The 230,686-nt window shown below is 58.9% G+C and carries 145 protein-coding genes and 1 tRNA gene (2 of these 146 only partly in view); 63 read left to right on the top strand and 83 right to left on the bottom strand.

Annotation, left to right across the window (positions count from 1 at the left end; genetic code table 11):
* A protein-coding gene (gene purL / locus Mal15_RS22225; protein WP_147869778.1) for a phosphoribosylformylglycinamidine synthase subunit PurL crosses the window boundary here: on the bottom strand, positions 1-1,979 show its 5' portion. It extends 982 nt beyond the left edge of the window; 1,979 of the gene's 2,961 nt are visible here — the first part of the coding sequence; it begins with the start codon at positions 1,977-1,979; its stop codon lies off the left edge, out of view.
* Between the two features lie 168 nt (positions 1,980-2,147).
* Entirely contained in the window at positions 2,148-9,833 is a 7,686-nt protein-coding gene (locus Mal15_RS22220) for a tetratricopeptide repeat protein (protein ID WP_147869777.1), read from the bottom strand.
* Positions 9,834-10,031: 198 nt separating this feature from the next.
* Between Mal15_RS22220 and Mal15_RS22215 the strand changes: the two genes are divergently transcribed.
* A tRNA-Arg gene (locus tag Mal15_RS22215) sits at positions 10,032-10,104 on the top strand.
* Positions 10,105-10,537: 433 nt separating this feature from the next.
* Positions 10,538-11,050, top strand: a complete 513-nt coding sequence (locus Mal15_RS22210) for a hypothetical protein (RefSeq protein ID WP_147869776.1) — start codon at positions 10,538-10,540, stop codon at positions 11,048-11,050.
* Between the two features lie 74 nt (positions 11,051-11,124).
* On the opposite strand, the gene Mal15_RS22205 is transcribed toward Mal15_RS22210, so the two are convergent.
* The 8 genes from Mal15_RS22205 to Mal15_RS22170 form a co-directional block, all read right to left on the bottom strand.
* On the bottom strand, positions 11,125-13,809 hold the full coding sequence (locus tag Mal15_RS22205; protein ID WP_147869775.1) for a M16 family metallopeptidase: 2,685 nt from the start codon (positions 13,807-13,809) through the stop codon (positions 11,125-11,127).
* A 325-nt stretch (positions 13,810-14,134) separates the two neighbouring features.
* On the bottom strand, positions 14,135-14,314 hold the full coding sequence (locus tag Mal15_RS22200) for a hypothetical protein (protein ID WP_167546533.1): 180 nt from the start codon (positions 14,312-14,314) through the stop codon (positions 14,135-14,137).
* A 53-nt stretch (positions 14,315-14,367) separates the two neighbouring features.
* On the bottom strand, positions 14,368-29,814 hold the full coding sequence (locus Mal15_RS22195; protein WP_167546990.1) for an SdrD B-like domain-containing protein: 15,447 nt from the start codon (positions 29,812-29,814) through the stop codon (positions 14,368-14,370).
* 410 nt (positions 29,815-30,224) lie between these two features.
* Complete coding sequence (locus Mal15_RS22190; protein ID WP_147869772.1) at positions 30,225-31,484, bottom strand: outer membrane protein assembly factor BamB family protein; 1,260 nt, start codon at positions 31,482-31,484, stop codon at positions 30,225-30,227.
* A gap of 267 nt (positions 31,485-31,751) precedes the next feature.
* Positions 31,752-32,879, bottom strand: a complete 1,128-nt coding sequence (locus tag Mal15_RS22185) for an EDR1-related protein (protein WP_167546989.1) — start codon at positions 32,877-32,879, stop codon at positions 31,752-31,754.
* A gap of 355 nt (positions 32,880-33,234) precedes the next feature.
* Positions 33,235-33,708 (bottom strand): anthrone oxygenase family protein, encoded by a 474-nt coding sequence (locus Mal15_RS22180; protein WP_147869770.1) that lies wholly within the window; start codon positions 33,706-33,708, stop codon positions 33,235-33,237.
* 30 nt (positions 33,709-33,738) lie between these two features.
* Positions 33,739-33,939, bottom strand: coding sequence for a hypothetical protein (locus Mal15_RS22175; protein WP_147869769.1), 201 nt, complete (start codon positions 33,937-33,939; stop codon positions 33,739-33,741).
* On the bottom strand, positions 33,936-35,387 hold the full coding sequence (locus tag Mal15_RS22170) for a sulfatase (RefSeq protein ID WP_261344640.1): 1,452 nt from the start codon (positions 35,385-35,387) through the stop codon (positions 33,936-33,938). Before Mal15_RS22170 ends, Mal15_RS22175 begins: the two co-directional genes overlap by 4 nt.
* Before the next feature lie 261 nt (positions 35,388-35,648).
* On the opposite strand from Mal15_RS22170, the gene Mal15_RS22165 reads away from it, so the two are divergent.
* Both Mal15_RS22165 and Mal15_RS22160 read left to right on the top strand, forming a co-directional pair.
* Positions 35,649-37,946, top strand: coding sequence for a HEAT repeat domain-containing protein (locus Mal15_RS22165; RefSeq protein WP_167546988.1), 2,298 nt, complete (start codon positions 35,649-35,651; stop codon positions 37,944-37,946).
* 239 nt (positions 37,947-38,185) lie between these two features.
* Complete coding sequence (locus tag Mal15_RS22160; protein WP_167546987.1) at positions 38,186-40,567, top strand: ankyrin repeat domain-containing protein; 2,382 nt, start codon at positions 38,186-38,188, stop codon at positions 40,565-40,567.
* Between the two features lie 36 nt (positions 40,568-40,603).
* Here the strand turns inward: Mal15_RS22160 and Mal15_RS22155 are convergent, their stop codons facing one another.
* Positions 40,604-42,037, bottom strand: a complete 1,434-nt coding sequence (locus Mal15_RS22155; protein ID WP_233902959.1) for a PHB depolymerase family esterase — start codon at positions 42,035-42,037, stop codon at positions 40,604-40,606.
* A 300-nt stretch (positions 42,038-42,337) separates the two neighbouring features.
* Here Mal15_RS22155 and Mal15_RS22150 point away from each other — a divergent pair, with 300 nt between their 5' ends.
* Complete coding sequence (locus tag Mal15_RS22150) at positions 42,338-43,408, top strand: hypothetical protein (RefSeq protein WP_147869765.1); 1,071 nt, start codon at positions 42,338-42,340, stop codon at positions 43,406-43,408.
* Positions 43,409-44,229: 821 nt separating this feature from the next.
* On the opposite strand, the gene Mal15_RS22145 is transcribed toward Mal15_RS22150, so the two are convergent.
* From Mal15_RS22145 to Mal15_RS22135, 3 genes are all read right to left on the bottom strand, one after another.
* Complete coding sequence (locus tag Mal15_RS22145) at positions 44,230-44,889, bottom strand: hypothetical protein (RefSeq protein ID WP_233902958.1); 660 nt, start codon at positions 44,887-44,889, stop codon at positions 44,230-44,232.
* Positions 44,890-44,892: 3 nt separating this feature from the next.
* On the bottom strand, positions 44,893-45,411 hold the full coding sequence (locus Mal15_RS22140; protein WP_147869763.1) for a hypothetical protein: 519 nt from the start codon (positions 45,409-45,411) through the stop codon (positions 44,893-44,895).
* Between the two features lie 1,369 nt (positions 45,412-46,780).
* Complete coding sequence (locus Mal15_RS22135) at positions 46,781-47,548, bottom strand: DeoR/GlpR family DNA-binding transcription regulator (protein WP_147869762.1); 768 nt, start codon at positions 47,546-47,548, stop codon at positions 46,781-46,783.
* Between the two features lie 105 nt (positions 47,549-47,653).
* On the opposite strand from Mal15_RS22135, the gene Mal15_RS22130 reads away from it, so the two are divergent.
* Both Mal15_RS22130 and Mal15_RS35180 read left to right on the top strand, forming a co-directional pair.
* Positions 47,654-48,871, top strand: coding sequence for an MFS transporter (locus Mal15_RS22130; protein WP_167546986.1), 1,218 nt, complete (start codon positions 47,654-47,656; stop codon positions 48,869-48,871).
* Positions 48,868-49,500 carry an HAD-IA family hydrolase gene (locus tag Mal15_RS35180; RefSeq protein WP_147869760.1) on the top strand — a complete coding sequence of 211 codons (633 nt, stop codon included), beginning with the start codon at positions 48,868-48,870 and terminating at the stop codon, positions 49,498-49,500. The genes Mal15_RS22130 and Mal15_RS35180 overlap by 4 nt, the downstream gene beginning before the upstream one ends.
* 496 nt (positions 49,501-49,996) lie before the next feature.
* Here the strand turns inward: Mal15_RS35180 and Mal15_RS22120 are convergent, their stop codons facing one another.
* Positions 49,997-50,332 carry a hypothetical protein gene (locus Mal15_RS22120; RefSeq protein ID WP_147869759.1) on the bottom strand — a complete coding sequence of 112 codons (336 nt, stop codon included), beginning with the start codon at positions 50,330-50,332 and terminating at the stop codon, positions 49,997-49,999.
* 216 nt (positions 50,333-50,548) lie between these two features.
* Complete coding sequence (locus Mal15_RS34200) at positions 50,549-50,944, bottom strand: hypothetical protein (protein WP_167546985.1); 396 nt, start codon at positions 50,942-50,944, stop codon at positions 50,549-50,551.
* A gap of 189 nt (positions 50,945-51,133) precedes the next feature.
* Here Mal15_RS34200 and Mal15_RS34195 point away from each other — a divergent pair, with 189 nt between their 5' ends.
* The 3 genes from Mal15_RS34195 to Mal15_RS22105 all read left to right on the top strand — a co-directional run bounded on the left by Mal15_RS34195 (position 51,134) and on the right by Mal15_RS22105 (position 55,912).
* On the top strand, positions 51,134-51,802 hold the full coding sequence (locus tag Mal15_RS34195; protein ID WP_167546984.1) for an SWIM zinc finger family protein: 669 nt from the start codon (positions 51,134-51,136) through the stop codon (positions 51,800-51,802).
* The gene (locus Mal15_RS22110) at positions 51,799-54,990 is read left to right on the top strand and encodes a DUF6493 family protein (RefSeq protein ID WP_147869757.1); all 3,192 of its coding nucleotides are present in this window, start codon (positions 51,799-51,801) and stop codon (positions 54,988-54,990) included. Before Mal15_RS34195 ends, Mal15_RS22110 begins: the two co-directional genes overlap by 4 nt.
* Positions 54,991-55,249: 259 nt before the next feature.
* Complete coding sequence (locus Mal15_RS22105; protein WP_147869756.1) at positions 55,250-55,912, top strand: hypothetical protein; 663 nt, start codon at positions 55,250-55,252, stop codon at positions 55,910-55,912.
* A gap of 358 nt (positions 55,913-56,270) precedes the next feature.
* On the opposite strand, the gene Mal15_RS35175 is transcribed toward Mal15_RS22105, so the two are convergent.
* Positions 56,271-56,540: an NAD(P)H-binding protein gene (locus Mal15_RS35175; protein ID WP_147872339.1), complete on the bottom strand. Its 270-nt coding sequence runs from the start codon at positions 56,538-56,540 to the stop codon at positions 56,271-56,273.
* A 100-nt stretch (positions 56,541-56,640) separates the two neighbouring features.
* On the opposite strand from Mal15_RS35175, the gene Mal15_RS22095 reads away from it, so the two are divergent.
* The 3 genes from Mal15_RS22095 to Mal15_RS22085 all read left to right on the top strand — a co-directional run bounded on the left by Mal15_RS22095 (position 56,641) and on the right by Mal15_RS22085 (position 58,805).
* Positions 56,641-57,204 carry an ECF-type sigma factor gene (locus Mal15_RS22095; protein WP_147869755.1) on the top strand — a complete coding sequence of 188 codons (564 nt, stop codon included), beginning with the start codon at positions 56,641-56,643 and terminating at the stop codon, positions 57,202-57,204.
* A gap of 92 nt (positions 57,205-57,296) precedes the next feature.
* Positions 57,297-58,124: a serine/threonine-protein kinase gene (locus Mal15_RS22090; protein ID WP_147869754.1), complete on the top strand. Its 828-nt coding sequence runs from the start codon at positions 57,297-57,299 to the stop codon at positions 58,122-58,124.
* Between the two features lie 33 nt (positions 58,125-58,157).
* Positions 58,158-58,805, top strand: a complete 648-nt coding sequence (locus tag Mal15_RS22085; protein ID WP_147869753.1) for a serine/threonine-protein kinase — start codon at positions 58,158-58,160, stop codon at positions 58,803-58,805.
* A 1,378-nt stretch (positions 58,806-60,183) separates the two neighbouring features.
* On the opposite strand, the gene Mal15_RS22080 is transcribed toward Mal15_RS22085, so the two are convergent.
* Positions 60,184-61,164, bottom strand: a complete 981-nt coding sequence (locus Mal15_RS22080) for a hypothetical protein (RefSeq protein ID WP_147869752.1) — start codon at positions 61,162-61,164, stop codon at positions 60,184-60,186.
* 270 nt (positions 61,165-61,434) lie between these two features.
* On the opposite strand from Mal15_RS22080, the gene Mal15_RS22075 reads away from it, so the two are divergent.
* Positions 61,435-63,048: a sulfatase family protein gene (locus tag Mal15_RS22075; RefSeq protein ID WP_233902957.1), complete on the top strand. Its 1,614-nt coding sequence runs from the start codon at positions 61,435-61,437 to the stop codon at positions 63,046-63,048.
* Between the two features lie 204 nt (positions 63,049-63,252).
* Here the strand turns inward: Mal15_RS22075 and Mal15_RS22070 are convergent, their stop codons facing one another.
* A complete protein-coding gene (locus tag Mal15_RS22070; RefSeq protein WP_147869750.1) occupies positions 63,253-63,546 on the bottom strand; it encodes an MGMT family protein in 294 nt (97 codons plus the stop codon).
* A gap of 48 nt (positions 63,547-63,594) precedes the next feature.
* On the opposite strand from Mal15_RS22070, the gene Mal15_RS22065 reads away from it, so the two are divergent.
* Positions 63,595-64,485, top strand: coding sequence for a TIM barrel protein (locus Mal15_RS22065; protein WP_233902956.1), 891 nt, complete (start codon positions 63,595-63,597; stop codon positions 64,483-64,485).
* A gap of 125 nt (positions 64,486-64,610) precedes the next feature.
* Here Mal15_RS22065 and Mal15_RS22060 read toward each other — a convergent pair whose 3' ends face one another.
* Positions 64,611-66,008 (bottom strand): hypothetical protein, encoded by a 1,398-nt coding sequence (locus Mal15_RS22060; RefSeq protein ID WP_147869749.1) that lies wholly within the window; start codon positions 66,006-66,008, stop codon positions 64,611-64,613.
* 266 nt (positions 66,009-66,274) lie between these two features.
* The gene (locus tag Mal15_RS22055) at positions 66,275-68,335 is read right to left on the bottom strand and encodes an NAD(+) synthase (protein ID WP_147869748.1); all 2,061 of its coding nucleotides are present in this window, start codon (positions 68,333-68,335) and stop codon (positions 66,275-66,277) included.
* 320 nt (positions 68,336-68,655) lie between these two features.
* Between Mal15_RS22055 and Mal15_RS22050 the strand changes: the two genes are divergently transcribed.
* A complete protein-coding gene (locus Mal15_RS22050) occupies positions 68,656-69,117 on the top strand; it encodes a superoxide dismutase [Ni] (protein WP_147869747.1) in 462 nt (153 codons plus the stop codon).
* A gap of 98 nt (positions 69,118-69,215) precedes the next feature.
* Here the strand turns inward: Mal15_RS22050 and Mal15_RS22045 are convergent, their stop codons facing one another.
* A complete protein-coding gene (locus Mal15_RS22045) occupies positions 69,216-70,523 on the bottom strand; it encodes a DUF1501 domain-containing protein (protein WP_147869746.1) in 1,308 nt (435 codons plus the stop codon).
* Between the two features lie 195 nt (positions 70,524-70,718).
* Positions 70,719-72,443, bottom strand: coding sequence for a DUF1549 domain-containing protein (locus Mal15_RS22040; protein WP_167546983.1), 1,725 nt, complete (start codon positions 72,441-72,443; stop codon positions 70,719-70,721).
* A gap of 260 nt (positions 72,444-72,703) precedes the next feature.
* Between Mal15_RS22040 and Mal15_RS22035 the strand changes: the two genes are divergently transcribed.
* Positions 72,704-73,429, top strand: a complete 726-nt coding sequence (locus Mal15_RS22035) for a class I SAM-dependent methyltransferase (RefSeq protein ID WP_147869744.1) — start codon at positions 72,704-72,706, stop codon at positions 73,427-73,429.
* A gap of 206 nt (positions 73,430-73,635) precedes the next feature.
* Positions 73,636-74,928: a nickel-dependent lactate racemase gene (gene larA / locus Mal15_RS22030; RefSeq protein WP_147869743.1), complete on the top strand. Its 1,293-nt coding sequence runs from the start codon at positions 73,636-73,638 to the stop codon at positions 74,926-74,928.
* Here the strand turns inward: larA and Mal15_RS22025 are convergent.
* The 3 genes from Mal15_RS22025 to Mal15_RS34190 all read right to left on the bottom strand — a co-directional run bounded on the left by Mal15_RS22025 (position 74,882) and on the right by Mal15_RS34190 (position 77,503).
* Positions 74,882-75,910, bottom strand: a complete 1,029-nt coding sequence (locus tag Mal15_RS22025; protein ID WP_167546982.1) for a CvpA family protein — start codon at positions 75,908-75,910, stop codon at positions 74,882-74,884. The two genes, larA and Mal15_RS22025, sit on opposite strands and share 47 nt — an antisense overlap.
* A 123-nt stretch (positions 75,911-76,033) precedes the next feature.
* Positions 76,034-77,314, bottom strand: coding sequence for a DUF1559 domain-containing protein (locus Mal15_RS22020; protein ID WP_233902955.1), 1,281 nt, complete (start codon positions 77,312-77,314; stop codon positions 76,034-76,036).
* Positions 77,315-77,338: 24 nt separating this feature from the next.
* A complete protein-coding gene (locus Mal15_RS34190; RefSeq protein WP_167546981.1) occupies positions 77,339-77,503 on the bottom strand; it encodes a hypothetical protein in 165 nt (54 codons plus the stop codon).
* Between the two features lie 129 nt (positions 77,504-77,632).
* Between Mal15_RS34190 and Mal15_RS22015 the strand changes: the two genes are divergently transcribed.
* Positions 77,633-78,277 (top strand): DUF2585 family protein, encoded by a 645-nt coding sequence (locus Mal15_RS22015; protein ID WP_233902954.1) that lies wholly within the window; start codon positions 77,633-77,635, stop codon positions 78,275-78,277.
* A gap of 227 nt (positions 78,278-78,504) precedes the next feature.
* Here Mal15_RS22015 and Mal15_RS22010 read toward each other — a convergent pair whose 3' ends face one another.
* The 3 genes from Mal15_RS22010 to moaA all read right to left on the bottom strand — a co-directional run bounded on the left by Mal15_RS22010 (position 78,505) and on the right by moaA (position 81,727).
* Complete coding sequence (locus tag Mal15_RS22010) at positions 78,505-79,581, bottom strand: sugar kinase (RefSeq protein WP_147869740.1); 1,077 nt, start codon at positions 79,579-79,581, stop codon at positions 78,505-78,507.
* 107 nt (positions 79,582-79,688) lie between these two features.
* Positions 79,689-80,501 carry an SDR family oxidoreductase gene (locus Mal15_RS22005; protein WP_147869739.1) on the bottom strand — a complete coding sequence of 271 codons (813 nt, stop codon included), beginning with the start codon at positions 80,499-80,501 and terminating at the stop codon, positions 79,689-79,691.
* A 188-nt stretch (positions 80,502-80,689) separates the two neighbouring features.
* Positions 80,690-81,727 (bottom strand): GTP 3',8-cyclase MoaA, encoded by a 1,038-nt coding sequence (moaA, locus tag Mal15_RS22000; RefSeq protein ID WP_233902953.1) that lies wholly within the window; start codon positions 81,725-81,727, stop codon positions 80,690-80,692.
* A 539-nt stretch (positions 81,728-82,266) separates the two neighbouring features.
* Between moaA and Mal15_RS21995 the strand changes: the two genes are divergently transcribed.
* The 4 genes from Mal15_RS21995 (at position 82,267) to Mal15_RS21985 (ending at position 86,820) form a co-directional block, all read left to right on the top strand.
* Positions 82,267-84,117 (top strand): DUF1800 family protein, encoded by a 1,851-nt coding sequence (locus Mal15_RS21995; protein WP_233902952.1) that lies wholly within the window; start codon positions 82,267-82,269, stop codon positions 84,115-84,117.
* A gap of 90 nt (positions 84,118-84,207) precedes the next feature.
* Positions 84,208-85,728, top strand: coding sequence for a DUF1501 domain-containing protein (locus Mal15_RS21990; protein WP_147869737.1), 1,521 nt, complete (start codon positions 84,208-84,210; stop codon positions 85,726-85,728).
* A gap of 76 nt (positions 85,729-85,804) precedes the next feature.
* On the top strand, positions 85,805-85,984 hold the full coding sequence (locus tag Mal15_RS34185) for a hypothetical protein (RefSeq protein ID WP_167546980.1): 180 nt from the start codon (positions 85,805-85,807) through the stop codon (positions 85,982-85,984).
* Positions 85,981-86,820, top strand: a complete 840-nt coding sequence (locus Mal15_RS21985; protein ID WP_167546979.1) for a biotin--[acetyl-CoA-carboxylase] ligase — start codon at positions 85,981-85,983, stop codon at positions 86,818-86,820. Before Mal15_RS34185 ends, Mal15_RS21985 begins: the two co-directional genes overlap by 4 nt.
* A gap of 253 nt (positions 86,821-87,073) precedes the next feature.
* Here Mal15_RS21985 and Mal15_RS21980 read toward each other — a convergent pair whose 3' ends face one another.
* Positions 87,074-87,886 carry an Fpg/Nei family DNA glycosylase gene (locus Mal15_RS21980; RefSeq protein WP_147869735.1) on the bottom strand — a complete coding sequence of 271 codons (813 nt, stop codon included), beginning with the start codon at positions 87,884-87,886 and terminating at the stop codon, positions 87,074-87,076.
* 324 nt (positions 87,887-88,210) lie between these two features.
* On the opposite strand from Mal15_RS21980, the gene Mal15_RS21975 reads away from it, so the two are divergent.
* The 4 genes from Mal15_RS21975 to Mal15_RS21960 all read left to right on the top strand — a co-directional run bounded on the left by Mal15_RS21975 (position 88,211) and on the right by Mal15_RS21960 (position 93,498).
* Positions 88,211-88,654, top strand: a complete 444-nt coding sequence (locus Mal15_RS21975) for a GntR family transcriptional regulator (RefSeq protein ID WP_147869734.1) — start codon at positions 88,211-88,213, stop codon at positions 88,652-88,654.
* A 46-nt stretch (positions 88,655-88,700) separates the two neighbouring features.
* On the top strand, positions 88,701-89,618 hold the full coding sequence (locus Mal15_RS21970) for an ABC transporter ATP-binding protein (protein WP_147872330.1): 918 nt from the start codon (positions 88,701-88,703) through the stop codon (positions 89,616-89,618).
* A gap of 83 nt (positions 89,619-89,701) precedes the next feature.
* Positions 89,702-92,167 carry an ABC transporter permease gene (locus Mal15_RS21965; RefSeq protein WP_147869733.1) on the top strand — a complete coding sequence of 822 codons (2,466 nt, stop codon included), beginning with the start codon at positions 89,702-89,704 and terminating at the stop codon, positions 92,165-92,167.
* Entirely contained in the window at positions 92,164-93,498 is a 1,335-nt protein-coding gene (locus Mal15_RS21960) for a hypothetical protein (protein ID WP_147869732.1), read from the top strand. The genes Mal15_RS21965 and Mal15_RS21960 overlap by 4 nt, the downstream gene beginning before the upstream one ends.
* Positions 93,499-93,744: 246 nt before the next feature.
* Here Mal15_RS21960 and Mal15_RS21955 read toward each other — a convergent pair whose 3' ends face one another.
* Both Mal15_RS21955 and ilvB read right to left on the bottom strand, forming a co-directional pair.
* Positions 93,745-96,006, bottom strand: coding sequence for a DUF255 domain-containing protein (locus Mal15_RS21955; RefSeq protein ID WP_167546978.1), 2,262 nt, complete (start codon positions 96,004-96,006; stop codon positions 93,745-93,747).
* A gap of 360 nt (positions 96,007-96,366) precedes the next feature.
* The gene (ilvB, locus tag Mal15_RS21950; protein ID WP_233902950.1) at positions 96,367-98,148 is read right to left on the bottom strand and encodes a biosynthetic-type acetolactate synthase large subunit; all 1,782 of its coding nucleotides are present in this window, start codon (positions 98,146-98,148) and stop codon (positions 96,367-96,369) included.
* 146 nt (positions 98,149-98,294) lie between these two features.
* On the opposite strand from ilvB, the gene Mal15_RS21945 reads away from it, so the two are divergent.
* Together Mal15_RS21945 and Mal15_RS21940 are read left to right on the top strand one after the other, a co-directional pair.
* Positions 98,295-98,687, top strand: coding sequence for a fluoride efflux transporter FluC (locus tag Mal15_RS21945; RefSeq protein WP_147869730.1), 393 nt, complete (start codon positions 98,295-98,297; stop codon positions 98,685-98,687).
* Positions 98,684-101,563 carry a hypothetical protein gene (locus Mal15_RS21940; RefSeq protein WP_147869729.1) on the top strand — a complete coding sequence of 960 codons (2,880 nt, stop codon included), beginning with the start codon at positions 98,684-98,686 and terminating at the stop codon, positions 101,561-101,563. The genes Mal15_RS21945 and Mal15_RS21940 overlap by 4 nt, the downstream gene beginning before the upstream one ends.
* A 2-nt stretch (positions 101,564-101,565) precedes the next feature.
* On the opposite strand, the gene treZ is transcribed toward Mal15_RS21940, so the two are convergent.
* The gene (treZ, locus tag Mal15_RS21935) at positions 101,566-103,377 is read right to left on the bottom strand and encodes a malto-oligosyltrehalose trehalohydrolase (RefSeq protein ID WP_147869728.1); all 1,812 of its coding nucleotides are present in this window, start codon (positions 103,375-103,377) and stop codon (positions 101,566-101,568) included.
* An 80-nt stretch (positions 103,378-103,457) separates the two neighbouring features.
* On the opposite strand from treZ, the gene Mal15_RS21930 reads away from it, so the two are divergent.
* The 4 genes from Mal15_RS21930 to Mal15_RS21915 all read left to right on the top strand — a co-directional run bounded on the left by Mal15_RS21930 (position 103,458) and on the right by Mal15_RS21915 (position 107,575).
* On the top strand, positions 103,458-104,582 hold the full coding sequence (locus tag Mal15_RS21930; RefSeq protein ID WP_233902949.1) for an endonuclease/exonuclease/phosphatase family protein: 1,125 nt from the start codon (positions 103,458-103,460) through the stop codon (positions 104,580-104,582).
* A 104-nt stretch (positions 104,583-104,686) separates the two neighbouring features.
* Complete coding sequence (locus tag Mal15_RS21925; RefSeq protein WP_147869727.1) at positions 104,687-105,850, top strand: glycosyltransferase; 1,164 nt, start codon at positions 104,687-104,689, stop codon at positions 105,848-105,850.
* Between the two features lie 155 nt (positions 105,851-106,005).
* Entirely contained in the window at positions 106,006-106,989 is a 984-nt protein-coding gene (locus Mal15_RS34180) for a DUF1186 domain-containing protein (RefSeq protein WP_167546977.1), read from the top strand.
* A 205-nt stretch (positions 106,990-107,194) separates the two neighbouring features.
* On the top strand, positions 107,195-107,575 hold the full coding sequence (locus tag Mal15_RS21915) for a hypothetical protein (RefSeq protein WP_147869726.1): 381 nt from the start codon (positions 107,195-107,197) through the stop codon (positions 107,573-107,575).
* Positions 107,576-107,782: 207 nt separating this feature from the next.
* Here Mal15_RS21915 and Mal15_RS21910 read toward each other — a convergent pair whose 3' ends face one another.
* Positions 107,783-109,174: a DUF1501 domain-containing protein gene (locus Mal15_RS21910; protein WP_199773709.1), complete on the bottom strand. Its 1,392-nt coding sequence runs from the start codon at positions 109,172-109,174 to the stop codon at positions 107,783-107,785.
* 26 nt (positions 109,175-109,200) lie between these two features.
* A complete protein-coding gene (locus tag Mal15_RS21905; RefSeq protein ID WP_147869724.1) occupies positions 109,201-112,029 on the bottom strand; it encodes a PSD1 and planctomycete cytochrome C domain-containing protein in 2,829 nt (942 codons plus the stop codon).
* Positions 112,030-112,305: 276 nt separating this feature from the next.
* Here Mal15_RS21905 and Mal15_RS21900 point away from each other — a divergent pair, with 276 nt between their 5' ends.
* The gene (locus Mal15_RS21900; protein ID WP_147869723.1) at positions 112,306-113,427 is read left to right on the top strand and encodes an aminotransferase class V-fold PLP-dependent enzyme; all 1,122 of its coding nucleotides are present in this window, start codon (positions 112,306-112,308) and stop codon (positions 113,425-113,427) included.
* 172 nt (positions 113,428-113,599) lie between these two features.
* On the opposite strand, the gene Mal15_RS21895 is transcribed toward Mal15_RS21900, so the two are convergent.
* The gene (locus tag Mal15_RS21895) at positions 113,600-114,631 is read right to left on the bottom strand and encodes an amidohydrolase family protein (protein ID WP_199773708.1); all 1,032 of its coding nucleotides are present in this window, start codon (positions 114,629-114,631) and stop codon (positions 113,600-113,602) included.
* A gap of 19 nt (positions 114,632-114,650) precedes the next feature.
* Between Mal15_RS21895 and Mal15_RS21890 the strand changes: the two genes are divergently transcribed.
* The 4 genes from Mal15_RS21890 (at position 114,651) to Mal15_RS21875 (ending at position 124,928) form a co-directional block, all read left to right on the top strand.
* Entirely contained in the window at positions 114,651-115,958 is a 1,308-nt protein-coding gene (locus tag Mal15_RS21890) for a M20 family metallopeptidase (protein WP_147869722.1), read from the top strand.
* A gap of 61 nt (positions 115,959-116,019) precedes the next feature.
* The gene (locus tag Mal15_RS21885; protein ID WP_147869721.1) at positions 116,020-118,953 is read left to right on the top strand and encodes a tetratricopeptide repeat protein; all 2,934 of its coding nucleotides are present in this window, start codon (positions 116,020-116,022) and stop codon (positions 118,951-118,953) included.
* Between the two features lie 91 nt (positions 118,954-119,044).
* The gene (locus Mal15_RS21880) at positions 119,045-123,571 is read left to right on the top strand and encodes a DUF6797 domain-containing protein (protein ID WP_147869720.1); all 4,527 of its coding nucleotides are present in this window, start codon (positions 119,045-119,047) and stop codon (positions 123,569-123,571) included.
* Positions 123,572-123,806: 235 nt separating this feature from the next.
* Positions 123,807-124,928, top strand: a complete 1,122-nt coding sequence (locus Mal15_RS21875) for an alkene reductase (RefSeq protein WP_147869719.1) — start codon at positions 123,807-123,809, stop codon at positions 124,926-124,928.
* A gap of 542 nt (positions 124,929-125,470) precedes the next feature.
* Here the strand turns inward: Mal15_RS21875 and Mal15_RS21870 are convergent.
* Together Mal15_RS21870 and Mal15_RS21865 are read right to left on the bottom strand one after the other, a co-directional pair.
* On the bottom strand, positions 125,471-125,959 hold the full coding sequence (locus Mal15_RS21870; protein WP_147869718.1) for a ferredoxin reductase domain-containing protein: 489 nt from the start codon (positions 125,957-125,959) through the stop codon (positions 125,471-125,473).
* A 43-nt stretch (positions 125,960-126,002) separates the two neighbouring features.
* Positions 126,003-126,731 (bottom strand): SDR family NAD(P)-dependent oxidoreductase, encoded by a 729-nt coding sequence (locus Mal15_RS21865; protein WP_199773707.1) that lies wholly within the window; start codon positions 126,729-126,731, stop codon positions 126,003-126,005.
* A 319-nt stretch (positions 126,732-127,050) separates the two neighbouring features.
* Between Mal15_RS21865 and Mal15_RS21860 the strand changes: the two genes are divergently transcribed.
* On the top strand, positions 127,051-127,230 hold the full coding sequence (locus Mal15_RS21860; RefSeq protein WP_147869717.1) for a zinc ribbon domain-containing protein: 180 nt from the start codon (positions 127,051-127,053) through the stop codon (positions 127,228-127,230).
* A gap of 88 nt (positions 127,231-127,318) precedes the next feature.
* Here Mal15_RS21860 and Mal15_RS21855 read toward each other — a convergent pair whose 3' ends face one another.
* The 17 genes from Mal15_RS21855 to Mal15_RS21780 all read right to left on the bottom strand — a co-directional run bounded on the left by Mal15_RS21855 (position 127,319) and on the right by Mal15_RS21780 (position 149,705).
* Positions 127,319-130,237 carry an FtsX-like permease family protein gene (locus tag Mal15_RS21855; protein WP_147869716.1) on the bottom strand — a complete coding sequence of 973 codons (2,919 nt, stop codon included), beginning with the start codon at positions 130,235-130,237 and terminating at the stop codon, positions 127,319-127,321.
* A 401-nt stretch (positions 130,238-130,638) separates the two neighbouring features.
* On the bottom strand, positions 130,639-132,978 hold the full coding sequence (locus Mal15_RS21850; RefSeq protein ID WP_147872317.1) for a family 78 glycoside hydrolase catalytic domain: 2,340 nt from the start codon (positions 132,976-132,978) through the stop codon (positions 130,639-130,641).
* Between the two features lie 271 nt (positions 132,979-133,249).
* Complete coding sequence (locus Mal15_RS21845; protein WP_147869715.1) at positions 133,250-133,438, bottom strand: hypothetical protein; 189 nt, start codon at positions 133,436-133,438, stop codon at positions 133,250-133,252.
* 101 nt (positions 133,439-133,539) lie between these two features.
* The gene (locus Mal15_RS21840; protein WP_147869714.1) at positions 133,540-134,781 is read right to left on the bottom strand and encodes a DUF1559 domain-containing protein; all 1,242 of its coding nucleotides are present in this window, start codon (positions 134,779-134,781) and stop codon (positions 133,540-133,542) included.
* 221 nt (positions 134,782-135,002) lie between these two features.
* Positions 135,003-135,962 (bottom strand): AraC family transcriptional regulator, encoded by a 960-nt coding sequence (locus Mal15_RS21835; protein ID WP_147869713.1) that lies wholly within the window; start codon positions 135,960-135,962, stop codon positions 135,003-135,005.
* 215 nt (positions 135,963-136,177) lie between these two features.
* Positions 136,178-137,623, bottom strand: coding sequence for a Y4yA family PLP-dependent enzyme (locus Mal15_RS21830; RefSeq protein ID WP_233902947.1), 1,446 nt, complete (start codon positions 137,621-137,623; stop codon positions 136,178-136,180).
* A gap of 13 nt (positions 137,624-137,636) precedes the next feature.
* The gene (locus Mal15_RS21825) at positions 137,637-139,304 is read right to left on the bottom strand and encodes an FAD/NAD(P)-binding protein (RefSeq protein ID WP_147869712.1); all 1,668 of its coding nucleotides are present in this window, start codon (positions 139,302-139,304) and stop codon (positions 137,637-137,639) included.
* A complete protein-coding gene (sbnA, locus tag Mal15_RS21820) occupies positions 139,301-140,329 on the bottom strand; it encodes a 2,3-diaminopropionate biosynthesis protein SbnA (protein WP_147869711.1) in 1,029 nt (342 codons plus the stop codon). Before sbnA ends, Mal15_RS21825 begins: the two co-directional genes overlap by 4 nt.
* A gap of 134 nt (positions 140,330-140,463) precedes the next feature.
* The gene (locus Mal15_RS21815) at positions 140,464-141,468 is read right to left on the bottom strand and encodes an SDR family oxidoreductase (protein ID WP_233902946.1); all 1,005 of its coding nucleotides are present in this window, start codon (positions 141,466-141,468) and stop codon (positions 140,464-140,466) included.
* A gap of 44 nt (positions 141,469-141,512) precedes the next feature.
* On the bottom strand, positions 141,513-142,235 hold the full coding sequence (locus tag Mal15_RS21810; protein WP_147869710.1) for a hypothetical protein: 723 nt from the start codon (positions 142,233-142,235) through the stop codon (positions 141,513-141,515).
* Positions 142,225-142,371, bottom strand: a complete 147-nt coding sequence (locus Mal15_RS34175; protein ID WP_167546975.1) for a hypothetical protein — start codon at positions 142,369-142,371, stop codon at positions 142,225-142,227. Before Mal15_RS34175 ends, Mal15_RS21810 begins: the two co-directional genes overlap by 11 nt.
* Positions 142,372-142,470: 99 nt before the next feature.
* The gene (locus tag Mal15_RS21805; protein ID WP_147869709.1) at positions 142,471-142,698 is read right to left on the bottom strand and encodes a hypothetical protein; all 228 of its coding nucleotides are present in this window, start codon (positions 142,696-142,698) and stop codon (positions 142,471-142,473) included.
* Positions 142,699-142,733: 35 nt separating this feature from the next.
* Positions 142,734-143,093, bottom strand: coding sequence for a CsbD family protein (locus tag Mal15_RS21800; RefSeq protein ID WP_147869708.1), 360 nt, complete (start codon positions 143,091-143,093; stop codon positions 142,734-142,736).
* 317 nt (positions 143,094-143,410) lie between these two features.
* Positions 143,411-143,884 (bottom strand): nucleoside deaminase, encoded by a 474-nt coding sequence (locus Mal15_RS21795; protein ID WP_147869707.1) that lies wholly within the window; start codon positions 143,882-143,884, stop codon positions 143,411-143,413.
* Between the two features lie 131 nt (positions 143,885-144,015).
* Positions 144,016-146,313: a glycoside hydrolase family 2 protein gene (locus Mal15_RS21790; RefSeq protein ID WP_147869706.1), complete on the bottom strand. Its 2,298-nt coding sequence runs from the start codon at positions 146,311-146,313 to the stop codon at positions 144,016-144,018.
* 234 nt (positions 146,314-146,547) lie between these two features.
* Positions 146,548-149,295: an endo-1,4-beta-xylanase gene (locus tag Mal15_RS21785; RefSeq protein ID WP_233902945.1), complete on the bottom strand. Its 2,748-nt coding sequence runs from the start codon at positions 149,293-149,295 to the stop codon at positions 146,548-146,550.
* Positions 149,296-149,402: 107 nt separating this feature from the next.
* The gene (locus tag Mal15_RS21780) at positions 149,403-149,705 is read right to left on the bottom strand and encodes a helix-turn-helix domain-containing protein (RefSeq protein ID WP_147872308.1); all 303 of its coding nucleotides are present in this window, start codon (positions 149,703-149,705) and stop codon (positions 149,403-149,405) included.
* A gap of 221 nt (positions 149,706-149,926) precedes the next feature.
* Between Mal15_RS21780 and Mal15_RS21775 the strand changes: the two genes are divergently transcribed.
* The 3 genes from Mal15_RS21775 (at position 149,927) to Mal15_RS21765 (ending at position 152,550) form a co-directional block, all read left to right on the top strand.
* Complete coding sequence (locus Mal15_RS21775) at positions 149,927-150,715, top strand: DUF1593 domain-containing protein (RefSeq protein WP_233903568.1); 789 nt, start codon at positions 149,927-149,929, stop codon at positions 150,713-150,715.
* Between the two features lie 187 nt (positions 150,716-150,902).
* Positions 150,903-151,997, top strand: coding sequence for a pectate lyase (gene pelA, locus Mal15_RS21770; protein ID WP_147869704.1), 1,095 nt, complete (start codon positions 150,903-150,905; stop codon positions 151,995-151,997).
* The gene (locus Mal15_RS21765) at positions 151,879-152,550 is read left to right on the top strand and encodes a nucleoside hydrolase-like domain-containing protein (RefSeq protein ID WP_147869703.1); all 672 of its coding nucleotides are present in this window, start codon (positions 151,879-151,881) and stop codon (positions 152,548-152,550) included. The genes pelA and Mal15_RS21765 overlap by 119 nt, the downstream gene beginning before the upstream one ends.
* Positions 152,551-152,858: 308 nt before the next feature.
* On the opposite strand, the gene Mal15_RS21760 is transcribed toward Mal15_RS21765, so the two are convergent.
* Entirely contained in the window at positions 152,859-153,503 is a 645-nt protein-coding gene (locus Mal15_RS21760) for a DUF1801 domain-containing protein (protein WP_147869702.1), read from the bottom strand.
* 82 nt (positions 153,504-153,585) lie between these two features.
* Between Mal15_RS21760 and arsC the strand changes: the two genes are divergently transcribed.
* The 5 genes from arsC to Mal15_RS21735 all read left to right on the top strand — a co-directional run bounded on the left by arsC (position 153,586) and on the right by Mal15_RS21735 (position 159,433).
* On the top strand, positions 153,586-153,936 hold the full coding sequence (gene arsC / locus Mal15_RS21755) for an arsenate reductase (glutaredoxin) (RefSeq protein ID WP_147869701.1): 351 nt from the start codon (positions 153,586-153,588) through the stop codon (positions 153,934-153,936).
* A 7-nt stretch (positions 153,937-153,943) separates the two neighbouring features.
* Positions 153,944-155,467 (top strand): sulfatase family protein, encoded by a 1,524-nt coding sequence (locus tag Mal15_RS21750; protein WP_147869700.1) that lies wholly within the window; start codon positions 153,944-153,946, stop codon positions 155,465-155,467.
* Positions 155,468-155,608: 141 nt separating this feature from the next.
* Positions 155,609-156,079: a Uma2 family endonuclease gene (locus Mal15_RS21745; protein WP_167546973.1), complete on the top strand. Its 471-nt coding sequence runs from the start codon at positions 155,609-155,611 to the stop codon at positions 156,077-156,079.
* A 344-nt stretch (positions 156,080-156,423) separates the two neighbouring features.
* Positions 156,424-157,977: an alkaline phosphatase D family protein gene (locus Mal15_RS21740; protein ID WP_147869698.1), complete on the top strand. Its 1,554-nt coding sequence runs from the start codon at positions 156,424-156,426 to the stop codon at positions 157,975-157,977.
* A gap of 316 nt (positions 157,978-158,293) precedes the next feature.
* Positions 158,294-159,433, top strand: coding sequence for a DUF4185 domain-containing protein (locus Mal15_RS21735; protein ID WP_167546972.1), 1,140 nt, complete (start codon positions 158,294-158,296; stop codon positions 159,431-159,433).
* A 108-nt stretch (positions 159,434-159,541) separates the two neighbouring features.
* On the opposite strand, the gene Mal15_RS21730 is transcribed toward Mal15_RS21735, so the two are convergent.
* Positions 159,542-159,832 (bottom strand): hypothetical protein, encoded by a 291-nt coding sequence (locus Mal15_RS21730; RefSeq protein ID WP_147869696.1) that lies wholly within the window; start codon positions 159,830-159,832, stop codon positions 159,542-159,544.
* Between the two features lie 108 nt (positions 159,833-159,940).
* Between Mal15_RS21730 and Mal15_RS21725 the strand changes: the two genes are divergently transcribed.
* From Mal15_RS21725 to Mal15_RS21710, 4 genes are all read left to right on the top strand, one after another.
* Positions 159,941-161,728 (top strand): LamG-like jellyroll fold domain-containing protein, encoded by a 1,788-nt coding sequence (locus Mal15_RS21725; RefSeq protein WP_147869695.1) that lies wholly within the window; start codon positions 159,941-159,943, stop codon positions 161,726-161,728.
* Between the two features lie 258 nt (positions 161,729-161,986).
* Positions 161,987-163,435, top strand: coding sequence for a sulfatase (locus tag Mal15_RS21720; RefSeq protein WP_167546971.1), 1,449 nt, complete (start codon positions 161,987-161,989; stop codon positions 163,433-163,435).
* Between the two features lie 16 nt (positions 163,436-163,451).
* Positions 163,452-164,171, top strand: a complete 720-nt coding sequence (locus Mal15_RS21715; RefSeq protein WP_147869693.1) for a phytanoyl-CoA dioxygenase family protein — start codon at positions 163,452-163,454, stop codon at positions 164,169-164,171.
* Positions 164,172-164,561: 390 nt separating this feature from the next.
* Entirely contained in the window at positions 164,562-164,822 is a 261-nt protein-coding gene (locus Mal15_RS21710; protein WP_147869692.1) for a hypothetical protein, read from the top strand.
* A 33-nt stretch (positions 164,823-164,855) separates the two neighbouring features.
* Here the strand turns inward: Mal15_RS21710 and Mal15_RS21705 are convergent, their stop codons facing one another.
* From Mal15_RS21705 to Mal15_RS21695, 3 genes are all read right to left on the bottom strand, one after another.
* On the bottom strand, positions 164,856-165,707 hold the full coding sequence (locus Mal15_RS21705; RefSeq protein WP_147869691.1) for a carbohydrate-binding protein: 852 nt from the start codon (positions 165,705-165,707) through the stop codon (positions 164,856-164,858).
* 163 nt (positions 165,708-165,870) lie between these two features.
* Positions 165,871-167,337 (bottom strand): DUF1501 domain-containing protein, encoded by a 1,467-nt coding sequence (locus Mal15_RS21700; RefSeq protein ID WP_147869690.1) that lies wholly within the window; start codon positions 167,335-167,337, stop codon positions 165,871-165,873.
* Between the two features lie 25 nt (positions 167,338-167,362).
* Positions 167,363-170,443 (bottom strand): DUF1553 domain-containing protein, encoded by a 3,081-nt coding sequence (locus Mal15_RS21695; protein ID WP_167546970.1) that lies wholly within the window; start codon positions 170,441-170,443, stop codon positions 167,363-167,365.
* A 272-nt stretch (positions 170,444-170,715) separates the two neighbouring features.
* On the opposite strand from Mal15_RS21695, the gene Mal15_RS21690 reads away from it, so the two are divergent.
* Entirely contained in the window at positions 170,716-171,489 is a 774-nt protein-coding gene (locus tag Mal15_RS21690; protein ID WP_147869688.1) for an AraC family transcriptional regulator, read from the top strand.
* 98 nt (positions 171,490-171,587) lie between these two features.
* On the opposite strand, the gene Mal15_RS21685 is transcribed toward Mal15_RS21690, so the two are convergent.
* The 3 genes from Mal15_RS21685 to Mal15_RS21675 form a co-directional block, all read right to left on the bottom strand.
* Positions 171,588-174,662: an efflux RND transporter permease subunit gene (locus Mal15_RS21685; RefSeq protein ID WP_147872306.1), complete on the bottom strand. Its 3,075-nt coding sequence runs from the start codon at positions 174,660-174,662 to the stop codon at positions 171,588-171,590.
* 92 nt (positions 174,663-174,754) lie between these two features.
* A complete protein-coding gene (locus tag Mal15_RS21680; RefSeq protein ID WP_147869687.1) occupies positions 174,755-176,014 on the bottom strand; it encodes an efflux RND transporter periplasmic adaptor subunit in 1,260 nt (419 codons plus the stop codon).
* Positions 176,001-177,536, bottom strand: a complete 1,536-nt coding sequence (locus Mal15_RS21675; RefSeq protein WP_147869686.1) for an efflux transporter outer membrane subunit — start codon at positions 177,534-177,536, stop codon at positions 176,001-176,003. Before Mal15_RS21675 ends, Mal15_RS21680 begins: the two co-directional genes overlap by 14 nt.
* A 303-nt stretch (positions 177,537-177,839) precedes the next feature.
* Here Mal15_RS21675 and Mal15_RS21670 point away from each other — a divergent pair, with 303 nt between their 5' ends.
* From Mal15_RS21670 to Mal15_RS21660, 3 genes are all read left to right on the top strand, one after another.
* Entirely contained in the window at positions 177,840-178,562 is a 723-nt protein-coding gene (locus tag Mal15_RS21670; protein ID WP_147869685.1) for an RNA polymerase sigma factor, read from the top strand.
* A 318-nt stretch (positions 178,563-178,880) separates the two neighbouring features.
* Positions 178,881-181,913, top strand: coding sequence for a protein kinase domain-containing protein (locus Mal15_RS21665; RefSeq protein ID WP_167546969.1), 3,033 nt, complete (start codon positions 178,881-178,883; stop codon positions 181,911-181,913).
* Positions 181,914-182,121: 208 nt separating this feature from the next.
* A complete protein-coding gene (locus Mal15_RS21660) occupies positions 182,122-185,628 on the top strand; it encodes a PVC-type heme-binding CxxCH protein (protein ID WP_147869683.1) in 3,507 nt (1,168 codons plus the stop codon).
* Positions 185,629-185,771: 143 nt separating this feature from the next.
* On the opposite strand, the gene Mal15_RS21655 is transcribed toward Mal15_RS21660, so the two are convergent.
* The gene (locus tag Mal15_RS21655; RefSeq protein WP_147869682.1) at positions 185,772-187,163 is read right to left on the bottom strand and encodes an arylsulfatase; all 1,392 of its coding nucleotides are present in this window, start codon (positions 187,161-187,163) and stop codon (positions 185,772-185,774) included.
* 250 nt (positions 187,164-187,413) lie between these two features.
* On the opposite strand from Mal15_RS21655, the gene Mal15_RS21650 reads away from it, so the two are divergent.
* Together Mal15_RS21650 and Mal15_RS21645 are read left to right on the top strand one after the other, a co-directional pair.
* On the top strand, positions 187,414-191,517 hold the full coding sequence (locus Mal15_RS21650; RefSeq protein WP_147869681.1) for a ThuA domain-containing protein: 4,104 nt from the start codon (positions 187,414-187,416) through the stop codon (positions 191,515-191,517).
* A 78-nt stretch (positions 191,518-191,595) separates the two neighbouring features.
* Positions 191,596-193,596, top strand: coding sequence for a sulfatase (locus tag Mal15_RS21645; RefSeq protein ID WP_233902941.1), 2,001 nt, complete (start codon positions 191,596-191,598; stop codon positions 193,594-193,596).
* A gap of 157 nt (positions 193,597-193,753) precedes the next feature.
* On the opposite strand, the gene Mal15_RS21640 is transcribed toward Mal15_RS21645, so the two are convergent.
* The gene (locus Mal15_RS21640; RefSeq protein ID WP_167546968.1) at positions 193,754-194,746 is read right to left on the bottom strand and encodes a PDZ domain-containing protein; all 993 of its coding nucleotides are present in this window, start codon (positions 194,744-194,746) and stop codon (positions 193,754-193,756) included.
* A 536-nt stretch (positions 194,747-195,282) separates the two neighbouring features.
* Between Mal15_RS21640 and Mal15_RS21635 the strand changes: the two genes are divergently transcribed.
* Positions 195,283-196,059, top strand: a complete 777-nt coding sequence (locus tag Mal15_RS21635; RefSeq protein WP_147869679.1) for a hypothetical protein — start codon at positions 195,283-195,285, stop codon at positions 196,057-196,059.
* A 107-nt stretch (positions 196,060-196,166) separates the two neighbouring features.
* Here the strand turns inward: Mal15_RS21635 and Mal15_RS21630 are convergent, their stop codons facing one another.
* From Mal15_RS21630 to Mal15_RS21605, 6 genes are all read right to left on the bottom strand, one after another.
* Positions 196,167-197,144 (bottom strand): AAA family ATPase, encoded by a 978-nt coding sequence (locus tag Mal15_RS21630; RefSeq protein WP_147869678.1) that lies wholly within the window; start codon positions 197,142-197,144, stop codon positions 196,167-196,169.
* Positions 197,141-200,062, bottom strand: coding sequence for an AMP-binding protein (locus tag Mal15_RS21625; protein WP_147869677.1), 2,922 nt, complete (start codon positions 200,060-200,062; stop codon positions 197,141-197,143). The genes Mal15_RS21630 and Mal15_RS21625 overlap by 4 nt, the downstream gene beginning before the upstream one ends.
* Complete coding sequence (locus tag Mal15_RS21620) at positions 200,059-200,916, bottom strand: hypothetical protein (RefSeq protein WP_147869676.1); 858 nt, start codon at positions 200,914-200,916, stop codon at positions 200,059-200,061. Before Mal15_RS21620 ends, Mal15_RS21625 begins: the two co-directional genes overlap by 4 nt.
* Positions 200,909-201,688 carry a class I SAM-dependent methyltransferase gene (locus Mal15_RS21615; protein ID WP_147869675.1) on the bottom strand — a complete coding sequence of 260 codons (780 nt, stop codon included), beginning with the start codon at positions 201,686-201,688 and terminating at the stop codon, positions 200,909-200,911. The genes Mal15_RS21620 and Mal15_RS21615 overlap by 8 nt, the downstream gene beginning before the upstream one ends.
* 190 nt (positions 201,689-201,878) lie before the next feature.
* Entirely contained in the window at positions 201,879-203,840 is a 1,962-nt protein-coding gene (asnB, locus tag Mal15_RS21610) for an asparagine synthase (glutamine-hydrolyzing) (protein ID WP_147869674.1), read from the bottom strand.
* A complete protein-coding gene (locus Mal15_RS21605) occupies positions 203,816-204,796 on the bottom strand; it encodes a zinc-dependent alcohol dehydrogenase (protein ID WP_167546967.1) in 981 nt (326 codons plus the stop codon). The genes asnB and Mal15_RS21605 overlap by 25 nt, the downstream gene beginning before the upstream one ends.
* A 221-nt stretch (positions 204,797-205,017) precedes the next feature.
* Here Mal15_RS21605 and Mal15_RS21600 point away from each other — a divergent pair, with 221 nt between their 5' ends.
* Positions 205,018-209,514 (top strand): FG-GAP-like repeat-containing protein, encoded by a 4,497-nt coding sequence (locus tag Mal15_RS21600; RefSeq protein ID WP_167546966.1) that lies wholly within the window; start codon positions 205,018-205,020, stop codon positions 209,512-209,514.
* 42 nt (positions 209,515-209,556) lie between these two features.
* The gene (gene cls / locus Mal15_RS21595; RefSeq protein ID WP_147869671.1) at positions 209,557-210,999 is read left to right on the top strand and encodes a cardiolipin synthase; all 1,443 of its coding nucleotides are present in this window, start codon (positions 209,557-209,559) and stop codon (positions 210,997-210,999) included.
* A gap of 40 nt (positions 211,000-211,039) precedes the next feature.
* On the opposite strand, the gene Mal15_RS21590 is transcribed toward cls, so the two are convergent.
* From Mal15_RS21590 to Mal15_RS21560, 7 genes are all read right to left on the bottom strand, one after another.
* Positions 211,040-211,687, bottom strand: a complete 648-nt coding sequence (locus Mal15_RS21590; protein WP_147869670.1) for a lysophospholipid acyltransferase family protein — start codon at positions 211,685-211,687, stop codon at positions 211,040-211,042.
* Positions 211,688-211,690: 3 nt separating this feature from the next.
* Positions 211,691-212,665: a phosphatidate cytidylyltransferase gene (locus Mal15_RS21585; protein WP_199773706.1), complete on the bottom strand. Its 975-nt coding sequence runs from the start codon at positions 212,663-212,665 to the stop codon at positions 211,691-211,693.
* 2 nt (positions 212,666-212,667) lie between these two features.
* The gene (locus Mal15_RS21580; protein ID WP_199773705.1) at positions 212,668-213,393 is read right to left on the bottom strand and encodes a CDP-alcohol phosphatidyltransferase family protein; all 726 of its coding nucleotides are present in this window, start codon (positions 213,391-213,393) and stop codon (positions 212,668-212,670) included.
* A gap of 65 nt (positions 213,394-213,458) precedes the next feature.
* Complete coding sequence (locus tag Mal15_RS21575; protein ID WP_147869669.1) at positions 213,459-214,211, bottom strand: SDR family NAD(P)-dependent oxidoreductase; 753 nt, start codon at positions 214,209-214,211, stop codon at positions 213,459-213,461.
* 679 nt (positions 214,212-214,890) lie between these two features.
* A complete protein-coding gene (locus tag Mal15_RS21570) occupies positions 214,891-217,176 on the bottom strand; it encodes a xanthine dehydrogenase family protein molybdopterin-binding subunit (protein ID WP_147869668.1) in 2,286 nt (761 codons plus the stop codon).
* On the bottom strand, positions 217,173-217,634 hold the full coding sequence (locus Mal15_RS21565; RefSeq protein ID WP_147869667.1) for a (2Fe-2S)-binding protein: 462 nt from the start codon (positions 217,632-217,634) through the stop codon (positions 217,173-217,175). The genes Mal15_RS21570 and Mal15_RS21565 overlap by 4 nt, the downstream gene beginning before the upstream one ends.
* Positions 217,635-217,805: 171 nt before the next feature.
* Positions 217,806-218,426, bottom strand: a complete 621-nt coding sequence (locus tag Mal15_RS21560) for a nucleotidyltransferase family protein (protein ID WP_261344515.1) — start codon at positions 218,424-218,426, stop codon at positions 217,806-217,808.
* 46 nt (positions 218,427-218,472) lie between these two features.
* On the opposite strand from Mal15_RS21560, the gene Mal15_RS21555 reads away from it, so the two are divergent.
* The gene (locus Mal15_RS21555; RefSeq protein ID WP_147869665.1) at positions 218,473-219,288 is read left to right on the top strand and encodes an XdhC family protein; all 816 of its coding nucleotides are present in this window, start codon (positions 218,473-218,475) and stop codon (positions 219,286-219,288) included.
* Positions 219,289-219,309: 21 nt separating this feature from the next.
* Here the strand turns inward: Mal15_RS21555 and Mal15_RS21550 are convergent, their stop codons facing one another.
* From Mal15_RS21550 to Mal15_RS21530, 5 genes are all read right to left on the bottom strand, one after another.
* Entirely contained in the window at positions 219,310-220,098 is a 789-nt protein-coding gene (locus Mal15_RS21550) for an SDR family NAD(P)-dependent oxidoreductase (RefSeq protein WP_147869664.1), read from the bottom strand.
* Positions 220,099-220,187: 89 nt separating this feature from the next.
* Positions 220,188-221,063: an MBL fold metallo-hydrolase gene (locus Mal15_RS21545; RefSeq protein ID WP_147869663.1), complete on the bottom strand. Its 876-nt coding sequence runs from the start codon at positions 221,061-221,063 to the stop codon at positions 220,188-220,190.
* 197 nt (positions 221,064-221,260) lie between these two features.
* Positions 221,261-223,615 (bottom strand): HEAT repeat domain-containing protein, encoded by a 2,355-nt coding sequence (locus Mal15_RS21540; protein ID WP_147869662.1) that lies wholly within the window; start codon positions 223,613-223,615, stop codon positions 221,261-221,263.
* Complete coding sequence (locus Mal15_RS21535; protein WP_147869661.1) at positions 223,612-224,949, bottom strand: DUF1552 domain-containing protein; 1,338 nt, start codon at positions 224,947-224,949, stop codon at positions 223,612-223,614. The genes Mal15_RS21540 and Mal15_RS21535 overlap by 4 nt, the downstream gene beginning before the upstream one ends.
* Positions 224,946-226,877, bottom strand: coding sequence for a DUF1592 domain-containing protein (locus Mal15_RS21530; RefSeq protein WP_147869660.1), 1,932 nt, complete (start codon positions 226,875-226,877; stop codon positions 224,946-224,948). Before Mal15_RS21530 ends, Mal15_RS21535 begins: the two co-directional genes overlap by 4 nt.
* Positions 226,878-227,346: 469 nt before the next feature.
* Between Mal15_RS21530 and Mal15_RS21525 the strand changes: the two genes are divergently transcribed.
* Together Mal15_RS21525 and Mal15_RS21520 are read left to right on the top strand one after the other, a co-directional pair.
* The gene (locus tag Mal15_RS21525; RefSeq protein WP_147869659.1) at positions 227,347-227,739 is read left to right on the top strand and encodes a BlaI/MecI/CopY family transcriptional regulator; all 393 of its coding nucleotides are present in this window, start codon (positions 227,347-227,349) and stop codon (positions 227,737-227,739) included.
* Between the two features lie 6 nt (positions 227,740-227,745).
* Positions 227,746-230,686: the 5' portion of a M56 family metallopeptidase gene (locus Mal15_RS21520; protein ID WP_147869658.1), read on the top strand. 896 nt of this gene lie beyond the right edge of the window; the window shows 2,941 of its 3,837 coding nt (coding positions 1-2,941); the start codon lies at positions 227,746-227,748; the stop codon falls past the right edge of the window.

Here is a 230,686-nt window from a genome sequence, read left to right as displayed (position 1 = left end):
TTGACGACGCTGCCGCCTTGGACCTCGTGGTCGTACTGGCGGATGACCCAATGTTTGCTGGCGACGTTCAAACTGGACAGGATTTTCAACAGCGTCTGTTGATGCGTTTCCGCCGAAACGGACGTGGGCAGATCCAGCGGCTCGGCGGCCGGCGGATCGTACACGGCGTCGCGGATCACCGGCGGGCGTCCGTCGTGCAAGAATTGCATCGAGACGTTGCCGACCGTTTCGCCGTGGTAGGTCAGGTGCAACTGCCCGGTCGGTTTGAACTCGCCCAGGATCGCCGCCTCCACGCCTTCGCTCTCGCACAGCTCACGCAGCTCATCCCACTTTGCCCGCGGCACGGCCAGCACCATCCGCTCCTGGGCCTCGGAGATCCAGATTTCGGTGTAGGACAAACCGTCGTACTTCAGCGGTGCCTTCTCCAACCAAACCTCCGCACCGACGTCTTCGCCCATTTCGCCGACGGCGCTGGAAAATCCGCCAGCCCCACAATCGGTCACGGCGTTGTAAAGTCCGCGATCGCGGGCCTGCATCAAGACGTCCAAGACCATCTTTTCGGTGATCGCGTTGCCGATCTGTACCGCACCGCCGGACAAGGATTCCGATTCGCTGGTCAATTCCGCCGAGCTGAACGTCGCGCCGTGGATTCCGTCGCGTCCGGTTCGGCCCCCGATCGAAACGATCAGATCGTTCGGGTGAACTTGCTTGTCTTCCATGCCGACGGGAATCATGCCGACGTTGCCGGCGTAAACCAGCGGGTTGCCCAAGTAACGTTTGTCGAAATAAACCGCGCCGTTGACCGTCGGAATGCCCATTCGGTTGCCATAGTCACGCACCCCGGCGACGACACCCTTCATCACACGTCGCGGGTGCAACACGCCCGGCGGAAGCTGGTCGGCCGGCGTGTCCGGCGGGGCGAAACAAAACACATCGGTGTTGCATACCGGTTTGGCCCCCATGCCGGTTCCCATCGGATCGCGGATCACCCCGCCGATTCCGGTGTTGGCACCGCCATAGGGCTCCAGTGCCGAGGGGTGATTGTGCGTTTCGACTTTGAAACAGGCGTGAAAATCATCGTCAAAGGTCACCACACCTGCGTTGTCTTTGAACACGCTGACGCACCAATCGTCGTCGCCCAAGCTCTTGCGGATCGATTGCGTGGCCGCAAAGATCGTCTCCTTGAGCATGTTGTCATACTGTCGTTCGTCACCGCCGGGCGTTCCGTCGGCGCCGACACCGCGGTAATGAATCCGTCCGGCCAACGTCTTGTGGCTGCAGTGCTCCGACCAGGTCTGCGCGATCGTCTCCAGTTCGATGTCGGTCGGATCGCGATTGAGCGAAACGAAGTGGTCCCGAATCGTCTGCATTTCGACCAACGTCAAATACAGCTGGCCCTCGCGAGAGAGCGTTTCCAGTTCGTCGTCGCTCAGACTGCGGATCGGGACGCGGACGAGTTCAAAGTCATACGCCGTGCCGACATCCAGCTGGTCCATTTCCAGCGGCCCGGCGACGACTTGTTCGATCGAGTCGTTGGACAGCGCGCGGCGGCAAATCGTTTGGAACGTCGGCTCGTCCACACCGCTGATCCAGTACTTCCGCATCGTGCGGACCGATTGCACGTCGAACCCGCAATCCCGCGCCGCACCGATCGTGCTGGCCGCGACCGGGTCCATCACGCCGGGTTTGGGCAGCACATTGACCAGCCGGATGTCGCCGGATTCGGCCGGCGGCTGACTCAACACCGCATCACCGGCGACCGCCACGACCGTCCGCTCGGTCACCGAATCGGCCAACAACTGCTGGGCGATCTGCTCGGCCTGGTCGCCGTCGATCTCACCCTGGACCAAGAAACCGCGGGCGAAAACGACCGGAACGTCGTCACCGATGCCCAACTCATGAATTTCCTCGCTGGTGCGGGCGCCCTCGCGGTCGATCTCGTTCTCGGCGGGATAAATGTCAATCTGCCACAGCGGCATCGTCGTGTCCTGGTGCGGGAAAAAATTGCGGTGCGGGAGGAAAACTCCCGCATGCGGAGAAGTGTATCGAAATCGGTGGCGGTTGCCGAGAACCGGCGGATCCCCGACCGCATCCCATCCGTGGGTTCGCGCTGCCATCCGTGGGTTTCTTCGGTTCCCCAAGCCCAGCTAACCGCCACCCCCACCAAAAATCCACGTTTTGAGCACATCGAGTGGCTGGTTCAAAGCGTTCTCAGAATCAGCGTGCCCCGCCGCTTGCTCCGTCCCGGCGAGCACCTTGTCGCGAATCCGCCGCGCGATCTCGCGGTGTCGGCCGGCGGTGTAGCTGTCCGACTGGATCAACCGCTCGGTGCGTGCGAACAATTCGGTCACCCGCGCATAGGTCTGCGGTGTGACGCGGTCCTTCGCTGCAACCAGCGGCGCCAAAGTACGAACCATCAGGTCGACCAGGTCGCTTTTCTGAAACGATTCTTGCTGGGTCTGCGACGAGATGCTGCTCATCTGGGGAGGCTTCGTCGCCAGCACCTTGGCACTCGGCAAGCTTTCGTCCACGGCCTGGGCAAACCGATCCAGCGCCTCGGCCAACACCTCGTTGTCGCCAGCGGCAAGAGCGGCATCGACCATGACACTCGCGGCGACCTTTTTGTCCGCCACCGACTCCATGCGCGACGCGATCAACTGGATCAGCGAGTCCGACGTGCCGGCGATGGCGGCGGTGTGTGCCATCGCAATCGAAACCGACTGGGGCCTCAGGTCATCATCGCTGGAATAATTGTCATAGCTTGTCCGCGACGCGATCCGTCTGGCATAGGGGTACACCATCCCAGGTTGACCAGGTGGCAGGACGACGTCGCGGAGGGCTTGATCGAGTGCCAACCAAACATCAGCGTCGACCGTGTCGCGGTCCGCGTCCCTGTCAAATTCGGGTTCCTGTCGACCGAGTTTTTCACCGGTCGCGTCGGAATACAAGTTGATCAACTCAAGCAATCGAGCCGTCAAATCGTCCGTCCCGTCATCGGCGGGCACCGATTGGACGTTTTGGTTTTGATTGATCGCAAACGCGTCCGCGGCGACCGCAACTCGGCTGTGCGGTGGCCCATCTCGGAGTGCCAATTTCAGCGCCCTGGCGGAGGTCTGGATCTGGCCACGCTTGGCTGCAATGATTGCGATCTTAAAACAAGCGTCGAAGTAAGTCGTCCTCTGCGTCTGCCCCGACTCGAACGCATTCTCCATCGAATCCAAGAATGCGTTCAGCGACGCCTCGTCGTCACCGCCCAACGAAGCGACCGCCAGATCAAGCCCCGGTTGGTGATGCTTGGTCGCGACCAGACGTAGGTACTCACCCAGATCCTTTGCAATCCGCCGTGCCACGTCGAAATCGCTCTGGGAAGCCGCCGCGGCAACAACGAACAACTCCGCCAACGGCTTTAACAACACTGACTCGGTCGTGACCTGCAACGCCGCTTCGTCAGGAAGCCGGTCGGTCAGTTCTTCGGCCAACGAATCCAGGTCATCGGGCCGTATTTTGAGCGCGAGTAATAGCTGTGCCGCAGGAATCGACCAATCCTTGGGTCGCTGGAGTGAATGTGCCTGCAGCAAATCGAACAGTGACGTCATAGCCGCTCGACCGTCGTCCGATCCGACTGCCGAATCGATCGCGATCTGCAGTCCCGATTTGGCATCCCCACCGAGAACCATCTCCAGCGGCAAATCCAACAAGCGGATCGCAAGTTCATCCTTGCAGTCCAGGAACGATTCGCCGAGCAAGTTCAAGTACTCGACCGACGACTCGGTCGTGATCTTCTTGGCATATTGCTCGGCCGTTTGTTCGGCCTTTTCTAGCGACAATCCGCCGCCCCAACGTTTCGCTTTGGCGAACCGGTCGGGCATGGCGACCAATCGTTGCTGAATGATCAGTGCGTCGATCGGATACCCGATGCCGTCCAACTTCTCGGCGATCGACAGGTAGGACTGGATGTCTTGGTAGTCGCCATAACCGGGATTGTGCAAGTTGTCGGATGAATGATCCGTCTTCTCGTATGCGTACAGCAGAAACGTCCTGGCCCGGGCATTTTGACCGTCCTCTGCCAGGGCATCGACCAATCGTGCCCCGACGGAAAACCGCATATCGGTCATCGAGACACTCGGGTCGCGTCCGGCGGCTTCATAGATCGAAACCAACAGAGCGGTCTTGTCGTTGATCTCGGACACCGACTCCAGAGCCTGGCCGCCCTGCCACAGCAATCCACCGCTGATGGCCGGTTGGAACGAACCGCCGGACACGGTGGCGGCGACGGCGGGCTCCATCAATTCCACAATCGACTCGATCGCAGCGCTGCGTTTTTCATCGTCGGCGACATCGACCAGCGCCGCCAAAAAGGCTGCCGTCGGCGCGGTCGCTTCGTTCTGCAGGGCTTTGGCAACCGCCTCATCGAATCGCTCGCGCGCCTCAGCGTCACTGCGGAGCAATGATAAGATGTCCTTCAACGGCCCGTTTGCCGTGCCACCGGACGACCGGCTGGTGACCCGCCACGTCGACGACGTTGCCGTGAAAGCGTCATCACCGCAGACGACGTCGATCATCGCCTGACGGATCTCGGGAATTTTCTCTCGTTCGGTCGCGGGGATGTTTCGGATGTAGCGATAAAAATCTTGCTTGACCTGCGAATTCTTCAACGCGTGGGCGACGAATTTTCGCTTCGCATCGGTGAACGCTTTTCGCCGCCCGACGTTGATCAGATTGTCGTACCGGTAGCTCTGGATCGACTCGGGATCAAACTCGGTCAATCGTCGAAACATCGCATCGGTGTCACCGCCACGATCCGCCGCGCGGGTCAAGTCGTAAACATGTCGACTGAGCAATTGCGGGTCCTTTTCGAAAGCATCGAGATACAGTTCGGTGGCCTCCGTGTATTGCTTGGCTTTGTAGAGTGCCGCGGCGCGGGCGATCAACTGTCGCGGATCGTTGGGTTTGGATTTCGCGATCTCGCCCCACAAGTCCTGCGCATCCGATTGCCGGCCAGCCGCGGTGTAAAGTTCCGCCAATTCGATGCGGGCACGAACCGAAGCCGGTGCGGATGCGACGCGACGTTGGGCTTGTTCGATCAGCGGATCGAGCCGCTTGGCGTTTTGCAGGATCGACACGGCTTGCTGGCGGTAGTACGCAAGATTGCTGGTCGAAGCGCGCCCGCTACTGAGCTTGCGCAGCAGCGTGTAGGCGACCTCCGCGGAGGCTTCTTGCTCGTCGTTGGCCAGGAAGGCCTGCGCGATTTGCAATTCGGTTCGTTCATCGCGGGCGCGACCGCCGCGCAGCCGACGCAGCACGGCGGCGACCTTTTCGGGCATCCCCAGACGGCGGAGCTGGTCGGCCAGCGCCAGCTGCGTTCGGCTGTCCATCCGCATCCCGAACAAACGCTCGGCCGCCTGCCTGGCACGTTCAACGTCCCCAAGCTGCGACGCCAGATTCATCGCCGCCATCTCTTTGCGAACCAACATGCCGCTGTCGAGCGGATCGAACGAATCGAGCAACGACAGGGCCAGGCGAGGTTGTGCCAATTCGCTCGCCAATCGTGCCTGTTCGATCCGCAAGTCGACGTCGTCCGGAAACTCTCGGCTCAATCGCTCGATGCGGTCATAACACTCCTCAGGCCGCTGCGTCCACCAATAGGCAAACGCGGCCAGGACCCGGCGGACCTTTTGTTCTCGAATCGGTGCATCGCCAGGTGACCGGTCCAGGTGTTCGAGCACCTCGTCGGTCAAGTTCAACCCGCGCGGCTGGCCGCTTTCTGGACCGGACAAAAGACTCGACAGCTCGTTGACGACTTGCTGGCTCAGCAAGTCCGTTGACAGCGGTGCTTTGACTTGGAACGAATAATAACTGCGTTGCGCGCTGCGAACGTAGGTGCTGATCGTGCCGTCGGACAATGTCGTGCTGCGACGTGCCGCTGTCATGTTGTTCTTGATCGCTTGTGCCAGAACGGCGTCAAGAATCGCAAACCGATGCCGATCGACGAATTCGGCACCGTGGGGGCCGGCGGTCGCCAAATGTCCGGCGGTCCCGGTGACGCTGCTTGACGACGCTGATCTTCCGCTCCCGTCGCCGCGAACGGCCGGCATCAGACGATTGACCAGTGTGTCGGCCTGGTCGACCTGGTCGAGGTTCAAATAGTAGGCGATCGCCCTAATCAGTTCGTTCAACGAGGCATCGGCAGCGGGTTCCTTGAGCGCGTACTGCTTCGCCCGCGCCGTGTCGCCCGTTCGCTCGAAATGACGGGACAAGATCACGCGATAATCCGACAGGGTTGACCAGGCAGCGGAGTTGCCGCCGGCCGTGGCGTCTGCCAACGCCTGCTCGTACAGCTTGACCACCAACTGGACCTGTGACTCCGTGAGCGCTACACCGGACTTGTCAGCGGCCGGCGTCTCGTCGTTGGCCTTCGATTGCGCCGCCGACCGGATCTTGCCCATCAACATGCTTCGCAAATAGGTTGCGCCGTCTTTGGGATCCAACTCGGCCAGTCGCCAGTTCAGTTTTTCGGTGAGGGCTGATTCGGCCTCGCTGCTGGAAGTCGACGATGACGTCAGGTAGCCGAGGATCGACTGGAGTGCCCGGTGTTCCCAGATCACGGCGGCGTCACGGATCTGTTCGACCGCCGGAAGTGAAACCGTCTGATCGATCAGCGTCTCCATTTTCGATCTGGCTTCGTCGTCCGGAAAACGTTTGGCGATCGCGACCATTTCGACCGCCGTGGCGAGCACACGGGCGTGACCGAAGGACGACGGATCGACCGTCGTGTAGCTGTTAGCAGAACTTGAATAGTTTCCGCTGGCATAGCGACCGAGCCGATAGCCGCGCGCCAGTGCGTAGGAGCTGCTGGTCCAGCGACGTGGACTGGTGTCGTAACCGGTGGGCCGGGCCGCACTGCCGCCTGACTGCTTTCGCGCCGCCGGCGGCAAGGCATCCAACGGCACCTCCTGCTGCCGGATCTCCCGGGCCAAATCGATCGCGCGGCGATGCGGTTCGGGATACGATTCCTCTTGTGCGTTTTCCGGTTCGCCGTCCCCACGCTCATGCAGCAGCAACTGGGCCAGCATCAGTTTCACGTCCCACAAGGCGGGGTCGCGTCGAACGGCTTCTTCACAAATCGCGATCGCCGTCGGACGATCCCCGCGTCGAACGGCCGAGCGGATCATTGCCCCCAGTCGTGCCGGGTCGGAACTGAGTGAAATTCGGTCGCTGAGCGCCGTCTTGATGTCGATCAGGTCGGCGTCGAGCTGTAGCTGGACCAGTTTGAAACGGTTTTCCGGGGTGTCGGCCAGCGCGACGATGCGTTCTTGAAACTCGGCCGCGGTGGCAACGTCATCGGCCGCGTCGCTTAAACGGACCATGGTCTCCAGCAGTGAAACATCGCGTGGCTGGCCGGCCAGCAGCGGATCGATGGCTTGCCGCGCCGCGCCGTAGTCCTGGACCGCCTCATGAGCCGCCGAAATCATCAACTGGACCGTTCGCGCATCGACGTCGTCGCGTGCCATCTGGTCGATTCGCCCGACAAGCGTGTCCAATTCATTCTGTCGGTCATACAAGGGGGCCAGCTGTTTGACCAACGCGATTCGGTCGTCGGCTTTCGATTCGTAGCGCATCGCCTGCCAATACAACTCGATCGCCTCTTCGGTGCGATAGCGGTCGGCGAAAGCGGAGGCCAGCATCCGGCGTGGAGCGTTGTCGCGGGGCGCGATGTTCATCGCACGCCGCAGCGCCGTGATCGCCTGGTCGTCGCGTCCGGCGCGGAATGCCAGCCGCGCCATGAATTGATACGATTCCGGGCTTGCCGGGTTTGCGTCGATCAACGCATCACACGTCTCCATCGCCTGATCGACCTGCCCCAAACGCATTTGCAATTGGGCGACCCGCTGCAGATAGTTCGTTTGAAAGCGGACCTCGACACGAGCCAGCGTTTGGAACGACGCGACAGCCTCGGCAAATCGATTTTGCGCCTCGGCGATCTCCGCGGTCACCAACAACACCCTCGGATCATCGGGTTGCTTTTTGACCGCGTCGCGAATGGCCACCTCGGCATCCGCCCATTGTCCGGCGGCGGCATGCATCATCGCCAGGGTCCGCAGGTTCTCGGCCGTCGGTGGCTCGGCCTCCAGCGAGGCGATTTGTTGTGGCAGTGTTCCGGCTTCCTGGTAGGTCGCGATGCGATCCTTTAGCAACTGTTCATGCTCGTCGGGAGTCTCGGCGATCGTTTCGGCCGCGTCCAGTCGCGCGATCGCTTCGTCGTACAGCGCCGCGTCGCGCAAACGACGTGCGAATCGTAATTCTTGGGGGAATGTGAGATTCAATTCGGCGGCCTCGCGCCATGCCTCCATCGCACGATCGTCTTCTTTGAACGTCGAAAAGACCTCTGCAAGACGGACCAGCGAATCGCGATTGCGACGGTCTCCTTCGGCGATCGACAGCCATGTTTGGATCGCTTCGTCCTTTCGGTCCAGACGATGCAGGTATTCGCCCAGATACTCGCGGTACTGCGGCGAATCGGGATCGACGGCGATGGCTTGTTCGTACAAGCCGATGGCATCGTCCTTGCGATCGATCCCGCGCAAGCGATCGGCGATCTGCGACAACACGACGGCGTCGTCTTGCCGGCGATCGGCCAAGCGTCGCCAAACACCTGCGGCGGCGGCACGTCTCTCAGCGAGCGGCCGCGAATCGTCTTGCAACAGAGTCTGTCCCCAGCGGAGCAACAGATCGGGGTTGTCGGGATCTTTTTCCGCTAGCGATTTGAACTGTTCGGCGGCGGCAGCGATGTCTCCCTTGCTGACCAAGACATCGATCAACGCCAGCCGCACGTTCGCGTCGTCCGGCGCTCGCTGGATTGCTTGGGCCAACGTTTCTGCGGCTTCGTCGATCCGGCCGGCGGACACCAGGATTCGCCCCAAGCGAATTTGCATCGCCAGGTCGTCTTCGGATTCGGCAAGCTTTTCGTTGTAGTAGTTTGCCAGGGCGTCGTAGTCACCGGATTTTAGGAACCCGGCTTCGATCCGATTTCGGACGTCACTGTACAACCAGCTTCCCGGACGCAGCCGAGCCAGGATGGCCTCCAGAGCTCGCGTGCACTCGTCGGTCTGCCCGAGTCGCCGGCGCATTTCGGCGGCCTGGATCGCGAACGCGATCTTGTCATCATCTTTTCGGGCCGTCTTGGCAAGCGATTCGAATCGTTGCAATGCTGCGCGGACGTTTCCTTCGTCCGCCAACGTGCTGGCGATTTGCCCGCCGACACGCGCATCGCCGGGAAACAGCGATTCCAGTTTTTGCCAGACCCGAAGCGCTTTTTCGTTTTGGCCGGCGCGGCTGTAGATGCGTCCCAGTTCGGTGAAGATGGGAAGCGCTTCGTTGCGAGCCGGTTTGCGCTCGATCGCGCGTTCGATCGCCGCGGCGGCCTTTTCCGTTTGACCGATGGCAAGCAGGGACCGTCCCAGGTAGTAGCTGCTGGCGTAGTCGTCTTCCTGCAGCGATTCTGCTTTGGCAAATGCCTCTGCCGCCAGGGCGTGGCGACCGCGCTGGGATTGCAGCAGGCCCAGAATCATCCGTTTCCGACCGGCATCGGGGGCGTCATCGGGAACGTCCAATGAGTCGATAAAATCATCCAACGACCCGTTTTGCACATGGAACCCGTAAACGCGATTCAGTGCCGTTCCAGGCCGCGGCCGCCGCAACAACACCTGCAGAAACCTCTCGGCGGTCGCGCGTTCTTGTTCGGAAACCGTGGGGGATTGGTCATCGGTGGTCTCCTGCGCACCGGCCGAGCGTTCCCAACAGGATCCCAAGCCGAGCAAGGTGGCAAAACACACGAAAAACCAAAAATGCGGCGAACGATTGGCTGCAAACACGCTCACTAGTCTCCGATCGAGGGAATTCGGTGTCGCGAGAGGCCTCCATTATGGCGGACCCTCGAATGGAGGGGGCCGATTCTTTGCAAAGAAATGGCGCGTCCAGCGGAGACAGGTTTTCCTGGCAACACCGGCAAGGTAAAACGTGGACGCCAACACGCCCCCGTAGCTCAGGGGATAGAGCACAGCTTTCCTAAAGCTGGTGTCGCAGGTTCGAATCCTGCCGGGGGTGCTGAGGTTGGCGACTGAAACCCTTTTGCCCAGGTGACTCCTTGGACGGTACCGCCCATGCCGCGCCGCCGGCCGGTGGAACCGATCACCCGAAGGACGCTTCTAATCTAAACTCGCATGGGTACCGTCGCGTGAGGAGACGCATTTTTGCGATCCGGTATCGGCAAGGAACTCGTGTGCGACTCACTCGAAAACAACGGCTTAGGCATGAAGGAGCAGTGCGTAAACCGAAATTTGACATTGCATGATGGCTGCAATATAAACCGAGACGGAGTCTCTAAAAACGAAACGGGCCGAGACGGGCGGAAAACTTCACGATGTACATCAAGTCCACGATACGGGAGCGTCCGGATTTGAAGTCGGTCTTGTCTGAGGGGACTGTCGACGAACCGTCGATCGTGATTCGGACTCCCGGAGGTGTTCACGATCTTCTTTTGACCCAGGACGCCTACTCAAAGCCTCAACTTCGAGCTCTCATTTTCCCTCTCAAAAGCATCGTAGAAGAGACGCTCAAATTCATGGTACCGCAGTCTCAGGGTGTGGTGAAAGGCATGTCGGTCGTCATCGATTTGACGGTGAAAATGGCAGAAGCGATCGAAGAGTCTCTAGCCGATTCGTTGGAGCCAATCGATGCGACCGACCAACTCTGCAGTACGCTCGAACATTCAGACGACGAGACTCACCAACAGGCGATGAACAGCATGTTTGGGCTTGGTCGAAAACCGGAAGGTATCGTCAGCTTCATCGCGAGCTTAGATGATGAGACGACGATGGAGTACTGCAAGCCGTTAGGTGATGTTCTCGGTGCGGCACCGTTTCTGAAGGAGTTCTTTCAAATCGGATCGTTTGTCGTGCAATCGCTCGACGCGCCCAAAGAAAGTCATCTCGGCGCAGCGGTCCCGAACGGCATTTCGATGGACTCATTGCGGAAACGACTTGAGCAGTGATCCGACCGACGTCCATGTGGGGAGGCCCTCGACACCGTCCGTGATGCAGCCGACATGACGAAAAGATGGCGTCCTTATTGATCTGGATCTGCTGTAAGCGCAACGTCCCCAGCTACAGCGATTACCATTTGATCGAAATTCAAGTAGTTTTTGCCTGCCTGCTGCACGTCGGCCAACCCTACCTCATTGATTCGCCGCATCAGGTTAGATTCGTCGATAAAGCTTCGATCTTCGCTGGTCGTTTCCGCGAGGCTAGAAAGCAGTGATTTGTCGCTCCAGAATTTCATCCGCGCTGAATTCGCCAAATGCTCCTTTGCGAGACTGAGTTCGTCGACTGTGATCTCGGTTGAATGCAGAGAATAAAATGAATCGGCAATCGCTCGTTTCAACTCCAAAAGCCTTACTGAGTCGCAGGTAGCTCGCAAGCTTACTCGGGACTGATTCGTGCCCGGCAGGGGCTGGAGAGAGTTCGAGTAATAGTATGACAAACCGACATCCTGGCTGATCCGAGGAATTAATCGACGCAGCATCCAAACTCGATGCGCAACCAACAACGCGACGTAGTCTGGGTGGTCCCGGCCGACTTGGACATAGAGGTCACCAGCAAAGCATGCCGACGGACTCCCGTCAATTTGCAGTTCCGTAGACTCGGATTCAACTTGATAGGAAGCGGGAGGTTGAAACTCGCGCTCCGACTGCCAACGGTCCAGTGGTGGTGCGACTTTCGCGATGACTGTTTCCGGCTCGAAATCACCAACTGCTACAAAATCACCATGCACGCTACCGGTCAATTGCTGGTAACAGTCAAGAATATCCGCGAATCTGATCGACTTCAGCGAATCCAACTCCTCCTGTAGCGATTTAGCTCCGCTTCGGCGCAGGTGTTCATCGGCTAAGGGGTAGGGAAGTCTTGAGCGACGCTCCAACGAGGCGACGTTCGTTCGTTTGAGCGTTTCAAATTCATCCTGCGTAAAACAAGGCCCGCTAAGCAGATGATCGAGTCGTTCGAGCATCAACAAGAAATGCTCCTTCTCTGAGCGAATGGTGATGCTGAGTCCATCAACCGTTCTGCTTCCAAAGGTAGTTCCAAGTCCGACCGATCCGGGAACACGCAGGCGCGCGGCCGCTTTCGCGTTCGTTGAAGTGATCAGTTTTGGGAGCAACAAAAGTGCACCCGCGTTTACCACGGGCATGACGGTGCTATCGAGTCGGAACGTTAGTCTCGCGTGCACCATCGACCCGCGTGTCCTTTTTTGCAACAAAGCTACCTTCACTCCGTTGGGAAACGAACGGCGACTCACCCGGCTTTCAACCGCCAACGGATCCGGCTCAATCCATTCGCCGACAGAAATCGTACTCTCCCGATGAAAACCATCGAAAGACTCCGGTGGTACGTGCGGCTCTTGAATTGTCGTCAATACGGGCTCGCTCGAGGCAAAGTAAAGTCCTTCCGTTCGATTGTCGCGATGTAGATACCGTTTGGCGACCCGCTGAACATCTTCGACGCGAACGTTTTTGACTCGGTCGCGATGCAGAAAGTACAAACGCCAATTGCCAAGGGATTCCCAGTAGCGAAGCTCAACCGCAAACGACCGAAGGTCAAGCAGCTGACTCTGCATTCTGGCAAGAACTCGGCGTTTCGCTGATCGCACTTGTTCGCGTGTCACGTTCTCGGCAAAGTGCTCGGTGGCAGCGACAAGCTCGTTTAACAACGGTTCCGGAGCCGAATCGGTCGGCATCGTCCCATACAGCTCAACGAATCCGCGTTGCTTCAATCCTGAGATTCGCCCCCAGAGCTGGCCATCTCCAAGGATGTCGGGGGAAACCAGGGCAGCCGATCGAAATCGCTCTTGCGCCCAAAGGTAGCCAGGTGTCGTGTCCATCAATGCACTGAGAAAGATCTCGAATGCGGCAAAGTCTTCATGAGCTCCCGCCGGCCCGTGGTAAAGAAGCGCTGCGACCGGTTTTCCGGTCATCCCTCTCACCGTTATTCGACGTTCGCCGGTCTGTGGCGGATCAATCGTCGATTCGATTGGAGGTACGCGTTCAGGGTACTTGAGTCCACCGAAGTGTGTCTGGATGCTGTCCAGCGCCAACTGTGGTTCGAATCTTCCTGCCAGGACAATCGTTGCATTGTCGGCCCGATAGTACGTCCGGCGAAATGCTTCCAGAGAGTCCACCGTCATCTTGCTGAGGTCACCCTGATTTCCAATAGTCGCTCGGCCATAGTTGTGCCAAGGGAACGCCACCGAAATCATCTGTTCAGTCAGAACGTTTTCTGGACTCGCTTTCGCGTTGCTGTTTTCGTTCAAGACGATCTTTAGTTCCTCGGTCAGCTGACTCGGTGTCAAGCGGAGATTGGCGAAGCGATCCGCCTCAAAGTGGATTATTTTCTCCAGATTCTCGCGTGTACCGGGCATGGTTGATTCGTAGTTCGTGAAGTCATTCCACGTCGAAGCTTGCATCGACCAGCCGTTTCGTCGGATGACGTTTCGGACGTCTGGAAAGGCGACCGTTCCCTTAAACATCATGTGCTCTAAGAGATGGGCGATACCTTTTTGCCCATACGGCTCATGACGCGAGCCAGCGCGAATGATGATATTGACAGTAAGGGTAGGAATCGAGGAATCCGGCACAAAAAGCACCTTCAGCCCGTTGTCCAACTGATATTCCGATATTCCCTCGATTTCGCATGCCGGTTCCGGCATCTCGCCTGCGAGTCTCGCAGGAACGGTCAATATACATGCAATGGAAAGCATGAGGCGTGTGCAATGAAAACCTGCAGTGCCGAGGTTATTTATCCGCAAAACCTTCTCCTTCAGTAGGATACCTAAGACGTGCAGATTATCGCTGAGTCGACACCGCGACTCGAGCCTGAGTTTCGTGCACAAAGTTGCTGTGGATTGATTCCACACCGAGGATGCCGCCGAGCTCAAGTTGTCTCTCGAAATTTTGAACTATGCATCTCTTTTTTGGCGGAAATTGGGAACAGTGCCTTACCACTCCTTCGACGATGGGGCAATGAAGGTGAAGTGGGATCAATAGGGCGCATAGGACTTATAGGTCCCATCTGTCCTATTGGTCCTATGATTCACGGCCCTCCAGCTTCCGCACAGTTTGCAGGGGATGTTGCAGTTCGGCATCATGGCGGCCGCTCCGAGTGACCGTCGGCGGCAGTCGATCAGCGGTTCGGCGCCCGATCACGTCGTCGGCGAGATCTGGATCATGCAATCCGCCGTTGGCGATCACTGGCAGTCCGGTCATACCGCGAGCCATCGTTGTAAGCGGCTCTCGCCTGTCTGTATTGAAGAACACTCTCAATCGAGTTGTCGCAGAAATCGCAATCCGAATCGTCCATAGTCTTGCCCATCGACGTCACCGTCGCGATCGCTGTCAAACAGCGGATCGAATTCGGGATCGCCAACAGTTTTCAAGAAAGTCAATGCGAACCGTCCGTAGTCTTGCCCGTCGACGTCACGGTCACCATCAGAGTCGCCGAAGAAACGATAAAACTGATCCACCGCGTCGACTCCTGCGTTGCCGTCGGAATCGCCATCAAGATTGTTGTTTGCCAAGTCGTGGACGTGACTGTGAAGCACTCGTAATTCATAGTCACCGTCGATCAGCGCTCCACCCGACTCGGTAGACGCGCCGCTAAACGTCAGCACAACGACGGTCGCGTTGTCGACGATCGATGGTGTCGCTACCAGGTCCACCAGTTCCGATGCGTTTCTGGTCAGCGTGATGGCACCGGGGACCAACGTCACGATGGAATCGAACGACACGGCAATCGAATCGATGACGCTGTTTCCTCCCTCTCCGCGATCAAACTCCGCCACTTGAGGAGCCAGGTTATCGACCGTGAAGACTTCATCCATCGCCGGCTCGATCGTCGGAAGCGGGTTTCCTAACAGATTTACGATGTCCTGGTTCGCCGCCAAGTCGATGCCGACCAACCCGTTGTAGGACGCAAGATCCCCACCGGAGACAGTAATGGCGTAAACCGTCTCACCGGTTCCGGCGACGGCTGCGATCTCGGAAACAACCGCCGTCGAGCTTCCGGACACCGCGAAATCACTCGCGTGGATTTGAGTCACCGGTGCAGTGAATTCCGCGTGAAAAACCAGGACGTCGGAGTTGGTGATCGGCGTCAACGGCGCCTGGCGTACAAATCGCGTGACGGGGTCGGCAAAGACGCCAACGTTACCAAAGTGGAACGGCCCCTTGGATTCGGATGGACCGATCGTCACATTGTGGGATGTTGCCGACGAGGTGCCCGCGTCGCGAGTGAATGTCACGAGCGCGTCATCCGTGGCTCCGACCACGTAAACATTTTTTCCGTCTGGACTGACGGTGCTAAACCATGCCTGGTTCAGTCCATCGACGCCGCCAGCGTTGTCGGCGATGTCTTGAAGATATCCAAGGTGCCCCGTCACCGGATTGCGGCTGAACACGCCGATTTTGTCGCGAAAATCGTTTGTGACGTAGACGTTTTCTCCGTCCGGACTGATCGAGACCGAAATCACTCCATCGAGGACATTTGAAACAAAAGAACTCACCGTTCGTTTTTGTGCGAACGTTAACTCTCCGGTGATGTCATTGCGAGCAAAAACGGCGATCGCGTCATCCACTTTGCCCGCGACGTAAACATGATTCCCGTCGGGTGCGATCGTTACTCCCGATGCAAGGTTTAATCCATCGACTCCCCCGACACCATCGCGCAGTGTTTGCACGTGAGTGAGCATGCCGGTCGTTGGATTGCGTGAAATGACAGTCAACGCATCGTCATCGCTTCCTGTGACGTAGAGATGGTGTCCATCCGCACTGATCGCCAACGAGAACACAAAATCGAGTCCTGAAAAACCATTGACGCCATCAGTCACTGATTGCACGAACGTTAGATTACCCGTATCGGGGTCTCTCGAAAATGCCGCAACCGAATCATCCAACGCTCCTCCCGCGTAGACATGCGCTCCGTCCGGGCTAATCACAATTGACAGGGCACTGTCGATTCCGTTGACTCCATCTACTCCGTCACGCAGACGCTGTGAGTACGTAACCAAGCCGGAGGACTGATCGCGATCAAAGACCACGACGGAGTCATCAAAATCGCTGGAGACATAGACGTTCTTACCATCCGGACTAACAACGACAGACTGCGCTCCGTTGAGCCCCGTCACACCGCTAACATTATTGCGAACCACCTGCAATAGCGTGGCTTGGCCCGTCACGTGGTCTCGCTGCAATACGGTCACGGAGTCGTCTGTGTAGGATGCAACATAAATGTGATTGCCGTCGGGGCTGACGGTCACGCCCGCGGCTTCATCCAATCCATCGATTCCGTTGACGCCGTCACGTAACGCTTCGACAAACGTTAATTCGCCTGTGCCGCCGGTGAACTCGACCGGATAGGTTTGCGTCCATCCGGCAGGCAAGAATTCGCCGACGTCATAGTTTCCTGGCCCCAAGTCACTGAATCGATAGTTCCCCGTTTCGTCGACATCGGTTGTCGCTGGATCGTCCAACGAAGTGATTGCCGTTGGTTCGGTCGCATCATATTGTCCGTTGCCATTGAGATCTAAGTACACCATGACGCCCGCGAGTCCGGGCTCTGAAGAATCCCACAGCCCATCGCCATCTAAATCATGCCATTTGCGACCAAACAATTCGCCGGTGCGGTCGACCACATAGATTTCTCCGCTGTCAAATCCCCCATTGTTGATGCCCGTTCCGCCAAGAAAGTTGTTGTAGGCATCCTTGATCGTGTCATCGTCAACCACATTCAAACGAATTGTGCCATCACCAAGCCCCGTGGATACGGTGACGGTGTAGACGCTTCCGCTACCACTGAGCGAAGTGATCTCCGCTCCCGGAAGTCCTGTCAGTGCGAGCGAAAAGTCATCAAGATCGACGCCTGTGACGTCTTCAGTGAACGTGACCGTAAAGTCGATGCTTGCCGAATCAGTCGGGCTTGCACCAACACGCCTGATAGAATCGACCGACGGGCCGGTTCGATCGAATGTGTAGCTGTTGCTGGAAGTGAAGCCTCCATTTCCCGCGCCAGGCCCGCCCAGCGGGTTGGTTCTTGCGTCGGTGATGGAGTCGTCGTCGAGAACATCCAGCCGCAACGTTCCGTCTCCGCTTCCGGAGTCAACGGTCACGGTGTAGACCGAACCCGCTTGAGTGATGTTGCTAATCGAGACCCCCGTTAAACCGTTTGCGATCAAACTAAAGTCCACGTCGTCGACGCCACCAACCAATTCGCTAAACGTCACCACGAAATCCACCTCGTTGGCGTTGGTCGGGCTGACGTCCGGCGTTTGCACCGAGATGACTTGCGGAGGCGTCAAATCAACGACGTATTCTTCGCCTGTGTTGAAGGCCCCGTTGTTCGCTCCTGAACCGCCGAGCGACTGTCCGATCGAATCGATGATCGAATCATCATCGATCACATCCATACGCACGATTCCTTCACCACCGGTGGCGACGATTGTCACGGTGTAGACCGCGCCGTTGCCGGCAACTTGGGTCACCGAAGTACCTGTGACGGACGTCGCCGTGATGGAGAAATCGCCAGCGTCAACGCCGGCGACAGGCTCACTAAAGGTCACGGTGTACTGAAGCGTTGAAGCGTTGGTCGGACTACTTCCGACTCGGACCACCGACTCGACCGCAGGAGGGACATCCACGTTGGTGGTCACTGAAATCACGAAGGTGGACTCGAACCATTGACCGTCACGATCGGTCGAGCGCACGCGAATGCTCAATGGGTCAAGCCCAGGGATTGCCCCGTCGGTTTCGAGTTGAGCGTTGACGATTCGAAATAGCCCGTTATCGTCATCGCCGTTTCCGCTGACCAGCGTGTACGAAAAGCTGTCACCTACGTTGGGGTCGGTCGTCGAAAAAACACCAACCAATTCTCCGACAGGACTCTCTTTCAAGATGTTCGAGTTGCTCAACGCAATCGCTTCGGGCGAACGATTGGAAGTGAAGTGCAACAAGAACGCGTCGCGTCCGCCAGCGCTCGCCAGGCTGACGTCACTGACCAGTGGGTCGAGCGTCGCCGTGGCTTGAAAGTAGCCCGTGGCTGCAACGCTACCATCGGAGCCGATGTCGACACCGTAGGCAAAGTCATCTTCGATGCCGCCGAAACGGTACGCCAGCACGTCTGTTCCTGACGGGTCGAGGCTAAAGACAGCCGCATCATATTCCCCCGCTGAGGTGAGGATCTGTTCCTCCGCCGACGGATCAAAATCGACGGTTTCTTGTAGATATCCTGCACCTGCCAATCTGCCACTGGCATTGATTTCCAGGTCGTCTGCACCCTCCGATCCGATCCCGGTGAACGCAAACGCATGTCCGAATTCTCCATTGGCGTCGAGTTTGATAATGGGAAGGTCGTATTGGTAGACCGGTATGTCCTCTGAAACGACTGCCTGCAAATAGAATTCATCAAAACCAGGATCGACGTCGGGTCTGCCCAAGAATAATCCAGAGCTGTAAACGGTGCCGTCATCCGCCGCTGCGACCGCGCGACCGTACTGAACGTTCATCGGGCGAACCCAGTCCAGAGTGCCGTCGGGTTGCAACCGCATCGTAAAACCGCCTCCACCCTGCAGCGAGGTCGTGTAGGGGCCGGCTTCAAAGTCGGTGATTCCGCTGTAGCTGCCGGTTACATACACATGCCCGCTGCTATCCACATCGACGCGTTCGCGTGGATTGATTCCCGACAATCCAAATTGCGTCGCCCAGTTAAACTGCCCCGCGTTATTTAGATTCAAAACGAATCGATCGCTGCTGCCTTCATTGGTCATTTCAAACGTGCCGGTGCCCGGATCAAAATCGACCGGGCCGTTGCTAAAGACCCCAGTGAAAAGCAGATCGCCGTTGTCAGCGACCGCCAGATCTCGGACCCCCGCCTGGATCGCCCGCACCCAAACAAAGTCTCCCGCGCCATTGAACCGAAGCACGTAGCTGTGTGACGAAGCAACGTCTAACGTCGTGTCGGTCGCACCCGGATCAAAATTCGTCTCGCCATTGAAGTTACCCGTCAGGGTCACATCGCCATTACCTGCAACGTGGATGCCTATCGCGTCGAGGCCGGTACCACCTTTCAATTGCTTGGCCCAGACCAAGACTCCCGAGCGGGTGTACTTGGCAAAGAAAGCGTCTTCGCTGCCTTCATTTTGCAGGATTGCTTCGCCCGGTCCAGGATCAAAATCGATCGATGATGCGAACTTCCCAGCAACGTAGACGCTCCCTGCTGAGTCAATCGCGACAGCTCGGCCTTCGTCGTTGCTGTCTCCACCTAACGGAATCGCAAAGCCGAACGCGTTGGGCGTACCGGTCAACCCGGCGTCAACGTTCGTCAGTGATTGTCCTGGCACCAACGAAAACGTGTCGCTCAAGCCATCGGGACTCGTGTCGCTGCCAAGCGTCTCGTCCACACCGACATTTTGCAAGGTGTACTGGTAACCATTGGGAATGCGAAAGCCAACAGCGTAGTCCACACCTGGGACAAGCCCGCTGAACGAGTATTGTCCATCCGCGCTGACTTCAACCGTTTGCAAGACCAGTCTTTCCCCCGCGGGCATCAGCTGCGCGACAACGGCATCGACGGTTGGTTCGCTGTCGTCACGTAGACCATCCTGATTGATGTCGTTCCAGACTCGCCCGGATGCCGACGCCGCTTGCGCCGCGGCGAGCACTTGAACGGTCAACGGGGTTTCGACCGCCAAGCCCGCCGCGTCGGTTGCTTTCACGCGAACGCTGTAGCTGTTCTTGACCGATTCGTCAAACACGGCGGCGGTTCGAAGGACGCCATCGGTGATGATGAATGACCCGTTGTCCGAGTCACCTGTTCCGGCCACCAACTCGAATGTGAAGACGTCCCTCGAATCGGGATCCACAGCAGACAGGGGGCCCACTTGTGATCCCACCGGTAGACCTTCAAACACTCCATCGATCGGCAAGGTGACGCTTGAGGGTGCTTGAGGTGCGAAGTGCCGCGCGATGAACGCATCCGATCCAATCGTCGACAATGGATATTGCCCCGCTCTGGGATCAAAATCGACTGTCGTTCCCGAGAAAATACCCGTCGACATGACGGATTCGTCCGGCAGTATCGATAGCTGCTGAATGTTGCTCACGCCGAAAGTCTGTCCCCACTGGAGATTCGCCGAGGCGTCTAGTCGAACGATGAACGACTCATAGCCCGTCGCAGCACTCTGCTCGAACACGCCCACCCCAGGATCGATGTCGACGGTCTGTGCAAAGCTCACGGCGACATAAAGACTGCCGTCGCCTGATCCTTGAACCGCAGTACCAACGGATGTAAATGAGGCCGGGAAGTGAGTCGCAAATCCCAGGTCACCATTGGCATCAAGCTTCCATACAAATGCGTCGCGCTGTGAACCGCTGGCGGTCAGCAGAAAATCGTTCGCCGATGGATCAAAGTCTGCGGTGTATTGGAACGATCCTGTTGCGACCACGCCACCATCCGAGGTGACGGCAAGGCCTCGAAGATCGTCTTGCCCATTCCCGGATGTTTTCTTGGCCCACAAGAAGTCGCCCTGAGCATCCAGTTTGGCGATGAACCCGTCGTTGCGAGTACGAACGTTTGAAGACATCAAGTACGCATCAGGGCCTGGATCAAAATCGGTCGTCCCGCGGAACGTGCCTCCCAGGTATAGACTTCCATCAGAGGCAAGTTCCATCGCCGCTGAATTGGCGCTAATCTGTTTTACCCAGACGAAGTCTCCATTGGCATCCAGCCGACTGAGAAACAGGCCGCCAGAATTGCTTAGATGAACGCCTGGCCCGGGATCAAAGTCAATGGAGCCACTGAAAGTGCCGGCGGTCAGCACATCTCCGCCATCGGTCACCGTGATCTGACTCCCTTCGCCTCGACCGCCGTTGAATCCCTTTAGCCAAATCGCATTTCCGTCGGGGGCCAATTTGGCAACGAAGATGGACTTCGTCCCTCCGGTCGTGCCCAATCGGGAAACACTTCCACGGATCTCGTAATTCAGCGATGAATCGTACGATCCCGTCACATAGACGTTGCCGTTGTCGTCCACGGCCAAATCTTGTCCGTAAATCGAACTTCCTGACATTTCCGCGACCCAAATCAACGCCCCTGCTGGACTGTATTTCGCGACAAAGCCGCTGTTGGAATTGCCGCTCGCATCTTTGATCGAAACGCCTGGTCCGGGATCAAAATCTGCGACGCCGCGAAACGTTCCCGTCACGTAAAAATTGCCTTCATTGTCCAACTCGATCGCATTCGAAGCGTGGCTGTTCTCACTACTCAAACTGAATGCAAAACCAAACGACGGTTGCCCCCCAACGACTCCTGCGTCCAAATCACTGAAGGTCTCTCCTGACGCCAGGGTAAACGGAACCGTCGATCCATCTGCACGGGCGTCGCTATCGATTTGGCTGTCTGAACCGACGTTCGGGAGTGTGAATTCAAAGTCCGCGGGCAATCGATAAGCGACTTGATAACTCAGGTTGGGCAGCAAAGCGTCAATCTGGTAATATCCGTTGGCGTCCGTCACTACCATGCCACGAGAGAGTTGATCATCGGTCGCTATGATTTCGGCAACGACTCCCGAGACACCCGGTTCGCCGGCATCTTGCAGACCGTTGCCGTTGAAATCATTCCAGACGCGATTGCCCACCGATGCCGCCGTGGAAATCTCTTGGACCTCTACGGTGATCGAGTCGCTATAGGTCAGACCTTGCGAATTGGTGGCAGCGACGCGAACGTTGCGTGTCGACTGGACGGAATGATCGAAGCTGGTGCTTGCCACCAAGACGTCACCTTGGATTTCAAAAGACGCGTTGTCCTGGTCGCCCGGTCCGCTGACGAGTTGAAAGCTGAACGATTCTTCAGGGGAGATGTCGGTCGCCGAAAGGAGCCCCACGATTGTTCCGGCAGGTTGCTGTTCCAAAACCCGATTTTCGGCGAGAGAGACTGCAGTGGGTGCATCGGGCTGACTGAACTTCCAAACGAAAGCATCTGGATTGTTCGCCGCAGTGAGAGGGTAATTGATCCCGCCAGGACCAAAATCGGAAATGTTAGCGAACGCAGCAGAAACCACGATCTCCCCAACGCTGGTGACGGCGAGTCCGCTTTCATTGACAATGCGTGAAGGCGTCGAAGTGGTCCATCGGAACTGTCCCCTATCATCGTAGGCGACAACCCGATCGTATCCACCAAGGTAGACATTGTTCGAACCGTCCAACGCGATTGCATCCGCGAATTCGTTGCTGGTCCCGCCAAACTGCTTAGCCCACTGGAAACTCCCGGCGGCATCGGTTTTGACCAAGTACGCGTCAAGACCGCCGGCGCTGGTCAATTCCTCGACTCCCACTCCCGAATCAAAGTCAACCGTGTTCGAAAATCGGCCGGCTGCATGAACACTACCGTCGGATCCAACCGCGACCGCGTAGCCATAATCTGAATCGGGGCCACCATAACTGCGCGAGGAGAGATAATTACCAGCCGCGTCCAATTCGCTCACGAAAGCATCGTATCCGCCTGCCGAAGTCAACGTTTGTGTCGCGGCACCCGGATCCATATCTGCAGAGAATCGATAGTACCCCGTCGTCACGACACGACCATCAGGGCCGACCGCGACGTCGTAGCCACGATCAAACGAAGATCCTCCGATCGATTTCGCCCAGACGAAGTCCCCCAGGCTGTCAAGTTTCATCACGAAAGCATCTTCGCTTCCAGTGCTGGTCAATTCATGTGTGCCGGCGCCGGGATCAAAGTCGGCGGTGCCATTGAAATAACCCGTTAGCACGATGCTGCTATCGGGCGCCGTCGCCATACCGTAGATCCAATCGTTGCCTGTGCCGCCAATCGATTTCGCCCAATCGATTTGCCCATCAGAGGTAAGGCTTGCAACAAACCCGTCCGTCCCGCCAGCCGCGGTGAGTGTTTGACCGCTGCTGCTTCCAAGCAGTGAAGCAGTATCGTTGTAGCCGCCCGAAACCAGGACGCCTCCGCCTGGAACGGCTTCCAGCGAGTGTCCGGTGATGCTGCCAGTGGAACCAAACTGTGTCGCCCAGATCAGTGCTCCCGTCGAAGTGTACTTTGCGACATAGGTGTCCACGTTTCCTATGCTGTCGAGTTCGTAGACTCCGGGCCCAGGGTCAAAGTCAACTGATCCTTGAAACGTTCCAACCGCATAGATGTTTCCGACGCTGTCGATGACGACATCGCGTCCTCTTTCTTCGGAACTGGACTCTGCTTCGGCACCCAAGCCGAATGCAAAACCGAACGAAGGTGTCTCCCCGACGACTCCCGCGCTGACGTGATTGAGAGTCTGACCAGGCGCCAGCATGACGGGCGAAACGTTGCCGAGGTTATCAACGTCGCTGTCGATCTGATCATCCGTGCCGGCGTTCGGCGTGGTGAAATCCAGATCTGCGGGCAGCCGAAACTGGACCCTGAAATCTGCTGCGGGCAGCAGTTCGCCGATGTCATAGTTGCCTTGTGAATCGGTCAACACGATGCCGTGTGACAGATGACTCGCTTCATCAAAGACTTCGACGACCACTCCACCGATGCCGTTTTCAGAAACTTCACGCAGCCCATTGCCGTTCAAGTCGTGCCAGACAGCATCCGAAATGGTTGCCGCCTGAGATTGCTCGACCACCGAAACCGCCAACGATTGTTCGAAAGACAGACCGCTGCCGTCTGTAACGCGCACGCGAATCCTGCGATCTGGCTGGCCGTTGTGTGCGAGAACGGAGGCCGTGCTGAGGACACCGTCGAAAATCTTGAAATCGGCGTTGTCGTCGTCGCCGGTTCCCGACACCAATTCGTAGGTGTGGTTGCCATCTGGATCGCCGCCAAGCGAGATCAGTCGCCCCACGTTCGTGTGAATTGGTTTTTGTTCCAACACGCGGTATTCGGTGAGCGTCAGAGCCGTTGGAGCTTGTGGCGGATGAATTCGGCTGACGAAAGCATCGTCGCGTCCACCCCCGATAATCTCGAGAACGCCCCCGCCGGGATCCATGTCCGTGATTGCCGTGGTTTCGCCGGTTATGAAGACACTTCCGTCGGGAAGCGTGACGATGTCGTTGCCATAGTCGGCTTGCGCCGATCCGAACGATCGGACGGACACGATTTCGCCGGTCGCGGTCAAGTTTGTCAGCAACACATCGAAGGTTCCCGGCGCGCTCAAGGTCACGTTGCCGCCGAGCGTTTGAAAGTCGGAAACCCCAGCGAACTGGCCAATCACGTCGACGCTGCCATCCGCACCAACAGATACACCGCGGGCATCGTCGACCGAAGGACTGCCCCATCGCGTCGCCCATTGGAAATTACCTGCTGCATCCAGCTTGGTCGCGTAAGCATCGGAGAACGACAGGGAGGTGCCCTCTGCGGTCAGTTCAAATTCGCTCGCACCCGGGTCGAAATCCGCAGTTCCTCGAAAGCTGCCCGCCATCACAATCTCGTCAGCCGGCCCAATGGTCAAGGCGTTGACTGAATCAGAGCCATTGCCTCCTTGCTGTTTGCCCCACAGTAAATTGCCGTTTGTATCGAATGCCGTCACAAAGACATCGGCACTGCCTGAACTGGCCAACGCAGAAACACCCACGCTCGGATCGACGTCCAGATTACCCAGGAACGTTCCCGCGACGATCGCATTTCCCGTCGAACTCAACGCGACCCGCTTTGCGTTGACGGTACTGGATCCGCCCACACGTCCGGCCCAAATGAATTCGCCATCGCTTCCCAGCTTCCAAATGAAACCATCGATTCCGGTGGCACTAAGTTCGAAGTCATTTTCGCCAGGATCAAAGTCTGGCGTGTTTCGAAAGCTGCCGACTGCGAAGACACTGCCATCACCGGCCACGGCAACATCATCAGCGCTGTCTGTACTGGTCGAACCAACCGAGCGGGCCCAACGCAGGTTGCCGTCGGAATCCAACTTCGCAACAAACGCATCGGTCGAACCGTTGCTGGTTAACTGCGTCGATTGATTACCGGTCCCAAACTCTGCGACGTCTTGATACGAACCGCTAATCAAAACCGAACCATCATTGGCGATATCAATCGACTTTGCTTCGTCGGCAGACGAACCGCCAAAGGTCTCCGCCCAGATGAACGCACCGGATGCGGAATACTTCGCGACAAAAATATCGATTGATCCACGAGAAGATCGTTCGAACGTATTTGGGCCTGGATCGAAGTCGACCGTGTTTTGGAATCGACCCGACACGTAAAGATTGCCGTCGCTATCGGTCCCGACCGCCTGGCCAATATCGTCGCCGTTGCTGCCAATTTTCCCAGCGAACCCAAAGTAGGGAGCGGTCCCGATCAATCCGACGTCCAACGAATCAACGCTTTGCCCCGTATTAACAGTGACTGAATCAGTGACACCCAACGCGTCTGCATCACTGTCGAGAGTGTCGTCTGGCCCGGCGTTGGCAATGGTGAACCCAAAATGCAATGGAGGCCGAACGAGAGCGTGATAGTCCAGCCCTGGGACGAGCCCACCTACTAAATAGGTTCCGGCACTGTCCGTGATTGCCCGGCCTCGCAAGAGACCGTCGGCCGTGGACCGAATTTCAACCACCGCACCTTCGATCCCATTCTCGCCCACATCCTGGATGCCGTTTTCATTGGTGTCGTGCCAAATGTAGTTGCCGATTGTTCCGGCATTGGCGATCGGCAGAACTGTAACGCTTAGCGATTGTTCGACCCAGCGTCCACTGCGATCGATGGCTCGCACGCGAACGCTGTAACTGTCTTTGACACTCTGGTCGAAAACTTCCGTTGCAATCAATGCTCCGTTTTCAACAGAAAAGGATCCGTTGTCAACGTCGCCGACTCCGGTGGCTAAGCGATAGTGAAAGGACTCATCGAAATCAGGGTCGGTTGCTGCGAATCTTCCGACGACGGTCCCCGCAGGCTGCGATTCGATGATGCGGTCATTGAGAAGCTGCACACTCGTCGGAGCCAGCGGCGTTGAAATCTTTGAAACGAAAAGATCGACGCCAAACAGCGTGCGCAATTCATGAGTCCCAGCACCGGGATCAAAGTCTGCTCGGTTTTCATATTGCCCCCCCAAAAAAGCGGAACCATCGTTGGCAACGGCAACGGCTAAACCCAAGTCATCGTCGACGCCACCAACGGATTGCACCCATTTCAGATTCCCCGCCGAATCCAAGACGCTGACATACGCATCAGTCGGTCCTGCACTCGTGCGAATCAGCGTGTCAACGTTCGGGTCAAAGTCGACGGTTTCTGAAAAACTTCCCGCGAAATACAGGTCACCATTGGCGGCTAGTTTCGCGTCTTTGACGTCGACCAAACTGGTGCCGCCGATCGATTTCCCCCAAACGAAATCGCCGGAGGCGTCTAGCTTGGTGACGAACAAGGCGCGAGTCGAACCGGGCGTCGTTGTTCGCTCGGCGATTCCATCGCCGGGGTCCAGATCAATCGTCTTGGTAAAGTCACCGATGGAGTAAACGCTACCGTCATCCCCGACTTCGACTTCGTAAGCTGCCGAATTGACGAGCGATCCGGACCATTGTTTCACCCAGTGGAGTTTTCCATCGGCGGACAATTTCCATAGAAAAGAATCTTGAGTTCCGATCGCCGTTCGAGAATCCGTTCCGGCGTCAGGGTCAAAGTCCGCAGTGCCCTGGAATCCACCCGCAACATAGATGTCGCCGATCGCATTGATGGAAACGCCGTTCCCACGATCGTAGTTCGTTCCCCCCGTTCGATTCGCCCACTGCAACTGTCCACTTGCATCCAATCGGACGACGAACACATCGGTTCGGAAGTTACTCGAACCGACCAGCGAATGAACGCCCGATCCCGGATCAAAATCTCCCGTCCCGCGAAACTCTCCGACGATAGCGACATCGCCATTTGGAAACAGGGCGACCGAGTTACCATGGTCCTCGTACGCCCCGCCCATCGCGGCCGCCATTTCGAATCGTCCGTCCCGGTCCAGACTCCAAACAAAAATGTCCGCTGATCCGCCGCTGGTCAGCTCATAGGTGCCCGTTGACGGATCGAAGTCTGCGGTACCTTGAAAGGATCCCGTGACAAATGCATCCCCCGATTCGTTGACAACCAGATCGGTGCTTCGGTCGGCACCCGTGCCATCGATTCCACGCGCCCAAATCAGTGCCCCTTGGGGTGTGTATTTGGCGAGGTAAACGTCGTCGGTTGAAACGGATCGGATGAAATACTCCGATGGCCCGAAATCAAAGTCAGATCGTTCACGGTAGGAACCGCTGACGTAAAGATTGCCTGCCGCATCGGTGTCCATCGCCGACGCATTGTCCGTCAAAGAACCTCCCGAACGACCGGTAAATCCATATGCCGCAGGGCCACCGACCAAGCCTGCGTCAACGTCACTCGGGGAGAGTCCCCCGGTATGCAAAAAGAGAGGTGTCGTTCCCTTTTGATCAACGTCACTATCGATTGTGTCGTCATTGCCCACACCCTGTGTCGAAAACACATAGCCGGTCGGTGCGCGGAAATGGACGTAGTAGTTTTTTCCGTTTTCCAGCCCAGCGATTTGATACTGTCCCTGCGAATCCGTGATGGACAGGTTTACCGAGATGTCGTCATCGTTCCCCACGATTCCATCGACGGACTCGAACAATTCAACCACGGCGCCTTCGACGCCAGGTTCACCCGAATCGCGCAACCCGTTCTCGTTTGCGTCCAGCCAAACGTGATCGTCGATGATGTCGGCTTGCACATCGGAAACCGTCAGTACGCCGGTGCCGCTGACGAAGCCGGCTGCGGCGGCGGTCAAAGTCACGCTCTGGCTGCCATCGACGATCACATCATTGACGGCTTCAATCGGGATCGTGATCTCACGTTGGCCCGCGGGAATGAGAACGCTGGCTTGAACCGCCACTTCGCTGGTGTCGCTGCTGGCCAGGCTCACGATGACCTCATTCAATGATTCATCATTGCGGCCGATCGTCACGACGGTGGCTTCGATTCCGTCAATCTCAGAGATCGAGTCATCCAGGATTGAAACCGACAGTCCCTGAGGATCGTCGTCAAGATTGGTGACGACCACATCTGCGGGATCGATGCCTACTCGATCGGTCCAGAGCAGCAGTTGGTTGATTCGTAGCGAAGGATTTCGATCTAAACGAATGTGGGCTGTACTGCTGCCGGTGACTTGGTCATCCGCGAATCCGACCGTAAACAGACCGCCAGTCTGACCATTGATGTCAGACACAGCCGCTGCACTCAAATTCATTTGGAAACTGGATCCGACGGGATTCGCGGAACTCGTCACTTCGGCGACACCGTAGATTTGACCGGTGCCCAGATCAGCGAACGCGGCAAGAGATGTCAATGAGTTGCCTAGCAAAGAATCATTGCCCAGAACATAGTCGTAGGCGGTGAAACTCATCCCGGACGTGAAGTTGTAGTGGTCCATCTGCAATTGCAGTGTTGCTCCGACGGCCGGGAACGTGATGCCGGACAGATCAAATGTTAGAAATGATCGGTGCTCGGCATTCACGCCGTTTTCGCCGACGATCATCAAGTCGGTGCCGTTTAAGTTGCTGCCCGCGGCGTTGAATTCGCCTCGCTCGACATCGTCCAGGACCACCGGATCAGCGAACGATCCATAGTTAAGATCTTGGCTGCTTGCGATACTGGTGACGATCGTCACCGCTTGGTTGCCATCGGAAACGGCATCGTCGACTCCGGTGACGGTGACTGTCTGCGCGCTGTTCCAATTCGACGGAGTGAATGTTACGACGGAAGGAAAGACGGTGGCTTCGGTAACGTCGCTGGACGTCAGATTGATTGAAACATCAGCGGTCGGTTCAGAATCCAACACGATCGTGAACTCGGCCGATCCACCCGCTTCGGTTGTCGTCAGACCGGCCGCAGCAGAAACGGTGACTCCGGCGACGTCATCATCGGTCACATCTACCGTGTCGGATCCCGAAAGGAAACCACTCGACGAAGCCGTGATCGAAACGGTCTGTGTTCCGTCGACCTGAAAATCATCGATTGCTGAGAGCGGCACTTGGACCGAGCTAGCGAACGCTGGAATGGTGACGGCTGACGCGATCGCAGCTTCACTGGGGTCGCTGCTGCTGAGTGCAACTGCCAATGATTCAGACAAGTCTCCGTTGCGTGTCACCAAAACGGTTGCCGCACTTGGTCCGGCTGACTCCGAAATCGAGGAAGCCTGAACATCAACGCTGAGCGCCGCTGACTCGTAATCAAGAACCAGGGTTGGCGAAGAACCAAATCCTTCCAAGCTGTAAACGCCGACCCAATCTGCATTGAGTGCGGTGTTTTGCATGCGCAGGCCGACATGGCCGCCCAAATGAAACTCAATTGCAGCCGGATCAAGCGTAAATTCGTGATTGCCAAGTTCAGACACGGTTCCCGTTCCCGCAGCCATCGATACGGCTTCTGCATCCGACAAATTGATTACCCCGTCACCGGCATAAGATCGGAAAACTAGCTCTGGCAGTGCTCCGCTTTTCAGTGGAACATACAGCCCCAGTTTCGCAGCGGTCAGAGTTGATCCTTCAGGAATGCTTGAAAGATCAAATTCAAACGCTCCGCGTTCCTGTCCGATGCCTGATGACGTGAACCATCGATCCGTGATCGTGTTTCCGTTTGTGGTCAGGGTCTCATAGGTTCCATCGAGATCCGTGTCCGCGATCTTGCCGTCCGCCACAGCGGTCAGCGTGACCTGGGCAAGTAGATGCCGCGACTCAAGTGACTCCATCAAGAGTCGGCGTCGACGTCTCAGGCGTTCATTGAAACCAGCCACGACGGGGCGTCGGATAGCACCTTTGACTTTCCTTTGAAATCTCATACTGCCCCTCAGTCGTTACAGCGACTGCGATTCGCGCTGCCCATACGTGTCAAATCAAACGCGGTGCCCTTCACCCTGTGTCGGTAAAGTAAAGGGTGCGAAACTGCCTGAGCGATCAGTATACTGTTGTTCCCACCCAAAGGGGCTTAAGGCTGTGAGGAACGAATCAAAGGGGAGGGAGGTTTTTATTTGCTCGCAGGTTCGAAATTATCGACCGCGGCAACACCTTTGTATTCATTTGGTTCCAAGCAGATGATTCTTCGATCGTTCTTCCTGCTTGCTGGCGTTGGCGAGAGTTCGCGTTATCGTGGATGATTTGATCAGCGCGGTCGGTTGCCGATGCAATAGACGCTGTCGCCGGTTCGAATGAAGAAGTTGCCTCGGGAAACTGCGATCGATGCCATCGTCTTACCGTCGAGCCTATTTTGGGCGATCACCTTGTATCGCGTCCCGGGCTCCAGCACTGTGGTGAGACCGTCTTCCGAGGTGATGTAGATTCGGCCGTCGGCCAGCAACGGCGACGCGGAGTAGTTGCCCTTGAGTCTTTCCAGCCAGACGACTTCGCCTGTTTTTGCTTCGATGCAGTGCAGGATGTTGTCGCGAGTGATCGTGTACAGGAACGGCTCGACATACAGCGGCGATGGCAAGGCCGGGACACCGCGTTTCTGTTCCCAAACGATGTGCGATTCGGTCACATCCCCGTGACCACCTGGACGAATCGCTCGAATCGTCGGTTCCTCGAAACCGGATGAAGTGAAGATCAGACCTTCACCCAGCACGGGCGAGGGTGTCACGCCCTCACCTTGGCTGTAGATCGACCAGATTCGCTGCCCCGTTTCGACGTCGTGCGCTTGGACTCGGTCGCCTCCCGCACTGACCACCGTCCGCCCCTCTTCGATCACGATGGCGGTCACGTGTCCAACCCGAGACAGCCCACGCTCTCCCCGCCACTTTGTATCACCGGTCTCCTTGTCCACGGCCAGCAGGACGGCCTGGTCCCACGGTTCCTTCCAACCGACACGCTGATCGGAGCGACTGCTGCCGTCAAACGGCATGATGATGAGTCCGCCGGCAAGAATCGGCGAAGCACCGAGCCCATGCAAACTGTGGAAGTCCACGTCTTCGTTCTTCCAGACCAATTTGCCATCGAAATCAACGGCAACGATCGTTCCATCGTAAAACGCGGCGTACACCCGTGAGCCATCGTACACCGGTGTGGGCGTGGCGTAGGAATTCTGGGCTCGCTTGGGTCCGGGAACTTGACGGTGGACTTCCGTGTTCCAAAGGATGTCGCCACTGGTGCGGTCGATTCCGATCACGCGACACGAAGCGCCATTTTCCGTCGCGGTCGTCACGAAGATGTGGTCACCGGACACAATCGGAGACGACCAGCCTTGACCCGGTATTGTGGTTTTCCAGGCGACGTTGCTCTCTTCGGACCACTGAAGCGGCAGGCCTCTTTCAGCCGATTTCCCCTGACCGTTCGGCCCGCGGAAGCGAGTCCAATCTTCACCGCGGAGCGAGTCGGAAGTAGATGACAAGCCCGCGACGACAACCAACGCACCAAATAGCAAACGCATACGACAGTCTCAGTTAGCTTTCGGAAGGAATTCACACATGATACCGCAAATCCGAACAACGCTGCGAAACAGGCGACGGTTTGGTCTAGTTATTTCATCTCGTCGATGTCCCAGTTGTATCGACACCGATGCGGTTCCCGCCGGGAATTGCGAGCCAGCGGTCGATGAAACCGATCGCACGAAGGACGCTTCCAAACTCGCATGGCTATCGTCGCGGGACGAAACGCATTTTCGGCATCCGGTATCGGCAGGGAACTCCCGTGCGACTCACATGAAAACAACGGCTCCCCGGGCAGTTGCCTCGTCGATTCCAAGGTTTCCGCGCACAAGAGCGGCATTCAATCCCGCCTCGTCTGCCATCAGCTTGAATAGCAACGCGCGGTGCCGACAAACTCCTGCACCGCAAAGTAGCGGGACGTCCCCCAACAACACCTCTTGTGATGAATACCGGTCGGCGAGGTATTGGCGGGTGCGGTATTCGCTCGCACTGCGGCCTTCCGACGCGGTGAAAACCTGGTCGACATAGCGAGCGATTCTTGTCGCCCGGTCGAGCTCGTTAAGCTTCAGCATCCCTTGCGATCGTGCGTAGCGAAGGTGTTCCGTTAATTGGCCGTCATTGCGACGGTCGACCAACAGGAGTTCGCGCCCCGAAATCACGTACCCAAACTCGTCGACCTGCATGCTTCGACCACCGTCCAAGAAACCGTCGGGAATTTGAGTGTTAGGGCCAATGTAATGGGCCTTGTTAAAAAGGCGTGTGACTTCCCGTGCTCCCGCTGGTACCAGCGGGCGTCCTCCCGCGTCCTTTGATATCCCAGCAAGGGCCAAGTCAAGATACAGATCGCTGCTCTCCTTACCACCCTGGTGGAGCTCGATCGCCAGAACATTGTGTCCCCGGGCGAGGCCTTCGGACGTCAGGAAAAATCGTTGGTACAACTCTTCAAGCGGAGCGCTGCGCCATTCGGCTGCATACGAATCGGGCATGACCTTGCCCTGAGGCATGTTCCAACGATGAAGTTCCGTCCCATTAAGGTAGGCAACGTATCCGTCATCGGCGCGCACGGTCAGCAACAGGTGAGTGAATACTGCGGGGGAGCACACGTCAAAAGTCGTCCGAAAGTAGGTGGTTGTCCTGACGGCCCCCTCGCCGCCGCCGGGTCGAACGACAGTAGCAATGTCGGCTTCGCCGAATCCGAACGGGCCGGCGCCGCGTCTCCACTGCGAATCATCAAAACCGGGCTTCTTCCAGTTGGCACCGGGCTCCTTTCCGTCGTCCTTGAACGACCACCTTGATTCTTTGCCACGGGGTATGAGTATCTCGGCTCGGATGAGCTGGACGGGAAGGCCGATGAAGAGGAAACAGCAGATCGTAGCCATTACCATCATCTTGGGCATTGCGATTCTCCATTGAGGCCGGCGGACGTAATTTCTCGCGAAGGCCCTTGAATGGTTCAAAAACAGATCGACGTCGATTTGAGTGTAGCGTATCAAGGCCTCCCGACTCGCCGCCGAGCTTGGCCCCTCCAACGCACATTCCGTCATTCGATTCGGCGCAGCGGTGAATCTGACCGCCGCGTTGAAGCCGGCAATGCCCCTGGGGATCGAACAATTGCTTTGACCCTCTAGCCTTGGTCAAGCAGTTGCTTCGTCAGTCAGCAGTCGTCCGGTTGCGCCCGTGGCACCAAGCACAAGCACCGTTTTCGCTTTTTCATTTCGTTCTGTTGAAGTTCAGACTTGCTTTCAGCCGCTACTACGGCAGCCCAATCGCGAGCAGAACGCACGCCAAGATACATGCCGCTGCGCGAAAATGATTCCAGCGAGTCCAAATCGCAACGTAACGCGTCCACTCTGCGTGACTCGCCGGATCATCCGCCGACAGCTTGTCGAGCGAGTTGTTGAGCGGGACGTTGAAGAATGCGGTGATCATGAAACCGCCCAGCAAATACAGGCATGCTCCAGCGATCGCCCAGCCAGAGTCGGGCGGACGCCGCCATGTGGAGACGGCTGCGAGGAGCAAACAGGCAAGAGCCGTTCCAAAGAACGCGCTGAGGAACCAGGCGTTAAGGATGGTGCGATTGATCAGCTGCATCGCCTTCATGCCTTCCTGCGCAGGCATCTGTGCCAGAGCATTCATCACCGAAACGGAGAAGACAAAAAACAAGCCCGCCATCAGCCCACTGCCGGCAATCGAAATCAGTGTGAGCAGCATCAGGATTGTGGTCATTGCTCGCCGTTGCCTCCCCGCGATTTAGTCTTAGTGGCCTGCATTTCCTGGGATCATACCGGGCAGATAGCTGTGTTGCCGAGAAAGGCCAGTGGTGGCCGGACGCGGATCGACGATCGCGACGAACAACACGTTAACAGCGGCGACAGACTCCTTCGTGGCGGCCGATGGCAGCAACGCCGCACGAACGACAATCAATAAATTGAAGATTGTTGATGCCGCCGGATTCATCGTTTAATCTCGGGTCTGGGCTGGCGCCTCTTCAAGTCCGGCACCTGTTTCGCCTCGGTTGTCGGCAGCCACTTGCTATGCGAGGCGATGACTTCGGCATAACGCTTCTGCCCCGCGAGGTTGTGCCACTCGTTTGGATCCGCATCGTGATCGTAGAGTTCTTCACTACCATCCGCATAACGGATGTAGCGCCAGCGGTCACTTCGCACGGCGTGATTGCCTCGCATGTAAGTCATCATCGCCGGCGAAATCCACTTCGCGTTTGGATCACGGAGCAGCGGTACGAGACTGTCGCCGTCGCAATTCGCATCGGCGGGCAGCCCGCACAGTTCCAGCAAGGTCGGATAAAGCGACGTCATGTCCACCGGCCGACGGCAACGACTGCCGGGCTTCGCTACGCTGGGAGCAACCACGATGAAGGGAATGTGATTGCTCTTCTCCCACAAGGCAAATTTTTCAATGTGGTCTTTCTCACCCAGATGAAAGCCGTGGTCTGACCACAGCACGACAATGGTGCTGTCGCGTCGCGGGCTCTTGTCCAGCGCATCGAGCACGCGACCGATCTGGGCATCGGCGAAAGCCGTGCAGGCCGCGTACGCTTGAATGAAGTTCTGGTAGGAGCCTTCCTGCTTCTTCTCGACATTCATCATTCCCTGCCAGAACCACTTCGTGCTGCGCAGCAACGAAGCCGCACCGGCTGGAAGGTCCCTCCAGTCGTCTTCTTTTCGAGCCGGCAGTGCGATGTCGCCGTAGGCGTTGTGGTAATCAGCCGGAGCAAAAAACGGCGAATGCGGTTTGTAAATTCCACACGCAAGAAACAGTGGCTGACCGCTGGCCGGGCGGCTCAGTACGCCGACGCAGTAGCTGGCCGTATGGAAATCAATCGAGTCTTCCTCCCGGCTCGGCCACTGTCCCCAATCGGTGTTGGGCGAACCATACTCGGGAGCGCCGTTCAGTTTGTTCGGCGGATATTTCTGCGGACGCATCGGCTGGAAATTGCGGAACGATTCGTCATCGTGAAAGGCTCCGCCCAGATGATGATGAAAGATCTTGCCGGCTCCGCGCACGTCATATCCGGCGACCATGAACTGCTGCATGATCGTCCTGCGATCGGGCACCGCACCACGCCAATCGCTCTTGTTGCCATAGACACCCGTTGTCGAAGGCCGCAGCCCCGTCAGCGTGGCCGCTCGCGAAGGGTTGCAAGCCGGCGAAGCACAGTAAGCGCGTGTAAACAACATCCCGCGCCGTGCCAGCCGCTCAAGATTCGGCGTCTTGATCGGAGCGTCAGGATCAAGCAAGGAAATCCAGTCGTTCATGTCGTCTACGACAATGAACAAGACGTCCGGAGCGTCCGCGTCCTCCGCAGCAGAAGCAGCACCGGACAGGCCAAGAATTACGATGCCGAACAAAGTCGTCAGCCGGTCTCGCAGTTCGATCAGGTTCATGCGGTCCATCATCATGCCATTGCCGTTGTTTGCCGATTTCAGTTCCGTCATCACCAGGATCTGTGACGCTGCAAAGAAGAGGGGCATTCTAGCAAGTTTCCCCCACGTCGTTCTTGTTGTCGCTCTGTTTGGTTGCCGATCTGCCACACAACAATGCAGCAGACACGTGTTAGATTGTGTCGGACAGACTGGACCGACTCTATCGATTCGCGGGGCTCAACCTTGACTGCGATCAACCTTCCTGGACAACCTGACCTCTCGATGATCGACGAGATTCCGTGGATGGATCTCAGTTACGCGTATGGGACTGCGATCGACGTACCGGATCAACTCAAGTCGGTCCTGGACCCGGATCCGGAGAAACGACGCAGTACGTTTTACTCATTTTCCTGCAACCTGTTTCACCAGGGCAGCGTCTATTCGGCGACAGTCCCGGCGATCGGTGTCCTGCAACAAATGCTGCGTTACCAGGACGTGCCGGACAAGGCGAAGATTCTGGAAACGTTGCTGGCCTTCGCGGTGGGGTTTGCCGAGGACATCAGATCCAACGTTAAACTCCCGGATTTTCTGGCCCTGGCAGATGACGACGACAATAAGGGCAAACATTGCAGTCAGCCAGAGGGATTGGAATGCTATCTGGCGGTGGGGACGGGTGCACCGCTGTACGAAGCACTGGTGCAGGACTCTGACCCGCGAACGGCCGTCGCCGCAGCCTACATCTTGGCATTCTTTCCCGCTCATGCTTTCGCGTCCTGTCGGACGTTGCTGGACGTCGCTCAGGACAAGAACGAACACGAATTCGTTCGCAGTTCCGCACTGTTGTCCTGTAGCTATTTGAGTGGAGGCGGTGCCCAACGGGAGCACTTCCAAACACTGCAACAGATCGTCAATGGCGAGACGTTGAGCGATTCGGAGCCCGTCCCGCTGCTGGCGGCGACTGCGGCTTACACGCTGCTTCGTGAGCGCAAGCAGACCATCGAACCGACGCTGAAAGCTGACGCAAGACGCTTGGCCGATCATTGTCTTGAACATGATGTTCGGCTGCCCCCGAGCGACTTCTATTCGTTCGCAGAACCGAAAGACATTGACGACGACGACTTTGACGTTCGAGCCTTGCTGATGCCCGACCCCCAGTTTCCCTGGGGAAGTATCGTCTCGCGACTTCAACAGATCACTGGCAAAAGGTCGCAAGCGATCGAAAAACAACGACAGAAATCCAGACGGCCAAAAAACGTGTCAACGCCACCACATCTGGGTTCGTTCGACGTGAAGCCAGACTCGTTTGACGTGGACAATATCGCCGCTGCCGTACGCAGGTATCATGCCAACTTCGTCGGCGATCACAACCTCGTTCAAGCCACGAAGGAATTTGCCCCGTTTCAACCCTACGCGTTACGAGCGTGGGACACGATTCTGGAGTTACTCGACGACGACGCCCCGAAGACGCGCTGGGCTGCGGCAGCGATGCTGGAGCATCTCGAACCGCTGGATGACGCCAAAGTTGGGCAGCTGATTGGACGGTTACACCGGAACAACAACAGCAGGCTGGGCGCTGCGATCGGAAAACAGAAAGTCACTGCCGGGCAATGCCAGGATCTGTGCGATCGGCTTTGTCGTGGTGACTTTGTCCGTGATGTGTGTTCGACAAACCGTGACGACTATCGCACACTGGTCATGTCCCACGGCACGAATCAACAATTGTGGATGCTGTACCAAAATGGAGAGGAGGAAGAGCAATCGGTCGCGATCAGCGTGTTGATGCACCGCGGCGAGATCGATGAATCGGATCCGAGGGCATACCAGGCTGCGGCGGCCGACCTGCTATCTGGTCACTTCGGCCGCGTCACCACTGCAAAATTCATGTTCGCTAAATCGGAAGACGCCCAACGATGGTTCTTCGACAATTTGAATGATCTTCCCAAGACACATCGCTGGGCGGTCGTTGACGCGATGGACGGATTCGGGGCAGACTTGACACCGCTGCAAGGCCATTTATTCGCCCAAATCGAAGCGGAAGAAAATCCCGTTCTTCAGTCAAAGCTGATCGCCTTGGTCAGCAATCTCACAGACGTGGATGACAGGCTCGTTGATCGATTGACGTCGGTGCTGACGAGCGAATCAACCTTCTTACAGCGTTCCACGGTCATTCGGGTGCTTGGATCCTGGCTGCCGAATTCCGATGTTCGGGAAGACGTGATCTCAAGGCTGCTGCCGTTCCTAACGGACGATTCGGTTCGGGTACGACAGGCGACGATCGAGCAATTGGCCGCCGACCCTTCGGGCGATTTCACCTCCAGTCTCCGGCAATCGCTCAATGACCCTGATCCGGACATCGTGCGGCGTGCGATGTGGCACCTGTCCCGCAGCGAGGCGTTGACCGAAGATGATCTTGCGCTGCTGCTGAACAAGGAGCAACCTGATCGCGTCTCGGCAGAAACCCTATTGGCAATGACGACGAACGCAGCGTTGCGGAAAGCGATCGGAAGTGCTGTGACGCCAGCAGCGAACGGCCCCCTCACGAAAAGCCTCCGGTTGTGGATACAGTCGAAGATCGCATGACTTCAGTCGCTCGTCGATGCTGTTTACAGCTATCCGGTCAGCGTGAATAGCATTGCTCGGACGTTCGCCCCGTGTGAGCTGGTCGCTACAATGGCCCGAGCTATCGGACACCTTGCAACTTCATGCAGGGCAATCGTAGCCGGCAGAGAGAGTTGGTGCAATAAACTGGCGCCATCTCGCGAATGTCATGCGCTGCGACAATTCTAGCCAATTCACGCAGGCTGCCCCGAGGAGACAACATGAGTCAGTCGCTACTACTGGCGTCAGAGAAAGGTCGTTCGGACGAGGTGATGACGCTGCTTGCATCTGGTGAGTCGGTTGAAGCGGTTGATGACCGCAAGTCCACGCTGGGGCATACGCCACTGATGCTGGCTTGTCGCGCCGGATACGAACAGGTTGCCCAGGTACTGATCGAAGCCGGTGCGGACGTCACGGCGATCAGTCACGATGCGACACCTTTTTCGACCGGCGAACGTATGATGCTCTATCACACGTCCTGGGACGATTGCGAGACGGGCGGAATGGCGATGGGCTGGACGGCACTGCATCTGGCCGCTCGTTTCGGACACCTCCCATGCCTCGCGCTGTTGATGAAGAACGGGGCCGATTTGAACCGGCCCACCGCGTTCGGGTCGCCGCCGCTGCACGTTGCGATTGAAGCCAAGCAAGTCGCCGCAGCACGAGCGTTGATTGAGGCCGGAGCCGACGTCAACGCACGCGATCACGACAAAAGCACGCCTCTGCATGTCGCTGCGTTTTGGGACCAGCCTGAAGTGGTTGCGTCGCTAGCTGAATCACCCAGGTTGAAAACCGACCTCAAAGACAAAGACGGCCTGACTCCTCTGCACGTGGCGATCACCGAAGCTTCGCGCCACGTGCTTCCCGCATTGATCGCAGCCGGAGCCGATCTAGAGAAGACGACGCGTGAAGGAGCGGCCGCTGCCGAGTTGGCGCAAGAGATCGGCGGGTCAACCCGCAAGTTGTTTTTCGAGTTGACCGAGGCGGATGCACCAAGAATGACCGCCCAGCAGATCGAAACTGCCATCAATAACAATGACCTGGATGCTCTGCGCCAGGCAGATTCACAAGGCGTGAAGTGGAATTCGCTCTGCGGTATGCCCGAGTTCGACGGCTGGACACCTTTATCGATCGCTACGCTGCACGGACGACCGGCGACGTTGCAACTGTTGATCGAGCTGGGCTGCGACGTGAATCAAAGAAACCGTGACAGGTTATCCGGTGCGGCTGAATTCGCAGGCGCGTCCCCGTTGTTGATGACCTACGCCTCGCAGGAATACGGGAGCCGGAAATTCGAGCGGCGTACGCAACCACTCTTGGATGCGGGCGCGGACATCAACTTACCCAATGCGGTTGGCCATTCTTGCTTGATGCTGCTTGCACGAACATTGAACGCGGAATGGTTGGAGCAGTGCATTCAGAGCGGGGCTGACGCTCTGTACCAAAGCTCGTTCGGAGAGTCGGCACGAACCGTCCTGGAGTTCGAGTGGATGGCCGTCTTGAAGTATCCGGAGTTCGCCATCGAAAAACGTGCTGACTACGAGCGTTGTGTGGAAATACTGAAAAATGCCGGTTCACCGAATCAACCCGACGTTTGGTACAAGGTGCATGCGGCAATTCAGGACGAAGACTGGTCGCAACTCCGAGAGTTGATCGATGGAGGGCTTGAGCCCAACATCGCGGCCATCCGACCGGGCGGCGATGGTCCGGAATCGACACTGTTGCAACGGGTCTGCCAAAACTCCGATGCTGACAACCCGGACACGGTGTCGCTGGCAACGCTAATGATCCAGAAAGGTGTCGACGTCAATCAAGTCACCATTGCCGATGGCAGGCCACCTGTCTTTCACAGCACGAAAAATGCCAATTTTGAACTAACCGAAATGCTGTTGAAAGCTGGAGCGCAGACAACCATCACCTACAAGGACGAAACGCTCACCGACCAGCTTCCGACGCGCAAGGCTGACCGTGAAAAGATGCGAGAGTTAATTTCTCGGTACGCCCCGAGCCTCGCGAAACCGAAACGAATGGTCGGGTTGATGCTGCACGACGGGAGCTACGAGCTGGTTTTGGCGAAAGCCGGCACCAAACGTGTTGCGAGTTGGCTGGCGAACCAGTTTGCCGATTCGCGAAGTTGGCAGCCGCGGGAGGGATTGCCCTCGATTGACGGCATCGCCTTGATGGCCTGGACGGACGGGGATTCACCGCTGCCTTGGACGAGTCTGCATGCATTGGGTAACTACAGGATTCGCAACCTGAATGAACTCGCGACCACGATTTCGAAAGAGCTGAGGGTTGCGACGCTGCGTGTTCAGGTCAGCGATGCGGCGGGTTACGAAGGTTACGACTACTACCGAAAGGGAACTCGAGCCGAGAGGTACCAGTCTTATCCCGCGGACTCGCCTTCCTTGGATGGCCCGCCTGTCTTTGAGTCGACCTTGCGGAAACGATCACTGGAGAAAGCCGACAACATCGACACATTGCTGTCCGAACTCGATGTGCTTGTCCCCTGTTTCCAGTCAATCGATTCGCTTGACCAACTCGGCGATTGGCAGAATCTGCTCCGGCAGACGCACGTCGTCAAGATTGACAAGAAACAATAGCGTTATGGGTGGGCGCCGAACATTCATCAATCGCGGTCAATCATTGCCACCAGCAGCGGGGACTGCGCTGGTGGGGATCGATTTCAGGCACACTGTGTTCACGGTGACCACCGAATAACCATGGTCGACAGCTTGCTCCGCTGCTTCATCAACGAACTCCATTTTGGCCAGCGGTTGAGCAGGGGTATCGCTGTATTGCAAGTTCTGAAACAAGTCGCGTCCGAAGCGATTCCTGCCGCTACCGGCGACTTCTGCCAGAAATTTGCCGTCGCGAAGAACAATGAATTTCTGAATCCCACTTTCAACATCTGCCTCGGCAAACCAACGCAGCCGGTGCCCATCCAGCTCCACTCGTGATGGCGCCGGAGGCGGTGTCGCATCGACCACGTTTGTATCCTTTCGGAATTGCATCCACGCTTCGGCGATGGCCTCATTTGGGAGCCATCCCACCTTGAGTGGATCACCTTCGAATTTCGCGGCACGGGTTGCGGTCGCACCGGTTGGCTCGGCCAGCCATGCCCCTTCAAGAGAAATCTCTCGCAGAGCCTGCCCCGGCTGGTCAGGCAAGCGCAGACTGAGACATTGGTCCAGCCAAGGGATCGCCAGATATCTCGAATTACCACATTCGTGAGCGGTCAGTGGATCGATTGCTATTCCGAGCAGGCCCCCACTACCACGGACCTTTTCAAAAAAGGCGAGGTTCGCGGGCCAAACCTTGGCGAATCGACCGTCTTTCACGGTCACACCTTCCTTGGTGCCGGGGTTGCACATGATTGGAACGCGCAATGCTGCCCTGGACAGAGTGTACGGTTTGATCGCTGGTCGATCGGGATTGGCGACCAGCAGGGGCACGCCCGAACGCAGCCATGCTGCTGCGACACGCTCAGGTTGCGTCAGCACCAGCCCACCACACCAGTGCCCACCTCCGCTGTGTCCCCAAAGTGCAAGCGGGACGGAGGCAAGTTCCGGGTGCCCGGACAACTTGCCGAGATCGACGAGCGAGCGATCGAAGGCGGCAGCCGATCCATTGCGTGGGTCGCACCACATCTGACATTCAGCCTTTTCGGGTTGTTCATACGACGGCGACAACAAGGCACAATTGTGTTTCTTGGCCAATGCTTGCCAGTGCAGGTCGTATGCACCCGTCAGGCCGGAACTGCACGAACCCTCGCCACAACCGTGTTGATGCACGACAATCCCACGCAGTGTCTCGACACCTTGTGGAATCCATACGGTGTAGTTCACGGCAAAGATTAATTCGCCCGGTTCGGTTGATGGCTTGTAGCGCACACGAAAGTAAGGAGGTTTGGCTTCGGGGAACACGTCGTAAGGACGCTCCTGCGCGGATGTCCTGTCGACGACTGCCAAAGCAGAAAAAACCACGAGGAGAAGGCAAAGGCGGGGAGATGGCATCAGCGAACGATAGGTTTGAACTGGCGGGATGGAACACTCGGTCGAATTGTAATCCAAGTGAGATGCGGTCGAATGTACGTCTAGCTGGACAGCGCCAGTTTACTGGCAGGAAGGTTGCTTGCACCGCACACGGAACGGAATGATACACTCAATGTGCGAAGCGGCGTTAGGATTCATGAACGGCTCAGGGCCTGACGTCACGCGGATATTGGTGTGAACATTCCGAGGGATCACGAGATGAAGGGATTGAATAGGTCATTGAGACGAATGTCAGTTACTTGTTGTTGGCTTGTGCTTGGTTGCTCGATCGGGGCAGCCCAAGATGCTCCGGAATCCCCAAGAATCGACAGTTTGGTCATGCTCGATCCGCAGCCGGTTGCGAGTGATCCGGCGGTGATTTGGCACGACGACTTTGACGATGACAAAAACCAATCACGCTATGCCGAGCAGAGCGGTGATGTCGTTGACCGGACGCGTTTCGGCGGCGTCGGGAAATCGCTCCTCATGAAATACCCGAAAGGGAGTCGCGGCATCGGCGGCCGCAAAGTCTTTTTTGGTGACTCGCCCACTCATCGATCGCATGTCGTCCGCGGCGAGGAAACGTTCGGCGATGTCTATTGGCGAATCTACGTGAAGCATCCTCGCGATTGGAACGGCGGTGGTCCGGCCAAGCTTTCCCGCGCGACCAGCCTGGTGCCGCCCGGTTGGCGGCAGGCGATGATCGCACACGTCTGGAGCAGTGGAGAGGCACTCACATTGGACCCGGCATCGGGAGTCCGTGAAAGTCGTGTGGTCACCACCAGGTACAACGACTTCGACAACCTCCGCTGGCTCGGAAACAAACCGGCATCGCGGTTCAAATTGCACGGCGACGATGGGGCCGGCTGGTGGGTCTGCGTCGAAGCCCGTGCCAAGCTGAATACTCCCGGCGAGCAGGATGGAGTGAACCAATTGTGGATTGACGGCCGGCTGGAAGCGGAGAGACGCAATCTCGATTGGCGTGGAAAATTCAGCGAGCGCGGCATCAACGCGGTGTTCCTGGAAGCCTATTGGAACCAGGGCTCTCCCGTCGATCAGGCTCGCTGGATTGACAACTTCGTTGTCTCGACCAAGCCGATCGGTCCGGTCGTCTGCTCGAAGAATCCGGTTTTGATCAAGACACCGTACCGAGGACCAGGGAGCCAACGCGCGTGGCAAGTGGAGATCGCCGACGACAACGCGGGCGATGAAATCGTCTGGCAGTCCAAACCGAGTCGCGAGCAGTACCGACTGACAGTTGGGTCGGAGACCGGAAGCTTTGTCGGAGTCTCCGAAACAACACACCAACTCGGTTCCAATCGCGTTTACTATTGTCGAGTTCGCCAGCAGAGTGACACCGGCCAGTGGTCCTCGTGGAGCCCCTGGCATCAACCGTTCCAGACGCAATAAGCGAGCCGGACTGATCGCAGGATGAACGATCGATCGGGGCGGGCCGCTTTACGTGGACTAAAATGATCCGCCGCCGACGACGCACCGATCGGTAACACCGCCAAGCATGCAAACAGCGCTGAGACGCTCGCAAGCCGACTTGATTCACGCCAGATTGTAAGTGTTTGCCGCAACATAAACTGTCGTAGTGACGCACAGATAGACAATCGCCGACCAACTGTTCAGCAATTTTAATTTCACCTAACACCTAAGTTTACCGGACCCGACGACGCATCATCAATCACTTGCTTCGGCGCAGCGGTGAATCTGACCGCCGCGCTGGAGGGCGATTCACAAGTCGCAGCGGCGAAAACACCGACGCGACTTGGGCAAGAATTCCGATTCGGCGACAATGGAAAGGAGTCTTCCCCTATTGCTCCCGCGTATTACAGCCTGCCTGTGCCCGGATGAGCGATGTCGTCAACTGACAGGCTAGAGCCGGGTCGCCTCGGAGAAGAACCTTGTAAATTGCCCCTCTGCCCAAGATCAGCGCATCGCACTTGCCACGACGCTGCTCCGGCCGATGAAACCGGAGCACTTTCGCGGATGACCGATTCAGCGCGTAGGTATCCCAGTTCTGCCGAAACCGGTGCGATTTCGGCGGCGATCTTCGAACTGTCGGTCGATGCAACTTCAGCATCTTGTAGATTCTCGCAACTCGCATCGGTGTGTGGCAGAAAAAGCTCCGCGGGTCACTTTGAGACTAAGGACACGCCCTCCGTACGCACATCGGAGATTTGTGGCAGACCAACTGCAGCTTCCCCGGTTTTGTCGAACTTGCGTTACTGTTTGCACGCATCAAGGATGTATTTTAGGTACCATTTTGCAATCATGTCGGGATCATTGCTGACCATTTTATCATCTAGCCTGACGGAGGACTTACTCTGTTTCGGCCTAAAACGAATTTGACCAGCCCACCCGATGTCGCCGTTGCCATTGGTGGTTTGTTGCACATGAAGACAGAAGGCGTAGCCGGGCTTAGTGTCCCATTGAGCAGGCGTGATCGCGTACGGCGGGCGGTCAGACCCTCCAGGGAACAGCGCCTTGTACACGGCGTTCGTCTTCTTGTGGTGGTCAATACAGAGACAGATTTGGTTCGCAAATTGAACTTTGTCGGCAGCTACAACGTAAATTCCAAGCGGACCCGACCGACGCAATTCGATCGCCAGACTCTTGAGTATCGTCTTGTCGTTAACTCCCTTCGCATCAAGCGCCATCAGAACTGATTTTGTCGGCGCAAATCCTATGCCAAGCCGATGAATCACTTCGTTGATGAACACTTTTCGTCTCGCTTCGTCCAAGGGTTCAATCGCAGCGAATTTGTTGTAAGTTTCTACAAATTCGTCAAATGATAGCGGCTTGTGGTTCTGCGCCAGTAAGGGAGATACGCAGGTCAGTAAATTGAGTAACCCGCAAGCTAAAAGCACACTTCTCATTCGCATGACCTATTCTCCCAATTGAGTTTGAATTCGCTGAATCCTGGAAAGCACTTGTCTATTTCGCGGATGAATGCTCTGTGCGACTCTGTACTGTTCGAGGGCCAAACGGCTACGCCCCAACTCGTGGTGAACATCACCAAGATCTACATGGATCTTGACTTGCTCTCGAATATCGGCCGGTGTACGAAGGGCGACGTACCAAATGGAACAAGCGGCAACGCTCCAGCCCATGGCGAAACTCAACGCTAGCAGCCGAACTCGTAGAGGGAGGTGTTCTAGTACTCTTGTTCCGCCGGTGCCACTTCGCTTAATCTTCTTCCGCCAAATGCTTATAGCCACACCGAATGCGAGAAACACGGAGATTACGAGCATCAATTCGGGTGCTTGAGGTGCCGCTAAAAAGAGTTCATTCCATGCGATGGCAGCTGCGGATAAGCCGGTCAGCAAGCTACTTACCGTGACTGCGACAAATACGTATTCCTCCTGCAACACCTTCACAATACGCCCCCATAAGTCAGAAGACACGCTGGCACAATTCCCGACTTAAATCGATTGCCGTGCAAATCTCAAGTCGCTCCCCGCCCATTCTTGTTGAATGCCGTACTCGATTCAAGGCTTGCACGCCAAGCGAGGAAAGTGCCTTCGTGCTCCACACGGCAAGCGGATAGGTACTGTTACCGTGCCTGAATGCTGAATTCGCCGCGTGCTCACGATTCAACGCGGCCTCGCAGCTGTGTTTTGTGTTTTGGCCCAGATCCGATCGGCAATCACCAAAAAATGTTGCGAATTAACGCTCTAGTGGCAGTAACCGGTACGGGGATAGATTCACTTGCCCTGGACTATTCCACTAAAGACCGAAAGGTAGCCAACGTATTAGCCGACAACTTGCTTGCTCAGGGCGAGCCGTCCTGTGTCATCAACATCAACCCGCTGAAGGCGAAACCGCTGTTAGTTGCGCCCTGTCCTAAGTCGCAGAAGTTGGACAAGCCGAGAGCTACTGGAAGACTGGCGAATTGCCTTTGGTGCCGAACACCGACGCAGCTCCGGTGGCCGACGCCGGAGCATCGAAAACCGGCAAGAGCGATTTCGATTGAGGACGCCACTGAATATGCGAATAGACAGATGGTCGAATCAAACTGGCCCGTGCGGGACCCACCACGTTGATTCGCATTCGTGTAGGCGGTGAATCTGACCGCCGCGGCGTAGCAACTCCGATTAGACGCGAAGACCATGCAGACCGAAGCGAACTTGGCAATGAAATGTGCTGGACTCCAGCGGAGGATCATCCACACTTGTCGCTTTAGCGTCGACCGTTGCGTCAGAGTTCCGAATGACCAGTGCCCGTCACCTCCACGCCGGAGAGAATCCTCTCGGAAACAGAATCTTAATGACTTGGCTGCTTGCCCAAGATCGGCAAAGCGAGCTTGCCAATTCGCTGCACCGGTCGATGAAACCGGAGCATCCAAATCGGGACGCCCTCCTCCGGCGAAACCTGAATGACCGCCCCGACTTCCGGCCGACTCAAATCCGCCTCGGTCCATGCAACCTCAGCAAGACGAAAACGCTCTCACGACATCCAAGCCATCACGATGGCGAACAGTAACGCAGCGATGGCGAACATGATCATTAGCCCTCCACAGCCAATGGAGTTGTTGGATCCACCTACATCGCCGAATAGATCAAAGTCGTCTAGCAAGGTACTAAATATGCGAATGGGGCGATTGTCGAGTCAAACGAGCCAACTTGGGGCTCACTGAGGTGAACTTCATTCGTGCGGGCGGTGGATACACCTCTGCGCGTTGAGCGATTTGTAGACACTGACTTGGTTTACTCGGTTCGAGTCCCATTCGGGGAGCGTCCTGATCGACTAGCCCAATTCTGAGATTGTCTCAAACTAAGAATTTACCATGACTATTTCGATCTCAGGTAAGCGTTGATGCAGACTTCCGATGATACTGTGCGATTCTTTTGCGGTGGTGATTATGGTGTCGCCAGCTTCGAGTTCGGCAAACTCGAACGTGCCCTGAACTCCCAGTTTCTCTTCTGCGACCAAAAGGATAATGCGGTCGGCACGCTGTCGAACGAGTCGCTTGATCTCGGCATCTTCCCGCGCGGCGGTTGTCAGTTGCCCGGTCGAGGACAGTCCGCGAGGCACAAGGATTGCAAGGTCAAAATGGGTGCGGCTAAGTTCTTGGCAAGTCGCGCCGCCGACCAATCCCTGCATCACCCCATCGACTTGGCCACCGGGAACGATGGTCGATACCTTTCCGCCCTCACCGAGGCGAACAGCGGCGGGAAGGTTGCCCGTCAACACGGTCAGGTCACTACGGCTTGAAATCGCTTCGGCAAAACAATACGCGGTCGAACCGTGATCAAGAAATAAGACAACACCTTCCGGAACATGCTCTGCACCAGCATTGGCGATTTTCCGTTTCTCATCAATGTCCCGAATCGCCCGCCGCTCGTACGGATACGGGTCTTCGGACAATCGCAGCGCACCACCACGAACTTGTCGCACGCAACCGTTGCTGTGCAATTCGCTGAGGTCTCGTCGGATGGTGTCTGTTGATACGTCGAAGCGGTCGCTCAGCTCGTCAAGGCTGGCCCCGCCATGCTCGTCGATCCAGAGGGCGATTTTTTCTCGGCGTTCGGATGCCAGCACGCGAAATCCTCCATAAATTGCATATTATTGCAAGATACAGCTTGTTGCCGCATTTTCAAGCGATAGAATTCAGCTTCCATTGAAAAAACTGCAATATATCGCAAGGTGTTGCGTCCAATCGGCTACTTCGTGGCCAACGGGCTGATCATTGGCGGATGGGCTGCCGCTATTCCGATCGTCGCACGCAACGCAGGGCTGGACGAAACCTCGCTAGCCGTCGTCCTGCTGTCGTTCGCAGTTGGTGGGATGATGGCAATGCTTTTTACACCTGCCGCGATCGACTGGATTGGGACCAATCGGCTGTGCGTTCTTTCGGCAGTCGGTTTCTCACTCATGTTCGCAACCGTGTTCGGCATCTCTGACAAGCTGTCGTTGGCATTGTCGGCGTTCGTCTTTGGTGGGTTCCACGGGACGATGGACGTTGCCATGAACGCCGGTGCGATCGAAGCGGAGAAAGTGACTGGCACAAGGTTCATGTCGAAACTTCATGGTTGCTTCAGTCTTGGAGCAGCACTTGGGGCGGCAAGCTTTGGCCTCATCTCGACTGAGCTTGAAGCGAATTCGGCGTTATTCTTTTCGTCCGCCATCGTTGCATTTCTCTTCGTGATCGTTTTCGCATCGAGAACCAACGATGCTGCGTCGTCTCGTCCCACGCGGTTCGACGCACCCGATTGTGAAGCCTACAGCGAAAGTCCACAGACCAGCCAATCCAATTCGCGTCCGCTAAACATCGTGCCCGTGCTGGGCTCGATCGCGTTTTGTTGCTTGGTCGCGGAAGGAGCGATGGTGGACTGGCTGGTCAAACTGTTTCAAACCGGCGAGCATACCTCGGGCCGCGCGGGATTTGTTTACGCGTCGTTCGCTATTGGCATGTCGGCTTGTCGATTTGCGGGGGATCTGATTTCAACGCACATCGGAGATCGGCGCACTATCGTTTTCGGCTGCTTGGTTTCCAGTGTCTCGCTGGCTGCCGTGCTGCTGACAACCGATGCTACTCTGGCTTGCGTTCCTGCCTTAGTAGCAGGAGCCGGACTGGCGAACGTGATCCCGTCGACATTTCGCGCGTGTGGTTCGGACAGCAAACAGTTTGGCCGGATACTCGCAAGAGTCACCACGATCGGCTACGCGGGATTCTTGTTTGGCCCACCAATCATCGGCGTGATCGCGGACGCAAGCTCGTTACGACTGGCTTTGGTCGTTCCAGTCGCATCACTCGCGATAGCGAGCATGATTGCAACAAGGAGCGGTACGTTGAAATTGCCTGCAAATGCAGGCGGAAGCAGATTGCGATACTGCAATGAATTGACAGGAGAAGCCAAATGAGTCCGGAACAGTTTTCAGCGTTGATCAAGCAGGCATCGCTCTTGCTATTCGATTTGGATGGAACTCTCGTTGATTCATCCAGAAGCGTTCGTCGCGCGTGGAGGGATTTTGCCGCTCGACATCAGGTTGCGGAATCGGCAATCTTTGCGATCTCCGAAGGTCGTCAAGGCCATGCCGTCGTCTCCGAACTGCGGCCTGACCTTGATGCTCAGGCGGAAGACCGAAGGTTGGTCGAGCATCAGATTGCCGATACGGCGGATGTGGTCGAGATTGCGGGGGCGGCACGTTTGCTTCATCAGCTTGAGCCGACTCGGTGGGCGATTGTGACCTCGTGTACCGAGCGACTGGCGACGGCACGCCTCGACGCGGCTGGCTTACCGCGACCTCGCTTGCTGATCACCGCTGACGATACGATGCGCAGCAAACCTGACCCAGAGGGTCTTCAACTGGCAATGAAGCGATGTGGTGTGCAGCCATCGGAGTGTGTCGCGTTCGAGGATTCCCAAGCCGGGATCGTAGCGGCGGTTCGAGCCGGAACGCGAGTTATCCAAATTGGTCCACGTTCCCATTCGAGCAATGGAGATACGGTCGCGAGCATACGAGACTGGAATCTCTTCGTCGATTGCTAGGCAATCTCACATCGCATTCGCTGAGATCACACTTGGGCACAGGCCAAAGAGGTGGTTGTCCTTTGAAGCAGAAACGATGAGAGTGATTTGAACTAGATTGATCAAACTTTCGTCGCAGCGATAATAAGCTGTCGATCGTAGATGTCTGTCGCGGCGTCGATGATCGTCCAAGCAGCGTCCTCGTACGAGGCAAATGGCCCGGCGTCGCGGTTGATGCGAATCGTGCTTCGCACGTCAGGGCTTTTCTGACCGGTGCTTGCCATGCGACCGGGGCAGAAGACCACGTCGTTGATGTCAGCCTGACGAATAGACAAACCGAACGCTCTGGGCAGTCACGAAAATCCGCTTCGGTCCGTTCCGCCGACGCAATTCCGGGTGCTCTGTCCCGATGCTTCGGTGGCCGACGATTTACTCTCCTTAGGACAGGCGGATTGCCCTTGGCGACCAGCCATCGCAAGTCGAAAGTTTCGACCCGCCTGCACAGATCCGAAGAGGTTCATGGCTGGTCCGTCCTAAATCCGTTTAGGCCGGCGGGTTTTCGAGGTGCGGTTTCGGCCGCTTCTGCTGCTAAGTCAAGAATGATCAACTCCCAATCGTGAATCAGTTTGCCGGCGTTGAGTTCATCGCCGGTGTCCGCTGCCCCGCGTTTCAACGAAACAATGGTCTCAACGTCAAAACGACAAATGATGGCCGACCCAAAGTGTTGCCAGGGAGCGCCGTTGAGCGATGTGGCGGCGCCAAACCGAAGGGTGCCAAAAAGACTGCTCGATTCTTCGTCGACGTAGACCGAACCGCGGGTCGCCATCAGCTGACCGACAAGTGAACCTGCCATTCGTCGATGCGGTTCATAGCCTATGATGTAGCTTTGTAACAGATATGGCGACGAAGATGCCTGCCCGGCGAGGAAAGAACCATGGCCGCAACCGCCCTCAGTTATTCCTATCGCTACCCGTTCGAATCCGCTGTGCTTGAGTCGGCATCCGCTCCGGCGATGAGACTCGCCACGAGCCTTGACGGGACCTCGGATGACTTGTTCTTCGACGGCTCGCTAAGGCAACCGGCTCTCGTCGGGAAGTGCCTGACGGTTTTGTCGTCGATCGTTCGCACCCGCTTCTATCAGCCCCTCGACCCGATGATGCTCGATCCGGTTGTGACCAGCGGCGGAGGCATGCTGCGGTTCGAAGGCTTTAGTAGCTGCTGCGGTGTCTATGCTCGGGTCGACTTGGCACCGGAAGCATTTGATACGGATCTCCGCGGCAAAGGCACAACGAACGTCGATTTTAATGACGCCATGCGAACGGCTCTGCGGCGGTTGTCTGATAACGACGACGCTCAACTGCAGGTTGGTGGCGAAGGTGTCACGCTGCGAACGGACGACGACAAAGTTGTCGAACGCAAAGTGAAGCTGCCCGTTCGGTGGATCAAAGGCTTTTGCGAAGTCCAAGCGTATCAGCCGCGGATGACGCCTCATTTTGAACTCACGCAGAACGACGCTCGCACACTATTCCGCAGCTTCCCGAAAGGCAGCAACGCAAAACGGCCCGTTCATATCACTCGAACCGGCCGCACGATGAGGTTGGCGTCGCGACCTCAACGAGGCTCGGTGCAACTGGAAGGAGCCGATCGGGTCCGCGTGCTCGAACCGCTGATTCCGTACACAAAGCAGCTCAACATCTGGTACGACAGCGACGCCCACACCAGCGGATGGGAATTGCAGTTCGACATCGGCAGCATGTTCACGCTGGTGAGTCCGGAACTGAATCGTGGCTTCAGCGGAGAAGGCCAGATGCTGTCTCGCCTTGCCACCGGCCAATGGCAAACCGCGATGCCTGCCGTGACCGATTCCCTCAACTGGCAGTCGCATATCGACATCGCCGACATCAGCCGCAGCAGCCGGGTTGGCGAAGCCCAAATCGAAGCGGCCCTGGCCGTGCTGGGTACCCGCGGGCTGGTGGGCTTCGACGTATCGAGTAACAAATATTTTCACCGAGTCCTCCCGTTCGACATGGACAAAGTGGAGAAGCAACAACCGCGTCTCGTGGCCGCTCTCAAGTTAATCGATGCCGACGGCGTGAAACTTTTCGAAGAAACACCTGACGGTCCGAACTTCCAGGTTGCCGGCACCAACGTCGAACACTTCGTCCGCTTGCGACCCGACGGAGACCGCTGCACATGCCAGTGGTTCAACCGATATCAGGGCCAGCGCGGACCCTGCAAGCACATTTTGGCGGCACGGATCGTAAAAGATAGCGATCAGGCGTCCGTTGACAGTGTCACGACGGATTGCGAGGCGACCGAATGACGTTGGCCCAAGAAATACGGACACCTGAAGGTTTTCTGCAGCGGCTGCACAGCGTGTCGCCGAAGGTTTTCGCGAAAGCGGTCGCTGACTTCACAGACACCGATCGTCGGAAACTGTCGAATACGGCGCAGGAACACGCAAAGGCGTTGCGAAAACAAGAACGCGAAGCAACCACGCTGAGTGGTGTTTCGATGGTCGAAATGATCCGGCGAGGGCAAAGCCGCCTGGAACGGAAAAACCTTGAGTTGGCGGCGGCGCATTTGGGATTGCTGGCGGTGGCTCCGAAGTCGGCAAACATGATCCCACTGACCAACGCTCGAGCGTTGTCAGAAACATGGTCTGCAACGGAACCGACCGAACACGAGACAGCGGCAATCACGATTTTGCTGGATCGCCGACCGGACTGGGCTCAACAATGGCTGGAGCGGCAACTGGAAGCGGGCGACTGGAGCTGGAGCCTGATGTGGCCCAGCGTCAAACGACTGCTGGATAACGGCCTGTGTGCGGCTCCGGATACCGAAGGGTTCGCGCGATTCATGCACTTCGTTCTGCGCGGGTCCGATCTAGCGGAACGGCCAGAACTTGCCGAATACATCTGGCTTCAGTTCCGCCATAGCACCGGGTTTCTAAACTCCAACGGCAAGCTCCGACAGCCCACCGATCCGGCAGAAATCCAACGGTGGTCGACGGGCGCGGAATGGTTGTGGCACAACGTGCATCACGGTCGCGTGGATCGCGGGCGCGTCATCGAAGAGGCGCTTGCGGCCTACTGGCGAGACTTCACCAACGCCGAACGGGCGACGTTGGGCAAGTTGCTCGAAGCGCTCGCATTGACGGACGAGGAATTCGTCAAACACCAGGCCGAATTTCGTAAGCTGATCTCAAATGATTCGCCGGCTGTCGTGACCTTCGCACTAAAAATGCTGAAGGCCAAAACCGCGGCGGATGGATTCGACGCGGACGCCGTCATGCGTGAACTGCCCCGCGTGTTTCCGATCGCGACAAAGACGCAGCCGAAGTCGGCTTTGGTTCTGCTGAAGTCGCTGGTTGGAAAAAACACGAAACGCGTGGAATGCGGATGCCACGCCGCTGCCGAGGCGCTGCGTCACGAAGAAGTGGACGTGCAGGAAGCTGCTGTCAAACTGCTGGAAGGATGGTCGAAGACATTTGTCCCCACCGAAGCTTTGCAGCAATCGCTCAACGACGTGTTTCCCGCCGTGCGGTCGCGTATCGAAGCACTGCTGGCGGCGGCGGGCGTCGAAGTCGACGACGCCGATCGCTCAGACCAGATCGACACCGTTGAGGTTGCCACTGAGATATTCCGTGAGATCGAAGGGTGTCCGCCAAGCATACGGCGTGCACTGGCGCTGGATGAATCGCTGACGGCCGCGACCGCCGGCGCACTTCTTCCTCGAGCGGACATCAATGCACTCCCGGTCGACCTCGGTCGTCTGGACACGGTCCAGCCGCTGGAGTCCGTTCATGATCTGATCGACGCGGTCAGCGAAATAATCGGAAGCATCCAGTCACCGATGCAACTGGAACGCGTGCTCGACGGGATCAGCAGATTCGGGGCTGACTACCCCGACGGCTTCACGGAACGAGTGGCTCCGATTCTGGCCCGATTCGAGTCAAACGACAATCGCATCCCACCGTTTCAGGACACCCTGTTTTTCCCGTCCACGTACGGACTCATCTTCGACTGGATGCGAAAAAATTTGCAGACGCCGCCTGCTCGGCTGCCGAAGTTCCTAAGTTGGGTGACCTTTGATCCGCCGAACATTGCCAAGTCGCTTGACCTACGGGCCGGCGAACTTCGACGAAGCTTCCTGCAAACTCGCCCATCACTACCGTTATTGTCACTGCCGACTCATGAGCACGGCTGGATTGATCCCCAAGAGTTTGTTTCACGGTTGAAGCAGTATATCGATGCTGAGCAGGAAGTCTGTCCAGCTGATTTGCGGTTAGGTTTGCTGAGGCTGCCACCAAATTCCGCTTTTAAAAGCGAAGCGTTGATTGAACTCCCCGACGCTTATCAGCGGTTGCTGGCCTATTTGAGTGGCGAAGATGCAGACGTTCAATCGGATGACGATCCGAGTTTCTGGCTGGTTGCCGGTCGATCACGCAATCCGCGAGGAAACTTGCCTGAGCTGTCCGCACTGAAGATTCCCGACACGGCGTGGGGACTGGTTCCGGCTGAGATCAAAGTGTGGCTCGCAAATTCTCCGTCGGCGATCGAATACAACGCTCGGCAGCACCAGAAAGAACTCGCAAAGAAGCAGAACGAAGGCGGCGGCACGTCCATCGGCGATCGACTTCGTCAGGCGGGAGCCGGCTTGATGGCGATGACCGGAATTCACCTAGCACACGCAGGCGAAGGGCCACTCGTTTCCATCGAACCAAGCGGCGACGGTGCGAAATCCGAGTTCCCCACCGTCGTGATGGCGTCGCGAGTCGGTTCGTTCCGTCGTTGGTTCGATGGTCACCTGCCTGATTGGGCCGAGCAATGGCAGGCGATGCACTGGCCCTCCAACACAGACGGAAACCTTGCAATCGCCATGGTGTTGATGCTCATCCGTATGGACAACAACGCATCAAGCTGGGAGCCATCTGCACCAGCTCTGCGGCCGCTGCTGTGGTCTGAATGCGCGTGGTCGGAAACCGCCTTGACCGCTCTGTGGCTAGGTTTGTTCGCAAAAGATGTGGATGTGCGAGCTGTCGCGACGGACGCGTTGACCGAAGGCATCCTCGACGGACGAGCTCACCCGGATGAGCTATCGCCTACCCTCGTCGACTTGCTCCAACATCCTTGGCTGAAGCTCAATCGCCTGGCGGAATCATTGACTGAAGTTGTTCGAGTATCGTCCTGGGCGGCGATGGTCGTATCCGAGGTCCTCAGCGCTGTCATCGCCTCCTGGAACGACGTGCCTCGGGACGGGCACCACCTGCTGACCGTGCAGCTCGCGGCGTTGATGGAAGTCGACGGGCAACTGCCGGAAGAAGCCCGACAACCATTGCAGCAACTGAAAGGCGGCAGCAAGACAGCAAAACTGGCTAAACAGCTGCTGGCACTCGAGGGGCCAAATCAATCCGGTACGCATAACTCTACTGCGCGACACTCTAATGCACGACGGCGGGCCTTGCTGGAGGGGCTCCAGTGTCGAATGCAACGGCTTCCGCAATTCTGAACGGCTTTGGACGACACCACGGACTTGCGTCCGTGGCTATCATCTGCCATGGCTTCGCCATTTTCGGCATTTGCAGCGGTCCGGCGATCGGCCCAGTTCCTTCCGCAGAAACCGCAGCTAGCGCCCCGCGGCTCAATTCTAAGACTTTCCTGTAACACCCCGGCATTTCCCCGCTTGGTGTGGTGTGGCCGAGACAAAACATTCGCTCGGTCAAGTCCACCTCAAACCGCAAGAATCACTTCGCACACGGGAAATCGTCATGTTTCGATCAATGATCGCCACCGCAGCTCTGTTGACCGCCTTCAGCACCCTGGCCAGCGGCCAAACCATCCAATTTGAACCGGGGACCGGGATGGTAACGGTTAATGGGACGAATGGCCCCGATGAATGCGAGATCAAAATGGCCGGGGATGAAGTCAGAGTCGAATTGAAATACCCCGATCCCGATGGATCGGGGACCGACAAAATCCGCGAGTACTTTGAAGTCCATGAAATCAACTTCATCGTGTTCCTGGGCTTTGACGGAGACGATTTGTGCTACTTCGATGATATCGACGAATTCTACGACGAAGGTGCCAGTCACATCGTCTCGGTCCAATACGGCGGAAAAGGGGCTGACATGCTGTTTGGCGGTCCGGCGAGCGATTACCTGGATGGAGGAGAAGATGCTCAAGTTGACGTGCTTATGGGCGGCCCCGGCAATGACACCTTCGTCCGCTACTATCGCAAGAAAAAGGTCGATGCCGATTACGGTACGCTCGCCTCGGCGACTGACAACAAGGCAAAGCAAGTGCAGTCGAAATCCTCGTTACTTGGCGGCAGCAGCTCACAGGTCAAGCTGATCAACGTGCCGCTTGTTGATAAAATCGTCGACTTCAACTCGCACGAGTCTGACTTCATCGACTGGGTTTTGGTTCAATAGAGTCTTCGCCAACTCTGGCTTATCCCTCTTCTTGAAACCGAAGTCGGTGCATCGTCTATATCCGGTCGGGATGAGCGGCATCATTCGAACGTTTTAGCGGTACTCGCCTTCGGCCCTGTTTCCATACTTCGGTGGCGCGACCGATGTGACTTGCACCGGCTCCTCCGGCGCGGCGGACGATGCAACCTCTGATTCGAACGGTGATCAATCAATAATTCACTATGGGCCTTGAAGAGGCCCTTGTTGCAAGGGCCGCTAGCAGATAGTGGGGGCGTCGGTGCAAACTGGATTGCATTCTCACATCTTACGACCCAATGCGGAGATCCAGCACTCTGTGCTCAGGATTCCTTGTTGTAGATCACCGGCATTTGAATGTCAGATTGTGGCCCAAGCACGAAGCAACCGCATCACATCCTGCCGCGTGCTCCGCCATTTCGGAATCGCTTAGATCAAGAATGCTGGCATGAATGACGGACAGGTTCTCATGTCGCCTGAGCGAGTCAGGCAATCCCCCGAGGGATCGGATAATTGCTTTGACCCTCAGGCCTTGGTCAAGCAGTCGCTTCGTCAGCAGTCGTCCGGTTGCGCCTGTGGCACCAGGCACGAGCACCGCTGCGATGAAAATCATGCGTCTTTTGCCAAAAAGCAAAAGGAATCTGCTCCGGCATCATTTACAATCCGACTTACATCCCCGAGCCACTTTTGCCTGAACTTTGGGGACGGAAACGATGATTCACGATTCCGAGTCGTGGTGCAAACTGACATTTGACGAAGACGACCAAGAATCGGTTCGTGAAGTGTATCGGGAACTCAGGAGGCTGGCACAACAGCAGATGTCGAAAGAAGCCCTCGGGCACTCGCTGCAAGCGACGGCCCTTGTCCATGAGGCATACCTGAGACTTCATGAGCATCGATCAGAATGGAACTCGGATGCTCACTTCTTCGCGGCTGCGGTGGAGGCGATGCGACGCATCCTGGTGGATCATGCCCGAGCCAAGAAGACGTTCAAACGTGGCCGGAACTGGAAACGTGTCGCGTTTTACGATCCGCCGCTCCGCCAGAGCGAGATTGACCTGGACGAGTTTTTGGATTTTGATGAGCTGCTCAGCGTTCTTTACGATCGGGAACCCCGCGTCGCGCGGCTCGTCAAACTCCGCATGTTTGCGGGGTTGTCGGTGAGCGACGCTGCAAAGGTGCTGGGTGTTTCGCGGAGCGTCGCCTACGAAAACTGGGCTTTCGCAAGATGCTGGTTTGATGCGCGATTGGCAGAGTCGCATGAAACCGGTGTCTGAGCAAACTGAGTGACGAGTCACCCGACCGCCTCTCGGTCAGAGACCTCTTTGTCGAGGCACGCCGGATTCCTGATCCTGCCCAGCGTCAGCAGTTGCTCGACGAACGATGCGGCGCCGATGACGGTTTGAAATCAGAGGTGTTTCGTCTGCTGGAACTGGATAGGAGCCGAGGAAACTTTCTCGACCGATTTGCGTCCGCCGTCGGCGCGGATCCTGGTGAAACGGCCAAAACACTTCAATCCATCGGCATTGCGGGCTCGCTCGCGCTCGATTCGGTAGTCGGAACCCTTGGGCAGATCGGACGTTTCGAGCTCCGGAAGCTGGTCGGCCGTGGCGGAATGGGGAACGTCTTTCTGGCACAAGACATGGAGTTGCAGCGGCCGGTGGCGCTCAAGTTTCCTCGGATCGAGCGATTGACCAGCGAAGAGGAACGCGAACGTTTCTTTCGTGAGGCTCGGCTGTCGGCGAAGTTCAACCACCCGAACCTGGTCACTGTGTACGAAGTTGGCGTTCTGGGGCAGATGTGCTTCATCGCGTCGGAGTGGTTTGACGGAGGTGATTTTGCCGCTTGGTTGGAAAAACACCCGGGCCCGCACAATCCTCGCTGGTGCGCGGAGTTGGTACGACCGCTTGCCCGCGCGATCGCGTATTGCCACGACCAGGGAGTCGCGCACCTGGATCTCAAGCCGGTAAATATCACCTTGGCAATGGAATCGGAACAGGACCCGATGAAGTTCCGTCCGATGTTGACCGACTTTAGCATTGCACGCGTCTTTGAAGGCGAACTCTCGCAGACCAATTTCAGCATGCTACTTGGAACGCCGCTCTATATGGCTCCCGAGCAAGCGGCGTGCGACCGCGATTCGATCGGACCGCAGAGCGACGTCTATGCGTTGGGGGTCGTCCTGCACGAACTCTAGTTTGGGATTCGACCATTTGAGTCCGACAATGTCGTGGAACTCCTTGACCAACTTCGCGGTGCCGATTCGATCCGTTTGCCAAAGAAAACGAGTGTTCCCAATGACCTGCAAACCATTTGCCTGCGATGTTTGGCCAGGGAGCCTGATCGACGATACCCCACTGCCAACGCACTCGCCGAAGATCTTGATCGCTTCTTGCGATCCGAACCGATCCGCGCGCGACGGGATTCGCTGTGGGATCGATTCACTCGATGGGTTCGGCATCGCAAACGTATCATGGATGCTGCGGCGGGCATCATCGTCGTTCAGCTGATCCTCACCGCATGGGTACTTTGGTGCTTCGTGCTCGCTGATCGAGCCTATGAAGGCGAAACATTGTGGCGAGTCCGTTATGAAGGGCTTCGCGTGCTGGTCGTGTTCTCGCTTCCACTCTTCGCGAGTGCTTGGCACATCGCCAAAGAACGTCGCTGGGCGATCTACGCGGCACTACCGTTCGCGTTCGGCGGCCAAACCTTGATTCCATTGTTTGTGCTGATGGGGAAAATCGAAATGATGCAGGACATGTATTCCCGGTCGCCGTACTTCGAAATGACGAACATGGGACTCATTCTATTCAGCGGCATCACCCAATCCATCCTACTCGCCTTCGCCCTGCATTCCAGTAGGTCACGCTGTGCGTGATGGCGATCGAAATCGCCGTTTAAGATCAAGCATGAATTCACGGCCGGGAATATCAACTGCGTCGGCGGCGTGCGGCAAGGTCGTCAGCTCGGAACCAGATTTTGGCGACCTAGCTTCTTGTCCAAGATCGGCCGAGCATGCTTGCTGATTCACTACACCCGTCGATGAAACCGGCCTGTGCAATCGCGAATAATGAGGCTACCGAACACGCGAATAGGGCGATGGTGGAAAAAACGGGCCATCGTGGGGCCCACGAAGTTGAATCGCGTTCGTGCAGGCGGTGAATCTGACCGCCGCATACAAGGCGACACGTTTCGCCGCGGCGGTCGATGCAATCGTGGCGGTTGGTTTTCAGCGCGTGTTGCACGATTGGGCAAAATGATGGGGGCAAAACGATCACAGTCTGAAATCGTTTTGCCCCCATTGTTTTGCCGCCCCTTCGAGGATGTGACTGCGATCGTGCAATGGGACCAACCTCCGCGCAGAGGTGACACTTCGAGCGTGCGTCTTTGTCTCAGAACTCTTCCGCGACGGCACGAGAAAGTGTCTGCCGGTCTGAGCCGCCACGTAAACTGCGACAATTGCCGGCCTGGATGACTGCTGACCGGTCGGCAAAGTGGTCAATCGAGCCGCATTGATGCCGGCCTCAGTGCATGTCAATCCTCCGCCGCCGAATCAGCACGCAGGAGTGACCGTTCCAAGATGACCGCAAAAACCGAGAGCATCCTTCAACAAATCAGAGAAGCTGGATGCTCAAGTCGAGCACGTCATCGCCAACGGTGCCGAGTGCGAGCTCCTGCTGCAGAAAGACCGCGAGTCGATGTTGCAGCGGAGAATCGGTGAGAGTTCCTTCGCTGAGTGTGGCAACCGATAAGCCGGTGGGCAGGGAGCACTCACCAGCGCATCGCACTGTCCCATGGAAGCGAGCGGACCACCGCTCTCAGTTGCTCGCGGTTGGACCAACCGCGAGCACGACGCGAATTCCGTTCCTGCGGTAGGTGAATCTGACCGCGGCGTGCAATGCGACACGTTTCGAGATGGCGATCGATGCAACCGAGTCGACCTCGTTTTCAGTGTGTGTTGCACGATTAGGCAACGAACGATGGGCAAAACGATAGGGGCAAGACGATCACAGCCTGAAATCATTTTGCCCTCATTGTTTTGCCGTTCCTTCGACGACAAAGGTAACGATCGTGCAATAGGACGCATGGGACTTATAGGTCTCCTATGTCCTATTGGTCCTTTCGATCACGGCCCCTTTGACGCATCGAATGATGCGATCCACCGGCGCAAACCGATTCCGCGCATCGGGTGGCGGACACCGCCGCGCTGAAAAGACTGGTGGAGTTCTCTAAAAAACCAATGGCCGGTCTGGCGGCTAGCCGTACTTAGCGATTTCTTCTCGGGTGGCCACGGCGATTTCCGTGAACTGCTCCGATGATCTGCGAACGTCGGATCCGACCGAAACAATTCCAGCGACCAGATCGCTGTTGGTGTCGGAGAGCTTGTCTCGATTGACGCCCAGGTAAACGGGTTCTTCGCCCTGGTACGGGAGGTTGTGCGCGAGGTCGTTCGGATCCTGAAAAAAGCCTTTTGCCGAGCCATTGGCGATGGCTGCCAGCCGTTTTTCGATGGGGTCGAGATTGATTTTGCGTTTCAGAAAGAACTCCGTCATGCGATTGCCCAGAACGGTCAATTCCCGATTCAGATCCGTTGGACTCGTTGCCACCGACGATGGCATCAGTCCCAGCATGAAATGCTGCTTGATCACTTCCAGCTTGCCATCGGACTGATTGATGAATGCGGGAGCCGAGTAGGTCGCCGCATCGTAGGCGAGCATCAACCTGACGAGCGATGAACTGGCGGGCATCAGATCGGATGCCCGCGCACTGGAGCCATCCTTCTCGAGGGCAGCTTTAATTTTCGCTTCCGCCTCCCTGGCGATGGATTGAGACCCGCGCCAAAGCGTTCCGATGGCGAAGTGGGCCGCCTGTGTGCCGCGAAGGTACGTTTTGCCGTTCTTTTGAACCGTGGTGGAATTCCCGGTCAAATACTGATCACTTGCACCACCGACAACCAGTCGCGGGTGCTCCGTGTCGAAGGCATAGGCCATCGCGACGGCCGCCATGAATTTCGAGATGGTCATTTCCACCCGCATTTGGTGAAAACGCGCGAGATCGCGTTCGTTGGCGAAGACCAATTGATGATTCGGAAAGCTGGCTCCCTTCGGCGAAAGATTTTTGATCGCCTGGACGACCTTTCCCCGCCCACTTTTCTCGCTCTCCGTGCTCATCCGGAAGTTAGGCCCGGCGATTGAATTGGAGTCGTCGAGCGGCTTCGGCGTTTTCTTCTTCGCCATGGAATTCCCCGTTCAGGAATCAGTTTGCAATGGGTCGACCGTCAGGGCGGAAATGCCGCAACCGTTATCGTTGCCAAACCGCATTGTTTTCCTGAAAACCGGAAATAATTCGTGAAAGGGCAGAGAAAGATCGCCAACCAAACCGACGGGTTTTGCCTGTCGCAAATCGTTAACGCGTGTCGTATTTTATCCTCGGCAATCGCGCTGCGGAGGCGAGTATGATGACGTTGCGACAATTGAAGGGCAAGTTACTCGGCCAAAGGCAGATCGATGAAAACACGTTTCCTCCAAGGCTTCGGTATGCTGAGCCACTACACGCGGATGCTCTGTATGCCGATGCTCTGTATGCCGATGCACTGCATGCCGATGCACTGCATGCCGATGCACTGCATGCCGATGCACTGCATGCCGATGCACTGCATGCCGATGCTGGTCGCTTTCCTGGGAACCGGCTCGCTAGTCGCCGCCGGGGACTCTCCGTCGTCGACGCCTAGCGTCACACTACCGGATGGAATCGTGGTGCCCTCCGATGGCTCGAATCCCGATGCACGGAAACCAAACTTCGTGATCATCTTCACCGACGACCAGGGTTACGGTGATTTGAGTTGCTACGGAGCGGATCACGTCAGCACACCGCGTATCGACCAGATGGCGAAGGAAGGTTCGCGGCTCACCAGCTTTTACGTCGCCGCACCGGTCTGCACTCCTTCTCGAGCAGGCCTGATAACGGGTTGCTATCCGAAGCGAGTCGGCATGGCGACAGGATCAAACTTTGGAGTGCTGCTGGCCGGTGATACCAAGGGATTGAATCCCGAGGAAGTGACGATCGCGGAGGTTCTCAAGTCGGCCGGTTACAAAACGGGAATGTTCGGCAAGTGGCACCTCGGAGATCAACAGGAGTTCCTTCCGACGCGTCAGGGATTCGACGAATTCTTCGGACTTCCGTTCAGCCATGACATTCACCCGTTCCATCCACGGCAAGACAAATACAACTTCCCACCGTTACCGTTGCTGGACAACGAAACGGTGATCGAGATGGATCCAGATGCAGACTTTCTCACCCAACGCATCACCGAACGAGCGGTATCGTTCATCCGGCAGAACAAAGACGTTCCATTTTTCATGTATGTCCCGCATCCGATCCCTCATGCCCCGCTGCATGTCTCGCCGCCGTTCATGGAAGGCGTCGCGGATGAAGTTGTTTCAAAATTGAAAAACGAAGACGGCACGATCGACTATCGCACCCGTGACAGACTGTTCCGACAGGCCATCGCGGAAATCGACTGGTCGGTCGGAACCATTCTCGACACACTCAAGGCGAATGGATTAGACGAAAGGACGCTCGTCATTTTCACCTCCGACAACGGCCCTCCGAAGAACACGCTTCACGCCAGCCCCGGCCCGCTCCGAGGTCACAAGGGAACGACGTTCGAAGGCGGGATGCGAGAACCGACCGTGATCCGCTGGCCCGGACGGATTCCGGCGGGCAAGAACAACAATGAATTGATGACGGCGATGGACCTGCTTCCGACGTTCGCAAAACTGGCCGGAGCTGAGATCCCCACGGATCGCGTGATCGACGGGAAAGACATCTGGCCGACACTTTCCGGTCAGTCCCCAACGCCACACGAAGCGTTCTTCTATCATCGCGGCACCACGCTTGCAGCGATCCGGTCAGGCAAGTGGAAGCTCCACACCAACAAAGGTCGACCGGTGCAACTCTACAATCTTGACGACGACATCGGCGAACAGAAAAACGTGATCGAGTCGCATCCCGAAGTTGTGAAACAGCTCAACAAACGCTTAGCCGATTTTGCAAAAGACATCGCTGCCAACAGCCGACCGGCGGCATTCGTTGAGAATCCGAAGCCGCTGTCAAAGTGAGTGGGCGCGATGAATGCAACTCGTGACACAGCCTGAAATCGTTTTGCCCCCATTGTTTTGCCGTTCCTTCGCGGATGTGGCAGCGATCCTGCACGGGATCAATAGGACGCATCGGACTTTTAGGTCCAGTACGTCGTCTTGGTCCTATTGATCACCGGCCTCCGCTTCGCCACCTCATTTGTTTGAAAACACCTTTCCCCTTTTTTACTTCTTGAAACGCCCCAGTGGGGATCGGACGACGCGGAAGGCGGCCAATTGAACACCTTCTTCGGCCAGCCGTTCGGCTTGGACGCTGGGGTTGCACGGGGGCAGTTGACCGTCGCTGTAGACGACGCGCCACCAGGGCAAGGTATCCATCGATTGAGAAAGCATCCGGCCGGCGGCGCGCGCGGCCGCCGGGCGGCCTGCGGCGGCGGCGATGTCACCAAAACTGACGACTTCGCCGGGGCGCAGCCCGAGGACGGCGTTTTCCATCTTGAGCTGGAATTCGGTTAGCATGAGAGGTCTGATTTCCTTTTGTTCATCCAATCCCCAGAGGTCCCACCCGTGAAACGTCGTGATTTTGTTGCCGCCAATTTGATCGCCGCCGCCGGTGCGGCACTCGCCCCGGCTCGCTTGCTGGGCGACGACACGGCAGCCGGTGGCGGTCGGATTCGGCAATCCATCATGGGCTGGTGCTTCAACCCGATGGACATGTTGAAATTGGCCGCTGAGTGCAAACGCATCGGGCTGGAAGCGATGGAGGGTATCAATTCGAACCTGTACGACCAAGTCACCGGAATGGGACTGAAGATTTCGCTGGTCGGCAGTCACGGTTTCGCCACCGGCCCGCTCGACCCCAACAATCACCCCCTGGTCGAAGAGAAACTTCGCGAAGGAATCGACCTGGCGGTCAAATACGGCGCGCCCAACGTGATCACGTTCACCGGGATGCAACAGGCGGGGATCAGCGACGCCGCGGCGCGAAAGAATTGCCTGGACTGCTGGAAACGCGTCATCCCCTATGCCGAAGAAAAAGGCATCGGACTGGTCCTGGAGCATCTTAACAGCAAGGCCCACCTGAACCCCGACGGGTCGGTGCACCCGATGAAGGGACACCCCGGTTACTGGGGCGATGACATTCACCAGTGTGCCGAATTGGTCAACGCGGTCGGCAGCGAAAAGTTTAAACTGCTGTTTGACATCTATCACGTTCAAATCATGAACGGCGACCTGATCGCGAACTTGCAGAAGTACCAGTCGATCATCGGCCACTACCACACCGCCGGCAACCCGGGACGACGCGAGCTGGACGGCCGAAACGAGATCAACTACCCCGCCGTCATGCGTGCGATCAAAGCGACCGGCTACACCGGCTACGTCGCCCAAGAATTCATCCCGACCAGCGATGACCCGATCCGCTCGCTCGAAGAAGCGTTCGCGGTTTGCGATGTCTAGTTGGACAGCGCTACGGGCCGATCAACTCAAACTCGTAACGCAATCGAGAGTGTGACTGACGCCGAGGGGAGTCGTGCAGACGACGGCCCGGAAGGGCCATCGTACCCGAAGACAGTCCCGAATGGTTATCGAGATCGGTTGAGCCACTGGGTGAGGATGCCGCCGGTTCGTTTGCGCGAGGGCGTCGCCTGAATGCCCGACGACTCGCTAGGCAATCGTGCCGAGACGGGTTTGTCCTGCGACGACGTGCGGCCGAAGGTCAGTCTCTTCGACCAGCCGACAAATTTTTCGGTCAGCGACGGCTTGGAATCCTCTGGGTCCTGATCCGGATCGGATGGGTTCGAATGACCAGCGCTGGCGGCAATCCATTCGTCGACCCGGAGCGCGTTTTGATCGTCGCCGCCTGATTGTGCCTCCGCTCGTTTCGCCCCCGCTCGTTTCCCCGGAGTGTTGTGCATCGCGACCTCCATTGCCGGCGTGCCCGCGGGCCGGTCTGGCGATGACACAGGCCCTTGCCCGAGCACTTGCAGGGATCTGGCGATCGCATCCCGGTGGGGCAGATCTTGATCCTTCGCGGCGGTCGGAGAAGGTAACGTCGGCAAGAGGGCTTCGTTCAATTTGCTCGCGTCGATCGCGCCGAGTTGCTCTCGGAACGCACCGACGGTTCCCGGCGGGTGCAACGGATGTGGCTGTTGCAACTTTAAAGACTGCGAAGGCGGCGGCATCACCAGGTCGGTGGCGAAACGCCTGAGCGGCGGATAGTTCATCGTGTCATCGGCCGAGGCGGACTGATCGAGATGGGCGCCGATTTGATCGATGGCCAGTGAACCAAAACCATGTCCCCGCGCGGTGCCAATCATCGCCGGCGCAGAACTCGTCTCGACCGACAGGGCATCCAGGGCCACGTCCAGATCATCCGCCGGCGGCGGCGGCGTTGCGCGAGAGTTAGCAGAAACGGGCGGGCCGGCCGAAACCGGAGGACTGATCACCAGCGAACCATCGCTCGGAAAACGCGAATCGCGTGTCGGCGTCACGTACTGCGGCGGCTGGACGTGGAATTGACGCAGTTGCGGCGGGGCGTCGGCGACGAGCGGGTTGCCCTGAAGTCCGGTTCGCAGAGCGTGTGTCCGCTGGGGCACCGCCGCCGAACGGGCTGGGGCAATCGGGCTCGGCGATGATTCGCCGCTGGCGGTCTGTTGGACCGTTCCCTCCGGCACAGACATACCCTGATCGGGCAAACCTTGACGATCAGCCCGACCGTGCACGCTGCCGCTGGTCACGGCAACTCGGGCAAGCGGCGAAGGGGTTTGAACCACGTGCCGCATCAGCGCCGCCCGCTTCACCGAGCGGACGACGTCGCCTTGGTCGGCCATCGCGGGCAAGGAATCGACGTGGACCGGCACGGTGGTCTTGACCAGTTGGGGCACGTCGGCTGCGTCTGCCGATGAAGCCCCGGTGGAAAGAACACACAGGGCCGCGGCAAGTTTTGCGACCGAATTGCCGCGTCGATTGCTGATTGACATCTAACGCTTCCTTGCTTGATTGCCGAAGTGCGGAGCCGTCCGTGGATCGCACATTGCTGCTTCTTTGGGTTCGGCCAAGCGGTCTGGCCAGCAAGAATCGAAGCATCGATTGCCGTGCAGAATCGGTTCTCACCGACCGACCAACGCGATTGACCGGACGCAAATGAACAAACGCTGGATTCGGTCCAACGTGGGTCAGCGGAGTAACCCGCAGAACCGGAACGCGAACCATTCACGTGCCTGTTCAGCAATTCCGGTTATTCCGCTCAATACGCTCCGCCATCGGCATCGCTGGGCATCCGCCAATCACCGCGGGGCGACAGGCTGACCGACCCGACTTTGGGGCCATCGGGCACACAATTGCGTTTGAACTGGTTGCGAAAGAAACGCGTGATGAACTGGTCCAGTGTTTCGGCGATGGTCGCCGAATCGTACGGCTGGTCGAACGTCGCCTGCGACGCGAGATAGAGGATCTTTTGACGGGTGAAACCGTTGCGAACGAAGTGGTACAGGAAAAAATCGTGCAACTCGTACGCACCGATGGAGCTTTCGGTGTTCTGGCGAATGGTGCCGTCGCTGGCCGGGGGTAACAACTCCGGCGAAATCGGCGTGTCGGCGACACGATGCAACAGCTCGCGGAGCTGGCCATCAAAATAGTGATCGGCGGCGTAACGTACCAGAAACCGGACCAGCGTCTTGGGGATCGACGTGTTGACGTTGTACATCGACATGTGATCGGCATTGTACGTGGCCCAGCCGAGCGCCTGCTCGCTCATGTCGCCGGTTCCGAGCACGAAGCCGCGGTTCATCAGCAACATGGTCCGGACGCGCGCCTGGACGTTTTCGAACGTCAGATCGGACGCGTCATCGGGCAATTGGTTCAGTTGCCGCTGCAACGATTCCACCGACGTGGGCTCGTCGATGTCCAATCCCAGCGGCCGATGATCAAGCGACCGAAACGTGTCCAAGCACAACTGGCGGATATCGATGCAATCGCCGGTCACACCGGTCGCTTCGATCAATTGATCGGCGCTGGTTCGGGTGTGATCGGTCGTCCCGAACCCCGGCATGGTGATGGCGTGAATTGATTTTCGTGGCCAGCCCGCTGCGTCGACCGCCTTGAGCGCGACCAACAACGCCAGCGTGCTGTCCAAACCGCCGGAAATGCCGATCGCCAGTGGCGTCGACTTTGATAAACAGGAGAGACGCTTGATCAGACCAGCCGATTGAATCGCAAAGATTTCGGCACACCGTTCGGCCAGCTCGCCCTCTTCCGACGGTACGAAGGGGTGGGCATCGACATAGCGCAGCAACTTCTTTGGTGCGGGTCGATTCGGTTTATCTTCGGCCAACGGGATCGTTCGGAATTCGATCTCGGTGTGTTCGGCGACATCGTCAAAGGACCCCACGACACGGCGGTCGTGCGCCAAACGCTGTAGATCGATGTCGCAAGTGACGGACGTCTCGGCGACCCATTCGGGTGACCGGCCGTCCCCGATCCGACGCGACTGACCGATCAAGGATCCGTTTTCGGCGACCAGGCAGTGGCCCCCGAAGACCAGGTCCGACGTCGACTCGCCGGGTCCCGACGAGACATAGGCATAAGCAGCGATGCAACGGCCCGACTGTGATTTGACCAGATCACGGCGCCACGCGGCCTTGCCGATCGTTTCATTGCTGGCCGAAAGATTCACCAGCACGTTGGCCCCGGCGACCGAGGCGCTGCTGCTGGGCGGGATCGGGGTCCAGAGGTCCTCGCAGATTTCGACCGCGATGACGGCTTCACCGATTTGGAACAACAGGTCGGTCCCAAAGGGAACCTCCTGGCCCGCGACGACGACCGCCTGGGGGTCCGACAGTCCTGCGGGGCGGAAGTGTCGCCCCTCGTAGAATTCGCGGTACGTCGGCAAAAACGATTTCGGCACGACACCGGCGATCACCCCGTCGTTGATCACCGCGGCGACGTTCATCAACGAGTCGCCGACCACCAAGGGCAGTCCGACGACCACCACGGCACGACGCCCATCACTGGCTCGGACGACCTTCTGCAACCCCTCCAGCGACGCGTCCAGCAAGGAATCAGTGCCAAACAGGTCACCGCATGTATAGCCCGTCAGCGCCAATTCCGGCAGCACGACCAGATCCGCATCGGAGTTGGCGACCGCAGCCAGGATCGCATCGGTATTGGCCTTCGGGTTGGCAACGGCGGTCGGGGGAGCGACCGCATGAATGCGAAAGATTCCGTGCTCAAAACGTTCAGTCGGCGTGGCCAATTCGGTCGGTCTGGGGCAATTCGGTTTGGGGGGGGTGTCATGCGATTCACGCATGAAGTTCACACGAAAGCTCGTTCCGCAACAGGCTCGGCGGTGGGGGCGGATCTCCGACGCGTGCGCAGATTGACGGTACAGCTACGACGTGCATTGTAACCTGCAACGATCGATTCGCCCTCCCGACGCGTTTTGGGATCGATTGCCTCAGATAATCCGGCTCCGGAAAGATTCCCCCCGCCACCGCATACGTGTCGCGGTCTATAATCGCGCCTGATCGAATTCGACTTCGCGCCACCAGCCCAAGCGGCGAACCGGTCACGCGAGCGAACGATCTGTGTCTATGAATTAGAAGAAACGACTTGATGAGAGTGAACGACATGACCCGAATTCTGACTGCCACCTTTGCGCTGCTGATCACCGCCTCGATCGCGATGGCCCACTGCCAGGTTCCCTGCGGAATCTATGGAGACCAACTGCGATTCGAACAGATGCTGGAAGACGAGCACACGATCTCCAAGGCTCAATTGCAGATCAATGAGATTGCCGATGGCGAAATGTCGGCCCAGTCGATCAATCAGGCCGGACGGTGGGTGACGACCAAAGAAGAACATGCGACGAAGATTCAAGAGACGATTTCGGCGTACTTCCTGGCGCAGCGGATCAAACCGGACAGCGAAGGTTACACCAAGAAACTGACCGCCGCCCACGCGGTCATCATCGCAGCGATGAAGTGCAAGCAATCGGCGGATCCGGAAACCGCCAAGGTGCTCGAAAAAGCGATCTTTGATCTGTACCGAGCCTACGAAGGGAAAGAGCCGGCGTTCGAGCACTCGCACTAGTATCCCACGCACCGTGGTTTTCGGGTAGCGGAACTCGCCAAGAGTTTCGCGCGAGTGCGGCGACGCCGCACGGGGGCCGAAAGCCTTGGCGGCTTCCGCTACGCCAACACGTCGCCGATCGGTTCGCCTTCGCTGATTCGCAGCGGGCGGCCGATCGGCGTTTGTCTTTCTTCATGATAGGGAACGCCCAGCGATGACAGGATCGTCGCGTGCAGGTCCCCGATCGTGATCGGATTGGCGACATCCGCCAACGGCTTGTCGGGGTCCAGCTTGGGATCGGCCGCGGTCGCTCCGTAAACGCCGCCCTTGCGAATGCCGCACCCGGCCAGGAAGGTCGAAAACCCGTGCGGCCAGTGATCGCGTCCTTCGGCGGGATTGATTTGTGGCGTGCGTCCGAATTCGCCGCCGCAAACGACCAACGTGGTTTCCAGCAACTCCTGCTCGACCAGTCGGTCCAACAGGGCAGCCAAGGCGGCATCCAGGATCTCGCAGCGCGCCGATTGCAGCGAATGGTTGGTGATGTGCGAATCCCATCCGCCCAGTGTGACCTCCACGCAACGAACTCCGGCGGCGATCAATCGCGTCGCCGCAAGACAGCCACGTCCGAACGGTGTGTCGCCGAACCGTTCCCGCGTCCGCTTGGATTCACTGGAAACATCAAACGCATCGACCTGCTCGCTGGACATCATGCGGAGGGCCGCATCGGTGGACGCCTGGTGCAGGGTTCGATTTTCGTCCATGTCTCTCAGGCGTTGTCGACGGAATCGGTCTTCCAACCATTGCAGATCCTTCATTCTGCGATCGAACCGATCGTCGGCGATCGGGGACTTGAGATCGGGCACGGGATTCTGCGGATCGCCGACTTTGAAGGCATCGTAGATCGGCCCCAGGTATCCACCGCGCGCCGGAGCGTTCTGGGGCAGGATCGAGATGTGTCGCGGGATATCCAACGGTTCGGGAAACTCGTGACACAGGATCGAACCGATCGACGGGTGCACGAGCGTCGGGTCGGGACGGTAACCGCTTTTGATGTTGTAGATCGCGCGTTGGTGGTCGCCTTCTTTGCTGGTCACACTGCGGATCAGCGACCCCAAGTGCATCTTCTCGGCGACCCGTGGCAAAGTATCGGCGATCTTCAGATCAGGGACACTCGTCGCGATCGCGCCCACCTCGCCACCGATGGTCGTTCCGGGGTGCGGATCAAAGGTCTCCAATTGACTCGGCCCGCCTTCGAGCCAAAGCAAAATGACGTTCTTCGGCCGTGACGCTTCGGTTTCCCCGCTCGCGTCGGCCCAGGCGAGTTGGTTGGCGATCGCCGAAAGCATCGACCCGCCGGCGCCGGCTCCCAACAACGTTCGCCGCGAGAGGTGGGCGTAGGGGTCACAGAGGAGTTCGTTGTGATTCATGAGATCGTTCGGAAAGGCGGAAATCTTATTGGGTTGAAGTCAGCGCATGTTGGTGTTTAGCCTTTAGGGACCGTTCAGCTTAAGGCGATGCTTTCTCTTATGTACGATGGCCCTTCCGGGCCGTCGCCCGTGGGGCTCAGCGCGACGACCTCGAAAGGACGTCGTACACCCATCCACCGATCATCTTCTAACCACTCAATGATTCCAGGTAAATTCGGTACTATTGGCGAGCGTCCAATAAAGGTCTTCGAGGGCTTCACCACGATTGGGGCGTTCGGACAGTTGGTTTACGAAATGGTCTCGTTCTTCGTTCTCGGGATAACGGTTCAGCAGACACAGGTACATCGTCTCGATCGCTCGCGCGTCGTCGCCTGCGAACAGGTTGATGTGTCCGGTCGCGTTCAAGACCGGATTCAGTTCACCGGCTTCACGTAACATTTTTCCATTGATCATCAGCAACCGCTGCGGGATCGTGATGCCGTCCTTGGCGAATTCATTTTCCCCCAGGTCACCGTATCGCTGTAAAAAGTCGTTGATCGAACCGAATCGAATCAGTTGCACCAACAGGGACGAATCGCGGGTGATGGATTTGATCTTGGACGCCTGGACGATCGCGCCGGCCACCTGTTCGGCACGCAATCGCGTCAACGGAAACACCGCGTGGTGATCTTCGTGTTGCGGAGTGATGTCAAACGACGCGCGACTTGACGCACCAAAGGCATCGCTTCCGGCGATGATTCGGATGGTTCGCCTGACGTTGCGGTGCTGCACAAAGTCATCGATGATCGGTTCCAACATCGGCGGCAACGGTTCGTCCAGGGGCAGGTTATCGACCGCCTCGGTCGGCGAGCGTCCGAACATCAAGGCCCAGAATCGGACGACCGCCGCACGAGCGAACTGGCGGTTGTCGGCATGGGTCACCCAGGTCGCCAATCGCGAGCGTGCGTCACCTTCCACGGGCAACAACTCCGCCGCGTAGGGTACCGCCGGCGTCACGTCGACCTCTTCGTCTTCATCCAGATACTGGTACTTGTACTCGGCTTGTCCGGTGCGAACGCCTTGCAATCCATTGGTCTTGGCGCTGCTGTAGAAAGCTGCCAACTGGTGAAAGTCCTGCTGCCGACCTTCACGGGTCTGTTCGGGGTCGCCCAAGTTGACGTTTCCAAGAAAATCGTGGTGGCACTGCAAACAATCGATTCGCAATCCCAGGAACGCCCGGCTGGTCCGGGCAGCCAAGCGAATCGGATCCGGATTGCCATCGTTGCTGTCAAACGTCACGGTCAAGAAGTTGACTTCCGGTCGATCCGTCCACAACCCTTCCGCGGTGATCAGGTTGCGAACGATCTGGTCGTAGCGACGATTGGCGGCAAGCTGATCGGACAACCAGTGACGGAAACGACGCCTGCGGTAGACGACAAACGGCCCCTCATCGGCGCCGACCAAGTACCGGGTCCAGCGTTCCGCCCAGTAGTCGTGAAAACGCGGGTCACGCAGCAGGTTGTCCACGTGAGTCGTCGCGCGTCGGTCTTCGGGCAACTGTTCGAGCGCACGGATCTCCTCCAACGACACGCCGCTGCCGACCAGGGCCAACGAGATTCTGCGGCACCTGGTCATCCAATCGGACGGATCGGCACTGGCCAATCCGAGATCGCCGAGCTGTGCGTCGCGGGCCGCATTGACCGCTTGGATGACGGGCCGGATCGAATCCTCTTGCAATGCCCCCTCTTGCAATGAATCATCCGCCGACAGATCTTCCGCAGTCACCTGCTGGGCCGGCAAGCGAACCTGGCGGGCGTCGTTTTCACTTGAACGGTGTTCGTCCGTCGACTCGGACAACCCCGACGCCATGTATCCGAACGCGACCAGCACCAACAGCCCGAACCAACTCCACTTGGCGACAGAGACGAAAAACTGTTTCATCGGATCTTTGGGGGGAGGCACTTCTGGTACAACTGCTGGACGACGCGCTATGATCCAACCTAGCTGGACAGCGTCAACTTGTACATGAATCGTCGTCGATTCGCCGATCCAACGTCGCCACGCTCTGGCGCGTGTGGTGACGTTGACGTGGCCCTGCCCACACGGCAGTCCAGCCTGTGCGGCATGCGATTCTTGTACGATTCGCCCGGGATCGAGCGATCTTGACCGCTGAACGCGAAAAAACAACGATCGGATTCTAGATGTCAGCCCCCACCGACCCATTTTTCGAACCCTACGATCGTGACGACATCGCTTACGGAGACGTCCCGTCAGCGCCGTTGGCTGCGTTTTTAGAACAAGTGGACTGCGGCGGCCGCGCGCTCGACTTGGGTGCCGGCGCGGGTCGGGACACGCTGGCGCTTGCCCGGGCGGGATTTCACGTCACGGCGGTCGACTTGAGCCCCCGCGGGGCCGAGCGGATCCGACAACGGGCCGAAACCGCCGGTGTCGGCGGACGGGTGGAAACCTGCGTGGCGAACGTTTGTGAACACGAGATCCCGCAGGGTGTCTTCGACGCCATCTGCGCGACAACCGTCTTGGATCACATCCCCGCCGACGACGCCCGGATGGTCTGGAAACGCATGACCGCCGGGCTTCGCGAAGGCGGCGTCATGTATGTGGAAGTCCATTCGACCGAAGATCCCGGCAGCGATCGACGCCCGGGATCGGAAAGCGATGCCCCGAAAAGCGAAACCGCAGACGCGGTGATCAACTATTTCGCCCCCAATCAACTGGCCCGCTGGGCCGTGGAGGAGGAATCCGCACTGCGGATCTTGCGCTACGAAGAACGTTTGGAATGGGATTACACCCACGGCCCCGAGCATCTGCACGGCAAAGCCGTCTTGCTGGCTGTCAAAGCGGGCGCCCACCCCGCTTGGTATGGCCAACCCGCAGCGTTCCCACGGAAATTCCAGCGGGAAGCGTAACGACCAAAGTCTTATCCGGCACAACGCATGAAAGAGCGGGCACTTTGCGCAGCCCAGGCTCCGCGTCCGGAAGATCGGCGACGTGTGGCGGAGCCACACCGACATCGCGCTCCAAGGCGGAGCCTTGGAACGGGGGAGAGTCTCGGATACCTTTGGCCTTGCGGCGACAGTTTCCTATTGACTCGATTCAAAAGTCTGCCAATTCAATGCAAGTTTCCTTGCTCTACGGCCGCAGCGGAATCCGTGTGGCGTTGCCCGATGACGCCGAGGTGACGCTGATCGGCAAACCGGAAATGCCCCGACTGGCCGACCCGGTCGCCGCTGTGCGACAAGCCTTGGGGCACTCCCCGACCTCCGGAACTCCGGCGGGATTGCAACAGATCGCCCAAGGGGCATCGAGCGCGTGCATCGCGATCTGTGACATCACGCGTCCGGTCCCCAATCACCTGTTCCTGCGGCCGATGATCGAGACGCTTGCCTCGGCCGGCGTGCCGCTGGAGCAAATCACCGTGCTGGTCGCGACGGGATTACATCGCCCGAATCTCGGCGATGAGCTTGCCGAGTTGATCGGCGACCGCTGGGTTCTCGAAAACGTCAGCGTCGTCAATCACGAGGCGCTCTGTGACGAAGACCACGTCGATTTGGGCGAGACGACGACGCGGCAAACACCGATCAAGATCGATCGGCGGTTCGTCCAGGCCGACGTGCGGATCGCGACCGGTTTGGTCGAACCGCATTTCATGGCCGGGTATTCGGGAGGCCGCAAAGTGATCGCGCCCGGGTTGGCCCACGCCGATACGATTCGGACGTTTCACAATCATCAGTTCATGTCGAATCCCGCCGCGACCAATTGCAACTTGCATCGCAACCCGCTGCATGAAGAGCAGCTGGAGATTGTCGAACGGATCGGCGGGGCTTACGCGCTCAACACGGTCATTGACGAGCATCGAAATCTGTCGATGGTCAATTTCGGCGAGATCACGGCAAGCCATCAGGAAGCGGTCTCGTTCATCGAGCGGTATTGCCGCGTCGCCGTGCCGCGACGTTTCCCAACCGTGATCACCAGTGCCGCGGGTTATCCATTGGACAAGACGTATTATCAAACTGTCAAAGGAATGGTCGGGGCGATCGAGATTCTGCAGCGCGGCGGCAATTTGATCATCGCGTCCCAGTGCAGCGAAGGCTTGGGGTCCGGCGACTACGCCGCAGCCCAAGCGGTGCTGACACGTTTGGGCCCCGAGGGTTTCTTGCAATCGATCCGGGACAAACCGTTTGCGGACATCGATGAATGGCAAACCCAGATGCAGACCAAAGCCACGCGGCAAGGCAACGTCTATCTCTACTCGGCGCTTCCGCCGGAATCCAAAGCGCTCACCGGGGTGAGGATCAGCGACGATCTGGAAGCGACGATACGGGCGTCGATCGATGCCAGCGAGTGCAAACGCGTCGCGGTCATTCCCGAAGGTCCTTACGTGATCCCGTTTGTGCAAGATCCTTGATCACTTGGCGTGCCTGGGGGATGAAATCGGGGTGATCGACCAAACGCATCACCGCGGGGCTGTCCATCAAGTGCCGCACCAATTGTGGATCCACCGGTCGTCCCTGCCGGATCCACTGATTGAGTGCCGGATCGTTGCGAATCTCATCGATCGCGGTGGCAATCGCAGGATCGGATCGCATTTCGGCGATGCCCGGGTTATCCAGCACCCGTTGAATGTTCTGCGGGTCTCCCAAACGACGCATCGTCTGGTGAGCTTCCTCGACTCCGGAAAGCAGCTCGAATCGTTCGAACGGATTGTTATCTCGAATGAAGGGACCGAGCCGGCTTTGCCGAGTGCGGGAGGCCCACTCATCGACTGCCATCGCGACGGCGTTTTCGCGGATGTCGTCACCACGTTGCCACATCTGCAGACTGATCAATCCGCCCAGCAGGAAGTAACAAATCACCACCCCCTCGGCCAAGCCGACGGCAAAACCGGCGAAATGATTGGCCCACCTGAATTTGCGACGCTTTAAAAAGATGCGATTGCCGATGATCGTGATCAAGATCGTGGTCACCAACGAGATCAGCACCCCGATCGCAGCGATGCAGAGAAAGCGGTTGGTCAACCCGCTGGTTCCGAATTTCTGGGCGAACGCATCCTGGTACTGCATGCCCATCGCAGGGGCATAGGCGACCGCGACGACCAGCGCGACGACGGATGCCGCGATCCGGCCGAATCCCATTTTGAAGCCGCCCCAGCCGGCCAGCGCCGTGATGACGATGGTGATGGCCGTGACCGAATCGCCCCGGCGAAACATGAACAATGCCCCGGCAACGCTGATCAACAGCAACGGATAGAACAGCCACAAGGGCATTTCAATCGGGTCCCCCGGCCTCGGCTTTCGTCGTTTTTTCTTGCGTCGAAAGCGACTCGTTTCGGTCTGATCGGCCATGGTGGCGACATGCTTGGCAGGGATGAACCGGTTGTTAACTGTCAATGATAGGCCATCGGGTCGCCCCAGACCGGACGGAATGCAGGATCCGAAGCACAAAAAACGGGCCGGCATCGCTGCGGGCCCGGTTCGAATCACTGTGATCATGCAATCGGCGTCGGAACGCCCTCATTGATTGAGTTGCTGCTGGATGACCTCGCCGTTGGCCCGTGTTCCCAACGCCCCCCACAACCCATACGGGCTTTTCGATCCGGGGCTGCGATTTCCACTCCCCCCGTCCAGCACCGTCCCTCGGGTCGGATCACCCGCCTCGATCGAGTCGGTGATGAAAACCACGGCGCCATCGCCCATCAACAGATGGACACCGCCCTGGTGTCGACTGCTCGCCGACAGCACACCGGGTGTGGTGTCCTCGAGCGACATGCAGGTTTCTTGATTGGGCGGCAGGATCGTGTTGATCGCCGTGTAGGGTTGCAGCCCGCTGGCCCAGCGGAACCCGCGTCCCTGGTTGGCGGCCAGGATGTCGGTCAGCGACGGATCCCAGAATCGCGGGCGATCCGGGTCGATGTCGCCACGACACACGGTCGGGTTGTTGCGCAGACCGCTGAAGGTGCCGGGTGCGAAGCTGTGGGCGAGCGTTCGGATGTCTCGGTCGCCCAGGTCGGTCGCGATCTCGCCGAACATGATGGTGTTGGACAACCCGTCCAGCACATCACGAAACTTCTTTGCCACCCGCGGCACAAACATGCCTCGCCCGGCAGCGAGCAGATCGAGATTGGATGCGGTATGGATCTGGATTTTCGGAAACCCCCGCAAGTTGTACCAATACGGCCCGTTATCGGTGTAGTGCAGTCCATCCCCCAAGCAGGCCGCGTAATTGCTGCGTCCCATCGCCGGTAAACCGACGCCGGGATCACTCGGGCATCGAAGCGTCGGGATCTCCGTCATCCAGGGCGGGTAAGCATTGTTGCTGGAATTGACGATCACCACGCTGTTGGGTTCTTCGGTCGGCGTCGGCCCCATCGCAGGCCACGGGGGAATCCGAGCCACGCCGGGAGTGGTCAGGTCGACCGAATTCGGATTGCTGATCTGATTCCAAATTGCCTGTTGCTCGAAGTACGGCGTCAGACCGACGAACGTGCTGAGCATCATCATGTTGCAATCGTCACCGTACTCGCTGAACCAGCTTCCGGTAGGTGGCAATCGACGCGTGCCGCTCATGTGAGTCGGCAGCTGCTTGTAGGCGGAATGGTAGTTGTGAACGGCCAGACCGATCTGTTTGAAGTTGTTGCTGCAACTCATTCGCCGCGCCGCTTCGCGGGCCGCTTGGACCGCAGGCAACAACAGACCGACCAAGATCCCGATAATCGCAATCACGACCAGCAACTCGACCAACGTGAACGCGCGGGGTTTGCGAGCATCGAATCCCATTTCGGATACCTGACCCATGATCGATGGAGAACGGACGAAGAATCACTGACGTTGTTCAGCCAACGCCTTTTGGGCACGCTGGCGATTCGCCTGTTCCTGCTCGGTCATTTGGTAGGTCTCGGGCTGGATGACCACGGGTTCGCTGGAACCACAACCCGCCACCGCGCCGGCAGCGACCAGCAAGAAAAACAATGGGATAAGATTCATGTTTCTGCCGATCAGAAAAGAGAAGAGAACGTTCGGGTTACCTTGACCGGTCGGTCAACCAACACCGAGGTCGCAAGCGGGTTCGGCCTGACGCCATTGCGGCCCTTCCTCGCCTTCGGATTCCTGTTGATGCCAGACGCTCAAACGCGACGCAAACCACCGCCGGCTGACCAATCGCCACATAAGGTGACGGCCAGAGAGGCGGTGTCGGCCCCGAGTCTGATCGCAAAACTGCGCCTGTTCGCAACGCTGACCCTGATCGCGACATCGATGGCGTTCGTATTGTGGCGGATGGGACGCACGCCGTGGTGCGAGTGCGGGGGGTATTCACCCTGGTCTGGAGAAATTAATTCCCGGCACAACTCCCAGCACCTGATCGATCCCTACTTTTTCACCCACGTTCTGCACGGCATCCTGTTCTTTGCCGTGTTGTGGCCGCTGCGACACTGGCTGACCGATCGCGCTCGCGTGATTTCGGCAGCCCTGGTCGAAGCGGGTTGGGAGATCCTGGAGAACACGCCGATGATCATCGAACGTTATCGCCAGGCGACCATTTCGCTGGACTATTACGGCGATTCGATTGCCAACAGCGTCGCGGATCTGCTGGCGTGCCTGGCCGGGTACATGATCGCATCGCGATTGAGATGGTATTCCAGCCTGGCCCTGTTGGTCGTCGTCGAAGCCGTTTTGCTAGCAACGATTCGAGACAGTCTGTTGCTGAACATCATCATGCTCGTGTGGCCGAGCGACGCGATCCGGGAGTGGCAAATGTAGAGCCGTTGTCCCAACTGCTCCCAGTGTAGAGCCGTTGTCCCAACTGCTCCCAGTGTAGAGCTGTTGTCCCAACTGCTCCCCCAACGATTGGCACAATCGTTCCCCGGCACATACAACGTCCATTGGAGGTCGTCGCGCAGCGAGCCCCACGGGCGACGGCCCGGAAGGGCCATCGTACCCTGAGAAACGCCTCGTCCACGCCCCCAAAACCAAGCTGCGCCGTCCGACTAGCGTTTGACGCGGGCGTTGCCTTGCCAGATGCTCCACACCTGATCTTCATCGGCCGGTTGGCCGTAATCGGTCAGCATGGTCGCGGCGAGCGCGCCGGTGGCCCAGCCGAACTGGGTGCTCTTTTCGACATCCCAGCCGTTGAGCACGCCGTACAGCAAGCCGCCGACGAAACCGTCACCACCGCCGATCCGATCGAGCACGCCGATCTGACGCGGCTCGACGACCATGTATTCTTCACCATGCGAGACGATCGCGCCCCACATGTGCGAGTTCGCGCTTTCCACTTCTCGCAGCGTGGTGGCGAACAGGGTCGTGTCGGCGTACTCCTTCTTCACGCGGCGAATCATTTCTTTGAAGCCTTCGATTTTTGCCGCGATGTCTTTGCCGCCGGCCTCGGGCCCTTGGATGTCCAGGCACAGTTGGAAATCCTCTTCGTTTCCGATCAGGATGTCCGACAGGCTGGCGATCTCTTTAAAGGCGGCCGACAGTTCTTCTTCGCGTCCGACCCAGAAAGATGCGCGGTGGTTGAGGTCGAACGAGATGCGTGCGCCATGCTTTTTAGCGGCACGGGCGACCTCCAGACAGAACTGGCTGGTGTCTTCGGACAACGCCGCGATCAATCCGGACATGTGGACGATCTTGGCACCTTCGTCACGAAAGATTCGATCCAGATCGAAATCTTTGACGTTCAGCAGACGCCCGACTTCGCCGGCGCGATCGTTCTGGACACGCGGTCCGCGCGATCCCCAGCCGCTGTCGGCCATGTTGATCTGGTGGCGGACGCCCCAGGGCGTGGATTGTTCGAATTCCGGTCCTTCGTAATCCATGTGTCGCCGCGCCAAGTCATCTTTGATGAAACGTGCGACCGGGCTGTCTTTGACGAACGCGGTCAGAATCTTGACCGGCAACCCCAGAAACGACGACACGCTGCCGACGTTCGATTCGGCGCTGGTCGCTTGCATCTTGAACGTGTCACTGCAGTGAAACGGCTGGTGGTCGACGGGCGTCAGTCGCGTGCCCATGCTGGTGGGGATGACGAGGGCATACTTGGCATTATTGCGAAGTTCGATCATTTCCGAGGGTCTCGTTTGGCGACGAAGTGATTGGGGAAAAGTGGGATAGGCTTCCAGCCTGTCGGCGGTGTTGTTTGACAGGCTGGAAGCCTATCCCACGGCGGTTGTCAGATGGTGACCGATGCGAATCCGCCATCGATCGCGATGTTTTGGCCGGTCACAAAGGAAGACGCTTTTCGGCTGGCCAGCCAGATCGTTGCACCGGCCAACTCTTCCGGTTTGCCGAAGCGGCCCATGGGCGTGTGTCCGATGATCTGACCGCCGCGCTCGGTGTAGCTGCCGTCGTCGTTGAACAGCAACTTGCGGTTCTGTTCGGCGGGAAAGAATCCGGGGCTGATCGCGTTGACCCGAACGCCCGTGGTCGCCCATTCGCGGGCCAGCCACATCGTCAGGTTGATCACCGCGCTTTTGGCGGCCGAATAAGCCACGACGCGAGAAAGTGGGATGATGCCGCTCATCGAAGCGATGTTGATGATGCTGCCCACGCCGGCGTCGATCATGTCTTGGCCAAACACTTGGCTGGGCAACAACGCACCGCCGACCAGGTTCAGGTCAAACACGTCGCGCCACGCGTCCAGCGGCAACTTGCAGAAATCCCCGCCCGGCGGAATCGTCGCCTCGGGACGGTTTCCACCGGCCGCGTTGACCAACACCGACGTCGGGCCGCCGGCCCAGTCGGCGATTGCGACGCGGGCGGCATCCAGTGACTCGGCACTCAACCCGTCGGCGGTAAAAAACTTTGCCTCGCCGCCGGCGTCGGTGATCTTCTTGGCTCGCGCTTCACCACGCTCGGCGTTGCGACCGATCACGGCGACCTTCGCACCCGCCGAACCGAGTGCCTCTGCCATCAGCCCGCCCAGTTCGCCGGTTCCGCCAATCACCGCCGCGACATCGCTTTTTAATTCAAATAGATTGTTCATGGCCGGTAATTTAGTCTTTCGATCAGCCGGCTAACAGAGTGGCGCGACAGATTCCTCGCAACAGCGGAAAAGGGGCAGGTGCCAAAAACAAGTGGCGTGGATGTACGACGTCCTTTCTAGGTCGTCGCACCGAGTCCCACGGACGACGGCCCGGAAAGGCCATCGTACCCGGGGCGGAGAAAACGGCCTTACCCACCGATCGAATACATCGGGCGCTGCGGAGGCGAAAAGCTGCCGTCATCGATCCCGTGGCCGGCCGCTTTGGCCGAAACCGCCGCTTTGAACTGATCGATCAATTCGTCGTCACTGGCCCCGCTTCGCACCAGGTCGCGAATCGGAAACTCGTGTTGGGAAAACAGGCAGTTTCGAATCGCGCCGTCCGCGGTTAAACGAATTCGGTCGCATGCATCACAAAACGGCTCGGTCACCGATTGAATCAATCCGATCGGCTGTCCCCCGGCAAGCTGAAAATCGGTTGCCGGCTGCGAGGCGACTGGCGGCGGCACCGGATTCATCGGTCCGAATTCCCGTTCGATGATGTCGCGAATCATGTTTCCGCTGAGCACATTTTCGGTCCGCCAAGATCGGTCGGTGTCCAGCGGCATGAATTCGATGAAGCGTATTTGAACGTTTCGCTCGATGGCGAACTTTACCAGCGAAACGATCTCGGTTTCGGTGACCCCTTTGACCGCGGTCGTGTTCAACTTGATCGTCTCGAACCCGGTCGCGATCGCGGCGTCGATCCCGCGGACGACCTGATCGATCCCGCTTCGCCGCGAGACCTTTTGAAAGTTCGCTTCGTCCAGCGTGTCGATACTGATGTTCAATCGCTTCAGTCCCGCGCGACGCAGCGGACCGGCGAACTGTTCCAACAACATCCCGTTGGTCGTCAACGACAAGTCTTTCAAGTCTCCGATCGCGGAAAGCATGGCGACCAGCTTAGGTAAGTCCTTCCGCACCAGCGGTTCACCACCGGTCAAACGAATGTCTCCGATGCCGCAACGCGAGACCAACAGAGCGGCGATCCGCACGATCTCTTCAAACGTCAGCAACGTCTCCCGCGGCGCGAACTCGGCACCGACTTCCGGCATGCAATAAAAACAGCGCAGGTTGCAGCGGTCGGTCACGCTCATTCGCAGACTGCGGTGGACACGACCGAAACGATCGATCAGCGGATCGCTGCTGATTGTGCCAGTCGAAACTCTGTCAGGTGGAGGCGTGTTCAATCGTCTCGTTCGGATAGGAGGGCAGTTGGATACAGTCGCTGGCTTCTGGAAGTGACGTTCGACCGGCGCTCGTCCTCGGCTGAAGCGTCAGCATTCGTTGTACAGGAAACGAGGCGAACTGCCGACCAAATGGTGGCACCGTCGCCGAAATAGGATCCCCTGTATTTTCCATGCTCCGGCGAGCGTTGCTACGTCAAACTGGCCGCTGCCAGACGACGGGGCTAATTTGGAACCGTGAGCCGGCCCGTCGGAGCGGGCCGCGGATACGGACCGATACAAGACGGTGGCCCGAGCAGTCCTCAAGGGGGGAGCGTGGCGAATTATTTGCCAGTTAAGGAGTCGCTGGCCGTCGTTGCGCTTTGCATCGGGACTTCGTTGTCGCTAACTTCGAACACCTTGTCGCCGCCGAAGCGGACATTTTCGGCGTCCGGCCAGACTCATCTCCTGTCTCGTCTTTCCCTTATCGGCGGCCGGCGTGCCTTCCCGCCGACTCGTAGGTGGTGGTGGTCATGCGAACGCGATGCGATCGATTTCGAGGGGTGTTGTTTGTCCTTGCCGTGATCGGCTTCTCAGGACTCGACACCGCGGCACTTCAGGCCGGGGAGTTCCCGGTCAGCAGCGCCCGCGCGATCCGACTGACGAAGGCCAAGATTCGCGCGGCGCAATTTCTTTCCAAGGCGACGTTCGGCCCGACCCAGGAGTCGATCGATTCGCTCGCCCGCCGGATCAGCGAAGTCGGTTACAAACGCGCGACGTCGCAATGGATCGACCAGCAATTCGCGCTGCCGCCGACGTCACACCAGGACGTGGCGTTGGACATCATTCACGTCGACGGGAACCAGCCGGACACGCAGGGGATCGGCGTTTCGTTGTATCGGTACCAGGCATGGTGGCACATCGCGCTGACCGGCGAAGATCAACTTCGCCAACGCGTCGCTTGGGCGCTGTCACAGATCTTTGTGATCGGCGACTCGGGAACGGGATTCAACAACGACGACCGGCGATCGATCGGCGGAGGCCAGACGACGATCGTGGATTGGTTGGGGATGTCCAACTATTACGACATGCTGTCCGAGGGGATCGATGGAACATACCGCGAGCTGTTGGAAGACGTCACGTACCATCCCTGCATGGGAGACTGGCTCAGTTCCCGAGGCAATCGCAAAGCCAACCTTTCCGCCGGCCGGTTTCCCGACGAAAACTATGCGCGTGAAATCATGCAGCTCTTTTCGATCGGTCTGTATCAGCTGCACCAGGACGGCCGCTTAAAGACGGACGAGAACGGCAATTTGATTCCCACCTACGACAATGAACAGATCAAAGAACTGGGGCGACTGTTCACGGGATTCAAGTACAAGCACTACTCGAGGAACGACTTCTACGTGCCGCGCAACTTCGGCGAGCCGATGCAGATTCATGTCCCCGAGCACGACAACAACCTGAATTACTCCGAAGACCCGAACGCCCCGGCCAGCAAGACGGTCTTCGGCACGGTACTGCCGCCGCTTCCGACGACGTTGACGCAAGACGATGTGAAAGCCGAAATCGGCGCGGGGCTGGACGCGATCGCCGATCACCCCAACGTGGCGCCGTTCATTTGTCGCTTGCTGATCCAACGGTTGGTCAAATCCAATCCGTCGCGAGCCTACCTGCGTCGAGTGACACGGATTTTTAATGACAACGGCAGCGGAGTTCGCGGCGATCTGCGGTCGGTCGTCAAAGCGATCTTGACGGACCCGGAACTGTATCGTGGCCAACGTCCGGTCAGGCGTCGGAATCCGTTGCGAGTCGATGTGATCACCCGCGGCACGGAGTACAGCCGTCTGCGCGAACCGATTCTCCGCCTGACGTCGCTGATCCGCGCGATGCGACCGACGACCAACTACGCGGCCGGCTACATGATGCTTTCACGAAACGTCGGTGACGAGATCGGGCAGATGGCGTTCCGATCGCCCAGCGTGTTCAATTTCTACCTCCCCGACTTCCAACCCCCGGGCGACTTGATCGGCTACACACCGACGCGGCGAAACCCGTACGACTCACTGTTCGCGCCGGAGTTCCAGATCCTCAACGGCGTGACCGCCAACAAGACGCTCAACCGGTTACGAAGCTGGACTTACAACCGTTACGTGCAGTACGGGATGCGAAAGGGCAGTTGCCGGATCACGTTCCACTTGGAACCGGAACTGGAATTGGCCCGCGACCTGGACAACTTGGATGAGATCCTGAGGCGTTTCGATCTCTGGCTGTGCAACGGTTCGATGAGCGAAGCAACCAAGACCGGGATCAAGAACGCCATCCTTAGCGAACCGCAGGCCTCCAGCACCCAACGCGTGGAAGTGATGCTCAACGCCGTGTTGTTGTCGCCCGACTGTGCGGTGGAACAGTAGCCCGGGTGCGGTCCAATCGCCGCGTTGCCGCTTCGAGAGAGTTGACTCGGAGCCTTTCGAACACTTTTCTGCTCTTCCGGATCCATTGCCATGACTCTTCCCCGCAACGAATCGGTCTTCAATTCGCGTCGCGCGCTGCTCCAAGCTGCCGGCGGATGCGGCCTGATGACAAACACGTCGTTGATGGCAACGCTGTTGAATTTACAGGCGACCAAGTCGCTGATGGCGGCCGAAACCAATCCGACCGGATACAAGGCGATCGTTTGCCTGTTCCTGCTCGGCGGCAATGATTCCTACAACATGCTCGCGCCCTATGACGGCACGGCGACCAGCGGCGAATACGGAAACTACGTCAGCGTGCGCGGCGGGATCCACGACCCGGAGAACAACCCCGGCGGCCTGGCACTGGACCAAAGCACGCTGGTTCCGATCCTCGGCCCCGATTCAAGAAACTTTGGGCTGCACCCCGGAATGGCCTCCCAAGCCTATGACGATCCCCAGCCCGATCCGCTGCCCGACCCGTCCACCACCGGTGTGGCCGGGCTGTACAACACCGGGAAATTGAGCTTCGTCGCCAACGTCGGATCGCTGGTCGAACCGACCACGCGGGCACAATACAACGCCCGCGCCGGGCTTCCGCTCGGGTTGTTTTCTCATGCCGACCTACAACGCCACTGGCAGACCGGGTTTCCCCAATCACGCAGCCAGATCACCGGATGGGGCGGTCGGATGGCCGATCTGCTGCAAAGCACCAACTCGAACCCGACCGTCTCGATGAACATCTCGGTCAACGGAATGAACCTGTTCCAAACCGGTTCGGATGTGATTCCTTACGCCATCGGAACCGGCGGTGCCACCAAGGTGAACGGGTACGCGGGAAGCCTGGGACGGCAGGACCGGATGAATTCACGGGCCATCAACAACATCCTGGACCAGACCTACAACGATCTGATCGCAAAATCATTCGCCGAAACCAACCGCAACTCGGCCGAAGCCGCACTGCAATTCAACGACGCCACCGATGCGGTAACGATCGACACACCGTTTGCCAACGAGAACCCCAGCAATCAGCTCAAGATGGTTGCCAAGGTGATCGGAGCCCGGCAGGCCCTGGGCCAGACGCGTCAGATCTTTTTCGTCACCAACGGCGGCTGGGACAATCACAGCGGCTTGATCGGGGCCCAACAAACCAATCTGGCCGAAGTCAGCCGCGCGATCCGTTCGTTCTATGACGCCACCGTCGAACTGGGCATTCAAAACGATGTCGCCCTGTTCACCGCCTCGGACTTTGCCCGAACCCTGGGCTCCAACGGCCAGGGCAGCGACCACGCCTGGGGTGGTAACCAGATCGTCGCCGGCGGCAGCGTCGACGGCGGGAAACTGTTCGGCAAATACCCGACCGACTTGCTCAACCCCGTCGATTCGTTTGCCGGCAGCCTGAACCTCGGCCGGGGACGGCTGATCCCGACCACCTCGGTCGACGAATTCGCCGCCGATCTGGCGATGTGGTTCGGCGTCGGCAACAATCAGGATCTGGTCGACGTGATCCCCAACATCCGCAGCTTCTTCTCCGCCGGCTCCACCGCCGGGCCGCTCGGATTGTTCGTCTAACCGATGTGGGATAGGCTGCCAGCCTGCCGCCACGGTTTGACACGCTGGAAGCTGATCCCATCAATCGAAGACTCGGATGAGTTACGACAACGACGAAGACGACGATTTCGACTACGACGATTTCGTCGAGCGGGAATTCGGCACACCGCTGCGTTCCCGAGACACACCGCTGCACTGGCAGCTCGTCGCCATCGGATTGCTATTTTTGTTTGCACTCGTTACTTGGATGTCGCTCGGACTTTGGATGCCGTTTTGAACTGTGACCCCGACGTCACCCCCGGCTTAAGGCACACGCTCGGTGAACTGATCAGGGACGGAGTGATCGCGTCGGCGGTTTATCGCCAGAGCACCGCGTCGACCAACAGCGACGCGCTGGCCGACCTGCAATCCGGACAGATCGACGAAGGTTTGTTGCCGCGGCTCTACCTGGCTGATCGCCAGACCGCCGGCCGCGGGCGGCACGGCAACGCCTGGGTCAGCAAAGAAGACGCGTTGACGTTTTCACTGGCCGTGGACTTTGACCTGGCCCAGCACTGTGCCGCCGTCTTGTCCCCGGCCGTCGGCGTCGCCGTCGCACGTGCCATCGAATTCGCCTGCGCCCCCTGCCGCGTCGCGCTGAAATGGCCCAACGACATCTGCGTCCTGCGCTCACCCGAGCCTGCCGCCGCGCCGGCACTTTTTAAACTCGGCGGCATCCTGATCGAAACGGCCGCCTCGATCGATCGGCGGTTGGTGATCGGCGTCGGGTTGAACCTGAACGGCAAACCCGATCTGAATACCCCGCACGCCACCCCGCCGGCGTCGATCGCCGAAATCACCACGCGACACGTCGGTCGCGAAGCGCTGTTGAGCGCCCACGCGGAGTCACTCGCCGAAATGCTTGACGAGATCGCCGACGATCCGGCCGCACTGATCCAGCAATACCGAATGCGTTGTGCGCTCGCCGGCAATGAACTGTCGCTCAGGCAGAGCCGCGAACTGATCACCGGGCACTGCACCGGAATCGCCGACGACGGATCACTGGAGTTGATCGTCGATGGAACCCGCCGACACTTCCGCAGCGGCCAAGTCCATCGCATCCGCCCGGTGTAGCGACGGTGCTCCGAGTACGACGGCCCTTCCGGGCGGTCGCCTGTCGCCATTAGGATCGTGAAAATCATTGCTGACCAATTTCCCTGCCATTGCGAACAAGACAATGTTTCCAGGCAAGGGTTTTAGACTCGTTTCATTGCGAGACGATATCGAAATGAATCAGCAATACATTTCACCTCCCGAGCAGCGACCGGAATCGCCTAAAGGCTAGACACCAACGGTTGCTGAATCCTTGCCCTTGGATTCGGCGCGGTTATCCCACCGTCGTGTTCGCTTGGCACCGCGGGCACCAATACAGATTCCGTGCCGCGATTTCGATGGTTTCGATCGAATGTTGGCATCGCGGGCAGGTCGCTTTGCCATACACCCGAAACCGATCGCGACCTTCGAGTTTGGAAAGCGGCGCGCCGGCTTCCTTGGCCGTGACCGTCACGATCTTCCCGTACTTCAAACCCTTCCGCATCATCTTGATCAGGGACTGCCAAAGCACATCGAACGTCACCTCATCGATTGCGGTACCGGCAGTCCTCGGATCAAGCAAGGTCTCGAAGAACAACTCGGCGCGAAAGATATTCCCGACGCCGGCAATCACCGACTGATCCAACAGCAACGCGCCGATCGGCTTCTTGCTGCTTCGGATCTTTTCCCAAACCATCGCTTTCTTGCGGGCCGATGAACCACCGGCCAGCGGGTCGGGGCCCAGTTTGCCGACCACTTCCTCGCGGGTCTGCCTGTCGATGACACGGCACGTCGTTGGTCCGTTTAGATCGAGCGTTTTCGCCGGCCCCACCAGCCGCATGCGGACCAGTCCGACCGCCGGCGGAGGCGGCGCATCGTGCGCTCGGTATTTCCCATAGCGGCCGAGATGGACATGAATCATTCGATCGTTTTCGAAGTGATAAAACAGGTGTTTGCCGACCGCCTCGCAATGATCAAACACAATTCCGGAAACCTTGCGCGCGTCGCGGCGGAACCGGCCTTGCGGACTGGTCACCCTCAGCGGTTGGCCGGAAAACCAGCCGGTGTGCTCTCGGGCATAGAAATGTGTCTTGTGTCCTTCAGGCATCGCGATGGCAGTTTTGGAAAGTGATCAGGAAGATTGGAGTCAGTATCCGCAGTTGTCGAGTGCTTGATTCGGACTTCGGTAACTGGGTCATATGTGGTAGCGGAATTCGCCAAGAATTTCGGCTTTTCCCGTGTGGACTGCTGCGAGACGAAAACCTTGGCGGCTTCCGCTACGGGTTGCGGGACAAAGCCTAATGGTGGTTGACGCCCGCCGGCATCATCAGGGCAGCCACGACGAAAAAAGAATGTGATTGACAGCGGACTCGCACCACCGTACTATTTAAATAGCACACTAACCCACTGGTTCCTTGCCACAGGTCCAGCCATGTTTTTTTCGATCGACGTTCAAAGCGACGTTGCGATCTATTTGCAGCTTGTCCGGCAGGTCAAGTTCGCCGTTGCCGCGGGCACGATCCGCCCGGGGCAATTGTTGCCGAGCGTCCGCGCGCTCAGCAACCAAGTCGCGCTCAATCCCAACACGGTCGCCCGGGCTTTCAATCAACTGCAAGCCGACGGGGTGATCGAAACACTTCGCGGCCGCGGCATGGTCGTTCGCGACGGCGCGGTGGAGATCTGTCGCAGCGAGCGCGAGACGGTGTTGAACGAGCGGATCGGATCGGTTTTGTCGGAAGCCTGGCACGCGGGGCTTTCGAAAAAGCAGATCAAGACGTTCGTGGAGGACCACCTTCGCGAGCTGAGCGACACCGAGCCGGCGGTCTTGGTGACGTCGACCGATCCGGGGGAGAACGGGGGCGTCAAAGATGAGTAACGAAACAGCAACAAACGACCTTCAAGACGAGCGGAGTCAAAGTGCGATGGAACCCGTGATCACGACCGACGCCCTGACGATGCACTTCCGTCGTTGCGACGCGTTGATGGGTGTCAGCTTGGAAATCCGGCCAGGAACGGTGTTCGCGCTGTTGGGCGAAAACGGTGCGGGAAAGACGACGATGATTCGGATCTTGACCGGGTTCCAGAAACCGACCAGTGGTTCGTGTTCGGTGTGCGGGATCAACCCGCTACGCGACCCGCAGGGCGTGCGGCGTCAAATCGGCTACGTCTCCGACGCACCGGCGCTGTACGATTGGATGTCGGTCGCCCAGATCGGCGGTTTCACCGCATCGTTCTACGACGCCTCGTTTTTGCCGAACTACGAAGCAGCGATTCGACGCTATGACATCCGCCCCGAACAGAAGATCCGTCACCTTTCCAAAGGTCAGCGGGCGAAAGTTGCACTGTCGCTCGCGTTGGCCCACGACCCGTCGGTGTTGATTCTGGACGAACCGACCAGTGGTTTAGATCCCAAGGTGCGTCGCAACTTTCTCGAATCGATGATCGACCGCGCGGCGACGGGACGAACGGTGTTCCTGTCCAGTCATCAGATCAGCGAAGTCGAACGGGTTGCCGACACGATCGCGATTCTGCATCGCGGCCGGATCCGCTTGCACGGCCCGCTGGCGGAGATCCGCGAATCGATTCATGAAGTGGTCCTTGACGTCGACGATCCGCTGCGATCGATCGCACCGCCTCCGGATCCGGCCGAAGTGTTGACCGAGGAAACCTCGGGGCGTTCGCGTCAATGGTTCGTCCGGCATTTAACGCCCGAAATGGTTCATGGGCTTCGCGACACACCTGGCGTGACGGAGGTCCGGACGCGGGTGGCGACGTTGGAGGAGATCTTCGTCGCCTGCACGACCGACCGTCCGGCACCGGCGATGAGTGCGGCCATCTGATCGGATGGTTGAGATCAGCCGGCACGCGCAAGCGTCCGGGCCTCCCCCTCGCTGAGATCTGCACACCAACGACTTTTCTTGACATGACCACCGAAGCAACACTTTCTGCACTGACAACGACGCGGCGTGAAGCTTCGTCGACCGCCTGGTTCTGGTGGAAGGAAACGCGTCAACTTGCACCGCTGGTTGCCCTGCTGGCGATCGTCTCGTTATTGATCATCGTGATCAACGCCATGCTGGGTGCCGTGACGGGGGGTCACGTCGGTTTTCGGTTGCCCCACGAAGTGACGATGCTGGTCTTTCCGGGTCTGTTCGCGACCGGGGCGGGACCGTTGCTGGTCGGCCAGGAGCGGTCGCAACGGACCATCGATTGGCTGGCCTTGCTGCCGATCTCGGCCAAGCGGATCGCGACGACCAAATTAATGGTTGCGATGGCGGGTCTGGCCGTGATGTGGCTGTTTGCGCTGCTGGTCATCACGACGTTTGGCCTTGGACGACGCGAGACATCGTACTGGACGATCGGCGGTACGACCGGCTATTCCGGCAACCCGTTCAGCTATCCGGTCTGGATCTCCCATTCGTTGTTCGTCTTGGTGGCGGGCTTTTTTGTCGCCTGGCGGATCAAGAACCAATTTTATTCGTTGATCGCGTTGATCCCCTTGGCGTTCTCGCCGTTGATCGCGACATCGTTGGTTTCGGAGTATGTCGGCCGTTCGCTGCAGGCGGGACAACTGGATTGGATCAACTTTGGGTTCACGCTGTTGGGGATTGCGATCGTGACGCCGCTGACCTACCGGGCGGCGATCGGCACGCTCGGCGCAGCGGATGCCCCCACGGTGACGCCGCTGTTGGACGTCTCGACGCATTCCCCGGCGCGGGAAACGAATGAAGCGATCCCGCCGACCTTCGGCACCCAGGTCGCGCCGATCATTTGGCAATCGATTTGCTCGGCCCGGGGCATGTTGCTGGTGTTGGTCGGCATGCTGCTGATCAGCTTCCTCGCGGCCATTCAACTTGCGGCGGTGGATCGGTACCGCGGCATCACGGGGTTATTGTTTTGGCTGTTGCCGCTGGCCCCCTTGGCCGTTTGCTGGTTGGGGGTCAGCGTGTTCAAGCACGACGGGGCATCCGAGCGGGTGCGTTTTTTGGCCGACCGCGGCGTCTCTCCCACCAAGACGCACCTCGCATTGCACGCGGTGCCGATCGCCATTCTTTGCTGTTCGTTGTTGCTGTATGGACTTTGGAATCTGACGGTCGTTCATCGGGACGCGGTCTCCGATTTCGCCGCGGGATTGCCGTCGCTGGTGACGATGCTGATGATCGTCGTTTGGATCTATTCGATCTCTCAGTGGGTCAGCCAAGTTGTCCGCACGCTGATTTTGTCGGTCATCCTGGCCCCGATCCTTTCGTTGGTTGTGGTCGGCTGGCTGGTGTTTGCCTGCATCTCATTGGGATTCCCGATCTACGGGTTGATCCTCTGCGGGCTCGCTCCGATGGTGGCGACGTGCGTGATGATGCGGCGATACATGGACACAACGGACCGACCGTGGACCTTCGTCGCCGGCGGCGGCGTGGTCGGGGTGATCGTGTTGCTGCCGATCGGTTTTGCCGTCGCCCAGGTGCTCTCGGTCCCCGCCATGGATGCAACGCTGCGGTCCGAATTGCTCCGTGAAGCCCGACAAGAATCCGTCGGGAGTGCCCCGTCAGTCTGGTTGCCGATGACGGGATTGGCGGACGACGAAATGAGTCGGTACGATCCCTTCCGGGACAAGATGCAAGAGCTCGACGACTCCTGGGGCCGGTACGACCTCGATCCGCTGGAAACCGTCCAGCCGCTGCAATCCAGGGCCTCCGGTGAGGTGATCGCACATGTCGGTCCGTGGGAGTACACCCGCTGGCATGGCAACCTGATGCGGGCACGTATCCAATGGCGACAGATCCAAGACGATCAAGCGTGGACCGAATTGGCTGCCTGGCTGGACGCATCGGCAACGCTGCTTCCCGCCCTGCGTCGCAGCAGCCTGCTCATGGACCAGGAAGTCGCGGATCGTTTGGAAGTGCTGTTGATCGATACGCTGCAACGCGACGTACCGGTCGATCGTGGTGACGATGATGCCGTGCAGGCCGCTGTATCGGCCATCGGAACCCCCGCCAGTCGAGCCGCCGCACGTCGCCGCGCGGTGGTGGTGACGTGGCAACACAAGTTCCAGGACGACAGGGGACGCTATCTGAATCACAATCTGGCGGCACTGGAGTATCAACCTCCAGGGCTGGTCGGCTGGATTGAACCCAGGCTCTACGATTCGTTGGTCACCGCCATGCTGGAAGGGATCGAGGCCGCAGCGAACCATAGTGACGACATCGGTTGGCGTGTCAAACTCCACCAACTTCATCAATCCGGGGGCGTGTTCCAGGCGAGTCATTATGGCGATGAACTACGCTCCATGCCGGCGATCGCAACGATGACCCTTGGGGCTGTCAACGGTTACGGGCAGCTCTGGGGCCGCGACTGGGAATACGTTGAACTACAGATCAGGACACAACCATGAGCGCTTCCGCAAAAACCTTTCGAGACCGAACGATGATCGCATTGGCGATCGTTCCGCCGGTCGCGTTGCTGTTGTTCTGCGTCTCGGCGGCTGCGACCTGGCAGTCCGGAGCGGCACAGGTCCGGCCGATGCTTGAACGGTCGTTTCCGTCGGAACTGATCGATGCACCGCTTGCCCTGGCCGCCGGCGACACGGCTCGAACGAGCAAGGAGCACACCCATTCCTACCGGGAGCTGTCGTCCGCGATCAACGCGCTCAACGACCAATACCACCTCCTGTTTGAATTGCTGAACGAACAGGAAGACTTGTTTGAAAACCTGGATGAAGAGCACCCGATCGACAAGTATCTGGACGGCTATCTGACCCAAGCGGCGCCTTTGCTGGACATGGCCAAACAGCTCAAACTGAACGAGGCCTCGATTGGGCACGCTGATGAATTCGGAAATCCCAACCACTATTCCAGCGGGCTGATCTCCATCCGTGGCTTGCCCGAAATGCTGCGAGCGGAATTTAGGGACGCGGTTCGCGCCAAGCAGACCGATCGGGCGATGGAAGCGTTCCGAATCTTTCACGCATTGGAGATCCGACCGACCAATCAGGACTCGCTCCGCATTCTTCCATTGGTCAGCCAGTCGATCGCCACCGGGATTTGGAGTGAATCCGAATTGGGTGAAATCGTTCAACTGGTCGAAACGTCACCGGATTTGAATCAGGCGTGGCAAGACCGCATCCGCTCGACCACACTGGCGCAGATCCCTTGGTTGCTGCGTGGCGAAATCGTCGAGACGTGGCGACGCGATTGGATGCCGACAACGTTCGCCCCGAGTCGTCGCATCGCATGGCTCGATCGCAACCACGAATTCTCACGTGTCGGCGGGATCGGAACATTCGGTGCGATCAAACGTGTGATGAAACTGCAAGAGAAGTTCCGTCGCGAATCGCGTTCCGCGTTGGACCTGGCCCTGCAGATTCCCGGGTACCATCAGTACTACAGCCCGGGGCAATCGAATGACTACATTGCGACCGTCTACACGCGCGTCGCAAACGAACGCCGGCACGCCCGGACGGCCGCCGCGGTGGCGACCTACAAGTTGACGTTCGGCCAATACCCCGCAAGCCTGGACGATTTGGCGAGGGTCAACCTGCCGGTCCGCGAGACACTCGACCCGCTCGGTGCGCCGTTTCAATTCGAGTCCGACGGGGAGACGTGCGAATTGGCAAACGCCGCGATCTGGTTCACCGACGGCCGCGGACGCAGCGGTACGTTCGGCAGTCGCGAAGGAACGCTTTCCTCGATTTTGCAACAGTTGGTCGTGCTCAAATTCCGCTGATCCCCGTCGCGAAAGCCGACAAGGCTTTCGGTCACACGCGGCTTCGCGGCACGAAACGCTTGGCGCGTTCCGCTACATGTGGCTTTACCCTCGTTCCCAGGCTCCTGCCTGGGAACGCAATGCAGTCGTGGCTCCGCCACTTGCCGTGTCTCCACGCGAGGCGGAGCCTCCAGAAAAGCGTGTTCCCAGGCGGAGCCCGGGAACAAGAGGGATGCAGCAAGCCATCACGCTTCCCGCTGGCATCATTCAGCGGACTTGCACCGCCATTTCGAACGTCGTCTTCTCCGGCTCCAAACACCTTGCTTCATCACAGGCTTGTGAGTCGATGGTGACCTTCAACGTGACCTCACCAACCTCTTCTGCATCACCGATCGTGACCGGGACTTTGAATTCGATTGTCCCGGCGTAGGTGTTGAGCTTTTGCTTCAGGATCGGATCCAGCTTGGTCTGCGGTTTCGGAGCAACCATTTCTCCCACGGTGATCGCGGCATCGCTTGTCACCGCTACCGTCGTCGGGATCAAGAACTCGGCCTCGGGGTTGGCGGCGTAAAGGTGCCAGCCGTCGTCGATGGCGAGTGTCACCGTGACCATCAGCGTCTCGTCTGGACGGACCTCCGTCTTCGACAGTTCGACCTTGAAGGTGATCGGATCCACCCGGCGAGTGTTCCCTCCGCTCGCCGTCGCGCTTTCCACTTCCGGCAACGTGCTCAGGTGGCGCGCGACTGCGATCAACAGGTGTTCGGTCGTGTGGGGTTGCTTGGCCATGACGCCGGAGAGCGACTGCAGCGTTTTTTCGGCGGATCGGCGGTACCTGTCCCGACCGGTCCGCTCGGCCAGATCGACCAGTATCTGAGCGGCGATCCCGTTGGTGTTGGGCATGTTGCCCCCGCCGCCGAGATTCTTGGAACGTGCCATCAAGGCTTCGTGCGAATCACCGGTAAAAAAGAATCCTCCCTCGACGTCATCTTCAAATTCATCGAGCATGGTGTCGGCCAGGCGAATTGTTTCATCCAGCCAACGCTGGTCACCGGTTGCCGCGTGAAGCTCCAGCAGAGCGTCACAGAAATAAACGTAATCATCCAGGTATCCGGGCAACTTGGCCGTCCCACTTCGGAACGTGCGGAGCAGCTTTCCGTCGCGGGTCATCGACTGAAGAATAAACGTCGCCGCGGCTTCGGCAGAGTCGATGTACTCCGGTTCATCCAGGACTCTGCCGGCGTGGGCCAGCGCGTCGATCATCAACCCATTCCAACTGGTCAGGACCTTGTCATCCTTGTGCGGTTGGGGCCAGGTCAAACGATTCTCAAGCAGCTTCTTTTCGATCGCACGGATTCGTTCGAGAAACGCTTGCTCCCCCACGGGATGCGATCGGGCGATCTCCTCAAGCGGCCTTTTCAGGTGGGGAATGTTCTCGCCGGTTTTCCGTCCGGTCGATTCCTCCAAGAAGTTGCCGTCGGGAGCAAAGTTGTAGACTTCCGAGTACACGGTTGCGTCTTGTTCACCGAGAACTTCCTTGACCTGCTCTGCCGTCCAGACATACGCTTCGCCTTCCTTTCCGACTTCTCCTGAATCGAGCGCGCTATAAAACGCTCCCTCGGGTGAGGTCATTTCGCGTCGCACCCAGCGATCGATATCGCCCACCGCTTCCCGGTAACGCTCGTTGCCGGTGATCTGGTAGCCGTCGGCATAGATGCGCATCAATTGTGCGTTGTCGTAAAGCATCTTTTCGAAGTGCGGCAGCAGCCACTCGGAGTCGGTGGCGTAGCGATGAAATCCGCCGCCGAGATGGTCGTGCATGCCGCCGAGCCACATCGCATCGAGTGTCCGTGTGATCGGCTCCAGCAACGACTCATCGCCGCCGCGGCGGTAGTGATCGATCAGTAATGCCAAGGTGCCGTGCGGGGGAAACTTTGGGGCACCGCCGAATCCGCCGTTCTCGGGATCGAACTGCCCGACCAGTTTTTGGGCCGCCTGATCGACCAGTTCCATCGTCAACGGCACCGACTCGATCGCCGCAGTGGTGCCCGCCCGCTTGGCTGCGTCGGCGAGCGCGTCGGCTTGACGATTGACGTCGTCGCGCCGGTTGACCCAAAACTCGTTGATCTGTTTCAGCACGGAGATGAACGTCGGTTTGGGGAAATACGTTCCCGCCATCCAGGGTTTGCCGTCGGGGGTCAGCCAGACGGAATTCGGCCAGCCCCCGCGTCCGGTCATCATTTGGGTGGCCAGCATGTATTGTTCGTCGATATCCGGTCGTTCTTCGCGATCGACCTTGATGGCGACGAAGTACTTGTTGATCACCGCGGCGACTTCGGGGTCTTCGAATGATTCGACCTCCATCACGTGGCACCAGTAACACGTCGAATAACCGACCGACAGAAAGATCGGCTTGTTTTCCCGTTTCGCTTTTGCGAACGCTTCCTCGCCCCAGGGGTGCCAGTCGACCGGATTGTGCGCGTGCTGCAGCAGGTACGGGCTGGTTTCGTTGATCAATTGGTTCGTGTGCATGTGCTCGGGCTCCTGCGTGGAAACCGGTCGCCCAAAAGCAAGCAACGCCACGACGATGGCGAGTAGAGAGGTGCGCATGTGTTGACGCCGATTGATCATGATCGTCACTTGAATGAGCCGTCCAGAAGTGTGCCGGACGACTCATTGTAGTGGATCAGCCGTTTGGCGCGAGCCTACGGGCGCCGGTGCGTTATCTTGGCATTAGAGGCCCGTACGCTCGCGCGAAACGGCTGATCCCACGTGTGGTCGGAATAAATCAACAGGCCGTTGACGAGTTCCGCTACACGATGGATTCAATCGAGCCGCTTCGCGCTTCCGTTACAAGGCAGAGCCGTGTAACGAGGTCTTGAATGCGTAAGCCTACTGCAGGATCATGTCGTCGACGGTCATTCCGCCGGGGATCATCGGCAACACGTGCTCTTGGTAGGGCACTTCGACGTCCAACACGTACGGTCCCTTGTGGGCGATCATTTCGCGGATCGCACCTTCCAGGTCGGCCTTCTTCCGGACCGTTGCCGCACCACACCCGTAGCCTTGGGCGATCTTTACAAAGTCGGGGTATCGTTCGCGGGCGTAGGAGAATCGTTCCGCTTCGCTGTTACCGCTCGCTTCGTCGTGATGGATCGGGCCCAGGTAGGTGTGAGCCCGGTTGCGGTCCATGAACCGGTCCTCCCACTGCACCACCATCCCCAAGTGCTGGTTGTTCAGCAGGAAGACTTTGACGGGCAATTCTTCGCAGAAACAGGTCGCCAGCTCTTGGACGTTCATTTGGAAGCTGCCGTCACCATCGATGTCGATGACCAACGAGTTCGGCAGGGCCGCTTGGATGCCCATCGCACAGGGCAGTCCGAAACCCATCGTGCCCAGGCCGCTGCTGGAGTGCCAGGTCCGGGGGCGGCGGAACCGGTAGAACTGTGCCGCCCACATCTGGTGTTGTCCGACGCCGACGGAGATTTGGGCATCCATGTCTGCCGTGACGTCGCTGAGCGTCTTGATCGCGTGTTGTTGCAAGATTCCGTCGAACTCCGAATCGTACTTGAACGGATACTTCGACTTGAGTTCCTTGCAGTGATCACGCCACGGATCGATGTCGCACTTGGTGACGGTCTTGTTCAATGCGTTGAGCGCTTGTTTGACGTCGCCGCGGACCGGGATGTGGGCTTCCTTGTTCTTGTTCAGCTCGGAAGCGTCGATGTCGACATGAATGATCTTTGCGTCCTTGGCAAACGCTTCGACCTTACCGGTCACACGGTCGTCGAAACGAACGCCCAAGCCGATCAGCAAATCGCAATCCCGCACGGCGTAGTTTGCATAAGCCGCGCCGTGCATGCCCAACCAGTCCATCGAGTTCTCGCTGTCCGGCGGGACGGCACCGATGCCCATCACGGTGGTCACGGTGGGGATGCCGGTCTTGTTGATGAACTCGTTCAACTCCTCGCTGGCGTTGCCCGCGATGATACCGCCACCGGCATAGATGATCGGTCGTCGGGCCAATCGGATCGCCGCGGTGATCTGGCGGATCGTTTCGCTGGGCACCGGCGGCGGTGCCGCCTCGTAGCCGGGCAGATTCATCGGGGGATCCAGATCCAAGTTGCTCGTCACGTCGGACAACTGGACGTCCTTGGGCAAATCGACCAACACCGGCCCCGGGCGTCCGGAACTGGCGATGTGAAACGCCTCCTTCATCACCCGCGGCAATTCCTCGATGTGGGTGACCAGGTAGTGGTGTTTGGTGATTCCACGACAAACCTCGACCATCGGCGTTTCTTGAAACGCGTCCGAACCGATGGCGCGGGTGGGAACCTGGGCGGTCAGACAGACCATCGGGATGCTGTCCAGTTTGGCGTCGGCGATCGCGGTGACCAGGTTGGTTGCCCCGGGGCCGCTGGTCGCCAGTACCACGCCGACCCGACCGGTCGACCGGGCATAGCCCTGGGCGGCAAACGCCCCGCCTTGCTCGTGACGCGGCAAAATGGTCCGAATCGAGTCGCCGAAACGTGTCAGGGCTTGGTGCAACGGCATGCTGCATCCGCCGGGATAGGCGAACAGTACATCGACCCCGTGATCTACCAGCGATTTGACAATAATGTCGGCTCCGGTCATCACGCGATTTTCAGTGTTGGCAGCTTTTGCGGTGCTCATGAGTGGGAAATTGTTAGCTCGAAATGGAAATGGAGACGTCGAAAGTAGGGAAACTGACATTTACGTGGCAGGGAGAACTTCCGAACCTAGCTGCTTAACGTAAGTGGGGGCCGAAGCTTAGGCAATGCGAAAAACACCCGGCACAGATGACTAGTTGGCTCAATTTGGCAGCGATCGCCCTCGGCGGTGCCGCGGGATCACTCTGCAGGTACGGCGTGACGCTCGCCGCCGCAGCGACCCCGGGCGGGTCGACCCTGCTGGGCACCACGCTGGCGAACATCATCGGATGCGGCCTCTTGGGGGCGTTATCCTCCCTTGCACCGCCGGAGTCGGAGTCGATTGAGCGATTAATGCTGGCCCTTCGCGTAGGATTCCTGGGCTCGCTGACCACGTTTTCCACCTTCGCCGCCGAATCCACGATGCTGGCGGGCCAGGGGCGTTGGGGGGCATCGGGGGCCTACATTCTGGCCAACCTGGTCCTCGGTTATTTAGCGCTGATTCTTGTCGGAAGCCTTGTCAGGGGATGGATCCAAACATGAAACACGTCGTTTACACGATCGTGGCCACCACTCTGGCGGTCATCTCACCCGCCCACGCCCAAGATTTCACCAATGTCCGTGATACGCTGCGATCGCTGCCTCCGATCCAAGCCGCCCCGATCACGTCGAGCATCCATTCGAAGGGAGTGGCCCCCGAGGCGCTCACGCCACCGGATTACTGTGATGGCGAAACGCTGCGAGATTCAGCAACCGTCCGTGCGATCCGGTTCGCTGACCAGCGACGAGGCGTCGCGGTCGGGGACCATGGCAGCATCTTGGTGACCCGTGATGGCGGCGAATCGTGGAGCGCGGTCGAAAGCGGGGTACAGTGCCGACTCAATGACGCCGTCTGGGTCGACGCCCAGAGGGTGATCGCCATCGGTGGCGGCGTTGATGTGGTCACGCGCATCAGCCGGGGCGTCGTTCTGGTCAGCCATGATGCCGGAGCCTCGTGGCGCCGATCCGCGGATTCCGAATTGCCGCTGTTGCGCACGATCCAATATCAAAGCGGCGAAGAATTCGCCGGTGGCCGACGTCCAGCGATCGCCGCGATTGGTGCCCCGGATCCGATCACCGGCGCAACCTCGTTTCAATCTCGCGACGGCGGTCGAAGTTGGCAGTCGACGCTCGATCCCCAGCCGGACGCTTCCCTTCCATCGCAGCGTCTGTCATCCCGGAATGCGGCGACGGCCGATCAGTCGGCGATGCTGGCCGAAGCGATCCAAACGCGGTCGGTCGTCCGCACCTTCTGTCGCCTGGACGGTCGAACGATGCTCTGTGCCGGTGACCACGGAAACATCTTTCGGTCAACCGACGGCGGCCAGTCCTGGGCCCCCGTACGCCGGTTGCCCACCGAGGAATCGGTCGCTTCCACGCCCAGCGAACCTTCCTCGTGCGCGTTACTGGTGATCGCCGCCAACGAAGACCAGATCCCATGGTCGTTGATCGGACGCGAAACTCTGGAAAAACGTTGGCGTTGCAACCTGATCGTCGGTACCGCCGATGGACGCGAGATGCATGCCTTGGACCAAGCCGCGATGCAACTGGGAGTCGCAGCGGTTGACACGTTTCGCGAATCGGACACCGCAGCATCGCTCGCGACACTCCGTCGTTGGATCGACGTTCATCGTCCACCGATCTTGGCCCTTGCGGCCGATCTGCCCCAGGAAACTCAATCTGCCCTGCTGCAGCATGCCGTTGCCGGCGGCACCGAAAAAGTCGTCCAGTACGCGAATCACGGCCAGGGGGAAACCCTGTTGCACGACAGCGCGATGTTGCCTGATTGCGGCGTGTTGGCCGGTGACTTTGCCGAAGACAGCTTGATGCTGGTCGCCGACTTCGATCTCCACGCCGGTCCTGATCTCACCAACAACCCATGGGTCGCGATCAACACACGCTACAGCAGCGGTTCGCAATCGGTACGCGGGGACAGCTTGGGGGTAGGCGTTCGTCTGGCCCGCGGACATCGATTGCCGCCGCGAAAATCCAGAGCCAGTCACCGTCGATTGCAGGTGATCCAGGGACGGCTGAAGCAGCAAACCGCAATCAAGGAGATGCTCGCGCTGGAAACCAACAAGTTCGTTTCGACGATGCGTCGATTGTTGGATCAAACGAGTCGCGAAGACCAATTTCGGTCCGCGTGGTCGATCGCCCGCCAGTCGATCGCCCAAACAAACCGGATCACGGTGTGGGATGAGATCTCCCGCCGCTTCGACGATTCGTCGGCTGCCCAGTTGCTGAAGCTCCACGCCCGGGCGCGTCAACACAGCCGCGAGTGGGATCGGCACCCGGTCTCGGCGATTCGCCTGGATTCCTCGGGGCAGCCACATGTCCATACCGGATCAAACGCGATTTCCGCCGACGTGCGTCAATCGCTTCCCGAGACCGCCCAAGAACTGTTTCCCACGCGGGGCGGTCATGCGGCGATCGTCTCGCCGTTCCAATCGCACACGGCCCTCTCCAACAGCGCTGGCCTGTCCAACAGCACGGGCCCGATGGATTCGCAATCGGGCGTGATCCAAGCCTCGGCGACCGTTCCGCTGGCGGGCGGTCGCGGCGGCGGGTTGCTGACCCCGTTGCGTCAAACAGGTTCGAAGTCCGACCAGAAGCTCGACTTGGCTTGGCAGATGCATCCGGTTCGTCTGATTGCCGAAGACGCGTTCGCGCAGCGACAGCGCGGCGGTCCCGAGCCGACCCGAGCGGAGTCCTCCGACGAAGACGTGCCTGCGGAAATGACCTCCCAACAGGACTTCTCGGCCGACGTGCGACGCATCGCGGATCGCCAGTCGCCGTGGTCCAGTTTGCTTCAGTCGGCCTCCGACCAAGTCGCGGTTGCCGTGGCCACCCCCTCGCCGCCGCGACTAGACGGCTTGCTCGACGAGTCGTTTTGGAATGCCGACCACGCCCGAGCGGCGCTGACACGTGGAGCGACACCTTCGAAACTGCGATTCAGCTGGGACGATCAATTCATCTATGTCGCGATGCAAATCCCCGCGGCTGAGTTTGCATCGACCGATGAATCAGGACCGGTCGGTCGCCGCGACGCAGATCTAAGGCAATCGGATCGCGTCATCCTGGGGTTGGACATCGATCGCGACCTGCTAACGGCGATGCACCTTGGATTCACACGTGATGGTCGCACACACGATGACCTGGACGGTTCGGATCACTGGAATCCGACCTGGTACGTCGCCACACATCGATCGGAGGAGGGCGTCGTGACCGCGGAGATTGCGATCGAACAAAACGGATTGGGAACAACGGTCCGAGCGGGCGACTCTTGGTTTATCGAATCCCGATCGATTGCCGCCGGCCGGCCCCGACACTACCCCCTAATGCCGGATCCACTGACGCGCGTCCGAGTGGATTTCCGCTAACCCTATCGGAGCGATTGCCGATAGACCCGCGCGTGATTGGATCGCAACCCACCGCTCACTTCTCCGCCCCCGACGCGGCGCGAGTCCAAAACCAAATCGCCATCGGCTTCGATTTCAACGGCATCATCCGATTCAGATTGCGGCGCGAGTCGAACGGCCAGCGTCAGCCGTTCGTTTTCGTCGGCGTACCGCAACACAAATAGATTCTTCTCCAGGTCCGACTCGACCGTCAATTTGGCGTCGACCAGCAAGCCGCTAGCGCGCGTCTGCTTTCGCAGCCGAATCAGTTCACGATACCACTGCAACGTCCGTGCGTCGCCGTCGCCTTGGCCACCGATCTTTGCCGACGTGAACGCCGCCGGATCGGTCGGCAATACGCCTCCATCCCAATCGTGTTGCGGATACTCGCGACGACGGCCTTCGACGACGGCGTCGCGCAGTCGCGGATCTGAAAAATCGACGAAAAACCGGAAGGGATGCTCACACGCAAACTCTTCTCCCATGAACAGCATCGGGATCGCCGGGACCAACATCATCAGCGCCGCGGCAGCCCGATGGGCGTCGGGCGAGGTCAATTGATGCAAGCGGACGCCCAGGGGGTGGTTGCCGATAAAGTCGTGGTTCTGGATCGAATACACCAGACCGCTGGAATCGACACGCTGGGCCGGCGTGGTTCGGCGGCGTTCCCGTCGCAACGTCCCTTCATAGACGTATCCGTGACGCAAGGTGTGGTCCAGGTCGGTCTTGGGGTGGTAGGTGCGGTGGGAGAGTTGCTCGCCGGGACGCAAGACGGAAAACGTGCTGTGCAAGAAGTCATCGCACCACATGGCGTCAAACCCGATCCCGCCCCCGGCCCGCGGCCGCGTCATCTCGGGATCGTAAACGTTGGACTCGGCGATCAGCATCACCTGGCGTTGGTTCTGCCGCGCCCAAGCCGCGACTTCATCGCTGATCTCGGCAACCACGTGGGGTTCTCGGTCGTCGGCCATGCAATGAATCGCGTCGACACGAAGCCCGTCCAGATGAAACTCATCCAACCAGTAAACCGCGTTGGCGGTGAAGAATCGTCGCACCGCATCACCGTGAACGGGGCAATCGAAATTCGGCGCCTCGCCCCAAACCGTCTGATGCTTCGATGACAGGTAGGGGCCGAATTCAGACAGGTAGTTCCCTTCGGGCCCCAAGTGGTTGTAGACGACGTCCAGAAAAACGGCCAAACCGGCGGCGTGGGCGGCATCGACAAATCGGCGGAAATCATTGGGAGTGCCATAAGCATCGGCCGGTGCGAACAGGGCGACGCCGTCGTAGCCCCAATTCCATCGGCCGGCCGATGCCGCAACGGGCATCAACTCAATCGCGGTGATTCCCAATTCAACGAGTTCGCCGATCCGATCGATCGCCGCGGCAAACGTGCCTTCGGCGGTAAAGGCTCCCAGATGCAACTCGTAAATGATCAACCCGTCTCGACCGGGCGTGCGATACTGCCCGTCGGTCCATTCGAATTGCGGGTCCACCACTTCGCTTGGTCCGTGAACCCCTCGCGGTTGATACCTCGATGCCGGGTCGGGCCGCTGTGGCCCGCCATCGACACGATAAAAGTAGCGTGATCCCGCACCGACACCCGCGATCGCCGCACGATGATACCCGGCGTCGTCCTTTTCCATGTCGATCGATTGCGGGCCATCGACCACGTCAACGACGACTCGATCGGCAAGCGGTGCCCAAACGCAAAAGTTCGTCGAGCCATCGGGCATCGGCCGAGCGCCCAGGTATTGATGCACCTCAATCGTGGGGCAATTATGAATCTCAGTCATCGGTTCTGGTTAAGCGTGATGAAAAACAAGTCCGCTGACTTAGCGTAAGGGACTGTCCAGGGTAGGCTAACGGGATGCCAATGTATAAGAAGACTCCGTTGATTCGAATGACCCTCGCGATACTGATTGCTTCCTTTCTGTTTGCGGATGCTGTGGCCCAGAACACCCTTCGGATCGCGACGTTTAACGTCTCGCTGTACGGAAAACAGCAGGGGCAAGTCCGCCAGCAGCTGTCCGACCGCGAGGATCTGCAGGCAAAACGAATCGCGAGCATCGTCCAAACGGTGCGCCCGGATATCTTGCTGGTCAACGAACTCGATTTCCAGCTCGATTCGGCGCCGGCCAAGTTGCTGGCCGAAAACTACTTCGCCGTCGCGCAGGACTCGGCCACCGGCGATGAACAACTCACGCCGATCGACTATCCGTATTTTTTCAGTGCGCCCAGCAATACGGGAATCGACTCGGCTTTGGATTTAAATCGCGACGGCAAATTGGGGTCTGGCAACGATGCCTGGGGGTATGGGATCTATCCCGGCCAGTACGCGATGACCGTCTACAGCCGCTTTCCGATCGACACCGCATCGATACGCACCTTTCAAAAATTGCTCTGGAAGCAGTTGCCCGGTGCGATCAGGCCGCGGAACCCGGCGACCGGCCAGCCCTATTACGACGATGCGATTTGGGCCCAGCTGCGTCTGAGCAGCAAGAATCACATCGACGTGCCGATTCGCGTCGGTGATCGCGTCATCCACGTCCTCGCCAGCCACCCGACGCCGCCGGTGTTCGATGGCCCCGAAGACCGGAACGGCGCCCGCAATCACGATGAAATCCAGTTTTGGAATCACTATTTGGACGCCGACGCATCGGCCCGCGGCTGGCTGATCGATGATGACGGTCGCGTCGGGGCGCTGGATGTCGACGCCAGTTTCGTCGTGATGGGCGATTTGAATGCCGACCCGATCGACGGCAGTGGTCGCCGTGAATCGATCATTCGGTTGTTAAGCCATCCCCGCGTTCGCGACGTCCATCAGAGCAAGACGGCTGATTTCGGACGCAACGGGCCGATGCGGGTCGATTATGTTTTACCCAGTAGCGACTTGGACGTCGTCGACGGCGGCGTGTTCTGGCCGACCGAGGACGACCCACAGAGCACCTGGATCAAGGCATCCGATCATCGCTTGGTCTGGATCGAAGTCAAACGATAATAGTGGGATCAGCAGCTTGCTTGGCTTTGTCAGGGAGTGTTGAATCGCTGAATCGCGAGCCATCATCTCCCACCACGTTTTTGTCTCCTTTGGATCATCACCGCATGCCGGATCAGCGCAAACGAGTCTTGTTGATGGTCAGCTCGATGCGCGGCGGCGGCAGCGAACGGCAGGTGTTGTTGCTTTCGCAGACACTCGACCGATCCCGATTCGAACCGCATCTTTACTTGACCGCAGCGGCCGGTGAATTTCTGGGGCAAGTCCCTTCGGATGTTCCGATCCATTCCTTTGACTCCTGCCGGGATTCCGGCCGCGTCTACTTTCCCGGCCGACAACTTCGCCGTCAGACCGAATTTCTGCGCGGCGTGATTCGCGACAACAAGATCGATGTTGTCTACGATCGCACGTTTCACATGACGCTGATCGCCGGAAAAGCGGCAGCGGGAGTCCGCAGGGTTTCCACGATCGTCAGCCCGCCGCACCTGGCGTTGCCGCTGGTCGAAAAACGTTTCGTCGCACTCAAACGCCGTCGACTGGCGGCGGCCTACCGCGGCTCGGACGTCGTCGTCGCCGTCAGCGGACAAGCCGCCCAGTCGGCCGAATCATATTACGGATTGCCAACGGGAAGTGTCGTCGTCATCAAGAATCCGGTCGACGCGATCGGCCTGCGCAAAGCGGTCGGGGCAGCACCGCCGCGATACTCCGATCAGACCGTGTTGGTTTGTGTCGGCCGGATGACCGACGAGAAAGGGCACGCGGATCTGATCGATGCCCTGGCGATGCTGCAATCGAAGTGGCCCGAGACCCGTTCGGCTTGGACGATGCGGATGATCGGCGACGGGCCGCTGCGAGGCGAACTGCAGGCGCGCGCCGAGTCGCTGGGATTGGAGAGTCGGATTCAGTTTGTCGGCAGTCTTGCGAGTGCGGCCGCTGAAATCAACGCGGCCGACGCGTTGGTCTTGCCGTCCCGATTTGAAGGCATGCCGAACGTGGTTTTGGAAGCGATGGCGCTCGGAACGCCGGTGATCGCGACACGCGCCGGCGGAGCGATCGAACTGCAAGCCGACGCGCCCACCGCCTTTTGGGCCGACCCCGGCAATCCACCGTCGCTCGCCCAGGCGATCCTCGAGTTCGCAGCCAACCCTGATCAAGCCGCAACGCAACGACTCGCCGCACAGCAACAGATCGAATCCGACCATGCCCCCGCCGCCATCACCCGGCAGATCGAGCAACTGCTATCCCCCACCGCAAAAAGGGAAACAGGGTAATTTATATGTACGACGCCCCTCGCTGCCCCGCAGCGACAGAGTCCCCGACAAGGGGACGGGGGTGAATGGCACGGGCTTTGGCTTGACGCCGATGCGCTGCAAAATGCAGATGCAATCGGACTGATCAAAACCATGAAACAAGGATTGAACGAATCTTGAGCACCGCAACACCCAGCCTGGAAAGCAAGACCGACGCCGAATTGTTGGAAGAACTGAAAAAATCTCCCAAGGGTGTTCTGCCGAAGGCTCTGCTGCGCGAACTCCAATCTCGTGGCGAATCCGTGGTCCCCGGACTGAGCGAAATCCTTCAAGCCGAAACGGAGCATGCGAGGAAAGGGGGCAACATCGAAACAGACGCTGCCTTCTTTTCGTTTGCTTTGATCAGTGCCATCGGTGATCCACGCGGATTGCCCGCAGTGATCGAAGCGATTTCGCTGCCGGACGAAAAACTGTACTCGTTGCTGGGCGATCTGATCCACGACAATTTGCAACGGCTGATCGTCAAACTGATCGGTACGGATTTCGATCGAATCGGACAACTGGTGGAAAATCCAGATTTGTACGAGTACGTGCGATGGTCGGCGGCTTGCACCTATTTCTTGCTGTTCAAAGAGGGACGACTGAGTCGCGAAGAAGGCGTCGAGAGGATTGAGCGGCATTTGAATCGACTGATCGAACGGCCGTGTTATGAGTTGAATACCGGTCTCTGTATGGAGCTTGCCAATTTCGGCGTCCCCGCCTCCATCGAGACGATTCGACGAGCCTATGCGTCGGGCAACGTCGAAGAGGGGATGGTTTCGCAGGAAGAGCTTGAGGAAACGATCAACAGGGCGGCCGAAGGCTCTGGCAGCGAGCGCGATCGTTCGCTGCCGCTGGAATTTGATGTTGTGGAAGAATTAAGCCGGTGGGCGTGCTTCAAACGCCCCGACAAACCGACTCCAAATCCGGTCGTCCAGTCCGTGACCGAACCTCGAGACGAAATGGCATCGAGAACGTCCATGGATCCGCCAAGTCCGCCCCCGCGAACGGCTGTCGGTACCATTCGCAATACCGAAAAGAAACCCGGACGCAACGATCCGTGCCCCTGTGGAAGCGGAAAGAAGTACAAGAACTGCTGCCGGTCGAAGTCGATGATCTAAAAACCCCCGTCCCGAATGGCACGGGTTTAAGCCAATACGCTGAGCCGTAGGCGCTAGCCTCGGGCCATACAAGTCTCAAAGGGCAATCCAAGGCCCGCGGCTAGCGCCGTCGGCTCACTAAGCCCGTGCCATTCACCCCCGTCCCCGTTAAGATCTTTGCTGGAGCTGCGGAAAGCCTCGTGACGAGGCGGATCCCACTCGCCCCTTGCTGGAGTTGGAATCGCCGGTCATCCGAGAGTCCGGCCCGATCGTCGTTGCCGATCAGCCGCCGCGAAAACCGCCCAGCTCCAATCCCTATGCACCGGTCCTTCCCATCAACGATCATTGCGGTTCGCAAGCGGAACTGGAGGGGACGGAGCAAGATTCGCGCGACGTCGAACTGGTTGCACGCATTTTTCGTGGTGCGGTCAGCGGAATCTTAATTCTGCCGCCGTTGCTGACCTTTTACGTGCTGTTCTTGCTAATCTTCGAAGTCCCCAATGGGGCCTATCAAGACTCCAGATTTTTTTGGCGTTTGCTGGCGTCGTGGTTCTGCTGCCTGGTCGCAATCGTCTTCGCAGCGGTGGTCTGGTCAAGGCTATTCTGAGCAGCGTTGGATACCAAGTGGAATCAGCAACCGTTGGTGTCTAGCCTTTAGGCGATTCCCCCTCGCTGCAAAGCAGCGACCCCGGGCCGCGAAAGCCAGCTACCCGCTAAGTTCGGCGTCGTATCCTCTGGGGACTTCTCTACCGCACGCTCCACCGGATTTCGTGTGCTTCGTGTTTTTCGTGGTCAAAAACCCCTGCTTCTCTAACTAAGCGAAAATCTCGTTTGCCACGACGCCTTCGACGTCGGTCAAGCGAAAGTCTCGTCCGGCGTAGCGGTAGGTCAAACGTTCGTGGTCCAGCCCCATCAGGTGCAGGATGGTGGCGTGCAGATCGTGAACGTGCATCTTGTTTTCCACGGCGTAGTAACCGTAGTCGTCGGTCGCGCCATAGGCGAAACCTCTCTTCACTCCGCCGCCGGCCATCCACATCGTGAACCCGTGCGGGTTGTGGTCGCGGCCGTTGCTACCCTGCGCCGTCGGTGTACGTCCGAATTCACCGCCCCACAAGACCAGCGTGTCTTCGAGCAGCCCCCGCGTCTTTAAATCTTGCAGGAAACCCGCGATCGGACGATCGACTTCGGCCGCGTTCTTGGTGTGGCCCTGGTACAGCCCCGAGTGCTGGTCCCACTGGACGACACTGTCGCTGTGCGTGACCTGGACGAACCGGACACCTTGTTCGAGAAACCGCCGCGCCATCAAGCACTGTCGACCGAAGTCTTCGGTGACCGGGTCATCGATCCCATACAGACGCTGCGTCGCGGCGGATTCCGAGGCAAGGTTCTGGATCTCGGGCATCGCGGTCTGCATTCGATACGCCAGTTCGAACGAGTTCAATCGCCCCTCCAGTGCCTGATCGCGACCGGCCATCTCCAGATGCGTCCGGTTCATCGACGCGATCAGATCCAGTTGCCGACGCTGTAACTCGGGATCGATGCGATCGTTGCGAATGTGTTTCACCTTGGCCGCCGTCGCCGGCAGGCTGGCGTTGCCGATCGGCGTTCCCTGACAATGGGCCGGCAAAAATGCGGCTCCCCAATTGTTGACTCCGCCGTGGGCCAGCGTCGGGCAGATCGTCACAAACGCCGGCAGGTTTTCATTTTCGGTTCCCAGTCCATAAACCAACCAAGATCCCATGCTGGGCCGGACGAATTGATCGCTTCCGGTATGAATCTTTAACAGTGCACCGCCGTGCGCGGGGTTCGTTCCATGCACCGATCGCAACACGCACAGGTCATCGACATGGCGTGCGACATTGGGGAACAACTCGCTGACGGGCAATCCGCTCTGGCCGTACTGCTTGAACTTCCACGGCGACTTCAGCAGATTCCCTTGCTTGGCAAAGGTCACGTCGGGCAAATCGAACGGCGGCGCCTTGCCATGATCTCGATCCAATTGCGGCTTGGGGTCAAAGGTGTCGACGTGCGACGGGCCGCCTTTCATGAACAGGAACACGATCCGTTTGGCCCGCGCCGGAAAATGCGGACCTTTGGGGACCAGCGGATTCTCCGCTGCCATGGATTCCTGGCCCAGCATTGCGGTGAACGCCAAGTGACCGAAACCGATTGCCGAGGTGCGCAGAAGTTGTCGTCGGGACTGCATGAAAGAAGCCATGTGACAAAAGTTAATTACCGCAAATAAATGAATTCGTTGCTGGCCATCAGGCTTTGACAGAACAGCGACCATGCCTGCCGCTGCGACCGGCCGTCGTCGTCTCCGGCACCGTCGGTCAATTTCGTCAGAAACCCGATCGCACGTTCGGTCTCGTTCGGCGACGGTTCACGCCCCACCGCCCGTCGATAGGCATCGGCGACGCGGTCGATGTCATCATCGGGTTGTGACAGCACCGACCGGGCCAGTGCATCGGCCGATTCCATGACAAGTTCGTCGTTCATCAATAGCAAGTTTTGTGGTGCGATCACGGTCGCGTTACGCGAACCGGTGGGCATCGTCGGGTCGGGATAATCGAATTGTGTGAAGAACGCGTACAAGTTGTTTCGAATCACCGGCAGGTACAACGCGCGCCGGACGCTGTCGTATTTTGTGTGGTCTTCGGAGGTATGATTGAAGACGAATTGTCGGTTCCGCAGCGGCAGCGTCTTGCCGCCGATCTCTCGGTTCAGACGCCCCGAGACCGCGAGGATCGAATCGCGGATCTGTTCGGCTTCCAATCGCCGCAAGTTCGCTTTCCACAGCAAGCGGTTTTCCGGATCGATCGTTGCATAGCGTTCCTGTTCGGGATGTGACGACGCGAGACGGTAGGTGTTGGATCGCAGGATCAACCGGTGCAGATCCTTGATCGACCAGCCGCCGGCCATGAATCGTCTGGCCAGCCAATCCAGCAATTCCGGATGCGACGGCCGATCCCCGAGCCGTCCGAAGTTTTCGGTCGTCCGCACCAACGCCTCACCGAAGTGCCATCCCCAAATGCGATTGACGATCACGCGGGCGGTCAGCGGGTGCCGCGTGTCGGCCATCCAACGAGCCAACTGCAATCGACCGCTCTGTCCGCTGGGAAACACGGGGCGAACCGCGGAGTGTCGCATCACTTCGGGAAACTCTCTCGCGACCGGTTCCCCCAGGTTTTTGTAGCTGCCTCGAATATGAATCGGCAATTGTGCGACCACGTTGCCTTCGCTGACACCCATCGCGGCGGTTTCGTCGGACGCGACGCTTTCGAACGCCCGCGCCTCGTCCATCAAACGGTAGTATTCCGCCAGCGTTTCGGGATCGAAGGCAAAGGACTCCTTGGCGGGAACAGCCAGGAAACCCGCACTATCCAACAAGGCCGATCGAGCGGCCTGGAGCGTCGGATCATCCAGCGTGGTGGCTTTCGGGTTCTGTTTTTTTGCCGCGGTGAATGCCTGCTCGGCACGCGCGAACAAATCACCATAGTGTCGCCGGATCGCGTCGGCGTCTCCGGCTTCGGCGAGCTGGTGCCAGATGACCCACAGCGGATCATCGCGGTGAAAATCCAAGTGCATCCGACAGTGGTGCAGGATTCGGGGATGCAGCGAGAGTGGCTCGGCGATTTCGGCAACGGTCGTCAGCGGTGTGGCAACGTCAAAGCGGGCCGCGGCGGCCAGATAGTCGGCCGCCTGTTCCCGTGCCCCCTGGCGGATCTTTGCCATCGCGGCATTTTTGTAGCTCGCCGCCGCTTGCTTCTTGGCTGCGATCTGGGCATCGATCTCCTTCAACCGCGCCGTTTCCTCCTCCGATGCAAACGAATGTTCGTACCAGTGTTTGATCGCACCGGTATTGGTATCGCCGAGCGTCTTGGTGCTCTTAAAGATCGCGGCCAAGGCGTAGTAATCCGACTGCTTGATCGGATCGAATTTGTGATCGTGACACCGCACGCATCCGAAGGTCATTCCCAGGAAGGCTTTGCCGAGCGTGTCGAGCTGTTCATCGATGAGATCCATTTCCAGCTTTTGTCGATCGGGTTCGGCCAACACCTTCGCGCCCAGCGCCAGGAATCCGGTCGCAGTTTTGGTTTCACGGTTTGCTTCGGGCAGCAAGTCGCCGGCAATTTGTTCGATCAGAAATCGGTCGTATGGTTTGTCGTTGTTGAAGGCATCGACGACGTAGTCACGGTAGCGCCAGGCTTGGCCGTAACCCAAGTTCTCGTCCAGCCCGTTGGAATCGGCGTAGCGTGCCACGTCCAACCAATGTCTTCCCCAACGGACCCCATAGTGCGGTGAATTCAGCAGACGCTCGATCAGCTTGTCATAAGCCGACGGCGACTGATCGGCGACGAATTCATCGATCTGGTCGGGTGTCGGCGGCAATCCGATCAGGTCTTGTGTGATCCGGCGAATCAGCGTGACCTTGTCGGCCGCCGGCGCCGGCGACAGGCCGTTTTTCTGAAGGCGTGTCAAGACAAAGGCATCGATCGGATTCGCCACCCAATTCGAATCGGGCAATTCGGGAATCGCCGGATCACTGACCGGCCGGAACGCCCAAAATTGTCGTCCCTGGTCGATGCTCATGCCCGATGGACTGTGATCGGCAGCAAGATCTGTCGAACCGCGATCCGCGGAAACGGGTCCCCGCGGATCGGCCGCACCCTGGGCGACCCATTTCTCCAACACCTTGACGGCACGCTCGGGCAGCGGATTCCGGGGCGGCATCTGCAGGTCACGGTTTTGATAGCGAATCGCTTCGATCATCAAACTTGCGTCGGCATCTCCGACCACGATCGCCGGGCCAGAGTCGCCGCCTTTTCGCAGCCCTTCGCGGGTGTCCAGCCGCAGTCCTCCCCGGACGCTGCCTCCGGCCGAATGACAGTCGTAACAGTGCTCGACCAACACCGGACGGACTTCCTTTTCAAAAAATACGATCGCTTGTGGCGATGCTTCCTGGGCGGTTCCGGCCGACGCCGCGATCGTGCAAACGACCGCGGTCAAGCAACCGAGCAGGCGTTGGGGAGTGTCCAGCAGGAGACCGGGAACATGCATGGTCGAGTAGGCACGGCAGGGGGTGGGACGGCGGGCGGGACATTCATTGTAGCCGTTCGCTACACTGCCGTCATCAAAATCAATCCCGATGAAAAGCCGTTGTTCCTCCCGCTGGTACGATGGCCTTTCCGAGTCGTCGATGTTTTGCCTGCGGGTACGATGGCCCTTCCGGGCCGTCGAGCGAGGGAGATTGGACGACCTGAAACGAACGTCATCAAGCTGACACACCGTCGGACAACCGGCGACAAACGCCTACCTGAACAGTGAAACGCTCCCATGCTAACCGAATCATCGCGACAGCGTGATTTCCCCAGCTTCTCGGGCAAGGCCTACTTCAACACGGCCGCCGAAGGGATTCCGCCGACGGCCGTACTCGAGGCACTTCATCGGTATGGCCAAGACAAACTGCTTGGCATGGACGGGCGCGAGTTGCATGCCGTGGTTTGGGACAGTGCCAAGCAACAAATCGCCCGGGCTTACGGATTGAGTGCCGACGAAGTCAGTTTGTGCTCGTGTTCGTCCGAGGCATACAACTTGGCCGCGTTGGCTCTGGGATTGCGTGAAGGCGACGAGGTCGTGATCAATGACCTGGACTTCCCGGCCGGTGCGACGCCGTGGCTGCACGAGCAATGTCCGGCGACGGTCAAGATTTGGCGGGCGCACGAGTGGTCGCTCCGCATCGAAGATTTGATTCCGTTGTTGGGACCTCGGACGCGGCTGGTTACGACCTCGTTGGTCAGTTTCTTTAATGGTCACAAAGTCAATCTGCCGGAGCTCGTCGGCACGGTCCGGCGGCGTTGCCCCGCGTTGATCTCGGTCGATGTCACCCAAGCACTCGGCCGTATCCCGCTCGATCTAAGCGACGTTGATCTAATCGTCAGCTCGACCCACAAATGGATCCTCGCTTCGCACGGCGGCGGTTTGGTGGGGGTTCCCTCCTCAAGTGCCTCGCGATTGACGGCGCCGGCGGGCGGTTGGTTTCATCTGCAAAACGCGTTCGATGCCGATCGATTCCAGCGGGCCACTGCCAAACAGGGTGCCGCCAGTTTCTCGGTCGGCATGCCCAACTATCCCGCCGTCTACGCGATCGACGCCGGTTTGCGGTATGTCCGGTCCGTCGGCGTCGACGCGATCGATGCCCATTGTCGCCCCCTGGTTCGCCTGTGCCTGGATGAGTTGAAGCGATTGCCCGTGGAATTGATCACGCCCGATCACCCCGATCATCTGGCGGGAATCGTGGCGTTCATGCACCCCGACGCAAACCGAATTCATGCCGCGCTGCACCAACAGAACATTCACGTGATGTGCCACGCCGGACGCTTGCGAATTGCGATCCACGGCTATAACGATCAAGCGTCCGTCGAGCGATTGATCGATACGCTGCGAAAGACGCTCTAATGCTCTGTCAGCATCAAATGATCGCATTGCGTTTGCAATCAGACGCATGGCGCGAGCCCAATGGCACCTACTTTATGAGCCGACGGCGCTAGCCGCGGGCCTTGGATTGCCCTTCGAGACTTGTAAGGCCCGAGGCTAGCGTCTGCGGCTCAGTTTGTGATCGAAAGCCGATCTACGTAAAGAACACCTTCTCGGCGGTCTTTTGCAACATCCAACTGCGATCACGGTTGGTCAAAAAGTCCAGCTTGTACCGGATCAAATCGATCGAGTCGTGATAGGTGTGTCCGCCCTGAACCTGGTAGGGGCAATCGGTCGCCCACATCAACCGATCGCTTCCAAACGCGTGTGCCAATCGATGAATCATCGGACCCAGATCGGTGTACGGCGCCGCTTTCTTTCCCAGCGCGTAAAACGCGGATGTTTTGACATGCGTTTGTTGGTGTTCGGCCAGGCGGCACAACGCGTCCAGGTCTCGCTGGCCGATGGTGCCGTCGATCCCGATCCTTGCAAAGTGATCGATCACGACGGGCGTCTGGGGATACTGCTGACACATTTTGTCGACCGAAGGCAGGTATTCCGGGTTGATCAACGGGCAAATTGCCAGGGATTCGTCCGCCGCACAGGCCCACATTTTTTTCATGCCGTCTCCGGACAACCAACGGTCAGGATCGCGTTTCCCCGACACGATGCGGAATCCCCGCACCCCTTTGGACTTTAGTGCTTTCATGGTCTCCGCCGGACGGTCGTCCGGATCGATCACCGCCACGCCGGAAAAGCGTCCAGGATGTTTTTCGATCACATCCAACATGTACGAATTGTCAAACCCGTAAAAGCTCATCTGGATCAAGACGATCCGGCGGACACCGGATGGCTCGGCCAGCCGCAGCAATTGTTCGGGCGTAAAACTTGCCGGCTGCATTGCCGAGACGTCGTAACGATCGTCCAACGGGTACGATTTCGTATCCGGCGTCCACACGTGCACGTGCGCGTCGATGTACCCTTTAGCATCGCTCGGCGCCGGATCGCTGGCCTGGCTGTCGTCGGCCTGGCTGTCGTCGGCCTGGCTGTCGTCGGCCTGGGCGGTGACAGTCCGGTGGGCCATGCCCGCCGCACCGGCAACACCGGCGGCCGCGGTACGTGCCATCCACGCGCGGCGCGTGAAACGGTTGCCTTGCCGAGCGTGATCTTGATCGGTTTGACTCATTTGCCTGCGAGGCTCCCTTTTGATTGACGATGATTCACCGCTGGCGATCTTGAACCAGTTGATTCGGATTCCGAGCCAAAACCCCATGGGACAGGACCACCGGGGACCGGAGTGGTGCGAACAGGGCATGAGCGACTGGCTGTGCCGTTTTTTCGCAGGTCACAACATACCTCATCGGTACGACCAGATCGAACCGGGCCGTGGAAACGTGATCGCAAGACTGGATGGCGATCCCGACCGCCCCACCTTGTTATTGGATGCCCATCAAGACACGGTCCCGGCGGCCGGCATGACGATCGATCCGTACCAGCCCCTGGAGCGAGACGGCCGGGTTTACGGGCGGGGAGCCTGTGACGTGAAAGGCCCGATGGCAGCGATCCTGTCCACCGTCGCACGTCTCAATCGCGAAGATCCCCGCTCGCGCGCCAATCTGATCCTCTCGTTGACCTGCGACGAAGAACTGGGTCAGATCGGCGCCCGCGATCTCGCCCGGCGCATCGATGGCGGTGATGCATTGCTTTCGCCGAAACCCGATCTGGCGATCGTGGCCGAACCGACGGACTTGAATGTCGTGGTCGCTCACAAGGGCGTCTTGAGGTGGCGGATCCGCACGTCCGGCATCGCCGTACACAGCAGTCGCCCGGCGCTCGGTCGCAACGCGATCTATGGCATGGCGCGACTGATCGGCGGCTTGGAGCGACTCGCCGCCGAACTGCAAACCGAGAGCGCCGAGCATTCACCGTCCACTGAGCATTCACCGTCCGCCGAGCATTCACCGTCCGCCGAACATTCACTGTCCGCTGAGCATTCACTGTCCGCTGAGCATTCACTGTCCGCTGAGCATTCACTGTCCGCCGAGCATCCACTGTGCGGTCGACCGTCCTTGAGCGTCGGGACGATTCGTGGGGGGGAAAGCGTGAACATTGTGCCGGAATGCTGTGTCATCGAAATCGACCGCCGAGTCGTCCCGGGAGAATCCTTCGACACGATCCTGCGGCAAACACAGCAGGCGCTCGCGGATCGTTGTGGCGTTGAGTTCGAGATGCTGCCGCCGGACACCAGTTGTGAGCCGCTGGTCGATGGCGAAAACGATGTGTTGGCCGATTCCTTGGTCGCGCTGGCCGAGCGGGTCAGCGGGGCTGCGCAAGTGATCGGGGTCGCCTTCACCACTCAGGCGCCGAAGTTCGCCGAACTGGGCATCCCCACCGTCGTTTTCGGTCCCGGATCGATCGACCAGGCCCATACCAAAGACGAATGGATCGCGATCGATTCGTTGAACCAGGGGGCGGAGATCCTGTATCAGTTTGCCAAGCAGCGGCGGTGGTAGAATGCACGGTGCGGTTTAGAATGAAGGCGATCGTCTTGTCGATTTAGCGGAGCCCTGCACCATGTTTACCGTCTCCTGCCAATGTGGTCAGCAGGTCCAAGTTCGACCGTCAAAGGCAGGAACGACGATGCAGTGCCAGGGTTGTGGCGGACGGTTCAACGTTCCTTCGCTGGGTGAGATGAGACGCCGGCAACAACGCCACGAAACCATTGATGGCCAGCCGATCGGTCCGGCGGAAGCCCCCGGGGATGCCCAACTGTCCGAGATCCCGAGTTCTTTTTATGTGCATTTCTGTGGCGACGTCGGATCGACGGGACGCATTTCGACGACCGCCATCGAAAACTATTCCGGCGTCGTCGCTCACGCGGTCGACACACTGATCGCCCAAGCCGACTCGGACGACGGGTTTGAGCTGATGGTCTCCCTGGCGTTGCTCCCCGGCGCGACGCGGTTGATGCAGATCGAAACCGCCCCGAATGGGCCCGGCGATTCCCCCGGCGTCGACCGCCATCGCGGGCGCGAGGGTTTGGTTGATCGAATCACCCGACGCATCGAATCCATCGCGATCCCAGACGTCCAGCACGGTCCGGTCGCGTTCTTGATGTATCGCCGCGTCAATTTGGCTCCCGTCACCAAAATCGGGATCAAACCGTTCAGCCGGTATCGAAACGAGATCGATAAATGCGGCATTGACCATGCGTTGATGCGCGCCGCCGGCTTGATCGAACCTTCATCGGACCGAACCGCACCGCTGGTGAAATGGTGGAACCAGGGGCTCAGCCGTTTGCGATCGCTCGTTTCGAAACCCGCGTCCGAGCAGGCCCCACCACTGACGCCCGAGCAGGTGTTCCAGGAGACGAGTGCGTGGATCGAACACACCGAGGAACTCTACGCGGGCACTTCAGACGCCGAGCTGAAACGTTTGCTGCGTCAAAGCCCATCTGAACTGGCGCTGCACGTTGCCGCGGCGGCGCGATTTGCCAACCGCGAAGCGTTTGAAAACGCGATCAGCGCTTACTCCGATGCGATCCAACTGGCCCCCAAGTGTGCACCGCTGCTGGGCCGCCGCGGGTGGTACCATTACGTCGTAGGCAATCATCAAGCGGCGCTGATCGACCTGAATCGGGCGATCCAACTGGTCCCCTCGGCCGCCTGGTTCTACCTCCATCGCTCTCAGATCTACGCGGGGCTGGAGGCATGGGAGCAGGCCCAATCGGACTTGGACACGGCGATCGGATTGGCACCGCGCGAACCGGCGTTCCGATTCCGCCGCGCGGAACTGCACCTCAGCCGGGACGAACTGGCGCCCGCAATCGACGACCTCACGCCGATTCTTCAGCTCGATCCGCACAACGGCGCCACCCATGCCATGTTGGGATGGTTGTACCAGCAAGACGAGCTGCACAACGAATCGCTGGCGTTACAGCACTTGACCCGCGCGATCGAATTGGTGCCCGATGCGATCGCGCCACGGCTGCATCGCAGTATGTTGTACATGTCGCAAAACAAATTCGAACTGGCCCGCGACGATTGCGACAGCGCACTTCGCTTGCAAGAGGACGAAGGGCAGGCTCACGCTCTACGCGGTCGCATCCTGCAGATGCAAAGCGAGTTTGACGAGGCCATCCAGGCGTGTGATCGCGCCATGGAACTGGGCGTCGAAACCCCCGCCGTTTTCTTGACCCGCGGATTCTGTTACGCCGCCACCGACCAGCGCGATCTGGCCTTGGCGGATTGCCACGCGGTGCTGGATCTGGAGCCGAAAAATCCGATCGCGTTGCATTTGCTCGGATCACTCAGTCTGCAACAAGGCGAACTGGACGCCGCGATGGAAGCTCTGACCGAAGCGAGTCGGTTGGCGCCGCAGTGGACCGAACCTCGCGAACAAATCGCCTTGCTGCACCGCATGAACGAGAATCCCCAAGCGGCCATCGACGAACAATCCGCCTTGATCGAGCAACAACCCGAACAACCGGCCCATTACGTCAATCGGGCGTTCGCACACACGCAAGCCGGCAACCACGACGACGCATTGAACGATTACCGACGTGCGTGCGAGCTGGACCCGGAAAATGAACACATCTTCTTCCTGCGGGGATGCTTCTTGATGGACCGCCAGGAGGACGAACTGGCACTGGAAGATTTTAATCGGGCGTTGGAATTGTCGGGCGTGTACGACGGCGCTCGCCTGCGACGGGCCGCCGTGCTGATGCGACTCAAACGCCACGACAAAGCGCTCGAAGACTACGAGAAACTGATCGAAAAGTACCCCGACGATCCGTATGCCTATTCCGGCCGCGCCTACGCCCATCAAATGCAAGGTGACGAATCGGCCGCCGAAGCCGACATCGATCGACTCGCCGAAATCGCTCCCGAGGACGCTCAGGAAGCGGCCGTCCAATCGTTGCAAGCCAAAGTCATTCGGCTCGAAGGCCTGGAACGCTATGACGATGCGATCGCGGTCGCCGAAGAAATCATCGACATGGCCCCCGACGCGGCGATCGGCTATCGCTTGCGAGGATGGATCCGCTGGTACACCGAGCAGCACGTCGAAGCCTGTGACGACTACACGCGACTGTTGGAGCTGTCATCGGACGATCCGGAACCGGATCTGCTGAGTTCACGTGGCCAGATCTACGCGGAAATGGGGGAATGGGACAATGCGTTGGCGGACCTCGACGCCGCGGTCCAACTCAGCCGAACCGCAGGGTTACATCAAGTGCTCGCGTTTTCGCTCAACGGCCGGGCGTTTGCGTTGGCGGGGCTCGATCGCACGCCAGAATCCGACCGCGACTTCGAAGAATCCGTCCGCCTTTGCCCGACCAATGCGTGGGCTCCCTACAACCGTGGGATCGTGCTCTACAAGCGTGGCCAACACGATCAAGCCCAAACGCTGCTCCGGCTGGCTCTGCAGTTGGACGGTCCACCGCTGACCCAACGCAAACGCCAACGCGCCGAAGCCGTGCTCCTCCGATTGGCAACCAGCCAGTCGTGACCGGCTGGCGGACGGCCGGATCGCTTGCGTCTACAATGGGCCGCTCGATACGAATTCGGTCCTCTTTATTCGGTGCTGAAAGTCTCAAACCATGGCCCATCGACGTGCCCCCCTGGCGATCCTGCTGTGCATCGCCGTCATCGCAGAATGCTTTGCCGAAACGCCCACCAACCTGCGCGACGAAAACCTGGTCGCCTGGTGCATCGTGCCCTTCGACGCAAAAAAACGCGGGCCGGCCGAGCGCGCCGAAATGGTCCGGCGACTCGGGCTGCGCCGCGTCGCCTACGATTGGCGCGCCGAGCATGTACCGACGTTCGAAGAAGAGATCCTGCAATACAAGAAGCATGGGCTGGAGTACTTCGCGTTTTGGGGATCACACGACGACGCCTTTCGCCTGTTCGAAAAGCACGACATGCACCCCCAGATCTGGCAGATGTTGCGACCGGTCGAGGGGCAGAGCCAGACCGATCGTGTGAAAGCCGCCGCGTCACAGTTGCTGCCACTGGTCCGACGGACCGGCAAGCTGGGCAGCAAACTCGGGTTGTACAATCACGGCGGTTGGGGCGGCGAGCCGGAGAACATGATCGCCGTCTGTGACTACCTTCGCGAACATCACAACGCCGATCATGTCGGTATCGTCTACAACCTGCACCACGGTCACGGACACATCGACGATTTCGCCGAGGTGCTGGAATCATTGAAACCGTATTTGCTGTGCCTGAACATCAACGGCATGACACGCAACGGTGACCAACGCGGGCAGAAAATCCTGCCGCTGGGCGAAGGTGAATACGATGTCCAGCTCTTGGCCGCGATCCGTCATTCCGGTTACGAAGGCCCCATCGGTATTCTGGGGCACACGCAAGACGACGTGGAGCTTCGGCTGAGAGACAACCTGGACGGCTTGCATTGGTTGTTGCCGCAAATCGACGGTCAACCCGCCGGACCGAAGCCGAAGCTGCGCACCCATTCACCGCAACAACCGCCGCCACCGCGTCCCTCTTCAATCGAGGGAACACTCCTGGACGGCAGCTCCGCGTATCGTCAACCGCCGATCACGGTCCAGTGTCGCGTCACGCTGCCCGATTCCAATGGATACAACATCCTGGTTGCAAGCGATCCCAAGCGGTCGGGCGATCACTGGGAGATTTTTTCCAATAACGGCACCGGCAACTTCACCGCCTACTTGCCCGGCATGCAACCCGATCACGTCCACAGCGACGCGATGATCTGTGACGGCAAGCCCCACACCGTGACGATGGTTTATCAGCCGACCAGGGTACGTTTGCTGGTCGACGGCAAACCGGTGGCAGACCAGGCGATCCAGTCACGCGGTCGAGACGGCGTTGCCGGAAAGCTGGCGATCGGTCGGTTGGTCGAAGGGCGGATCGGGTGCCGCGGCAACATCCACTGGGTACGGATTTCGAAAGGCGTGAGAACGATTCCCGCCGACCCCGTCATCGATGTCCAGGAAGATGACACGACGCTGTTAATTTGGCGCGGCGAAACGACACCACCCCGCGATGAGAACAACGAATCGCAATCCCGCCAAACACAACCGGTTTCGAAGACTCAGCACTATTCCCCCGAGCTCGTGTCCACGTTGGTCGACGATGCCCTTCGCAGCGGCGATCCACAACGCGGATTGCAGACGTTCGCCGATGCCAATTCCGCCTGTCTGTCCTGCCATCGCATCGGGCAGCACGGAGGCAGCGTCGGTCCGGAGCTGACGTCGATCGGCAAGCAACGAAAGCCCGAAGAATTGGTCGAATCGGTGTTGTGGCCAAAGCGTCACATCCCACCAGAGTACTTGGCCCATCTGGTTCTGGATGAATCCGGCCGCACGCACCAAGGCTACCTGGTTCGCCAAGACGACGAAGAAATCGTGCTCCGCGATCCGGCCTCCGATCCGCCGGCCGAGACGGCGATCGCGATCGACGAGATCGTTTTACAACGCGAGGTCGGAACGTTAATGCCCGATAATCTGGCCGGTGCGATGTCCGACGAAGACCTGAGCGGATTGCTCAAGTTCTTGTTCGACTTGGGGTCCGATCGGGGGCTGGCGATGGGCGAGATGGATTTGCTGCTTTCCCACGCCCAAGCCCACTCGCACGGGCCGGCGGAGTTTCCGATCGATCGCCAGCCACTCCACCCGGACGATTGGCCGAGTTGGCAACACCCGGTCAACCGGGACCGCGTCTATGACTTTTACGCCAAGCAAGCGGAGTTTTTCCGCGGGCATCCGGCCAACCCGCCGCTGTTGGCGGAGTATCCGGGCCTGGATGGCGGCGACCAAGGCCACTGGGGCAACCAGAACGACACCACCTGGGCCAACGACCGATGGAACCTAACCGAACTCGGTGCGGTGATGTGCGGTGTGGTCCGCGTCGGCAAGACAACCATCCCCCGCGGCGTGTGCGTGCGTGTGGGCGATCACGGCGAACTGGCAACCTGTTTCAATCCCGACACGTTGACCTATGAGGCCGTGTGGCGCGGCGGATTTGTCCATTTTTCGTCGCACCGACACGGATTCCTGGACGGATTGAAGATCGACGGCGAACTGCTTCCCATACCCGAACAGTCCAAACCAGACCAGCCCTTTCGGTATCAAGGTTTCTATCGGACCGGGGATCGCGTCGTGTTCGCCTATCGCATCGGCGACCAGGACTTCTTGGACGCGCCGGATGTCAAAGACGGTCGCTTCGTTCGTGTCGTCGCCCCCGCGGATTCACACCCGCTGCGCGAGCAACTCCACCACGCTCCGACGCGTTGGCCAGAAACGATCGAGACCGAAATCCAACTCGGAAGCGGAACGCCCTATGCGGTGGACACGATCGGATTGCCGTTTGATAACCCATGGAACGCTTTGATGTTTTGCGGCGGGCACGCGTTTTTGCCCGACGGTTCGGCATTGGTTTGTACCATGCAAGGTGACGTCTGGCGGGTGACCGGTTTTCAATTCCCCTCGAAGACATCCTCGTGGCGGCGGTTCGCGTCCGGGCTGCACCACGCGTTGGGCATCGTGGCTGACGAAGACGGCATCTTCGTGTTGGGACGTGACCAGATCACTCGCCTGCATGATCTGAACGGGGACTTCGAAGCGGATTACCACGAATGTTTCAGCAACGCCTACCAGACTTCGGCCGCCGGACACGATTTCATCTGTGGACTGGAGCGTGATCCCGATGGCAACTTTTACATCGCGTCGGGCAATCAGGGCCTGATGCGTCTTTCACCCGACGGGCAGCGTGCCGAGACCATCGCGACCGGCTTTCGAAATCCCGATGGCTTGGGCCTGTTGCCCGATGGAACCGTGACCGTCCCGGCGTCCGAGGGTAGTTGGACACCCGCGTCGATGATTTGCGCGGTTGATCCTGATCGCACAGGGCCATTGAACGAACGTGCCGCGATCCCGCACTTCGGATACCGCGGCCCGCGCGAGGGCGTGACTCCGGAATTGCCGTTGGCGTATCTGCCGCGTTCCCTGGACAATTCCAGTGGCGGCCAAGTGTTCGTCGACAGCGACTCATGGGGACCGCTCTCGGGCCAATTGCTGCATTTTTCGTTCGGCAGGGGCTCGCATTTCCTGGTGCTGCGTGACCGGGTGGGCGGGCAAGCCCAAGGGGCCGTCGTGCCGCTACCGGGTGAATTCCGTTCGGGCGCACACCGCGGACGATTCCACCCGGTCGACGGTCAGTTGTACGTCGCCGGAATGCAGGGCTGGGGCAGCTACACACCCGAGGACGGCTGCTTCGAGCGCGTCCGATACCGTGGCGGTGCCGCCCAATTGCCGACCGGATTCCATGCCCATGAAAACGGAATCACGATCTCGTTTTCGATGCCGCTGGACGTCGCAATCGCGGGTGATCCCGGCAGCCATTTCGCACAAGCCTGGAATTATCGTTACGGTCCCGGTTACGGTTCGCCCGAGTTTTCGACGCGTCATTTCGGCGTCCGCGGCCACGACAACGTGCACATTCAATCCGCCCATGTTTTGCCGGATCGTCGAACACTGTTCATCGAATTACCCGACCTGCAAAAGGTCAATCAGCTACACCTCGCGCTGCAGTCAGCGCCCGACCAATTCCATCAATTGTTCGTCACCGTTCACGAACTGGATGAACCACTGGCAGACTTTCCCGGTTACGTGGCGACTCGAAAGACCATCGCGCCGCATCCGATTGTCGCCGACCTTGCCATGGCAACCCGAAGCGTGCCGAACCCGTATCAAAAGAAACTTGCCGGGGCACGTGACATCACCATCGAAACCGGAACCAATCTTTCCTACACGATGCGAACGATGCGGGTCAGTGCGGGTCAGCCGATCGCGTTGACGCTGTCTAACCCGGACGTGGTGCCGCACAACTGGGCGTTGGCTAAACCCGGAACCATCGATCGGGTGGGTGAGCTTGCCGACCGTTTGATTTCGGATCCTGAAGCGGCGCTTCGTCACTACATCCCAGCCACCACCGACGTGCTCGCCCACACCGACGTCGTACTACCGGGCGAGCGATTCACCATCTATTTCAACGCCCCATCTCAAAAGGGGCACTATCCCTACCTGTGCACGTTTCCGGGGCACTGGAAAGTCATGAACGGTGTGATGATTGTGGAGTAGTTGAAGCCGACGCACCGACCAGTCAACGCTTTGGTCCTTTCACTGTAAGACAGTGTCAATCCGGCGGTATTCCTCCGTAACGCTCGCTTTGGCATCGGGCCCAGCCGCCCGCTGCGGCAATCCATGTGGTCGTGCCGGCTACCCTATCGCGGGGTTGTTGGTACCGGATGATTTCGCCGTTGGCCAAAGCCGCAACTCTCTGAAGAATCCCAACCATCCTTCGTCGGAAACGATCATGACAACTTCCAAGACCAACCAACCACCAACGAACCTGCTTTCGTCGCTGACCATCGGTGATCTGACGTTGCAAAATCGTGTCGTCATGGCCCCCCTGACGCGTGCCAGAGCCGGTGAACGCCGCATCCCCAACGATTTGATGTCAGAGTATTACTCACAGCGGGCGTCCGCGGGATTGATCATCAGTGAAGCAACGGTGGTGTCACCGCAGGGAATCGGTTGGCCCAACACCCCGGGGATCTACAACGATGAAATGACCGAAGGCTGGAAGCAGGTCGTCGATGCCGTTCATGACAGCAACGGACGGATCTTTTTGCAACTGTGGCACACCGGCCGCGCGTCACACAGCGATTTCCACGACGGCGACTTGCCCGTTGCCCCCTCGGCGATCGCGATCGAAGGGGACGGCGTTCATACACCCAGCGGGAAAAAACCGTATGAGACACCGCGGGCGCTGCGGACGGACGAACTTCCCGGCATCGTTTCCGATTACCGGCAAGCCGCCGAAAACGCGAAGCGGGCGGGATTCGACGGCGTCGAAATCCACTCCGCCAACGGCTATCTGCTCGATCAGTTCTTGCAATCCAAAACCAATCACCGAACCGATGCCTACGGAGGCAGCATCGAGAACCGATACCGATTGCTGTCAGAAGTCGTCCAGGCGGTCACGTCGGTTTGGCCCTCGCATCGTGTCGGCGTACGACTCGCCCCCAACGGAGCGTTCAATGACATGGGTTCGCCCGACTACCGCGAACAATTCACTTACGTCGCGCGACGACTGGACGAACACGATCTCGGCTACCTGCACGTCATGGACGGAACGGGATTCGGATTTCACCAACTCGGTCCGGCCATGACGCTTGCTGACTTCCGCGAGGTGTATTCCGGTCGGCTAATGGGCAACGTCGAATACACACGCGAGTCCGCTGAAACCGCGATCGCCGAAGGCGACACGGACTTGATCGCGTTCGGACGTCCGTACATCAGCAACCCGGATCTTGTTGAACGCTTCGCCAACGGCTGGCCACTGGCCGAGACCGCAGACATGTCCCTGTGGTACTCCGGCGGCCCGCACGGCTACACGGATTTCCCCGCCTACCGCGAAGCGGTCACAGCGTAGTTTGTAACCACGGTCGCGCCTACTTTGCCGCGCGAGCACGACCCATGGATTGAGATTGTTTCCCTCGGGACGTGATCTTTATTGCAGACCACTACCGTAGTGAACAAGACAATGTTGCAGGACAAAACATTGCTACGTTCATCTCTTTGGAAGACCAGATTGATGATTCTGGCTCCCCTCACCCCCGGAAAACCTGGCGAGCTTCAGCGAGTCAGGTTTTCCGGGGGTGAGAGGTCGAGGGTGAGGGGGATTCTCAGCCGTCGACGAAGCTTTGGAGCGTGGGAGACTTGACGCAGAGCTTCCGCACCGGAGTGAAGAGAACCGGCAACAATTGCATCACAGAATCAATGCGGACATCGATGCGGACAGGGGAGCGATCTGGGAGAGTTAACGCATGGTTATGAATCAGCGTGTTACTTCACGTTCCCCTGGAAGAGACAGGGTTTGCGTGGTAAGCGAACGCAAGAGAAGCCTCACGGGTTGCGAAAGTCTTGGCGACTTCCGCTACGATTAAATGCCCCGTCGAAGCTAACCGTCCTGCGTTACTCTTCGAAAACGATCGAGTTGACTTCCGCGCCAAGATCCTTCAACGCCGACTTCAGGTCGTCAACCATCGACGGAGGCCCGCAGACGTAGAACGGTTGGGAATAGTCATCGACTCGGCTTTGCAGCCAATCTTTGTCGATGCGGCCATGTTCGTAGTCGCGATGCTTCTCTTGTGTCAGGGTGCACACGGCGGCCCGGCCCATCATGCGGAACAACTCCCCCTGCAGGAAAACGTCTTCGCGTGCCTTGTTAGAAAAGAACAGCCGATTTCCTTCTAACTGCCCGTCTTGTTCCAGCTTTCGCAAGATCGCGATAAACGGAGTGATCCCTGCTCCCCCGGCGATAAAGACCCCCGTCCCCTTAAACTCGATCGTGCCCCACGGGTCGCTAAAGATGACGCGGTCGTTGACTTCGATGTCGCGGCCCAGGTGTTTGGTGACGCCTTCGTGCGATGGGAATTGCTGTGTCGGGTAAGACTTGACCATCTCTGTTGAAAAACAGCCACGTCTGGCAAGCCGCGTCGAGATGTTACAAAGGAACGATTCCGGACATTCCCCCGTCGACGCCGATGGTCTGGCCGGTGATCCATCGACTGCGCTGGGAGAGCAGGAACGCGGCCATTTCCGCAATGTCGTTCGCCGTACCGTAGCGTCCCATCGGGTACTTTTCCGCCATCGTCTTTTTCTTTTCGTCCGTCGACAGCAGATTTGCCGACAATGGCGTCTCGGTCAGCGCTGGGGCGATGCAGTTGACGCGAATCTTCGGTGCGAGTTCGGCGGCCCAGGTTTTCGCGAGTGCTTGCAGCGCGCCCTTGGCGGCCGCGACATAACTGTGCATCGCGATCCCGTGGTTGACCGCGACGGTCGAGAAGAACACCGCGCTCCCCGATCCCGACTGCCGCAGCGCAGGGATGGCTGCCTGGAAACACTTCATCGCCCCCACAACATTCAGCTCAAAGTCCTCACGAAGCAGCTCCGGCTTGGCCGACTTGACCGGCCCCAACCGAATCGAACCGGGGCAGTAAACAAAACCGGTCAGCGAATTCGGCAATTCAATCTTCGACAGGTCGCCGTTGACGACATCGCACTCGATATGCCGGATGCCCTTACCGGATAAATCGTCGTCTGCCAGTTCACCTTGACTCCGGGAGATGGCGGTGATCTGACAGTCGCGTGCGGAGAGAATCCGGACCAGTTCCAGACTGATCCCGTGGCTGCCCCCGATGACGAGGACGTGGTTGTGAATTTGATTGCTCATCGTTTTCTGGCAAATCCGAAGCGTTCGAGGTGTACACGAGGCCGACCGTTACGTGCGGGACTTGATCGTCAAAGTTGCCCCGAACCGGGGCCGTCCCCGTGCGGTCGTGGTGCGTGATCGCCACGGTTGTCTAATCCGTTGGCGGTTGGACGCATCACTGTAGCCGCCTGGACAGGGAACCGCCGATCGCCACACTTGATGCCATCTCTACAATAGCCTGGACAATGGAGTAGCCGCGTGCGCACCCGATCGCGGCACGCCCGACCGCGATCGGCGGTCCGCGAATGAATGACCGTTCCGTTCAGACAGGATTGCTTTGATGAACAACGTTACCAAAGACGCTGCACTGCTTAATCGCACGCCGTGTTCTAAATGCGGCAAAGTAGTCGACGACCGTGCCCCCGCCTGCCCGTGGTGTGGAGAAAGTATTTACGTCGAGCACCCTGCCGACATCACGCCCACCAAACACCGACAACTGAAGATCCATCGCTGGCGGTAACGTCAGTGACCACGTGAATCATGCGGTCTATTAACCTCTTGTTCCATCGTTCCGCCTGGGAACCCACTGGGCTGAAGACTCTGCCCTGTCACTGCGTCGCACGTCCGGCCTGGAGCAGACCGAGCGGTTCGGCTCGCGCCGTTTTCAGCGCCGGCCACAGTCCCGCCAGAAAACACAACGCCAACGTGAATGCGAACCCGATCGACAACTGCCCCCATGGGATCAGGAATGAAGGCGGCCCGGCGAACCAGCCGCCGAATTGCGCCATGCCGACGCCGCACCAGCCGGCGACCAACCCAAACGCCAGGCTCAAGACGCAAGCAGCGATCGCAATCAGAGCGGTCTCCGCGAACACCAAACGAATCAATTGGCCGCCGGTCACCCCGATCGATCGCATCACGCCGAATTCCCAGGTCCGCGACCGAACCGACGCGATCACCGTGTTGGCGATCGCCAACGACATGATTGCCAGCGTGATCAACGGCAGATAGCTCATCCCCCAGATCATGTCGTCGGCACGCATCTTGATGGCCTTGCGTACCGTGTCGGTCGCCGTCATCCGAGCGAACGGCCGATACGATTTGACTTCTCCGACGCCGGCTGCCGTAAACGTTTCGCCGCTGTGACGCTCTGCGATCGATTGAAACTCTGACGCCACCTTTTCCAGGTCCGCTGCATCCTGGAAGTTCATCCAAACGAACTCGGTGCGTTTCAATCCGAAATCTCGATGAACGCGCCGGCGATCGGCAAACAGCAGGGTTCCGGTTCGCACGAAGTGTCGGCGGACTCCCGAGAACTTCGTCACCCATTGCCAACCCGGCAGCGCGACCACGCCTGCGATCGTGTACGTGACTCGCTGGTCTTCGTCCGACGGCAGGGTGAACGCGACCGGATCGCCGACATCCAACCCGGTAGCCATCACGAAGTCTTCGGAAACCACACAGCCATTGTCGTTGGCAATCGCTTTGATTGCCGACTCACGCGTGCCGCCAACGAACGTCACCTCCAAAAAGGGAGCTTCGCCGCCGAAGGCCCGGTGGGGATCCAAACCGCAAACAATGCCGTTGTCGCCGAACTTCAACCGACTCGGTGGGTCTTCGCCCTGCCAATCAAATTTGGCCTGCTCGATCGCCAAAGGCATCACTTGGTCCGATTTCACTCCCTCCACTTGCTCGACCAACGCGACGTCATCGTCGGTCAGACCGATCGGATGAAACGCGACCAGCGCATCGGGCAACCACTTCCCAGGTGTGAACGGCACCAGCATCGAATAGCCCCACGTCTGTGTCGACGCGTAAAGGCCCAGACCGACAGAAAGAGCTAAGGTGGCGCCGACGCTGCGCCAAAGGTTGCTCGAAAGTTGTGTCTTCATCATCCGCGGATCCAACCGCATCAGGCCTGTGAGCACAGGCCCACACAGTCTTTCGCAGCCGACAACTACCGCGGGAGCAAGTAAGATCATCCCCAACAGCAGCATCGGATAGGTGACGAACGAGTAACACCAGCTGCGCCATTGGTCCGACATTGGCAAGGCGAACACGCTGATGGGAGTCGCCGCGGAAAGGATCAGGCCGATGCCGCCGAGGATCACCCAGCGGCGAGGGTTGGGGGTGGCGGGGCGAGAGGACATCGCGTCGAGCGGTTTGATCCGCATCGCGCGCCATGCGGGCAGAACCGCCGCGGCCGACGCTCCGACCAGCACGGTCAGACCGCTCAGCAAGATGCTGGTCCAACCCAAGACGGCGCCGGAGCTAAACAGCCCCGGCAGAACGCGGCTGCCGACCAGCACCATCAACCAGCCGGCGAGCAGCCCGCCGGTCCAACCGAGCAACGCCAAAAACACACTTTCGATCGCGATGATCCCCGCGATCTGCCAGCGCGTCAGCGCCACCGCACGGAGCATCGCGAACTCGCGTGTTCGTTCGCTGACGCCCATGCTGAGCGTCGAAAAGATGATGAAGATCGCCGCCAGGGATGCCATGCCGGTGGCAGCCCAGGCTTGTGATTGTTGCCCCGACACGCTTCTGCCCGATTCCATGCCGCTGCGCACGTCATCAAAATCGATCAGCCGAAGCGCCGGTCGGTTGTCGGCAAGCTTGCCTCCCCAGACCTCACGAAACTGGTCGATCGTGACCGATTCCCGCAGCGCGATCTGCAGCACTTGTGGCGTCGCGGGAAAACCATTGATCGTTTCCGCCATCTCGGGACGAACGTAGATTGCACTGGTGGGCACGCCCTGAATAAAACCGCTGGGCAATCCGATGGCGGGTGCTCCCGATTGTTTCGGGCGCTCCCCTGGTCGCGGTGTTTTAACGCCAGGGCGTCCGCCGTCGCGAGCCCCGCCACCACGCTGGCCACGGCCTCCGCCCAGCGAAGGTGCTTGGGGGGCTTGTTCGATGATCCCGACAAGCGGTAAACGGACTTGGTTTCCAAACGTGGTCACCAGCAACTCGTCGCCGACGGACAGCTTCAACTCCTTGGCAACGTCTTCACCGACCACCGCCGTCGCGGTGTCGACCTCATTGCCCAACCAATCCCCGTCCACGATCTCATAAGGCGGGTCGCTCGCGGGTGTGGCGACAAGTGTGGGGCCGACTGGCGGGGCACCATTGACCGGCGGACGGTCTCCGACCAGCAAGCCCAGCGATGTTTCAGGCTCCTCGGCATCGGTTTCGCGTCTGACACGCGTCGCCGAAACACGTGAACTGCTGACCGGATTGACTTCCAAGACGCCGGCATCGTCATCGAGCGCATCAATCAATGCGGACGAGATGGTTGCCGGAGGCGATCCCGGCAGCCCGCCGCCTGCCATCACCAGGGCATCGTAACGCCCCAGATACTTCCCCGCGTTTTCATCGAACTGTGACACCAACGCGTCGTAGCCGCTCACGACCCAAACCAGGGCACAGGTCGATGCGATCACTCCCACGGTGGTGATGATCATCCGTCCGGGATGCAGTCGCATCCGTGACGTCACAAGTTTGGTGATGAAACCGAGGTTGGTCATTGGCGATTCTTGAGGATTACTTCGTGGGAAAAACTTCGTCGATGAAACTCATCACGTGATCGTTGTAGACAGCATCGTCAAACTTTTGGTCCCCGTTAAAGATCAAAAAGGGTGGAGCGGTCGCGGTCACATACTGTGTTGAAGAGGCCCACTTGGCGAGGTCGGGACGTCTACGATCGGTAGTGTCCAAGTCGCCGCTGCGGATGCAACCGCCATGCCAATGTCCCCCAGCCCGTCGCAACGGCGCACCATCATGATCCCAGTGCATGAAGGCATCGCGTGCGACGCCAATTCCACCGTCGCCGATGGAATATCCACCGCGAGAGCAGCGTGAGCAAAATGCGAGTGGGGTCAGGTAATCGTCGTGGAGCCGGCGCGAAAAAACGCGCCGTGCCTCGCCGCTACTTCACCTCGAAACGGACCGATCCGCTGACCACGTCGTCAACCACCCAGCGGTCGCCGCGTTTAGTTGCGGGAACAGGCGTGTCGCCGGCAAACACACCGACGGAATTTTTGGTCGCGGGCAGATCCACCACCGCTGTCATTCCCGGGGGCAACGACAGCGACAGATCGAACGATTCCTCGTTGGTCCACTCGATCTGAATCGGACCGCGCGAGGTGGGGACTTTGCCGCGGGCGAAGGACAGATCACCGGGACAGGGGCGAATCGTGGCCGTGTTCCAACCGGGGGTGCCGGGCTGGGCCCCCAAGACATGCCGTGGCAGCAGATTCGCCGGCGCGGCACCCCAGGCATGATTCCAATCCTGATTCGGTTTGTACTTCAAATCCCAGGCTTCCCAGCTGATCGTCGTGCCGCTGTCGAGCATGTGTTTCCAACTGCGGTCTCCGTCGGCGAGGATCAGGTCGAGAGCCTTTCGAGCTCGGTTGTGACTAAACAGCGCGTCCATGAAGTATTGGGCTGCGTAGGGGCTGCAGCGCATGTCCGCCTGAGCCAACCAGTCGACCACACCGGCGACGTTTTCGTTGGGGATCAGGCCGAACGCCAACGGGAAGAAATTTGCATGGATGCTGTGATGATCGGTGCCGACACCGTCACGGTAGACCCCGGCATCTTCGTCAAAGAGCGTCTTGTGGAAAGATGTTTTTGCACCCGCAGCACGGGCCTCGAATGCCCTGGCATCGGCGTCCTTTCCGATCGCGTGAGCCATTTCGGCCATTTGCTCCAGGGCTTCGATGTGAAACGCATTGACGACCGTATTGATTTCGGTAAACACAAATCCGTCGCGTTCGTTTTTCGGCCAATCAACGATGTCGTGTCGATTTTGATCCGACTCGCCGCTGCGAACCAATCCGTCCGCGCCGCTTCGATGCAGCAGCGTTTTTGCCTTCAGTGATTCGTAACGCTGCTTCAGCCACTCGGTGTCGCCCGAGTACATCCATTCGGCATAGGCCATGAATACCATGTGCGGCGCCCATTCACTCGGCCAAGTCCCGTTCTCCATCAACCAATCAAACGTTCGTGCCGCCATCGTGACATCATCATCGGTCGTGTAGTGGCTGATCTGATTCAGATAGGCGTCCGCCTCGTACGGGATTCGTTCCCGATCGCCGTCCACATAGACGCCTGCAAACGTTGTGGCTTTGATGCTGTATTTACAGAGATCCCAAATCCGGTTCAGCGTTTCGTCAGAACATTCAAAGGCGCTGGCGTCGTCGTTCCAAGTCGCCGAAAACGCAGCCCGGCGACGAATGAGTTCAAACGGGAATTCTGGATCCACGCCTTCGATCTCGATCCAACGAAACGGCATCACCGATCGCCAGGCCTCTGGCGTCAAAACCGCTGGAGGATTCGCGTAGATCAGCCCCGCCTGCTCGACGTTTCGCGGGTCAACCACGGCCGGCACGATCCAATTTCCACGCTGCTGGCCGAGGCGAACGGGGGTCACTCCATAGCGAACCGTTCCCGGCGGATCTTGGTCGATGCGGCCCTCCTTCAGTTTTTCTCCGAAATGCACCTTCGCCATGCCTCGCCCCTCGGGCACCGGCATGACGATGTTTCCGAATGCGACTTTGCCGAAATCCAATTGCGTGACTTTGTCGTTGATCCGTTTGATGGTGACCGGCGACTGGTCGGTCAATTCTGCATGTCGCTCGCCAGGAACCACCGGCAGCTCTTTAAGGAACAGATTACGGAAGCGATACGTTTGGCCTTTTTCACCGTGATGCTGAATCCCGATGTAGCCCGATGCATCGGTCGCATCGCGAAAGCGAACGGTTTCCACCCCATTGACCTCAATCCGAATCAAATCCTTCACGCAGGTCACCTCGTACCGGTTCCAGCCGTTGCGATTAAGCGCATCGCGAACCCGTGGTTGTGAAAAGAACTGCTGGGATTCTTCGGCGTGTTCAAGGAACTGTTCCGTGGAACGCCCTTTGATGCTCGGCCAGATCCAGCGGCGACGGGCTTCGTCGTAAAGGCCACCGGACCAACGTCGATCCGATCCATCACACTCGGCTTGGTAGCCATAGACTTTCTTGGTGGCATCTTCGTCGACATGGCAGCGGAACATCACGCCCGAATTCGCAGGGCCGTCGGGCAGATGAATCTCGACACTCAATCGGAAATCCGTGTACGGCTTATCTGTGACCAGGAAAAACTTCTTGTCACCGGTCAAATGGATCTCACCATCGACGGCTTCCGCTTTTCCGTGCGGATAGGGATTCCACCATCCCGTCAGATCCTTGCCATTGAACAGCGGCGTGTAACCGCGATCGCGCATCGCTGCAAAACCGACTTCCCAATCGGGATCATGAACCGGCTTCGAAATCAAGTCGAACACCGGTGGTTCCGCGCAGGCAGATCCGATCGCCAGCAGTGCAACAATCAGGAAAAGCGATCGTAATGAGTTGAGTGTGGCCATAAGATTCAATCTTTGTGTCGGTCTTTGTCTGTCGCAATCGGTTTTGCCGTCGGGCGAAGGAACACCACAAGCGTCCTGCAACGATTGCCGCAAGACGCTTGAGGTGGTTCGATGCCGCGTGTAGCGACGATTATTCTTCCAGGTCTTCGACCTCGCCGTCTCCTTGCATTTCCTTTTCGGCTTGTTCGATCAGCGCGTTGTAGTTGTCGATCTCTTCTTGGCTTGCGTTCTGCGTAATGTTCTGGGGCCCATCAGAGCAACCCGTGATCAGGCAGCATAATAGCACGACAACCATGGTGGGGCGTATGAAACGATTCATTGAGATCCTTGTTCGATGAGAGGTTGTTCGACGCCGGCCCCGGAATGACCAAAGGCAAATGCCGAGGCCGAGCGTCATGAATCTGGGTCGACTGGGCTGCCTTATTGGTTCAATTGCTCTTCAATGACTTCATTGAAGGCGCGGCTTCCCAAGGCCCCCCACAGTCCATAAGGGCTTTCCGCACCAGCGACGGTCGGTGGGCTGTTGTGGTAAGCGATCTGGGGTGCATTCGGATCGCCCGCCTCGATCGAATCCGTAATAAAGATCACGGCCCCATCGCCCATCAAAACGTGGGCTCCGCCTTGGTGACGGCTCGATGCGGCCAAGGTGGAATCGTTGTGATCGCGGCCACCGGAGCACATCGCCTTGTTGGGCGGACGCACCGTATGAAACTGGGTGTACAAGGGATAGCAATCATGCCAACGGAAACCGCGAGCTTGCGTGGCATTGGCCGACGAAGTGGCGGCAGCGATCCAGAACCGCGGGCGGTCGGGATCGAGAAATTGGTCGCCCCAGGACGGATTCCGTCGGCACTCCCCTCGGCCATGACCGGGGCGATCGGAGTAGGTGTCCGAGCGGGGAAGGGTCGTGCGGGCATCACCATCGGCCAGATCGGTCGCGATTTCTCCACACAGGATCGTGTTGGACAGTCCATCCAGGATGTCGCGGAACTTCATGTCCTTGCAAAGGACAAACGCACCGCGATGACACTTGTTTGAACGGATCGCCTGTCCGGTGTCATTGACTGAATACGGCAACGTGGCACCGCTGGCAACTTCATCGACGTGCAACCAGGGATCCCGCGTGAAGACTGCAGAATCGCCCATGCAAGCGGCATAGTTCGTGCGACCGAGAGCGGGCAACCCGACGCCCGGATCGCTCGGGCATCTCAACGTCGGAATCTCCGTTCCCCAAGGTCCGTAGTCGATCCTGGCTACCCCGGGCCCCATCGCTTGCCATGGCGGATTGCGAGGCGATCCGTCGGCGTTGCTCGCGAGCGGATTGCTGATTTGTTGCCAGATGGCCTGTTGTTCCACGAAGGGCAAAATGCCGATCAAGAACGAGCCTCGGTGATTGATCGACGTCGTGTCGTTGGCCCGATCCCACATGTCGTGGCCGCCCAGGCGATACGTCCCACATCCCTGCAGCGGCAATTGTTTGTACGCCGAATGGTAGTTGTGAATTGCCAGGCCGATTTGTTTGAAGTTGTTGCTGCAACTCATTCGGCGAGCGGCCTCGCGAGCAGCCTGGACCGCGGGCAGCAAGAGGCCGACCAGAATGCCGATGATCGCGATGACCACCAGCAGTTCGACCAGCGTGAATCCGGTGCGATGACGTCTCATGGATGACTCCTGAGAAATAGAAAGAAGAAAAGTGAAGAGGGCACATGCCGACATAGGCGGTGCACTGGGTCCATGTTACGCCCCGTAACGCCAAATCCAGCCTCCAAAGACTTGCCGTTTTGCGACACGTTTTGCGGCCCCTTCGCTCCTCCGGGTGTGATGCCCCTTTCGGAGTCGTCCCGCCGTGGGACATTCCGCGACGACCTCGAAAGGACATCGACTTATTCGGCCCGGCCATGGTTTTCTGCTCGGTAGTCGCTCGGGGTCCTCGACTCGATGCGTTGAAAGACCCTGCACATGTGGCTCAGCGAGCTAAATCCCGCCGCGTACGCGATGTACTTGATCGGCAACGTCGTTTCGCGGAGCATTCTGCGCGCACGGTCGAGACGGCATCCGGTGATGTGCTCGAGCACGGATTGGCCCGTTGTCGTGCGGAAGTGCCGTTCCAGCGTCCGGGTGGTGACACCGATTTGCTTGGCGATCATCGCGACGGACAACTTACGGTGACTGTGGTTCCAAATCGTCAGCAATGCCTTGCGAGTGACCGGATCAACTTCATCAGCCAACGTCTCCGGCGTCATGCCAAAGTGCTCCGTTTCGTCCAGCACCTCGGCAGTGATCGTCAACGCCTTTGCACACAGCGAAGCAGGCTGTTGGTCGGGATGCCTGGTGACAAAGTCGATGATCTTTTTGTACTGATCGACGACTTTCTCGGAATGGCTCAAACGCAAGATGGGTCGAGCGGGATCCAGGAAGCCTCGATTTTGCAAGCTAAACAGCATCTCCCCTCCGATCGAAATCCAATACTCCGTCCAACCTGTTTCTTTCATCGGTCGATACCGGTGCCATACACCCGGGAACAACAGGATCATGGTTCCTGCGTTGACTTCGATGTGCCCATGTTCGTCCGATTCGAATTCTCCGCGACCTTGATGCACGTAGACGAATTGGAACTCCGGCAAGACACGCCCTTGATCCCATTTAAAATCGTAGAGTTCGGGATGGTGCTGCTGCGGATAGGGCGCGTTCGGCGCCACCTCGTCCATCCCTGCCCCGGTCAAATAGAAACCGAGACCGATGGCCGCATCCGACACCGGCAGATAACTGAAGGCGTTTCGGGTTTGGGCCTGGTCGGTTGTTGAATGGGTCTGGCTGGTCTTTGGAATCGTGTCGTCCGCCATCACACTTCATCCTTTAGGGCCGAATCAATCGCAACGCTTCGTTCGCTGCGTCGCAGTCTAGGCCCGTAGGAAACGGAAAACCTTGACGATCGACCCGGTGACTAGCACAAAAGTCCCAAAGCGCCCATCTGTTTCGCACGCGGCGCTAAGACGCCAGAATCTGAGGTGCTTTCATGGCGGTCGCATTTGCCAACCGCCCGACCGCCAAGCGAATCTCAAACCGTGCTCGCGCAAATCCGTTGGTGATCAATCGGGTCGAGCGAGTCACTCTGCCAGACATAGTTTTTTGCCAGCGGGAACTGATGAGATCGACTTTCCAAAAAGTGCATCAGATAGCCTGCAGTATTAGGAAAGACGACGAGATCGCCGCAGCGGACTCCGTGAGGAAAAACCAAGTGCCGGAGTGAAAGCAGTTCGGATTCGGTGCAGTACGCGCCGACCAAGAATCCAGATTTCATCTGACGATCGTGACGACCACACGGCAGCAAAATCGGATCGACAAGGAAATCGTCGCTCGAAGTCCGGCATTGGGTGCGATTCATCGATAGCCCGATCAACCAGTGTCCTTCCGCATTCTGTTTGCGGAACTCAACACCAGCCACCGTCATACCGCAACCGTCCATCAGGCTGCGGCCGGGCTCACAACGCAACTGGACATTCGACGATGCGATCCGTTTGGCGATCGAAACGCCCGCGACGGGAAAGTCCAGGATGCTCCGCAACCAGTCGCCTTTCGTTGGTGATTGATAATATGGATACGAGTTCGGCTTGCCGATGATCTCTCCTTGATGAACGGTCAGCCCCAACCCATGATTTCGGTACGTCACTTCACGACGTTGCCCCAACAGTGCGCTTTGATGAGCGTCCCAAAACTTTTTCCATTGCGTTTCCGACTGCAAGTAGGACATCGGGAATCCGCCTCCCATATCGACAAAGGCCGGAGAGTGCCCTTCGCGGCGGAGACGGTTGATCCAGTCGAGAGATTCGATTAACGCAGCCACACGATGGCCCGCGTCATAACCGCCCAGATGAAAATGGACTCCCAAAACAGAGATCGGCAAATCGCCTAAATGCGCGGACAACTCGCGATCTCTCTCGACGTCAAATCCGAATCGGGTGGGCAACTTTTGTCCTTGATGATGAAATCCGCCCAGACGCAGTGCGACAGGAGCCGTATGCTCGGTTCGTTTCGCGATCGAGACGATGCGATTCAGTTCATCCGAATTGTCGACGACGATACAAATCTGACGTTCGAGACACAGTTGCAGCAGCGCTTCGCTTTTGACCGCTGCCGTACAAATCAGTTGATCGGGATCAATCCCGCGCGACAGACACTGCTGAACCTCGTTCTCGCTGGCCGTGTCGATGCCGATTCCGGAGCGTTTGGCTTGGTCCACGAAGGACAGACACTTATTGGACTTGCGGGCGAAAAAGATTTTGAAGTCGATCTTTCGATCGGATGCCACCTGTCGTAAAGCAGCAACATTTTGCTCCATCGAACCGGTGTGAATCACGTTCAAGGGAGATCCGAATTCGGCGATCCGATCGAACAACCGCATGTCGTCCATGCACTCGAGCATCCAAGGTTCGATTCGAGCATCAAGCGGCACCTGCCCATGGCAATGCTGGCGGACCATTGGTTCTCGACATGTGGGCGACATCATCCGATCCATCTCAAAATCCATAGCGTGCACCGCCCACCGACTCGGTGATGACGGCCATACGGGACGCCCAGCGATCAATTTGGTCGTGCAACGCTCGTGATAACGTATCGTTACCGACCACCCATCCTTCAGTCGCGCGTCCGAAGATGGCGAGGGTGCACTCGGTGCCAGGAACAAATCCTTCGTGGTCGGTTACGATCGCGTTGGTGGGACCGTGCCGACGCAAGACTCCATCGTCCAGCAGCCCGGCGATAGGGCCGGCGAAACTCGGGTCGTGGGGACCGGCGATCACTGCATTAAGAATCGTATCGTAATCTTTCCCATCCGGGAACGGTTCTGCGATTTGCCCCAACGTCACCACGCCCTGGCTGATCAATGCAAGAAGTTTCCCGATACTTTTCGCGGGTGGGCCGAAGGCGATTCGCTCCATTTCCGATGCAACCGATCGGAACGACGAATACTGGTCATCGGCCAGCCCGCCGTAACTGACGAGCGTGACCACTTGAGGATAGAGTTTCCGCCACGATTCCCCCAGAGCAAAGGGGATGTCCTTTGGAAGCCGTCCTGTCGCGACACCGTGGGACTGCAACATAGCATCGTAGGCCGTTTGTGCATCCATCCGGTAGCGAGCCCAACCGCGATACCAGTTGCTGATGTCTCGTTCCCGAACTGGATTTGCGCCGTGTCGCTTCAGTAGCTCTGCGGCCGCATCCGATACGACGGTGAAAAGGTCACTGCGAAATCGAATTCTGCCACGGCATGCTTGCAGATCCTCGAGACGCCTGCGGAACGGTTCCCAGAAGCGGTCTTCGATGGGCTCAACTTTCGCAGTCGGTTTGGCCAACATCGGCCGCCCCGATCGGCTACGCAAGTCGATCAGTCGAGGTTCATTGAAACAGTGGATGTAGCGAGGCAAAGGATCGTTCGCCTGAAACTCCCCGCTGCGACCTTCGGTCAACGAGAGCACAGCGTCGATCGCAGTCAAGCCCATTCCGCGGATGAGAACGGAGGCACCGGCGCGAACGCAACCGGTAGAAAGTTGCGACTTGGCGGGGTAGACCGGGCGGGCTTTCCGCCGTCCATGGCTAAACGTGGATTCACCGTCTAACGAAGGTCGTAAACCTTCATGCCCGGTCGCAAGCACGACATAATCAAATGACGTCGTGCCCCCATTAAATTCGATGTGCCATCCGAGACCGTCCCGCCACACCCGCCGGACGCGTTTCCGAACGACACGGAACGACGAAGGCGCAAATCGCTTAGAGACCGTTTGAAAACAATCTGAAAGGTACTCTCCGACAATCGCTCGCGGGATGTACTGATCGGTCGTTGCCAAGTCGGGATAACGGTGATCCAGCCATTCGATCAATGATTCGGACTGGGCCATGGGAGATTGACGATAACGCTGCCAAAAATCAATGTGCTGCGTCGCGTAATTCATGAGCAGCTCACGTGGCTGTTGCGGGTCATAGATATGACCGGCACCGGGCGATCCGGCCGGCTCGAACACCGTCACGTCGATCGCGTGTAACCTTCGTTCCCCGACGGCTCGGCTGAACGCTTCAAGGCATTGCAGGCCGCGCGGACCGCATCCGACGATGGCCAGTCGTACCTTCTCTCTGCCGCCATCGACTCGGCTTTGCGGCACTGCTGCCTCTGGGAAATTCGCAATACTCACAGCATCACCTCGTTAGAAATCGGTGCTACACCCGTCTCGACCCATCGTTTCAAGCGGATCGGATCACAATCCAAATGCGTTTCAACCCAGTCGTCGTCGTAGATGGTGTCCAGATACCGGGTGCCGGAGTCATGGAGAATCGCGACGCAGCGTTTGCCCACGAGTTGGTCTTTCAGGTGGTCTACCGACATCAAGACGCCGCCGGCGGATCCCCCTACCAAGATCGCCTCGCGTTGGGCGGCGCGGCGACATCCGACCACGCAATCGAGATCGGTCACACGATGCACTCGCTGGAATGACTGCCCGATAGCGAGTGGAGGCACTCTGCCTGCACCCAGCCCGGGAATCTTCCGGGGTCCCGGCGATCCGCCGAATAAAACGCTCCCCGCCGCGTCGACCGCGATCACGTCCACGTTGCGACCTCGGGATGATAAGTAGTCACGACAGGCTTGTGCCGTTCCCGTGCTGCTGATCGCAACTAGCACGACGTCGAACTCCCCACCGAGTGCTTCATCGATCTCGCGAATCGTGCCTTCGGTGTGTGCCCGCGGGTTATCCAGATTGCGATATTGGTTCGGCCAATAGCTCTCCGGCATCCGCTCCAGCAATTCGCAGACCCGCGCAATTCTGGCCTTCAAAAAGTCTCCGTCGAGCGGCCGTTGCACCATTTCTATCTCGCCGCCCAAGGCTCTGATGATTCTCAAATTCTGTAGCTGAGCGCGCGGATCAACGACGCAAATGAAACGCAAGCCGTGGTACCGAGAGGCCTGAGCCAATCCGATTCCCATGTTGCCGGACGATGATTCGATCACCGTGTTTCCCGCTTTCAGCTCTCCCCGTGCCAAGGCCTGTTCGAGCATCATCCTCGCTGGTCGATCTTTGGCACTGCCTCCTGGATTAGAAGACTCCAGTTTGGCCAACAGCTCAACTTGATCACAGTCCAAGAATCGCGAGAGGCGAACGATCGGCGTTCGCCCGATCGCATCCAACACCCCGCTGGCGATGTCCAAATTGTCTGACCTCATGTGCGTGCGAGACCTCGTCGCTGAAGAATTGATGAAGCGCGGCAGCGAGATCGCACATTCCATGCCAAACGTCGGAAGATCACGACGCCGGGGTCGCTACGAACCGCGTCCCCGACGCCACACACCATGGAAAATCAAACCGGTGTCTTACCGCCGGTGCAGCCATACACTTCCGCGGTGACGAAACTCGCCTCGGGGCTTGCCAACCAGACATACATCGGCGCAAGTTCGGCTGGCTGAGCCGGACGTTCGAATAAGGTGTCCGCCCCAAAGTTTTCGAACTTGTCCTTCGGCATCGACCCGGGAATCAACGGAGTCCAAACGGGGCCGGGAGCCACCGCGTTGACCCGGACACCACGTTTGATCGCCAATTTGGCCATCGCTTTGGTCATTCCGATCATCGCGGATTTCGTCGTGGCGTAGGGCAGGAGGTACGCGGAGGGATTGTACCCCTGGATGGAAACGGTATTGATAATGCTGCCACCGGCGGGCAAGTGCTCCATCGCAGCGCGAGAAAGCCAGAAGGGCGCGTAGACGTTCGTTTTGTAAATGCGATCGAACAATTCAGTGGAGAATTCGTCGATAGAATTTGCCGTCTCTTGATAGGCGGCATTATTCACCAGAATCTCCAGCGAGCCCAATTGATCAACACTCCGATCGATCAACTCGTTGCAAAAACTTTCGTCCCGCAAGTCGCCGCCGCAGGTCACGGCTTTGACCCCTGCAGCTTCAACCACCGTCTTGGTTTCCTCCGCGTCGCTGTTCTCGCACAGATAGTTAATGACGACGTTAGCGCCTTCGCGAGCAAAGGCGATCGCAACGGCGCGACCAATGCCGCTATCGGCACCTGTGATCAACGCATTCAGCCCTTTCAGCTTCCCTGATCCGCGATAACTCTGCTCACCATGGTCAGGCGTTGGATTCATTTTGTCCGTTGTACCTGGCATGGCAAACGCCTCCTGGTCGGGGTACGGAGGTTTCGCAAAGGCGTCGCGGGGATCGGTCAGATGGACATCGGGAAAGGTACGAACTTCCTGGACAGTATCCATAGTTAAACTCAATTGTTTGGGTGGGAATGCACGTGCTGGTTTACTACTTTCGCGGCCTGTACAACCGCGATTTAGCCTCGAGCGATGCATTTGCTATACCAAAACAAATGGCTGAGTACGCCGGAATCACACCCTTAAGGAAGTCGTCCAGAAAAGTGTTCCGCGATCGCTTCGCGCGGAATCGACAGCAAGTCAACCGCGATCTCCGCGGCAATCACTCTTCCCTTCGTCAGCCAAGCCGAGGCAAACGCCCAGACCGCGATCCATTCCATCCAAAACAGGAAATTAAATCGGTTCAATTGCTGCTTGAGCGAAATCGGAGCGAAGAACAAATAGGCGCCCATCGCAGCCATGCTAAACAGAATGACCAGGCCGCTGCTCCGATAGATGAAGTTACGTTCCCAGGGGTGTGGCTCGCTTTCGACCGGGTCACGCGTGGATCGTGGAAAGTGGTACAGCGAATAGCATGCGAGGGTAAGAAAAAACACGCCCCCGCTGATCGTGTGCATGTAGCCGATCAACGACCGTTGCAACAATGGATCGCTGCCGGGGTCCAGCGGGAACAATGCGACGCCGAATGCGGCAGCAGACCCCACGTTGGCGGTCCAGTTTTCGATCCAGTCGTGACCGCGATAACACAGCAAGAAAACTGCGATCGCACACATGGTCCCGACGAAGATGTCACGCATCGCGGTATGGTAGTAGCTGCTGATATTGTCCTGAAACGGAATCCCTGCGAGCCAGCCGATCGGTCCGAGAACGATCGGCAACAGGAAGCCGCTTATCCCGACGGCTCGCCGGATACCGATGAAAGAAAGAACCAACGCGTTGGCTCGGGTCGATAGTTCAGGAATCATTCAGCCGACCTTGCGTGTCGAGCATGGCGTGCACGTCGCGTTCACTTTTGATGCCGTGCGCAGCGATGCGATAACCGACCACCACGCCGTTCTGCCAACCGCTGGACCGCACTCCGCCTCCGCAGTGATCCGACACCGCATCTGACGGAGGCGGTTAGGCGGTCGATGATCAACTCGCTTTGGAGTCTCGGCGCGCCAATGGGTTCGACTGTCGTCGTAGACTCCGCTCGCGTGGCTAGCCACGCAGCTTCCAGCCCACCAGAAGGCCAAGGCCGAAACACCACATGGCGGCAACATCCGGTTTGTCATTCGCGTAACCTCGCAGGACTCCGAGCAAGTCCTTCGCGGGCTCGGCGACGAAGTGCTGGCCGGCCTGTTGCAATTTTTCCGCGGCAATCTGCGCGGCCTCCGACTGGTTTTGTGTCGAGTGCCGCTGTGCCGTTTGGGTCGATTCTGAACTCATTGATTCTATTCCTTGTTAAAGTGAAGGGTGGGTCCTCAGCTGCGCCAGCCGTTTCGCCAGGTTGGCTGGGGACGTTGTGCGGAGGCGATGCCCAAGCCGACCATCACCCCCGCGATCATCCCAACGGTAAAGGCGGCGACGACCGATTCGATTGGTCGCTCAGCGACCGCTTTGGCCGACGCTTGATAGCTTGCGCGAGCACGCTCGGACAAATCGTTGACGTAAGCCTCTGCCTGTTCGCGACTCTGGCCGGTTTTTTCTTGGATCAAACCGATCAGTTTCTGGAAACTGCCTTCGGTTTGGCGGATATCGTCATCCGAGATTTCACCGTATTTCTGCTGTACGGCTCCGCTCACTTGGCGGAATTGCCCGTGAATTTGTTGGCTGGTAGCCATCGGATCTATGTCCTCGCGTACGAGTTGTGTTGTGGGCATCAGGTGCCCGAACGTTGTGGCTGATCCGATTTGCATACGGCATGCCAAAGACAAGACACCCTCACTTATCGCTCTCATTGACCCGCCCGTACCGACCGACGCGGCAAGCCGGTTGTTGATTGACAGGTCTTCTGCAAGCGGGTGCAGCCCCAAAAACGCGTTTGACAACGGCAATCGTTTATCGCAACCGAGACCTGCAAGCGGTTGAGCAGCTTTGCACCAGCCTGATCGCTCGCCGATCCGATTAAGAGAGCGGTGCGGCAGTCGCCCCACCGGGATCAGCCGTCCTTCGAGTTGTCCAGCAACAGCTTTTCACATTGCTGTTTCGCGATCCCGCCGATGACCGTCGCATGAGCGTTGCTGACTTCAATCAGCTCCTCGCACCCGATCCCCAATCCGCCATAGCCGGATTTCGCCACCACATCACAACCAGCACCGAAGACGATGATGTCAATTTTTGCCAGCAAAGCAGCGGACGTGCACATCGGGCAGGGCTCACCGGTCGAAACCAGGACACAGCCCGACAGATCCGTTGTACCGAGTTCCTGGCAGGCTCGATCGATCGCATTGACCTCACCGTGACGTGACGGTTGCGTTTGCCCCCGCGCCGTGTTGTGCTCGCACGCGACCAAATCGCGATTGGGCGAATACACTGATGCCGCGAACGGGTTTTCCCCGTCAGCGACGCCACTCCATGCTTTGTCCAGTGTCGTGCTCATCCATTGGACAAGCCGTTCATTGCTGAATTCCATCAGTCAGTTCTCCGGTGAGATTCGATTTTGAGCGTCCTGTAGCAGGTCGTCGCGAGCGGAAGCAAATTCCGTTCCTGCGGCGACCGCGCCAGCAGACACCCTCGAAGCCACCTGCCTGGCCGGCCGGAGAACTAATCCGCCTCACCTACCAGCGGAGGCGTATCAACGAACAGCACTCGGTGCAATTCGGCAAGTTCCTTGGCGGGAATCTTGATCACCTTTCGGTCGTAGGTCATCAAGCCATTGATTTCCCCTTCGACGTCGGTCGTTTGGGTGTAGACGCCCGCTGCGATGCCCTTGCCGCGCAACTCGTTCAGCATCCTCAGGGAGGTGACATAACGTTCCTTGTACTCTTCGGCGTTTTTGGGCAGCCCGCCGTAACCCCAGTTGCGTCGGTTCGCATCCCACAGGTGATCTTTGACGGGATAACCGTGTCCGCCAAATTCGCCCATCACCTTGATGTAGTCGTCGAATCGACCTCCGGCGCCCAGGTCAAACGGAAAACTTGGATGCGGGTAACTGTGTTCGTCGACGACATCGCCCACCGGCCAGAAGTTTCCGCCGCTGGCGATGTTGATCAATCGCGTCGGATCGCGTTGCACCGTCCACTTGCCGACCTCCACCGTTTGGTGTTGCCCCCAGGCTTCGTTGAATGGCACCCAGCTGACGATCGAAGGATGGCTTTCCAGCGTCGTGATCATTCGCTCCAGTTCCAACATGAATTGCTGGTGCTGGTCGGCGGGCCATTTCGCGTCCACGGGATCGGGTTTCAGACGTGTCCACGCCGGCCAAGCGTCGCCGACGCCGCCGCTGACCTGATCCTGCCAGACCATCATCCCCAGCCGGTCGCAGTGGTAGTAGTACCGCCGCGGTTCGACTTTGATGTGTTTGCGGATCATGTTGAAACCAGCGTCTTTGAGCCACTGAATGTCGAACAACATCGCTTCGTCCGACGGCGGCGTCAGCAGCCCGTCGGGCCACCAACCTTGGTCGAGCGGCCCCCAATGAAAGACGGTTTCGCCGTTGAGTGTGAACCGCCAGTGCCCGTCGGCATCCTTGACTTTGCCGACCGACCGAATTCCCGCGTAGGAGCGAACGGTGTCCAACGGTCGATCGTCGCCGCCGAGCAACGAGACTTCGATGTCGTACAGGTGTGGGTCGGCCGGGGACCAGAGTTTTGCGTCAGCGATGTCTAATTCGACCTTGTCACCGCCACGTCGGCGAGCGACGATCGAATCGCCGTCTTTGACCACCACCATGACACCGCCGGCGCCCTTCGTTTTCGGTTCAACGGTGATCGTTCCCCTTTCAGCGGACGTCGTGATCTTGAGGTCTGAGATATGGCTGGCCGGAACTTCTTCCATCCAGACCGTCTGCCAGATGCCCGAAACCTGCGTGTACCAGATGCCGCGGGCGTCCAGCACTTGCTTGCCCCGCAACTGATACTCTTCGGTCGCGTCTTCGACTCGCACGACCAGATCGTTTTTCCCGTCTTTGATCGCATCGGTGACATCAAAGGAAAACGGTGTGTTGCCGCCGGTGTGGGAGCCAACCGAAATGCCGTTTACAAGAACCTGGCATCGATAATCGACGGCCTCGAAATTCAACACCAGTCGCTTATCATCCGACTTCTTGGCGTCGAAGCTGCGCCGATACCAGAGTACCTCGGATGCATCGAGCAACCGCTGGACGCCACCGAGTTTTGATTCCAGGCAGTAGGGAACCAGGATCTTTCCGTCGAACTGCGACGGCGTGTCTTTGGAATCGATCGGCGTGATGGCGTAATCCCAGTGGCCGTTCAGATTGGTCCAGTTGTCTCGCTGGAGCAACGGTCGCGGGTACTCCGTCCAGGCGTTTTCCGCGGTGACGGCTTCGCCCCACTTGGTGATCAAGTGCGACTTGAACGGTGTGGTGCTGCGTTTCGGCCTCGGCAATTCGGGGATATTGTCCGCGTCGACCAAATGCACGTCGATGAATTGCCCGCCGCCGGTTTGTTTGCAGTGTACCGCCATCACGTTATCACCGGTCTGTAGCGTCGAATCCTTGTCTGGTGCGATCGGGACGACGATGTACTCGGTCGTGTACTGTTTCAGGTCGGCGACTTTCAGCCCGTTGATGTAAATCTGGGCGTCTTCGTCATGATGAACCAGCAGCGCGGGCTTGTCGGGAATGGACGTCAACGGAAACGATTTTCGCAGCCAGATGTTGTTGGTCGCCCATGTCGTGCCGACGCGCGAACCCGGTGTGTCGCGTGTCCCGAAACCGCCGAAGCCCGCCGTCCACCCCGCGTCGTCGAAGTCCGCTTGGTGCCAGCCCTCGGCCGGTTGCTCGAGCGTGTACCGCCATTGGTCGACGACCTCCTGGCCGAGGCTGACGGACGGGAACAGAGCCAGCAGAATGCCGGCGACGAAGGATGTTCTAAGTATCATTTCGCTACCTCAACGGGAACTTCAAAGCCGCCTCTTCACCGCGACGCGCCAAAGGCTTTCAATCCCTCCATCGTACAACGATCCGCCGTCGCAGCCATGAGATGTCACGTTGATGTGATGAGATCTGTTGTCAGGCGTTGGACGCACCGCTTCGGTCCCTCCGTCCAGCCATGGGCTCCCCGATTCGGCCGTCGTGCTGTCAAATGGCGGGCCCCTTGATTTGAGTAAACGATTCTATCTCTTTGATCCGGCCAGCAGATCGTAGACGGCATGAAACGCGGGCTTGGGACGGCGATCGCGATCGAACAGCAATGGATGATTGACGCGTTTCCAGGGGAAATCATTCAGCCAACTTTGTCCGTCGTGCAGGTTCCAAAACGAGACGCGCGCGATCACGTCACTGTATTCATCAAATAATGTGAACAGTTCGACATACTGGTCCGTCATCTGCTGCTGGATCTCCGGCGGCATCCCGTCCTTGTAAGGATCGTAAGAACCGAGCTCATCGCGATACTTGCCACCCTCGGCCCACCAGCGGCCACGTTTGACCACATCGATGTCCAGTTCCGAAACGACCACCTGGATCTCTAGTTCGCGGAGGGCATCGAAGGTCTCGCGCAGTTCGGCCAGTGAGTTGTCACCGAGTTCAAAGTGCCCCTGCATGCCATACGCATCCACGGGAGCTCCGGCGGCCTTGAGTTTGGTGAGTAGTTCGAGGAGTTTCGTTCGCTTATCCGGCTTGTGGCCGTTGTAGTCGTTGTAGATCAAAAGCGCATCGGGGTCGGCGGCGCGCGCGGCCTTGAACGCGGTGACGATGAAGTCGATGCCGGTGGTGCGCGAATAGACCGAATCGCGTAGCATTCCGGCATCGCTGTCGCCGATCGCCTCGTTGACGACGTCCCACATGGTCGCGACATCGGCGTACCGCCCGACCACGGTATGGATGTGAGACTCGATCCGCTGGAGAAGTTTTTCCCGCGAGACCGGTTGCCCCGCTTCCTCCATCATCCAGGGATCGGTGCGGTCATCCTTGGCCCAGACGAGGCAATGGCCAACCATTTCCAAATCGTTCTTACGGACAAAGTCGGCGAATTGGTCAGTCGGCCCGAATTCCCAGCGATCTTCTTCGGGATGAATCCCTTGCGGCTTCATGCAGTTTTCCGGGGTCAGGATTTGAAAATGCCTGCGAATCAGGGCGGCATCTTCGGGATCCCGGATCACCTGATGGCTGACGCCGACGCCGATCTTGAACCGATCACCGACGGCGGCCTTGAGCGATTTCTCGGAAGCGACTCCTGCGGTTTCGAGCGCCGTCGGACCGAGGGGATAGGTTGTGATGAAAATCCTGTCGAGCAACGCTCCGTCTTCGCGATACGCCATCGTCAACGTGTGGTCACCCGATTCCAGGCTCACGTCGGCCAGCTTGGTCCATTCCCAACCGGTCGTCCCCAAGCCATTGGCGGCCGTGAACGCCCCATCGTCGATCTTGATCCAAAAGGAATCGTCATCGGGTGACGGACAGTTCACTCGCGCGAACACATAGTACCTTGCGTCTCGCGTGACCGTAAATGGAATCGACACCGCTGCTGATTCGCCGGCAGGAGCCGCTTGCGGACTGTTCTGACCCGATCGGACCGTTAGATAATTTCCACCCGACGCCTGGGGATCGCTATGGACGCGCCAATCGGACCCGTGCTTGGCCGATTCGACTTCGACGTCAATGCTCTCGACATCGGTCGCATCGGGCATGGGGAAAGTCGACGTTCCGGTGCTCCATCCGTCGTACCAGAACTCGTGCTCCACGTCCTCGAACGGATGTTTGGTGACCGATGTGTCGACGTCCATTTTATCGAGCAGGAATTTGTCAACGAACGCCTCGACCTCTGGCCGTTGGTTTTCGGGAAGCCGGCAATGCGGATGGTTCCCGACGATCGAGAATCCGAACCGGTCGGGGATCCCGAACGTCTTCCACACCTGATGTGCGGCACGACAGGAAACATAACCGGACGGATCGGCCAGCCATTCGTAGTCGGGGTTGCCCAGCACCAGCAGCGCACGCGGCGCAATCATGGCCATCAATTCATGGTGATCATAAGGCAGTTTCTCGACCGAGTTTGAAAACCGAAACATGTCTTCGGTGAACCAGGCGCGGCTGGTTTTTCCGAGCGTTTCGACATTGCCCAATGTTTCCGAAACACGCCATGCGGCCGCACCGCCGCCGCCGGATTCCTGAGCGATCGTCAGCGCAATCCGTTCGTCGAGCGCGCCGGCAAACAACGCCATCTTTCCGGCGAACGAGCATCCGGTGACGGCAAGGTGTTTGCGGTCGATGGGAAGCTCGTCCTCGACCAGTTCCAAACCGTCGATGATTCGGCTGATGCCCCACGGCCACGCGCTGTAGGCACCGATAGAAATCTGGTCGGGGTAGAGTCGGTTGATCGGTTCTTGCCCCCGTTTTTGTGTGTGGGACATCACCTGGGCGAAATTAAACGGGATCATCGCGATCTTGCGACTGGCGAAGATGCCCGGCGGCAGGCTTCCGCTACCAAATCCGACGCCGATCACGGCCGGAAACGGGCCGTCACCTTCAGGAAGATTTACCTTGGCGGTCAGCGTCAACGTTTCTCCGTTCTCGGTCACCGTGACGGTCAACGTGCCGTCGTCAAACGTCGCGGCGATGTCATCGGGCCGCGGCGGCTTTTTCCCGATCCCGTAGTGCTCGATTTCGGCTTTGATTTCCGAGCGGCGACGACTCCAGTCGTTGAACTCGGTGGAACGCCCGCTTCCATCGGACCAGGCAAACGGATCGGGCAGGGGCCGGACGATCGGCAGTTGATCATAGGTCGGCAGCACCGGGGCCGCAAACTCCGCACCGCTGTGCTCGGTGTCGTAGACCAACGGCACGTCCTGCGCCGGAGATGCCACCGTCACGACGGCAACCAGCATCAGCGACAAAAAACCGATTTTGATGTTTCTGATCATGGAATCATCGATGAATGAAAGGGGCGTTGTCGATTCGGGGCATTTCGGTCAGGAGGAATGGACTCGTCGCCTCGCCCACTACCCGGAAACCAAGCGGTGGTGGAATCCTAGGGGGCTGTGATCGGCACACGACAACTTTTGCGAAAACTTCTCGGCTTCGTTCCGGTCACGTCCTTGAACGCCCGATTGAAGCGGCTTAACGAATCGAATCCGGATTCCAACGCAATGTTTAGGATTTGTTCGTCGCTGGTGACCAGCAACCGCTGAGTTTCAGCGACTCGATGGCGTGTGATCAATGTATTGAGTGTCATTCCGAACGTTTTTCGAAAAAGCGTAGCGGCGTAATATTGATTTCGAATTCGTCGTGGCGATCGGGCCGCAGCATCCGTTTGGGCTCCCAGACTTCGCATGTAAAGCCGCACGGGGCAAACTCGGGTCGTTGGGTGTCAAACTGCCGCATATCCTCAGAATAGTGCTAGCTCCTGCCGCTATCGAGGGAGAATGCGCTGGATTCTTCTGTAAATTGATCGACACCGCCCTCCTCCCCAATTGTGCCAATACATCTGCAGAAAGTGTTATGAGTCCGAACCGCCCACCGATTGCGTGTTTCCGTTGGAGTCTCGCGGTGCTGATGGCCGTTGCGTTCTCGCGCACCTGTGACGCGGAAACCCTGAAGCCACGCGTGCTGGTCCTGACCGACATCTCGGCGTGGGAAACCGACGACCATGAATCGTTGATCCGGTTCCTCGCTCACGCCGACCTGTTTGAAATCGAAGGGCTGGTGATCACGACCGGCTACAGCATCAAGACGCTTGAAAAGTCTCCCGAACGCGGTTTTATCGACATCGCACGAGGCGTCGTGGACGCCTACGACCGGGACTTGCCCAACCTGATGAAGCGTTCCTCCCAGTCGGGCCAAGCGGCCGATGATGCTCGTCAGTCGATCGGCTACTGGCCAAGCGCGGATTACCTGCGCGAGCGAACGGTGCTGGGCAGCCTGAATCGAGGCAAAGCGTTCATCGGCGACAACAACGACTCACCGGGCAGCGATCTGATCATCCGCCTTGCCGACCAGCATGATCCGCGGCCGCTGTGGATCACGGTTTGGGGCGGCGGCAATACACTCGCCCAGTCGGTTTATCGGGTCCGGAAAGACAGGACCGAAGATCAGTTTCGAACATTCCTGGGCAAGCTTCGTGTTTATGTGATTACCGATCAAGACCGCAATTACCACGGTGACGGATTGGACGTCAGTTCGCACGGATGGATTTATCAACAAATCGGAAACGACCTGCGGTTTCTTCGGGACAAGTCTCCGACCACGATTCGAGCAAGCCGACAGATCAGATTCCTTCCGACGCCGCCGGCAAGCGATTCCATGTCATTTGCGAAGTCACCGACGACGGCACGCATCCCTTGATGCAGTTATCGCCGGATCATTTTTGAGCCCACCGCGGGAGAGCCCGTGCGGCTTTGAGAAGAAACCCTCCTGGCAGGGACGGTGAAGTCGTAAACTCCTGCGATTTCATTAGTATTAAAACCGCTCGACCTAAAGCCAGGTGACGGCGCTCGCCAGAGCGTGGAAAGCACCAAGTGAGAAAACCCCCATGAAGTCCTATCAAAACTCATTCGGCATCGACGGATTGTGGTACCTAGCGATTTGCCTGACTCCTCTCTTTCTGGGCGGAGATGCCGTCGCGCAAGTTTCCTTCAGCAAAAACCTGCTCAAGAAGGACGATGCTTGGTTTCGCTCGGAAGAAGCCGGGGCGATTGCCGACAGCGTGATGGAGTACCAGTCGCCGCAAGGCGGTTGGCCCAAGAGCGCCGACCTTGCCAAACGACCTCGGTCGCCAAGCGAGATCCCACAGCCTGGCGACAGTCGCGCCAACAGCCTGGACAACGACGCGACGACCGTTCCGATGCAGTTCCTGGCTCGGATGGCACACGCGACCAGTGATGCGAAGTACCGTGATTCGTTCTTACGCGGCGTCGACTACCTGCTGGCCGCCCAGTACGACAACGGCGGTTGGCCGCAGTTCTGGCCGCTGCGAAAGGGATATTACTCGCACATCACCTACAACGACGGAGCGATGGTTCGCGTCATGGAAGTCTTGCGTGATGTCGCCGCAGGCGACGCCCCTTATGACTTCGTCGATGCCGAGCGACGTGAGAGGGCTGGCCAGGCACTGGAGCGTGGGATCGATTGCATTTTGAAAACGCAAATTCGGCAAAACGGGAAGCGAACCGCCTGGTGTGCACAACACGACGCAAAGTCGCTCCAACCGGCGTGGGCGCGTGCTTACGAACCGCCCTCGCTGTCCGGCAGCGAATCGATCGGCGTCGTGCGTTTCCTGATGAAAATCGAAGCCCCCTCCGACGAGATCATCGCGTCGGTTGAAGGGGCCGTCGAGTGGGTTCGGGACGTGCAACTAAACGGATGGCGTGTCGAAAGCTTCAAGAATCGCGACGGTCGCTCCGACCGCAGGCTGGTCGCCGATCCGGATGCGCCGCCCCTTTGGGCACGTTTCTACGAATTGGAAACGAACCGCCCCCTGTACCTCGATCGCGACTCCGTGTTCCGCTATGACTACAGCGAACTCAGCCACGAACGCCGAAACGGTTATTCCTATCTCGGCAATTGGGGACAGTCGCTGTTGGAAAAGGACTACCCACGCTGGCGCGAAAAACGCGAAAGGGATTGAAGCATGTTTCGATGACGATCCGGATGACTTCCAGTCGATGGTTCACCTGATGGTCTATGCCGACGTGCTGGACATCGAAGGCCTGATCGCGTCGCCCTCCGACGAAGGCCGAAAGCGCGACATTTTGAAAGTGATCCAATGCTATGAGCAGGACTATCCGAACCTGAAAACCTATTCGGATCGCTATCTGACACCGGATGCGTACCAGTACATCGTCGATCGGCATCCAACGTTGTGGATGACCGAGTCCAACGCGACCTATCGCAGTTGGTTCAGCGGCGGAAACCAATCGAGCGACTGGGACAATGAACGCTTCGTCTCGCGGCACATCCAAGGACAAGGCTCACTCGGCGACTTCTTTGTCCGTCAGAAAGCGGACATCAAAATGGGCGATTCGCCGTCGGTCTCCGAAGGACCACACAGCGGTGCAAAGACGGTCAGTCGTTGGCGTAAGCAGTTCCTTGGCGACTTCACCGACCGCATGCGGCGATGCCGATTGCCGTTGAATATCGACGAGGCGGCCCATCAAGAAACGGGCAAGGGAGGTTCGTGAGGGGACAAAACGATGGGGGCAAAATAATTTGCATGCGTGAGTGAATCGCAACCACCTTCGCCAGGAAGGGTCACGCATGAATGGCACGAGCAGACGTGTTGGTGTTCAGGCTTTAGCCGCCCCCTGTCGCTGCGTCGCGGCGACTCGGAATCGCCTAAAGGCTAGACACCAACGGTTGCGCCCCTGCCATTCGGGTCACGCATGCTTTCGACACACTCGGCCGCGACGCAATGCCAAAGCTCCCCTGTCCGGCGACTACCCCATCGTCTTGCCCCCATCGTTTTGCCCCCATCGTTTTACCCCTAGATTCAAGAATTCCTCATTTGCTTGTGCGACCCGTCACAATTGGGAAGCTTGCCCGACAAGCCGCACACACAATCGTGCAGCCCCTTGCCGTCAAGAATGCGTTGCTCGCACTTCTTGATCCGTGCCACCCGCGTCTTGGATTGCTTGGCGGCGGAAAAGTGCAGGATGTAGCCGCGCTGTCGCCCCGGTGTCAAGTTTTCAAACGCCGCCCGCAGCGGTTCGTTTTCGGCAAGGCAAGCTGTCAATTCCTCCGGGTAATCAGGCCCCGCATCGTTCTTTAGTTCCACCTTCGCGCCGGCCTTCTCCAGCGTAGCGGCTTCGCGAATGTAGGCGACCAAGATCGGCTCGATCGCCTCGATCTGGTCGACGGACGTGAATCGGATCAGGCGTGCCGAGCGAGAATTTTCGCCGGGTTTGTCGAGCACCTTGCGAGGGTCTTTTAGCAGCACTCCTTTAAAGAAACTGATGGTGCAACAGGATTTCAGCGTGCCGAGGATCACGACGTTTTTCCCGCCGAACGTGTAACATGGCACCCGCCACTTGAGTTCTTCGGTCAACCCGCATTGGAGCACGATGCGTCGAAGCGTCTGGAGTTCATCGCGCCAGGTCGGTACGGACCGGAAGTATTCGTCGACCTTGGAATTCATCGTTCCCAACTGCGAGAGGTTACGGAGTAAGATGGCCGATTGTATCCCCTCGCGGGTCAGCGTTCCAAATCAGATCCCAATCATGACAACGATCTACCATAACCCCCGCTGTTCGAAATCGCGTGCGGCGGTCGAACTGCTCCGCTCGCATCAAATCGAATTCGACATCGTGAAATACCTGGAAGATCCCCCGAGCGAAAAGGAGCTTGCAAAAATCGTCAAAATGCTGGGGATCACGCCGGAGCAATTGGTCCGCAAGAAAGAAAAACGCTTCAATGAGATGGAGCTTGGTGATCAAGTCATGTCCGACAAGCAATGGATCGCGATCTTAGCGGCCAACCCGTCGTTGATCGAACGCCCGATCGTCGTCCACCAGGGAAAGGCGGCGATCGGTCGTCCCACAGAAAACATCACCGAACTTCTTGGCCAATAGCGAACAAATGAGAATGCACCTTACCAAGCCGATCGTTTTCTTGATCGCGTGTTTGTGGCTCCAGGCGGACCTTGCCCGACAAACTCGTGCAGCCGACGACACCGATTCCAAGCCCAATCTAGTGTTTCTGTTCGCGGACGATCAGTGCACGTATTCTCTGGGCTGTTACGGAAACAAGGACGTCAAAACGCCCCACATGGACCAACTGGCCCGCGACGGGGTGGTGTTCGACAAACACTACAACACAACGGCGATTTGCATGGCCAGTCGTGCAAACGTCTTCACCGGGATGTACGAATACAAAACCGGATGCAATTTCACACACGGCAACATGCACGCCGACGTGTGGGCCAAGTCGTATCCGGTGCTGCTGCGCGAGGCGGGGTACCTGACCGCGTTTGCGGGCAAATTCGGAATCGTCGTCGAAGGCAAGGGGTTATGCGAAGACGATTTCGATTTCTGGGGCGGCGGCCCCGGCCAGACCAATTACGCAACGGCCAAAAACAAGTCGATGCAAAAGTACGCCGACGATTACCCCCATTCGACGTTGTCCTACGGAGCGTTCGGACAGGACGTGATTCGCAAATCCGTCAAACAGGACAAACCATTTTGCCTGTCCATCAGTTTCAAAGCCCCTCACAAGCCGGCGACGCCCGACCCGCGATTCAACGACGTCTACGCCGGCAAGACGTTCACCAAACCGGCCAACTTCGGTCGAGAACACGGCCAGCATCTGTCACCGCAAAGCAAGACCGGACGCCAATACCCGCGTTTTTTCGAGTGGAAGTACGACAGTGACTACGACGGTGAAATGGCCAAGTACCACCAGCAGGTCTATGCGATCGACGTCGCGCTGGGGATGATCCGTGACGAACTCGAGGCCCAGGGTGTCGCCGACAACACCGTTCTGATTTACACCAGCGACAACGGATATATCTGTGGTTCGCACGGATACGGTTCCAAGGTGTTGCCGATGGAAGAATCGTCACGTGTCCCGTTGATGATTTACGACCCCCGCAGTCCGACCAGCGGAAAACAACTTCGTTGCGATCAACTGACCGGCAACATCGACTTCGCGCCGACGATTCTGGAATTGGCGGGGGTACCGATCCCGGTGAACATGGACGGAAAAAGCCTGCTGGGCTTGCTGCAGAAGCCCGGCCAAGGTGGGCACGATCAGCTGGCGTTTATCAACGTGTTCGGACCGCTCTCGACGCACAGTCTGACCTGTCTGACCCGGCAGTACAAATACACGTACTGGTGGTACGGCGACGACACGATGGATCCCGTCGAGGAACTGTTCGACACCCAAAACGATCCGCTGGAGTTGACCAGCCTAGCCGACAGCCCCGGTACCGCGACGGTGCTCGACCAGATGCGGAAACGCTACGATCAGGAGTTGGCCAAATGGAAGGAACAAGCCGTCGATTACAATAACTACCAACGCTACGGCACCCTCTTTGACCGCACGATCCCGCTGGCGAAAAAGTCGGATCAGATGCCAGGCAATCGTAGTCGGGCAGCAAAGTAGGGGACTGCGAGTCGTGGCGCATTGAATTGCTGGTCAGACCCGTTTCTGAACTTTGCGATGGCCCACAGAGGGGAGGCGGACGCACCGGTTTTTGCTATAATCGACGCATTGCGTTTTCTTTTTTTCCGGCTTGCCGATCTCATGAGTATCGCGACACACCGTTTCAGCAACGAAGAGTACCATCAACGATTCACCGAGGGTGATAAAGTTGAATTAATCGATGGATTGATCTACGACAAAATGGTTATCGGTCCCAAGCACCGCAGTGCGGTGAACAAGCTGATCAAGATATTTGTCTTGGCTGGCTATGACGTCAGTTCCCAAGGACCAATCTCCTGGCCGGGCAACGAACCCGAACCTGATTTGACCATTCTTGCGGCGGGAACGGACCCGACAGACCGTCATCCGCTGCCCAATGAGTGCTTGCTGGTGATCGAGGTGAGTGACGCATCCCTGGCCAAGGATCGCGAGGTCAAGTTGCCCGCCTATCAACAGGCCGGAATTCGAACTTGGATCGTCAATTTGCAGGACGACGTTTTTGAGATTGACGGCCGGAAAACGAAAACCGCAAGTTTCGACGATGTCACGATCAACATTGACGACATCGTCTGAGGAAAAATCTCGCGGGTGAGATGAAGGGTGCCCTACGTCCTTTTGCAGGTCACGGTTGAAGATGGATGTCGTGATCAAGACCTTCCCGGTTGGTGAAGATCACGTGAGCATTCGTTGAAAAAATGCGGGGATGTCGCGTCCGTCTGATCGCTGCCATGGTTCTTTGATCCGATCGGGCGCGAAGGGCAATGGCCCTCTGCTAGAATCCGCCCGCGCAACCGCTTAAGGTGGACGGCCGTCGATCGTCGCAGACCCGCGGCGGTGCGGCTTGGTGAATATAGACATGCCTTTCTCACTTCGAAGACTCGATGCTTAGAACCGTCAATAACAGAGATCCTTTGGGAATGCGTCCGCAGATCGGTCGCAGGAGCTTGTTGTCCTTCGCGAGTTTGTTGCCGACGATTGTTTGCTCGTCTCAGCAGACCTACGCGGATGCTTCGTTCAAAACGGACAAGAATCCGTTTACGCTGGGCATTGCATCGGGCGACCCGGATCACCGCGGGGTGGTGCTCTGGACGCGTCTGGCCCCCGATCCACTGCAGCCTGGCGGCGGAATGCCCGCGCGAGCGATTGAGGTTTCTTGGGAGGTCGCTGCGGATGAGTCCATGCGAAACATCGTCTCGGAGGGCAGCCGACTGGCAACCCCCGCATTGGGACATTCGATCCACGTCGAGCTGGATGGCTTGAAATCGGATCGTTGGTATTGGTATCGATTCCGGTGCGGTGATGCGGAAAGCCCGATCGGTCGGACACGCACCATGCCCCATCCCGATAGTGAACCAAGCGGCGTGCGGTTTGCGGTTACGTCCTGCCAGAATTACGAGCAAGGCCTCTACACCGCGTATGAACAGATGGCTCGTGATGAACTTGATTTGGTCTTTCACCTTGGTGATTACATTTACGAGTACGCTGCCGGACGAAACGGCAAGGTGCGAACGCACCACGGGGCGGAGATCCAGTCACTCGATGATTATCGCGCCCGATACGCACAGTACCGATCCGATCCGTTGCTGCAGCGGATGCACGCGCAATGTCCTTGGATCGTGACCTGGGACGATCACGAGTTTGATAACAACTGTGCGAATGACATCTCAGAGGAATCGGGCATTGACCCGGTCGATTATCTCGCACGCCGAGCCAATGCGTACCAAGCTTACTATGAGATGATGCCGTTGCGGCTGAAGCAGATGCCGCGTGGAAGCGACCTGCGCCTTTACCGAAGCGCGGCGTTTGGACGGCTCGCAGAGTTTCAGGTGTTGGACACACGTCAATACCGAAGCGACCAACCCAATCATGATCGCAAGTCGCCGCTAAACGAAGCGGCGCTCGCAAGGAGTCAGACCATGCTGGGGCGAAAGCAGCGTGGCTGGTTGAGCAAGCAGTTGACCCGTTCCGCCGCGCAATGGAATGTTCTTGCCCAACAGGTGATGATGGGAATGGTCAATCGAAGCGGTAATCCGATGAACGAACAGTACTCGATGGACCAGTGGCCGGGATACTCTCACGAACGGATGGAATTGATGCGATTTCTGAGCGATCGCCGCATTTCCAATCCGGTGGTCTTGACCGGCGACATCCATTCCAACTGGGTCAATGAACTGAGAGTGGACGATCGGCGGGAGGACGAGCCAACGATCGCGACCGAGTTTGTCGCGACCTCACTTTCCAGCGGCGGCAACGGACCTGATAAACCCAACAACCTGGATGCGATCCTGGCCGAAAACCCGTGCGTCAAATTTCACAATGGCGAGCGTGGCTACATCCGTTGTGAGGTGACGCCCGAGCGGTGGAAAGCCGACTTCATGGTCGTCGATGATGTGCTGGAGCCGGGCGGGAACACCTTCCAACGCAGCTCGTTCGTTGTCGAATCGGGTGCCGCCAAAGTCCATCCCGCTTAGACGTTTGAATGATTGCCGTAAGGTTGAGCGTTTCGAGCGTAATGCAGGCGATGTGTGATCGAATCGTTGCTTCTTGTACGAAAAAGGCCGAAAAACGACAAGTTGATAAAAACACCGCGTTAGCCGAACTGAAACCGTTACGCCGCAGCGACTTAGGCGAAATGCCCGCGCCGTTCGTGCTGCCCCCTTTTCAGACGATCGAGAGCGTCAATTCGTACAATGTGCGTTCGTCGTTGAAAGCTCTGTATCAGAGCGTAAACATTTTCATTGGTCATTCGCGGTTCTCCACATGCCATTCCCCAAAATTTGCGGCACGTTGAGTTGTGCATCAGTCATATTCTTGTTGACGTCCAATTCGTGGATCATCGGCGAACAGCCGTACCCTGCGAGCCCTTTGGTCGAAGGGATTCGATTTGACTGGACAACGCACCGACGTGCGGCCCAGGGAAGCGATAATTTTCAATTGACGTGGTCGGACGACGACCATCTGTACGGTGCGTGGGGTGACGGGGGAGGCTTTGGCGGCAGCAACTCGAAGGGGCGTGTCGGACTGGGTGTTGCCAGGGTCGAAGGTTCGGCGAAAGATCATCGAGGCGTCAATCTTTGGGGCGGAGCGGCGAGCAAGCGCGATGCCACGTTCGACGGCAAAAGCTGGGGCATGATCGGCATCGCGAACAAGCTGCACATGTGGGTCGTTCCGGACAAACCTCCGGGCAAAACTTATCGAAACCACTATGAAATGATCGAACTGGCGAGTTCCGGTGACTACGGTTTGAGCTGGAACAAGGCACCGTGGAGGTTTTCAGCATCCGACGACTTGACGATTCCGACGTTCCTGAATTTTGGTCGCGGAAACGAGGGCGTTCCCGATGCCTTCGGGGACTACGTCTACACCTACTTCATTCGACCTCGCAATGCGCAAATGGAACAGGAAGGCGGTAACGGCGTTGGATTGATTGTTCATCAGCCGGGGGCTCTGTACCTTGCACGCGTCACTCCAGACCAGTTGCGTTCGGGGCGAGATTGCTTTGAGTTCTTTGCCGGGTTTGATCAAGACGATCAGCCACGTTGGGATTCGATTGATCGGAAACGCCCGGTGTTTCGTGATGCAGAGGGGGTCGGGTGGTGTGTGAGCGCATGTTATCATCCCGGCCTCCATCGAGTCCTGCTTTGTACCGAGCACGGCGAAAGCAAAGCGGGGATGCTAGGAATTTTTGACGCGCCCACACCCTGGGGACCTTGGACAACCGTTGAATACTACACTCAAAGCATGCCGTTTGGGGCACAACGAGAAGGGAGCCGATGGCCGTGGAAGAACAAAGTCTTCTTCATGGCCTTTGTGACCAAATGGTTCGACGGTCACGAATTCACCGCCACGTTTACGGGGGCAGGTTTGGGGAAGGACAATGACTCGTTCAACACAGTCAGCGGACGATTTTTACTTAGAAAAGAATGAACGTGCGACTCCGACACGTCCGTTGCTGTTGGACTCGATCTCTTTGTCCCGATCTCTACTTCGCCAAAGATGACAATGAGAACTCCGCATGTAGGTTTGCGGTGAACATTACGGAAGCTGATCGCAAGTGTAGGTCGCAAGCCCGAGTTGCCGGACTGTGGTAAAGATCCGGCGCAGCGCGTCGGGGGTCACAAAGTGGCCGGGCCAATCGTCAAAGTTGCGGTCATCAAACGTGAACACCACACCACCTTCGGTCAGGCTTGTCGCGATCGAATCGCGATGCCGAGCAGAGGGCGGTGATTTGTCGTCTTGGGCGGAAGCGACGGATGAAGCCGACGCTGCCGTCAAGAGTGCCAGAATACAGGTCACTCTGGCCACATTTGTTCGCCGAAACAGCATCGGTGGATTTCTCAGAGACTATGGTGTTAACTTGGCGGCGTTGCGGTTAAGTGCCAACGTGAGGCCGGCTACCCAAGAGTTTACCCGATTGATAGGAACGAATGATTCATGACGACGATTGCCCGCCTCGGGATCCTTTTGTGTTGCGGTGTCCTGTCCTTGCCGACAGATGCCGATGATTCGATTCACTGGCCACTCGATGCGGTTGCATCGAATGACATTGCGATTCATGGTTCAGCCCGTTCGGAAAGCGGGGCCGCCGGAAAAAGTCTGGTACTTGATGGCGGATCGTTGATCGAGGCGAAAGGAGCGGGGAACGTATCTTCCGCAGAAACATTCACGTTGTCGATTTGGGTGAATCCCTATGCAATCGATCGCGACCAGCAGATCATCGCCGCAAAGAATCGCTATTCGCTGGGGGAACGTGAGTGGTCGTTGATGCTGGACCGCGATGGGCGTTTCCGGCTGTACCTGTGGCAGAATCGCTGGCTGACGATTGACGGACCGCAGCCCGAACCGGGACATTGGCACCACGTGGGGTTGGTGGTCCATCGGGATCGTGCGGAATTATTTGTCGATGGGGCGATCGCCGGAACGGTCAAGCTAACTCAGCCGATCCGATCGACCGCGGCACCGCTGACGCTCGGCGGCGTGAACGACGATGGCCACCTCCGCCAAACGTTTCTCGGGGCGCTCGACGACGCGAGGATTGTGTCTCGAGCGCTGCAACCAGCTGAAATCGCGGCGTTGTATCGGCCGGTGACCGCGACGCATGAGATTCCCGAACCGCCACCGCTGTTTGAGTTATGGGACGAGTCGTCGCGACTGGCGAAGGCTGCCGAGTTGCCCGAAGTGGCTGACGTTGAATTTCATGTGATCAAAAAATGGGACCAACCGGGAGACGGTTACAAGTTTCTGCACGGAGTTTCACTCGCCTGGCACCGGGGGCGATTGTTCGCGTCGATCGGCCACAATCAAGGCGACGAAAACACCGTCACCGAAGAAGCTCAGTATCGTGTCAGCGACGATGCGGGAAAGACCTGGGGTTCGCTGATGAGCATCGACGCCGGCGAAGAGCCCAATTTGGCCGTCAGCCACGGTGTGTTCCTGTCCCACGACCAAACGCTGTGGGCCTTTCACGGCGCCTATTACGGACGCATGGAACGCATCCACACGCGTGCGTACCGGCTGGACGAAGCGACCGGCGATTGGGAACCATTGGGCGTCGTGCTCGAGCGCGGTTTCTGGCCGATGAATCAACCCGTGCCGATGGACGATGGCAACTGGATCATGCCAGGATTCCTGGGGAAACGCTACTCGGGCGACGCGGCGTTTCCGGCGGCCGTCGCGATCAGCCATGGCGATGACTTCACTAAGTGGGATCTGGTCCCGATCCCCGTCGACAACACGGTCAAGCGGATGTGGGGCGAATCGTCTCTGTTTGTCGATGGACAGACGGTCGTCAATCTCGCACGCTACGGTGGCGCGGCGGTGGCGCTGGCGGCGACCAGCGATGATTACGGCCGCACCTGGTCGCCGTCCCGGCCGAGCAACCTTCCCATGGCAACTTCCAAACCGGCCGCCGGCGTTCTGAGCACCGGGCAGCGCTACCTGGTCTGTACGACGGCCAAGGACAACGGGGGAAAGCGATCACCGCTGACGATCGCCGTTTCGCGTCCGCACGAAAACAGATTCAGCCGCGTGTTCGTCATCCGCCGATCCCTGCACCGCGATCATCCGGGAGAATCCGCCGATCAGTTGAGTCTGTCGTATCCCTGTGCGATTGAGCACGAGGGCAAGCTGTACGTCGGATTCTCCAACAACGGCGGAAGGAGGGCAAACCTCAACAGCGCCGAAATGGCGGTGATCCCCGTCGAAGCCCTTCGCGTCAGGTAGTTGGAACGACTTCGTCGAGGGAATGGTGGTCAAAAAATGGGTTGGTCAAAAAATGAAGGCAGTTGGTCGGAACGGATGTGCGAGTCTGCCGACGGATCGCCTACCATCTTTTGACAAGCCCCCGTCCCGTCTCCCCCATTTTTTGACCACTAAATCTTTTGACCAACATGTTTCACAGCCTTCGACCGACGCGTCATGCGTTACAGAACTGGTATCATGCCAGACCCGCCGATTCCCCCCAGAGGTCGTTTTCACGCCATGATCCGATTCATCGTATTAGCCGTTTCGTTGACCGCTTCGATCGCCGTTACCAGAGCAGCTGAACGTCCAAATGTGGTTCTCATTGCCATCGACGACCTCAACGACTGGGTGGGATGTTTGGGCGGCCATCCCCAGGTGAAAACGCCACAGATCGACAAGTTGGCCGCTCGCGGTGTGAATTTCACCAACGCCCATTGTCAGGCACCGATCTGCAACCCGTCGCGGATCAGCATGTTGCTGGGCAAGCTGCCTTCGACGACCGGGCACTACTTTCTGGCTCCCGGATTTCGCGACGTGGACATCACCCGAGATGCGGTGACGATGTTCCAACACTTTCGCGCTGGCGGTTACCGAGCCGAGTCGATGGGCAAAATCTTTCACGGGCCCGCCGATGCCGCCTCGTTCGATCACGTCCAGCGCTCGCGCGGCTACCGACGTGCGCCGGGACAAACCGAAAAACTGCGGTATCGCGTACCCGGGTCGCACCCCGCGTGGGACTGGGGCCAAGTCGACTTTGCCGACGAAGACCAACGGGATTATCACACCGCTGCATGGGCAGCCAAGCGGATCGGGGAATTGGCCAAACGTGACGAGCCGTTCTTCCTGGCGGTCGGTTTTCACCTGCCCCACGTTCCGATCTACGCCAGCAAGAAGTGGTTCGACATGTATCCGCTGGAAACGCTCGTGATGCCGCCGGTGCCCGATGAGGATCTGGACGACGTGCCGCCGATTGCGGTGCAGTTGAGTCTGAATCCGACTGCTCCGCGCTATCAGTGGATGAAAGACCACGGCGAAGACAAACATGCCGTCCGCGCTTATCTGGCATCGATTTCATTCATCGATCATCTGGTCGGCATGGTGACCGATTCGGTCCAGGCGGCGGGGCTCGGTGACAACACCATCGTGGTGCTTTTCAGCGATCACGGCTTCCACCTGGGCGAAAAAAACAAGTGGGCCAAACGCAGCCTGTGGCAGCGCACAACCCGCGTGCCGTTGATCATCGCCGGGCCGGGGATCGAAACGGGCCGCCGCTGCGATGCGCCGGTGGGATTGATCGATGTCTACCCGACGCTGGTGGAGTCGTGTCAGGTGCCGGCGCCCGAAGGCCTGGACGGCCACAGTTTGACCGGCTTGTTGAACGATCCCACTTCGCCGTGGGATCATCCCGCGATTTGTACCTTCGGCCCCGGCAACCACTCGATTCATTCGCGGCACTATCATTACATCCACTATCGCGACGGATCGGAAGAACTGTATGACCATCGCACCGACCGGGACGAACACCAGAATCTCGCGAACGATCCGGAATTGGCGGCAATCGTCCAACAGCATCGCGAATCGATCCCCGCCCACGATGCACCGATGGTCCCGGGCAGTCGCGGCAGCGATTCACCGCTGTACGGCGAAGCCGAAGGGCTGCAAAAAGCGATGAAGCGGGGAAAGTAGGACCACGGCGGCCGACATGAACGACTGGCATCTGGAGCGTGACGGATTCTGCTTGCTCAAAAGCGCCGTGCCCGCCAAGACGATCACGGGCCTGATCGATGCGTGTCGACAGGCCTTTGATGATGACACCCGTGGCGTGCGGGCTCGATCCAGTCGTGGTCACGTGTACGCGGCGCGTAACCTGATCGATTCGATTGCCGAGGTGAAGACCGTTTGGCGGGACGATCCGATGCGGTCATTCTTGAACGAACAGTTGGGCGCAGATTTCGGATTGGTCCGCGCCCTGTTTTTTGATAAGCCACCGGACCGCACGTGGGGTCTGGCATGGCACAAAGACACGTCCATTGCGGTGCAAGACAATTCGATCACGTCAACGTCGTTTTCCCGTCCGACCACCAAAGCCGGCGTGCCGCACGTGATCGCATGCGATGACGTTTTGAAGCAATTGCTGACGCTGCGGATTCACCTGGACGAGGTCAGCGGCGAAAACGGACCACTGCGGGTGATTCCGGGGTCGCATCGATCGAGCGGCAGCGAAGGTGAAGGCTTGGGGGCCGCCGTTGACATCCACGCCGCCCCCGGCGACGTGCTGGCGATGCGTCCTCTGATCAGCCACAGCAGCGGCCCTTCCCATCCGGGCACGACGCGTCATCGGCGGATTCTGCACCTGGAGTTCGCCGCGTCGGCGACGTTGCCCGACGGAATGCAGTGGCATGATTTCGTCCGCGGCGATTGAATCGGCGGGTGGACAGCATTTAGGGTGGTATCGATACTATGGGAATCGTGCATGCGCAGGACAATCGCGTTTCCGCGTACGATGGCCCTTCCGGGCCGTCGCGTCTCGCTGCGACGCAGCGAGGAGAATCGCCTAAAGGCTAGACGCCAACGTGCGCTGGAGTGCGACGCGTACGATGGCCCTTCCGGGCCGTCGTGTCTCGCTGCGACGCAGCGAGGGGAATCGCCTAAAGGCTAAACGCCAACGTGCGCTGGAGTGCGACGCGTACGATGGCCCTTCCGGGCCGTCGCGTCTCGCTGCAACGCAGCGAGGGGAATCGCCTAAAGGCTAGTCACCGACGTGCGCTGGAGTGCGTCGCTGCGACGGCCGTCCTACAACCACTTACGGATCATGAAGAAACACGAATGGCGTGAGAAGACCGAAGAGGGCGAAACGCGCTTGGTCACCGCCATGCGACACGGCGGCAAATGGAAGCTTCAATCGCGGCTGAAGTCGGAGTCCGAATGGACACAGTTTCCGGTGATCGAGCTGGAGGATCTGGAATCCCTGCGCGAGGTGCTGTGGAACAAGTACCAGCGCAATCGCGTCCCCCACGACCAGGTCATGGAAGTCGACGCCCTGATCGAAGCCGCCAAAGAACGCGGCAATTGAAAGGACATCGTCCAACACAGCAGTCAATCTGCGTCACTTGGCCTGTTTGACCAAGTGGATCGCCCGGACGTCGAACAAGGCACCTTTGGCGATTCGTTTAGCGTCGATTCGCAATTGATAGGTTCCTTCGTTTGCCACCGTGACGTCACCCAGGTGGTTCCAGCGAAAATTTTGAAAGTGGCCTGTGTCGATCGTTTGAAACGACAACTCGGCGACGGTGGACGTTCCGTCGCGAATGCTGATCAAGGCATCGCTGCCCCCCTGGCCTTCGCCACACCCCTGCAACACCGCGATGCTGTAACGCCCCGGTTCATCCAGTTTGAAATCCCAGGTGGCATAGTCGGCCGGAATCGTCCAATAGCCGACGGTGTTCTTATACCACTGGGGTTCGTACCGCAGTTTTTCGCCAAAGGTGGACGCATGGTGGGCGTGCAGCATCACCGATGCGTCTCCGGCCGGCCCGGTCGGTGAAACTTTCTCGGGCAAGACCGGATCGCCGTCAAACACCATCTTGATCATTGCTTCGGAAGCGACGGCGGCTTTCCAGGTGAACCGCCAGTGGTCCGGCTCGGGGACAAACACCAACTCGGTTTCCTGGCCACGGTTCCAACCGAGTGATCGGATCGGGGCGCAAAGCCGCGGAAGGTTTGCGCGGCGTGCTTGCAGGGAGGTCTGCGTCGGGTGCAACCACAACGTTTGCTGGTCGCGGTAAACGTTCAGGTCGTCACCGCTGAGCCCCGGCATCCACTTGGCTTGGGCGGGCAGACCGTCTGGGCGCGAGGGCGGCGGAGCGACTGATTGGGCACAGGCGGACGAGCGAAAGGTGCACAGGGCGAGGAGTGCGGTGATCGCAATGATCGGGACTTGGCTGCGGAGGATGAACATATTGGATGATTAAACGGGGAATGATTCGTCGATCGTTGGGTTGCAACTGTAGCGGAAGTCGCCAAGACTTTCGGCGATACGCCGAGGCAATCGAAACTCTTGGCGAGTTCCGCTACCGCAAAAGCAAAAGTTGACTACGCACTGAAGCCTGTCCCAGCGACATCTACGCCAGGATCTCGTTGACGACCCGTGCGGGTTCGACACCGGTCAGACGCGCATCAAGCCCTTGGAATTTGACGGACAATCGGTGGTGGTCGATGCCCATCAAGTGCAACAGCGTGGCATGAAAGTCGCGGACGTGGACGCCATCGGAGACCACGTTGTAACCGAACGGGCAGGTCTCGCCGTGGCTGATGCCGCCCTGGATGCCGCCGCCGGCCATCCACATGGAAAAACAGCGCGGATGGTGGTCGCGTCCGTAATTGGTTGCCGTCAATGTGCCTTGGGAATAGTTTGTCCGCCCGAATTCGCCGCCCCAGATCACCAACGTGTCCTCCAACATCCCACGTTGTTGCAGGTCTTTCAGCAGCGCCGCCGACGGTTGGTCGGTGTCCATGCACTGTCGCTTCATGCCACTGGGAATGTTACCGTGGTGGTCCCATCCTTGGTGATAAAGCTGGATGAAACGCACGCCGCGTTCGGCCAACCGTCTTGCCAACAGACAATTGGCCGCGAACGACCCGGGCGTTTTCACGTCGGGACCGTACATGTCCAAGACACTTTGCGGTTCTTCGCCCAAATTGGCAACGTCGGGAACGCTCGATTGCATCCGATACGCCATCTCATATTGTTCGATCCGCGTCGCCAAGGCGGGATCACCCAACCGGTCCTGTTCCAACTGGTGCAAGTCGTTCAGCCGATCGAGCATATTGCGTCGACCCTGTGCGGAGATCCCGGGCGGATTCGACAGGTACAACACCGGCTCCTTCCCGGCGCGAAACTGGACGCCTTGGTAACGTGCCGGCAGGAACCCCGATCCCCACAACCGCGAATACAACGGTTGGCCGCCTTTGCCTTTGGTGACCAAGACGACAAATGTGGGCAGGTTATCGTTCTCGCTGCCCAGCCCATAATGCAGCCAGGCGCCGATACTGGGGCGGCCGGACAGTTGGTTGCCGGTCTGCAGAAACGTGATCGCCGGATCGTGATTGATCGCTTCGGTGTACATCGATTTGACCACCGCGATCTGGTCGACTTGCTTGGCCATGTGTGGCATCAATTCGCTGACCCAGGTCCCGTTTTCACCGTGCCTGTTGAACTTGTAAACCGACCCGGCCAACGGCAGGACCGCTTGGTTACCGGACATGCCCGTCAAACGTTGCCCTTGGCGAACCGAATCGGGCAACGGCTCACCTTGTTTTTCATTCAGCAGCGGTTTGTAGTCCCAGGTTTCCAGCTGCGAGGGGCCGCCGGCCTGAAACAGATAGATCACTCGCTTGGCCTTGGGGGCATGGTGGGTCGGGTTGACGACGCCGCCGCTGCGGACGCCGGCCCCATGCGGTCCGGCGCCCTGCGCACCGGCCGGGGCGGCACCGGCCAGGTCACGCTGCAGCAATTGCGTTGCGGCGATTCCTCCGAGCCCCATCCCAAACTGTTGCAGCCAATGGCGTCGTGTATTTGTCGCGTTCATGGTCGGTCTCACTTATTGGTCAGGGTTAACGGAGCATGATGGTTTCGTCATAGGCAAACAGGGTTTGGACCACGATGGTCGTCGCCGCCAAATCACTTCGCTCGGCCGAACTTTGCAGCGGCCGATTACCGACACTCAGGAATTCGTCGGCTTGCGAGGGGGTCTCTGAAAACGTCGTCTGCTGTTCGTCATACAGTTGCCCGATCACCATTCGTTCGCCATCGTTGGGCAGACGGCTCAGAAGTCGTCGAAAAAGTTCTTCCCAACGTGCGTCGCGGTCGGTCGGATGGGACTTTACCAGCGATTCGGCCAAGACGCGCGAGGCTTCGACGTATTGCGGGTCGTTCAAGAACACCAGCGCCTGCAGTGGCGTGGTCGTCAGTTCACGTCGCGGCGTACAGCTTTCTCGGCTGGTCGCGTCCAGCGTCAACATGGTCGGCGGCGGTGCCGTACGTTTCCAGAACGTGTACAGGCTGCGGCGGTACAGCCCGTCACCGGTCGATTGATTGTACGACTTGCCGGTCCCCGATTCTCGCCACAATCCCGCCGGCTGGTACGGCATCACGCTGGGGCCACCGATCTTTTTGACCAACAGTCCGCTGGCCGCCAGGACGCTGTCACGCAACTGTTCGGCAGACAACCGATACTTGGGGCCACGCGTCAACCATGCGTTGTCACGATCACGCTGGAAAAGGCTGGGGTCGTTGACTTCGGATGATTGGCGATAAGTCGTCGACAACACGATTTCGCGACACAGCCAATGCAGGTCCCAATCGTTGTCCATCAACGAGCGGGCCAGATGGTCCAGCAGTTCCGGGTGAGTGGGCGGTGTCCCCTGGGAACCGAAATCTTCCAGGGTGACCACGATCCCACGGCCGAAGAACAGATACCACATCCGGTTGACGATGACACGCGCCGTTAGCGGATTCTGTGGATCGGTCATCCACTTCGCCAACGACAAACGGTCCTGTCCGGCAGCCGGCAGCCCGCCCGAAAGCGCGGGCGTGGCCGGTGAAACCTGTTCCAGTTTATTGGTGTATTCACCGCGTCCGAGCACGTGCGTCGGTGGTGCGTCATCATAGTGACGCATCGTCATGATCTCGCGGATGTCGGCGACGAGCTCGTTTTCGGTGTCTCGCGCTTCAACCAGCTCGCGACGCGTCTGGGCGACGGCTTCATCCGCGGTCAGCAGCTGATGTTCAAGGGCGACTTCGATGTCGATTTCGCCGGGCGCGACGTCGGGTCGGACCTGGGCAACCAACGCAAGCACTTCGGCCGAGGAGAGCTGGACGTCAAACACCTTCAATTCATCGACCTGTCCGTCACGAAAACCGATGTCACGAAAACGGGCCCCCAGTGCCAAGGAGACCTTTTCGACGTCCAGGTCACCCCAATCCTTTCGTTGCCGGACGTCGCGTGAAAGTTTGTCGCGAATGATTTCCACTTCGGCCAGTTTTCCGTCCACGTAGATCCGCACACCGTCGGCGCGTCCGCTGCCGTCATGTGTCACCGCAAGGTGGGTCCACTGGTCGGTCGGGACCTGCTCGGTGGCGCGCACCCGCAACGCGTTTCCGGGCCAGAAGTGGATCATCGAAAACTGTGGGTGCCCTTGGTCCAGGGTCAGTTCCAACCCGCGAAACGCTGCGTCTTCGGCCGCCCGAGATTGATTCAGCACCATCATTCGGGGCAGGTGCTGTTGGGGGCGAACCCACAGGCTGTACGAAAACACCGACGTCCGCCCGAACAGCGGTGCGTCCTGACAGGGAATCGCGTCATCGCCATTACAAACCGTGGCCTTGCCGACGACACCATCAACCGTACCGTCGAGCGGGTTCTCATACGCGGCCGCGCGGGGCTCGGGCAACGTGTCAATCAATTCGTCTTCCCGCGACAACCAAAACTCGCGTGCCGTCTCGATGGCCGCATCCAGCGCGGACTCCGCGTCTGCGATGGCTCGCTTGGCGGATTGGTGCTGTTGTCGCTGGTCGCCTTCGTACAACAGCATCGCCGGTGTCGGTGCGGAGAAGGTGAAGTGTGAATAGAGACCGAGTTCATCGACGTCGGAAAAGTATGCCGACAACTGATAAAACTCCTTTTGTTTGATCGGGTCGAATTTGTGATCGTGACAGCGGCAACATTCCATCGTCAGCCCCAGCAGCGCGGTGCCGGCGGTGGTGGTCCGGTCGGTGATGCCGGTCAGCCGGAATTCTTCGGCGACGCTACCGCCTTCGTTGGTTTGTCGATGCAGACGATTGAATGTGGTTGCCAGCCGCTGGGAATCCGTCGCCTCCGGCAGCAGGTCACCGGCGATTTGCTCGGTGATGAATTGGTCGTACGGCATGTTGCGGTTGAAGGCGTCGATCACCCACTCTCGCCACGGCCAGACTTCCATCGGGATGTCGTTTTGGTAACCGAACGTGTCGGCGTAGCGAGAGACGTCCAACCACATCACGGCCATGCGTTCGCCATAGGCCGGTGACGTCAACAATCGCTGGACCACCGTTTCATAGGCATCGCCCGATTCGTCGGCCAAGAACGCGTCCAATTCCGCGAGCGACGGGGGCAACCCGGTTAAATCGAACGTGACCCGCCGCAGCCAAGTCGCCTTGTCCGCTTCGGCGCTGGGCTGAAGCTTCTTTTGCCGATGCATCCGAGCCACGAACGGATCGACCGAGGTCCGCGGCCAATCATCGACGACTTCGGGAATGGAGATCGTCTCGGGCAGCGGCTGGAACGACCAATGGGTTTCATACTCCGCGCCCTGGCGAATCCACTCGGCCAACAACTCCTTTTGCGCCGCGGTCAAGACCTTGTGGGAATGCGGGGGAGGCATGATCAAATCGGGATCGTCCGACAAGATCCGCTCCATCACCAAACTGTCCTCGGGGCTACCTTCGACGAGGGCGCCGTAGTCGATCGCCGGTTCGCGCTGGTCGAGCCGCAAATCGGCCGCACGTTCCGCTTCATCGGGTCCGTGACAGGCGAAGCAATTCTCCGAGAGGATGGGACGGATGTCCGAATTAAAGGAGATCGGTGTCTCGGACCAAACCGCCGCGACGTGGCACTGGGCAAGCCAAAAAGCTAATGCGATGGTAAGATTCTTCACAGGGAACATTCGATGATCCGCCGATGCGGGTGGAGGTGGGCATTCTGAACGCCCTTAATTCTAGCCGATCACCCACCGAGGTCTTGTACATCCACCGGTCCAGTTTGGTACGATTTGCCGGTCGCCCATGCATTTCGCCGCAACGAAGCCGATATTAGTCATTGGATTCTAAGGGGGGATCGCAAATTTTTCTGGCTGCCCTGAACCACAGGAAGGTCGATCGCCCACGGATGGCAGCGCGAACCCACGGATCCCAGACCGCATCACATCCCATGCCGAATTCTGACTCCCCACGAAACGGCCGGGCGTTTAGCGAGGCGTTTGTGCAGCGACACCCCGGCGTGCGCAGCGTGATCGAGCTTTTCGAGCACCTTCCCCTGGTGCTCTTTTACGCCAAGGACCATCGCCAGCGTTACATCGCGGTGAACCCCCGCACGCTGACGGACGTCTTCGGATTGGCGGACGTCGAGGAGCTTTACGGGCGGACCGACAGCGACTTTCAGCCGCCCGCGCTGGCCGATGCGTACCACGCCGAAGACCGTCGGGTGATGGAACTGCGTCGCTCGATTCCCAACCAGGTTTGGTTGGTTCCCCACGTGCGCGGGACTCCCCAGTGGTATGTCTCTACCAAGACGCCGCTCTTTTCCGCGACTGCCCAGGTGATCGGAATCGCGGGCGTGATGTACCCGATCGCCACGCCCGCCGAACAGGCCTCATTCTTCAGCGATCTGGCGCCGGCGATCCGATTCATCGACGAAAACTACGCGAAGCCCCTGTCGATGAAGGACCTGGCCGAGATGTCCGGTCTGTCCTCGTCGCAGTTCAATCACCGTTTTCGGACGCTGCTAAGAATGTCACCGACGGAATATATCCTTTCCCGCCGAATCCAAGACGCACGCGACCGCCTGACACGCACGTCCGATTCGATCACCGACATCTCCGTCGCCGTCGGCTTTTTCGATCAAAGCCATTTCACGAAACGATTCCGCCGCTTCACCGGCATGACACCGCTGGCCTATCGCAAACGTTTTCGTGACGTGGAATGAGAGGCGATTCAAAGATCATGGTACGACGTCCTTTCCAAGTCGTCGCGGAGAGTCTATCGGTCGACGGCCCGGAAGGGACCGTCGTACTTAGAGAGGGATCACGACTCGGGCTCTGCCCGCTTACCCGTCGCGATCGCCAGGATGTCCTCCAGGATCAGGTACAGACACGGGACCAGCACCAGGATGATGGCGGTTGCGAACAGGATGCCGAAGCCCAGTGAAATGGCCATCGGGATGATGTATTGGGCTTGCAAGGAATCTTCGAAGATCAGCGGCACCAACCCGCCGAAGGTGGTCAGCGTGGTCAGCAAGATCGGCCGGAATCGTCGCAGTCCGGCTTGCAGGATCGCGTCGAACGCGGTGTGTCGTTCTTCGCGGCGACGGTTGGCATAATCGATCATGATCAACGAGTCGTTGATCACCACACCCGAAAGCGCGATCACACCCATCAGGCTGACCAGCGAAAGGTCATAACCCAGCAGCATGTGTCCCAGGACCGCGCCGACGATCCCGAAGGGGATGGCGACCAGCACGATCAACGGTTGGATGTAACCGCGAAACGCGACGGCCAGCAGCGAATAGATCACCGCCAGGGCCAGACCGAACGATCCCCAAAGCGACGCGGTGGCACGTCGCATCTCCGCATCGCTGCCTTCGAAACTCCACGTGATCCCGGGGTAATCCGCACGCAACCGCGGCAGTTCTTCGTTACGAAGTGCTTCGATCACTTGGGTCACCGCGCGCTTGGGTTCGACATCCATTGAAACGTTGATCACTCGGCGGCCGTCGCGGCGATCGATCGAGCGAAAAGCCAACGATTGATCCAATTCAGCGACGTCCAACAGCGGCACTTCGGCACCCGAGGGCGTGCGAATGACCATGTCCTCCAGGTGATAGATGTCCTCGCGCTGATCCTCCGGCAATTTCACTCGGACTTCGATTTCGTTGGTGCCACGCAACAGCCGCAGCGCCAGCGAACCGAAGAACGCGCCGCGAAGCTGTTCGCCCAACTCTTCATCGGTCAGCCCCAGCGCGCGGCCTTCGGGGCGAAGTCGGAAATCGTATTGGACCTTGCCTTTGTTGTAACTGTCGTTGACGTCGCGAACGTTGGCGAACCGTTCGCAGCGCTGGACCAATGCTTGCGACGCCTTTTCCAGAACGCCGATGTCGCTGTGGCTGAGGTCGATGCTGATCGCGCGGCGGTGACCGCCGGGGCCGCGTTCGGCTTCGAAAGTCACCTGGCTGACGCCCGGCAAGTCGCCGATCGAATCGCGCCATAGTTCGATGACTTGTCCGGCCGTCATGTCACGCTGGTCCGGTGGCTTCATGACAATTTCCACGTCGATAAAACTTTCGCCGCGGACGTTGGTTTTGATGCCTTCGGCGACCTCGTACAGGTTGTGTTCTTCGAACATCCGCAAACTGGCATCGGTCACCGCTTTGGCGATCGCGGCCGCCTGGGCCTGGGTGGTGCCGACGGGCATGCGCACGCCGGCTTCGATTTCATCGGCGGAGACCTCGGGCATCAAGATCATACCCATGTGGGCGCTGGTGGCGTATCCGCCGACGACCAGGAACAGCGCCAGGGCGGTCGACGCGGTGACGTATCGAAATCGCAAGCAGGTGACTAAAACGGGTCGGAAGAAGATCTCGACGGCGCGATTGAACAGCCGGCCGAAGGCTTGTTGGCCGCGGTGCAGGGTTGCCCCCAAACCGTGCTTCTTTCGTCCGCCCTCGCGCGCGTGTGCCAGGTGTGCCGGCAGAATGAACAGCGATTCCAACAGGGACAGCGACAGCACCAGGATCACGACGACCGGCAGCGGTCCCCAAAACTTTCCGGTCTCGCCGGGGATAAACATCAGCGGGACGAAGGCGACGATGTTGGTCAAGATGCTGAAGACGACCGGGCCGGCGACCTCGCGTGTCCCTTCGATCGCAGCCTGTTCGTCATCGTCGCTGTGTTGGCGTTTCTCATAGACGTTTTCGCCGACCACGACGGCGTCGTCGACGACGATCCCCAACACGACCAGGAACCCGAACAGCGAGATCATGTTGATGCTGACGTCCGCCAAGGGCAGCAACAAGATCCCGCCGACGAACGAAACGGCCATGCCCATCATGACCCAAAACGCGAGCCGCATTTCCAGGAACAGCGCCAGGATCACCAACACGATCACGACCGCCATCACCGCGTTTTCCAAAACCAGATTCAGCCGGCGGCGAAACTCTTCGGCGTTGTTTCGGTCGACGCGCCACTTCACGCCCGGCGGCAGTCCGGTTTCAAAGGCCCGCATCGTCCGCTCGACCGCTTCGGCGACATCCGTCGGCGATTGGGAACCGGTGCGAAAGATATCCAGTTCGACCGACGGCGTTTGGCTGAATTGGGAGTGAAAGCCGACTTCTTCGAATCCGTCGCGGATCGTGGCGATGTCCCCCAGGGTGACGGCCGGGCCGTCGCGTCCGGTCACGATTTCCATCGCCGCGAATTCATCGGCCCACTGTTTGCGTGCTTTGACACGTAACAGGATCTCGCCGCCGCTGGTCTGGACCGAACCGGCCGCCACGTCCTGGCTGGACGTTCGGATGATGTCCGCCACGTCGGGCAACGTCAGCCCGTACTCACGCAGCCGCTGACGCGGGATTTCCACGTGGGTGACGTACGCCGGTACCCGTCGCAGTTCGACCTGGGTGATCTGGTCGTTGGCTTGCAATTGGTCGCGCAGCTGTTCGGCCAGTTTGCGTAGCGTCCAGATGTCGACCGGACCATAGATCGCCACCTGCATCGCCTCGCGCTGCTCGGATTGCAACCGCACCTCGGGCTGTTCGATTTGATCGGGAAAGGTGCGAATCCGGCTGACCGCTTGCTCGATGTCCTGGAACGCTTTCATCCGCTGCCCGCCGGCCACGATTTCGATCAGCACTTCGCCGCGGCCTTCGCGGGCTTCGCTGGTGATTTCACGGATCCCTTCGACCGAGCGAACGGCGCCCTCGATCGGTCGCAAGATGCCTTGCTCGACCTCTTCCGGGGCGGCGCCGGGATAGTCCACGCTGACTTCGACGATGTCGAGTTCGAACTGTGGAAAGACTTCCTTCTGGATCACGATGGCCGACCAGACTCCGCCACCGAGCAAGATGAACATCAGCAAATTGGCGGCGATCGAATTGCGGGCCATCCATGCGATCGGTCCGCGATGCGACGGATGATCCGGCGGCGGTGGAACATCGACCTCGGCAGACGGCGTGTCCTGCGATTCCGCAACTTGGGTCACTGGATCAACTCCTCGTCGGAGCCAGCCGCCGGATCGGACGCGTCGTCGATTTTGCGCAGCCCGATTCCATCGGCCACCGTCGCCAGCGTGGTCACGACGACTTCTTCGCCGTCGGCGAGCCCCTGGCGGATGTACGCGTACTCGGCGTCGCGGAAAACGATCTCGGTTTCGCGGATTTCCAGGACGTCGTCTTTCATGACCCAGACCGTGTCGCTGTCACGGATGTACTTTCGATCCAGCCGCACCACGTCTTCGATCGGTTTGCCTTCGATTTCGGTTTCGATCAGCGTGTCCAGGATCAGCGGCGGTGCCTGGTCGGATTCCCCCAGCGGATCGGGGACGGTGACCAGCACGCGGGCCAAACGCGTTTGCTGGTCCAGCGTACCGATCATGCGTGCGACCTGTCCGAGTCGCTCGGCCCCCGGTGGCCAGGCACCCGGGTTTCGCAATCGCACGGCCGACCCTTTCGAACCGCCGGCCCCTTCCTGGTCGACCGGCCCGGGAAACTGCACCCATGGCAGGCTGCGTACCGGGACGGCGGCCATCACCCAGTATTCACCGATACCGACCAGTCGGGCGAGTTCATCGCCGGGGGAGACCTGGGAACCGACGTTGACCGAACGGCTGAGGATTTGGGCATCAAAGGGGGCCGCGACGCTGGTTCGCTGCAAATCCAACTCGGCCCGCTCGACGGCCGCTTGGGCCGCGCTGAACTCGGCCCGAATGGATGCGATTTGAGGTTCGCGGAGCACCAGGGATCGGTTGGCGTCGCCGATCGTCCCCTCCAGCAATGACAGTTCTTTTTCGGCCAGACTTTGCCGGCCCTGTTCGATTTCCAGCGACGCTTTGGCCTGTTCCAGTTCACTCTTTCGGATCGAAAGCGCGTTTTCGAAGTCGGCGGGGTCGATCCGCAGTAACAGGTCGCCGGCGTGGACCATCCCGCCGGGGACGAACCGGGGGGACAATTCGATCACCGGACCGCTGACCCGCGGGCTGAGCACGATGTCCTGGGCCGGTTCCACCGTCCCGAGGACCGACAAACGGGGGCGAAAGGTGCCACGGCGGACGGAAATCGTTTCGACCAGTGCGGCCGATTTGCGTGTCGCACTGATCTGTTGGGCGGTCGGCTCGGTGCGGTTGATCACCACGATCGCGGCGGCCGAAGCGCCCAGAATCAGGAAACAGGCCAGGGCGTTGCCGGCGACGCGGAGCAGGCGCCAAAGGGTTTGTCGCTGCGGGGTGTCATTGTTTGCCATCGATTGCAGGGAAGGGTTCCACCGACCGTAAAAGTTCCTCAAGTTCCGAAGCCGGCTCCGGCAGCGGTTCAGGTCTCGCGCCGCCGACGCCCTCTCCAACAGCCTCGTCAACGGGGACGGCCGACGCCGGTAACTCTAATTGCTCTGTCTGTTGAGTGTCAAAATCTCCGGCCAACGCCAAGTACAGGCTGACACGGATCAGGAGTAATTCTAGTCGAGCCGCCAAGGTTTCGCGCTGCAATCGTTGTTCGGCCGTGGTCGCGCTGAGCACGTCCAAGTAATCCGCCTCCCTGAACAGGTAGCGTCGACGTAGCTGATCGGAGGCCTGACGGGCCAGTTCGGATTGCAGTTCAAGATGCTTCAGACGCTGCAATTGATTCCGTTCCAACGCCAAATTGTCCTCGACTTCCCGAAACGCCGTCAGCATCGTCTCGCCATACTCGTTAAATCGTTGCCGCAGCAGCGCCGCCGTGCGGTCGACTTCGGCGCGACGTTGCCCCCCGTCAAACAGCGGCGCGATCAATTGTCCGCCGATCGCGACGAACCAATCCCGGAACAGGGTTTCGGGCTTTTCGGCGATGTTCAGGACCGAAGCGCTGAGATTCAAACGCGGATACTGGGCGCTGATGGCCGACGCCAAATCACGATCGGCTGCCATGAAGGCCAAGTAGTCGCGGCGAACGTCGGGGCGGCGCTGCAACAACTCCGACGGCAATCCCGTGTCCGGCAGCGGCGGCAACGCCGGTAATTCCGCCCCAGTGTAATAGCTGGCCTGTTGGGGAAGTTCGCCCAGCAACACGGCCAGCTGGTGTTCCAGCACCTCGATGCGCGCCCTGACGACGACCGATTGCTCCAGCGTCGATTCGACCAACTGACGTTGGCGGAGAACGTCGGGGCCGCCGACTTCACCGGCGCCGAATTTGAGCTCCTGGGCGATGACTCCGTTGCGGTTGGTGTCAATCTGTTCTTCGACCAGGGCCAATTGTGCACGCGCCTCGATCAGCGAGAACCACGTCCGCGCGATCTCGGCCGACAGCGTCAGCGCGATCGCGTGATAATCCGCCCGGGTGGCCGACGCGCGAAGCCGCTCGGCCTGGACCCGCGATTCAATTTGCCCCCACAGGTCCACCTGGTAGGACGTATCCAACCCCAGCGTGTAACTGGTGCGATCCCGACCGGGCCCGAAAACGCTGGCGATTTCCGCCACGCCGTCGACGTCCGGCCACAGGTCCGACGCCTCGCGGCGGGTCAAAGCGCGGGCCGCCGACAACCGATCCAAGGCAGCGGCGAGTGTAAAATTGTTGTCCAACGCCTCATTGATCTGGCGGTTCAGTCCCGGATCATCAAACGTCACCCACCAGCGGTCCGGCACCACTTCCTGACCGCTCGCGGAAAATGGCGGCGGAGACTCGTTTCGAAACGTCCCCGCCACCTCGCGACCGGCGCAGCCGACCAGTGTGGAAAGCAGCAGGGCGGCAATCCACCCATATTGGCGGGCGCGGAGTGGTTCGAGACGGATCATGCCCCAGATCTAGAATTCGCCGCGGGGTGACGACAAGCCCAAGTTCCTTCAATGTGGGCGAATACGGTAATCCCTCTAGTTTTGCCCGGCGCCGTACGTCATTTTGAATACCCCATTCTCGCCGAGAGCAGCAAGACGAGTCATTGTCGCGCATCTGATTCCATGGCAAGAGCATCCCCAAACCCCGCGCATTCGTCTGAACGCGTGGGGGCATTTCGAACGACCCGTTGGAGCCTGATTCAGGCCGCCGCGCGTTCGGACAACTCTTCGACGACCGCTGGCAATCGCCGTGCTCCGGGGAGTGTGTCATCGATCCAAGTCTCGCAAGACAATGTCAGCAACGGCTCACTCGACGGACATTCGGGTCGCGAGCGACAACAGCAGGCCCTGAGCGAGCTTTGCCAGGCGTATTGGCAACCTTTGTACCTGTTCGCGCGACGCCGCGTCGGAAATGTCAACGACGCCCAAGACCTCACGCAAGCATTCTTTGCCGAGCTGCTGGAAAAGGATCTCGTGCGGGTCGCCTCACCGCAGCGTGGGCGTTTCCGATCGTTTTTGCTGACCGCTTTCAAGAACTTTATCAGCCATCAGCGGGAGAAAGCCTCCGCGGAAAAGCGTGGTGGACGGCAATCCATTCTTTCACTCGATTTCGAATCCGCGGACGAGACGTTTCGCATCGATCCCGCCACTTCCGTGACACCGGATCAGGAATACGATCGGCGATGGGCGATCCATCTGATCGACCAGGTGATGCAGCAACTGGAATCGGAATTCGAAGATGAAACGCAGCTGTTTGCCGAATTGAAGGCGTTCTTATTGGCCGACAGCGACCGAATGCGATACGCGGAATTGGCCCAAGCCCACGGCAAGTCGGTCGGTGGACTAAAGATGATGACACACCGGTTGAGAGCGCGATACCGTGAACTGCTGCGGGCCGCGATCGCCGACACGGTGGCGGCAGAGGACCAGATTGACGACGAAATCCGGTGGCTTTTTTCCGCCTTGCAGGGAACCCAAAGAGGCTGATGTGAATGACACGGGCTTAGTGAGCCGGCGCTAACCGCGGGCCTTGACAGGCCTTTGGCACGGCGGTAACGCCCGAGGCTAGCGCCTACGGCTCAGCGTATTGGCTTAAGCCCGTGCCATTCAAGGCTGATGTTTTTCTGGCCTTTTCGCGTGACCTGTTGGAGCGGTTTCGGTAGGTGATGGTAGAGTCAATTCCGATCGTCCTTCCGAGTCCTGGTCCGGACAATGAAAGCATCCAACACTTGCCCCCGGTGCGGTGCCCCGCTGACTGGCGATTCAACATCCGGTTTGTGCCCGGCCTGCCTGATCCGACAGGGCTTGAAGACGACCGCAGCCGAGGGCCAAGTTTCGACGAGCCGTTTGGCGGCCGGTGATATGCTCGGGCGTTACCGGATTGTTCGGCTGTTGGGCAGCGGCGGGATGGGCTGCGTGTATGCCGCCGAAGAATCGGACAGTGGACGCGTGGTTGCGCTCAAGGTTCTGAATCATCGGTTGCAGTCAGCCCGGCATCGATCGCGGTTTCTTCGCGAAGGCCGACTCGCCGCATCGCTCAATCACCCCAACAGCGTGTACGTTTTCGGCACCGAGGAAATCGACGGCGTTCCCGTGATTGCGATGGAGTTGGTCGACGGGGGCACGCTGGACGACCGGATCGACCAGCGCGGTCTGTCGACGGTGGGTGAGTGCGTCGATTTGATTCTGCAGATTCTTGACGGGTTAGAAGCCGCGGCGGAGGTGGGCGTGCTGCACCGTGATGTCAAACCGGCAAACTGTTTCCTGACCGCTGATGGAACCGTCAAGGTAGGCGACTTCGGCCTCTCGATTTCCAGCGAGTTGAGGACCGAAGTGGATTTGACGCAAAGCGGTGTGATTCTCGGTACGCCACTGTTCGCATCTCCGGAACAATTGCGCGGCGATGAATTGGATGTACGATCGGATCTCTACAGCGTCGGCGTCACGCTGTTCAATCTATTGACGGGACGTCTGCCCTTTCAGGCGGACCAGATGGTCAGATTGTTGGCGATCGTCTTGGAGCAACCCGCCCCACCGCCGAGCGCGCTGCGCCCCGAGATTCCGAAGGGGCTGGACCGCATCGTTTGCAAGTGCCTGGAGAAACAAGCTGAGAATCGTTACGCCAGCTATCAACAATTACGCGAGGACCTGCTGCCATATCGGTCGGAAGCTTGCGCCGCGGCAACGGTGGGATTTCGGATGGTCGCCAACGTGGTCGATACGGTTCTCGTGATCGCGGTCTTGTCACTGATTTCGGGTGTCTGGTTTGATGATTTCGTCGGTTGGTACCAAACCGCAGAGGCGATGTTTTCCGGTTTCGGCCCCTATACCGATGTCTCGCTCCGCTGGGCGTCCTTTTTCGCCTTTGCCGTGATAATCGGGTACTTCACGGTGCTGGAAGGGCTTTGGGGGACCTCGATCGGCAAACAATTGTTTCGCCTGCGTGTGGTCGGCATCAATCAAGATGCTTCCGGAATCGCGCGTGCGTGCGCTCGTTCCCTGACGTTCTTTTTCTTTTTGTCCGCCCCATGGTGGGCGCTGTACGCCATCGATGCCGAATTCGCCATACGAAGTTTCGAGGGCGACGACATGCGTTCTGCTGAAACGCTGGCCGCGTGGATTTGCAGCTTTTCATTTCTGCTCTCGTTCGCCACCATGCGACATCGAAACGGTTACGCCGCGGTACATGAACTGGTCAGCGGAACTCGCGTCATCCAGGTTCCCGCGGTCCAGGCACGACCAGCCCTCGATGCACAGACGTCTTCAAAACACACGCCCGCTCTTGCCGTGAGCGCGCCAGAAGAGTCCAAAACGGTCCTGGGCCCGTACCATGTTTTACAGACGATCGATTCGCGACCAGATCGCGAGTTGTTGTTGGCGTACGACCCGCGTCTGTTGCGAAAGGTGTGGATCGTTCGCGGTGATGCCTCGTCAACCTCGTTAAAAGCTCTTCCAGGACCGTTGCAGTCGATTTCACGCGTCGGTCGATTGCATTATCTGGCGAGTGGTCGCGACGAGACACATGTATGGCATGCGTTTGAAGATCCCGGCGGCGACGCATTGCTGAATTTGCCGAAATCCGAGCGTCCATGGAATTCGATCCGTTTTTGGTTGACGGACTTGGCAGCCGAACTTCAATCGCAAGCTGCGGATGCGACGCCGGTCGCGTGGTCGCTCGACCGCGTGTGGATTACAGCGTCCAATCGAGCGTTGTTGTTAGATTTTGAGCCTCCGTCGTTGGCGATCGATGAAGCAAACGGCACTGCGGCGGTTGATCGGTCGGACACGCCGGCAACGTTTCTAAAGCGAGTGGCACTGGCGGCGATAGAGGATCGGATCGTTTCAGATGCCGACGCCCGGTCGGCGGAATTCAGTTGCAGAATCCCGCTCAAGTCGCGAGAGACGCTTGACGATTTAAATCAGCCATCTGCGCCGGCGGAGTTGCACCGGATGTTGCGGGCGACGACGCATGGCGCGACGACGGTCTCGCTGGGACGACGCTGGGGGATCATGGTGGGTTGCTTGATGATGCCGCTGGCGGCCTTTTCCCTGTTCTTTGCCTTTGCCGCCGCAGAGCGGAGGTTACTTCAAGAGACTCCCGAAGTCGGCGAGCTTAGCGGATACGTTGCACTTTATGACCTTTTGCAACACACCGGCGAGGTTGGTCGGACGAGCCCGGCGGGAGCATTGGATTTTCCCGAAACGATTCGTGGAACGATCAGCATGCAGCGCCGTGAAGCGTTGTCATACGCGATCAAAATCATCGTCGTCGACCGCTATCGAGAAACGATCCGAAACGAACAGATCTGGCAAGCAGATTTGACGCAGGTGTTCGGGACCGAACGCGACTTGAAGTTGCTGCGACGGTTTCTTGACGAGACGCCTCCGCCGGATGCCGATCAGGTGCGGCAAGCCGAGGAGGCACTCGAGCCATGGAGCGAAGTGCTGGATGCTCTGGTGTGGCGGCCGACCGACTATGAGTTAGGCGGCTCGTTTGCCGCGTTTGTGATCCTGTGCTCCGTGTTTGTGCTGTGTGCACTGGTCGTCCTGCCCAGTTTGTTGTCCGCGATGTTGTTTTCAACCTCGCCGCTCGTCCGCATTTTTGATTGTGCGGTTGTCGATCGAAGCGGCCGACCGGCCCGTCGTCGGCGTTTGCTGATCCGCGCACTGTTTTTCTGGATCCTTGTCCTGGCGTGTTTCGCCCTGGCAATCGTGTTTGCCATCAGGATGAGCCCGCGAGTGACACCGTTGATTGTGTTGTGGGTGCTGGCGGCGGTCTTTATCGCCGAAAGAGGCTGGCATGACCGCATTGCCGGCACCTGGGTCGTCCCCCACTAGGGCGGCATTTTGTCGCGTGCCCCCACCACGGAGACCCCGTCACGATTCTCCATGCCGCGCAGCCTGACTACCTTCTGCACGTCGCCGTCTCGATTACAATCTCCGAATCTCCCTCCTCGATCCCCACCGCGCCCATCGTCCGCCCCCCCGCGATTTCCGCACGGGCATTGTTCGCATTGGCGAACAGCCCCCAATCAACAAGAGCCTCATGAACATCATCCGCAGCTTCGTTGCCATTCCGAAGAACGCCGTCGTTCCACTGTTGCTGGTCGGCGTCTTGTCCGTAGCGGTCTTTCGCCCCGCGGCCGACGCGGCCGAGCCGTTTGAATTTCGTGCCAACGATGTGGTCGCCATTTACGGCAATGGTCTGGCCGACCGCATGCAGCACGACCCGTGGGTCGAAACGGTGCTGCAAAGCCAGCTGAAAGGGATGAACGTCCGCTTTCGCAACATGAGCTTCTCCGGCGACATCGTTAACAAACGCCCCCGCAACCAGGGTTTCACCAACGACGCCGAGTACTTGCAGCATGTTGCCCCGGACGTGTTGTTCAGCTTCTACGGTTACAACGAGTCGTTTGCCGGGCCGGCGGGAGCGGACGCCTATCGGGGCGAATTGGTGAAGCTGGTCGATCGATACACCAAGCTGCGAAAAGAGGCGGGCAAGGACATTCGCTTTGTCTTGTTCAGCCCTATCGCCTACCAATTCACCGGTGACCGGCATCTTCCCGACGGGCAAGAGCTGAACGCGAATCTGGCCGTCTACACCGAAGCGACTCGAAAAGCGGCGGCCGAAACGGGGGCCACCTTCGTCGATCTGTACACCCCGACCCTTCAGCTGTTTCAATCCGATTCAAAGCGGTACACCCTCAACGGCATCCACCTGAACGCCGACGGCTATCGCCAGCTCAGCCAAATCATCTCACAGGCTCTGCTCGGCAAAACCGTGCCGGCCGACGAAACGCTCGCTGACCTTTACGCGGCGGTCGAGGACAAGAACTGGCATTGGCACAATCGCTATCACGCCACCGACGGCAACGACATCTGGGGCGGTCGATCGACGCTGACCTTTGTCGATGGGCAAAGCAACGCCGACGTGCTGAAACACGAACTGGTCATGCTGGATGTAATGACCGCCAATCGCGACCCTGCGATCTGGGCAGCCGCCGAGGGGAAAACATACACCGTCGACGACAGCAACGTCCCGCCGCCGGTGAAAGTGATCTCCAACATCGGCGGTGGCAGCAAAAGCTCCAGCGCGGAAAAAGAAGGCAGCATCGACTACCTGAGCCCCGAAGAATCGATCGCAAAGATACGGGTTCCCGAGGGCTACGAATTGAACGTCTTTGCCTCCGAAGTCCAGTTCCCCGACCTTGCCAATCCCGTGCAGATGCAGGTCGATGCCAAGGGGCGGCTGTGGGCTGCCAGCTGGAACACCTATCCCAAGTGGGAACCCGGCAAGGAGATGAACGACAGCCTGATGATCTTTGAGGACACGGACAAAGACGGCAAGGCGGACACGCGAAAGATCTTTGCCCACGTTCACAACCCGCTCGGGTTCGAGTTTTGGAACGGCGGCGTCATCGTCACCTCCGGGCCCGATCTGCTGTTCTTGAAAGACACCGACGGGGACGACAAAGCCGACGTGCGATACCCGATGCTGCAAGGGCTGGGAACCGCCGACACGCACCACGCGGCGAACAATCTGGTGTTCGGCCCCGACGGTGGGATCTATTGGCAAAGCGGAATTTTTCTGGTCCACAACCACGAAACGCCGTGGAAACAAAACCTGAACATCGGTGCGTCGGGCATGTATCGCTTTGACCCGCGGACCTTTGCGATCACGCCCCACGCCGGAAACTCGCCCAACCCGCACGGCACCAGTTTTGACTACTGGGGTTACTGCTACGCCAACGACGGCACCGGGGGACGATCGTATCAGGTGCGTCCCGAAGGCAAGGGATTCAAGATGCACACCCTGCTGGAAAAAGAATTCCGCCCCGTCGCGGCCAATGCGATCTTGTCCTCGCAGCACTTCCCCGAAGAGCTGCAGGACGATTTTTTGATCTGCAACACGATCGGTTTTCTGGGTGTGAAACAGTATTCCCTGGATCGCGAGGGGAACGGCAAAGACCGCGAATTCGGACACGTCTGGGGAACGCCGGGGTTGGAATTGATCAACAGCGAGGATCGGAACTTTCGCCCGACCGATGCCGTCGTCGGTGAAGACGGCGCGTTGTACGTTTCCGACTGGCACAACGCCATTATCGGCCACATGCAACACAACATTCGCGACCCCAACCGCGACCACAGACACGGCCGCATCCTCCGTCTGACGGTCAAAGACCGCCCGCTGCAGCAGCCCGTCAAGATCGACGGCCAACCGATCGCGGCGTTGCTGGAAAACCTGAAGCACCCCGTCAACGGCGTCCGCCATCGCACGCGGGTGGAATTGAGCGGCCGCGACTCCGACGAAGTGATCGCCGCGGCACAGCAATGGATCAAGGACTTTGACCCCAACGACGAAACCGAAGCCCACCACTTGCTCGAAGCACTTTGGTTGCACCAGCAACACGGAGTTCGCAACGAAGCGCTGTTGGACATGTTGCTCAGTTCCGACGTCAAACACGCCGTCGTGGCGGCAAACACCGTAAAGCATTTTTGGGAGAACGTCGACACCACCGGGGCGAGCGGATTTGAGGCGCCGGCCGAAATCGAGTTCGTCAAATTCGATCCCCCCAAGCACCTCAGTCCTGCCGATCGAAAAGTGTACAAGTTGGGCGCGGAGGTTTATCAACGGGAATCGCACTGCGCGACGTGCCACCTGACGCACGGCAAAGGCAGCGGAAACATCTATCCGTCGCTGGTCGACAGCCCCTGGGTCAACGGCAGCGAGGACCGTCTGATCAAAATGACGCTGCACGGATTGTGGGGGAAACTGACCGTCAACGGAAAGACGTATGATCCCTCGCGCGGCGTGCCGCCGATGACCGCGTTCCGATCGTTGCTTAATGACAAGGAAGTTGCGGCGGTCTTGACCTTCGTTCGCAACACCTGGGGCAACCAAGCCTCACCGGTCAGCCCCCACAGCGTCAAACTAGTGCGCGAGCAGACCGGCGACCGATCGACGTTCTGGACCCCGGACGACTTGCTCGCCGAGCACCCGCTGGAAGCATCGCTGATGAAGGACGTGCCGGCCGTCGAGACCGAAGAGTTCTCCAATCAAGCCTTGGAAGAAGAACTGCTCAGCACGCCGCCAGCCGAATTGGCCAAGGTTGCGATCGATCAAGGAAACGTGCGACGCGGAAAAAAACTGTTCTATCAATCCGCCGCCGCCTGCTTTGCCTGTCACGACCCGCCGGGCGGGGCGGCACGCCTGGGTCCGGATTTGACCACAATCAAAACCAAGCTGACGCCCGTGCAGTTGGTCGAATCGATCCTGGATCCCTCCAAGCTGATCGACAAGGAATTCGCACAGGTGAGCATCCTGACCGCCGACGGCAAGGTGCAAACCGGCGTGCGGATCTCCGAGAACGACGACGAGATCGTCTTGAGAAACTTGGCCGAACCCGCGCCGATCACGATCGCTCAGGATGACATCGAAGACGTCAAGGAATCCAAGGTTTCGCTGATGCCGGAAAACCTGGCGCGTCAGCTGAAAAGCCGCAAGGAATTCAATGACCTGATGAAGTACATCATCGAAGTCAGAAAACGCTAGCGGATCGAGGACGATGGGTTGTACGAGGTCCTTTCCAGGTCGTCGCGGGGTCAAGCTTCGCGTTTTCGCGTGCGCCGAGTTCGGAGAACACGGCGACGCTGCGGACACATCGTCAAGTACGCCAATGGATTTGCGGTCGACGACTAGTCCGCAACCGATTCGGTTCGCGTGCGATCCCGCTCCACCGCGCGAGTCCATGATTCCAGCGCCTGATTCATCTGCGTGACACGCTCGGGATGTTCGGCTGCCACGTCGTGTGATTCACTCGGGTCGGACGACAGATCGTAAAGTGCCGGTGGAAGCTCCGAATCGTTCTTGGGAATGTTGCGTGTCACGAAGGGCCGCACGAGTTTCCAATTGCCCTCGCGGACCGCAGCGTTGTGCGAATAGCGTGGCTGGGCGCGATTCCATTGCCAAAACCGTTGCCCGGGCAACGGTGCGACATCGGCGTTTCCCGTCAACCGTCCCGCCAAGGACGCACCGTCCAGTTCAAGCGTTTCGGGCACGTCGAAGCCACACAGTTCCATCAGCGTCGGCAGCACGTCGGTGAAGTGAACGGTATCATGAAGCTCCTTGGGTGTCAGCTTGTTAGGCCAATGCACCAAAAACGGCACTTTCACCCCGCCTTCGTAAACCGTGTACTTGGTTTCTCGAAGGTCGTGATTGAACCGTCGCTGAACCAACGGGTCGGGGCCGTTGTCGCTGGCAAACACGACGATCGTCTGCTCGCGGATCTGCAGTCGATCCAGTTCTTCCAACAACTCGCCGATTCCCTGGTCCATGATTTCGATCATCGCGTACACCGTCGCGGTCTGCTGGTCGAGCCCACGCCGCAAATAGGGTTCGATCCGCTCGGCCGGGGCATCGATCGGGCGATGCGGTGCGTAGTGCGCCAGGTGCAAGAAGAATGGTTCGTCCCGATGTCGACGCACAAAATCGACCGCCCGGGCGGACAGATCGGACGTCAGGTATTGATCGTTGACCTCGACGGTCCGCCCCGCCACCTGCAATCGATAATCAAAGTACCGGCGGATAAAGGTGTGATTGAGAAAGCCTTCAAATTCATCAAAACCATGGTCGTTCGGTTCATAGCCCTGGCCATTGCCGCAGTGCCATTTACCGATCAGTCCGGTTGCGTATCCGCGGTCTTGAAGCAGTTCTGCGATCGTCGTCTCGTCGCGGCGCAGGCGTGTCAACGACGGATAGGTCAGCTGATTCAACGTGACCACTCCGGTGCGATGCGGATAGCGACCCGTTAACAGTGCCGCCCGCGCGGGCGCGCACACCGGGGCGGCGGAATACGCCTGTGAGAACCAGACGCTGTCGTCCTTCAGGCGATCCAGGTGGGGAGTCCGGCTGAGCCCGCCGTTCAGGCTGGAAAGGTCTCCCAGGGCCATGTCATCGGCCAGAATCAAGATCACGTTGGGCGGCGAATCGGTTTTCGAAGGTGGCGTCGGTGGTTCGGCGACGGCGTGGGGAAGCAGCAAGCCCGATACGCAAAACAGCGTCAGCGCGACCGTCGATGGGTAGTTCATCAGCAATGCCAACTCTCAATCAAAGGATACCGTGTTCATGTGATTCGACGACTGAAATATAACGTGATGAAACCTCGTGAGTTCCGGCCAGGCGTAGCTACCTTCGCCAGAAGGTGGATCCCCGCCATTTTCCACGCTCTGGCGAGGGTGGCGATGTAAAACGACGCTGCCCAGGCGGTGACGGGCTACAATACCGGCGGAATTTCAACCGAGCCGAATGGCTCGTCATCCTTTGGCTCGACGGTGATTGATGATGTACGTCGTTCGAACGTTATTGCTGCTCGAATTGATCCTCTTCGCCGGAATGGCCTCCGCGGATCAAAATCCAATACCCAGATTCAGTGGGCTCGTTTTGCATTTGGATGCGAGTCAACTGGCGGCGACACAGCAGACCGGGCCGGTACCGAAATGGAGCAACCTTGCCGCTGACTTAGGCGATTTTTCGCAATCATCCTCGGATCAACAGCCCTCGTTGGTTGAAATCGGCGACACCCACGTCGTGCGATTCTCCGGATCGCACCTGCGGAGTGTCGGCAACGACATCTCAACCGAATCGATCAGCGTCTTCGTTGTCGTGGCGCCCCACGCCAACCCCGGCGACTTTCGCGGTTGGATCTCATCCAACGCGCCGGGAGGACGCGACTACGAAACCGGGTTCAATCTCGACTTGGGGCCCGGTCCGACGCGAAAGTTGAACGTCATCAATGCGGAAGGACGCGGTTTCGGCGGGTTTCGGGACCTTTTCGAGGGTGAATTCAACTTCGGGACCTTGCATCATGTCGCCCTCCGCGTTGATGCCGCCTTGAAAACCGTTTCGTTGCGAGTTGATGGACAAGATGCGGGGAAACGCCCCTATGTACCGTCAACGATGTCGCTCGCGGAACTGACGTTGGGGGCTCGCTATTATCACAACGGACAAGGTGAGATGCGCGTTGCCGGTCCGTTGACCTGCGACATCGCCGAAGTCCTGATCTACGACCGGATGCTTTCGGATCACGAAACGGATGCTGTCGAGCGTTACTTGACAGCGAAGCACGCGTCCCTCGCCGAAACATTGCCGGATGCGTTGCGATTGGAAAACGACTCAGCCGAACTGCAGAAAGTTGAAAACCCGCTGGCGATTCAAATGCTGGTGCCTGGATTTGAAGTTCACGAGATCCCGGTCGAATTGACCAACGTCAACAACGTGCGATTTCGCGATGACGGTACGCTGGTCACGCTCGGCTACAACGGCGACGTCCACTTGCTGCGTGACAGCGACGGCGACTCATTGGAGGACACAGCCGAACTGTTTTGGAAGAATGAAGGTTCGTTGCGGGGACCGATCGGGATGTTGGTCACGCCGAAAAACTATCCGCACGGGCAAGGCGTCTTCACGCCCAGCAAGGGCAAGGTGTCATTGATCGTCGACAAAGACGGCGACGACAAAGCCGACGAAGAAATCGTGGTGGCGACCGGTTGGGATGAAATCCCACAGAATGTCGACGCGACCGGTATCGCCATGGCATCCGACGGGTCGCTGTACTTCGGACTGGGAACGGCCAACTATGCCAATGCCTATCTGATCGACCAGCAGGGTGTCGCACACTATGACCTGAAAAGCGATCGGGGCACCGTGCAACGTGTCTCGCCGGACTTCAAGACCCGTGAAACCGTTTGCACCGGCATCCGATTCCCGATCGCGTTCGCCTTCAACCGGCACGGTGACTTGTTTTGCGCCGAACAGGAAGGCGCGACGTGGTTGCCCAACGGAAATCCGTTCGACGAATTGCTGCATCTTGAGCCGGATCGACACTACGGTTTCCCGCCCCGACACCCGCGGCACAATCCTGGTGTGATCGATGAACCGTCCGTCTTCGATTACGCTCCGCAACACCAATCGACCTGTGGGATGGTGTTCAACGGCGACGGTCAATCCGCGCCGATCTTCGGGCCGAAGGGGTGGGCCGGAAACGCGATCGTTTGCGGTGAATCGCGTGGAAAGATTTGGAGAACGCAACTGGTAAAAACGGACTCCGGCTACGTCGCATCGACGCAATTGTTAGCGTGTTTGCAGATGTTGACCGTCGACGCCTGTGTCGCCCCCAACGGCGACTTGGTGGTCGCGTGCCACAGCGGCCCGCCCGACTGGGGCACGGGGCCGACCGGCATGGGCAAGTTGTACCGAATCCGAATGTCGCGTCCCGAAGCTGCGCGGCCGGTCGACGTATGGGCAAACTCGCCGCGTGAAATTCAGATCGCGTTCGATCGCCCGCTGGACCCCGCGATGCTGCGAAACGTCGTCGACCGGATCGTCGTCCAGCACGGCAAATTCGTCCGCGCGGGGGACCAATTCGAAACGCTGATGCCACCCTACGCCGTCGTCCAACGTCAACTGGCGACCCCACGTCAAAACCTGACCGTTCACGGCATGGCATTGTCCGGTGATCGCCGCAGTGTGCTTTTGCAAACCGATCCGATGGGGGCGCGCGATCACTATGCCGTTTCCATTCCCTATCAATCACCCGTCGAGTCATCAACAACCGATGGCATCGAACAAATCGCGTCGATCGATGTTGATCTGACGCTCGGCGGCATACAAGCGACGTTCACCCGCCACAGCGAGGATGCAACGGTGAATCCGGAATGGACGGGTTGGTTGCCGCACGTCAACTGGCAGGTCAACGATGAATTCACGCGGCAGAGTGCGGTTCACGATGACCTACGCAAGCTGATTTCCGGCGGCGGAATGCTTACCATGCAGACTCGGTTGGACGTCAGCGATCTGCTGCGACCCAAAGTCCAACCGGGATCGACGCTCGATTACCAGTGGCCCGAAGAAATCGTCACACTGGCCGCTCACTCGTCCCAGTCGTTTCACCTGGACGTCGCAGGCCGACAGATCGATGCGAACCGAAACGATGACGGAACGTTCAGCGCGACGATCCAGATTGATCCCGAAACGGCGGCCGATGTTCCACTGACCGTGCGTGCCTCCATCGCCGCAAACAGCACCCCCGATTGGTCGCTCTCCGCGTCAACCAACGAGGATTCGCGATTGCGAGCGTTGCCGCTGCGTCGATTCCACTTGCCATGGACCAGTGGTGCCGATGAAGACACGTCGCCGATCGATGCGATCGAAATCGCGGAAATCCAGGGCGGGAATTGGGGGCGGGGACGACGTGTGTTTCACAGTGACGCCGCCGGCTGTTTCAAGTGTCACGCGATCCACGGCCCAGGCTCCAGTCTGGCCGGCTCCGACATCGGTCCCGACCTGAGCAACCTGGTGCATCGTGATTATGCGTCGGTGGAGCGTGACATCAAACACCCCAGTTTTGCGATCAATCCGGATTACCTGGGGAACACGGTGTTGCTGCACGACGGTCGCGTGTTGACCGGAACGCTGCAGACGGTGGACGGTCAGTTGATGCTGGGAGACGCCGACGGCAAGACCACGCGATTGGAAAAGGCACAGATTGACACGATCAAGCCGGCGGAAGTATCGGTGATGCCCAAAGGCATCGACGAGAAATTGACGGCGGACCAGTTTCGCGACTTGATGACGTTCCTGCTGACTCCGCCGCCGCACATGCCACTGGATTCACCGCTGGAAGCTCCGCCGGTTCGCACCCAGGCCGAGGTGGCTGCGGTGTTGGCCGGGGCAGAGCCACCGCCGAGCGTGTTGGACCCGATCAAGGTGGTGTTGGTGGCGGGCAAGAAGGATCACGGCCCGGGCGAACACGACTACCCGGCGTGGCAGATTCAGTGGGGGCAATTGTTGGCCGCCGCCGAAGCGGTCGATGTCGACGCCGCCTGGGATTTCCCAGATGATCAACAACTCGCCGACGCCGATGTCTTGGTGTTCTTTCAAAAGGGCGACTGGGACGATCAGCGTCAAACCAAGATGGACCGGTATTTTGATTCCGGCGGCGGCGCGATCTACGTCCACTGGGCGGTCAACGGCAATGACCGCGCCGATGATTTCTCACGTCGGATTGGTTTGGCATCCAAGGGGGGCAGCATCGGTTACCGGCATGGACCACTCGCCTTGAACGTGCACAACACCGACCATCCGATCATGCGCAACATCGAACCGCTGCAGTTGTACGACGAAAGCTATTGGCGACTGACCGGCCAGCCAGAGAACGTCACCTTGTTCGCAACGAGCATCGAAGACGGCGCCGCGCGGCCGCAAATGTGGGCTTACGAACGATCGGCGGGACGCGTCTTTGTCAGTATTCCGGGCCACTACAGTTGGACGTTTGACGATCCGATCTTCCGGACGATTCTATTGCGTGCGATGGCCTGGACGGCAAAGCAGCCGATCGACCGCTTCAACGAACTCGTCCCCCTCGGCGCGCGGATGTCAAGGTAGAGGCAATTTGTGGGATGGGCTTCCAGCCTGTCCGTTGGTTCCTGTCGATCCTGAAAGCGATTTCCATCGATCCTGATTATGAATACACATGCACTCCCTGCGACTTGGCTGTCGGTCATCGTCACCACCCTGATGACTTGGACGACAACGCACCTGATGGCCGCCGATCCGGTTCCTGCGGCCAAACCCAACGTCGTCCTGTTTCTGGTCGACGACATGGGCTGGATGGACAGTACGCCGTACGGTTCGCAGTACTATGAAACGCCGAACATGCAACGGTTGCAGCGGCAATCGATGCGTTTCACCAACGCCTACGCCGTGCCCCTATGTTCACCGACGCGGGCGTCGATCTTGACCGGCCAGTACTCGTCTCGCCACCGCGTGACATCCGCGTCGGGACATCAACCGGCAGCCCCCGCCGGTGCGTCCCCCTATCCGGCCAAGGTGCCCGCCCAGCGGCCCTTGATCTACGCCAACAGCAAGAACTACTTGGACCCGGGACTGGAAAGCTTGGCCGAGGTGCTGCGCGACGCCGGATACCGGACGGGTCATTTCGGCAAATGGCACTTGGGACTGAGCCAACAGCATTGGCCGGAGCGGCACGGATTCGAAGTCGCCTTTCACGCCGAACCGAGTCCCGGACCGGCCAGCTATTTCTCACCCTACGGCGTCCACCGCACGGGCAATCCGTCGGGGAAACATCACGTCGGGACGATCACCGACGGTCCGGACGGGGAATACATCACCAATCGTCTGACCGATGAAGCGATTCGGTTCGTCGAAGCCCATCGCAACGAACCCTTCTTCCTGAACTTCTGGCACTACGCCGTCCACGGTCCTTGGGGACACAAGGAAGCCTACACCAAGCAATTTGCCGAAAAGACCGACCCTCTCGGGCGGCAGAACAATCCGATCATGGCATCGATGCTCCAAAGCGTCGATGAAAGCCTGGGCCGCATGTTAGATAAGTTCGACCAACTTGGGCTGACCGACAACACGCTGTTCATCTTCTATAGCGACAATGGCGGCAACACGCACAGCAACGTGCCCGGAAGCCGACAGATGGTGAACATCAAACCGGGCCATCCGAAATGGGAGTTCGTCCAAGACTGGAAGAAGTGGGCCGGAGACCAACCGCCGACCAACAATGCCCCGTTGCGTGAAGGCAAGGGCCGAATCTACGAGGGCGGACAACGCGTGCCGCTGATGGTCCGATGGCCCGGTCAGATCAAACCCGGGTCGACCAGCGATGCCGTCGTCGGACCGATCGATCTGTACCCGACCATCCTGCAGGCCGCGGGCCTGGAGAAGCCCGACGGGCACGTCGTCGATGGGGAGTCGCTCCTTCCCGTGTTGAAGCAAACCGGCAGGCTGAACCGCCAAGCCTACTTCACCTGGTTCCCACACTTGATTCCCGCGGTGTCTGTCCGCCAAGGAGACTGGAAATTGATTCGACGGTTTGAACCGCATCCCCAATATCCGGAAACCCGCGAATTGTACAATTTGAAGGACGACATCGGTGAAACCCAAAACCTTGCGACCATGCGGCCCGATCGGGTGGCGGAACTGGACGGGTTGATCGACCAATTCGTGCGGGACACCGGAGCGTTGTATCCGAAACCGAACCCGGACTACAAAGCAGACGCCACCGCGACGCCCGGGTCCAGCGACGTCACCTCCGGGTTGGTGCCGCGAATGTGCCAACTGGTCAAATCCGAGGGTGCGATTCGAGTCGTCATCGAAGGACGGACGCCGTTCTTGGGCACAGCCCAAGTGAAGTCCACTGGTCCGATCACCCTGACGCTGCGCGCCCGCGCGTCGGCCGGAGGGCAAGGCAAAGTGCAATGGAAGACCGCGGGACAGACGACGTTCCCCGAATCGGGCCAAGTCGTCAGCTACCAGCTCGCGCCCGCCGCTCAATGGCAAGACGTCAGCGTTGAATTGCCACTGAAAGATCGAAGCAGCGTGATCCGGTTGTATCTGCCCGCCGATGCGGCGGAACTGGAAATTCAATCGATTCGTTTTCGAGGCGCCGGCGGACGCGAAACGCTGTGGGACTTCTCAGGCGTCTCGCGGTAGCCGAAGACGGCGCAAAAAAATCCCCGCCGATCCTCGTACCGCCTCTCGCCAGGCGGCACGTTCATCGACGGGGCATCGGACGTGCATCGCAATTCGACGCACATCAGGTCATTCACTAAGACTGCGGTCTCGGACCGCGGTCCGGTCAGTTTCCGAATTAGTTGTCTAGCGGGTTGTCCAGCGAAGCGTCCGTCGACGCGGATCCACTGGCATCAACGTCCAGACCGGAATCAAGCGCCGCGTCTGCATCGACCGATCCCGACGTCTCAGCCGAGGTTTGATCGGCCGAAGCATCCAACTCGGCTGAACCTTCCAAATTCACATCCGCATTGTTCTGCGTCGCTCGGTTCTGCGAGTCAGCCGATCCGCCTTGATCGCGGTTGTAATTGCCACGCAGTTCGTCAATCGTCGCTCTCAGTTGCTGCACTTCGTCTTCCAACGACTTGATGCGAGCTTCGTATTGCGCTGACGCATTTGCCGAACCGTCGATGGCAGGCTTGCGTGCCGTGTAGCGATCATTTTGATTCTGACGCGCGGCCAAGGTTGCGGTCACCGCTTGTTGCTGACCGTTACGCATCACGTTCATGTTCAACTGCGCGTTCGAATCGGCGTTGCGGACGATTCGAGCCAGTTGGTCGGTCGACGTGATCGCTTGGCCGTTCGCACTGACCACAACGTCACCGGCTTGCAGCCCGGCTTGTGCGGCGGCACTGCCTTGGGTGACGTTGGTGATTCGGATGCCTTGGTCGGTGTTTTGCAAACCGATCCCCAGTCGTGCCCGCTGCCGCATCCGCGTGTTCACGTTGGGCAACACCTGTCCGGTGGCTTGGTCCACGCCTTGACGGATCGCTTGCCGCGTGCCTTCTCCGATCGCCCCGCGAATGGAGTCACCTCGGCGGACCTGATCGGTGGCGGCGTCGATTCCGGAACGGACCGCATCACCGACGGTGTCTCCGACGCGATTCTGCAGCGTCGCATTGGCACCCGCGTTGAGACCGGCGCCGGCATCGATTTGCCCCGAACCTAATTGTCCCGAGCCCAATTGGTTTGTGATCGCCTGACCGATTCCTTGTGCGGTCGAATGGCTTGCGGGAATAGCCAGTGAGGTTCCGGCCATGGCCGCGACGCAGAGAATACTTTTAATACGCATCAACATCTCCTTCGATTCATTGTGGGGAAATTCGTCGGGCAGGGGACGGTTTGTCCCTGACCCGAACCGGTCGTTCACAGACCGTTAAGGCGTCAGCCCCGGACGCTGACAGCATCAACTCGATGCCTTCACGTCGGCCTCGCCACAGAAGCAGACCGCGTACCAATTGCTTCAAAACGTGCTCACCGATCAACAATGACGGTGGTTTGATCGAAGGTCGTTCAATGGTCGTTCGCAAAGCGGCCAAGTTGCTCGGCAACAAACATCGCGTCGGGCCGTATCAGCGCACCCCCGTACGACGGCCCTTCCGGGCGGTCGCTGCGTGATGAAATTGGGAGGACGGCCCCGACGCCGCGGTGCGACGATACAACCGTTCAGTCACCTGCGTTAATCCGAGCGAGCGAATCGTGAATTCGAAGGGTTCTCCTGTTGAAATCGGAATGCCGCGACCTTAGAGTGGAAAGAAACACTGCTGGGGGGTTTGTGAATCCGACAAGGTAAGGAAGCATCAACTCCGAATTGATCGAGACCGGGGCATGGCGATGAATCATCTCTCGCTGCACGTTGACAGCGTGCCACATCGTGTTCGTACTGCTTTTCGTCCACTCCTGACCGCCATTGACTATGCGTGTCAATCCAATTGCGACCGTTGGGAATTCGCGGTGGAGATGGAGCAACTGACGGCTTTGGGCTTGGCCCCCAATGATTTTCGCTGGCTGGTGCGTCACGGGTTGGTCCACCATCAGCGCGAGGTGACGCTGGAAAGTGACGATGGGCGTGCCTTCTTGCCAACCGGTAACTTGATCTTTCCCGAACGGACCTGCTTCGTCCTGACCGATCGAGGCATCCGGCTTGCCCAAGCATTGCTAGCAAACCACCAATCAGCCGCCCTTAGCATCACGCGTGTGATCGACGTTCCGCACACCGTCGAGGCCGCGGAGGAAACCACGCCGCGTGAGACCGCCGCGGGGGCCAATGGCCGTCATCACCCGGACGTCCGACGACCGCGCTGGGATTCGGAGCGACGCGTCTTGGGCGTCAACGGGATGATCGTCAAGTGTTTCAAGTGGGTGGCCGTCAATCAGCAAGCGATCCTGTGTGCGTTTGAAGAAGAAGGGTGGCCGCCACGAATCGACGATCCGCTGCCGCCGCAGCCGGACCAGGACGCCAAACGCCGGTTGAGCGACACGATCAAGTGTCTGAATCGAAAGCAGACCAACCCACTGGTGCATTTCCGTGGCGACGGCACCGGCGAAGGCGTAGTTTGGGAATTCGTCTCCACTGTGGAAACCGTCCCGTGGGATGATCACTAGGCTTTGTCCCTAAACCCGGAAAGGGTCGTACGTGGTAGCGGAATTCGCCAAGAATTTCGGCTTTTCCCGTGTGGACTGCTGCGAGACGAAAGCCTTGGCGGCTTCCGCTACGGGTTTAGGGACATCGCCTCCACCGCACCGACGGCTGTCTGGAACCTCTCTTCCCAGCTTCCACGGACAACGATGTAACGGCGGTTCTGTTCTTTCAACTTCGATTCACAGCGGTCAAAAAAATTGCGTCGATCCGCGGGAAGGTAACGGACCTGGTCTTTGACCCAAGGCACATCGACATCGGTCAACAGATACAGATCGTAGGTGCGCTGGTTTGCGCGGCTCCGGACTTCGTCGGGGCAATCGTCAAACAGCCATTCGCTCCAGATCGTCGTCAACAACAGATCGGTGTCGCAAAACAGCACGCGGTTGGCGGCCCGCGCCAATGCGTCTTCGCTGGCCGTCTGTCCCCGAGCGATTCGGACGATGTCGCCAGCTTCGATCCGCCCCTGTTGGGATTCGATCAACGTTCGAGCGTACTCCGGAACCGCGATCGATTGAAAATGATTCGCCAGGTCTTTCGCCAACGTGCTTTTTCCAGTGGATTCGGGACCGAACACACAGACACGGCGCACGAAGTGGCTGCGGACGCAGGGCGGCAAGTAGTCCCAGTGCGCCAGTGGATTCTCGCGCACCTTGGTGCCGCTAACGGGCATCACGCTGCGGTCCAGATCAACCTGGACAAACTGTGCCCCCAGCACCTCGGCAAGTTTCCAGCCGTAGTTCTCCGAAGCAAAAACGTAGTCAAGTCGCTCAGGAATCAGCGGCCGAAGCGCGTTCTCCCAAAGACGCCAAAACTCGGGATGCTCCGAGGGATCTTGCGGCAACTCCTGGTCCAGATGAACCACTTTCGTTCCCGTACCGCCAAACATCTCGCGCATCCACTGCCAGCGTTTGATTCCCGGAATCGGCTCCGCGGCAAGCGTCCCGACGACGACCGTCAAATCATCGACGTAGTGTCGGGCGAAATCGATCAGATACGCATGCCCCAGATGCGGCGGCAAAAATTTCCCCAAGACCATTCCCGTCGTCATGCATCCACTCCCGATCGCACTCTTTCCAGCATTCTCACCACCATCGTCTCAAGCTGCCGATCAGTGACTGCATGGATCCGTTCATCGCTGGATCGCAATAGCTGATTCGTCCTGGTACAGTCAAACCGCGTGGCGGTGGCGAGAAAAAGATCCAGCGGCCGACTCTCCGAGCGGGCGGTCGATCGATAGTCTAGCGCCAAACATGCCGCGGCGACATCCTGGCGGCCACTGGGGCAATGTGACGGTTCGGCTTGATACTGCCGAGCGGCTAAAGCAAAGCACTCACGCGACACCGGCGTCAGTTCCGGTCCCACACCATTCATCGCCGCGATCCAACGGGACACCGTGACGGGGGCCGGACCACAAAGATGGAACGCACCGGTGTGATTCCCGAGCGTCAAGGTGACGAGTGCGTTGGCCGCTTGGTCGACCGGCGTGACATCAATACTGAATTCTTCGATGCCCTGCGGATAGACCCCCAACCGGGCGATCCCCCGTGTAAACATCGCCAGCTGATCGTGATCCGGACCGACACCGAACCGGGAGTCTCCTGTCAACAAACCCAACCGAAAGACCGACGGCGTCTGCTGCCGGGCGATGGCCCACAACAACCTCTCGGCCGCCCACTTGGTCTGAGCGTACCCGCCGAACACCCGCGCCGATTCGTCCAGCCGATCCGATTCTTCGTAACACGCCAGCGCACGATCCGTCGAAACAAAAACCGACAAGGTCGACGCATATCGAATCGCTTTGGGCCGTCCACGCGACGCAAGCTCGGCGAGCGTCGTGATCGGATCAAGGTTGCTGCCCCGCATCGAATGAAACCCCTCCAACAAGTGCACTCGGGCGGCCAAGTGCACGATGTCGGTGACTTGTTCTTTCGTCGCCGTCCATTCCGCTTCCGATAACCCCAACCGGGCCGCCGCGATGTCACCGCAAATCGGCTCGATGTCGCACCTCCGCAACGGCAATGCGTCCCGGCCCAGAAACGTTGTCCTTGACTGATTGATCCGATCCAAGGCATCCGACGCATCGGCGGCACGGACCAAGCAACGCAGCCTCGCCCCCGTCTGCTTGGCCACCAGCGCATCCAATACCCACGTGCCCAGAAACCCCGTCGCGCCGGTCAGCAAGATCACCCGATTACATGACGCTTCTGATCCAGTTTTCGGCAACTCAGGCACAGCGCGAGCCAAGTCTTGCACGATTCGTTCGAGCCGTTGGGTCGTCGTCGGATCGTCAAGGACGCATTCGGACACGCATTCACGCAGCGTCTGGGATTGCAAACATTGGGCTTGAAGCGAGATCCCGCCTGCACGTGCCAGGGCCAACAATTCCATCGCCGCCAGTGAATTGCCGCCGACGGCGTCCAGCGGGTCGTCCCACCCGAAATCATCGTGTCCGAGCACGTCCACCCAAAGCGTGTGAAGTGTCTCGGCAACGACGGAGTCGGGCGGTGGCTGCCGATCTGGCGCATGTTCGGTCGCCAACGCGGTCGCGGCATGGAGATCCGCTTTCCCGGTCGCCGTCCTCTCAATCGAGTCGACAACCTTGATCGTCGTCGGAACCATCCAAGCGGGCAGCCCGTTCCGCAAGTGTTCGCGAAGCGACACGAGTGAAAACGTTGACGGGTCGGTCGGACAAACGAGTGCCGCCACCGCGCGAACCGAACCTCGATCGTCTTGCAGCGGAACGACGGCGGCTTCCGCGACGGTCGGATGCTCCAACAGACGCCTGCGGATCTCCTCGGGTTCGACAAGTTTTCCCAGCAGTTTGAATTGCCGGTCGACACGACCGACGAATCGATATTCGCCACCGCCTTCACGTCGCACGCGGTCGCCGGTCCGATACCAACGCGTGCCATCGAGCATTACAAATTTCTGGGCGGTCAATTTCGGATCACCGATGTAGCCTGCGGCCAGCCCGGGTCCCGCGATCCACAATTCACCTTCACCGTCGGCAGCTACGTCTTCAACCCGGTCGCCGGTGATCCCACCGATTCGATAACGCATGCCTGCGATCGGCGTTCCGATGGTCGGCATGACTCCCGGTCGGCATGGTTTGATGCTGGTGCAGATGGTCGCTTCGGTAGGTCCATAAACATTGAACAGGTTCAACCGATCGGAAAACCAGTCGATCCCCTCCGCCGAACAGACCTCGCCGCCGACGACGACGGTGGACAATGACTCGGGGATCGCAAGCTTCAGTTTGCCGATTCGCGAGACGATCGCCGGCGGCAAATCGGCATACGTGATCCGTCGCTCCGTGATGCATCGCATCAACGCGGCCGGCGGCGATGACTGGACCTCCGACTCGATCACCAACGTCCCGCCGCTCAACAAAGCTGTCCCGATATCGGAAAGTGATGCATCGAAACAAATTGACAAATAAAACAGCGAACGTGTCTCGGGCGAGAGCCCGAACGCGTCGATCTGATCCTTCAAAACTGGAACCAGACCGCGGTGCGTGACCGCCACTCCCTTGGGACTGCCGGTCGATCCGGAGGTGAAAAAAATGTAGGCCAAATCACCGGCGTGCGTCACGCGGGGCCGACCGGTCCATTCCAGTTGCACCCCCAGGGAGGATGACGGATCAGGTTGCAACACGGCCGCAACCCCGGCCCGATCGCCGTTTTCCATGCGAACGGCTGCGGGAAAGACATCCGGCAGCGGCAGCGCGATGCAACCGGCCCGCCAAATACCGATCAGACTGGCGATGTATTCGATCGACTTCTCGATCCGAATCGCGACCACACTTTGCCGTTCAACGCCTGCGGACTGGAGCAGACCGGCGATGCCGCGGGACATCGATTGCAATTCGCGGTAACGGCAATGCCGTCGACCGTCTTGTTCGACGGCGACATGTTCGGGGTACCTGTTGACGACTCGATCAAACGCGCTGCAGAACAACTCCCTCATTGCTGCAAATCCGCGGATACGACCGGAACATGACCAGCCAACGCGTCTCCCGTGGAATGGTTGTCGACGTTGGCCGGTCCAGCCCCCTGCCGATGATCGGACAAACAGACCGTCCGGAAGTCGACGCTCAACCGCGTTTCGCCCTGCTCGATGGGGACCGTTTGATGAAGATGCTGGCCCGAAAAAACGATCACTTCGCCCGGCTCCGCCTCAAACGCGATCCGGCGATGCTGGGGTAGCGATTCACGCAATTGCGGGTAAAGCTCACGACGTCCCGCGTCGGCGTCCTGCCAGCCGATCTTCAGATCGGTTCCTTTGGACGTCCATTGCCGATAATCGAAACCGCCCGAATCGTTTCCCACCGCCCGATCGAAGTAATCGGGTAAGAACGAAAACGTTTCGGTCGTTTCGACCCGATGGAGCGGCATCCACCATGTAATCTGGCACTGCGGATTCGAGTACCAGGTGTCGCGATGGGCATAGTAGACCGGCGCGGCGGCCGGGTTGTGGTGCCCGCCTTCGGTGATGACGCGCAATCGAACGGGGTCACATCGATGGTCATCAACGTCGCAACCGGTCTGCCGCAACAGATCGGCGATCCCGCGTCGACACACCTCCGATTGGTAGAACTCCCGTCGCAGCAAGCCGGCTTTTTGAAACAACGTTTCACCATCAATCCGCCTTGTCGCGCCGCGCGGATCGTCTCCGAACACCTGACAAATACGATCCCAACAGAATTCACGGATCCGTCGCGTTGATTCCGAGGCCGGCATCACCAGCACGGTTCCAGAATACAGGACCGACCGGAATTCAGCGTCGGTTTGACCGTCGTAGCGTTGGATTAAATCAACCATCCGAAGGGTTCCTCCCCACGATGATGCAACGCGGCTCTGCCGGCGTCAACGGTTCGCCGCACGGTGACAAAGCGCACACATCGTCAAAACCATAGTCACAAAACATTTTGATCAGTTGATCCGGCAGATAGATCCGCAGCGTGCTCTCATGTCGACGGACGCGCTGGCCATTTCGCCGATACTCCCAAACTTGATGCAGCGTCCCGGTGCAGGCGGCGATTCGCGACGTCCGCGTCAGGGCAACCCCGTCGGGGTGCTGCGACACGATCGATTCCTGGAAATTGGCCAACAGGTGCAACATGTTGGGGAATTCCAACAACATCATCCCGCCGTGTCGAAGCGAGTGGCGGGCGGCGTCAAGCATCCGCCCGTTCTGGGCATCGTGTCGGGCGTAACCGAAACTGCTGTGCCAGTTGTAAATCGCATCGACACGCTCGGGGTGTTGATACTCCAACGCGTCGGCGACGACAAATTCGGCAGCGACATTCCGATGTCCGGCAAGTTGTCGGGCATGATCGATGTAATCGGCCGACTGATCGACTCCAACGACATCGACACCACGGCTTGCCAGTTCGCAGGCATGTTGCCCCAAACCGCAACACTGGTCAATCACGCGATGACCTTTCGACAGGCCCGTCAACCGCACGATCGTGTCGACCTGGCGCACGATGGTGGCGGGGGCTTGGTCCGCCAGGACCACCTTGGCCACATCATCATAAAACGATTTCCACCAGGCGGTTTCGGAGGGAGTTTGTGATTTCGTTGGGGTCATGTCGTCTCGGTTGGTCCTCGTCTTCCTCGTTCCCAGGCTCTGCCTGGGAACGCGATGTCCGTGTGGCTCCGCCGCACGTGGTGTGTGTTGCAAGAGACGGAGCCTGGGCTGTGCGACATCGTTCAATTCGTTCGCGTTTTCTTTCGTAGGAAATTGGCGTTTTCGATTCCGCTACACCCTCGTTCCCGGGCTACGCAAGGGACGAATGGGACGATAGCAGCATCCACCATAACGGGTCGGTGGCGGTCTTGGATTCCTGGTTCGCGTCTTTCATCATCGAAAGCGTCCGCCGAACCTTGGCGGCATCGAAATACGGGTGGTCATCGATCCTTGACTGAAGAAAGTCCATCAGACGCTGGCATCGAAACAGGCTGTTGGCCAACGGCGGCGCGTCAAAGGGATGCTTCGGCCGATTGACCACACGCGATGGCAGACGATCTCGCATCGCGGCGCGTAACAGCCACTTGTCGGCGAACCGTTCGGTTGTTTTGCCACGTCGGAGATCCGATTCTCCGCTCTGCTGGGATCGGATCAAACGACCGATGGGCTGTTGTTTCACCCACTGAAACAGCAAGTGGTCCAACATCGGCAATCGGCCCTCCGTTGCGTGGGCCGATTCGCATCCGTCGCCCAAGGTACGCAGAATGTTTTGCGCCAGCGCCGTCTTCATCCAAACGTACAGCGATTGATGAACCACGTGTCGGTTGTCGATTTGATCCGGATCAAACACTGCGGCAACGAATTCTGCCATCGCGTCGCGGCCCGAAAACGGGGCCAAGAAACTCGCTTGAAGATGCGATCGGATCATCCAACCCTGTGACGCTTTGGCGGCCAGAAACGTCGGCACGTACCCCAGCACGGCGCGAATCGCCTGCGTCGGGATCGTGCCGCCGGCGGCCGGGATCATGCTGCCATAGGACGTCCGATTCTGAGCCAGAATCCCGTCGATTGCGGCGGGCGCGACCGAACGGCAATGATCGATTTTCAGATGAGCGTATCCGGCCAGCAACTCGTCCGCCCCTTCGCCGGTCAATGCCACTTTGTACCCTGCCTGCGAAATCGCTCGACTGAGCAGGTATTTGGCGGGCAAGTGACCGTTGACGCACCAACCTTCACTGGCCGTGACCGAGGCTTCGATGGCATCGATCAGATGCCTCGGAGAACCATCAACACCATAAAAGTGGACTCCCAAGCGGGCGGCGATGTCGACGGCAGATTTTGATTCGTCATGGTCCGCATCGCCCGGAAACCCGATCGAAAATGCCGCCGCGACTCCCCCCTGCCGGACCGCCGAATCCAAAACGCTGCACGAATCGATGCCCCCGCTGAGGTGAGAGACCACGGGAACGTCGCCACGCAGACGAATCCGCACCGCTTCGTCGAAGCGATCGGCCAGCGCCGCGGCCAACTCGTCCGCATCGCCAATGCACGCAGACGGATTTCGGTCATCCAGCGGTGGATAGTCAAGGTCCCAGTAGCGATGAATTTGCACCGTCTCGTCGCGCGCGATTGCGAGACAGCCGGGCGGGATTTGAAAGACGTTTCGTTGCAACGTCCGATCCGGCAGCGTGTACTGAAAACTCATCACATGCCAGACCGATTCTGTGTCGCATTCCAATTCGATCCCCGCGGCTCGAAAGGCGCAGGCCTGCGAGGCGAACCAGGTCTCTCCGGCGCGCTGCGTGTATAGCAGTGGCTTGATCCCGAATCGATCACGGACCGCCAGCAATCGATTCTCGCGGGCGTCATGAATCACGATGGCAAATTCGCCCCGCAAATACTGGACAAACTCGAGTCCATGTTGAACGTAAAGGTGGAGTGCTAGTTCGCTGTCACTGGACGTCGCAAATCGATGTCCTTGGGATTCAAGACGTCGCCGCAGGACATCACCGGGATCGTACAATTCTCCGTTGACGACGATCGAGATGTCGCCGCAACGGTTTCCGATCGGCTGAACTGCCGACGGGCCTCCGTTGACTGCCAAGCGGCAGTGCCCCAGTCCGAACGCCCCGCGTTGACCGGATGCGGGTTGAAACATGACACGCGTACCGTCGCGGCCACGATGTTGCATCGATTCCGCCGCCCGCATCAATCGATCCCGGGTCAGCTTCCGTCGCAATCCCCAATTCACACATCCGACGATGGCACACATTGATGCTGCGATCTCGCGACGGAATTCTGGGCCGGGAAGCTGGTCAGGTCGACAAAATGTTTCCGAAACGGGTCCAGCGCGGCAGCTTCAAACGCCCTGGCGGATCGCTCCGCACTCCAAACCGGTCCCAGCAACGATGCAAAGTCGATCGCGGGATCCAGCAATAATTCACGGGCATCGGCAAAGTCGGCGTAGTTGACCAGGACGACTTGCGGCTCTTTGGGCAACAGCGTTCTCAACTGCAATTCGACCGGCCGCAGCGGCCGACTCTTGAGTACCAAGACGCCGGCCGGTCGGAGACTGTCGGCGAGCTGCCCCACGGATCGGGTTGTCCCCTCGGTATCGATGGCAAAGTCATACTGGTCACTTTCCATCGGCTCCGCGCCGCGATGGACGCAATGCACGTGCAAAAATCCGCGGGACTGGAGGATCATCTTCGTCAGACTCGCCAAACGCCCCCTGCCGAAGACGACGCCGCGCTGTGAAACATCGATCGGTGTCTTCAACACCGCCGCACAGGCCGCGACCGGTTCGAGCAATGCGGCGATGCGATCATCCAGCGACGCGGGAAGCCGCCAAGCGTTTGGTGCGGGAATGGCGATTTGTTGGACGATCGCACCATCGACGTCGACGCCCAAAAACCGTGCCCTGCGACAAGCATGCTGCCAACCACCGGCACAGCGGTCACATCGCCCGCAATGTAGCACCGGATCGGCGGCCACCTTGTCCCCGAGCGAAAGACCGCAGACATCCTCACCGACGGCGACAACGCGGCCGACAAACTCATGCCCGAGAATTCGCGGTGTGTCGACCCGCAATCGTCCCGACGCGACCGCCAAGTCCGTCCGGCACAAACCGACCAACGAAACTTGCACGAGCACCTGCCCGACACCGGGCGTCACCGCAGCGACGTCCCTCCACTCGGTTCCTTCATCGGTTCGGACAAGAGCTTGCAATCCATTTCCCTCCAAACAGAAAAAAAGTTCGACCAGTTTGCTCAATCTAAAGGACGCCGATCGCCGCGGGAAGGTTCGTGAGGATCGCCACTCCGCCGCTCTTCGATGGAGCAGGGCAGGGCAGCGCGGATCGATCGCCCACAAGATTTTTGCACATTTGTATAGTCCAGAGCACTATAATGGCGGGTTGGGCTCCATCGGGTCCAGCCGAGGCACCTGCGATGATCAAGACCGTCACTCGACGTGCTTTCAAGCGAAAAGCATTGATCGAAAGATTGGAGCGGCGCGATCTGCTGGCCGCTAACCCGTTCGGCACCAATCCCCTGCAGCGGTACGACGTTTCCCGCAACGGCGAAGTCTCTCCGCTCGATGCGCTACGCGTGATCAACGCGATCGCATTGAGCGACAACGGGATCGCCGACCCGGCCAAGAGCATCGGCAATTTCATCGATGTGAACGGAGACTCGATGGGAACGCCGCTCGACGCGCTTCACGTGCTGAACGTCTTGGCGCTAGACATCCCGCTCGTCGCCGCGACCTTGCCCAATGACTCGGCCCCCGGTGGAGTGACAAATCTGGACCTGGTCTCCAATGATTATCGCGTCGATCTTCAAATCAGCTCGGGTAAGCTCGGCAACCAAGGGGTGTTCGCGCGAATTGACGGTTCGGGAAACGCTCCCTTCACCGAAATCACCAGTGAGTTTACGGCATCCAAAGCGTCGCTCTCGACACAAACGCTCGATGCGATCGCGGGCGGCCCCTTGGCGGACGGCGACCACCGTTTTGAAATTCGCGTGGGAGCCGATGGCAATCAGATAGGCTTTGATCTGACGATCGACCGCGCGGCGCCGATGCCGCAGTTGCTGGTCGATTCGACGGTGCGTCGCACATTTGATTCCGCCCAACTGGATCTTGGGGAATCCGTTTCCACCACGATCGTGCCGACCAGTTTCGACTTAACCATTGACGGCGGATCACAACACGGCCAGTCGATTCCGATTCGAAGCATCAGTTCCATCGACGATGCGACGCTCGTGCTATCGCTGTTCCAGTCATTGCCGGACGAATCGTATCGTTTGAAAACGTCCACGACGATCGAGGACGTGGCGGGGAACGTGTTGGCCGCGGACACCGAAATTGCAACCTTCTTGGTTGCCGATCCGCCGAACATCGGATCGACGTCTCCCAGCGCCGGCGAGGAATTGGTCAGCGTCACCCGAAGAACGATCGTTCGATTTGACGAACCGGTCGATGCGTCCACGGTGACCAGCGACGCGTTCTATTTGATCGCCAACGGCGAACGTGTCGACGGTTCGATTCGCGTGTCGAGCACCGAACGGTTTGCCACGTTTTTTTATGACGACCCGTTGCCGGCTTCGACGGAGATTCGGGTCGTGGTCGATGGCTCCAAAATCATCGGACGCGACGGCATCGCCCTCGATGCCGACGGCGATGATGAACCCGGGGGAGTGCAGCACGCCGACTTTCGCACCTTGCCGCTGACGCCCGTACCGGGGACAGGCGTGTTCGGGTTCGTGAAAGATTCCAACACGGGGGAACCGATCGTCGGCGCCACGATTCGCGTCGATTCCTTGCCCGACAAAAATGTCGTGACCGACGTCAACGGACGCTTTGAGCTGACCGACATGCCGGCGCCGGAGTTCTTTGTCCATATCGATGGAACGACCGCCACGAATCTTCCCGCCGGCTTTGTCTATCCGAACGTCGGGAAACCATTTCACAGCCAAGCGGGACGTCTGTTGCAACTCAACATGGCCGGGACTCCCTTTGATATTTACTTGCCGCCGCTCAAGGAGACCGACATCCAGGCCTTGTCGGCGACCGAATCGACCATGGTCGGGTTTGGTGGCGACGGACGTGCGCGTCTGGAACAGATTCTGCCGGAGACCGATCCGACGTTGTTCGACGAGTTTTCGCTGACGATCGAGCCCGGTGCCGCGATCGATGACGCGGGAACGCCCGCCACGACCGCCGCGATCATCCCGGTCGAACCGGATCGTATCCCCGCGCCCCTGCCATCTTTCTTGGATCCACAACTGGTCGTTTCGATCCAAACCCCCGGTGCGAACAGTTTTGACGTGCCGGCGGCGATCACCTTCCCCAACTTTGACGGCCTTGCCCCAGGAGAAAAATCGTCCATTTTCTCGTTCGATCACGACGCGGGCAAATGGAAGATCGTGGGCACCGGAACGGTCAGCGAAGATGGACGTCGCATCGTTTCCGACGGCGGCGTCATCGAAGCACCGGGATGGCACTTGGCCCGCGCCGGAAGCCTCACCAAGGGCGGCTACAAGGATTTTGGACAAGGCCAGGCTAGCGTGACGATCAGCGGATTGAACAGGATTTTCACCGCCGAGAATCAGGAGGCGCAAATCGTCATCAGCAACACGTCCACCGAGCCGGTCAAGGCAGAGGTTGTGCTGGACCGGATCTCCACACTGACAAAGACCAAGACCGACAAGATGTCCTTGGACCTCGGCCCCAAGGAATCCAAGACGATCGATCTGAAATCACGCAAAATCACCGCGGGGGAAATCAGCGCACTGCAGGACGAGGACCCGAACACCAACCATGCCAAAATCTACACCGGCACGGTTCAAGTCACGGCGACCAGCGAAGGTGCGCAGATCGGCGATGAAACGTTTCTGTACGCCTTGATCGTTGCCGAAGACGCCAAATTGGCCTTTCCCAATGTCTTGAAAGAAGAGGATTCACAACCGGCCGCGGACGAAAAAAAGGTCTTGCACGTGGACGTGGTGGGTCCGATCCAGGACATGAGCTTCGCCGGCGACGATGAAGACATTGAATTCAAGCAGTCATCGGGATCGGCCAGCTTCAGCGTGCTGTCGACGGAATTGCTCGATCGATTGCAAAGCCCCTCGGGCGAACTGACGTTGTCACACAAAAGCGAAGATTTGCCGGCGATTCCCGTCAACGCGGCCGACGCCATCCAGCTTGATCCCTTCGCCATCCGACGTGTCTCCGGTGGAGTCACCGGTGACATCAACAAGCGATTCACGATCGAAGGAAAGGTCGAAATCGGTCTCGCCGGGCCGACCTTCGATCCCTTGTTCGCGATCGACGGGACCTTCGAAGTCAACGAGGAGTTCTTTCTCTTGTCGGGATCGATCACGACGAACTTGCTGGAAGACATCCCTGGATTCGGCCCCGAGGTCTTCTTGACGGAGAAAGACAAGAAGGTCTTGCGGATCAACCGGATGACCAAAGAGTTTGAATTGTTCCCCAGCAAAGACGTGCCCGGCCAACCGCCCAAAGAAAATGCGTTCGTGTTGGCCGGATTGAAATTCACGCTGACCGAATTGTTCTTGCCCCAATCGGGCGTCGGCCTGGGGTTGAAAGGAAAAATCACGCTGCCGGATAAACTCGGGAACGTCGAAATCGATATCGGGTCCGGCGAAAACTCCGATAACTCGGTGATCATCACCAGAAACGACGTGGATCTGACCGGAGCAAAGGTCGAGTTTCCCGATCAGGCATTCACGTTGTTTGATGTCCAGGCCGAAGCGACGGAGTTGAGTTTGGAATTTCAAAAACGCGGCGTCGATGACCTGGGCATCGAACGCGGCAACCGATTTTTGCTGCGCGGACAGCTGGAGTTGTTGTTCCCAGAATTCGATCCCAAATTGCGGATCGCCGCCTCGTTCGCATCCCCGGACGACGAAGAAGCGTTGGTCGATTTGAGCGATAGCCTGGGCGTGGCGTGGTCGTTTGCTCTGGAAGAAGAACCGGATCTGGCCACTATCGATGCCAAGGCCGACAGTGCCCCGGAAGCGGAGGACCCGCCGGACGATTCGTTCATCCGACTCGAGTTTAAACCGGATGGTTCGCTGGGTTTGGACGCCGTCGGCAGGATCGCGTTGGAAACATGGAAGGTCAGCCGACTGCTGACGATCGAAGATGTTTTCCTGCAGATCGATACCGTCAACGACAATTTTTTGGGCTTCGGACGGATCCTGACTCCGTTTAAGAAGGCCGGAGAGATCACCGCGCTGGTCGGCCTGGAGGGCGGCAAGTTGGATTTGATCGCCGTCGTCTCAGGTACCGTCAGGATTCTGGTCGGCAATGGGGACGGCAGCTTTGACGATCCGATTTCGATTCCGGCCCCGGTTGGAGCATTGGGCGTCTCGGTCGCCGACCTCAACGGCGACGGTCTGCCGGACATCGTGATCGGCAGCAATTTGACCTCCGGCACGCCGGCCTTTAGCCTGCAACAAGTCGACGGCAGTTTTGCTGCCTTCCAAGACCTCGTCCCCGGTCATCTGTCCGGCGCCGCTCCCAACGCCGTGGTCACCGCGGATCTGAATGACGACAATCGAACGGACGTGATTTCATCGAACCAGGACAGCGACGACGTGACCGTCATTCTACAAAACAGCCTGGGAGGTTTCTTCGTCGCTGCAACCTTAAGCGTCGGCGATTCACCGCGAGACGTGCTTGCCGACGACATCAACGGTGACGGCAACGTGGACTTGGTGATCTCCAACCGTTTCGATGGTGCCGTTTCGGTTTACCTAGGTGACGGTGACGGGACCTTTGCCGATGAACTTCGGTTCAGCACCGGCGGAAACCCGATGGAGATGGCCTTGGCCGACTTCAACGAAGACGGCCTGCTGGATCTCGCAGTCATCGACACGCTTGCCAAGGATATCGTGGTCCTATTGAATCAGGCATCCTAGTCGGGTAAGCATCGTGCTTACCAGCCACTACAATCAGACCCTATGCCTGATCTCTCCCTGACCAACCTGTCGCTCGTCGGTGCCACCGTCTTTGTTTTTGTGGTCCTCGGTATCCTGTCGGCCGTTCAGGCGGTGATCTCGACGCGGACGTCCCAAGGGGCCGTCGCTTGGGCGATCACGTTGGTCACTTGGCCGTTTTTTGCCGTCCCCGCCTACTGGATTTTCGGCCGCAACAAATTCCAAGGGTATGTCAACCTGCGGCGGGACCGCACCAGCGATGCGATCGACAATTTGGATCAGGTTCGCGAAAGGATGACGCCCTACATCGTCGACTTGGGATCGCGATTCGGCGAGGCACGGGCGCTCGAGCAACTCGCCCGGATGCGGTTCACCAGGAACAACAACACGCGTCTGTTGGTCAACGGCCAAGCCACCTTCGATGCGATCTTTGCGGAAATCGACGCGGCCACGACCTACATCTTGGTCCAGTTTTTCATCATCCATGACGACTCGTTGGGACGACAGCTCAAGGACCGGTTGATCGCAAAAGCAAAGCAGGGCCTGTCCGTCTATCTGCTTTACGACGACATCGGGTCCAGCGGCATCCCCAAAGCCTTCGTCAACGAACTGACCGCCGCCGGTGTACGTGTCACGGGGATGCGAACGACACGGGGATGGCGAAATCGATTTCAAATCAATTTCCGCAACCACCGCAAGATCGTCGTGGTCGACGGCCGGATCGCGTTTGTCGGCGGGCACAACGTCGGTGATGAATACATCGGCAAACACCCCCGATTGTCCCCCTGGCGCGACACCCACATCTCGATCAGCGGCCCGGCCGTGCTGGCGACGCAAATGGCGTTCGTCGAAGACTGGTACTGGGCGACCGAGTCGATGCCCACCGTCTCATGGGAACCGCAACCGTCGGACGAGGACGACAAAATGGTCTTTGTGCTGCCCAGCGGCCCGGCCGATGACTATGAAACCTGCGGGCTGTTCTTTACGCACGCGATCAATTCGGCGGACGAACGCATTTGGATCGCCACGCCCTACTTCGTCCCCGACGAAGGCGTGATCACGGCGTTGCAATTGGCGGCGCTGCGGGGCGTCGATGTCCGTGTTCTGATCCCGGGAATCCCCGACAAACCGTGGATCAAGTTGGCCGCCATGTCCTACGTCCGCCAGGTCATCGAAGCCGGCGTCAAGGTGTACGAATACGGCGACGGTTTCCTGCACCAGAAAGTTCTGCTGGTCGACGGATACGCCTCGGCGATCGGAACCGCGAATTTTGACAACCGGTCGTTCCGATTGAACTTTGAAATCACCGTACTGACGATCGACGACGATTTCACCAGCGAAGTCGAACAGATGCTGCTTACCGACTTCGAAAACTCGACGGAAATCACCGCCCAGCAACTCGCCGACCGACGTTGGTGGTCGGTCGCGGGCTCTCAAATCGCCCGCCTGTTCGCCCCGATCCTCTGAATCGTCCTACCCCAAAAATCTACCTCCCCCTAAAAACTCTTCATGACGTTTCCCAACGCGGGATTTCCTTTTCCGCTTCCAATGCACTCATTGCGTCAGCGATCGCTTGCATGAAGGAGTCTTTCTTCCCGGTCCAACCGATCGCCTGGCCGATGAACACGTCACAGAAAAACGGCACCAAGATCCCTTCGCCCTTGGGCAATGACCGCCCCAGACCGTGCATGAAGACGGGCGTGAATGGCACTTCGGGATGCCGTTTGGCGATGTGGGCGATCCCCGTCTTGAACGCTTCGCGAATCTCCGGCGCCCCGCGACTGCCTTCGGGAAACAGGATCAGGATCTTGCCCTCATCGAGCGCCTGACAAATCCCGGCCAGCGGGTCGCGACGGACGCCCTTGATTTCGCGTTCCAGTGGAATGATGCCGATGATTTTGGTCGAAAACCAAGCCATCAGACGGTTCCGCAAAAAGTGATCGGCCGCCGCCACCGGATGCACGTCTTTCAATCGCCGCATCCCGAACAGTGTCATCAACACCATCGTGTCCAAGTGACTGTTGTGGTTGGCGACGACCACCGCGGGACCCTGGTCCGGTAACAGGTTCGACCTCCGCACGTTCAAACCGATCACGACCAGGATCACCGGACGCACGATCAACAGAAAGTATAGGTGCCGCAAGACGTCCGTCATCGATCAACCGTAGCAGTAGTAGATGAAGTGAAAGAACAACGGTGCGGTGTACGTCAAACTGTCGACACGATCCAAGACACCGCCGTGGCCGGGCAGCGTGCTGCCGGAATCCTTGACGCCTAAATCACGCTTGAGGGCAGAGATGGAAACATCGCCGGCGAACCCGGAAACGCCGATGATCAGACCGGCGATCAGCGATCGTGGCAAATCGAGAAACGTCAACCAGGGACCGACCAATCCCGCCAATGCGACCGTGGACGCGACACCGCCGATCAGTCCGCCGACCGTTTTCCCCGGGCTGACTTTCGGGATCACCTTGCGTTTTCCGACCGTTTTTCCCCAACAGAACTGCGCCACGTCGTTGAACTGCGTCAACAGGACCAGAAACACCAACAACGCCGCGCCGCCAGATGCTTTCGCCGATTCATCCGCCCAGACCGCCGCGACGCGTGCCGACCCACCAGGCTGAATGAACAGCAGCATCGCGGCGTGCGAGAGGCTGAAGACCGTGGTCATCAATCCCCATTGGACCGTCCCGATCGCACGCAGAAACCCTTTCGTCTCGCCGATCAACACCATCCGGGTCGGCAGCCAGATGAACATGTACACGGGAATAAAAATGATAAACATCCCGAACCAAGCGGTTCCCACCCAGAGGTATTGCAACGGGATCGCCAAGTACGCCCAGAACAGGACGCGGTGATCGGCCCGCCGCGTCGGGATCAGCGACAGGAATTCCTTGAAGGCGAGAAAGCTGGTGAAGGCAAAGAACACAACCGCCGTGGTCCGCGAAACAGCCAGCACCGCCGCAAAGCTTGCGACGATGATCCACCACGTCCGAACGCGAAGTGACAATTCGGTGTCGTCCCGGTCGGGAACCGAGCGTCGACGCAAGACCAGAATCGCGTTGGCCAGCAGCAATAATGCGGCGATCGCCGCGAACGTCAGGTGGATCTCCGTCGAGAGGTGACTGAACAATCTTATTCTCCCTCGGAATCCTCGACGGCGGACGTCTCGGAGCCGGCCGCCGAATCGCTTCGCAGCGCGATGTGCAAGGTTTCCGAGATGAATCGCAGGCGGCGGACGGCCGTGATTGCGCCGCCGACGATGATCAATCCCAGCACCGTTCCCATGATGTGCGATTGCCAGCGTCCCGAGAGGCCGCTACCGGACAGCGAAACGAAGCAACACAAGACACTTCCCAGCGTCATCAATGCCATTCGCTGTGGTTTGGCCATCGGGCCGGCAAAGACTTCCCCCGCACCGACGCTCGAACCGATCGCGCGGACGTACGCAACAAACACGGCGACCACGGCTGCCATCAGCCCCAATTCCGGGCGTGAAGCCAACGAATAACCCGCGCCGATCAGAATCGCGGCATCGGAAACGCGGTCCGGGACCTCGTTGTACAACGCGCCGGCCGGAGAGCCTTTTCCGCCCTCGACGGCCACCATGCCGTCAAGCAGATTGGCGACCAACCGCAACTGCATGCAGACGGCGGCACTGAAGTACAGCCCCGCCAACATGCCGGACGACTGAGCGACCGACGTACCGGCCAGTGCCAGCCCGGCGGCGACTGCGAAACCGATACTGGACACGCTGATCATGTTCGGCGTCACCGCCGTCTGGGCCAGCCACGCCGCCACCTGTTGAAAGATTCGCCAATCACGCGTCTTCAACGGACGTCTTCCCTCGATTTCGTTCATCGCAAACAACCCGTGATGGATCGAGCAGCTCGGCCAATCTATGCACCGCCGATTGTAGCGGAAGACTACAACAGCGTTTGACCGCCGTCGACGCTTAAGATCTGCCCCGTGGCCATCGACGTCCCGGTGGCAAAGAACAGCACCGCGTCAGCGATGTCGTCCGGCTGAGAGGCCTTGGGGATCGGATAACCGGCGACCATCGCGTCCAAATCCCACTTGGGATTGCCCTCCTTGATCCAGCGGCTGTCGATCGGGCCGGGACAAACCGCGTTGACGCGAACTTCGGGCGATAGGACACGGGCGAGCGATTTGGTCATCGTGTTCAAGCCCGCTTTGCTCGCGCAGTAGGCGATCGACGAACCGCTGCCGGTGATCCCCGCGACCGAGCTGACGTTGACAACGCTGCCCGATCCGCCGTGTCGCAACAGATCGGCCGCCGCCCGCGTGACGAAGAACACGCCCTTCAGGTTCACCGCCAGCATCCGATCCCACATCGCTTCGGTCAGCCCTTCCAAGTCGCCGTGCTCGATGAACGACGTCGTCGCGGCGTTATTGACCAAGACGTCCAACCGCCCGAAGGTTTCTCCGACCTTCAGCACCATTTTGCGGACACGCGCATCGTCGGACACGTCACAGCCTTCCACCAGAACCTTGGCTCCCAACGCCTTGGCATCGGATGCGGTCTGCAACGCCTCACTTTCGCTGCGCGAGTAATTGACAACGACGTCGTAGCCGCGGCGGGCGAACTGCAGGACACAGGCGCGGCCGACGCCGGTCGCCGAACCGGTCACGAGCGCAACGGGGCGTGATTCAGACATGGCAAGGAATCTAAAAAAGGGAAAGAGAATTGGATGTTCAAAGCCGCCACACGCAAAGGACGTCTCGCAGGCGGGAGTATCGAGCGCCGAAAGCGGTCGACGCACTAAGTTACGAGAAACCCTCCCGAGAAGGGAGGGGCGAGCGCAGCGAGGGGTTTTCCTTCTCGAGGTGTTGTGTTGGAGATGGAGGTCAGGAGGAGTCGAAAGAGCCCACGGATGGCCGCGCGAACCCACGGACCCCCGACCGCATCACATCCGTGGGTTCGCGCTGCCATCCGTGGGTAATGACCGTCCTTGTGGTCCTGGGAGAGCGACGAAACCCCTTGCCTAACAACGACTCAAAAACCTCACGACCTCTGGAAGGGAGGGTGTCTCTTATTGTTTGACGGCATCAAGCCTTAACTTGATGCGTATGGGGACGAGCTCAGCGAGCGGGAATCGCCTCAAGGGGCCGTCCAGCTTAGCGCGATGCTTTTCTTGGGGTACGATGCCCCTTCCGGGCCGTCGCCCGTGGGGCTCAGCGCGACGATCTAGAAAGGACGTCGTCCACCCATCGGCCGACCACCTCTTACCCCATCGGCCAGAGTGTTCGGATTCGTCGCTATTCGCCTGTGTCCTAAGCTGGACGGTCCCGCAAGGCGAGACACCAACGTTCGCCGGTGTCCCTCTGCAACCCCGTTCAGCTCCACGACAGGTCGTGGTCGCGGAGCGGCAGATCGCGGATCCGTTTTCCTGTCGCGGCAAAGATCGCGTTGCAGAGCGCCGGGGCGAATGATGGAACGGTCGTTTCGCCGACACCTGCCGGTGCGGCTTGGCTGTCGACCACATCGACAATGATTTCACGCGGCGCGTCGCTCATCGTGACCATCGGGTAATCATCGTAATTGCCTTGCTGTGCCCGTCCGTTCTTGAACGTGATCTTCCCGTAACGTGCTTGGGTCGTGGCCATGACCGCCGCGCCTTCGACCTGCGCCCGCACGCGATCAGGGCTGACGATCAGCCCCGCGTCCAGCGAAACCCAGACCTTGGGGATCCGCAGTTTCCCGTCTTCGGAAATGTCGACTTCGATGACATGGGCGGTGTAACCCAAAAACGCGCGGCAGCATGCGATCCCCAGCCCCCGCCCCTTGGGCAAGTCCTTTCCTCGTTGCCAATCGGCAAGTTCCGCGACGCGACGCGTGACCGCTTTCAGCCGTGCGATGTCGTAGGGATAGTCCGTCGCCGAAGCACCGCGGTTGGACAACCCGGCGGCCTCCAGATCCAAATGACGATCTTCGCCCAACAACTCCAGCAAGTACTGATACGGATCGCGGCCGGCGTGATGAGCCAGTTCGTCGGCGAACGACCCGACCGCAAAGTTTTGCTGGATGTGCGCGACCGAACGCAGCCAACCGATCCGCGTGTGCGCGACTGCTTGGCCGACTTCCACGCGCAAGTTAGGGATCTGGTACGGGCAATCGGTCAGCCCCATCTCGACTTCGAACCCGGCCGGTTCCTTGGCCGATGGGTTGAACGTCGAACCGATGGTCGGATAGGCCGCACGGGCCAACCACGCGGTCGGATTGCCTTTCTCGTCTACGGCGGCTTCCAGATGCAGATGCGACATCGTGTGGAAATAATCGTTGTGAATATCGTCTTCACGCGTCCACGTGACGTGCACGGGGCGGCCGAGCTTGCGAGACAACATTGCCGCTTCGACGCAATAATCCGGTTTGCTTTTGCGGCCGAACCCGGAACCGAGCAGTGTGACGTTGACGATCACGTCTTCCGGTTTCATGCCCATGGCCGGCCCGACGGCTTGCTGAACCGCTTGGGGGTTCTGGGTGGCCGCCGTGACGATGCACGAGACGACTTTGTCGCCTTCGGTCTTCACATCCGCGACCGCACACGGTGTCTCCATCGGAGCGTGTGACAAGTGCGGCACGGTGTAGTCGGCGCGATGCACGTTGTCACTTTCAGCAATCACCTTGCCCGCGTCGCCGTGGTTGCGGACCGCTTTGCCGGGTCGATTGGCCGATTCGGCAAGCGTCTTGGCAAACTGGTCGGTATCGTAGCTCGCATTTGGCCCCTCGTCCCACTCGATTTCAAGCGCATCGCGTCCCTGCCAGGCTGCCCAGGTGCTCTCGGCGCAAACGGCGATGCCGCCGAGCGGCTGAAACAGCGGAGCACCGTCGAACTTGGGGATCTCCACCACGTCCACGACGCCGAGAATTTCCATCGCGTCGGCCGCGTCGTACGACTTCACCGCGGCACCGACCACCGGTGGTCGGGCGATGACGGCATACAGTTGGTTCTCCATCCGGGCATCGATCCCATAGATCGCCTTGCCCGTCAGAATCGCGTCCATGTCCGTGATCGGCGCGTCTTTGCCGATGTAGCGGAATTTCGAGGCCGGTTTCAGTTTCAGTTCATCGGCCGCGGGAACGTCCAGTGTCTTGGCGATCGAAACCAACTCTCCGTATCCGATCGCGCGGTCGCTGTCGGAGTGAACGACGCGGTGGTTGTCGCCATGGCACTGGTCGGCGGCAACGCCCCATTGCTGTGCCGCGGCGCGTTCCAACATCGTCCGCGCCGTCGCGCCGGCGATTCGCATCCGGTCGAAAAAGAATCGGATGCTGTTGGACCCGTCGGTGTTTTGGTCGCCGAGTCGTTTGTCGCCGATCGCCTGGACGATCTCAACTCGCGCCCAGTCGGCTTCCAATTCGTCGGCGACGATGCGAGGCAAACTGGTCCGGATTCCGGTCCCCATTTCGCTGCGGTGGGCCAGGATCGAGACCGTTCCGTCGGGCGCGATGGAGACGAACAAGTCGGGATCAAACGATTCGAGGTTCGCTTTGGTGGCGCCGACCACGACCACGTCTTGGCCGTGGGTGACCTTGGCCATCAGGACCAACGACCCGGCCGAAGCAGCGGCAAGGAAACTGCGACGCGAAATGCCCTTGCGAGCTTTGGTGGGAGCGTTCATCGGGTCTGCATCTCCTTGGCCGCGGTCTTGATCGCTGCGCGAATACGCGGGTACGTGCCACAACGACAGATGTTCCACATCTCGCCGTCGATGTCGTCGTCGCTGGGATCGTGATTGGATTCCAACATCGCGGCGGCCATCATCATCTGGCCGACCTGGCAATAGCCGCATTGCGGAACGCCGTGCTGCTTCCAGGCTTTTTGGACCGGATGCGAACCGTCCTCGGAAAGCCCTTCGATGGTCGTGACTTTCGAATCACCGACCTCGCTCAGTTGAGTGATACAGGACTGCACCGCAACGCCGTCCAGGTGCACGGTGCAGATGCCACACTCGGCGATCCCGCAACCGTATTTGGTACCTGTCAATCCGAGCTGGTCACGCAAGACCCACAACAAGGGCGTGTCGTCGGGCACGTCTCCCAGATCGTGGACTTTGCCATTCACGTTGATCGATGTCATGGGGTCCCTTTTGCACTCGTCGAGACAGAAGAGGAAAATCAGATGTCGCCGGGATTCAGTCTACCAGACCCGACGGGCACATGACGACAAGGCACGGCACCTGACGACAGGGCACGGCACCTGACGACAGGGCACGGCGCCGATCCGTTTCATCGTTTCATCCGATGCGAACTATTCCGCTTCGCCGGTGTTCCTTCGCAAACGCTCGTATTGCTCGGGTGTGTCGACATCCGTCACCCGCTGGCCGGCGGGAAACGACACGCACCGTTTGGGGTGCCGCTTCACCACTTGATCCACCCCCTCGCCTGCCCCAAGCTGAAACACCGCCGCCGTCAGCGGCCACGGCAACAGCACCGGATGCCCCTGTCGATCCCCAAATCGCGGGACCACAATGGTCGACGCATCCGATTCGGTCCGGATCAGCCGGTCGATGATTGCACACGACAGGTTCGGCAGATCCGCCGGCGCGATGAAACAGCGATCTCGGTCGATCGGGTTGAACACCGTCTCGATTTCGCGAAGGCCCCATTGCACCGAAGCCTTCATGTCCTGCGGATCGACGTTCGGGTGGACCAGACGCACCGGGTGACGACGACACGCATCGCTCAATTCCCGATCCTCCTTCCGCACGACGACAACGATCTCGTCCACCATGCTGTCGGCCCAGACCCCAAGCACCTGGTCGATCAGCAAGCCGTCGCCCCATGGCAACAGCAATTTCGCGCTGCCCATCCGCATGCTTCTTCCTGCGGCAGGAACGATCGCATAACATTTTGGTGGCGGCTGGTTCACTGTGGGGCCGAGATCCTGTCGGGCCGAGATTCGGAGCGATTGCGAAATGACCTATGATGTCGTGCAACATCATCAGAAACTGACGACGCTTCTGCAATCGGAAACACCGTTTGTGACGGTCACGTTGATCGACATCCGCGGCAGCGCCCCGCAGATCACCGGCGCCAAGGCGATCGTGACAACCGCCGGAATCGAATCCGGCACGATCGGCGGTGGCAAGATCGAAGCCGCCGCGATCGCACACGCCCAGCGATTATTGACGGCCACGGAAGGAACCGGTTGCGACTTCGTGGTCTGGAATTTGCAAACCGACATCGGCATGACCTGTGGCGGCGAGGTGAAACTGTTCTTCGAAGTCCACGGCAAAGTCGATTGGCCGATCGCGGTGTTCGGAGCCGGACACGTGGCACAGGTGCTCGTTCCGATGCTGTGTCAGTTGCACTGCCGCGTCACCTGCATCGATCCGCGACCGGATTGGTTGGCAAAAATCCCCGAGCATCCCAAGCTGGCCAAACGCTGCGTCGAACATCCAAACGAGTTGGTCGCCGAGCAACCGGCGGGGACGTTTTTTGTCTTGATCAGCAAAGGCCACGCGACCGACCTGCCGGTTCTTGCGGAAATCCTGACCAGCCGCGACGCGCCGTACATCGGCGTGATCGGCAGTCCCCAAAAGGCGAGTGTGCTGAAACGCGAATTGAAACAGCGAAACATCCCGGTGGAAAAACTGGAATCCTATTTCTGCCCCGTCGGCATCCCGCTGGGCAACAACACCCCGGCTGAAATCTCGATCAGCATCGTCGCGCAATTGATCCAGCAACGCGACAAACTCGGCGTGTTCGATCACAAGGTCAAGCGCTTTTAATCTTCTGCCCCCATCTTTGATTTACCTTGCCGTCCAGCCGCCGTCGACGACCAGCATGCTGCCGGTCGTGTAACTGGACGCGGGGCTGGCCAGATAGATCGCAGCGCCTTGGATCTCTTCCATCCGCCCCCAGCGATTCAGCGCGACCGCACCGACGATAAACTTCTTGGCTTCTTCGCTCTCGGCGATCGGTTCGTTCATCGGCGTCAGAAACGGCCCCGGACAGATGGCATTGACGGTGATTCCGTCGTCGGCGAGTTCGAGTGCCAACGCCCGCGTCATCTGGACGATCGCCCCTTTGCTGGTCGCATAGGGCGTGCGATTGGCCAGCCCCACCAGTCCCAGCGTACTGGCCAGATTGATGATCCGCCCGCGACCGCGTCGCTTCATGATCGGAATCACCGCCTTGCAGACCGACCACACCCCGTCGACGTTGATCTGTTGGACCTTGCGAAAATCGTCAAAGGAGAGATCACCGATCGCACCGCGGATGTTGATGCCCGCATTGTTGACCAGGATGTCGACACCGCCAAAATCGTGATCCACCTTGGAAACCAATGCTTCAATCTGTTGCGGATCGGTCACGTCGGCTTGGATGCCAACGGTTCGCACACCGTAGTGGTCACCAATCTGCCTGGCCGCTTGCTCCGCTTCGTCTGCGTTACGGCTGCAAAGTGCAATGCTCGCACCGGCCGATGCCAGGCCCGACGCCATCGCGTAACCCAATCCCTTGGACCCTCCGGTCACGATGGCAACCTGATTGGTCAGGTCAAACAGTTTGATTCCAGGCAGAACGGCGGCCTCTGACATGTGTTCAACTCCGTGTTGTGTGCAGTGGTGATACAGGAACGAAACTCTTGGCGAGTTCCGCTACCCCGAGGTAAATCGTCGACGCGACGCTACGCATCGGCCAAAACGTCACGTCCGATCTGGCCCGGCAAGACGACCTTGATGGGGAATTCGATTTTGTACCGTTCCCGCAACCGATCGATCGCCTCCAGGATTTGGTGGTCGTGGTAGCGCGTCGAAAAGTGCCCCAGGATCAGTGTCCCGATCCGGCTGTTGGATGCCATCTCCATCACCTGATCGAGCGCACTGTGCCGGATCAGACAGGGGTCATCGGCGGCGATCTCGTCGCTGGACAGAAAGGTCGATTCGTGAATCAGGACTTCGGCGTCGTCATAACGACCGTCCGTTTCGATCGGCGTGTCACCCGAAAACGCCAACTTGATCCGTCGGTGTTCCTCCGTGATCGCCCGTTCGCCCTTTTGACTGCGAAGCGCAGCGATCACATCCCCCGGCTTTCCGAGATGCTCCGGTTTCAGTTTTCTGCTGATTGCTTCGACGAAGTAGCTGAGACTTTTGGACCGGCTGGGCACGGATTCGATGTGACGATTGGCGACGGCGCGGACGACCAAGTCAGCTCGCAGCTGAACCTCGTCCCCCGGATCCAACGGCAACCACTTGGTCCCCGTCACCTGGGGATCGAATTTTCCCGAGAACGCGGCCAACGCCGGAAATGATCCGCAGTGTCGCGGGAAGTGGATCGACAGTTCCGGGCGCGCGTTGAGCTGATTGAATTGCAGCAGCCCGGCCAAGTGGTCCCGATCGGCGTGCGAAATAAAAACATGTCGAATCTTTCGCGATTTTTGCAGCAGGCCTGCGGACATCCCATCGCCGCAATCGAACAGACAGGCGAGTTCGTCGATGAAGTACCAGGTCGAAAAGAGCGCCGTGGAATATCCCGTGATCGTCAGTGGCTTGGTCGGACTCATGGGGCGGCTCCTGATTTCGTTCCGATAACGTCGTGCACCTCTTGCGCGGTTCGCCAGCGGCAATCAACATCATAGCCTGGACGTGCTGTCGTGCCGGCGAAAACGAGGAGAGGGATGGCAGAATGATTCGGGGCAGAATGATGGTGTAATGCCCCCGGGCTGCAATCAGACGATTGATCTCAAGAGCCGACCAAGCACTAATCCCGGCCGCTGATTTCGTCGATCGCCTTCTCGTAAGCCCGCTTCATCCCCCGACTGTCCGTTTCCTCCAACAGACGCTCCAAAATCGGGATCGCCTCGGTCGCCCGTGGACGCACTTTGCCCAGCATGTACAAAGAATAGTATTGCTGACGGCGGTCGTTGGATTCGATGCCCGCCAGCAACACGGGAACGGCCTCGGGGCCCGCGGTGTTGATCGCCCGCAGCGCGGTCTTCGCAAAGTTCGTGTCCTCCGGAACCGGCAAAAGTTTAAACAACGCCGGCACGGCCGATTTGGCATCGGCCCCCAGTTCGCCGAGCGACTCGGCCGCATCGCGTCGGACCGCCCAGTCCTGATCACCGAGCCCTTGGATCAACAGCGGCACCGATTTCTGACGGTCGGTTTCGATCTTTGCCAAGCACGCATAGGCGGCCGCACGCAGATCGGCGCGTTCATGATCCGTCAACGCGACCACCTGATCGGACAACGAAACGGCTTGGTCAGCCAACGTCGTGACCGATCGCAAGGACGCAAGCACGACTGCGTCCTCCGCATCGGAAAGACCATTACCCAAGGCCACAACCAGGTCTTCGCTCGGTGCGGCGGTCGTCGCCAGTGCGGATGCCGCCGCGGCGCGGACCGAGCTGTCTTCATCACCGAGCAATTGCATCAATCGCGGCGCACTTCGGCTCGCAGCTTCGCCCACCGCTTCGATCGCCAGCGCCGCCTCATGACGCACCATCGCGTCCGAATCGTCCAACCCGACGATCAACGCGTCAATCACTTCGCCGGACGCCGTTTCCATGCGTGCCAGACCACCGATCGCGCTGCGACGCACTCCGGCCTCGCCATCGTCGAGCGCTTCGAGCATTCGCTTCGTGACCCGCGAAGCGTCGTCGTCGACCTTGGCAAGAGCCAACACCGCCGCGGCACGCACTTCGGACTGCGGATCCTGACAGAGGGTCCCCAGACGCGACACGACATGGTCGTCCAGTTGCGGGTACCGCCCCAACGCCGCCGCTGCGGAAGCACGCAGGCGCGGATCCGCCTCATCCAAACAGGCTGCCAAGGGCGCGACCGCGGCCGCCGGCACTGATCGCATTTTTCCGATCGCCTGGGCCGCGATCGTTTTGGATTCGCCCGTTTCCGTCTGTAACGCCTCGATCAGCGGTGCCGTCGCGACCGGGCCGATTTGTGCAAGCGCCTTGGCCAGACGAGAGCGTGAGTGGTCCGCGTCCGAAGCGGCGTCCAAAAGTGCCGGCACCGATGCCGCTCCGATCCGACGCAGTGCATCGTCGATCGGAGACGGTTGGTCGGCATCTGCGTCATCTGTCGAACCGGTGTGCTGTTTCAGTGACGCGACCAACGGACCGATCGCTTTGGCACCACGAGTCCCCAACGTGCCGAGTGCGAACGCCGCGGCATCGCGATGGCGGTTGTCGTCGCTTTGCAGAAATTCGATCAGTCGGTCGACCGCTTGCTCGGACGCAGCCCCCAGGTTGCGGAGCGCGATCACGCCGCCGCTGCGGACTTGAACGTCCCCATCGACGACCGCGTCGATGATCCAATCGATCAACTGATCGTCGGGCTGCGAAGCGACCGAAACCGCGACGATCGCGGCCGCGCGGACCGCCGAGTCGGGATCGTCTAACAATTCGATCAGGCGGTCTCGGTAGGGGGCTGCGTGCTCTTTTGTTTTGGCCAACCCCTCGGCCGCGATTCCGCGCACCGCCGCATCTTCGCTGCCCAGTGCAGCGCCCAGCGAGTCCGCCGCCGCCGGTCCCAGCCGAGACAGCGAGGCGGCCGCTTGCCGCCGCACGTCGGGATCGTCGTCACGCACCGCTTCATTCAAGCTATTCAATAAACGCTCGGCATCCTCGATCATCCAGCCCATCGCATCGAGCGCCGCGATGCGGCGTCGGGTCGATTCATCCTTCGCCGCGTCGACCAACGCCGGAACCGCCGCCGATCCGATTCGTGACAGCACCCATCCGGATCGATAACGCCGCTGCTGGTCATCATCGCCCATGTTTTGGACCAGCGCTTCGATGGCCGGTTCTGCCTCGGGGCCGATTCTTGCCACCGCCATCGCCGACTGCATCCAAACCTGATCGTCGCGATCGCCCAGCCCTTTGATCAACGCATCGATCGCCGGCAACGCATCTCGGCCGAGCCGCGCGAGCGCATACGCTGCGTCCCGCCGCTCGTCCACCTCGACACTCATCAGGGCCGCGGCCCACTGGTCGACCTTCGACGCTTCGTCGCCGTCACGCGGCGGATCGGCTGCGGGCGAGCTGACGCAACACGCCAGCACCAATGCGACCGTCAACCATCGTTGCCCCGTGACGTTCAAAGTTGAAGCTCCGAAAGACGTCCCGTACTGTCACCGACGAAATCGATGGGCGTTCCGAATCGGTCCAGCATCGACAGGAATAAATTGCACATCGGCGTTTCGGGAGCGACACGGATATGGCGTCCCGAGTCGATCTGGCGACCGCCGGCCAACAGAATGGGCAAGTTTTCGTTGTTGTGCCGGTCGCCGTCACTGATCGCACTGCCGTAACAGACCGAGGTGTGGTCGAGCAGTGAGCCTTGCTGGCCGTCGGGCGTCGATTTCAGTTTCTGCAACAAGTAAGACAACTGCGCGACGTGGAACTGATTGATCCTTCGCAGCTTGTCGTGTTTTTCGGAATCACCGCCGTGGTGCGACAGGTTGTGATGCCCCTCGCCGACGCCGATGTGCCGATAGCTTCGGTTGCTGCCCGCGTCGGCAAACATGAACGTCGCGATTCGCGTCCGGTCGGTTTGGAACGCCAATACCATCATGTCGCACATCAATCGAATGTGCTCGCCATAATCCTTCGGCGTCCCCGCCGGGATCGGATAGTCGACGTCTTCGGAAACATCAAAGTCATCGTCGGTGCGTTCCATTCGCTTTTCGACGTCGCGAACGCCGTCCAGGTATTCGTCCAGCTTGCGCTGGTCGTTACGCCCGAGCTTGGATTGCAATCGTTTGGCGTCTTCGGCGACGAAGTCCAGAATGCTTTGGCGCAGGGCTTCGCGGCGGATCGCGTTTTGGTCATGTTGTGCCGGTGTCCCGTCACCGAACAATCGCTGGAATACCAATCGCGGATTGATCTCCTTGCTGACCGGAGTTGATTCGGACGACCAGGCGATGTTGGATGAATAGGCACAGCTGTAGCCGCTATCACAGTTCCCGGCGCTGCGTCCCGGTTCGATCCCCAGTTCGATCGACGGGAATCGCGTCGCGTGACCGGCGGCCTGCGCGGCGACTTGATCGACCGAAATACCCGACCGCAATCCGCCTTCCTTTCGCGGCTGTGCGCCGGTCAAAAAGACCGATGCGCTGCGGGCATGGTCGCCGGGCCCATCGCCGTTGGCACGGCCTTTGTCGTGTGTTAGCCCGCTGATCACCAACACGTCGTCTTGGACCGGAGCCAGGGGCGAGAGGGTGAACGGCAGGTCATAGCCGTAGCCTTCCAGCTGCGGCGTCCAATCCGGCAGATGGACTCCGTTGGGGACAAAGATGAACGCCATCCGGTTGGGCGAAGCGGACGAGGCCGCGACGGCTTTCGGGGCAGTCGATTCCATCCACGGCAGCGCCAGCGAAACTCCCAGCCCGCGCAGGATCGTTCGTCGTGACAGCCGGCTCGTTTGAATACTCATTGATCTCGCTTCCTCTCCCGCATCGTAAAGGGATCACTGGTGACGATCGCCGTCACAAGCGAACTGAATCGATAGCCGTCGTTTTCCAGTGCCGCCAACGCGGACTGGACCGTGCATCGGTCGTAGGAGGTTAAACCCCGCCCCAACGCATAAGTTAGCAATTTAGCGGCCAAACACTTGCAGAATTGCTCGCTTTTTTCCTGCACCAGGATCTGCATCAGCTCTTCGGCCCCGTCAAAGGCGACTCCGCCGGGCAACTCGCCGGAAGCGTCAATGTCGAACGCTCCGTCACGCTGGCGATACGCCCCCACGGCGTCAAAGTTCTCCATCCCGAACCCCAACGCGTCCATCTTGCGATGACAGACCGCACAGGACTCGTTGGCGCGGTGTTCCTCCATCTGCTCACGCAGCGACCCCAGCACCTCGCCGCCTTCCTCCAATTCCGGCACATCCGCGGGTGGCGGCGGTGGCGGTTCGGCCAGAATGTTTTCCAAAATCCACTTGCCGCGTTTGACCGGCGATGTCCGCGTCGGGTTGGACGTCAGCATCAAAATGCTCGAATGGGTCAACACGCCGCGTCGGCCGGCAGGCAACGATACTTTTTGAAACGAATCACCTTGGATCGAATCGATGCCGTAGTGTCGTGCCAGACGTTCATTGACGTAGGTGTAATCCGCGTTCAGAAATTCCAAGACGCTGCGGTCCTCGCGGACGATTTGTTCAAAGAACTTTTCTGTCTCGCGTCGCATCGATCGACGAAGCGAATCGTCAAACTCGGGAAACCGAACCGGGTCGGGCATCAGCGACGACACATCGCGAAGCTGCAGCCATTGCCCGGCAAAGTTGTCGACCAGTGCTTGCGACTTGGGGTCGGCCAGCATGCGTTTCGCCTCGGCTGCCAACACGTCTTTGTTCGCCAGTTCGCCCGATGCGGCCAGTTCGAACAGTCGCTCGTCAGGCATGCTGCTCCACAGAAAGTACGACAACCGTGTGGCCAGTTCGTAACCGTCCAGCGCGCGAATTCCGTCTGCATCGTCGGGTTCCGGATCGCGCTCGACGCGGAACAAAAAGCTCGGATGGATCAGAATCGCGGTGACGACGGTCTGAAAAATCTCGTCTTTCGGTGCACCTCGCTCGAACGCGCTGCGCATGATGGAAAACAGACGGTCGGCTTCGTCGTCGCTGATCGGTCGTCGGAAGGCTCGCGTGGCAAATTGTCGGATGTTTTCCCGAGCGACCGCGACCTGTTCGTCGTCATTGGCCGCTTCACGAGGCAGCACACGTTTTTTCGCTTGCTCGTCGGCCAACGCTTTCTCGGCGATCGTCGCGGCGGCCTCCAAGTATTTCTCGAACAAGATCGGCGGGATCGTCAACACCTCGCCCATGTTGTCGAACCCGTGGGCGACGTCGTCCGAGGGGAAGTTGTCGGCAAGGTTCAGGTCCAGCCCCAACAGGTCGCGAATCGTGTTGTTGTATTCAGATTTGTTCAATCGACGAATAATGACGCGGCCGGGGTGCTCGGCCGAACTGCAATCGAACGACGAAAACTCGACTTCGATCGCGGCGGCCAGCGACGCGATTTCATCGGTGGTCGGCTGCGTTTGATCGGCCGGGGGCATTTGGTGTTCGACGACCAGTCGCAGCACCTTTTCCCAGAACTCGTAGTTCTCTTGGATGTTGGCCGTGTCTTCGAAGCGATCAAAGCTGACTTCGCCCTCGAAATCATCGCCGCTGTGACAGACGACGCAGTGCGTCTGAAGAAACGGAGCGATGTTGGTGGAATAGTTCGTCGCGTGGCTTTCATCGGCCGGGAATTCGCCGGCGGGTGATCGATCGGCACCCAACCAACCAAGACACAGCCAGATCACGCCCGTCCAGATCATGGAAGTGAAGCGGATTAAACGGCTCGCGCGTTGAAGTGCAGTCATCGGCAGGGCGGCGGATTGTTGGCGGGGCACCGTCGGCAGTGGTCCGACAACGGGTGTCGAAGCCAAAACCTCTGGGTAGTTTCGCCGGGGTCGCGGCGAAGGGGGGGCACGCCGGCAGTCCACCGGCACGGCGCATTATCACCTGTCGACCAGCGGAACGCAAATTCCCCCGGCCGCCCAAGCAATAGGGGTTGGCTTCTAGCGGGACAGCGCCACTTCGACGTAGCGACGCTCGCCAGAGCGTGGAAACCCCCGGAGATCCACCTTCTGGCGAAGGTAGCTACGTTTAACCAGGGATTCACGATGATTCTCGTGCAAAGTGGCGCTGTCCAGTCAGGCGTTCAAGGAAAACACCCGCAATTCCAGCGGCCTCGCATCATCCTGACAAAAAAGCTTGACTTTCACCCGCGACAAATATCTAATTCATTCGATAATCGAATTCTTTCGACACCCAGGACTGGAGCGATTGATGTCGCGTCGTGTTTCGAAACATCCGACCGAACTGGAACTTGAGATCCTGCGGGTGCTGTGGCAATCCGGTCCGCTCACCGGCCAGGCGATCCGCGCGGCCCTCGAACCCGAGCGTTTGCTGACTTACCAGTCGGTGATGACCGTCCTGGGGATCATGGAGGAGAAGCGATATGTGACTCGCAAGAAGTCCGACGGACGCTACGAGTATCGCGCCAGGGTCTCGAAGTCAGCGACCGCCAAGCGGATGATGCGCGATCTGGTCGATCGATTGTTCGATGGTTCCGCAGCATCGGCGATGATCAACTTGCTCGAATCATCGGATCTGAGCGATGAAGAGCTGAAGGAACTCCGCGAGGAAGTGAACCGTCCCCAGAACAAAGGCAACCGGTGAACCAGAATGATGTTTTTCGACCACGATCTTCAGCTCCGTCTGGGGCTTGCATTGGTGCACTTCCTCTGGATCGCCTGCATCCCCGCGGCGTTGTTCACACTCGGTCTCCGGTTGATCGACGTGAACTCGGTGGAGGCACGATACCGCTGCAGCGTCATGATGCTGGGTTGCACGTTGCCGCTGTTCGCCGTCGCGTTCTGGCTGGTCGACACACGTCAAGCACCCCCGAATGCCGCCGCGACTGCGCTGGTTAAATCCGGCGGCAATCTCCCAGAATCCTCCGGCGTTTCGATGATCAACGTGCCCGCGGACACCGGCACCGATCCGTCGAGTGAGGCGCCCGCACCGAGGGTGGCGACAGGCATGCCGGATGCAGCCCCCGCACCAGCGGCTGCGACAACAGGGGATACCGAGCGTTTTGCCGCCGATGCTTGGGCGACGTACGTATCGATCGCCTATCTGGCTGGGGTCGTGGGGTTCATGCTACGACTGACCAGAGGCTACTGGCTTTGTCGGCGAATGCGGCGCCGTGCTTCAGCCGTGACCGATCCCGCCGTGGTGCGAGTGATCGATCGCATTGCCGCGAAAATGAGGTTGCCGAAGCCACCGGTGGTGATGTGGTGCCGACAAACCGTGGTACCCACCGTCGTGGGGATTTTGCGGCCTGCGGTTTTGCTGCCTGTCGCCCTCACCAATGGGGTTTCGATCGACCAGATTGAACATGTCCTGCGGCACGAGTTCACACACCTGCGCCGGTACGATGCGTTGGTCAACTTTCTGCAAGGCGTCGTCGAAACCCTGCTCTTCTATCATCCCTTGGTCTGGTGGTTATCACGTCAGGTGCGATTGTATCGCGAGCTGTCCTGTGACGCGGCGGTCGTCCGCGACGGAATCGATCCGAATCAGTACGCGGAAACGTTGATTGACGTCGCAACGCTCAGCCGCGCGTCACTCGCGCACGGTCGGCCCCCCGCACTAGCTGCCGTTTCATCGATTTCGTCGCGGTCACAATTGCGAATTCGGTTGGAGCGGTTGCTCGGCCGCACCAACGCCACGCCAGTCCGCTCGCAACGCTTGGCCGATGGAGCAAGCTTGCTGGCCGTCTTGTTGCTGGCCGGTGCCCTGTTCGGATCGACGCTCAATGCCATCCTCGCTGCCCCCCAAACGCCCGACGCAACCACACCAAAACTCGGTGACGAGTTGAGTCGCGTCATGCCTCGCGACATCGAACCGACCGAGTTGGCAGGGATCGTTGTCGACGCCGAGGGCAATCCGCTGCCGGGGGTGACCGTCGATGCCTGGAGCTGGCACCCCGGTGACGAAACCACGACGGATGAGGACGGTGTGTTTCGATTTCGCCCCGAAAGTGACAACGGACGCTCGAAGGTCGAAGTGCGTTGGATGAAACCGGGCTATTCACCGCACTACGTCGCACAGCAACCGGTCGGAGTCAGCGACTTGATTGTCACGCTGGACAAGACGACCTTCATCGAAGGCAGCGTCACCGCAGCCGGCGGATCTCCGGCGGCCGGCGTGACCGTTCGTGGCGTGCAAAAGGATATCAAGGGCGACGGCGTGCTGATCGGCGAAGTCCCCACGGAAACCACCACGGACGAATCCGGCAAGTATCGCTTGTACGTGCATCCCGATCGTTACGAGATTACCATCGCCAGCCCACTCGGGGTTGCTAGAACAGAAGCCTTGGACGTCCAACACGGCCAGGCACTGAAAAAATCCATTCAACTTGCCCCCGGAGTTCGCTTCGAAGCGATCGTCAAAGATGCCGTCAGCGGTGAGCCGTTTACCGGGCTGGTTCTTTGGAATTTCCCATTGAAACAATTCCAGGGCACATCTGATGACGACGGACGACTCGTGATCGAAGGCCTGTTGCCCGGTGAATTTAACTTCTCTGTCGGTGCCGGGGACCCGATCGAGTATCGCGGAATGAAGTTTCACCGCAACGGTCCGCTCGGGCGCTGGTGGTCGCCGCAAGCCAAACATCCATGGCAGCAACTCCAGCTGAAGCCGGAGCAGTTCCAACGAAACTTCGATGACCTGACGTTTGACCTCTCACCCGGCATGCAACCGGTGGAGATTTTTATCGAGGCCGGGGTCAAATTCAGCGGTCACGTCTACGACCCGGATGGAAATCCACGTGCCGGCGCGACGGTGGCACCGGCCAAGACCGGCAGCGGCAATTCCCTGACCGGCGACACGCGTTTCAGTGCGACCACGGAAGCCGACGGTTCTTACACCGTCGTGATGCCCGCAGGCAACGCATTCCAATACAACTTGATGGCGTTTGACGGCGAATACAGCAAGTGGCGAAAGTGGGGCGCAGTCGCCCGCGACCCGCTGACCACACGTCCGGGGCAAACGATCGCCGACTATGATTTCACGCTCACCCGCGGCGCAACCGTTCGGGGCAAAGTCACATCGATCGACGACGAGGCGCCGCCACGCCAAGTCCGCGCCCACCCCGCCGATTTGCGTGGCAATCGCTACTACGATCCGACGGTCGAAGTCCGCCCCGATGGAACGTTCGAGCTTGGCGGCTTGCGTCCCGGCAAGCACTCCATCCAAGTCTCACCCTTCTGGCTGGCCGCCGCGGATGCGGAAAACGGTTCCTCCGTCGTCGTCGACGTTGCCGAGGGTGAAGTCCGTGAGGGAGTTGAATTGCAGGCCGTCACGCCGGAGGGGCCCAAGCTCTACCCGGTGATCAAGTCGAAGCAACCGGTCGACATTCCTGCAACATCCAATGTGATTGCCCCAGCGGCGGGTGGCGTCATCTTCATGGCGGCAGACAAGGTCTTCTCGACACCCTGTTTTGATCAGGAATCCATGTACTTCGGTGCTTGCGACGGCAATTTCTATTGCCTCGACAAGACGACCGGTCAGTTGAAGTGGAAGATAGAAGACCTGCAGCGGGTCGATTCCAGTCCCGTGG

Origin of the sequence: Stieleria maiorica (genome assembly GCF_008035925.1) — a bacterium.
Lineage (GTDB): Bacteria > Planctomycetota > Planctomycetia > Pirellulales > Pirellulaceae > Stieleria > Stieleria maiorica.
The sequence above is the reverse complement of the archived record's forward strand: the minus strand, read 5'-3'. Positions and strand labels throughout refer to the sequence as shown.

What these genes read in the sequence shown, in the direction of transcription:
- Mal15_RS21850 (WP_147872317.1), bottom strand. Translation starts at nt 132,978, where the DNA reads ATGCGCGATCGCGGTTACACGCCGCTGTTCAATGGCAAGGATCTGACG.
- Mal15_RS21960 (WP_147869732.1), top strand. Translation starts at nt 92,164, where the DNA reads ATGAGCGCTTCCGCAAAAACCTTTCGAGACCGAACGATGATCGCATTG.
- Mal15_RS21675 (WP_147869686.1), bottom strand. Translation starts at nt 177,536, where the DNA reads ATGATCCGTCTCGAACCACTCCGCGCCCGCCAATATGGGTGGATTGCC.
- Mal15_RS22110 (WP_147869757.1), top strand. Translation starts at nt 51,799, where the DNA reads ATGACGTTGGCCCAAGAAATACGGACACCTGAAGGTTTTCTGCAGCGG.
- Mal15_RS21760 (WP_147869702.1), bottom strand. Translation starts at nt 153,503, where the DNA reads ATGAATTCCAAGGTCGACGAATACTTCCGGTCCGTACCGACCTGGCGC.
- Mal15_RS21900 (WP_147869723.1), top strand. Translation starts at nt 112,306, where the DNA reads ATGCTAACCGAATCATCGCGACAGCGTGATTTCCCCAGCTTCTCGGGC.
- treZ (WP_147869728.1), bottom strand. Translation starts at nt 103,377, where the DNA reads ATGACTGAGATTCATAATTGCCCCACGATTGAGGTGCATCAATACCTG.
- Mal15_RS22165 (WP_167546988.1), top strand. Translation starts at nt 35,649, where the DNA reads ATGATCGACGAGATTCCGTGGATGGATCTCAGTTACGCGTATGGGACT.
- Mal15_RS34185 (WP_167546980.1), top strand. Translation starts at nt 85,805, where the DNA reads ATGAGTTACGACAACGACGAAGACGACGATTTCGACTACGACGATTTC.
- Mal15_RS22095 (WP_147869755.1), top strand. Translation starts at nt 56,641, where the DNA reads ATGATTCACGATTCCGAGTCGTGGTGCAAACTGACATTTGACGAAGAC.
- Mal15_RS21555 (WP_147869665.1), top strand. Translation starts at nt 218,473, where the DNA reads ATGACCTATGATGTCGTGCAACATCATCAGAAACTGACGACGCTTCTG.
- Mal15_RS22040 (WP_167546983.1), bottom strand. Translation starts at nt 72,443, where the DNA reads ATGAAACAGTTTTTCGTCTCTGTCGCCAAGTGGAGTTGGTTCGGGCTG.
- Mal15_RS21795 (WP_147869707.1), bottom strand. Translation starts at nt 143,884, where the DNA reads ATGGAATTCAGCAATGAACGGCTTGTCCAATGGATGAGCACGACACTG.
- Mal15_RS21835 (WP_147869713.1), bottom strand. Translation starts at nt 135,962, where the DNA reads ATGGCGGACGACACGATTCCAAAGACCAGCCAGACCCATTCAACAACC.
- Mal15_RS22145 (WP_233902958.1), bottom strand. Translation starts at nt 44,889, where the DNA reads ATGCGAATGAGAAGTGTGCTTTTAGCTTGCGGGTTACTCAATTTACTG.
- Mal15_RS21965 (WP_147869733.1), top strand. Translation starts at nt 89,702, where the DNA reads ATGACCACCGAAGCAACACTTTCTGCACTGACAACGACGCGGCGTGAA.
- Mal15_RS22050 (WP_147869747.1), top strand. Translation starts at nt 68,656, where the DNA reads ATGACCCGAATTCTGACTGCCACCTTTGCGCTGCTGATCACCGCCTCG.
- Mal15_RS21550 (WP_147869664.1), bottom strand. Translation starts at nt 220,098, where the DNA reads ATGTCAGAGGCCGCCGTTCTGCCTGGAATCAAACTGTTTGACCTGACC.
- Mal15_RS21830 (WP_233902947.1), bottom strand. Translation starts at nt 137,623, where the DNA reads ATGTCGCCCACATGTCGAGAACCAATGGTCCGCCAGCATTGCCATGGG.
- Mal15_RS22055 (WP_147869748.1), bottom strand. Translation starts at nt 68,335, where the DNA reads ATGCGTGAATCGCATGACACCCCCCCCAAACCGAATTGCCCCAGACCG.
- Mal15_RS22105 (WP_147869756.1), top strand. Translation starts at nt 55,250, where the DNA reads ATGTTTCGATCAATGATCGCCACCGCAGCTCTGTTGACCGCCTTCAGC.
- Mal15_RS21635 (WP_147869679.1), top strand. Translation starts at nt 195,283, where the DNA reads ATGGCGATGAATCATCTCTCGCTGCACGTTGACAGCGTGCCACATCGT.
- Mal15_RS21680 (WP_147869687.1), bottom strand. Translation starts at nt 176,014, where the DNA reads ATGGCAAACAATGACACCCCGCAGCGACAAACCCTTTGGCGCCTGCTC.
- Mal15_RS22120 (WP_147869759.1), bottom strand. Translation starts at nt 50,332, where the DNA reads ATGGCAGGTTCACTTGTCGGTCAGCTGATGGCGACCCGCGGTTCGGTC.
- Mal15_RS21705 (WP_147869691.1), bottom strand. Translation starts at nt 165,707, where the DNA reads ATGTTCATCCTCCGCAGCCAAGTCCCGATCATTGCGATCACCGCACTC.
- Mal15_RS21905 (WP_147869724.1), bottom strand. Translation starts at nt 112,029, where the DNA reads ATGCATGTTCCCGGTCTCCTGCTGGACACTCCCCAACGCCTGCTCGGT.
- pelA (WP_147869704.1), top strand. Translation starts at nt 150,903, where the DNA reads ATGAAGTCCTATCAAAACTCATTCGGCATCGACGGATTGTGGTACCTA.
- Mal15_RS21710 (WP_147869692.1), top strand. Translation starts at nt 164,562, where the DNA reads ATGAAGAAACACGAATGGCGTGAGAAGACCGAAGAGGGCGAAACGCGC.
- Mal15_RS21875 (WP_147869719.1), top strand. Translation starts at nt 123,807, where the DNA reads ATGACAACTTCCAAGACCAACCAACCACCAACGAACCTGCTTTCGTCG.
- Mal15_RS21625 (WP_147869677.1), bottom strand. Translation starts at nt 200,062, where the DNA reads ATGAGGGAGTTGTTCTGCAGCGCGTTTGATCGAGTCGTCAACAGGTAC.
- Mal15_RS21865 (WP_199773707.1), bottom strand. Translation starts at nt 126,731, where the DNA reads ATGAGCAATCAAATTCACAACCACGTCCTCGTCATCGGGGGCAGCCAC.
- Mal15_RS21800 (WP_147869708.1), bottom strand. Translation starts at nt 143,093, where the DNA reads ATGGCTACCAGCCAACAAATTCACGGGCAATTCCGCCAAGTGAGCGGA.
- Mal15_RS21725 (WP_147869695.1), top strand. Translation starts at nt 159,941, where the DNA reads ATGACGACGATTGCCCGCCTCGGGATCCTTTTGTGTTGCGGTGTCCTG.
- Mal15_RS22150 (WP_147869765.1), top strand. Translation starts at nt 42,338, where the DNA reads ATGCTCGATCCGCAGCCGGTTGCGAGTGATCCGGCGGTGATTTGGCAC.
- Mal15_RS22015 (WP_233902954.1), top strand. Translation starts at nt 77,633, where the DNA reads ATGCCAGACGCTCAAACGCGACGCAAACCACCGCCGGCTGACCAATCG.
- Mal15_RS21600 (WP_167546966.1), top strand. Translation starts at nt 205,018, where the DNA reads ATGATCAAGACCGTCACTCGACGTGCTTTCAAGCGAAAAGCATTGATC.
- Mal15_RS21970 (WP_147872330.1), top strand. Translation starts at nt 88,701, where the DNA reads ATGGAACCCGTGATCACGACCGACGCCCTGACGATGCACTTCCGTCGT.
- Mal15_RS21860 (WP_147869717.1), top strand. Translation starts at nt 127,051, where the DNA reads ATGAACAACGTTACCAAAGACGCTGCACTGCTTAATCGCACGCCGTGT.
- Mal15_RS34190 (WP_167546981.1), bottom strand. Translation starts at nt 77,503, where the DNA reads ATGAATCTTATCCCATTGTTTTTCTTGCTGGTCGCTGCCGGCGCGGTG.
- Mal15_RS22035 (WP_147869744.1), top strand. Translation starts at nt 72,704, where the DNA reads ATGTCAGCCCCCACCGACCCATTTTTCGAACCCTACGATCGTGACGAC.
- Mal15_RS21785 (WP_233902945.1), bottom strand. Translation starts at nt 149,295, where the DNA reads ATGATCAGAAACATCAAAATCGGTTTTTTGTCGCTGATGCTGGTTGCC.
- Mal15_RS21750 (WP_147869700.1), top strand. Translation starts at nt 153,944, where the DNA reads ATGAGAATGCACCTTACCAAGCCGATCGTTTTCTTGATCGCGTGTTTG.
- Mal15_RS22190 (WP_147869772.1), bottom strand. Translation starts at nt 31,484, where the DNA reads ATGCGTTTGCTATTTGGTGCGTTGGTTGTCGTCGCGGGCTTGTCATCT.
- Mal15_RS21775 (WP_233903568.1), top strand. Translation starts at nt 149,927, where the DNA reads ATGGCCGTTGCGTTCTCGCGCACCTGTGACGCGGAAACCCTGAAGCCA.
- Mal15_RS21660 (WP_147869683.1), top strand. Translation starts at nt 182,122, where the DNA reads ATGAACATCATCCGCAGCTTCGTTGCCATTCCGAAGAACGCCGTCGTT.
- Mal15_RS22200 (WP_167546533.1), bottom strand. Translation starts at nt 14,314, where the DNA reads ATGACCGGACTGCCAGTGATCGCCAACGGCGGATTGCATGATCCAGAT.
- Mal15_RS22010 (WP_147869740.1), bottom strand. Translation starts at nt 79,581, where the DNA reads ATGATCGAACTTCGCAATAATGCCAAGTATGCCCTCGTCATCCCCACC.
- Mal15_RS21790 (WP_147869706.1), bottom strand. Translation starts at nt 146,313, where the DNA reads ATGATACTTAGAACATCCTTCGTCGCCGGCATTCTGCTGGCTCTGTTC.
- Mal15_RS22170 (WP_261344640.1), bottom strand. Translation starts at nt 35,387, where the DNA reads ATGAACCTGATCGAACTGCGAGACCGGCTGACGACTTTGTTCGGCATC.
- Mal15_RS21565 (WP_147869667.1), bottom strand. Translation starts at nt 217,634, where the DNA reads ATGACATCGATCAACGTGAATGGCAAAGTCCACGATCTGGGAGACGTG.
- Mal15_RS21980 (WP_147869735.1), bottom strand. Translation starts at nt 87,886, where the DNA reads ATGCCTGAAGGACACAAGACACATTTCTATGCCCGAGAGCACACCGGC.
- Mal15_RS22175 (WP_147869769.1), bottom strand. Translation starts at nt 33,939, where the DNA reads ATGAATCCGGCGGCATCAACAATCTTCAATTTATTGATTGTCGTTCGT.
- larA (WP_147869743.1), top strand. Translation starts at nt 73,636, where the DNA reads ATGCAAGTTTCCTTGCTCTACGGCCGCAGCGGAATCCGTGTGGCGTTG.
- Mal15_RS21845 (WP_147869715.1), bottom strand. Translation starts at nt 133,438, where the DNA reads ATGAATCGTTTCATACGCCCCACCATGGTTGTCGTGCTATTATGCTGC.
- Mal15_RS22180 (WP_147869770.1), bottom strand. Translation starts at nt 33,708, where the DNA reads ATGACCACAATCCTGATGCTGCTCACACTGATTTCGATTGCCGGCAGT.
- asnB (WP_147869674.1), bottom strand. Translation starts at nt 203,840, where the DNA reads ATGTGTGCCATCGTCGGATGTGTGAATTGGGGATTGCGACGGAAGCTG.
- Mal15_RS21615 (WP_147869675.1), bottom strand. Translation starts at nt 201,688, where the DNA reads ATGACCCCAACGAAATCACAAACTCCCTCCGAAACCGCCTGGTGGAAA.
- Mal15_RS21930 (WP_233902949.1), top strand. Translation starts at nt 103,458, where the DNA reads ATGTATAAGAAGACTCCGTTGATTCGAATGACCCTCGCGATACTGATT.
- Mal15_RS21720 (WP_167546971.1), top strand. Translation starts at nt 161,987, where the DNA reads ATGATCCGATTCATCGTATTAGCCGTTTCGTTGACCGCTTCGATCGCC.
- Mal15_RS22060 (WP_147869749.1), bottom strand. Translation starts at nt 66,008, where the DNA reads ATGTCAATCAGCAATCGACGCGGCAATTCGGTCGCAAAACTTGCCGCG.
- Mal15_RS21620 (WP_147869676.1), bottom strand. Translation starts at nt 200,916, where the DNA reads ATGGTTGATTTAATCCAACGCTACGACGGTCAAACCGACGCTGAATTC.
- sbnA (WP_147869711.1), bottom strand. Translation starts at nt 140,329, where the DNA reads ATGAGGTCAGACAATTTGGACATCGCCAGCGGGGTGTTGGATGCGATC.
- Mal15_RS21780 (WP_147872308.1), bottom strand. Translation starts at nt 149,705, where the DNA reads ATGCGAAGTCTGGGAGCCCAAACGGATGCTGCGGCCCGATCGCCACGA.
- Mal15_RS22205 (WP_147869775.1), bottom strand. Translation starts at nt 13,809, where the DNA reads ATGCTTTCCATTGCATGTATATTGACCGTTCCTGCGAGACTCGCAGGC.
- Mal15_RS21975 (WP_147869734.1), top strand. Translation starts at nt 88,211, where the DNA reads ATGTTTTTTTCGATCGACGTTCAAAGCGACGTTGCGATCTATTTGCAG.
- ilvB (WP_233902950.1), bottom strand. Translation starts at nt 98,148, where the DNA reads ATGAGCACCGCAAAAGCTGCCAACACTGAAAATCGCGTGATGACCGGA.
- Mal15_RS21910 (WP_199773709.1), bottom strand. Translation starts at nt 109,174, where the DNA reads ATGCAGTCCCGACGACAACTTCTGCGCACCTCGGCAATCGGTTTCGGT.
- Mal15_RS21640 (WP_167546968.1), bottom strand. Translation starts at nt 194,746, where the DNA reads ATGCGTATTAAAAGTATTCTCTGCGTCGCGGCCATGGCCGGAACCTCA.
- Mal15_RS21545 (WP_147869663.1), bottom strand. Translation starts at nt 221,063, where the DNA reads ATGAGTCCGACCAAGCCACTGACGATCACGGGATATTCCACGGCGCTC.
- arsC (WP_147869701.1), top strand. Translation starts at nt 153,586, where the DNA reads ATGACAACGATCTACCATAACCCCCGCTGTTCGAAATCGCGTGCGGCG.
- Mal15_RS21730 (WP_147869696.1), bottom strand. Translation starts at nt 159,832, where the DNA reads ATGCTGTTTCGGCGAACAAATGTGGCCAGAGTGACCTGTATTCTGGCA.
- Mal15_RS21840 (WP_147869714.1), bottom strand. Translation starts at nt 134,781, where the DNA reads ATGAGACGTCATCGCACCGGATTCACGCTGGTCGAACTGCTGGTGGTC.
- Mal15_RS21525 (WP_147869659.1), top strand. Translation starts at nt 227,347, where the DNA reads ATGTCGCGTCGTGTTTCGAAACATCCGACCGAACTGGAACTTGAGATC.
- Mal15_RS21630 (WP_147869678.1), bottom strand. Translation starts at nt 197,144, where the DNA reads ATGACGACGGGAATGGTCTTGGGGAAATTTTTGCCGCCGCATCTGGGG.
- Mal15_RS22080 (WP_147869752.1), bottom strand. Translation starts at nt 61,164, where the DNA reads ATGGCGAAGAAGAAAACGCCGAAGCCGCTCGACGACTCCAATTCAATC.
- Mal15_RS21580 (WP_199773705.1), bottom strand. Translation starts at nt 213,393, where the DNA reads ATGAACGAAATCGAGGGAAGACGTCCGTTGAAGACGCGTGATTGGCGA.
- Mal15_RS21655 (WP_147869682.1), bottom strand. Translation starts at nt 187,163, where the DNA reads ATGAACTACCCATCGACGGTCGCGCTGACGCTGTTTTGCGTATCGGGC.
- Mal15_RS22185 (WP_167546989.1), bottom strand. Translation starts at nt 32,879, where the DNA reads ATGCCCAAGATGATGGTAATGGCTACGATCTGCTGTTTCCTCTTCATC.
- Mal15_RS21815 (WP_233902946.1), bottom strand. Translation starts at nt 141,468, where the DNA reads ATGCATCGCTCGAGGCTAAATCGCGGTTGTACAGGCCGCGAAAGTAGT.
- Mal15_RS21530 (WP_147869660.1), bottom strand. Translation starts at nt 226,877, where the DNA reads ATGACTGCACTTCAACGCGCGAGCCGTTTAATCCGCTTCACTTCCATG.
- Mal15_RS35180 (WP_147869760.1), top strand. Translation starts at nt 48,868, where the DNA reads ATGAGTCCGGAACAGTTTTCAGCGTTGATCAAGCAGGCATCGCTCTTG.
- Mal15_RS21855 (WP_147869716.1), bottom strand. Translation starts at nt 130,237, where the DNA reads ATGACCAACCTCGGTTTCATCACCAAACTTGTGACGTCACGGATGCGA.
- Mal15_RS21880 (WP_147869720.1), top strand. Translation starts at nt 119,045, where the DNA reads ATGGCCCATCGACGTGCCCCCCTGGCGATCCTGCTGTGCATCGCCGTC.
- Mal15_RS22070 (WP_147869750.1), bottom strand. Translation starts at nt 63,546, where the DNA reads ATGCTAACCGAATTCCAGCTCAAGATGGAAAACGCCGTCCTCGGGCTG.
- Mal15_RS21945 (WP_147869730.1), top strand. Translation starts at nt 98,295, where the DNA reads ATGACTAGTTGGCTCAATTTGGCAGCGATCGCCCTCGGCGGTGCCGCG.
- Mal15_RS21590 (WP_147869670.1), bottom strand. Translation starts at nt 211,687, where the DNA reads ATGACGGACGTCTTGCGGCACCTATACTTTCTGTTGATCGTGCGTCCG.
- Mal15_RS21690 (WP_147869688.1), top strand. Translation starts at nt 170,716, where the DNA reads ATGCCGAATTCTGACTCCCCACGAAACGGCCGGGCGTTTAGCGAGGCG.
- Mal15_RS21805 (WP_147869709.1), bottom strand. Translation starts at nt 142,698, where the DNA reads ATGAGTTCAGAATCGACCCAAACGGCACAGCGGCACTCGACACAAAAC.
- Mal15_RS21685 (WP_147872306.1), bottom strand. Translation starts at nt 174,662, where the DNA reads ATGGCCCGCAATTCGATCGCCGCCAATTTGCTGATGTTCATCTTGCTC.
- Mal15_RS21650 (WP_147869681.1), top strand. Translation starts at nt 187,414, where the DNA reads ATGATGTACGTCGTTCGAACGTTATTGCTGCTCGAATTGATCCTCTTC.
- Mal15_RS21885 (WP_147869721.1), top strand. Translation starts at nt 116,020, where the DNA reads ATGTTTACCGTCTCCTGCCAATGTGGTCAGCAGGTCCAAGTTCGACCG.
- Mal15_RS21940 (WP_147869729.1), top strand. Translation starts at nt 98,684, where the DNA reads ATGAAACACGTCGTTTACACGATCGTGGCCACCACTCTGGCGGTCATC.
- Mal15_RS22075 (WP_233902957.1), top strand. Translation starts at nt 61,435, where the DNA reads ATGAAAACACGTTTCCTCCAAGGCTTCGGTATGCTGAGCCACTACACG.
- Mal15_RS21715 (WP_147869693.1), top strand. Translation starts at nt 163,452, where the DNA reads ATGAACGACTGGCATCTGGAGCGTGACGGATTCTGCTTGCTCAAAAGC.
- Mal15_RS21810 (WP_147869710.1), bottom strand. Translation starts at nt 142,235, where the DNA reads ATGATTCCTGAACTATCGACCCGAGCCAACGCGTTGGTTCTTTCTTTC.
- Mal15_RS21925 (WP_147869727.1), top strand. Translation starts at nt 104,687, where the DNA reads ATGCCGGATCAGCGCAAACGAGTCTTGTTGATGGTCAGCTCGATGCGC.
- Mal15_RS21700 (WP_147869690.1), bottom strand. Translation starts at nt 167,337, where the DNA reads ATGAACGCGACAAATACACGACGCCATTGGCTGCAACAGTTTGGGATG.
- cls (WP_147869671.1), top strand. Translation starts at nt 209,557, where the DNA reads ATGCCTGATCTCTCCCTGACCAACCTGTCGCTCGTCGGTGCCACCGTC.
- Mal15_RS21895 (WP_199773708.1), bottom strand. Translation starts at nt 114,631, where the DNA reads ATGAGTCAAACCGATCAAGATCACGCTCGGCAAGGCAACCGTTTCACG.
- Mal15_RS22160 (WP_167546987.1), top strand. Translation starts at nt 38,186, where the DNA reads ATGAGTCAGTCGCTACTACTGGCGTCAGAGAAAGGTCGTTCGGACGAG.
- Mal15_RS22005 (WP_147869739.1), bottom strand. Translation starts at nt 80,501, where the DNA reads ATGAACAATCTATTTGAATTAAAAAGCGATGTCGCGGCGGTGATTGGC.
- Mal15_RS21570 (WP_147869668.1), bottom strand. Translation starts at nt 217,176, where the DNA reads ATGAACGCTCCCACCAAAGCTCGCAAGGGCATTTCGCGTCGCAGTTTC.
- Mal15_RS21765 (WP_147869703.1), top strand. Translation starts at nt 151,879, where the DNA reads ATGACTACAGCGAACTCAGCCACGAACGCCGAAACGGTTATTCCTATC.
- Mal15_RS21535 (WP_147869661.1), bottom strand. Translation starts at nt 224,949, where the DNA reads ATGAGTATTCAAACGAGCCGGCTGTCACGACGAACGATCCTGCGCGGG.
- Mal15_RS21955 (WP_167546978.1), bottom strand. Translation starts at nt 96,006, where the DNA reads ATGCACACGAACCAATTGATCAACGAAACCAGCCCGTACCTGCTGCAG.
- Mal15_RS21745 (WP_167546973.1), top strand. Translation starts at nt 155,609, where the DNA reads ATGAGTATCGCGACACACCGTTTCAGCAACGAAGAGTACCATCAACGA.
- Mal15_RS22020 (WP_233902955.1), bottom strand. Translation starts at nt 77,314, where the DNA reads ATGGGTCAGGTATCCGAAATGGGATTCGATGCTCGCAAACCCCGCGCG.
- Mal15_RS35175 (WP_147872339.1), bottom strand. Translation starts at nt 56,540, where the DNA reads ATGATTTTCATCGCAGCGGTGCTCGTGCCTGGTGCCACAGGCGCAACC.
- Mal15_RS21645 (WP_233902941.1), top strand. Translation starts at nt 191,596, where the DNA reads ATGAATACACATGCACTCCCTGCGACTTGGCTGTCGGTCATCGTCACC.
- Mal15_RS21740 (WP_147869698.1), top strand. Translation starts at nt 156,424, where the DNA reads ATGCGTCCGCAGATCGGTCGCAGGAGCTTGTTGTCCTTCGCGAGTTTG.
- Mal15_RS21870 (WP_147869718.1), bottom strand. Translation starts at nt 125,959, where the DNA reads ATGGTCAAGTCTTACCCGACACAGCAATTCCCATCGCACGAAGGCGTC.
- Mal15_RS21990 (WP_147869737.1), top strand. Translation starts at nt 84,208, where the DNA reads ATGACTCTTCCCCGCAACGAATCGGTCTTCAATTCGCGTCGCGCGCTG.
- Mal15_RS22195 (WP_167546990.1), bottom strand. Translation starts at nt 29,814, where the DNA reads ATGGAGTCACTTGAGTCGCGGCATCTACTTGCCCAGGTCACGCTGACC.
- Mal15_RS21575 (WP_147869669.1), bottom strand. Translation starts at nt 214,211, where the DNA reads ATGTCTGAATCACGCCCCGTTGCGCTCGTGACCGGTTCGGCGACCGGC.
- Mal15_RS22045 (WP_147869746.1), bottom strand. Translation starts at nt 70,523, where the DNA reads ATGAATCACAACGAACTCCTCTGTGACCCCTACGCCCACCTCTCGCGG.